This is a genomic window from Streptomyces sp. NPDC049687 (genome assembly GCF_044465285.1).
GTDB lineage: Bacteria > Actinomycetota > Actinomycetes > Streptomycetales > Streptomycetaceae > Streptomyces.
Genome location: NZ_JBITLN010000002.1, coordinates 1 through 230,686 on the forward strand (window position 1 = coordinate 1; position 230,686 = coordinate 230,686).

Consider the following 230,686-nt stretch of genomic DNA (forward strand, 5'->3'; position numbering starts at 1 on the left):
TACTACGGCGACGAGATCGGCATGGGCGACAACATCTGGCTCGGCGACCGCGACGCCGTCCGCACCCCGATGCAGTGGACACCGGATCGCAACGCGGGCTTCTCCTCCTGCGACCCGGGGCGGCTGTATCTGCCGACCATCATGGACCCCGTCTACGGCTACCAGGTCACCAACGTCGAGGCGTCGATGTCGTCGCCCTCCTCACTGCTGCACTGGACGCGCCGGATGATCGAGATCCGCAAGCAGAACCCCGCCTTCGGGCTGGGGACGTACACCGAACTGCAGTCCTCCAACCCCGCCGTCCTCGCGTTCCTGCGCGAATACGAGGACGACCTGGTGCTGTGCGTGCACAACTTCTCGCGTTTCGCCCAGCCCACCGAGCTCGACCTGCGCCGCTTCGACGGACGTCATCCCGTCGAGCTGTTCGGCGGCGTGCGTTTCCCGGCCGTCGGTGAGCTGCCCTACCTGCTCACCCTCGCGGGCCACGGCTTCTACTGGTTCCGGCTCACCCGAGCCGCGGCCCGGGTCGGCCGACGCCTGTGAGCGTGCGCCGAGGAAAGGATGGGTCACCGTGACGAAGACCGCCTCTCTCAGACCGACCACTGCGAGCGCCCTCCGCTCCGGCGGGCCGCTCGGGGCGCTGCTGTGCGAGTGGCTGCCCCGGCAGCGCTGGTTCGCGGGGAAGGACCGGCCCCTCACCGATCTGCGCACGCTGTCGATGACGGAGCTGTATCCGGGCTGTCTGCATCTGCTGGTGCACGCCAGCCAGTCGGGCGTCCCGACACCCGGGGGCACTCCCCCGGCCGGTGACTGCTACCAGTTGCTCCTCGGGATCCAGGAGCATCTGTCGCCGCGGCTGGGGCGGGCGCTCATCGGCAGGGTGGAGGAGGGCCCGCTGGCGGGGCTGACGGTCCATGACGCGCTGCAGGACCCTCGGTCGGCGCAGCTGCTCCTGGAGCGGATGCGACACCCGGGCCCGCTCGGTCCGCTGTGCTTCGAGTCCGACCCGTCGGTGTCACTGCCCGCCGGGCTCGCGCCACGGCTGCTGGAGGCAGAGCAGTCCAACACCTCGCTGGTGTACGGCGACGCGTACATCCTGAAGATCTTCCGGCGCATCCAGCCCGGGGTGAACCCCGACCTGGAGGTGCCGGTCGCGCTGGCCGGACAGGGGTGCGGGCGGGTCCCCGCGCCGGTGGCCTGGTTCCGGACCACGCATCCCCAGGAGGCCACCCTCGGCGTACTGCAGCCGTTCCTGCCCGACGCCTCGGACGGCTGGACGCTGGCGCTGCAGGCCCTGGCCCGGGGCGAGGACTTCACCGCCGAGGCCGAGGAGCTGGGCCGGGCCACGGCGGACGTCCACCTGGCGCTGGCGGCGGCCCTGCCGGCCGGTCCGGACGCGGAGGACGGGCGTACGGCGGCGGCGATGACGGAGCGGCTGGAGGCGGCCGCCCACCACGTGCCGCAGCTGCGGCCGTTCGTCCCGGGTCTCACCACCGCGTTCGCGGCGCTCGCCGTCTGCGACCAGGGTCCGCCCGCCCAGCGCATCCACGGCGATCTGCACCTCGGGCAGGTGCTGCGGGCCGGTCGGGACTGGTTCGTGATCGACTTCGAGGGCGAGCCGTCCCGTCCGCTGGCCGAGCGACGGCTCGCGCACTCCCCGGTCCGGGACATCGCCGGCATGCTGCGCTCCTTCGACTACGCCGCCCGGCAGCGCCGCCCCTGGCGTCCGGAGTGGGCGCGCCGCTGCCGGGAGGCCTACTGCGCGGGGTACGCGGCCCGGGCCGGCTGGGATCCACGGAAGAAGCACGCGCTTTTGCGTGCCTACGAGACGGATCGCGCCGTTTACGAAGTGCTGTACGAGGCCCGCAACCGGCCCGACTGGCTACCCGTACCCATGGCGGCGATCGAACGACTCGCCGTCCGAGGAGGCTGACCCATGGCCCTGCGCGACACCGCTCTCCCCGAGGCCGCCGGACACCGGCCGCCCGCGGCGCACGCGCTCGACCCCGCCGACCGCGCGCGCCTGCTGTCGGGCGCCCACCACGACCCGCACGCGCTGCTGGGGGCACACCCGGTGCCGGGCGGCGTCCTGTTCCGGGCCCTGCGGCCCTTCGCCGACGCCGTGAGCGTGGTGGTCGGCGGCGAGGCCACCCCGCTCGTCTCGGAGGAGGACGGTTTCTTCGCCGCCGTGCTGCCACTGGAGGAGGTGCCCGCCTACCGGCTGGTGGTGTCGTACGGGAGTGACGAGCACGAGGTCGAGGACCCCTACCGGTTCCTGCCGGCGCTCGGTGACCTCGATCTGCATCTCATCCGGGAGGGCCGGCACGAGGAGCTGTGGAAGGCGCTCGGCGCCGAGCCGATGACCCACCAGAAGGTGACCGGCACCCGCTTCACGGTGTGGGCGCCGAACGCCCGAGGGGTGCGCGTCACGGGCGACTTCTGCTGCTGGGACGGGACCGCCTTCCCGATGCGGTCGCTCGGCGCCTCCGGGGTGTGGGAGCTGTTCCTGCCCGGCATCGGCGAGGGCACCCGGTACAAGTTCGAGATCACCTCCCGCCACGGCGACCGCTTCCTCAAGGCGGACCCGATGGCGCGGCACACGGAGGTCCCGCCGGACACGGCGTCGATCGTGCACACCTCGCGCTTCAGGTGGCGCGACAAGAAGTGGATGACGCGCCGGGGCGACCGTCCCGTGCACGAGGCGCCGTTCTCGGTGTACGAGGTCCACCTCCCCTCCTGGCGGCCCGGGCTGACCTACCGGGAGCTGGCCAAGGCGCTTCCCGCGTACGTGAAGGACCTCGGCTTCACCCATGTCGAGTTCATGCCGGTCGCCCATCACCCCTTCTCAGGTTCGTGGGGCTACCAGGTCACCGGTTTCTACGCGCCGACCTCGCGGCTGGGTACGCCCGACGACTTCAAGTGCCTGGTGGACGCCCTGCACCGGGCCGGCATCGGGGTGATCGTGGACTGGGTCCCGGCCCACTTCCCCAAGGACGACTGGGCGCTCGCCCGGTTCGACGGGGACCCGCTGTACGAGCCCGGGGACGCGCGGCGGGCCGAGCACCCGGACTGGGGAACGTACGAGTTCGACTACGGGCGGACCGAGGTGCGCAACTTCCTCGTCGCCAACGCCACGTACTGGTGCGAGGAGTTCCACATCGACGGGCTGCGGGTGGACGCCGTCGCCTCGATGCTCTACCTCGACTACTCGCGGGACTCCGGGCAGTGGGAGCCCAACGTCTTCGGCGGCCGGGAGGACCTGGCCGCGAAGGCGTTCCTCCAGGAGATGAACGCCACCGTGTACCGGCGCAACCCGGGGGTCGTCACGATCGCGGAGGAGTCGACCGCCTGGGACGGGGTGACCCGGCCGACCGACAGCGGCGGGCTCGGGTTCGGGCTGAAGTGGAACATGGGCTGGATGCACGACTCCCTGCAGTACATGGCCAAGGAGCCGGTGCACCGCAAGTACCACCACAACGAGATGACCTTCTCGATGGTGTACGCCTACAGCGAGAACTACGTCCTGCCGATCTCCCACGACGAGGTCGTCCACGGCAAGCAGGCGCTGGTCTCCAAGATGCCCGGCGACTGGTGGCAGCGGCGCGCCAACCACCGGGCGTACCTGGGGTTCATGTGGGCCCATCCCGGCAAGCAGCTGTTGTTCATGGGGCAGGAGTTCGCGCAGGGAGCCGAGTGGTCCGAGGCGCACGGTCCGGAGTGGTGGCTGCTCGACCCCGGGTACGCGTCCGCGGGCGACCACCGGGGCGTGCAGGACCTGGTCCGTGATCTCAACACGCTGTACCGGGCGAATCCGGCCCTCTGGGAGCGCGACACGGATCCGGCCGGCTTCCGGTGGGTGCTCGGGGACGCCGCCGACGACAACGTCTTCGCCTTCCTGCGCCACGGCGCCGACGGCACCCCGCTGCTCGCCGTCAGCAACTTCTCGCCCGTCGTCCGTCACGACTACCAGCTCGCCGTCCCGGGTGACGCGCCGGCCTGGGAGGAGGTCCTCAACACCGACGCCGGGCGGTACGGCGGAAGCGATGTCACCCACCCCGACCCGGTCAAGGCGGCGAACGGGGAACTCGTGCTCACCCTGCCGCCGCTGGCCACGATGTGGCTGAGGCCGTTGCCCGTGTGAGGAGGCGCCTGAGGGGGCAGTCGGGTGCATACCATCCGGGCGCAGAGAAAGGCCGCATCGCGTGCGCACCGTCGGAGTGGAGGAAGAACTCCTCCTGGTCGACCCTGAGACCGGGGAACCCAGGGCGCTGTCCGCCGCGGTCCTCGCCCGCGCCGCGCGGTGCGAGCAGGCGGAGCAGGAGCCCGTCTTCCAGAAGGAACTGCACAACCAGATGGTCGAGTTCGCCACCCATCCCCAGGCGGGGATGGGTGAGCTCGGCGCGGAGATCGTGCGGATCCGCGCGGAGGCGGCGCGGCACGCCAAGGAGGCGGGGTGCGCGGTGGCCGCGCTCGCCACGTCACCGCTGGCGGTGCGTCCCTCCGTCAGCATCGGCCGGCGCTACCAGTGGATGGCGGAGCAGTACCGCATCGCGACCCGTGAGCAGATCGTCTGCGGCTGTCACGTTCATGTCTCCGTCGGTTCCGACGAGGAGGGCGTCGCGGTCATCGACCGGATCCGGCCCTGGCTGCCGGTGCTGACGGCGCTGAGCGCCAACTCCCCGTTCTGGCAGGGGAAGGAGACGGGGTACAGCAGCTATCGCAACCGGGTGTGGCTGCGCTGGCCGTCGGCCGGTCCGACCGAGCTGTTCGGGTCGGCCGAGGGCTACCACCGGCGGGTGGCGGACATGCTGGCCACGGGGACGATCCTCGACGAGAAGATGGTCTACTTCGACGCCCGGCTCTCGGCCCGGTGGCCGACGGTGGAGGTGCGGGTGGCCGACGTCTGTCTGCACGCGGACACCGCCGTGCTCCTGGCGATGCTGGTGCGCGGACTGGTCGAGACGGCGGCCCGGGACTGGGAGGCCGGTGAGAAGCCGGTGGACCACAGCGTCAGCCTGCTGCGCCTGGCCGACTGGCGGGCCGCCCGCTCCGGGCTCACCGGGGACCTGGTCGATCCGGTGACCATGCGGAACGCGCCCGCCGAGACGGTCGTACGGGCTCTGCTGGAGCATGTCGAGGACGCGCTGGCGGACTGCGGTGACCTGGAACGGGCCCGGGAGGCGTGCGCCGGACTGCTGCGGAACGGCAACGGGTCCCAGGTGCAGCGGGAGGTGTACGAGCGTACGGGCAGCCTGCGCGAGGTGGTCACGACCTGCGTCCGGCACACCCAGGCCTGAGGCTCCCGCGAGCACGCGGATTCGGGGCCGGGGTTGATGTGGCTCATAACGTACGAGGCCCCCGGTCACGGCGGGATCATCAACGCGCATCACTTAGTCCGTTCCCGGCCACATCCGGTCCCACCTGGGCTACATTCGCCAGCGTCGATAACAGTTCTCGTCGGCAGGGTCACCCTTCGTACATGTCAGGAGCAGCGTATGCGCGACTTCGCTGTCGCTCCCTCGGCCGTTTCGCCCCTGACCGGAGGGCTCGCCGACAGCGTTTTCGAGACAGCGGCCCGCACCCCCACGCTGTCCGTACTGGCCCGCCGCCGTGAGCCCCGCTCCCCCGTGTGGGAGGAGGTGACGGCCGTCGAGCTGCGCGACGAGGTGGTGGACCTCGCCAAGGGGTTCGTCGCGTCGGGGATCTCGCCCGGCCACCGCGTCGCGATCATGGCCCGCACCCGGTACGAGTGGACGGTCCTGAGCTACGCGCTGTGGGCGGTGGGCGCCGAGGTGGTGCCCGTCTACCCGACCTCCTCGCGCGAGCAGGTCGAGTGGATCCTGCGGGACTCGGGCTGTGTGGGCGTGGTCGTCGAGGACGAGCAGAGCGTCATGACCGTGGGCTCGGTGTGCGCGACCCTGCCCAGACTGCGGCACGTCTGGCAGCTGGACACGGGCGCGTTCGAGCAGCTCGCGAAGCGCGGGGAGCCGGTCCCGCTGACCACCGTGGACTCGCTGCGCCGGATCGTGCTGCCCGACTCCACCGCGGTGATCGCGTACACCTCGGGCACCTCGGGCCGCCCCCTGGGCTGCGCGCTCACCCACCGCAGCCTGGCCAGCCCGTGCGACACCCTGCTGTCCGGCTGGGGGCACACGGCGGCGCCGGCGGGAGAGCGGCCCTCCGTCCTCGCGTTCCTGCCCTTCTCCCATGTGTACGGCCTGATGATCCAGGGACTGTGCATGCGCGGGGGCATCCTGATGGGCCACGAACCGGACCTGAGCGCGGCGGCGCTCTCCGAGGCCCTGCAGTCCTTCCGGCCGACCTATCTGTACGCGGTCCCGTCGGTCTTCGAGAAGATCTACAAGAACTTCCTGCGCACCGCCCAGGAGGCGGGCCGCGGGCCGTTGTTCGTGCGGGCCGCGCAGACCGCGCGCGACTTCGCGGCGGCCGTCGAGCGGCAGCGGCTGGGCCGCGGCTCGGGTCCCGGCCTCGACCTGCGGCTCCAGCACGCCCTGTTCGAGCGGACGGTGTACCGCAGGCTCCGCGCGGCGCTCGGCGGCCGCGTCCACCGCGCCACCTCGGGCGGCTCCCCGCTCCACCGCGACCTGTCCCTGTTCTACGAGGGCATCGGCGTCTACGTCCACGACGGATACGGCCTGACGGAGACCAGCGGCGGGGTCACCATGCAGCCGCTGGGCAGGGAGAAGTCGGGGACGGTGGGGCAGGCCCTGCCGGGCACGGACATCCGGGTGGCGGACGACGGGGAGATCCTGGTGCGCGGTCCGTCGGTGTTCCAGGGCTACGTCAACGACGACGCCGCGACCCGGGCGGCGCTGTGGGGCGGCTGGCTGGCCACCGGAGACCTGGGCTTCGTGGACTCCGACGGCTATCTCACGATCACCGGTCGCAAGAAGGACGTCATCATCACCAGCAGCGGAAAGAGCGTGGCGCCTGCCGCGCTGGAGCAGCGGCTGCGGCTGCATCCGCTCGTCCACCAGGCGGTGGTCGTGGGCGACAACCGGCCTTGCGTGGGCGCGCTGATCACCCTGGATCCCGAATTCCTGGCGCACTGGCGCAAGAGTCTGACACTGCACGGCGACAGCCGGGAGGCGCGCGAGGAGAACGCCCTGCGGGAGGAGATCGCCCGGGCGGTGGCCGCCGCCAACAGCACGGTGTCCCGCTCGGAGTCCATCCGTGCCTTCCGGATCCTGCCCCAGCCCTTCGACCAGACGAACGGCCTGCTGACCCCGTCGATGAAGCTGCGCCGGGACTCGATCGTGGCGCACTACGCGGCGGAGATCGAGGCGATGTACCAGGCGCGGGCGCGGCTGCCCCGGCCGCCCGCCCCGGAAGAGGTACTGAGCTGGGACGACGCGGACGACGTCTTCCGCTGAGACGCTGCCGCTCCAGGACGCGTAGGCCGGGCGGCCCCGGGAACCCTGTGAGGTGGCGACGCGAGAGATCGGTACGAGAAAGGACGACGGTCCCGGCCACCCGGGGCCGCACTGACGATATGGAAATCGAGCCGCGCGGCGACGACTCACCGGCCTCCTCGGGGGTACCGGGCCGTACCGTTGGTTTCGCAGGCGAACCGCACGACGTGACGGGCGCGCGGCTGGCCGCGGAGGAGTTTCTCGACGAGCTCGCCCAGGCAGCGCCGCCCACGGCACCCGAGTGCTGGCACGACATCGTCCTGATCGTCACGGAGCTGGCCTCCAACGCCGTCCAGTACGCGCCGGGCCCCTTCGAGCTGGGCCTGCGCCCCACCTTCGACGGCGTGCACGTCACCTTGCACGACACCAGCAGCGTCGTGCCGTCCGCCCGGCCGTTCCGCCCGGACAGCGGGGGCGGGGGCATCGGCTGGTATCTGATCGAGACGCTGAGCACGCAGGTCAGCGTGGTGACGAACGAGGCGGGGAAGGACGTGCACGTCTTCCTTCCGTGGTGAAAGGCAGCGGCACCAGGACACGGATCGTCTTCCCGCCGCCCGGGCGCCGTTCGATGGCGAGGTCACGGGAGAGCCGGATGATCAGGGGCCAGCCGTAGCCACTGCCGTGGTGGCCCACGGGCAGCGCTCCGGAACCGTAGGCGACTGCGGGCACCAGGTCGCTGTGGTCGTGCACGGCGAGCCGGACCCCGTCCCGTGCGGGGGCCGCCTCGAATCCGGCCAGACCGCCACCGTGCCGGATCGCGTTGGACACCAATTCGGAGACGACCAGCAGGAGATCGATGACGTCCTGCTCCCGCTCCGCGTCCCCGCCCTCGCCCCAGCGGGCGTCGACCACCGTGCGGACGTGGGCGCGCGCCGACGCGGCGGTCGTCACCGGGACGACCGCCGGGTCGACGACCGCCGGTTCTGTGGGCGCGAGTTCGTCTCCCCTCACCTCGCGCAGCCTCTCGTGCCGGTCAACCCGTCTCCGTTTCGGACCGGCCGAGCCGGTGGTAGTAGGCGCCGACGTCGGCGAGGTACCGCGGATCCGTGGTCTCGCTGTCGGTCCGGAACCGGGGGGCTTCCTTGACCTGGTCTCCGGTGCAGGACAGGGAAACCGTGCGGGCCGTCCGGTCGACGCCCGTCACCAGGCCCACGGGGACGACCACGCTCCTGCCGAAGAGCCAGACCCCGGTGTCGACCACGAGGTGCCGCAGGCCGTGGGGGGCGGCCTCGCGTTCGACGTGCCCGATGGTGCCGTCGGTCGCGACGACCGTGCAGTCCGTCAGGTCCTCCCCCTCCACATGACCACTGTGCGCCACGTAGGACCAGATTCCGTCGATGGTCACGCTGCTCCCTTCTCGCGCTCCATCGCACCGGCTACCCGGCCGTCGCGCCCGCATACCGGGCCGGCGCGGTGTTCGAAGGAGTCCTTCACGGCCGGCCCGTGATCGCCGCCGCGGGCATGAGGGGCGGGTTCCGGGGTATCCGCTGGGCGCGATGAAAAGGCCGCAGCCACCGGAGGGAACCACCCACCGTTGCCCCCGCCCGCGCTGCGCAGCCGTCCGCCGGGGCAACCGCCCCGACCGTCAGCTTTCGGAGGTACTCGTGTCCACCGCCCAGAACCCCCTGTCCGTCGAGGTCGACGTGATACGGGAGGACATCGCCCTGGTCACGGTCGAGGGCCATCTCGACCTCGACACGGCGACCGAGTTCCAGGCCCAGCTGGCGAACCAGCTCCACCACGGCCGGCGCCACTTCCTGCTCGACCTCTCCGCCGTCCCCTTCATGGACTCGTCCGGTATGAACATCATCCTGCGCGTGTACCAGGAGGCCCGCCGCATGCCGGGCAGCGTCCACGTCATCGATCCGACGCCCGCCGTGCGACGGGTCCTCGACCTGACGGGCGTCAGCCTCACGGTGCCGGTGTCGGACAAGGTGGACGACGCCCTGGCGCTCATCGACCGGGGCGACCACTTGGCGGAGCAGGAGAACTGACCGGGACCTGCCCCGCGCACTCCCGAAACGCGCAGGTGTGCGGGCACCTCCGGTCAACAGTTGCCATTTGACAACTGTGAGCGTGAGGCAACAAAGTGTGCGGGGCAGTCAGGCGGGAGGGATCACGGATGTGCCGGTGGGCGAGGACGACCCCTCGCGGCGCGCCGCGCCGACCCGCCACGCATGCCGGAGATCCTCAGGCCGTGGCCGCGGCGGCGGGATCCTCGTGGATCTGCGCGGCCGCGGCGGCGCAGAACGCCTCCAGCCCCCGCAGCAGCGCGGTGCGCTGGGCGACCGGCATCTGCTCCAGGACCGCCTGCAGCGCGTCCTCGCGCCGCGAGCGCAGGTCGGCGAGGAAGGAACGGCCGCGCCGGCTCAGGAACAACTGCAGTTCACGGCGGCTGCTCGCGGCCGCCCTGCGCTCGACGAAACCCACCGCCTGCAGCCGGTCGCACAACCGGCTGGTGGACGGCGGTGTGGAGCCCAGATGGTCGGCGAGTGTCCGCAGGTTGATGCCTTCGTTGTGCTCCAGGATGAACAGCACGCGCAGCTGGGAGGCGGAGACCGGGGCCGTGGAGGCACGGCCCCACAGGACCTCCAGCAGCTCCGCCGCCTGCGAGGTCACACGCGCGACCTCGAGGGGCTGCGGACGCGGGGAGGGGGACATCACGGACCCACTCTCCCAGGCTTCGCGGACGCTGTCAGCTTTCCGGGCTTCGCTGACGTTGTCGGCCCGCTCCCGCCGCACGGCGACCGGGGAGCGATGCGCCGCGGCTCCGCGGGCCTGCCCCGCCCCCTCCCGAAGAAAGGCGTGACCGACATCGTGAACCGGCTCGTGACCGCCGGGCGCGCGCTGCGCTCCGCCGCCGCGCACGAGGTGCCCGAGGCCCTGCGCGAGGTGCTGTGCGCCCGATACGCGGCCGAGACGGCCCAGTTGCTCCTCGCGGACTACGGCGCTGCCGTCCTGCTGCCCGTCTCCCCCGAGCCGTACGGAAGGGGACCCGAGCCCGTCCCCGTGCACGGCAGCGCCCCCGGCCGCGCCTACGGGGCCCAGCAGCCGTACGTCGAGGAGCTCGAAGGCGCCCGGGTGCGCGCGCATCTGCCCGTCACCGTACGGGGCGACCGGCTGGGTGTGCTGTCCGTCACCCTGCCGGCCGAGGCGGCGGACCCGGGGGAGCTCACCGAACTCGCCGAGGTGGCGCGGCTCCTGGGCCACGAGCTGATGGTGGCCGAACGCGACACCGACCGCTATCTCCGGGCCCGCCGCACGGACCGGCTGACGTTGGCGGCGGAGATGCAGTGGCAGCTCCTCCCCGCGCGTTCCTGCGCGGGGGAGGCCTATGCGCTCGGCGCCCAACTGGAGCCGGCGTACGCGGTCCACGGCGACAACTTCGACTGGTCGGCCTCCGCGGACCGTCTGATGGTGTACGTCACCAACGGCATGGGCGAGGGCATCGAGGCGTCCCTGCTGACCAGTCTGGGCATCAACGCGCTGCGCAACGCGCGCCGCGCGGGCCTGCCGATCGCGGACCAGGCGGCCCTGGCGGACCAGGCGATCCACGCCCACTACCGGGGCGAGGTGTACCTGTCCGTACTCCTGGTGGACATCGAGCTGTCCACCGGCCGGATGCAGGTCGTCGACGCCGGTTCGCCCCGGATGCTGCTGGTGCGCGACCGGGTGCCGGCCCCCGTGGACCTGGAGGCCCAGCTGCCGCTCGGCATGTTCGAGGAAACGGACTACGTCGCCCAGGAGTTCACCCTGCTCCCCGGCGACCGGCTGCTGTTCGTGAGCGACGGGGTCCACGAGGCGCTCGCGCCCGGCGGCGAAGTCTACGGCGAGCGCGCGCTGGCACGGGCGGTGAACTCCGCGGCGCTGCTGCCGGCGGCGGAGGTGCCGCCCGCGGTCCTGCGCGAACTCTCCCGCCACCGGGGCAGACCCGAACCGGACGACGACGCGCTGGTGGTGTGTCTCGACTGGTTCGGGAAGCCCCCCGCGTCCCCGTCCGGCTCCCCTGACACCGGGACGCCCCCTGGTTAGGGTTGTCGCCCGGCAAGGGTTCCCCCGGCTGTCCCGTCGCCCCGGCGGGACCGCACGCACGACGCACTGAGGAGTGAAGCAGGTTGCCGGAGCACGATACGGCCGCACAGCACACAGCCCCCGAGGACGAGGTCGGGGCGTTCCTGCGCCGACGCCAGGAGCAGCTCGCCCAACGCTGGGCCGACGAGCCGCTGTTCCGCACCGTGTTCACCGTGTCCCGGGACGAGGCGGTGGAGGCGGGCCGGGTCGTGGTCGACGCCCTCGCCCAAGTCGCCGAGGGCGGACGCATGGAGGATCCCGAGAGCGCCGGATTCACCCTGGTGCGCGAGCAGTTGTCCCGCATGGCGGCCGCCCGCGGCCGTACCGGGCTCACCCCCTCCCAGGTGTCGACCGAGGTGGACGCCCTGCGCGCCCCCGCCGTGAACCTGCTCGTCGCGGAGCTCGCGGACGCGCCGGCCGAGCATGTGCGGGAGAGCACGACCGCACTGACCGTCCTGATGGGCACTCTGCGGCTGGTGGTGCTCGGGACGGGGCTCAACGAGGTCGAGGCGCTGATCGACCGGCAGCGGCTGCAGCTGATGGAGGTCGCCACGCCCGTCATCCGGCTCTGGGACGGGATCGTCGCGGTGCCCCTGATCGGGACACTGGACAGCGCCCGCAGCCAGGTCGTGATGGAGACCCTGCTGAACTCGGTGGTGGACGAGCAGGCGCGGTTCGCGATCCTGGACATCACCGGAGTGCCGACCGTGGACTCGCTGGTCGCGCAGCACCTGATGAAGACCGTCGCCGCCGTCCGCCTCATGGGCGCGGAGTGCGTGGTCTCGGGCATCCGGCCGGCGATCGCGCAGACCATCGTGCACCTCGGCCTGGACCTGGGCGGGGTGCTCACCCGGGCGAGCCTCGCCGACGCCCTGGCGTACGCCCTGCACCGGCTGGGCGCGGACATCGTGCGGTCGACGCCCGGCGGTGCGGGTCAGCGGTGAACGACGACTTCCCACGCGCCGACACGGCCGCCGTACCGGTGCTGAGACTGGGCGACGTCCTGCTGGTCACCCTCCAGGGCGATCTGCACGACGGCATGGCCGAGCGGCTCCAGCAGGACATCGCGGAGGCGATCGTCCACCACCGGGTGGCCGGCGTGGTCATCGACATCTCGGGGGTCGAGATCGTCGACTCCTTCCTCGGCCGGGTCCTGGCCGAGATCGCGGCGCACGCCCGGCTGCTGGCCGCGCAGACCGTGGTGGCCGGCATGCGTCCGGCGGTCGCCCTCACGCTGGTGGAACTCGGTCTGACCCTGCCGGGCCTGCGGACCGCGCTCAGCACGGAGGCGGCCCTGGAACTGCTCGGCCGGCCGGACCGGATCCGGTCCGGCGGCCCGCACCGGGACCCGCGGTGAGCGGGACCGCCGCGGGCATCGAGGCCCGGCTGCCGATCCGCTCCGACCTGGACCTGGTCTGGGTCCGCCAGCATGTGCGCCAGGCCGCGGCCGCACTCGGCTTCGGCCTGGTGGACCAGACCAAGCTGGTCACCGCGGCCAGCGAACTGGCCCGCAACACCCTGGTGTACGGCGGTGGCGGCGAGGTGGAGACGGCCCGGGTCACCGACGGCCGCAGGCAAGGGCTGCGGCTCACCTTCTCGGACCGCGGGCCGGGCATCCCCGACCTGGAACAGGCGCTCAGCGACGGCTACACCTCCGGGGACGGGCTGGGCATGGGGCTGGGCGGGGCACGGCGTCTGGTGCACGAGTTCGCCATCGACACCGCGCCCGGCGTCGGCACCACGGTCACGGTGACCACGTGGACGACCCGGACGCCACGGCAGCGCGGGGGGTCCTGATGGCACGCGTGTGGGACGTCCCCGTGCACGACTCGACGCGGGTGCGCGACGCCCGGGTGGCCGCCGAGGACGCGGCGGCGCTGGCCGGCCTGGACGACGCGCGCACCGCGTCCGCCGCCCTGGTGGCGACGGAACTGGCCACGAACCTCCTCAAGCACGCCGGCGGGGGTCAGCTCCTCGTGGAGGCGGTGGCCCCGCCCACCGGGCACGACGGCTCGCCCGTGGTGCAGATCGCCGCCGTCGACCACGGGCCGGGCATCGCCGACGTGCCCGCCGCCCTCGCGGACGGGTTCTCCACGACCGGCTCGCTCGGTGCCGGGCTCGGCACCTGCCGTCGGCTGGCCGACGACTTCGGCCTGCACGGCGCCCCGGGGCACGGCACGGTCGCGCTCGCCCGGATCGGCGCCGCGCCGAATGCGCCCGCCGTCGGCGCGCGGGCCGGCGGGATCAACGTGCCCTTCGCCGGCGCGGAGTACTCCGGGGACCTGTGGACCTGTGTCCACGCCGCCGGCCGGCTCACCCTGATGCTGGCCGACGGTCTGGGCCACGGCCCCGAAGCCGCCCACGCCTCGACGGCCGCGGCCGAGGAGCTGCGCCGCTCCGCCCACCTGTACCCCGCCGACCTGCTGCGCCGCCTCGACGGGGCGCTGCGCGGCACCCGCGGCGCGGCCGTCGCGGTGGCGCAGCTCGACGCGCGGGCCGCGCGGCTGCGGTTCGCGGGCATCGGCAACGTCGGGGCCCGGCTGTACGAGGGCGGCGGCTGGCGGTCGTTGCTGTCCCGGCCGGGCATAGTCGGCGTGCACCGGCCGACGAGAGTGCCGCAGACCGAGGTGCCCTGGGCGGCGGACAGGCTGCTGCTCCTGTACACCGACGGGCTGCCGAGCCGCTGGGTGCCGCCGTCCGGCCCCGGCCTGCTGACCGCCGACCCCGCCGTCACCGCGGCCGTCACCGTGCGCGACGCCGGCAGCTCCGCGCGCCCGGTACGCGACGACACCGCCGTGGCCGTCCTGTCCCCCGACCCGCCGGACCTCCTATGACGCGCAGCTGGCACATCTCCACCGTCACCGACGCGGCCCGCGCCCGGATCGCCACCGCCCGGCTGGCGGCCGCGTACGGCGTGCCGCCCCTGGAGCGCACCCGGCTCGCGGCCGCGCTCAGCGGGCGGCTGCGCCAGTGTCTGACCAAGGGCGGGACCTGGCGGCTCACCGTGCGGGCGGCCGACGGGCTGCTCGGCCTGGAGGTCGTGTCCTCCTCCGGCGCCGGGGAGCCCGCGTGGCGGACGACGGCGCCCTGCCCGGAGCCGTCGGACCCGTCCGTCTGCACCGACGTGGCGGACGACCCGGCGCTGCTCGCGGAGGCCCTGCTGGGCGCCGACGAGGACACCGCGCTCGTCCTGGAGAAGCTCGCCGAGCAGGAACAGCTGGTCGGCTTCCACCGCGAGGAGCTGCACCAGACCAACCAGGGCGTGGTGGCGCTGCACGCCGAGCTCGACGCGGCCGGGCGGGCCCAGCGCGAGGCGTTCTCGGCGGAGCGCAGGGCCCGGCGGGAGGCGGAGAACGCGCGGCGCCGGCTGACCTTCCTGGCGGACGCCAGCGCCGCGCTGACGGCCTCCCTCAACCAGGAGCAGATCGTGCGCCGGCTGCCCGAGCTACTGGTCCCCGAGTACGCCCGCGCGGTCGACGTCTGGCTCTTCGACGCCGAGAGCGACCGGCATCCGCCGGCCGCGCACCCGGCGGCGGCCGTGCTCGCCGCCCGCACCGGAAAGCCCCAGTACGCGGCCGCTCGGCCGGGCGGACTGCCGGGGATCGAGGACCATCCGCCCTCGGCGCTGGATCCCACCCGGCCGTTGCTGTGTGTGCCGCTGGCGACCCGGCGCGCGCCCCTGGGCGTGCTGACGCTCACCCCGCCCGGGGAGCGCTGGGACCCGGACGACGCGGTGATGCTGGTCGAGCTCACCCGGCGGGCGAGCACCGCGCTCGACAACGCGCGCCGCTTCGAGCACAACCGGGACATCGCCGAGACGCTCCAGCGCGCCCTCCTCACTGAGCTGCCCAGCACGCCGGGCCTGCGCCTGGCCGCCCGCTATCTGCCCGCGACCTACGGGCTCAACGTCGGCGGCGACTGGTACGACGCCTTCCGCCAGCCCGACGGCAGTCTGATCGTGGTCATCGGGGACGTCACCGGGCACGGGCTGCACGCGGCCGTGATGATGAGCCAGTTGCGCACCGCGCTGCGCGCGTACGCCGTCGACGGCGGCAGCCCCGGGCAGCTGCTGACCCGGCTGCACCTCTTCCTCCACCATCTGCAGCCCGACCTGTACGCGACCGCCGTGATCGCCCGCTTCCAGCCCGGCGAGCCGCTGCTGACGTGGGCGGCCGCGGGCCATCCGCCGCCGGTGCTGCGCGGTCCGGACGGGCGGGTGCGCACGCTCGACGCCAAGCCCGGGGCGATGCTGGGCATCCCGCTGCGGCAGGAGATCGCCGACCACACGGTGCACCTGGCCCCGGGGTCGACGCTGGCGCTCTACACGGACGGTCTGGTCGAGCGGCGCGCCCAGGGGATAGACCCGGGCATCGAACGGCTCGCGGCGGCGCTCGGCGCGTTCCGTACGGCGGAGCTGGACCGGGACCTGGACGGGTCCGCGGAGCGCATCCTGGATCCGATGCTGAGCGATTCGGAGCGCGACGACGACGTGTGCCTGCTGCTCTGTCACCTCGACAGCGCCGTCTCCGGGTCGGCCGAGGGCCGCTGACGGAAGGTCACCCCTCCTCGGGGCCCGGCGCGGCGTGCGACCGGTGGAAGGCGTACAACCCCTGTTCCAGAGCGGCGCGCTGGGCCGGGGTCATGCCGGCGAAGACGGCCGCGAGACGGTGGACGCGCCGGTCGGTGACGTCCGCGAGGACGCGCCGTCCGTACGCGGTGACCAGGAGCCGCACCTCACGGCGGTTGTGCGGCTGGACGGTCCGCTCCAGCAGGCCCGCCGCCTCCAGCCGGTCGCAGAGCCGGCTCGCCGTGGGCACGCCGATTCCGAGGTGCTCGGCGAGCGCCGTCAGATTGAGTTCCGGTCTGCGCCGGACCGTCCGGAGCGCGAGCAACTGCCGGGCCGGCAGCCGGGGCGAGACCTCCTCGGCCGCCGCGAACCAGCAGGCCACCAGGGACTCCACCGCGTCGACGACCTGCCGGGCCGCCGCCTCCCGGCGTCCCCGGTCGTCGGAGCCCTCCGCGCACCCCACGTCAACACCCTCCGGCCACCGCAGTTGTCATGTACGTCGGCCTACCCGAAGGTCCGGGGCGTACACGGCCCTTGCGCGGGGTACGACGGGAGCCTCAGGAGAAACGTTCGTCTGCATACCTCGTCCGGCTGGCGGAACCGGTCCGGGCGCGGTGGGATCGATGAGGTGCGAGACGCTCGCGGGAGGGCACGCGCATGACGTCGGGCAGACCGCCTGGAGCCGCAGAAAGGGATGGACACCGTGACACGACCCAGGATCCTGGTGGTGGGCGCGGGCTTCGCCGGAGTGGGATGCGTTCGACGTCTGGAACGCAAGCTCTCCTCGGAGGAAGCCGAGATCACTCTGGTGACGCCGTTCGCCTATCAGCTCTATCTGCCGCTGCTGCCGCAGGTCGCCTCCGGGGTGCTGACGCCCCAGTCGATCGCCCTGTCCCTGCGCCGCAGCAAGAAGTACCGCACCCGGATCATTCCGGGCGGCGCCATCGGCGTGGACCTGAAGTCGAAGGTCTGCGTCATCCGCACCATCACCGACGAGATCGTGAACGAGCCGTACGACTACATCGTGCTGGCTCCCGGCAGCGTGACCCGTACCTTCGACATCCCGGGGCTGACCGAGCACGCCTTCGGGATGAAGACGCTCGCGGAGGCCGCGTACATCCGTGACCACGTCATCTCCCAGCTCGACCTGGCCGACGCCAGTCACGACCCCGCCGAGCGGGCCTCCCGCCTGCAGTTCGTGGTCGTGGGCGGCGGCTACGCGGGCACCGAGACGGCCGCCTGTCTGCAACTGCTCACGCACAACGCGGTCAAGCGCTATCCGCGGCTGGACCCCGGTCTGATCAAGTGGCATCTGATCGACATCGCGCCGAAGCTGATGCCGGAGCTCGGCGACAAGCTGGGCCGCAGCGCGCAGGAGGTGCTGCGCAAACGGGGCATCGACATCTCGCTGGGCGTGTCCATCGCCAAGGCGGGGCCGGACGAGGTCACCTTCACCGACGGGCGGGTGGTGCCCACCCGCACGCTGATCTGGACCGCCGGGGTGGTGGCGAGCCCGCTGATCGCCACGCTCGGCGCCGAGACCGTGCGGGGGCGGCTGGCCGTCACCTCGAACATGGACCTGCCGGGTCAGGACGGGGTGTTCGCACTGGGCGACGCGGCCGCCGTACCGGACGAGGCCAAGGCAGCCAAGGGCGAGGGGGGCGCGGTCTGCCCACCGACCGCGCAGCACGCGATGCGGCAGGGCAAGGCGGTCGCCGACAACGTCATCGCCAAACTGCGCGGGCAGTCGATGCGGCCGTACGTGCACAAGGACCTCGGTCTGGTCGTCGACCTCGGCGGCACCGACGCCGTGTCCAAGCCGCTCGGCATCGAGCTGCGGGGCCTGCCCGCGCAGGTCGTGGCGCGCGGCTACCACTGGTCGGCGCTGCGCACGGGCGTGGCGAAGGCGCGGGTGCTGACGAACTGGACGCTGAACGCCGTAGCGGGCGACGATTTCGTCCGCACCGGCTTCCAGGCGCGCCGGGCCGCCAGGCTGAGGGACTTCGAGTACACCGACAGCTACCTGACGCCCGAGCAGGTGCGGGCACATGTCGAGGGCGGGGGTTCCGAGTCGGGGTGACCGCGGCGGGATCGCGTGCGGCGGCACGGTGGCGGGACCGTGTCGCCGCGTCGGACCCGGGGCTGCTGCGGCTGGCCGCGGGGCTGCGAACGGTGGCCGCCATCTCGCTCACGCTGGCGGTGCTCCCGCCGCTGGGAGCGGACGTCCAGCATCTGGTCGCGGGAGCCATCGCGGCGATGGTGGCCACGTTCGCCATCCGTGAGAAGCAGCGCGGACCGCAGGCGGTCACCCTGGCGCTGGGGCTGCCCGTGGCGCTCGTCTCGGTGTCGCTGGCGGCCGGCCTCAGTTCCCGGCGGGTGGCCGGTGACGTCTTCTTCGTCGTGCTCATCTTCTGCGCGGTGTACGGACGCCGGTTCGGCGACCGGGGCACCGCGCTGGGACTGATGGGCTTCCAGACGTACTTCCTGTCCCTGTTCGTCGGGGTCACGACGGGGACCCTGGCGGGGTTCTGCGGGGTGATCGTCCTCGCCTTCGCATGCAGCGCGCTCGCGCGGTTCGTGCTGGTGCCGCAGACCCCGGCGGGGATTCTGGAGCGGCTGCGGCAGGCCTTCCGCGCCCGGTTTGCGCAGTTGATCGACGCCCAGTCGGAGCTGTTGGACGCCGGGCCGGACGGCGTGGACAGGGCGCTGGAGCATGTGCGGGAGGGCACGGCACGCCTGCACGAGACGGCGATGATGATCCAGGGCCGGCTGGAGGAGGGCACCCCGGACGAGGCGGTGGCCCGGCTGGTGCAGCGCCGGATCGCCGACGCCGAGATCGCCGCCGAGCGGCTGGGCCTGCTGCTGCTCACGGCGCGCAGCGCTGAGCGGGCCGACACGCTGACCCTGCATCTGCCGGGAGCGCCCGTGCCGGAGGGCGGTCATCTGCCGTTCCGGGACGAGGCGCTGGACACCCTGCGCCGCGATCTGAGGGCCCTGCACCTGCTCGTACGGCATCCCGTGGCCGAGGGGACGGGCACGGCGCGGGTGCGCAACCGGCTGCTCGGATACCGGGAGGAGGAGAACCTGCCGCGGGCCTCGCCGGCCGTGCAGGACGTCTTCCGGGGGGTGGGCGAGGCGGCGCGGGCCGTGCTGGGGCTGCGGATCGCGCTCGACGGCCCGCAGGACGAGTCCGACGACAGTCCCGAGACGGTCCGTTCCCGGGAGGAGCTGGACGCGGAGGACGCGGTCATCGGCGCCGACCACGAGGAGTCGGAGACGGGACTGCGGCGGCCGACCACACGGGCCGCCGTGCAGGTCGCCGTCGGCTCGTCGCTGGCCATGGTGGGCGGCGAGTTCCTCTCCTCGAGCCGCTGGTACTGGGCGGTGCTGACCTGCTGGATCGTGTTCCTCAACACGGCCTCCACCGGGGAGATCCTGGTCAAGGGCTACCGGCGGCTGCTGGGGACCGTGCTCGGGGTGGTCGCGGGCATCGTGCTCGCGGGGGCCGTCGGCCATCACACGTGGACGGCGTTCGCGGTGGTGCTGCTGTGCGTGTTCGCGATGTTCTACACCGCGCCGCTGTCGTACACGCTGATGTCGTTCTTCGTCACGGCGGCGCTGGGGGTGCTGTACACGCTGCTGCACACCTACAGCCTGTCGGTGCTGGTGCTGCGGGTGGAGGAGACCGCGCTGGGGGCGGCCTGCGGGGTGGTCGCGGCGGCGCTGGTGCTGCCGGTCCACACGGACCGGCGGACGAACGAGCTGCTGACGACCGTCCTGGACCGGCTGACCGATGTCACCACCGCCGCCGTCGACCAGCTGAGCGGCGGGCCGCCGGCCGATCTGCTGGACCGGGCTCGCGACCTGGACCAGGCGCTGGCCGACCTGCGGGCGGCCACCCAGCCGCTGACGCATCCGGTGACCCCGCTGCGGACCCGGCGGGAGACCGCCCACTATGTGGTCGCGCTCCTGGAGACCTGCGCGTACCACGCGCGGTCGCTGGCGGCGACGGCTGAGCTGCTGCCGTCGCATCCGTCCATCGCGGCGGATCCCCGGCTGCGCGGGGCCGGGCAGCGCATCCTGCACAACATCGGCGCGATCGCCGCCCGGGTCGCGGCGGAGCCCGCCACGGCCGAGGTGCTCACCGGGCCGAGCATCGCCTCGCTGCTGAAGCCCGGCGAATACGGCACACCGCGCTACGGGCGGGTCACCGATCGCGTGCTGCGGCATCTGCAGCGGCTGGACGAGGCGGTGCTGGGTCTGGCGCGGCCCCTGCGGGTGCCGGTCGCCGGGCCGCGGTGACGCTCAGAAGTCGGTGGGCAGGTCGCTCGCCGCGGCGATGCCGCGCAGCTCCTCGGTGTCGTGTTGCCGCTGCTGGATGCAGCCGGCGATCTCGGCGAGGCGACTCGGGTCCTTCGCGGTGGCCGCGTCGGTGACCACCCGGACCGGTCCGGTGCCGTCGACCTGTATCTCGACCAGCTGGTTGTCCAGGCGGCCGGTGACGGCGGTGGCGATGACCAGGGCGGCCTCGTCGCGGATCTCCTGGGGCAGGTCGTCGGTGTCCCCCGGGTCCAGGGCGAAGTCGAGATTCTCGGGGGGTTGTTCGTCCAGGGCGCGCAGCGCGGGGGCGACGACCTTCATCAGAAGCCGGTAGTCCTCGCTGTCCATGCGGACGCGCAGGAGGTCGAGGTACATGTCCACGGGTCGTCCGTCCGGCGGGAACTCGGGTTCGTTCATATGCTCCGGGTTCCCCCATAGCCGGACGTCAGACCTTGCGCCAGCGGGCCATGGCGAACGAGAACACCCCGAAGAGGACGAGTCCCGCCGCGACGCAGGCCAGCAGCCCCGGTCCGACGGGGGTGTGGGCGAACGAGCGGAGCGTGTCGTCGATGCCCTTGGCGTGCTCGGGGTCGTAATCGACGGCGGCGCGGACGGCGAAGGCGCCCGCGGCTGCGAACACCAGCCCCCGGGCCACGCCGCCGCCCACGCCGGTGACGTCCACCAGGCGCCGGGTGGCCGGGGACAGCTCACCCAGACGAAGTTTGTCGTGGTAGGCCCGGGTGACGGCCCGGCCGCCGATCCACACCCCGGCGACGACGATCCCGGCGCCGGCCGCGCCGACGATCCACTGTCCCGCCGGCACCTCGAGCAGGCGGGCGGTGACGTCCTTGGACTGGCGGTCGCTGGAGCTGCCGCCGGACCCGCCTGCGGCCAGCGTCAGCACGGAGTAGGCGACGAAGGAGTAGAAAACGCACCGGGCCAGCCCCAGCAGCCGCTTCTTCGCGGTACGTCCCTCAGGACCGGCCGCGCCGAAGGCCGCCTCGGAAAGCCGCCACAGGGCCATCCCGGCCAGCCCGATGCCCAGCGCCCACAGCACCACGGCACCGAAGGGCCGCTGCGCGATCTCGCCGAGGGCGCCCTCGCGGTCGGCCTGCTGTCCCTGGTCTCCGAAGGCGATCTGCAGGGCCAGCAGCCCGACGAGCAGATAGATCACACCTCGGGCGACGAACCCGGCCCGCGCCGCCCCCTTCACCACGGACCCGCGCGCGGCCCGCTCCGCCTCGATCCTGCCGTCGCGCGCCAGCGCGCTCGCACTCGTGTTCATGCCGGCCTCCCCTTGTCTCCGTGACTCCGACGTGAACGACGAATGCCCCGAGGACCGCCGTGCACACGCGGTCGGGGCAAGGGAGCGGAGCGGGCCGGCGGGCGCTCAGGCTCGCCCGCGCCGCGCCCCGCGCTCCGCGCGGCCCAAGGCGTGCAGGTGCTCCAGGGCGTCCACGAGCACCGTGCGCTCGTACCAGGCGAGCCAGCGGCCCGCTTCCGCGCCCAGGGCGTCGAGGGTCCTGAGCTGCGATGTACCCAGGGTGTCCAGAGGGCGGTCGGCGTGCGCCGAGACCATGCCGACGCACACGCGGGACGACACGGTCAGGGGCACGCTGTGCACTCCCCTGCTGCCGGCGGCGAGGATGGCCTCCCGCGCCGGCTCGGCGAACACCGGGTCCTCCTCCACGTTCTGCACGGTGACCTGGGCGACGTCACGAGCGGCCTTCGCGCAGGCCGTGCCCTCCTCGCCGACGTGCGCGAAGAAGTCGATGAAGTCCTCCGTCAGCCCGGTGTGCCGCTCGATGCGGAGGCCTCCGGAGACGCGGTCGACCGTCTGCACATTGCCCATGTCGGTGCCGACCACCGTGAGCGTCCGGTCCAGTACGGCGCCCAGCACCGCGCCCCGGCTGCGGCCGCCCGGCGGCTCCTGCGCCATGAATCCGAGCGCGGGCTCGGGGTGGCGCACCCGCCGGGGGAACCACAGGACCGTCCGTTCGTCCGGACGGGGGGTGGTCACCAGGGCCCCGGCGAGCGTGCGCATCTTGACGTTGAACCGCTGCGAGGACCGGCGCATGAGCGTGAACGCGCGGTCCGCGTCGGGAAGGGCGTAGCGCTCCTGGAGCATGCCCTGGGCCTGCGAGATCAGCGGGTGGGCGCGGACCCGGGCACGCAGTGCGCGCACCTCGGCGCGCAGCCGCAGCACCTCCTCGCGCTCCGGGCCCTCGTCCGCCCTTCCTGGTGCGGCCGCGGTCATGGAACCTCCGTCGGGTCGGCGTCGCACAACCACTCACAACGGTTGCTCCGGCACGCCTGCCCCGCCCGTTCACGCGTACACGTGCGGGCCCTCCTCCGGATGCGGACATTCCGCCAGGTCCGAGGTCTCGGTCGCGGCGAGCCAGTCCTTCGCCGTCCTCAGGGCGACTCCCACGTCCCGCGTTCCCGTGGAGACGCACAGCGTGTACGCGACGTCCTGCACGCGCGCCCGCGTCTGCGGGGTGTCTGCGGCCGTCAGCGCCTCGTACTCCTCGACGAGCGCGCGCAGCACGGCGGGATGGGGCATCAGCATAGGTCTGTTCTTCCTCTCCCTGGGCGTGTTCTGGATCCGTATGGGCTGGTTCATGCCTGGTCGTCGGGCCGGCGCCCCATGGCCTCCTGGCGCACCCGCTCGCAGCTGCGGCTGATGAGCCGCGAGACGTGCATCTGCGAGATGCCCAGCTTGTCGGCGATCCGGCTCTGCGTCATGTCCTCGAAGAAGCGCATGTAGAGGATGGCGCGCTCGCGTTCGGGCAGGCTGCGCAGGCCTTCCTTGGCGGACTCGCGGTCGATGACGGTGTCGTACGAGGCGTCGGGGCCGCCGAGGGTGTCGGCGAGACTGTAGCCGTCGTCACCGGCCGGGAGCTCTGCGTCCAGCGACAGGGTGCTGAAGCTCTCCAGGGCCTCGAGGCCGGCGCCGACCTCCTCCTCGGTGAGACCCGTGTGGGCGGCGATGTCGGCTACCGAGGGTTCGGGGGAACCCGGGTTCTGGGTGAGTTCCCGGCGGGCGAGCCGCACCTTGTTGCGCAGCTCCTGGACCCGGCGGGGCACCCGCAGCGCCCACATCCGGTCCCGGAAGTGCCTCTTGATCTCGCCGGTGATGGTGGGCACGGCGTAGCTCTCGAAGGCGCCGCGCTCGGGATCGAAGCGGTCCACGGCCTTCACCAGTCCGAGCGCGGCCACCTGTCGAAGGTCCTCCACGGCCTCGCCGCGGTCGCGGAACCGGCCGGCGATGCGGTGGGCCATGGGCAGCCAGGCCGTGACGATCTCGTCCCGCACGGCGTCCCGCTCGGGCCCTTCTTCCAGGCTGTTCATCCGCACGAAAAGGCGGGTGGTGTCGGGAGCGTCGTCGTGGCTGCGCCGGGTCGGCGCGGCGGAACGGGTGGATGCCGCGGGACGGCTTGTCGACATGTCGATGAGCATGCGGAATCGCTCCTGAACGGTCGTCTCAAGGATGGGACCACGGGAGGGACGCTGTCGTCCGAGGCATGCGGAGCGCCCCGGAGCGGACGTACCACTCCCGACGGCGCGCCTCCGGTCCGAAGCACGAACCTCCGCCTGCCCTGCGCCCGGAGGAACAAACTCCGCCCGGGGGAAAAGCGTTGCGGCGGTTCGGCGGGGTGCGGAGAGGCCTTAGAAAACGGGGACCACGGCGGTGATGCGCTTGCCTCCGGAGGGCAGGTCGGACACCCTCACGTCCCGGGCCAGTCGGCACACGATGGGCCAGCCGCGGCCGCCGGCGCGGTAGCGCCCGTGCTCGTCGAGCGGGTCGGCCGCCACCGGCAACCGGTCACTGCGGTCGCTCACCGAGACCCGTACGGCGTGCCCGTCCACGTCCACGTCGAAGGCGGTGACGCCGCCGCCGTGCAGGATGGCGTTGGTCGTGAGTTCCGAGGCGACGAGCAACGCGTCGGAGAGGGCCTCCTCGTCGTACGGACAGCCGGTGGCCCCGCGCCGTCCGGTCACCGCCCGCCGCACCGCCCCGCGGACGTCGGCGGGCCGGCACGGCCCCGCTCCGGAGCACGGGTCCGGTACGTCCGGTGCGTCCGCGCGGTCGGTCGAGTTGTTGACACGCATCCCTTCGCTCCCCTGGCTGTTCCCGTCGGGTGGTTTGAGGTGTGTCGCCGCCGGGCGAACCAGCGCGGCCGGGCCGGCTCTCCCGCCCGGCGCCCTCCCCGCCGGGCGATACGGCCCTCTTTGTTCGGCTGGCCCCTCGCGCCGACACCAAACCTGCCGGGTGAGGAGTCGTCGAGTCGCCCGGCGGGGGTACCCGTGGTCCATGACGGATGTCGTGGACTCGGACGAACTGCTGCGTCGCATCCAGCGGGCGAGGGCCTGTGCGCGGGAGGAACTGCGGACCTGGCAGACCCGCAGTGGGGACCTGGAGCGTTCCGATCCGGACGCGGCGGGTGAGGCGCGGGTACGGGGTCTGGCCTACGAGGCGGTGCTCAGGATCCTGGACGAGATCGTGACCCCCGGCCGGCACGCCGCCGAGCACTGAGCCGGCCCGGCGGAGTGCGGCGGTCGCGTCGCGGCCCCGGATTGGCGTGGGGCGCCCCGGGCACCCGCTGGTCATGGCAGCCGATCACACCCGAGCACCCGTTCTGGAAGCCCTCGCCGACCACCACCGCAAGGGAAGGCTGGGGTTCAGCCCGCCGGGCCACAAACAGGCGCGTGGCGCCGACCCGGAGGTGCGGGCGGTGCTGGGCGACGCGGTGTTCCTCGGAGACGTGCTGGCCTCGGGCGGACTCGACGACCGGCTCACCCGCGGCCGGGTGCTGGAGCGTGCCGAGGAACTGATGGCCGACGCGGTCCACGCGGAGCACACCTTCTTCACGACGTGCGGGAGTTCCCTGTCGGTCAAGGCCGCGATGCTGGCGGTCGCCGGTCCGCACGAGAAGCTGCTGATCGGGCGGGACGCGCACAAGTCGGTGGTGTCGGGGCTGATCCTGGCCGGCATCGAGCCGGTGTGGGTCGAGCCGCTCTGGGACCCCGTCCGGCGGCTCGCCCACCCGCCCTCCGCCGAGAAGTTCGAGAAGGCCTTCGAGATCCACCCCGACGCCAAGGGCGCTCTGATCACCAGTCCGACGCCGTACGGAGCCACTGCCGACCTGCGGAGCGTCGCCGAGGTCTGCCACCGCCGCTCGGTGCCGCTGATCGTGGACGAGGCCTGGGGCGCGCACCTGCCCTTCCACCCGGAGCTGCCGTCCTGGGCGATGGACGCGGGCGCGGACATCTGTGTGACCAGCATCCACAAGATGGGCAGCGGTCTGGAGCAGGGGTCCGTCTTCCATCTGCAGGGCGATCTCGTCCCTCCGGACCTGCTGCAGATGCGCTCCGATCTGCTGGGCACCACCAGCCCCTCGGTGCTGTTGTACGCGGGGCTCGACGGCTGGCGCCGGCAGATGGCGCTGCACGGCGAGGAGCTGATGGCCGGGGCGCTGGGCCTGGCGGCCGAGGTGCGGGCCGCGATCGAGCAGATCGACGGGATGCACGTCAACGACCGCGACGACTTCTGCGGTCCGGGGCTCGCCGACGACCTCGACCCGCTGCCGGTCGTGATCGACCTGGCCGGGCTGGGGATCAGCGGCTTCCAGGCCGCGGACTGGCTGCGCGCGAACCGAGCCGTCGACATGCACCTCTCCGACCACCGCCGGATCGGCGCCCAGATCACCCACGGCGACGACTCCGGAACGACGGGGGAACTGGTCGCCGCCCTGAAGGAACTCGCGCATGCGGCGCCGGGAATGCGGCCCGGTCCCCGGGTGGAGGTGCCCGAGCCGGCCGAACTGCGCATGGCGCAGGGCCTGTTGCCCCGGGACGCGTTCTTCGGGCCCGCCGAGCAAGTACCGCTGGAGAGGGCCGCCGGACGGGTCGCCGCCGAGATGATCACGCCGTATCCGCCCGGCATCCCGGCCGTCCTGCCCGGGGAGCGGCTCACCGAACCCGTGCTGCGGTATCTGCGCACCGGCCTGGAGGGCGGGATGAACCTGCCCGACGCGACCGATCCGGAACTGCGGACGATCCGGGTCGTCGCGCAGGGCGCCGGGTGACCGTGAAGCACAGGACACCCCGTGAGGCGAAGTGAAACGGGTCACGTGACCGGCTTACGGTTGCGCGGAATCCCCATGAGTGGTTTACCGTTCATCCATACGTGGTCGGCGGAGTCGCAGGACACCCTCCTCCCCCGCACCACCCTTGACGGCCCTGGCTGGCTTCCCCCGTCCAGCCAGGGCTTTTCCCTGCCCTGTCGAGGAAATTCGGGTCCGCCGAGGTGCCCGGCGGGCCGGCAGCGGCTGAAATGGGCTTGGACAAAGCACCGCGACCGATCGCCGGCGAGGAGCCCCGCGCCATGACCAAAGCGACCAAACTGCTGACCGCCCTTCCCCCGCCCCAGCGCCAGCGCCTGATGGAACTCGCCCGGGAGGTCTCCTTCCCGGAGGACGCCCGGATCTTCGAGGCCGACGGCACGGCCGACCGTTTCTGGGTCATCCGCTCCGGCGCGGTCTCCCTCTTCCAGCAGGTGACATCCGTGCAGCGGGTCACCGTCGCCGGCCTCGGCGCCGGGGACCTGCTCGGCTGGTCCTGGCTGTTCCCGCCGTACCGGTGGGACTTCGGCGCCGAGGCCTTCAGCCCGGTACGCGCCTACGAGTTCGAGGCGCAGCCCGTACTGAAGCTCTGCGAGGAGGATCCGGCGCTCGGGATGACGCTGGTACGGATCGTGGCCGAGATCCTCGCCCACCGCCTGGAGATGACCCGCAACAGGCTGATGGAGCAGTACGGGACACAGCGGCGCCGGTCGTTGTGAAGCCATGGGCCCGCCGGTCTCAGATGCGGTAGCGCCGCAGGGCCGGCACGGCGGTCGCGAGGGCCACCATCGCGGTGACGACCAGCAGGCCGCCGCCGGCGACCGCGGCGCGGGGGCCGAAGGCGGCGCCGGCCGTTCCGTGCAGGACGTCGGCGAGGCGGGGGCCGCCCGCGACGACGACCGTGAAGACACCCTGCATACGGCCGCGCATCTCGTCGGTGGCGGCCGACAGGAGGATGGCTCCGCGGAAGACCATCGAGACCATGTCGGCGACGCCGGCGGCGGCCAGGAACACCACCGCGAGCCACAGACTGCCGCTCAGTCCGAACCCGGTGATCGCGGCGCCCCAGGCGACGACCGCGCCGATCACCATCCAGCCGTGCCGGCGCGCACGCGAGAACGTCCCGGAGAACAGTCCGCCCAGCACCGCGCCGATGGGGATCGCCGCGAACAGCAGGCCGAGGGCGAGCCCTTCGCCGTAGGGGGCGTACGTCTCGGCGGCGAGCTGCGGGAAGAGGGCGCGGGGCATGCCGAAGACCATGGCGATGACGTCGGCGAGGAAGGACAGCAGCAGGACCTTGTGCCGGGACATGTACCGGAAGCCCTCCGCGATCTCGCGCACCCCGGCACGCCGGGCGGTGGAGGCCGCCAGCGGCGGCAGGGCGGGGAGGCGGACGACGGCCCACAGCGTCACGCACAGGGCGAGGGCGTCGATGAGGTACAGCTCGGGCAGCCCGATCACCGGGATCAGGGCGCCGGCCAGCAGCGGACCCGCCACCAGGCCGGTCTGCATCACGGTGGAGCCGAGGGCGTTGGCGGCGGCGAGTTCGTCCGCGGGGACCAGACGCGCGATGGAGGCGTTGCGGGCGGGCGCGTTGAGACCGAAGAACGCCTGCTGGGACGCGAGCAGGACCATCAGCACGGCCACCGAGTCCAGGCCCGAGACCGCCTGGAGCCAGAACAGCACCGAGGTGACGGCGATACCGCTGTTGGTGACGATCAGCAGCTTGCGCCGGTCCACGGTGTCGGCGACCGCGCCGCCCCACAGCGCGAACGCCACCATGGGCAGGAGGCCGGCGAGGCTGGCGTAGCCGACCCAGGCGGAGGAGCCGGTGATGTCGTAGATCTGCTTGGGCACGGCGACGGCGGTGAGCTGGCTGCCGACGGCCGTGACGATGGTCGAGGACCACAGCCGCCGGTAGGCGGGGCGGCGCAGGGGGCGGGTGTCCATCGCCCAGCGGCGCCAGCCGCGCCGGTCGGCGGCTTCGGGAGTCGGGCCGTCGTCGGAGGTGACCTCGGGTGCGGTACTGCTCTCGCCGGTGTCCACGCGCTTCCTGGTTGCTAGCTACATCTTTGGGGGCCGGGGGCCACTATCGCAGCACCTCCTGTGGTTTCGCGGCTGTTTTGGACATGCAATCTCACATCGCGGACTCAGGTGCCCATGACCAACAGCACGCCGAGGGTGATCATCGTGGCGGCGACCAGACCGTCCAGGACACGCCACGCGGCGGGCCGCGTGAGGAAACGGCCGAGCAGGCGGGCGCCGAAGCCGAGCGCGGCGAACCAGAACAGGCTGGCGAGGGCGGCGCCGAGGCCGAAGGTCCAGCGCAGCGCGCCGCGGTCGGCGGCGATCGAACCGAGCAGGAAGACCGTGTCGAGGTAGACGTGCGGATTGAGCCAGGTCAGCGCCAGACAGGTGAGCACGGCCCGGCGGCGCGAGCCCGCGGCCTCGCCGTCCGTGCGCAGGGCGTCCGTACCGGGCCGGACCACCCGCCGGGCGGCGAGCAGCCCGTACCCGAGCAGGAACGCGCCGCCGATCCAGCCGACCGCGGTCAGCGCTCCGGGCCAGGCCACCACCAGGGCGCCCACGCCTCCCACGCCCAGGCCGATGAGGACCGCGTCGGAGAGGGCGCAGATGCCGACGACGGCGAGCACGGAGTCACGGCGGATCCCCTGCCGCAGGACGAAGGCGTTCTGGGCGCCGATGGCGACGATGAGCGAGAGACCGGTGCCGAAGCCTGCGGCCGCGGCGGCGAGTGCGGTGGACATGGCCTCCACGCTAGGGAGGCGATCACTGCGCGTACAGCTAAAGGTTCTTACGTATCATTAGCTCTTGTGATGATCGACCTTCCGCTGGATCAGGTGCGCACGCTGCTCGCCGTGGTGGACGAGGGCACGTTCGACGCGGCGGCCGCCGCCCTGCACGTGACTCCGTCAGCGGTGAGTCAGCGCGTCAAGGCGCTGGAGCAGCGCACGGGCCGCGTTCTGCTCCTGCGCACCAAGCCGGTACGGCCGACGGAGTCCGGGGAGATCGTCGTCCGGTTCGCCCGGCAGCTGGCCCGGCTCGAGCGCGACACGCGGTCCGAGCTGGGCATGAGCGGCGCCGGGGAGCCGACACGGGTGACGGTCGCGGTGAACGCGGACTCCCTCGCGACCTGGTTCCTGCCGGCACTGTCCCGCGTGTCGCAGGAACCGCCGCTCTGCTTCGAACTGCACCGGGAGGACGAGACCCGCACGGCGGCACTGCTGCGCGAGGGACTGGTCATGGCCGCTGTCACCTCGTCGCCGGAACCCGTGACCGGGTGTTCCGTGCGGGCCCTGGGCACGATGCGCTACCTGGCCGCCGCGAGTGCGGACTTCGTCGCCCGCCATCTCGACGACGACCCCCTGCACGAGGCCCTGGCCCGGGCACCGGTGATGACCTTCGACCGGAGCGACGACCTTCAGGACGCGTTCGTGCGCGGGCTGCGGCGGGGTGCCGCCGGCGCCAGTCCGGTACGGCACGCCGTACCGACCTCGGAGGGTTTCGTGGACGCGGTCGTGGCCGGGTTCGGCTGGGGCATGGTGCCCGAGGTGCAGGGCGGCGCCCTGCTCGAGGCGGGCCGACTGGTCTCCCTCGCGCCCGACCGCCCGCTGGACGTCCCCCTGTACTGGCAGCAGTGGAAGCTCGACTCGCCCGCGCTGGCGGCGGTGGCCGACGCGGTGGCGGAGGCGGCGGCGCGGACCCTCAGACGCTGAACCGGACCTCCCTTCCGTCCGCCACGGGGGTCCTGGGCCCGTGGGTTCCCGGCCCGCCCCTGCCTCGACCTGCTCACCGCGCCCGGCTCCCCGTGGGGTCTGCCGGAGCAGTGAAATGCCGGTGCGGGGGCTCGCCCGGTCTGGCAGATTGGGGCGACGCACGCGTGGCCGCCGACGGCTGCGCCGACCCGAGGAGTGGGACCGGCATGCCCGAGGGATGGCAGTGGGACAGCACCCTGTTCCGGGGCAGCGCGGCCCACTACGAGCGCGGCCGGCTCCCGTACGCTCCGGGTTTCGCCGACGCCCTGGCCGACGCCCTCGGCCTGGACGGCCGGGGCCGGCTCCTCGACGTCGGCTGCGGACCGGGCATCGTGCTGCTCCCGATGGCGCGGTTCTTCGCCGAGGCGGTCGGCGTCGACCCGGACGAGGACATGCTGGCCGAGGCCGAGCGGCGGGCCCGGCGTCGCGGGGTGGCCAACGCACGGTGGGTGGCCGCCCGCGCCGAGGAGCTGCCGGCCGGGCTGGGCGAGTTCCGGGTCGTGGTGTTCGCCCAGTCCTTCCACTGGACGGACCGCGATCGTGTCGCGGCCACCGTGCTGGAGATGCTGGAGCCGGGAGGCAGGTTCGTCCACATCAGCGACCTCAAGAGCCCGTCTCCGCAGCCGGCGCCGCTCCCCGCGCCCCCGTACGACCGGATCGGCGACCTGGTCCGCCGGTACCTCGGCCCGGTCCGCCGTGCGGGGCGGGGAGTGCTCGTCAACGGCACACCGGGCGGGGAGGAGCTCGTCATCGCTCGCGCCAGCTTCGTGGACTTCGAGCGCCTTGTCGTGCCCGGAGGACAAGTCGTCGACCGCGCCCCGGACGACATCGTCGCGTGGGTCTTCTCCCGGTCCGACTCCGCGCCCCACCTGTTCGGCGACAGGCTGGCGGACTTCGAGCGGGATCTGCGTGCGCTGCTGCGGCAGGCGGGGCCCGAGAGCGGCTTCGCGGAGCGGCTTCCCGCGACCGAGATCAGGATGTGGCGCAAGCCCGAGCGGTGATCCGTCTTTCGTGCCCCGGTCCGTTTCACCCTCGCCCCTGCGGTGACCCGACCATGAGCAAGCATCCGGAAAAGCACATACGACCTCGATCGCAGGTGACTTCGATGGACAACTGGCGACAGCATGCGGCGTGCCGCCACGAGGACCCCGACCTCTTCTTCCCGATCGGCACCTCGGGACCGGCCCTGCTCCAGGCGGAACAGGCGAAGGCCGTCTGCCGACGCTGCCCAGTGCGGGAGCCCTGTCTGGAATGGGCCATGGAGACGGACCAGACCCTCGGGGTGTGGGGCGGCACGAGCGAGGCGGAACGGCGCGCGATCAAGCGGCGTGCCAAGGTACGGCGAGGTTCATGACCGCCGCAGCGGCCCCCAGTGCGCCTCCTGCCGCTCGACCTCGGTGCGCGCCTCCTCGATGACCTCCGGGCCGATCCAGCACCGGGGGCGCACGTCGCCCACGAGGGGCTCGTTGTCGGGCCCCCGGCCGGCCTCCTTCCCGCTCAGGACCCAGGGCCGGACACCCTCGCCCTTGTCGTGCGGCAGATGCGCGTAGTCGTGCAGCCGCCGGGCGACCCATAGGGTGAGCGATCGGTCGCCCCACCACTCGGCGACATCGAGGGGGTTCGCGGACAGACCCGGCAGGGGCACGCCGGTGAGGTCGTCGGTGCTGCTCGTGGCCCTGAGGTCGGCCGCGGGGCCACGCGACCATCGGACGTAGAGACCGCCCCGGTGGCGCTCGACCAGATCGGTGAGCTCGGCCAGGGTGCGGATGACCGGCAGACAGTCCGACGAGTCCATGGTGACCTCCCGTTTCGTCTCCTCCTTCGGTCAGACGATCGGAGTACCCGCCCGTCCGATCCGGAACCCCCGGCTCAGCACTCGGAGGGCGCGGTGGCGGCGGGCAGCCTCAGGGTGAAGACACTGCCCGTCCCGGGTGTGCTCGCGGCCTCGACGGTGCCGCCGTGGGCGGCCGTCAGCTGCCGCACGATCGGCAGACCGAGCCCACTGCCTCCGGTACGGCGGCTGCGGGACTTCTCCGCTCGCCAGAACCGGTCGAACACGTGCGGCAGGTCCTCGGCCGCGATACCGGTGCCGGTGTCCGCGACCGCCAGGACCACGTCCTCGCCGTCGCGCCGGGCGGTCAGCGTGACCGTGCCGTCGGGCGGGGTGTGCCGTACGGCGTTGGTGACGAGGTTGCCGAGAGCCTGGCGCAGACGGACCGGGTCCGCGTCCAGCCAGGGGGTGCCGTCGGTCTCGGTGCGCAGGGCGACTCCGGCGGCCTGGGCGGCGACGCTGTGGGCGGCGGCCACCTGGGCGAGGAGGTCGTCGGCGGGGACGGGTTCGCGGTGCAGCCGCAGGGTGCCGGCGTCGGCGGCGGCGAGATCGCGCAGGTCGTCGATGACCCGCTGGAGGAGCAGTGCCTCCTCGTGGAGGGCGCCGAGCAGCTCGGGATCGGGCTCCACGAGCCCGTCGCGGGTGACCTCCAGCCAGCCGCGGATGTTGGTGAGCGGACTGCGCAGCTCGTGGGCGACGTCGGCGACGAGGGCCTTGCGCTGGACTTCCAGGCGTTCGCGGCGCTCGGCGAGGTCGTTGAAGGCCTCCGCGAGGATGCCGGTCTCGTCGCGGGTGGTGACGGGTACGCGCGCGTGGCTGTCCGGGGGCTGCTGGGCGGCCTCCGTCAGGGCGCGCAACGGCCGTACGAGGCGGGTGGCGACGACGGCTGACACGGCGACGGTGAGGGCGAGCACCGCCCCGGCCGTGCCCACGACCTTCGCCTTGTTGGCCGGGGACATGTTCCAACGGGGTGCCGCGGAGTCGTTCCCGCCGCCGAGGAAGAGTTCGGCGGCGGGGGCGACGTACGGGTCGAGCTGCTCGATGCGGGAGTCGGCGAGGCACTTCTGCAGGGAGCGCAGGGTCTTGTCGCCGACGACCTGGCCGAACTTCGAGGACACGGAGGGGGCCATGCCGGCGCCGCCGGTGACCGGGGCGAGGAGGAGCGGCGGGGAGCGGTCCTCGCCGTCGCCGGGGAGACAGGCCTCGACTCGTGCCTGAAGCGCGTCGAAGGCCTTCTGCTCGGTGGGCATCGGTGCGCCGAGCGCGTCGATCGAGCATTCGTCGGCGGCATAGGGCGGCTTGGCGGAGCCGTCGTCGGCGGTGAGCACCGGCCGGCCGCCGGGGGTGTGGGTGATGGTCATGTCGTAGCCGAGGCGCGCGAAGCAGGTCCGCTGTTTGGTGGCCATGGCATCCAGTTCGGCCCGCTCGCCGGAGGTGAGCCGGTAGGGGCCGACCACGCGCGGGTCGACGCCGCTGAGCTGGGCGCCGCGTTCGGTGTAGGTGTCGGTGCTCAAGGGGTCGACGGTGGCGGCGGCGCGGGGCGGCAGGGAGGCACCACGGGGTGCGGAGTCGGCGATCGGGGTGCGGTCGGCGGTGGTCAGGGCGATCCGCCGGCCGGTCTTCGCGGACAGATCGCGGACGGTGGCCTCGACGCCCGTCCAGTCGGCGTGGGTGGCGGCGTACCCGCTGAGCTCGGCCAGGATGTCCATGTCGTCGGCGAGTGCCTGGCCCTGCTCCTCCCGCAGCGCCCGGGTGGTGGTGGCCACCGCCAGCCAGGCCGTGGCGGCCACGGAGCAGACGGCGATCAGGACGGAGGCGAACAGCAGCCGCACCAGCAGCCGCTTGCGCAGGGGTATGCGCTTCACGGGCGGCCGCCGCTGAGCTTGTAGCCGACGCCGAACACGGTGAGCAGCCGTACGGGTCGGCGCGGGTCGGTCTCGACCTTCCGGCGCAGGTTCATGACGTGCACGTCGATGGCGCGTTCGGTGGAGGACCGGTCGAAGCCGCGGGTGCACTGCAGCAACTGCCTTCGGGAGAAGACCCGTTCGGGTTCTCCGGTGAGGGCGAGCAGGATCTGGAACTCGGCGGGGGTGCACTCCACCGGCACCCCGTCGCAGTGCACCTCGTGCCGTAACGGGTCGACGACGATCCCGGCAGCGCGCAGCACGGGATCCTCACGCCGCTCGGCGGCCCGTCCGCTGCGCCGCAGCACGGTCCGGATCCGGGCCATCAGCTCGCGCGGGCTGTACGGCTTGGTCATGTAGTCGTCGGCGCCCACCTCCAGGCCGAGCAGGACGTCGTCCTCGGCGGCGCGGGCGGTGAGCATCAGTACGGGGATGTCGTCCTCTCGGCGCAGCGCCCGGCAGACCGCGAAGCCGTCCAGGACCGGCAGCATCAGGTCGAGGACGACGAGGTCGGGTCCGAGCCTGCGGGCCGCTTCCACGGCGGCGGGCCCGTCGTGGACGACGGTGGCGGTGTGGCCCTCGGCGAGCAGCGAACGCCGGATCAGCTCGGCCTGCATCGCGTCGTCCTCGGCGACCAGTACATGTGCGCACACGGGGCAACCACCCTTCCTCAGCGGGCCAGAGAGGCATGATCGCCCATGACGACGACCGGGTGCAGGGCGGGGTCGAGCGTGCGCAGGAGTTCCCTCATGTCGTCCTTGGCGATACTCACGCACCCGTGGGTCGGACCGCCGTGATCGACGTGGAACCAGATCCCGCCCCCGCGTTGCGTGCCGAGCGGTCGGGTCCAGTCCAGCGGTGAAGTGCCGGGCTCGCGGTTGTAGTTGATGGCGACAACGTAGTCGAAGGACCCTGCCAGCGGCTCGCCCTCGAATCCGGTTCCCGGCGAGCGGAAGCCGCCGCCCTGGTCGTACGGCAGTTTCGTGCCGGGGTCGGCGAGGAGGCCGCCGGCGTCGGTGAGGCCGAAGACGCCGATGGGTGAGCGCAGGTCGCCGCCCATGTGGTGGTCGCTCCAGCCGTGCAGCGCGTTGTGCGCGGACCAGCGCTCTTTGGTCTGCCAGCCGGCCTCGGTGCGCCGGTAGAGGACGACCGTGGAGAGCGGGGAGTCCTTGCCGCGGCCGGTGACCACGACCACCTGCCGCGCCTTCTCCGGCACCTGGGACCGGGTCCTCGGCCCCAGACCCGGTATGAGCTGCGGCGTGCCCTCGGGGGAGACCGAGGGCACGGCGGTGCTCGGTGCGGCGGAGGTCGTCACCGGGGCCTGGGGGCCGGAGGTGGCCGCCGCGCCGCCGGCGCATCCCGTGAGCAGGAGGGAGGCGGCGAGCAGCGCGGCACGGTGTCGGTGCGTGATCATGAATCGACCTTGGCCGACAGGTGTGTGGAACTCGTCAGATTCCGGGGCCCGTTCGGCCGCTACGGGTGGGTGGGCTTGCCCTGAGCGTACAGCCACGTCTTGAACAACTGACCGAGGTCCTTCCCCGACTTGCGCTCCGCCAGCCGCTCGAACTGGGCCGTCGTGCCGTGGCCGTAGCGGTGCTGAACGGCCCAGGCGCGCAGGACGCGCAGGAAGACGCGGTCGCCGACGGCGGTGCGCAGGGCGTGCAGGGCCATGGCGCCGCGCGCGTAGACGGGGGTGCCGAAGATGTTGGCGCCGCCGCCGGGGTTGCCGGGCGGGAACTTCCACAGGCCGTCGGTGGCGGGACGGGCGTACAGGGCGTCGAAGGTCTTCTGGGCGCTGTCGCCGCCGTGTTGCTCGGCGTAGAGCCACTCGGCGTAGGTGGCGAAGCCCTCGTTGAGCCAGATGTCCTTCCAGGAGGTGAGGGAGACGGAGTCGCCGAACCACTGGTGGGCGCTCTCGTGCACGAGGGTGCTCAGGTCGGGGGCGCTGTCGTACACCGGGCGGGTCTGGGTCTCCAGGGCGTAGCCGACGTTCGGCGCGTGGTCGACGACGGAGCCGGCGGCGCGGTACGGGTAGGGCCCGAACAGCTTGCTCTCCCACTCCAGCACGGACGGCAGCTTCTTCAGCACGGGCGCGGCGGTGGCGGCCTCGCGGGCGTCGACGGCGTCGTAGACCTTGATGCCGTCACGGGTCGTGTACTGCTTGACCTTGAACTTCCCTACGGTCGCGGTCGCGAGGTAGGCGGCCATGGGTTCCTTCTGCCGCCACCGGAAGGTGGTCTTCCCGTTCTGTGTGCGCTGCCCGAGCAGAACGCCGTTGGAGACGGCGGTGCGGCCCTCGGGGACGGTGATGGTGATGTCGTAGGAGGACTTGTCGAGGGGGTGGCTGTTGGCCGGGAACCAGGTCATGGCGCCCTGCGGTTCACCGGCGACGAAGGCCCCGTCGTCGGTGGGGATCCAGCCGTCGAGGGAGCCGTCGGGGTCGGTGACCGGGCCGGGCTTGCCGCTGTAGGTGACGGTGACGTGGAAGGGCCGGCCCTTGCGCAGGGGCCGGGCTGGGGTGACGACGAGTTCCTGCCCGTCGCGCCTGTACCCGGCCTTGACGTGATCGACCGTCAGACCGGTGATCTCCAGGCCCTTGAGGTCGAGGTCGAAGCGGGTCAGCCGCTGGGTGGCGCGGGCGGTGAGGACGGCCTTGCCGGTGAGGTGACGGCTGCTCGGGTCGTAACCGAGCGTCAGACCGTAGTGGGAGACGTGGTATCCCCCGTTTCCGGCGAGCGGGAAGTACGGGTCGCCGACGCCGGAGGCGCCCGCCGTACCGGCCGCGGTGGCGGGTCCGGCCGCCGTGAGCAGGGCCGCCACGGCGATCGGGACGGTGGCGACGACGGCTTCGCGGCTCAGCGGGGCGGGGCGTCTGCGGGGGTGGGTCACGTGCGCTCCTTGGGGGGGTGGCAGATGATCAGACGATCCTCAGAGTAGGCAACGAGCTGCCCGTATTCCCCCTTCGACGGGTCAAGCCGCGCGGCGTCGCGAGGCGGCTCCCGACAGGATCTAGGCTCGGCGGCATGAGTGTCCGCGTGCGCCGTGTCTATGAACCGCCCGAGGCCGAGGACGGCGTGCGTGTCCTCGTCGACCGGCTGTGGCCGCGGGGCCTGGCCAAGGAGGCGGCCCGCGTCGACGAGTGGCCCAAGGCCATGACCCCGTCGACCGAGTTGCGCCGCTGGTACCACGCGGGCGAGGGGTCGTACGAGGAGTTCGCCCGCCGGTACGAGGCGGAGCTGGCCGCCGGGGAGGCGGCCGAACTCCTGGACCACGTGAGGGCGTTGGCCGAAGAGGGACCGGTCACCCTGTTGACGGCCGCGAAGACTTGGGAGGAGAGCCACGCGGCGGTCCTGCTGCGGCTGCTCGGCTAGGGGGTGTTCCGAAAGTCCTGTGCGGTGCCCGCGGTGTCCGGTGCGTGCTCTCGGTGTGCCGGACGGAAGCCCTCGTACTGAACGTACTTGGGCTTTCGGCCGGTGCGGCGAGTGGGGGGCGCCCCCTCTGGGGGAGCGTGCCGGGCGCCGTGGGTGCTGTGCGGGACTTTCGAAACACCCCCTAGTGCCGCCGGCCGTTCAGGCGGTCTGCTCGGCTGCCGCGCGGCCCGCCGCCCGGCCCGAGAAGAGGCAGCCGCCGAGGAAGGTGCCTTCCAGGGCGTTGTAGCCGTGGACGCCGCCGCCGCCGAAGCCGGCCACCTCGCCCGCCGCGTACAGACCCTCGACGGGCCGCCCGTCGAGGCCGAGGGCGCGCGAGTCCAGGTCGGTCTGGATGCCGCCGAGGGTCTTGCGGGTGAGGACGTGCAGCTTGACGGCGATCAGCGGGCCGGCCTGGGGGTCGAGGATGCGGTGCGGCGTCGCGACCCGGCCGAGGCGGTCGCCGATGTAGCGGCGGGCGTTGCGGATGCCCTGCACCTGGGCGTCCTTGCTGTACGGGTTGTCGATCTGCAGGTCGCGGGCCCGGATCTGGCGGCGCAGCACGTCCGCGTCGAGCAACGGCTTGTCGGTCAGGGCGTTCATCTTCTCGACGAGCCGGTCGAGGGTGTCGGCCATGACGAAGTCGGCGCCGTGGTCGAGGAACGCCTGCACGGGGGCGGGGGCGCCCTTGCCGAGGAGCCGGTCACGCAGGACGGCCCGGCGGTCCTTGGCGGTGATGTCGGGGTTCTGCTCGGAGCCGGAGAGGGCGAACTCCTTCTCGACGATCTTCTGGCTGAGGACGAACCAGGAGTGGTCGTATCCGGCGATGTCCTCCGTGGTACGAAGGTACTTGAGCGTGTTGAGGGTGTCGTAGCCCGGCAGGCACGGGTCGGGCAGCCGGCGGCCCAGGGCGTCGAACCACATCGAGGACGGGCCGGGCAGGATGCGGATGCCGTGGCCGGGCCAGATGGAGTCCCAGTTCTGGACGCCCTCGGTGTAGTGCCACATACGGTCGCGGTTGACCAGCCGGACGCCGGCCTCGGCGCTGATGTCGAGCATGCGGCCGTCGACGTAGGCGGGGACGCCGGTGACCATCTCGGCGGGCGGGGTGCCGAGGCGTTCGGGCCAGTAGCGGCGGACGATCTCGTGGTTGGCGCCGATGCCGCCGCTGGTGACGACCACCGCCTGGGCGGTCAGCTCGAAGTCGCCGATCGGGTCGCGGTTGGAGGCGACTCCGCGCGCGGAGTCGTCGGCGGCCAGGACCGTGCCGCGCACTCCGCGGGCGGCGCCGTCCTCGAGGACCAGCTCGTCGACGCGGTGGCGGTGGTGGAAGGTCAGCAGCCCGTCCTTCGCCGCCTGCTTGGCGTACCGGACGAACGGCTCGACGACGCCGGTGCCGGTGCCCCAGGCGACGTGGAAACGGGGGACGGAGTTGCCGTGCCCGTCGGCACGCAGGTCGCCGCGCTCGGCCCAGCCGACGGTGGGCAGCAGGCTGATGCCGTGGCCGGTGAGCCAGGTGCGCTTCTCCCCCGCCGCCCACTCCACATAGGCCCGCGCCCAGCGCACCGCCCAGGAGTCCTCGTCCTCGGTGCGGTCGAACCGCGCGCTGCCCTGCCAGTCGCTCCAGGCGAGGTCGAGGGAGTCCTTGACACCGAGGCGGCGCTGCTCCGGGGAGTCGACGAGGAACAGCCCGCCGAAGGACCAGAACGCCTGTCCGCCGAGGTTGGCGGCGTTCTCCTGGTCGACCAGGGCGACCCGTCTGCCCCTGCTGGTGAGTTCGTGCGCCGCGACGAGGCCCGCGAGGCCCGCTCCGACGACGATGACGTCCGCGTCCATGGCGACCGTTGCCTTTCTCATTCGGAACATTCGGGAGGGGTGCTGCCGTCGGTCAGCAGCGCGGTGAGGAGTTGCTTGAGCCAGGCGCGGGCGCCGTCCACGTCCTTGTCCAGCAGCAGTTGGGTGGTGACCCCGTCGTACGCGGCGACGACCGCATGGGCGGCGGCGTCGGCGTCGCCGAGGACGGCGGGCAGGGCCGTGTGGCCGCGGGCCGGGGCGAGCCGGTCGGCGATCGCGCGGCGCAGCCTGGCCCGGTGTTCGAGGAGGGTCTGCGCCACGGCCGGATCGCGGGCCGCGTGCACCAGGAAGTCCGTCTTCACCAGCAGCCAGTCCAGGTCGAGGAGCAGCACCTCGGTGACGCGGTCCACGGAGGCCGGCACGTCGAGGTCCGGGCCGTCGCCGGCGAGGGCGTCGGCGACCTGCTGGGCGATCAGTTCGGCGCGCTCCCGGTAGAGCGCGAAGAACAGCTCGTCCAGGGTGCCGAAGTTGGAGTAGAAGGCGCCCCGGCTGTAGCCGGCGGCCTCGCAGACCTCCTCGATGGAGACCCGCCCGAAACCTTTGGCGGCGAACACGGCGAAGGCGGCGTCGAGCAGGTTGGCCCGCGTCCGCACCCGGCGCCTGGTGACCCGCACGGCCGCACGCCCGTTCTGCTCCGTCGCCATGACCAAACCTCCGTTCGATACGCGAATGTATCCAATACATCGGTGTATCGAAAGGGCTCGGACACCCTCAGTCCGAATCGGTCACCTGAGACGCGCCCCGGTCGGCGGCCATGGCCGTCGCCGGGTCAGGGCCGCACGCTGTCGCGGCCGTGGTCGGCGGCGTACGCGGCGAACACGTCCGTCGGCGGACCGCCCGTATGGAGGAAGCGCTGGTCGAGGATGGCGGCGAGGTCCTTCAACGCGCCGGCCAGCAGCGCACCGGCCAGTCGCACCTCCGGCCGTCCCGCCGCCTGCCCGCGCTGGGCCAGCACGACGGCGTAACCGACCATGGCCGCGAACGAGGCGTGGTCCTCCCCGTCGTGGAAGTAGTACGCCTCGGCGTACTGGGTGAAGTCGATGCGGACCCGTGCGACCTCGGTGGCGAGGCTCTCCAGCAGCAGCGCTCCGGCGGTGCAGTCGATCTGTCGCCCCGTCGGTTCCGCGTCGCGCAACAGGGCCAGCCGGATGGCCAGGACCCTCCTGCGGGTCAGCGCCGGATAGACCTCCAGCACCCAGGAGACGGTGGCCGTCAGGAGGGCGAAGCCGACGAGGGCTTCGAGCGGCGAGACCAGGCGGAGCCAGCCGTCGTCGGGGGCGATGTCACCGAGCCCGAGGGTGGCCACCGTGACGAGCGACAGGTACACGGAGTCGAGCAGCGCCGGCTCCTGTGCCGCCTTGGAACCGGCGGAGAAGGTGAACGCCCCGGGCATGTGGGGCCAGTAGACGATCGCCCAGCCCAGGACGACGGTGGCGGCCCACATGCCCACCACCGTGACCATGGCGAGCGGCCCGACGAGCCCGACCACGCGCCCGGGCGCACGGAACCGCCGGGCGAGCCGCCAGAGCGCCGTCATCACGAGGCGGCTCAGCCCGCCGTGGCGTGTGGGGTGCCAGAGGGTGTGGAACAGGTCCCGCAGGGTGATCATGACGAGCCCCGCGCCGACCAGCGAGACCAACCACTTCATCCGTGTCTCCCCACGGCCCTGTCCGACGGACGGAGACCCGCGCCCGGGCCCGGGGCGGGTGAGGGTGCGGCGGGCAGGCCGCGGTCAGCCGCCCGCATCTTCCGCCCGCAGAACGAGCGTGCAGGTCTCCCCCGGCGCGACGGTCACGGCCCGGTCGGCCAGCACCACCCGAAGGGCTGACTCCTCCGAGCCGGGCACGCCGATCCGCAGCCGCCCGCTCAGGCGCCGTATGCGCACCCCCCAGTGGCCGCGATAGCGCAGCGAGAACCCGTACTCGGAGAGCGCCGGAAGAGGCACCGGGTCCAGCCACAGGGCGTCCTCGCGGGTCTGGAGTCCCGTCAGGCCGCGCTGGACCAGGTCGAGGGTCCCGGCCATCGCCCCGAGATGGATGCCCTCGCCGGTCGTGCCACCCTGGATGTCGGCGATGTCCGCCTCCAGGGCCTCCCGCACGTAGTTCCAGGCATCGGCCCGTCTGGCCCTGGCCAGGACCAGGCCGTGGACGAGACCGCTGAGCGTGGAACCGTGGCTGGTGCGTCGGAGGTAGTAGTCGACGGTCCTGCGCCAGACCTCGTCGTCCAGGTCGTGGCCGAGACGTTCGAACAGCCCCCGCAGCTCGGCCGGGGAGAAGAGATGGCCGAGCATGAGGACGTCTGCCTGCTTGGACGCCTTGTAACGGTTGACCGTGTCACCCTCGGCCTCCAGGATCCGGTCGAGCCGCCGGATGTCGTCGTAGTGCCTCCGGTAGGCGTCCCAGTCCAGCTCGGCCAGATCGTCGTAGCCCTCGAACTGGCTGACGACACCGCGGTGGAACGGCACCCACAACCGTCGGGAGACCTCCTCCCACTTCAGGAGCTCGTCGCCGTCCAGCCGGACGCGATCGCGCAGTTCCTCGCGGCGCCAGGCGGGCAGGCGCCGCACAAGGTCCAGGGCACGGCCGAGCACCCAGGCGGCGGTGACGTTGGTGTACGCGTTGTCCTCCAGCCCCGGCAGGGCTGCCCCCGGGTAGGCGTCGTGGTACTCGTCGGGGCCGACGACCGCGCGCAAGTGGTAGCGCTTCGTCTCCGGGTCGAAGTCCGCGAGGTCCGCCCAGAAGCGGGCGATCTGCAGCAGCATCTCGGCGCCCTTGGTGTGCAGGAACTCGGTGTCCCCGGTGGCCTCGCAGTACTGCCAGACGTCGTAGGCGATCGCCGAGCCCACGTGGTACTGGAGCCGGGAGTGGTCCGGCAGCCAGCGTCCCGACCGGGGGTTGAGATGCCACTCCTGGGTCTCCTCGCGGCCGTCGCTGCCGCTCTGCCACGGGTACATCGCCCCGGCCCGGCCGTTCGCGGCGGCGGCCCGGCAGGCCTGCGGGAGGCGCCGGTACCGGTAGTTCAGCAGCGCCCGGGAGACCTCCGGGAAGTGCAGGTTGAGGTACGGCAGCACGAACAGCTCGTCCCAGAAGACATGGCCCCGGTACGCCTCGCCGTGCAGGCCCCGGGCCGGGACGCCCACGTCCAGGTCGGCGGTGTGCGGGGACAGCGTCTGCAGGAGATGGAAGAGGTGCAGGCGCAGCACGCGCCCAGCCCGGCCGGGCACCTCGATCTCCGCGCGCCGCCACAACCGCTCCCAGGCCGCGCCGTGGGAGTCCAGCAGGCCCGGGAAGTCCGCCGCCGCCGACACCCGGTCGAGCACCGCCCCGAGCGGGTCGCTGATCGCCGGGTCGCGTGAGGTGTGCAGTGCCACGGTCTTCTCCACGGCGACCGGCCGGCCGGGGGCGAGGGGGACCACCAGGCGGTGGACGGCGCGGTGGCGGGCGGGGCGCAGCTCCGACGAGGCCACCGAGCGGTCGGCGACGATCGTCCGGGCTGCCATGGCCACACCGATGTCGGAGGTGCTGGTCCGGCAGGTCAGCCAGACGGTGCGGGGATCCCTCGCCCCGGTCCGCACCCGGGTGAGGTGGTGGTGGTCGAGCGCGCGATAGCGGTGCACGTTGCCGTTGGTCACCTCGCCGTCGAGGCTCGACTCGATCTCGACCTCGCCCGCCCGGTCCTCGCAGGTGAACACCGTCCGCAGTGCCGCCAGGTGCGGATCGCCCATGTGGACCAGGCGGGTCTGCTCGACGGCGACCACGCCGGCCTCCTTGTCCCGGAGGCGGAAGGTGCGGGTGAGGGTCGCGCGGCGCAGATCCAGGGTGTGCCGGTGGTCCAGGAGGGTGTGCCGGTCCGGGGAGAACCACGGGCCCCAGGTTCCCCCGGCGCGGCGCAGGCGGAACCGCAGGAGCAGCCAGTTCGGGAGGTTGACCAGGTCCTCGTTCACCACCTGACGGCCGGCCACGGTGGACGTCGCGCGGTTGTAGCACCCGGCCGCGTAGGTCCCCGGATAGTGCACCAGGCCGGCCCGGCACTCGGGCATCGCGCCCCGCGTGGCGACATAGCCGTTGCCGAGCGTGCAGAGCGACTCGCGCAGCCGTTCGGCGGCGGGGTCGTAGCCCTCCCACTCCCACGTCCATTCCGCCATCCGTCGCCTCTCCTCCGTTCGGATCGGTGGGAGCCCGGCCCACTCGGCGAACCTCGGACCCGATGGGGGACGAGGACCCTGTGCCTACCGTCGCACTGCCCGCGCGGCGCCGCGACACGCCGTCCGGTGGCGCGTGTGCGAGCGGCGCCCCCGGGTCGTGGCCGGTCGGGTCAGGGTTCGATGTCGAGTACCTCCGACACGGGGCGGCGGGGTACGCCGGGGCCCTTGGGGCCGTAGCCGAGGCGCAGCAGAACCTGTGTGCAGCCCGTCCCGCTGGTCGGGTCGCGCAACGGCCAGCGAAGGTCGGTCCATTCGACGGGTTGGGTGACGAAGGAACTGGAGAGACCCTCGTGGGTGGCCAGGAGCAGCACGCGCTGCATGGCCTGGCCGGCGCGGAGCCAGTCCTGCGGACGGTCGTGGTCCGTGCTGATGAGGGCCAGCTGCGGGGTCTGTTCGAAGTCCGCCGTGTCCCGTCCCGCCACCTGCCGAGCGCCCGCGAAGTCACGCACGGGTGCCCTTCCCCCGCGCTTGCGCGGTCCGAAGGCGTAGTGCGGAACCCCGTCGTCGGCGGTACTCACCGCAGGGGCGTCGACACGTGTCCACCGGGCCAGGTCCTGGTCGCTGCCGGGGTCGGCGATGTTGCGTGCCTCGGCTTCCTGGACCAGTTCCAGCACTTCCCGGAGATGCCACGAGGTGGGAAACATCAGTGCCGCTCCCTCGGCGCGGGCGGCCGCGACGAGAGCGTCCCGCACGGCCTCCGGGATCTGTCTCTCCTCGAACGGGTAGCGGCTGCTGTGCCGCCGGTGGATCGCCGGATACAGCGTGTCGAGGCCGCTCTCGTCGTTCGTACGGCCGGCCAACCGCACGCTCGCGAGGAGTGCGCGGTCGGTGAGGTCGGGCAGGAGCCGGGTTTCCGGGTGCCAGCCCTCGTGGACGACGGCGGCCCGCAGGTTGAGCAGGGCGGCGCCGCAGCCGAGATGCAGGCCGCGGGTGTCGGGGTCGGAGTGCGGCATGGCGCGCTCGAAATCGGCCCACACCTCGAAGATCCGGCTGCTCCGGAGATAGCGGAATCGCCAGGGCTGCGCGTTGTGCATCGACGGGGCGGCCACCGCGTCGCGTACCAGGGAAGCCACCCGCTCGTCGGATGGTGCTGTCCGATTCACCGGAACCCCCTTCGGGAGTCGTCGGGCCGGGGTTGCGCCGAGGTGGGCCGCCGGAAGTCCGCCTCCGCCGTGTCACCGTCGGTCACGTGGGCCAGCCGGCCGTCTGTCGACTGCGCGGCCGGGCCGCGCCCATGCCCTCGATGTCGCGCTCGGCGGTCTTCAGCAGCAGCTGGGCGAGGTCGTTCATGGCCCGGCCCGCGGCGAGCTCGTCGCCGATCTCCGGCACGTTCGCGTCCGCCGGGTGGCAGTGCGCGGTCCCGTGGCCGGTGAGTTCTGTCGTGCCGGTGTCCAGGACCAGCTGTGCCTTCGTCGTACCGTCGTCGTCCTCGAACAGGTGAAGACGAACCCTCCACTCCAGCGTGTGCGGCATCGCTTGCCTCCTCACGTCGTCACGGACCGCTGCGATCCGGGCCGGTCACCTTGCGTCACCGGTGGAAACGCGCGGACCACTGGGGTTCCACCAGGTCCCATTCGGTGTCCCACTGCGCGTACCTTCTCCGGTCGAGGAGCAGGCGTACGCCCGCCCAGGCCGCGTAGGACCCGGCGGCCACGCCGAACGCCGCCAATCCACCCACCAGCGAGCCGCCGGCCCTCGCGTCGAGCGTGCTCGCCGGCGCCGTGGTGACGGTTCCGTCCCCGGTCACCCACACCCGCACGGTGGTTCCTCGGGGCGTCCCCGGCTTCACCAGGACCGCACCCGTCCGTACGCGGCCGTCCCTGTCGGTCCAGCGGACCTGCGCCGCTCGCTTCGCCCAGCCGTCGTCGCTCTCGACGCCGGCTGTCACGCGGGCGGTGATCCGATGCCGCTCCGCCGCCTGGGCCCGCACGGTGCGCATCGACGCGTCGTAGGCCGCCAGCCCCACGCCGACCGCGACGGCGGGCAGGCCGAGGACGAGAGCGACGATCAGGGCGCGGCGGAACCAGCATTCGAACCTGTCGGAAGCACGTCGCAGCGAGTTCGCGCCCTTGGGCTCGTGATCGCCTCGCCGCGGGGGCGGACCGGATGTGTACGGCGAACCTTGAGCGCTCATGACCGGGCCTCCAGCGACTTGCCGGCGTGCTCCACCTGCTCACACGGTCTGACGACAGCGGGTCCGGGGCACAGGGCCGAAGGTCCCTGTCCGGCCGGTTTCCGGCCCGGATCCGCCGGCTGCCGGCTCGGGACGTCTCCGTGGACCGCGGTCATGTCGGTCATATCTGGGGAACGACGGCGACGGGGCACGGCGCGTGATGCAGCAGCGCATGGTTGATCAGCCCGAGTTGCAGGCCGAGGTGTCCCAGTCGTCTACGGGCGCCGAGGACCAGCTGGTCCGCCTCCGACGCCGCGTCCAGCAGCGCTCGGCGGGCCGGGCCCTCGATCACCCTGGGGCTCACCCTGGCTTCGCGATGCCGCTCCCCCAGGCCGCGCAGGGCGTCGTCGAGCACCTGGGCGGGCGGGCGCCGATGGGCCTCCAGGGCGTACCACGACGGAGCCGGCGGTGGGGCGGGAACCCCCAATGCCGTGTTACAGGCGTGCACCACCGTCAGCCGGCAGCTTCGCACCAGAGCCTCCCGGAACGCGAACTGCAGGGCCGTGCCGCTTCCCTCTCCCTCGTCGACACCGACGACGACGTTTCCGAACCGGCCTTCCCGGTGCTCGGCCGCACCACGCACCACCACGACCGGGCAGTCCGCCCGCCCCGCCACGGCCAGGCCGACCCCGCCCAGGAGCATTCCGGCGAGGCCACCGAGTCCCCTGGAGCCGAGCACCAGCGCGAAGGCGTTGCGCCCCTTGTCGACGAGGGCGGAGGCGGCGTCCTCGTACAGCACCTCGCTCGACACCGGGACCGTGGGAACTCGTCTCCCGGCACGCTCCGAGGCGGCGGTGATCACGTCGGACGCCCCGTGGTCCCCGGCCGCGGCATGCAGGAGGTGGAGCGGCACTCCGTGCCGGAGCGCCTCGTCGGCGGCCCAGTCCACCGCCTCCAGACCGGCCTCGGACCCGTCGACGCCTACCACCAGGGGAATCGCCACCGCACCTGTCTCCTCTCGTGGCGGGTGCAACGGGCCCGCTCTCCTCCGCCACGGCTCCACATGCGCCGAGGAGGGGATTGGGGTACTCCTCGAAGGGGGAAGCACCGCGCTCGGCATGTCGGCGACGTCCCGGACCGGCACGCGATCGGACTCGTTCACCGTCATCCACCGTCGTATCCAGCTTCGTACGAGACGGAGGCCGCCGCCATGCAACCAGTCGTCACCGTGGGCCTCGACGGCTCACCCGAAAGCCTCGCAGCCGCCCGCTGGGCCGCCGACGAGGCCGAGAAGCGCAGGCTCACGCTGCGTCTGCTGCACGCGTGGCCCCTGCTCGCGCCGGAACCCGCCAGGGTTCGTTCGGAAGTCGATCAGAACTACTGGGCGAAGCGTCTCGTCCACACCGCGCAGGCCGAGCTGCAGGCACACCATCCGAACCTGGCCGTCGTCGGGAACCTGGTCGCCGACGACGCCCGGAAGGCACTGCTCCAGGCGGCCTCCGAGTCCGAGATGCTCGTGCTCGGTTCACGGGGGCTGGAGCCCGTCGAGAGCTACTTCCTGGGCGACGTCAGCATGCCGGTCGTGGCCCGGGCCGAACGGCCGGTGGTACTGCTGCGCGCCGAGACCCCGAAGGAGGGACCGGCCTCCACGCCGGCCCGCCCCGTGGTGGTGGCGCTGAAGCTACGGGGATCCAGCGACGAGGTGCTCGATTTCGCGTTCCACACCGCCGCCGCCAGGGGGGTTCCCCTGCTGGCCGTCCACGGCCGCAGCGTGCCGCTCCACGCCCACACGCCCTGGGGAGTGGACCACGACGTCAGCGAAGAGATGACGAAGGAAGCGCGCAAGGAGCTCGACTCGGCGCTCCGCCCCTGGCACGAGAAGTACCCGCAGGTGGACGTGGCCGACACCGTCCGTCTCGTGAGTCCCGCCAAGGCCGTCGTGCAGGCCGCCGAGGGCGCCGCGCTGCTGGTCGTCGGCCGACACGCGCACCGGCACGGTGTGGCACCCCACCTGGGACCCGTCGCCCAGGCAGCCGTCCATCACGGACGCTGTCCCGTCGCCGTCGTCCCGCACGACTGAGCGGGGACGCGGGTGAGCCCCCGGCGTGGAGGCGGGGGCTCACCGTCGCCGGAACTCAGCCGACGAACTCTCCTACGGCCGCCTTCAGTTCGCTCAGTCCCTTCTTCGCGTCGGTGAAGAACATCCCGGTCTTCGGGTCGGTGTAGAGCTCGTTGTCGATGCCCGCGTAGCCGTGCCCCATCGACCGCTTGATGACGACGACGCTCTTGGCCCTGTCGACGTCGAGGATCGGCATCCCGGAGATCGCGTTGCCGGGGCGGCGGGCGATCGGGTTGGTCACGTCGTTGGCGCCGATGACGAGAGCGACGTCCGCCTGCGGGAACAACGGGTTGGCCTCGTCCATCTCCTTCAGCTGCGTGTACGGCACGTTCGCCTCCGCCAGGAGCACGTTCATGTGGCCCGGCATGCGGCCCGCGACCGGGTGCACGGCGTAACTGACGTCGATGCCGTGGTCGGTGAGCAGCTTGGCCAGGTCGCCGAGTTCGTGCTGGGCCTGGGCGGCGGCGAGTCCGTAGCCGGGGACGAAGACGACCTTGCTCGCGTACGCCAGCTGGATCGCCACGTCGTCCGCGGAGACCGACCGCACCTGGGCCGGGGCCCCGCCCGGACCGGCCGCCGCCGGTGCGCCGTCGCCGGTGCCGAAGCCACCGATGACGATGTTGGCGATGGAGCGGTTCATGGCGTCGGCCATCAGCTTGGTGAGGATGCCGCCCGAGGAACTGACGAGCATGCCCGCGACGATCAGGGCGGTCTCGTCGAGGACGAAGCCGGCCATGGCGACCGCGGATCCGGTGAAGGCGTTCAGCAGGGCGATGACGACCGGCATGTCGGCGCCGCCGATGGGCAGCACCATGGTCACGCCGAACAGCAGGCCCACGGCGGTCAGGCCGTACAGCGCCGTACGGGAGTCCGGTGCCAGCACCAGCCAGACCGTGCCGGCGACGAAGGAGGCCGGCAGCAGCACGTTCAGCAGCCGCGCCCCGGGGAAGACGACGGGCGCCCCGGAGACGGTCCCCTGCAGCTTGCCGGCCGCGATCAGCGAGCCGGAGAAGGTGACCGCGCCGATGACGATGTCCAGCGCGCCCGGCAGGGAGACCCTGGCGCCGAGTGCGGCCGGGTCCTCGGCCTGGAGCAGGTCGTTGACGGCGATGAGCGCGGCCGCGCCGCCGCCGACGGCGTTGAAGAGGCTGACCAGTTGGGGCATGGCGGTCATCCGCACCTCCCGCGCGGCCCACAGGCCGAGTGCCGCGCCGAGGAGACCGCCCGAGGCGAGCACGAGCCAGCCGGTGCCGGTGATGTGGCTCTCGTCGGCGACCAGCCACACCGTGGCCGCGATCGCGACGGCCATCGCGACGGCGGAGAGGGTGTTGCCCCGGCGGGCCGTGCGCGGGTGGTTCATCAGGTGCAGGCCGAGCACGAAGCAGGCGGCCGCACCGAGGAAGACGTAGTGGACGGCGTTGGAGACGGTGTCCATGGCGGTCACACCTCCGCCTTCTCTTGTGTGCCGGACGGCTTCTTCTCCGTCGGCGGCCGGGTCTTGAACATCTCCAGCATCCGGTCCGTGACGACGTAACCGCCGACGACGTTCATCGCGCCGAAGACCATGGCCACGAACGCCAGGGCGTAGCCGAGCCAGGTGTGCGACTCCGCCGCGATCAGCATGGCGCCGACGACGACGATGCCGTGCACCGAGTTGGAGCCGGACATCAGCGGGGTGTGCAGGGTCGCGGGGACCTTGCTGATGACCTCGATGCCGACCAGCACGCTCAGCACGAACACGGTGATCGCGGTGAGGAGGTCGAGGTCCTTCATGACGTTTCACCTCCCAGGAGGGCGCCCGTGATCTCGTCGGCCGGGTCGAGGACGAGTTCGCCGTCGGACACCAGGTGACGCAGCAGGGCGACGAGGTTGCGGGCGTAGGCCGTGGACGCGGCGGTGGCCATCGCGGACGGCAGGCGTCCGGCGCCGATGACGGTGACCCCGTTGTCCAGGACGGCGGTCTTGTCGGGTTCGGAGTTCTCGACGTTGCCGCCGAGTTCGCTCGCGGCGAGGTCGACGACGACCGAGCCGGGCTGCATCCGCTCCAGGACGGACGCCGTCACCAGCAGCGGCGGCTTGCGTCCGGGAACCTGGGCGGTCGTGATGACGATGTCGGAGCGGGCGATGTACGCGTCGAGCGCCTCGCGCTGGGCCTGCTGCTCGGCCTCCGTCAACTCCCGTGCGTATCCTCCCCGTTCGGTGCCCGGTTCCCCCTCCGGCGGGCGCCGGACGTCGAGGAACCGGGCACCCAGGGACTCCACCTCCCCTCGGGACGCGGGGCGTACGTCGTACGCCGAGACGACGGCGCCGAGGCGGCGGGCCGTGGCGATGGCCTGCAGTCCGGCCACTCCGGCGCCGAGGACCAGGACCTGCGCCGGGCGCATGGTGCCCGCCGCGGTGGTCAGCATCGGGAGGAAGCGGTCGTAGGAGTCGGCGGCGAGCAGGGCGGCCTTGTAGCCGGCGACGTTGGCCTGGGAGGTCAGCGCGTCCATGGACTGGGCGCGGCTGAGGGTGCGCGGCAGCAGGTCGAGGTTCACCGTGCGTACTCCGCGTGTGGTCAGGTCCTTGATCAGCGCGGGGTGGCGCAGGGGTTCGAGCAGGCCGATGAGGGTCTGTCCGGCGCGCAGGGCGCCGGAGGTCTCCGGGTCGGGCGCCGCCACGCACAGGACGGCGTCGGCCCGTGCGTACAGGTCGTCGGGGGGTACGACGGTGGCGCCGGCGGCCGTGTAGTCGGCGTCGGTGAACCATGCTCCGGAGCCCGCCCCGGTCTCGATCAGGACGTCGAGCCCTGCCCGGCGCAGGAGGGTGACGGCCTCGGGGACGAGGGCGACCCGGCGTTCGCCGGGTGCCCGCTCCCGTACGGCGCCTACGGTGACGGTGGCCATGGTGTGCTGCCTCTCCCTGTGGCCCGGTGGGTGGCCGGCCACAGACCTCTCAGAACTCTCGGAACTCTCAGAAGGCGAAGACGAGCCGTGCCTCGGCCCGTCCGCCGAGGACCTCGACGAAGGAGTCGTTGACGTCCTCCAGGCGCCGGGTCTCGGCGATGACCTGGGTGCGTCCGGCCGCGTGCAGCGCGAACACCTCGGTCAGGTCCTGGCGGGTGCCGACGATGGAGCCGATGACGGAGATGCCGCCGATGACGGTCTCGAAGATCGGCACGCTGATCGCCGCGTCGTCGGCGGGCAGCGCGACCATGACCAGGCGTCCGCCGGGGTTGAGCGACTTGTACGCCTGCTCGAAGGCCCGCGGCGAGGCGGCGAGCACGATCGCCACGTCCGCTCCGCCGGCCTTCCTGATCTCCTCGACCGGGTCGTGGGTGCGGGCGTTGACGAGTGCGTCGGCGCCGAGCCGGTGGGCCAGGCCCAGCTTGTCCGGTTCGAGGTCGACGGCGGTGACCAGACCGCCGACGAGGCGCGCGTACTGGACCGCGAGGTGGCCGAGTCCGCCGATGCCGAAGACGGCGACCCGTTCGGCCGGGACCACGTTCGCGACCTTGACGGCCTTGTACGTGGTGACGCCGGCGCAGGTCAGCGGTGCCGCGTCGAGCGACGGGACGGCGTCGGGCACGCGCACGACCGCAGCCGCGTTCGCGAGGGTGTACTCGGCGTAGCAACCGTCCACGGAGTAGCCGGAGTTGACCTGCGACTGGCACAGCGTCTCCCAGCCGGAGACGCAGTAGCGGCAGGTGCCGCAGGACGAGCCGAGCCACGGGACGGCGACCCGCCGGCCGACCAGGTCCCCGGAGACGCCGGCGCCGACCGCGCGGACGGGGCCGACGCCCTCGTGGCCGGGGATGAACGGAGGTCGCGGCTTGACCGGCCAGTCGCCGTGGGCCGCGTGGATGTCGGTGTGGCAGAGCCCGGAGGCCTCCATGCGGACGAGTACCTGTCCGGGGCCGGGCTCGGGGACCGGCAGGTCCTGGATCTCCAGGGCCTTGCCGAATGCGGTGACCACTGCTGCCTTCATGTCCTGCTTCTCAACTGCTCCGGCGCCGGGGCGCCTTGACCCGGGAGACGAAACGCAGTCCGTCCCCGGCGGGGAGGGAGAAGCCGCCCGGTGTGCCCGGTTCGACGTCCAGGACGAGGAGCGGGCGGCCGAGCGCCTCGTACTGGTCGGCGTTCATGTGGAAGGTGCAGCCGTGCACCACGCCGACGAGCATGTCGCCCTCTCCCAGGGCGAATTCGCCGCCCGGGAAGCACATGGGATCGCTGCCGTCGCAGCAGCCGGCGGACTGGACGAACATCACCGGTGCGCCCTGGGCGGCACGCAGGGCCTCGATCGCCCTGCGGGCCGCCGGGGTGACGGTGACGCGCCCCGCTGTGCCGTTCACGACCTTCGGGAACATGTCACCGCGCTCCTTCCTAGAACAGCCCGAGCGGCTTGGTGCCGTAGCTGACCAGGAGGTTCTTGGTCTGGCTGTAGTGCTCGAGCATCATCTGGTGCGTCTCGCGGCCGATGCCGGAGACCTTGTAGCCGCCGAAGGCGGCGCCGGCGGGGTACTGGTGGTAGCAGTTCGTCCAGACCCGGCCCGCCTTGATGGCGCGGCCCATGCGGTAGGCGCGGGCGCCGTCGCGGCTCCACACGCCGGCGCCGAGGCCGTACAGCGTGTCGTTGGCTGTCTCGAGGGCCTCCGCCTCGTCCTTGAAGGTGGTGACCGAGAGGACGGGACCGAAGATCTCCTCCTGGAAGACCCGCATCCTGTTGTGGCCCTTGAGGACGGTCGGCTCGTAGAAGTAGCCGTCCGCGAACGGGCCGTCGAGTGTGGGCCGGTGGCCGCCGACGAGCAGCTCGGCGCCTTCCCTGAGACCGATCTCGACGTACGAGGCGATCTTCTCGACCTGCTGCTTCGACACCTGGGGGCCGATCATCGTCGCGGTGTCGAGCGGGTTGCCCTGCTTGATGGCGCGGATGCGCTCCAGGCAGCGGCCCATGAACTCCTCGTAGATGTCCTCCTGGATGAGGGCGCGGGAGGGGCAGGTGCAGACCTCGCCCTTGTTGAACGCGTACAGGACGAGTCCCTCGACGGCCTTGTTCAGGAAGTCGTCGTCGGCGGCGGCCACGTCGTTGAAGAAGATGTTCGGCGACTTGCCGCCCAGCTCCAGGGTGACCGGGATGATGTTCTGGGAGGCGTACTGCATGATCAGACGGCCTGTGGTGGTCTCGCCGGTGAAGGCGACCTTGGCGATGCGCTTGTTGGTGGCGAGGGCCTTGCCGATCTCGGCGCCGGGGCCGTTGACGACGTTGAGGACGCCCGGCGGCACGATGTCGCCGACGACCTCCATCAGCTTCAGGATCGACCACGGGGTCGGGGAGGCGGGCTTGATCACCGTGGCGTTGCCGGCGGCGAGCGCCGGGGCCAGCTTCCACGCGGCCATCAGCAGCGGGAAGTTGAAGGGGATGATCTGCCCGACCACGCCCAGCGGCTCGTGGAAGTGGTAGGCGACGGTCTCCTTGTCGATCTCGGTGATCCGGCTCTCCTCGGCGCGGATCGCGGCCGCGAAGTACCGGAAGTGGTCGGCGGCGAGCGGGATGTCGGCGGCCAGGGTCTCGCGGACCGGCTTGCCGTTCTCCCAGCTCTCCGCGACGGCGAGTTCCTCGCGGTGGGCGTCGATGGCGTCGGCCATCCTGTTCAGGACGGCGGCGCGCTGCGCCGTGGAGGCCTCGCCCCACGCGTCCTTGGCGGCGTGCGCGGCGTCGAGGGCGAGTTCGATGTCCTCGGCCCCCGACCTCGGGATCTCGCAGATGGGCTTGGCGGTGGCGGGGCACAGGTTCGGCGTGTACTGGCCCGTGGTGGGGGCCTGCCACTTGCCGCCGATGAAGTTCTCGTAGCGGGGTGCGACGTCGACGGGGCTGCCCGGCGCACCCGGGATTTCGTACTTCATGACCGTCCCCTTTCCGGTGACGACGATCGTGGTGACACTCAGGACGCTAGGAGCGGGAACGCTGCAACACCGCTGCATGCCGTGGGACCTGCGCAAACACCGCCGACTCGGCGTCCAGCGCGCGGGCCCGCGCGGCGGCCGCGGCGCGCTGCGGCGACCCGCCGGGCAGCGTTCGGGCCAGCGCCGTCCACGCTCCGAGGTCCCCGGCGCCCCATGGCGCCTCGACCCAGCGGCGCAGCAGTCCGGCGTCCCCGCCGCCGAGAACGGCCCCGCGCACCTGTTGTTCCAGGGAGCGGCGTTGCTCCACGACGGCAGGTGCCTCGGAGCGCGGGAGCAGGGGGCCTCGGTAGCGGGCGAGCGCCTCGCCGATCCGGCCGTCGGCCAGCAGCCGGGACACGTCGCCGAAGTCCGTCCGCACGGGGCGCAGCAGCGCGTACGGGCGGGAGCCGAGCAGGTCCGGTCCCAGCACGGCGCGCAGCCTCGTCATCTCGGCGCGCAGCGTCGAGGCGGGCACCTCGTGGTCCGAGAGGTCCACGGCGAGCCGGTCCCCGGTCACGCCCCGGCCGGCCAGGGCGAGCGCCAGCACGATCTCGCTGTGCCGGGGACTGAGGTGACACACCCGGTCCGCGTACTCCAGGAGGGCGCTGTCCCGGCCCAGCGCCCACAGGCGCACGTCGGCCGAAGGCGGTACGCGGTCACGGCGCACCCGCCCGTCCGGCCCGAGGAGGGGCACCGACGGCAGACGGGCGAGCTGTGCCTCGGCCGCCAGCGCGGCGGCCCGTACCGCGGCCAGGGCCGGAGGGGTGGCGATGGTGGCGCCGCCGGACAGGTCGACCACGCCCAGCACCCGCCCGGTGGCGGGGTCGCGCACCGGTGCGGCGGCGCAGGACCAGGCGTGCACGGCGGCGCTGTAGTGCTCACCCGTCACGATCTGCACGGGACGGGCCAACTCCAGTGCGGTGCCCGGGGCGTTGGTGCCGGCCTGCCGCTCCGACCAGACGGCGCCCTCGACGAAGCGCATGTGCTCGGCCCGCTCCATGGCCCCGGTGTCCCCCTCTACCCAGAGCAGGACTCCGTCGGCGTCGCCGACCGCGAAGACGTGTCCGTCGTCGGCGGCACCGGAGCCCAGCAGTTCACGGAACAGGGGCAGTACGGCCGCAAGGGGATGTGCTCGGCGATAGACGTTCAGCTCGTCGGACGTCCAGCGCAGCGGTGGCGGAGGGCTGCCGTCGGGACGTACGGCGCATGCCTCGCAACGCCGCCAGGACTCGGCGACGAAGCCGCGCACACCCCGCTCATGGCCGGAGGTGGTCACGAATCGCTCATGGGCGGCGCGCAGCGAGGAGACCGAGGCTGCGCCGGAAGCATCCATGGCACCTCCCACGAACCCACGTGCCGAACCGGTCGCATCAGCCTCGCCCCTGCGCCGGGGTGGGCCGCAGAGGCCGAAGGGCCCCAGTTCCGGGGACCGTCGGCCCCCGGCACGAGATCATGCGGGGCAGGGACAGCTTCGACTCACCTGCGATCCGCGCGAATCGGTCAGCCGGAGCCGGAACACACCGCCGTGCGGTCCGACTTCACGATGCTGCCGGACACCGTTCTCGGCACGCGCTCACGCAAGGCCGGCGCCGGCCACCCTGAGCACCTCGGCGAGCGGGCGCCGGGGCAGTGGCTGCACGAGCGCCGGATACCCGAGACGGAAGATCATCTGTGGGAAGGCCCCGCCGCTGAGTGTCTGCCGGATCCGCACCCTCAGGGAGGGGACTTCCAGCGGCTGGGTGTGGAAGGCGGCCATGACCCCGTGGTCGGCCGCTTCGAGCAGGATCCGCTGGAGGGCTTCGCCGGCCCGGAGCCAGGCTGCCGGGTCGTCGCGGTCCGTACTGAGGATCGCGACCGGTCCGGTGCGCGCGGGACGTCGCTGCGAAGGCGTGGGGAACATCCGGGTGAGGCCGGCGTAGTCGCGTCCGGGGAAGTCCGTGACGTCCGGGTGCGTCACGTCGGCGTCGGCCGGGATCCCGTCACACCGGGGTTCGCCGGGCCACCAGGTCCACCGCCGCTGTTCGGCGGCGTACTCCGGACGGGACCTGCGCACGTCCTCGGCGATCCTGACCAGCTCGGCCAGGTGCCGTCTGCCCGCCCGGTCGGTGAGGAAGTCCAGCGTGGCTCGCGCACGCCGGGCGTGTTCGCGCAGGTCGTCGGTCAGCGACGGGGGCAGCGGCTCCGCCAGGAAGGGGCCGTGTGCCGTGTGGCGGCGCCGCAGGGCCCCGAAGAGGCGCTCGTCCTCGGGTGTCGGAGGCTGGTAGGCGCCCCACGTCACCCGGGCGAGGAACGACGGGTCCGGCGGGCGTGGGAAGTGTTCGACGACCGGGTTGAAGCCCAGGTGCCGCATGGCGAGCCGGATGTTGAGCAGGGCGGCCCCGCAGCTGATGACCATTTCCCTGCCGGACGGGTCGTTCAGGGGCAGTCTCCGGGCGCCGTCCACGTGTACCTCGATGCCTCTGTCCTCGTCCTCGGCGACGAAGGTCCAGGGCTGCGTGTTGTACGGGGACGGAGCGGTGACGGCGGCTCGGGCCAGGTAGGCGGACGCGTGGCAGGGTGCTGCGCGGAGGTCGGACATCATCGGGAACAGCTCTCTCCGGCTTGGCCGGGGTCGGACGGGCCGTGGGGACCTGAGCCGTGTCTGTCGTGCGGGACCAGTGCGACCGGCCGGCGCACGTGGTGGAGCAGCGCGTGGGCCACCGGGCCGGTGTGCGAACCGACCGCGGCACGCCGCCGGCGACGGCCCACCACGAGCAGTCCGGCCCCGTCCGCGACACGTGCGAGGACATGGGCCGCCCGGCCCTCGTGGAGGTTCTCGCGGACGATCACGCCGGGGTACTTCGCGCGCCACGGTTCGAGCAGTTCCGTGAGGTCGCGCTCCGCCTCCTGCCTGATCCTCGTGCGCTCCTCGAGGCCTGGGAGCACGCTGGTGAGCGGCACTCCGTCGAACCGTCCAGACCGGCCACAACGGGCCTCGTCATGACCGTCACCTCCTTCGCTCGCTCCGCTACACGTGGGGGACGACGGCCACGGGGCAGCCGACGTGATGGATCGCGGCGTGGGTGACGGGCCCGGTGCGGGGGCCGACCGGGCGTTCGGCGAGGCGGTGCCCGACGACGAGAAGGCTCGCTCCGGTCGAGGCCCGCACCAGCGCGGTCGTGGGCTTTTCCTCGACCACGGTCGCCAGGACCTCCACGTCGGGGTACTTGTCCTGCCAGACCTGGAGCACGGCCTTGAGGAAGCCCAGCCACTCCTCGCCCTGCCAGGACTCCTGCACCAGTCCGATCTCTCCGGCTCCGACACCGACCGGGCCGGCCGCGCGCCAGGCGTGCACGGCGCGCAGTCGCGCGTGCCGGAGCCGGGCCGCTTCGAAGGCGAACTCGATGACCTCGTCGCAGGCTTCGTCGAGGTCGATGGCGAGCACGACGTCCCGGTAGCCGGTGTCCGTCGAGGCTTCCGCCTCGTCCGTCGGCAGGTGTTCGTCCGCGGCCTCCTCGTCCGCCCGGACGAGGACGACGGGGCGCGTGGCCTTCGCGACCACGCCGAGCGCGACGGACCCCACGAGGAATCCGGTGAAGCCGCTCAGCCCGCGGGAGCCCAGGACCAGCAGTTCGGCCTGGTCAGCCGCCTTCAGCAGGGCGGCCGTGGCCGGTCCCTCCATCTGCTCGTCGCCGAGACGGACGTCGGGGCACTCGGCGCGGACCCGTTCCTCCGCCTGCCGCAGCGCGCGCCGGGCCAGATGCCGCTGGGCGGCGCCCGCGATCTCACGCTCCTGCCCGCGCGGGCGCCAGTCCCAGGCGTGCACCAGGTGCAGCGGTCGGTTCCGCCGCTGCGCCTCGCGGGCCGCCCATGCGGCGGCGGCCAGGCTCTCGACGGATCCGTCGACTCCTGCGACAACGGGTCGAAGCATCTCGGCACCTCCCACGCTCGGTCTCTCGTCCACCATCAGCGTCCTGCCGCGGATCCGGCGGGGGCAGAGGCTGCCCGGTCCCCTCCCGGGGCCGTCCGGCCCCTCTCCCGGCAGGTCTGCGGCGGCACGCGAAGTGGGCCGGGGATCGCGTCCCCGGCCCACGAAGAATGTTCGCCGCGCTCGTCAGGAGTGCGCCGACAGCCGGTGGTCCCCCCGCTCCGGCCGGTACGGCGTCGGTGGCGGCGTGCTGTGTGCCCGGCGGCGCAGCAGCCGGACGGCGAGACCGTCGAAGGCCGCGGTGAGGACACATGTCAGCCCTGCCGCCAGCACGAGCAGTACCGCGAACCGCTCCCAGAACTCCGGTGTGAGACTCGTGCCCACTGTCCTCGCCCTCCCTGGTCGTGGTGGTTCTCCTGGTTGTCAGACAACTCCGTCGCAGCTCGGGGCGCATGAGCCGAGGGGGACGGACCTGGCTGGGCCGACCGGCCCCGCGGAGGGGACCGACAGCACCTGCCCCTCCGGTCCCGGCGGCCGGACGCTGGAGGCGTATCCAGCCCGCAGTCCGACGGAGGAGACCGGCGTCATGGTCCGTTACGTGTACGACTTCACAGAGGGCGGCCGTGACCAGGCCGACCTGCTCGGCGGCAAGGGCGCGAACCTGGCCGAGATGACCCGGCTGGGGCTGCCCGTCCCGCCGGGCTTCACCGTGACCACCGAGGCCTGCCGGGCCTTCCTCGCCACCGGGACCGAGCCGGACGGCCTGACCCATGAGATCACCGGGCACCTGACGGCCCTGGAGCAGGCCGCGGGCCGGCGGCTGGGGCAGCCCGACGACCCGCTGCTGCTGTCCGTCCGCTCCGGGGCCCGGTTCTCCATGCCCGGGATGATGGAGACGATCCTCGACATCGGACTCAACGACGACTCCGTGCTCGGTCTGGCGAAGGTCTCCGGAAACGAGCGCTTCGCCTGGGACTCCTACCGCCGCCTCGTGCAGATGTTCGGCAGCACGGTCATGGGTGTCGACGGCGCGCTCTTCGAGCACGCCATCGCCGACCTCAAGCGGACCCGGGGCGCGGTGAACGACCTGGGCCTCGACGCGGCGGACCTGGCCGGGCTCGTCGTGACGTACAAGGAACTGGTCCGACGGGAGACCGGCGAGGACTTCCCGCAGTCGCCGGACGAACAGCTGCGGCGGGCGGTCCTGGCCGTCTTCGAGTCCTGGAACGGCGAGCGTGCCCGGCTGTACCGCCGCCGTGAGCACATCGCCGACGACCTGGGCACCGCGGTCAACGTGCAGACCATGGTCTTCGGCAACCTCGGCGCCGACTCCGGGAGCGGAGTCGCCTTCACCCGCGACCCCGCCACGGGCCGGCCCGGACTGTACGGCGACTACCTGGCGAACGCGCAGGGCGAGGACGTCGTCGCGGGCATCCGCAACACCGTCCCGCTGACCGCCCTGGAGGAGCTGGATCCGGTGTCGTACGGGCAACTGCGCGCCCACATGCGGGTGCTGGAGTCCCACTACCGGGATCTGTGCGACATCGAGTTCACCATCGAGCGCGGCCGGCTGTGGATGCTGCAGACCCGGGTGGGCAAGCGCACCGCCGAGGCCGCGTTCGCCATCGCCGCGGAGCTCGCCGACGAGGAGCTCATCAGCCCCGACGAGGGCCTGGCCCGGGTCAGTGGGGAGGGCCTCGCCCGGCTGATGTTCCCCCGGTTCGACACCTCTGCCGTCGGTGAGGCGCTCGCGCACGGCCTCCCGGCCTCACCGGGTGCGGCGGTGGGCGCGGCGGTGTTCGACTCGGCCGAGGCGGTCCGCCGGGCCGCGGCGGGCGAGAAGGTCGTTCTCGTGCGTCAGGAGACCACCCCCGACGACCTGCCCGGCATGATCGCCGCGCAGGCGGTGCTGACCAGCCGCGGCGGCAAGACCAGCCACGCGGCCGTGGTCGCCCGTGGCATGGGCAGGGTGTGCGTGTGCGGTGCCGAGGAGATCACCGTGGACGCCGAAGCCCGTCGCTTCACCGTGGGCGGCACGACCGTCGAGGAAGGCACGGTCATCTCCGTCGACGGGTCCCGGGGCGCCGTGTACGCGGGCGCCGCTCCGCTGGTCGACTCCGCCGTGATGCGGTACTTCGAGACGGGCCGGCGCTCGGCCGGCCTGGTGGAGTCCGTGGCCCGCGCCATGGAACGGGCCGACGGCGCACGGCGGCTGGAGGTGCGGGCGAACGCCGACACCCCCGAGGACGCCGCCCGCGCCCGGCGGTTCGGGGCGCAGGGCGTCGGTCTGTGCCGCACCGAGCACATGTTCCTCGGCGAGCGTCGCAAGCTGGTCGAGGCGATGATCCTGGCCCGCGACGAGAGCGGGCGCGAGAAGGCGCTGGGCGCGTTGCTGCCGCTCCAGCGGGAGGACTTCACCGGCATCCTGGCGGCGATGGACGGCCTGCCGGTCACCATCCGGCTCATCGACCCGCCCCTGCACGAGTTCCTGCCCGACCGCACCGAACTCGCCGTGCGCATCGCCGCCGCCGAGGCCCGGGGCGCCGTGCCCGACCCGCACGACATCGAGCTGCTCGAGGCCGTCAGCCGCATGCACGAGGAGAACCCGATGCTCGGGCTGCGCGGCGTGCGGCTGGGTCTGGTCGTGCCGGGACTGGTCGCCATGCAGGTGCGGGCGATCGCCGAGGCGGTCGTGGAACGCATCAGGGCCGGGGGCTCCCCGAAAGCGGAGATCATGGTGCCGCTGGTGGGTGCCGTCGAGGAACTGCGCATCGAACGCGAAGAGGTGGAGCGCGTCCTCGCCGAGGTCTCCGAGGAGTCAGGCGTCCCCGTGCACTGCCCGGTCGGCACCATGATCGAGCTGCCCCGGGCCGCGCTCACGGCCGGCCGGATCGCCGAGGAGGCGGAGTTCTTCTCCTTCGGCACCAACGACCTCACCCAGACCACCTGGGGCTTCTCCCGCGACGACGTCGAGGCGGCCTTCTTCTCCGCCTACCTCGACAAGGGCATCTTCGCCACCTCCCCCTTCGAGACCCTCGACCGCGACGGAGTGGGCCGACTGGTCCGCATCGCCGTCGACGAGGGCCGCGCCACGCGCCCCGACCTGAAGATCGGCGTCTGCGGCGAGCACGGCGGTGATCCCGATTCCGTCCATTTCTTCCACGCGGCGGGGTTGGACTACGTCTCCTGCTCGCCGTTCCGGGTCCCGGTCGCACGTCTGGAGGCCGGACGGGCCGCGCTCCCCGAAGCGGGGACGAGTGACAGCAGGTGAGAAGGAGGTGGGTCGCATGGCCCGCATCGTCGGTGAGGTGATGACCCGTGAGGTCGTCGAGGCTCACAGAGAGACGCCGTTCAAGGACGTCGTACGGCTGCTGGACCGGCATCGGATCAGCGGACTGCCCGTCGTCGACGACGACGACAAGGTCGTCGGAGTGATCTCCGAAACCGATCTGATCCGCCATCAGGCGGCCCGGTCCCCGCGCGGCCGGGCCCGTTGGTTCGGGATGCGCCCGCCGGGCCGCTCCTCCCGTCGCACCGATGCCGTCGCCCGCGCCGTCACGGCGCGGGAGCTGATGTCGACGCCCGCGATCACCGTGCATCCGGAGCAGCGGATCGCGGACGCCGCACGCGTGATGGAACGTCACGGCGTCGAACGCCTTCCGGTCGTGGACGAGGAGGACCGGCTGATCGGCATCGCCACCCGGCGCGATCTGCTGCGTGTCTTCCTGCGCACGGACGACGAGATCCGTCATGAGGTCGGCGACGACGTGCTGCCCCGCGCCCTGGGCCGGTCGGCCCACGGCGTGGCCGTCGCCGTTCAGGACGGCATGGTCACGCTGGAAGGAGCCGTGCAGCGGCGAAGCGACATCCCGCTCGCGATCCGGCTGACGTATCGGGTGGACGGGGTGGTCGGCGTCGTCAACAGCCTGACCTTCCGCGTCGACGACACCCACCACCCTTCCGAGCAGTCTCCGGTCTCCGGTCTCCGGCGCGACTAGGGCGTGTTGTGAAAGTAGCGTCGTCCGCCCGGAGGGCGGGCCCGGCGGTGCCTGGCAGGCGGGACTTTCACAACACGCCCTAGAGGTGCTTCGAAAGTCCCGTGGGTGCTACCGGGCTTTCGAAAAACACCCCTGAGTGTGACCCGCAGCAGGCCGGGGTCACCCGGCCCGGCGGCCCCTGGGCCGGTCAGCCCTTCGAAGGGACCAACGGGACCTGGGCCGGCCCAGCTCTGACGGGAGACGCTGCTGATGGAAGCGGCACCGGACCCCGTCCCCCGCAGTGCCGCTTCCTCCCCGCGCCGCCACCCGAGCGGCGCCCCTCTCAGACGACGGAGGCTCGCCCCCATGACCCGCCACGACGACCGCACCGCGACCACCGACCCCGCCGGCGCGCCGTCCGACATCGCCATCGCGGTGGACCGCCTGGTGACGAACGGGCTCAAGGCGCTCGCCGACTACGAGGCGCTCGATCAGGACCAGGTCGACCACATCGTGAAGAAGGCCTCGGTCGCCGCCCTGGACCAGCACACCGAACTGGCCTTGCTCGCGGTGGAGGAGACCGGGCGCGGTGTCTTCGAGGACAAGGCGGCCAAGAACATGTTCGCCTGCGAGTACGTCACCCACAGCATGGGCCCGATGAAGACCGTCGGCGTCATCGCGCACGACGACATCGACGACATGACCGAGGTGGCCGAGCCCGTCGGCGTGGTGTGCGCGGTCACCCCGGTCACCAACCCGACCTCCACCACGGTCTTCAAGGCGCTGATGGCGCTGAAGACCCGCAACCCGGTCGTGTTCGCCTTCCACCCCTCCGCCCAGCGCTGCAGCGCGCAGGCGGCCCGCATCGTGCGTGACGCCGCGGTCGCGGCGGGTGCGCCGGAGCACTGTGTGCAGTGGATCGAGACCCCCTCCGTCGAGGCGACCGGCGCCCTGATGCGCCACCCGGGTGTCTCCCTGATCCTCGCCACCGGCGGCAACGCCATGGTGAAGGCGGCCTACTCGGCCGGCAAGCCCGCCCTGGGCGTGGGCGCCGGCAACGTCCCCGCCTATGTCCACCGCAGCGCCGACATCCGGCGGGCCGTCAACGACCTGGTGCTGTCGAAGTCGTTCGACAACGGCATGATCTGCGCCTCCGAACAGGCCGTCGTCCTGGACGAGGAGATCTACGACGCCGTCCTCGCCGAATTCCGCACCCTGCACGCCCACCTGGCCACCGCCGAGGAGAAGGCGAAGCTGGAGACGTTCCTGTTCCCCGTCGGCGCGGCCGGCGCCGGCTGCGAGCCCAAGGTCAACGCCGCGGCGGTGGGGCAGAGTCCGGCGTGGATCGCCGAGCAGGCCGGGTTCTCCGTACCGAAGGACACCTCGCTCATCCTGGTCGAGGCCGACCGGGTCGGCCCGCAGGAGCCGCTCACCCGCGAGAAGCTCTGCCCGGTCCTCGCCGTCCTGCGGGCCGGCTCCGAGGAGGAGGGCTTCGACCTGGCCGCCGACATGGTCGCCTTCCACGGACAGGGCCACAGCGCCGTCATCCACACCGAGGACATGGAGCTCGCGGAGGCGTACGGCCGGCGCATCAAGACCGTACGCATCATCGTCAACGCCCCGTCCTCGCAGGGTGCCATCGGCGGCATCTACAACAGCCTGCTGCCGTCGCTGACGCTGGGCTGCGGCTCCTGGGGCAGCACGTCGGTGTCCAACAACGTCTCCGCAGCGCAGCTGCTCAACGTCAAGCGGGTCTCGGTGCGCCGCAACAACCTACAGTGGTTCAAGGTCCCGCCGAAGATCTACTTCGAGCCGCAGGCCATCCGCTACCTCGCCTCCATGCCGGACGTCCACCGCGTCACGATCGTCACCGACGCGACGATGACCCGCCTCGGGCTCGTCGACCGGGTCGAGCGGGTGCTGCGGCGGCGCCGGGAGCCGGTCACCGTCCAGGTCATCGACAACGTCGAGCCCGAGCCCAGCATCGACTCCGTCCGGCGCGGCGCCCGTCTCATGGGCGACTTCCGGCCGGACACGATCATCGCTCTGGGCGGCGGCTCCCCCATGGACGCGGCCAAGGTGATGTGGCTGCTGTACGAGCAGCAGGCCGAGGGCAAGGACGTCGACTTCGCCGACATGCGGCACAAGTTCTCCGACATCCGCAAGCGGGCCTTCCGCTTCCCCGTCCTCGGCAAGCTCGCCCGTCTCGTGTGCGTCCCCACGACCTCGGGCACGGGCGCCGAGGTGACCCCGTTCGCCGTCATCTCCGACCCCGCCACCGGCAAGAAGTACCCGCTGGCCGACTACGCGCTCACCCCCAGCGTGGCCATCGTCGACCCGCTGCTCACCACCGCGCTGCCCCGCGCGCTGGCCGCCGACAGCGGCTTCGACGCCCTCACCCACGCCATCGAGGCCTATGTGTCCGTCTACGCCAACGACTTCACCGACGGCCTGGCCCTGCACGCGATCCGGCTGATCTTCGACAACATCGAGGCGGCGGTCAACGACCGCGCGGCCCGGCCCCGGGCGCAGGAGAAGATGCACAACGCCGGCACCATCGCGGGCATGGCCTTCGGCAACGCCTTCCTCGGCATCGTCCACGCCATGTCCCACACCCTCGGCGCCACCTTCCACATCGCCCACGGCCGCACCAACGCCGTGCTGCTGCCGCACGTCATCCGCTACAACGGCACCGTCCCCACCAAGCTCACCGGCTGGCCCAAGTACGAGAACTACCGCGCCCCCGAACGCTTCCAGGACATCGCCCGCACGCTCGGCCTGCCCGCCGCCACGCCCGACGAGGGCGTCGAGTCGCTCGCCTCGGCGGTGGAGCGGCTCCGCGACGCCGTGGGCATCGAACCCACGTTCCAGGCCCTCGGCGTCGAGGAGCGCGCCTTCCTCGACGCCCTGCCGCAGCAGGCCCTCAACGCCTTCGAGGACCAGTGCGCGCCCGCCAACCCGCGGATGCCCCTGCTCGACGACATGCGGGAACTCATGCGGACCGCCTACTACGGCCGGGGCGCCGCCGTACCGGCGAACTGACGGACCCCGCCCTCCCCCTCAACCCTCATTCCTCCCAGGAGGTTCCATGCTGTCCGCGGAATCCGCCACCCTCGTACGGGCCACGCTGCCCGCCGTGGCCGGAGCGCTCGACGAGATCACCACCCGCTTCTACGCCACGATGTTCCACGAGCGGCCGGAACTGCTCGACGGGATGTTCAACCGCGGCAACCAGGCCAGCGGGGCCCAGCGCCGCGCTCTGGCCGGCTCGATCGCCGGGTTCGCCGGCGCGCTGCTGGAGAACCCCGGCGCGCGGCCGGACGCGCTGCTGTCCCGGATCGCCCACAAGCACGCCGCCGTCGGCGTCACCGACGACCAGTACACGATCGTGCACAAGTACCTGTTCGGCGCGATCGCCGAGGTCCTCGGCGACGCCGTCACCCCGGAGGTGGCGGCCGCCTGGGACGAGGTCTACTGGCTGATGGCCGGAGCCCTGATCAGCCGGGAGGCCCTGCTCTACCAGGACGCGGGGGTTCAGCCGGGCGGGATCTGGCGGCCCTGGACGGTCGTGGAACGCCGTACGGAGACCCCCGACGTCGTGTCCTTCCTGCTCCGCCCCGCGGACGGCGGACGCACCCCGCGGGCCCGCGCGGGCCAGTACGTGAGCGTCCGGGTGCGCATGGCGGACGGGGCGCACCAACTGCGCCAGTACAGCCTGTCCTCGGACCCCGGCGGAGAGCTGCGGCGGATCACCGTGAAGCGGGTGACGGGGGACGCCGGCGAGCCGGACGGCGAGGTCTCCACCCTGCTGCACGACACCGTCCGTGAAGGGGATGAGCTGCTCCTGTCGGCGCCGTTCGGTGATGTCTTCCTCGACGATCCGGTGGATGCCACCACCCCCGTCGTGCTGGTGTCGGCGGGGATCGGCTGCACGCCCATGACCGGCATCCTGGCCCATCTGGCCGCTCTCCGTTCGGTCCGCCGGGTGCTGGTCCTGCACGCCGACCGCTCCCCCGCCGACCACGCCCTGCGCGCCGAGACCCACGAGCTCGTCGGCCGACTGCCGGGCGCCCGGGCCGTCTTCTGGTACGAGCACCCGGGTCCGGAGGAACCCGGCGCCCGCACCGGCCTGATGGACCTGAGCGCGACCGGACTCCCCGACGACGCCACGGTGTTCCTGTGCGGCCCGCTCCCCTTCATGCGGGACGTCCGCGCGCAGCTCCTGAACTCCGGTGTTCCCGCACGCCGCATCCGCTACGAGGTCTTCGGCCCCGACCTGTGGCTGCCCGACACCGCGACCGCGGCCTGAGCCGCACCCAGCATCCAGCCGTTCCGGAGGAGGAACCCAGCATGACCACCGACAGCACCCGGCCGACGCCCCTTGTGCGACTGCGCTGCGACGGCGCCGTGGACGAGGAGACCCTGGCATACGCCCGGGCGAAGATCGACGCCGTTGTGAGCCGGCCCGGCCTGCCCGCCGTGACCGGCGAGGTGCACCTCGTGCGAGCGGCCGCCCACCACGCCGGCCATCCGTGGTCGGCCACGGCCGACCTGCGCATCGGCGGTCGTCAGGTGGTCGCGGTGGCCGAGGAGGCGACGGGCACGGAGGTCGTCGACCGGCTCCAGGACAGGCTGCGCCGCCAGACCGACAGGGCCGCCCAGGGCCGGGACGACGGGCGCCGGACGACGGCTCCTCCGTGGCGTGGCGGGAGCGGGCAGTCGCGTCCCACCGCAAGCCCGGAGGACTTGCGCACGGCCTGATGGCGCAGGACGGCGGGGCCCGGTGACGCCCCCACCCACCGGGCCCCGCCTCGGGGGCCGTCCGGGCCCACCCGGTGACCAACGGCCCACTGACGAGACCGCCCGATGGCGGGAACCGTGGGACGCGCGGTTCCCGATCGACGGGCGAGCAGGAGGAGTTGTGTGATGGCGAAGGCATATCTGGTGGGCAGCGGGATCGCGGCACTGGCCGCGGCGACGTTCCTGATCCGCGACGGCGGTTTCGAGGGATCCGACATCCACCTCTTCGAGGAACAGCGGACCCTCGGCGGCAGCCTGGACGCGGGTGGCACGCCGGACACCGGCTACACGATGCGCGGCGGGCGGATGTTCGAGGCCGAGTTCCGCTGCACGTACGACCTGCTGTCCGGCATCCCCACCCTGGACGATCCCGCCGTCACCGTGACCGAGGAGATCCTCACCGGCCACGAGGAGTTCGCCTGGGACGACATCGCCCGGCTCGTCGACGGGGACGGCAAGATCGTCGAGACCACGTCGATGGGGTTCTCCGAACGCGACCGGCTGGAGTTGGTCCGCTGCCTGGCCACCCCCGAGGGGCATCTGGACGGCAAGCGGATCACCGACTGCTTCGGCGAGCACTTCTTCACCACCCCCTTCTGGTTCATGTGGTGCACCACGTTCGCCTTCCAGCCCTGGCACAGCGCCATCGAATTCCGCCGCTACCTGCGGCGCTTCGTCCACTTGTTCCCCGAGTTCGCGTCCATGTCGGGCATCCACCGGACGCGCTACAACCAGTACGACTCCATCGTGCGGCCCCTGACGGCCTGGCTCGACGAGCGCGGTGTCACCGTCCACACCGGTTGCCGTGTCACCGACCTCGGGTTCGCCCCGGGCATCCGCAGCGGCACCGTGGAGACCCTCCACCTGAGCCGGAACGGCCGCGACGAGAAGATCGCCGTCGCGCCCGAGGACCTGGTCATCGTCACCAACGGCTCCATGACCGACGCCTCCAGCCTCGGCTCGCACACCTCCGCGCCGCCGCCGGCCCCCGGCCGCTCGGACGCCTGGCTGCTGTGGCACCGGCTGGCCCGTGGCCGTGAGAACTTCGGCAACCCGGCCGTCTTCGACAAACGGGTCAAGGAGTCCCGCTGGGAGTCGTTCACGGTCACCACGAAGGGCCCCGCGTTCCTGGAGGCGCTGGAGGAGTTCAGCGGCCGTCCGGCCGGCAAGGGCGGTCTGATGACCTTCACCGAGTCCAACTGGCTGCTCACCATCGTCGCCAACCGTCAGCCCGTGTACCGCGGTCAGCCCGAGGATGTCGCGGTCTGGTGGGGCTACGGGCTCTTCCCCGGCCGCGCCGGCAACCACACGCCCAAGCCGATGACGATGTGCAGCGGCCGGGAGATCCTCGAAGAGGTCCTGCACCACCTGCCGTTCGACGAGCGGACGGCGGCGCGGATCCTGGAGACCTCCACCGTCGTGCCCTGCGTGATGCCGTACATCACCAGCCAGTTCCTGGCGCGCCGCCGCGACGACCGGCCCAAGGTCGTCCCGGAAGGATCGGTCAACCTCGCCTTCGTCGGGCAGTTCGCCGAAGTGCCCGACGACGTCGTCTTCACCGTCGAGTACTCCGTACGCACCGCCTGGACGGCGGTGGCCCAGCTCCTGAAGCTGGAAAACCGGCCTCCGGAGGTCTACAAGGGCCACCACGACCCCCACGTACTGGCCGCCGCCCTGGAGACCATGCACCGCCGGTAGGCCTCCTGGGGAACGTCCGGCCGCCTCGCCCGGGACCATCGGCACTGGTGGGAAGGGTGGGTCCGCCGTGACAGTGAACACAGGAGCGGCACCGATCCCCCGCGGTGCCGCTCCGCTTCGCTCTGCCCGGGGTCTCCCCGGGGGGTTCAGGACGGCAGGTGAAGGCCGTACAGGCTGCGTCCGCCGACGAGTTCGCGGCCGGTGACCAGGTCCGGGGCGACGCGTAGGAAGGCCTCCTGCGGTGCCGGCGCCCAGGAACGCGGCCCGGTCCGCAGCAGCCGCGCGTGCTCGGCGGGGTCCGTCACCAGGGCGGCCGCTCCCGTGACCACGACGCTCCAGCCGGAGTGGGCGGCGGCGTCGACCTCGTCGGCCTCGAAGGCGACCACCGCTCCGTCGACCGCGCTCACCAGGTCCGAGGAGGCCGAGGTGCGCACCAGCACCGCGCCGTCGCGGTCCAGGACGAAGTTGACCGGCAGGACGGCGGGCAGCGCCCACCGCGTGTACACGATGCGCCCCACCGGCACCTCGGCCAGCAGGCGCAGGCACTCCTGCCGGTCGAGTTCACGGAATCCGTCGTTGGCGTCCATCTGCCTTCTCGTCTCTCACCTGACCAGCGGTCTGTCCGTTACCGCTCCATCCTCAGGCGGCGAGGACGCCCACGGCCAGGGACCATCGGTCCCCGGCTTCCCGAGAACGGCCCGGCCTCCCGTCGGCAGGGCGCCGGGCGGGTCCCGCGGTGTCCTGGGCTGAACGGCCCATCCCGGGGCTGTGCCTGGTCCCGAGCGGCCCTGTGCCGGCGCCTGATCGGCCCATGCCGCGGCACGGCCACGGCTGTCACCTTCGGAGGTGTCACCACGACGACGAGAAGGAGGTGCCCACCGATGGCCGGCACGTACGGGAAGAAACGGTTGTGGCGGTGGCGCGACAACCCGCTGCGCCGACGCGACGACATCATCGAAGCCTGGATCGTACTGGCCGTGTGGACGGTCCTCACCGCGGGCGGCGCCGCCGCCGGACTGGTGACCGCTCATGCCGCGAACGAGGTGTTCGCAGGTCAGCGGGATGAACGGGAGCCCGTCCGAGCCGTGCTCCTGGACGACGTTCCGTTCGCCGCCACCGCGGCCGGCGGAACCGATCTCCGGACGGCGACGGTGCGCTGGGAGGCGTCGGACGGGTCGACCCGCACGAGCCGGACCCTGGTGGACTCCGGTCTCGAGGCCGGATCCGAGGTCACGGTCTGGCAGGACGGTCAGGGCCGCCTCACCGCCGCGCCGCCGGGGTCCACGGAGGCGGCGGTCGAGTCGGGCGTCCTGGGCGCCGCGGCCGCCACTGCCCTGTCCGGCCTGGTGCTCGGTGCCGGAAAGGCCGCCCGGTGGCGGCTCGACCGGCGCCGCGTCGACGAGTGGGGCAGCGAATGGGACCTGGTGGGGCCCCGCTGGGGTCACCAGAACAGCTGACAGCACGACGGATGCGGGGCTCCGGGCCGGAGAGCGGCCCGGAGCCCCGCACGCCCCTTCCTATCCTTGCGCCAGCGCATCGGCGACGCCCTTCGCCCATGCCTCGATCGCGCCGAAGTCCCGGAAGTCGCCGCCCTTTCCCGAGCGGAGGATCATCCCGGCCACCCACCCCTTCGCGCCGTCCCGCAGACATCCGCCGAAGGTGACGTGGTCCCGGACGTCCAGTCGGGTCATGGCCTGCTGCACTCCGCGCACGGGCGGGATGTCCCGCTCGGAGGCGGAGGGGTCGAGCGGTCCGCTGCTGAAGAACCACACCGGCCGCTGCGCGAGGAGGACGCGGTGCCGGCGGACGAACCGCCGCGCGTCCTTGTGCCAGCGCCCCGCGTAGAGCCCGCCGCCGACCACGACGGCGTCGTACGGCGCCACGCTCGTCACCGACCGGGCCGGCAGTACCTGGACGGTCAGCCCGCCCTCGCGCAGGACACCGGCGACGCTCTCGGCGATCTCGGCCGTGGATCCGTTGGTCGTTCCGTAGGTGACCAACACGGTGCCGGTCATGGTGGTCCGCCTCCTTTCACAGTCGGCGCAGCCAGTCGTCGGCCACGCCGTGCATCGCCCGGGCCTGTCCCTCGGCCCGCAGGCGCGCGTCGTCCAGCCGGTAGGTGAGGTTGCCGACGACGTCGACCACGCCGTCGACCCGGCGGGTCATCGACATGGCGAGCTCGGTGTCGCTCTTGCGTTCCATGTGTCCGGTGAGGGTGACCACGCCCTCCGTCACGGAGACCTCGACGCTGCGCGGCGGCAGCCACAGCGCGCGCACCAGGACCTCCTCGATCACCTCGTCGCGGATCTCCTTGTCGGGCCGCAGAAAGACCTGCAGGAGGTCGCGGCGGGTGACGATCCCGACGAGCCGGTCCTCCTCGTCGAGGACGGGGAGCCGTTCCACGTGCCGCCGGGCCATGGTGCGGGCGGCCTGGACGATGGTGTCGTCGGCGTGCACGGTGACGGCCGGTGCGGTCATGAGCCGGCCGGCGGTGCGGGCCTTGCCCTTCGCCGCCCGGCGCTTGGCGCCGGGCGTCAGTTCGGCGAGCCTCACGCGCTGCTTCGGTTCGTACGGGTCGGCAGTGGTCGCCTGGTGCATCATCAGGTCCGTCTCGGACAGGACGCCGATGACCTTGTCGTCCTCGTCCACCACCGGCAGCCCGCTGATCCGGTGGGTCGCGAGCAGTCGGGCGACCTCCTTGAACGGTGTGCCGTATGCGGCGCGGACGACGTCCGTGGTCATCACGGAGCCGACCTTGTTGTGTCTCATAGCGGTTCCTCCTCAGCGCAGCCGGCGCAGATACGGGTCCTGGGGGCGGCGCGGCAGCAGGCGTATCCGCGCGTCGAGCACGGTGACGCCGCCCGGGGTCGCCAGGACGGGGTTGAAGTCGGCCTCGGCCAGTTGCGGCAGGTCCGCCGCCATCCGGGACAGCCGCTGCAGCAGCTGTTCCAGTTCCCCGAGGTCGACGGGGGTGCTTCCGTTCGCGCCCAGCAGCAGCGGGGCGCACCGCGGCGAGGTGATCAGTTCGTGGACGTCGCGGTCGGTGAGCGGGGCGAGACGGGCCGCGTGGTCCGCCAGCACCTCGGTGGCTGTGCCGCCGAGCCCGAACAGGACGAGCGGGCCGAAGACCTCGTCCTGGACGACACCCGCGAAGAGTTCGGTGCCGCGGGCCGCGAGGGGTTGCAGGACCACTCCGGTCATGAGTCCGGCGAAGCGGGTCTCCAGGTCGCGGAAGGCGGCCCGGACCTGGGAGTCGCCGCGCAGGTCCAGGTGGACGGCCCGCTGCTGGGACTTGTGCACCAGCCCGGGCCAGTGGGCCTTCATGACGACCCGGCCGTCGAAGCCGCGCAGCCGGTCGGCGGCGCGCACGGCCTCGTCCTCCGTCTCGGCCCAGGCCCAGGGGATCTGCGGAACGGTGTAGCAGGCCAGCAGCTCGGCGCAGGTACGCGGGTCCAGCCAGCCGCCGTCGGGGTGGGCGGCGAGGTACTCCTCGACGACCGTGCGGGCCCGCCCGGTCTCGAGGTCGTCGAGAGCGGGGACGGCACCGGCGGGCCGGGCGAGCCAGACGGCACGCTGGGCGGCGTGGGCGAGCGCGCGGGCCGCCGCCTGCGGTTCGGCGTACGAGGGGATCGTGCCGCCGTCGGCGGCGGGCAGCAGCCGGACGGGCAGGTCCTGCTCGAGGCGTACGGCGATCACGGGCCGCGCCCGCCGTGCGGGAGCGCCGGTGAGGGCGCGCACCAGGTCGTCACCGGTGGCCGCGGCGACCGCCGTGGGCACGAGGGCCACGATGACGGCGTCGACGCCGGCGCACCGGGTCAGCCGGTCGACGCACTCCGTCAGCTGCTCCTCCGACACGGCGGCGGTGGCGTCGATCGGGTTGCCGATCGCGGCGCCGTCCGGCAGCACGGCGAGCAGTGCGTCGGTCATCGCCGGGGTGAAGGGCGGAAGCGACACTCCCGCCTCCGCACAGGCGTCGGCGGTGAGCACCCCGGCCCCGCCCGCGTTGGTGACGATCGCGACGCGGCTGCCTGCCGGCAGCGGCTGGGAGTGGAAGAGGGCGGCCGTCTCGAGGAGCTCGCCGACCGAGCGGGTCGCGGTGATTCCGGCCTGGGTGAACAGCGCGCCGCGGGTCACGGTGCGGGTGGCGGCGGCCGCGGTGTGGGAGGCGGCGGCCTTGCGGCCCGCGTCGGTACGGCCGGCGTCGACGGTCAGCACCGGGATGCGGCGTGTCACGCGCCGGGCGGTGCGGGAGAAGGCGCGCGGGTTGCCGAAGGACTCCAGGTGCAGCAGGGCGAGCTCGGTGCGGCCGTCGCTCTCCCACCACTGGAGCATGTCGTTGCCGCTGACGTCGTACTTGTCGCCGAGGGAGACGAAGGACGAGACGCCGATGCCCAGCCGGGACAGTCCGTCGAGCAGCGCGATGCCGACCCCGCCGGACTGCACGGCGACTCCGGCCGTCCCCGGGCGGGGATGTCCGGCGGCGAAGGTCGCGTCGAGGCTCAGCTCGGGGTCGGTGTGGGAGACGCCGAGGCAGTTGGGGCCGACGAGGCGCATGCCGTAGGTGCGGCACGCGGTCAGCAGGGTCCGCGCCTGGGTGTGGTCGAGGCCGGCGGTGACGACGACGAGGGCGCGCACCCCCGCCCTGCCGCATTCCTCGGCGACGGCGGGTACGGCGGCGGCCGGTACGGCCACGATCACCAGGTCGGGCGTCCTGGGCAGGGCGGCGACCGACGGGTAGGACGGCACGCCGAGCACGGAGGTGACCTTGGGGTTGACGGCGAAGAGGCGCCGGGTGAAGCCGCCGGTGCGCAGGTGGTGCAGTACGGCCCGGCCGACGGATCCGGGCGTGCGCCCGGCGCCGACCACGGCGACCGCGGACGGCCGCAGCAGGGGCAGCAGACTGGCCACGTCGGCGGCCCGGCCCCGGGCCTCGACGGCCGACAGGTAGGCGTCGTCCGGGTCCAGGTGGATCGTGCAGCGGACCTCGGGCCCCTCGAAGCGGCGGGAGGTGCGCAGGCCGAGGTCGGTGAAGAGGCGGAGCACCTCGTGGTTCTCGCTGAGCGCGTCGGCCGTGAAGGTGGTGATGCCCTCGGCGCGCGCCGCCGAGACCAGGTGCTCGACGAGCAGGGTGCCGACGCCCCGGTGGTGAAGACCGTCGGCGACGGCGATGGAGATCTCCGCGCCGTCCCCCTCTCCGCCGGTGTCGTACTCGGCGAGACCGATCGCCCGGCCGTCCACCTCGGCCAGCAGGGCCCGGTAGCCCGGACGGGCGGGGGCGCAGGCCCGGTCGGCGGCCAGGGCGGCCGAGCGCCGGCTCGCCGAGAAGAACCGCAGCCGGAGGTTCTCCGGCGACATCTCCTCGTAGAACCCCTGCAGCTGTTCGTGGTCGCCGGGCAGCGCGGGGCGTATGCACACGGTGGTGCCGTCCGCGAGCAGGGCGTGGACCGTGGGCCGGTCGAGCAGGTCGTCCGTCATCGCAGGTCTCCTCCATGCTTTCGCTACTTGGATCGTCCGGCGGAGCGGCGGAGGAACCCATGGGCTGTACGGGGGCCGCCCCGGGGCCGGTCGGCCCTCCCGCGCTGCCGGTCGGCCCCCGCTTCCGCCGTAGGGCGCCCACCCCCACTCGTTGCCGTCGGGCTCCGTTCCCTGGGAGTGGGGACGGTCAGGCGTTCCACGTCCAGTCGGCGACCTCGGGAAGGTCGGTGCCGTACTCACGGATCCAGGCCTGGTGCCGCGTGCGGGCGTCGGCCATCCGCTGGCGTACGGCGGCGGCGCGCACGGCGAGCCCGGGGACGCGGTCGATGACGTCCATGACCAGGCGGTAGCGGTCGAGGTCGTTGCGGACGACCATGTCGAACGGCGTGGTCGTGGTGCCGGACTCCTTGTAGCCGCGCACGTGCAGGTTCTTGTGGCCGGTGCGGCGGTAGGCGAGGCGGTGGATGAGCCACGGGTAGCCGTGATAGGCGAAGATCACCGGTTTGTCGGTGGTGAACAGGCCGTCGTACTCGTAGTCGCTCATGCCGTGCGGGTGTTCCTCGCGCGGCAGCAGCCGGGTCATGTCGACCACGTTGACGACGCGAACGGCGAGGTCCGGGAGGGTCCCGTGCAGCAGCTGGGCGGCGGCCAGCACCTCCTGGGTGGGCACGTCACCGGCGCAGGCGAGCACGACGTCGGGTTCGCGGCTGCCGTTCTCGGTGCCGGCCCACTCCCAGATCCCGGCGCCGCGGGCGCAGTGGACGCGGGCCTGGTCGATGGACAGCCAGTCGAAGCAGGGCTGTTTGCCGGCCACGACGACGTTGACGTGGTCGCGGCTGCGCAGGGCGTGGTCCGCCACCGACAGCAGGGTGTTGGCGTCCGGCGGCAGATAGACGCGGACGACCTCGGGGCTCTTGTTGAGGACGTGGTCGACGAAGCCGGGGTCCTGGTGGGAGAAGCCGTTGTGGTCCTGGCGCCAGACGTGCGAGGTGAGCAGGTAGTTCAGGGAGGCGATCGGCGCCCGCCACGGCAACTCCCGTGAGGTCTTCAGCCACTTGATGTGCTGGTTGACCATCGAGTCGACGATGTGCACGAACGCCTCGTAGCAGGAGAACAGTCCGTGCCGGCCCGTCAGCAGATAGCCCTCCAGCCAGCCCTGGCAGGTGTGCTCCGACAGGATCTCCAGCACCCGGCCGTGCTGCTCGAGGTGTTCGTCGACCGGCAGATGAGTGGCCTGCCAGGCCTTGCCGCTGACGTCGAGGACGGCCTGGAGGCGGTTGGAGGCGGTCTCGTCGGGGCCGACGAGGCGGAAGTCCCGGCGCCCGCCGGTGTCCTTCATGACCCGGGCCAGCAGATCGCCGAGGACGCGGGTGGGCTCGTGCAGGGTCGCTCCCGGCTTGTCGACGGGTACGGCGAACTCCTCCAGCGGTGCGATGGGCAGCTCGCGCACCAGGAGGCCACCGTTGGCGTGCGGGGTGGCGCCGAGCCGCCGGGCGCCGTCGGGGACACAGGCGAGGACGTCGGCCAGGGGACGCCCGTCGGGGCCGAAGAGCTCCCGGGGCCGGTAGGAGCGCAGCCATGCCTCCAGCTGGCGGAGGTGGTCGGGGTTCTCGCGGACACCGGCCAGCGGGACCTGGTGGGCGCGCCAGGTGCCCTCGACGGGTTCGCCGTCCACTTCGGCGGGGCCGGTCCAGCCCTTGGGGGTGCGCAGTACGATCACCGGCCAGTGCACGCGCTCGGTGACGCCGCCCTCGCGGGCGGTCTGCTGCATCACGGCGATGCGGTCCAGCGCGTCGTCCATCGCCGCCGCCATGGCCCGGTGCACCCGGAGGGGATCGTCGCCGGTCACATGGATCGGCTCATGGCCGTATCCCCGCAGGAGTTCGTCGAGTTCGCTCTCCGGGAGCCGGGAGAGCACCGTCGGGTTGGAGATCTTGTAGCCGTTGAGATGGAGGATGGGCAGGACGGCGCCGTCGTGCACGGGGTCGAGGAACTTGTTGGAGTGCCAGGAGGCGGCCAGCGGGCCGGTCTCCGCCTCGCCGTCGCCGATCACGCAGGCGACCAGCAGACCGGGGTTGTCGAACGCGGCGCCGTAGGCGTGCGAGAGGGAGTAGCCGAGCTCGCCGCCCTCGTGGATGGAGCCGGGCGTCTCGGGGGCGACATGGCTGGGGACGCCGCCGGGGAAGGAGAACTGCTTGAACAGCCGGGCCATGCCGGCCGCGTCCCGGGTGACGTCGGGACAGGTCTCGGTGTACGAGCCCTCCAGCCAGGAGTTGGCCAGGATGGACGGTCCTCCGTGACCCGGCCCCCAGACGCACAGCGCGTCGAGTCCCCGTGCCTTGATCACCCGGTTGAGGTGGGTGTACACGAGGTTGAGGCCGGGCGAGGTGCCCCAGTGGCCGAGCAGCCTCGGCTTGATGTGCTCCGGCTTCAGGGGCTCGGTCAGCAGCGGGTTGGACATCAGGTAGATCTGTCCGGCGGCCAGATAGTTGGCGGCCCGCCAGTGCGCGTCCAGGGCGCGCAGTTCGTCGTCGGTCAGTACGGTCGCGTTCTGGTGTTCGACCTTGGACATGGGGTGAGACTCCGGAAGTCGTCGGCGCGGAGGGCATCGGGCGGCCCAGGGCGGTCGGGGCGGTGCCTGGCACCCCTCACTCTCGTGCCGTGCGCCGGCCGGCGCCGGATGCCGAAGGTCCGCGGCCACCGGGCCGAACGGCCCCGCCGGCGGGGGCCGTTGGCCTCGCCCGGGGACATCGGGCAGGGAGCCGCCGACGGGTCGGGGTCCTGCTGTCCCGGCGGCGCGGCGAGGGGTGAAGGGCTCGGTCAGTCGTGTGGCACCACGGCGACCGGTGCGGAGGCGTGCTGCAGGACCGCGTGCGTCACCGGGCCGATGTGTCCGCCGATCGCCGCACGGCGCGTCTTCCGGCCGACGACGACCAGCGCCGCGTCCCGCGAGGCGTGCGCGAGATGACGGCCGGCCCCGCCGATCACGGACTGCTCCCGCACCTCCGCCCCGGGGAACTTGTCCCGCCAGGGCCGCAGGACCTCGGCCAGTCCGTTCCGTGCCTCCTGCGCCAACTCCTCGTTGAGCCCCGCGTCCAGGGCGGCGCCGTAGCCGTAGACGGCCGCCGGGTTCCAGCCGTGGACCACCCGCAGGCCGGCCCCGCGCCGCCGGGCGGCCTCGAACGCGAACGCGATGACGGCGTCGCCCGGGTTCTCCAGGTCGAGCCCCAGCACGACGTCGCGGTAGGGAGTGCTGGTCGATCCGGCGCCCGCGGCGTCCGGCAGGTGCTCGTCCTCGGCGCGCTCACCGCCGCGTACGAGGACGACGGGCAGCTCGGCCCGTGCGACGACGCCGAGAGCGACGGAGCCGACCAGGAATCCGGCGACCGTGCCGAGGCCCCGGGACCCCAGGACCAGCAGGTCGGTGTCCCCGGCAGCGGTCAGCAGGGCCGCGACGGCCGGTTCCTCGGCCTGCCGAGTGGTGATCTTCAGGCCGGGGTGGCGCTCCGCGAGCCGGGTCTCCGTCTCGCTCAACAGGTGTGCCGCCCAGGTGCGCTGCACCTCCGTCGTGTCCGGCGCCGGAACGCCGCCGAGCGGCGCGAACACGGGGTACAGCGGTTCCTGCGCGTGCACGAGGCACAGGAGCGCCTCGCGTTGCGCCGCTTCGCGGGCGGCCCAGTCCGCGGCGGCGATGCTCTCGGGGGAGCCGTCGAGACCGACGGTGATGGCGGGCATGTGAACCTCTTTCGGGGATGCGCCGCTCGGTCCCTGATGGCCGCGGACGGCGAAGGGGGCGGCGGCGACGGTGATGGCCTGGTCGGTGGTGAAGGCGCGGGAACCGGGAGACCGGTACGCCGTACGCGGCTACAGCGCTCGCAGCCCGTGGCCCCGGAACTGCTCCCGCACCCGTCGCACGAGGTCCCGGTCGGGTACGGGGGTGTCACGCAGCGGGAAGGGGATGCCGAGGGCGTCGTACTTGTGGGCGCCGAGCTTGTGGAACGGCAGGATGTCGACGCGCTCGACGTTTGTCAGCTCCGCGAGGAAGGCACCCAGTCCGTCCACGGCGGCCTCGTCGTCGGTCCAGCCGGGAACGAGGACGTAGCGGATCCAGACGGGTACGCCGAGCCGGTCCAGGCGGGTGGCGAAGCTGAGGGTGGGGGCGAGTTCGCCGCCGGTCAGTTTGCGGTAGGTGCCGATGTCGAAGGACTTGATGTCGAGCAGGACCAGGTCGGTGTCGGCGAGGAGTTCGTCGGTGGCGCGTGCGCCGAGGAAGCCGGAGGTGTCGAGCGCGGTGTGCAGTCCGGCCTCCTTGCAACGGCGCAGTACGGCGGCGGTGAAGCCGGACTGGAGCAGGGGCTCGCCGCCCGTGATGGTCACCCCGCCCCCGGCGGTGGTGACGAAGGCCCGGTACTTCTCGATCTCCGCCATCACGTCGTCCACCGTCGCCTCCCGGCCGTCCCGCATGTGCCAGGTGTCGGGGTTGGCGCAGTACAGGCAGCGCAACGGGCAGCCGCTGACGAAGAGGACGAACCGGGTCCCGGGACCGTCCACGCCGGTGGACAGGTCCCAGGAGTGGATCCGGCCGGTCGTCATGGTCTTCACAGCGTTCCGTGGAACGTGCGGCTGATCACGTCGAGCTGCTGCTCGCGGGTCAGGCGGACGAAGTTGACGGCGTATCCGGAGACCCGGATGGTCAGATCGGGGTACTGCTCCGGGTGCTCCATCGCGTCCTCGAGGGTGGCGCGGTCGAGCACGTTGACGTTCATGTGGAAGCCGCCGGCGGCCATGTAGGCGTCGAGGATGCCGACCAGGTGGCCCGGGCGCTCCTCGGGGACGTGCCCCAGCCCCTCCGGGGTGATGGTCGTGGTCAGCGAGATGCCGTCGCGGGCCTGCTCGTAGGGCAACTTGGCCACCGAGAGCGCCGAGGCGGCGACACCGCGCCGGTCACGGCCGTTCATCGGGTTGGCGCCGGGGGCGAAGGGCTGTCCGGCCCGGCGCCCGTCGGGGGTGTTGCCCGTGTGCTTGCCGTAGACCACGTTCGAGGTGATGGTCAGCACCGACTGGGTGTGCTCGGCGTCCCGGTAGGTGGGATGCCGGCGCACCTTCGCCATGAAGGACTCCACCAGGCCGACGGCGAGGGCGTCCGCGCGGTCGTCGTTGTTGCCGTACGCCGGGAACTCGCCCTCGGTCTTGAAGTCGACGGCCAGCCCGGTCGCGTCACGGAAGACCCTGACCCGGGCGTGCTTCACCGCCGACAGGCTGTCCGCCGCTACCGACAGGCCGGCGATGCCGCAGGCCATGAAGCGGTGCACGGGGTGGTCGTGCAGGGCCATCTCGATGCGCTCGTAGGCGTACCTGTCGTGCATGTAGTGGATGACGTTGAGGGTGTTGACGTACGTCTCCGCCAGCCAGTCCAGGACACGGTCGTACGCCGCCGAGAGCTCGTCGTAGTCCAGGTACTCACCCGTCAGCGGGGCCGTCGCGGGGGTGACCTGTTCGCCGGTCATCTCGTCCCGGCCGCCGTTGACGGCGTACAGCAGTGCCTTGGCGAGGTTGACCCGGGCTCCGAAGAACTGCATCTGCCTGCCCACCGCCATGGCGGAGACGCAGCAGGCGATGGCGGTGTCGTCGCCGGTGCGCGGGCGCATCAGTTCGTCGGACTCGTACTGGACGGCGCTGGTGTCGATGGACACCCGCGCGCAGAACTCCTTGAAACCGGCGGGCAGCCGAGGGGACCAGAGCACGGTGAGGTTGGGTTCGGGTGCCGGGCCGAGGTTGTAGAGGGTCTGCAGGAAGCGGAAGGAGGTGCGGGTCACCAAGGGGCGGCCGTCGGCGCCGATGCCGCCGATCGATTCGGTCACCCAGGTGGGGTCGCCGGAGAACAGGGCGTCGTACTCGGGGGTGCGCAGGAACCGTACGATCCGCAGCTTGATCACGAAGTCGTCGATCAGTTCCTGGGCGCGGGTCTCGTCGATGGCCCCCTCGTCCAGGTCCCGCTGGAGGTAGACGTCGAGGAAGGTCGAGGTACGGCCCAGCGACATGGCGGCGCCGTTCTGCTCCTTCACCGCGGCGAGATAGCCGAGGTAGAGCCACTGCACGGCCTCCTGCGCGCTGACCGCCGGGCGGGAGACGTCACAGCCGTAGGCGGCCGCCATGCGGGTCAGCTCGCCGAGTGCCCTGATCTGCTCGGCGAGTTCCTCGCGGTCGCGGATGACGTGCTCGCTGGACGCCCGGCCGTCCAGCAGGGCCTTCTCCGCGCGCTTGGCCTCGATCAGCCGGTCGGTGCCGTACAACGCCACGCGGCGGTAGTCGCCGATGATCCGGCCGCGGCCGTAGGCGTCGGGCAGCCCGGTGATGATCCCGACCCTGCGGGCGGTCCGCATCTCGGGCGTGTAGGCGTCGAAGACACCGTCGTTGTGGGTCTTGCGGTAGGTCCCGAAGACCTCGGTCACGAAGGGGTCGGGCTCGTAGCCGTACGCCTTCAGACTGTTCTCCACCATGCGCAGGCCGCCGTTGGGCATGATCGCGCGCTTGAGCGGGGCGTCGGTCTGCAGGCCGACGATCAGTTCGCGGTCGCGGTCGATCCAGCCGGGGGCGTGCGAGGTGATCGTGGAGGGCGTAGCGGTGTCGACGTCGAGGATGCCCCGGGCCCGCTCCTCCGGGAACAGCGAGCTGACCTTCCGCCAGACGGCCGCGGTGCGCTCCGTGGCACCGGCCAGGAAGGAGGCGTCACCGTCGTACGGGGTGTAGTTGGCCTGGATGAAGTCGCGCACGTCGATCAGCTCGCGCCAGTGCGTCCCGGCGAAGCCTCGCCAGGCCGGTGTGACCCGGTCAGCGGCTGTCACGGTTGCGGTCATCGCCGTTCCTCTCCTCGGTTCCTTGCCTGCACTTCGATCCTGGTCGTTCGTGATCGACGGGGGGAGTGCCGGACAGCGCCTGGGGCTGGGCCGTCCGGCCCCGAGCTCCCCAGGGCCGGACGGCCCAGTCGCCCTCGCACCGCTCGTCAGCCGGCCGTCAGATCCGGGCGGATCAGGGTGCCCGACCGGCCGTGCACGATCTCGTACGCCGCGTCCAGGGCTCCGATGGCGGCGAGCCCCCCGGTGCGCTCGACGAACCGTGCGGCGGCCTCCGTCTTGGGCCCCATGGAGCCCTCCGGGAAGCCCTCGCGGCGCAGCTCGGCGGGGGTGGCGTCGAGGACGGGCCGCTGGGCGGGGGTCCCGTAGTCCTCGTACACGCACGGGACGTCGGTGAGGATGAGCAGGAAGTCGGCCTTCAGGTCCTCGGCGAGCAGGGCGGCCGTGAGGTCCTTGTCGATGACGGCCTCCACGCCGGTCAGCGCGCCGGTGTCGCTGTCCGCGGTGACGGGAACGCCTCCGCCGCCCGCGCAGATCACCAGGGTGCCGCTGTTCAGCAGCTCGTGGACGGTGTCGGTCTCCAGGATCCGCTCGGGTGCCGGGGAGGGGACGACGCGGCGCCAGCCGGTGGTGTCATGCCCGATGTGCCAGCCGCGCTTGCGGGCGAGGGCCTGGGCCATGTCGCGGGAGTAGACCTGGCCGACGAACTTGGTGGGCCGTGCGAACCCGGGGTCGTCGGTCCGTACCAGCGTGTGGGTGACGAGGGTGGCGATGTGCCGGCCGGGCAGCGCGTCGTGCAGGGTGCAGGCCAGCAGGGAGCCGATCATGCCCTGGGTCTGGGCGCCGAGCAGGTGAAGGGGGTAGGGGGCGCTCAGGGCGGGGTCGGCCGCGCTCTCCATGGCGAGCAGACCGATCTGGGGGCCGTTGCCGTGGGTGAGGACGATCTCGTGCTCGTGGGCCAGGGCGGCGAGGGCGGTGGCGACCCGGTCGATGTTGGCCTGCTGGACGGCTGCGTCGGGGCGTTCACCGCGGTGCAGCAGGGCGTTGCCGCCGAGGGCGACGACGATACGCATGGCTTCAGTCCTCCAGGGTGGCGACGAGCACGGCCTTGATGGTGTGCAGCCGGTTCTCGGCTTGGTCGAAGACGATCGACGCGGGTGAGGAGAAGACGTCGTCGGTGACTTCGAGGCCGTCCAGGCCGTAGCGGTCGAAGAGGTCCTGTCCGAGGCGGGTGCGGCGGTCGTGCAGCGCCGGCAGGCAGTGCATGAACTTCACGTCCGGGTTGCCGGTGGCGGCCAGCGTCTTGTCGTTGACCTGGTACGGCAGCAGCAGCTCGATCCGTTCCCGCCAGGTGTCGGCGGGCTCGCCCATGGAGACCCAGACGTCGGTGTGGAGGAAGTCGGCACCGCGTACGGCGCTCTCGGTGTCCTCGGTCAGGGTGATCCGGGCGCCGCTGCGCCCGGCCAGTTCCCGGCACCTGGTGACCAGGGCGGGGTCGGGCCACAGGCGGGCGGGGGCGGCGATACGGACGTCCATGCCGAGCAGGGCGCCCATGGACAGCAGGGAGTTGCCCATGTTGTTGCGGGCGTCGCCGAGGTAGCAGTAGGCGATGTCGGGCAGGGGCTTGGGGCTGTGTTCGTGCATGGTGAGGACGTCGCACAGGCTCTGGGTGGGGTGCGCGGTGTCGGTCAGGCCGTTGTAGACGGGGACACCGGAGTGCGCGGCGAGCTCGGTGACCAGCGACTGGTCCGAGCCCCGGTACTCGATGGCGTCGAACATGCGGCCCAGCACCCGGGCGGTGTCCGCGAGGGACTCCTTGGCGCCGATGTGGGTGTCGCCGGGGCCGAGGTAGGTGGTGGCGGCGCCCTGGTCGGCGGCGGCCACCTCGAAGGCGCAACGGGTGCGGGTGGAGGTCTTCTCGAAGATCAGCGCGAGATTCCGGCCGGTCAGCCGGGGCCGCTCGGTGCCGTCCCGCTTGGCGGCCTTGAGGGTGGCGGCCAGGTCGAGGAGGTGGTGGATCTCGGCGGCGGTGAAGTCGAGTTCGCTCAGGTAGGAGCGGCCTCGCCAGGCGATGGTCATGTCGTTTTCCCTGGGCTCAGGCGACCGGGTCGCGTTCGATGGGGCAGCTCATGCAGCGGGGGCCGCCGCGGCCGCGGCCGAGTTCGGCGCCGGCGATGGTGACGATCTCGATGCCCTGCTTGCGCAGGTAGGTGTTGGTGGTGACGTTGCGCTCGTAGCCGACGACGACTCCGGGGGCGAGGGCGAGGAAGTTGCTGCCGTCGTCCCACTGCTCGCGTTCGGCGTCGCGGATGTCCTGCGGCGCGCTGAGCATCCGGACCTTGTCGAGGTCGAGGGCCTCGGCGAGGGCGGTGGCCAGGTCGGAGTTAGGGGCGACGTCGAAGCCGCAGTCGCGTGCGCTGCTGGGCGTGAGCGTCCAGGAACGCAGGGAGTCGGCCAGCCCCGGGTAGATGACGAAGGTGTCGCGGTCGAGCATCGTCAGCACGGTGTCGAGGTGCATGTACGCGCGGGCGGCCGGAAGTTGGACCGCGATCAGCCGGTTCGCGGTGCCGTCGGCGAAAAGGCGGGCGGCGAGGTTCTCCACCGCCTGCGCGGTGGTCCGCTCCCCCGTGCCGACCATGACGGCGCCGTTGCCGAGGACATGGACGTCACCGCCTTCGAGGGTGCCCACGGAGCCGTCGAGGATCGGCGCGGGGGCGGTGCCGGCGAACAGGGGGTGGAAGCGGTAGATGGCCTCGGCGTGCAGCGTCTCGCGCCGGCGGGCCGTCCTGGCCATCGGGTTGACCGACAGGCGGTCGTAGATCCAGCAGGAGTTGTCGCGCGGGAAGAGGTGGTTGGGCAGTGGGGCGAGGGCGAAGTCGTCGCCGCCGAGCGTGTTCCACACCAGGCTGTGCGGGGTGGCTAGCGGCAGATCGCTCTTGAGGAGTCCGCCGATGAGGTGTCCGGCGAGCGTCTCCCCGTCGACTTCGGCGCACCGTGCGCGCACGGCGTCGATCAGCGCCGGTCCGACGGTGGCGGGGGTGACCACCCGGTCCAGCAGCCAGTCGCGGGCCTCGGGCGAGTCAAGGGCCTGGGCGAGCAGGTCGGCGAAGTAGTGCACGCGGGTGCCGTGGTCGCGCAGCACCTGGGCGAAGGCGTCGTGTTCCTCGCGAGCGCGCTTGGCCCACAGGATGTCGTCGAAGAGGAGGGCGTCGACGTTGCGCGGGGTGAGGCGGGAGAGTTCGACACCGGGGCGGTGCAGGATCACCTGGCGCAGCCGGCCGGCCTCGGAGTCGACGTGAAACGTGTTCATGGCGTGGTCTCGTCCTCTGTCGTGAGGGGGTGGCGGTCAGTCCTGGTGGCGGTGGGCGTTGCGCTTGCGCGGGCCGCCGACGCGGTCGGTGCCCGGGGCGCGGGAGAGCCGCTTGGGCGGTGCCGGCGTCTCGGGGGCCCGCTCTTCCCGCGGGGCGCGGGCGGCGGGGATCGCCGGGCTCGCGTCGCCGTACCGGCCCTGGCCCCGCTTCAGCCACACGTAGACCGGCACACCCAGCAGCAGCACGAACAGTCCGTAGTAGACGGTCTGGTAGCCGCTGCCCTGGATCGACCAGTAGGAGAAGGCCAGCGCCAGAGCGGCGACGGTGACATCGCGGGCCAGGCGCCGCGGGCTCAGGGTCTCCCGGCCGCGCACCAGCAGCCAGTACAGCTGGGCGGCGGCGGAGAACAGGTACGGGACCACCGCGGTGAGCACGCTCAGCAGCACGATCTTGGTGAAGACGTCCTCGAAGCGGGTGTAGCTGAACACGGTGATCAGCGAGGCCAGCACGGTGGAGGCGATGACGCCGAAGGCCGGGACACCGCTGCGCCCGCGCAGCTTCGCGAAGGCGTCGGGGAAGAGCCCGTCGCGGGCGGCGGCGTACGGCATCTCGGCGCACAGCATGGTCCAGCCGTTGAGGGCGCCGATGCCGGAGATGATCGCGGCGACGGCCACGACGTCTCCCGCCCAGGTGCCGCCGAAGATGTTGTTCGCGGCGTCGGTGAACGGTGCGGTGGTGTCGCCCAGCGCCCCGTGCGAGACGGTGCCGAAGACCGCGAGGGTGCCCAGGATGTATATGACGGCGCACAGGAGGGTGCCGTAGACGGTGGCGCGCGGCACGTTCCGTTCCGGCTCGCGCACCCGGCCGGCGACCACCGAGGCGGCCTCGAGGCCGAGGTAGCTGAACAGGGCGATGGCGGCCGCGGCGGAGATCGCGCCGAGCGCCGACTGGCCACTGGCGTTGAAGGCGCCGAAGTTGTCCGGGTCGATGAACAGCAGCCCGATCGTCGCCATGAAGACGAGCGGCACGAACTTCAGCACGGTGGTGACCACCTGGAAGGCGCCGATGTTGCGGACGCCGGTGAGGTTGATCGCGGCCGCCGCCCACAGCCCGGCGAGGGCGAGGGTCATGGAGATCCACGTCCTGTGCCCCGTGTTGACGAACACCTCGACGTAACCGACCCAGGCCACGGCGATCGCCGCGTTGCCGGCCCACGCGGTGATCCAGTACGACCAGGCGTTGAGGAACCCCGCGAACTCACCGAAGGCCTCGCGGGCGTAGACGTACGGTCCGCCGCTCGCCGGCACCCGCTTCGACAGCGACCCGAAGGTCAGCGCGAGCGCCAGCGCGCCCAGGGTGACGACGACGAAGGCGACCAGGGAGACCGGGCCGTACGGGGCGAGGGCGGAGGGGAGGGCGAAGATGCCGGTGCCGATGATGCTCCCGATCACCAGCGCCGACGCGGCCGGGAGACCCAGCGCCGCCTTGGGCGCCGCTCGTTCCCCGCTCGCTGAAGTCCTGGGCATGGCTGTGCTCCTTGTGCGAGTCGCTGCGGATGAGTCGATGCGGGACCGATGCTTCTGCGCCATGCCGGATCAAGGCAGCGGCCACCCGGGCCCATGCGGGTCCCGAAGGTCCCCGTGCGGCGGGTCCGGGCAGCCCCGACTCGCCGCTTACAGAGGCGAAACGGCAGCGGCGGCCTGACCGGGTGGGTGTGCGCGGCGCGCCGAAATCACCCGGCCGGTACCGAACGGGCCGATCGCCGGACCATGTGGCCCATGGACCCTGTCAAGGGCCGGGCACACGCTGGCCTTGGAAGTTCACAGCCCCGCCGGGGAGGCATGTCATGCACGGCACACCACACATCGTCAGTGATGTGATGACCCACACCGTCGCCGCGGTCGGCCGCGGGGCGACCTTCAAGGACATCGTGCAGTTGATGCAGGACTGGAAGATCAGCGCCCTGCCCGTCATCGAGGGCGAGGGCAGGGTCGTCGGCGTCGTCTCCGAGGCGGACCTGCTGCCCAAGGAGGAGTTCCGCGACAGCGACCCCGACCGGTACACCCAGCTGCGCCGCCTCTCCGATCTGGCGAAGGCCGGCGCCGTGACCGCGGAGGAACTCATGACCTCTCCCGCGCTCACCGTCCGCGCGGACGCCACGCTGGCCCAGGCCGCCCGGACCATGGCACGGGCGAAGGTCAAGCGACTCCCCGTCGTCGACGCCCTGGGCATGCTCGAGGGCGTCGTCAGCCGTGCCGACCTGCTGAAGGTCTTCCTCCGCACCGACGAGGACATCGCCGAGGAGGTACGGCGCGAGGTCGTGTCCTACCTCTTCTCCACGCCCGGCTCGAACGTGCGGGTGGACGTGCGGGACGGTGTCGTGAAGCTCGTCGGCCGGGTCCGGGACACCTCGCTGGTGCCGGTGGCGGCACGGCTGGTCCGCGCCGTCGAGGGCGTCGTGGACGTGGACTTCGACCTCACTCGCCACAGTGCCCCCGAGGAAGCGCCTGCGGCCGACCTCGGCTGAGTGGGGCCGGTCGGCCCTGGTGCATTGGACCTGCGCGCGTGATGATCGGCATCATGGACAGCTCGCGGTCTGTCCTCTGCCGGGCGACGAGGGGTCATCACCATGCCAGAGCCACGCACCTTCAGCGAACAGAACCCGATCCGGGTGTTCCTGCTCGACGACCACGAGGTCGTCCGCCGCGGCCTGGCCGACCTGCTCGACTCCGAACCCGACATCCGCGTGGTCGGCGACGCCGGCACCGTCGACCACGCCCTCGCCCGGGGCCCCGCCCTGCGCCCCGACGTCGCCGTCCTCGACGTACGCCTGCCCGACGGCGACGGCATCTCCGTCTGCCGGGAACTACGCAGCCAGATGCCCGAACTGGCCTGCCTGATGCTCACCTCCTTCGACGACGAGGAGGCCCTCCTCGACGCGATCATGGCCGGCGCCTCCGGCTACGTCCTCAAACAGATCAAGGGCTCCGACCTCGTCTCCGCGGTCCGCACCGTGGCCTCCGGCCAGTCCATGCTCGACCCCGCCACCACGGCCCGCCTGATGCGCTCCCTGCGCGCCGAACCCGCCGACACCCCCGCCGTCCCCTCCGAACTGGCCGGCCTCTCACCCCGCGAACGGGAGATCCTCGCCCTCATCGGCGACGGCCTGACCAACCGCGAGATCGGCAAGCAGCTCTACCTCTCGGAGAAGACCGTCAAGAACCACATCTCCCGCCTCCTCGCCAAACTCGGCGTCCAACGCCGCGTCCAGGCCGCCGTCCTCGCCTCCCACCTCGAACAGCCGGAGACGGGCGACCACCGGACCAGGTGACACCGGCCACGCCCGCCGGGCGAGCGGACGGCCCCCGCGCGGATGGGCCCCTCGTCCCCGGGCAGCCCCGTGGGATAGGGCCGGTCGGCCCTACCCCCGCACCCGGGGCACGGGGACCATGGGCGGATGCTCCAGAACGACGGCTTTCGCGCACTCGACCGGCAGGAGTGCCTGCGCCTGCTGGCCAAGGTGCCGGTCGGCCGCGTCGTCTACACCCGACACGCACTGCCGGCGGTCCTCCCCGTCAACTTCTCGCTGGACGCGGACGCTTCCGTGCTGCTGTGCACCGCGCAGGGCTCGGACCTGGTGCGGGCCATCGACGGTGTCGTGGTCGCCTTCGAGGCGGACGAGTTCGACGACGAGACGCGGTCCGGCTGGAGCGTGGTCGTCACCGGACGGGCCACCGTGGTGACCGACCCCGCCGAGCACGCACGGCTGTCGCAGGCCGGCCCCCGTTCGTGGATGCCGCTTGGGGACCCGGTGTTCCTCCGGATCGAGTCCGAGATGGTCACCGGACGCGAACTCGGAGGAGCCCGCGGCCCCCACCAGGGCGTGTCGTGAAAGTAGCGCCGGGCAGGCGGGACTTTCACAACACGCCCTAGACCCCGCCCCCGGCAGACCGCACGGCGACCGCGGCCGTCACCTGAAGTGCGCTTCGACGCGGTCGGCAGCGGAACCCTGCGCGGAAGACCGGGTGGACACCGCGCAACGGCGAGAGCACGAGCGGACCTCAGAGGCCTTCCGGTCGTGCCAGAGGGACTTCGAGGCGCCGGGCGAGGTCGTCGTACGTGATACCGAAGGTCTCCAGTACGGTGGCGCCGCCGGGGCCGACCCGGAAGGTCGCGACGTCCGTGTAGACACGGTCGACGCAGGCGAGGCCGGTGAGCGGAAAGGTGCACTCCGGGACCAGCTTGGGGACGCCGTCCTTCGCGAACAGCGTCATCATCACGAACACCCGCTTGGCGCCGATCGCCAGGTCCATCGCTCCGCCGACCGCCGGGATGGCGTCGGGGGCGCCGGTGTGCCAGTTGGCGAGGTCGCCGGCCGCGGACACCTGGAAGGCGCCCAGTACGCAGATGTCGAGGTGGCCGCCGCGCATCATGGCGAAGGAGTCGGCGTGGTGGAAGTAGGCGGCTCCGGGCAGTTCGGTGACTGGGATCTTCCCCGCGTTGGTGAGGTCGGGATCGGCCTGTCCCGCTTCGGCCGCCGGTCCCATGTTGAGCATGCCGTTCTCGGTGTGCAGCACCACCCCGGCCCCCTCGGGGAGGTGGTCGGCGACCAGGGTCGGCCGGCCGATGCCCAGGTTGACGTAGGAACCGTGCGGGATGTCGCACGCCACCCTCGCGGCCATCTCGTGCTGGGTGAGCGGCCCTCGGTCGAGGTTCTCCACGAGGGGCGTCCGTGAGGTCGTCGGGTTCATGCTGCGGACACCACCTGTACGACGCGGTCGACATAGATGCCCGGGGTCACCACGGCCTCCGGATCGAGTGCGCCGACGTCGACGATCTCGTGCACCTGCGCGACGACCGTGGTCGCCGCCGTGGCCATGACCGGTCCGAAGTTGCGGGCGGTCTTGCGGTAGACGAGGTTGCCCATCCGGTCGGCCCGGTGGGCGCCGATCAGCGCGACGTCCCCCTTGATCGGGTACTCCAGGACATGCGTGCGGCCCGCTATCTCCCGGGTCTCCTTGCCCTCGGCCAGCAGGGTGCCGGCCCCGGTGGGCGAGTAGAACGCGCCGATCCCGGCCCCGGCCGCGCGCAGCCGCTCGGCGAGCGTGCCCTGCGGGGCCACCTCCAGTTCGATGCGTCCCTCGCGGTAGAGCCGGTCGAAGACCCACGAGTCGGACTGGCGGGGGAACGAGCACACGATCCTGCGCACCCGTCCCTTGGCCAGCAGCGCCGCCAGACCGGTGTCACCGTTTCCGGCGTTGTTCGACACCACGGTCAGATCGCCGGCGCCCTGCCGGATGAGCGCGTCGATCAGCTCGACCGGCATGCCGGCCATGCCGAACCCGCCCACCAGTACGGTCGAACCGTCCTCGATCCCGGCCACGGCCTCATCGGGCTCGACGCACACCCGCACGCTCATGCCGCACTCTCCAGGACCACGGCCAGCGCCTGTCCGACCCCGATGCAGATGGCGGCGAGCCCCCACCGCTCCCCGGACTCGCGCAGACGTGCGGCCAGGGTGCCGAGGATCCGGCCGCCGGAGGCCCCGAGCGGATGTCCGATCGCGATCGCCCCGCCCTTGGTGTTGACGATCGCCGGGTCGATCTTCCAGGCGTCCACGCAGGCCAGCGACTGCACGGCGAAGGCCTCGTTGAGCTCGACCGCCGACACGTCCGACCAGGAGATCCCGGCCCGCTTCAGGGCCCGCTCGGCCGCCTCGACCGGCGCGAACCCGAACATCTGCGGATCCAGCGCCGACACCCCGCGACCGGCGATCCGCGCCAGGGGGGCGAGGCCGATGCGTGACGAGGCCGCCTCGGAGCCGAGCAGTACGGCGGAGGCGCCGTCGCTGAGCGGCGAGGCGTTGCCGGCGGTGATCGTGCCGTCGGGGCGGAAGGACGGCTTGAGGCCGGCCAGCTTCTGCGGAGTGGATCCGGGACGGATGCCCTCGTCGCGGGAGAGGAGAGGTTCGCCGTCCGCGGTGACCGGTACCACCAGGTCGTCGTAGAACCCGGCCTCCCAGGCGTCGTGCGCGAGGGTGTGGGAGCGGGCGGCGAAGGCGTCCTGGCGTTCCCTGGAGACCCTGAACCGCTCGGTGAGCTGCTCGTTGGCCTCGCCCAGGGAGACGGTCCACTCCTTCGGCATGCGCTCGTTGACCAGCCGCCACCCCAGGGTGGTCGACACGGCGGTCACATGGCCGGCGGGGAAGGCGCGGGACGGCTTGGGCAGCACCCATGGTGCCCGGGTCATCGACTCCACCCCGCCGGTGAGGACGACGTCGGCGTCGCCGCTCTCCACGGCGCGCGAGCCGATGATCGCCGCGTCGAGCGAGGAGCCGCAGAGCCGGTTGACCGTCGTGGCGGGCACCGTCGTCGGCAGCCCCGCCAGCAGGACGGCCATCCGGCCGACGTTGCGGTTGTCCTCGCCCGCGCCGTTGGCGTTGCCCCAGACCACGTCGTCGATCGCGGCGGGGTCGAGCGAGGGCGCCCTGCCCAGCACCGCGGTGACGGCGGTGGCCGCGAGGTCGTCCGGCCGGACCTCGGCGAGCGCCCCGCCGTACCGGCCGAAGGGCGTTCGTACTGCGCTGTAAACGAAGCTGGCAACCATGGGCCCGACGCTAGGCTCCGACTATTGATCTCGTCCAATATCCCTTTACGCTTGATTGATCAGCCAGACAGATAAGATGTGGTCATGGAGCTCCGGCAGGTCCGTTACGTCCTCGCGCTCGCCGAGGAGTGCCACTTCGGCCGCGCCGCCCAGCGCCTGCATGTGGCCCAGTCCGCCCTCTCCCAGCAACTCAAGCAGTTGGAGCGGGAGCTCGGCACGACGCTCTTCACCCGGTCGACGAGGCGGGTCGAGCTGAGCGAGGCCGGCCGTCACCTGGTCACGTACTCGCGGTCGATCCTGGCCGAGGTCGAACGAGCCGAGGAGCAGATGGCACTGCTGGCCGCCGGCCGGGCGGGACGCGTGTCCATCGGGTTCGTCGGCACGGCCACGTACGACGTCCTGCCACAGATCGCCCGTACGGTACGGGCTCGACTGCCCGACGTGGCTCTCGAACTGCGGGGTGAGCTCCTCAACCCCGAACTGGTGGAAGGCCTGGGGAACGGCACCTACGACCTCGCCCTCCTGCGCTCCGACACCCTGACGGACGACGCCGTCGACTTCACCGCCCTCCGCTCGGAACGCCTGGTGGCCGCCCTTCCCGCCGGCCATCGGCTGGCGGGCCGGAGCCGGATTCCGCTCGCGGAACTCGCCGGCGAGTCCTTCGTCGTCCATCCCTCCCGGGACCGGTCGTCCATGCACGGCCGGGTGCTGGCCGCCTGCGCCCGCGCCGGCTTCACGCCCTCGCCCCTGATCGAGGTGGGCGAGACCTCCACGCTGGTCGTCTTCGTCGCCGCCGGACATGGCGTCGCCCTGGTCCCGGAGTCGGTGCAGAGCCTCCGCCTCGACGGGGTGGCCTACGCACCGCTCACGGAGACCGAGACCGTCACCCTCGGACTCGCCCGCCGGGCCGGCCGGAACTCACCGGTGACGGAACGGGTCGCGGCGATCGTCGAGCACCACATCAAGCACTGACCGGATCCTCGCGCTGTACGAGTTCGGGGTGCGCCGCGGCGGGACGACGAGGTTCCCGTTCGGGACGCGTGCCGCCCCGCCCTCTCCACCGTCCTCCTGATCTGCTTTGCTGTGCTCGGCGGACAGGCTTCTCACATCCCGGGGACAACGATCATGAGCGCGGACGTACGGCAGGTCGCCGACGGCATCCACCTGGTGCACGGCTCCAACACCAACTGGGTGATCCTCACCGAAGGGGACGCCGTCACGCTGATCGACACGGGCTACCCCGGCGACCGGCAGCAGGTCCTGGACTCCCTGGCGGCGGTGGGCAGTTCACCGGAGGCGGTCGCGGCCGTGCTGATCACCCACGCCCACATCGACCACCTGGGCTCCGCCGAGCACCTGCGCGCGACGTACGGAACCCCGGTGTACCTGCACGAGGCCGAAGTGCCGCACGCCCGCCGGGAGTTCCTCCAGCAGGTGACCGTCGGCACGATCCTGGGGAACGCCTGGCGGCCCGGGGTACTGCCGTGGATGCTGCACGCGCTGCGCTCCGGCGGCACGAAGCAGAACCCGGTCACCGCGCCCGAGGCGTTCCCGGTCGCCGCCGGTCCGCTCGACCTGCCCGGCCGGCCGGTCCCCGTGCACACCCCCGGGCACACCGACGGCCACACCGTCTTCCACCTCCCGGATGCCGGGATGGTCATCTCGGGCGATGCCCTGGTGAGCGGTCACCCGACCTCCCGCCTCCAGGGACCGCAGCTGCTGCCGGACATGTTCCACCACGAGCGCGCCCGCGCGGTGGCCTCGCTGGAGGTGATCGAGAAGCTGGACGCCGACGTGCTGCTGCCGGGGCACGGACCGCTGTACCAGGGGTCCGTGAGGGCCGCCGCGCAGCGGGCCCGCGAACGCGCCGTCTAAGGTCGGGCCATGGCTTTGCAGATCAGCGCCACCAATCCGGAGCACCCGGCACTCCTCCTCGAGCTGCCCTGGCACCTGCCGCTGGAGGAGTGGCCCGAGGAGGTCCTCGTCCCGCTGCCGCGCGGTATCTCCCGGCACGTGGTGCGCTACGCGCGCGCCGGTGACGAGGTGATCGCCGTCAAGGAGCTGGCCGCGCGCCCGGCGCTGCGCGAGTACGAGCTGCTGCGCGACCTGGACCGGATCGGCATTCCCGCCGTCGACCCGCTGGCCGTGGTCACCGGGCGCATCGACGGCACCGGCGATCCGCTGGAGTCGGTGCTGGTCACCCGGCATCTGGGCGGCTCGATGCCGTACCGGTCGATGTTCGAGACGACCATGCGTCCGGCGACCATGCACCGGCTGATGGACGCCCTCGCCGTGTTGCTGGTGCGGCTGCACCTGGCCGGATTCGCGTGGGGCGACTGCTCGCTGTCCAACACGCTGTTCCGGCGGGACGCGGGCGCCTACGCGGCCTATCTCGTGGACGCCGAGACCGGCGATCTGCACCCGCAGCTCAGCCCGGGGCAGCGGGACTACGACCTCGATCTCGCCCGCGTCAACATCAGTGGCGAACTGCTCGACCTCGAGGCCTCCGGGGCGCTGCACCCGTCGGTGGACCCGATCGAGTTCGGCATGGAGATCTGCGCCCGCTACGGCGCGCTCTGGGAGGAGCTGACCCGCACCTCGGTGTATCCCGCGGGCAAGTACCACTACATCGAGCGCCGGATCCGCCGCCTGAACGACCTGGGCTTCGACGTGGCCGAGATGCAGATCGAGCACTCGCCCAACGGCGACACCGTCACCTTCGTGCCGAAGGTCGTCGACGCGGGCCACCACCAGCGCCAGCTGCTGCGGCTGACCGGTCTGGACGCCGAGGAGAACCAGGCCCGGCGGCTGCTGAACGACCTGGAGAGCTGGATGGCGACCCAGGACGACTACGCTCCGGGCGACCCCCTGGCCGCGCGGCCCGAGGTGCTGGCGCACCGGTGGGTGCGGGACGTGTTCCGGCCCACCGTGCGCGCCGTACCTCGCGAACTGCGCGGGTCCATGGATCCGGCGGAGATCTACCACGAGCTCCTGGAGCACCGCTGGTACCTGTCGGAGCAGGCCCAGCACGACATCGGGCTGGACACGGCGGTCGACGACTACATCGAGAACATCCTGCCCAAGGCACGGGAGACCCTGGAGCCCACCGTGCCCGAATAGGCCGGTCAGTCGTGCGGGACCACGGCGACCGGGCAGTCCGCGTGGTGCAGGACGCCGTGCGCGACGGAGCCGATGCGGGCGCCCACGGCCGTGCGGTGGGCGCGCCGGCCGACGACCATCAGCTGGGCCCGGCCGGCCACCGACAGCAGCACCTGGCCGGCGCTGCCCATCTCCACGTGCTCCACCACGTGCACACCCGGGAACCGCTCCCGCCACGGCTCCACCGCGTCGGCGAGGGCCTTCTTCTCGAACGGCTCCAGGCCGCCGGCCTCGTCGAGGAGCTTGAGCGAGCCGGGGCTGTAGGCGAACACCGGCGGCAGTGTCCAGGCCCGTACGACGCGGACGCTCGCGCCGCGCGCGGCGGCCGTCTCGAAGGCAAACCGCAGCGCGGGGGCGCTGTCGTCGGGTTCGCCCTGCTGGCCGACGACGATCTCGTGCCCGGCCACCTCGGAGGACGGATTGTCGCCCGCCCGCACGAGGACGACCGGGCGGCCGGCCTCGGCGATCACCTGCTGGCCGACGGAGCCCAGCAGGAATCCGACGACCGGGCCGTGCCCGCGCGAGCCGAGCACCAGCAGTTCCGCGTCCGCCGCGGCGGCGACCAGGGTCTCGACGGGGTGGCCCTCGATGACGTCGGTGGTGACGGTCAGCCCCGGGTGCCGCTCGGTGACCGTCGCGGCGGCCTGCTCCACGGACTCCCGCACCCACCGCTGCTGCCCGTCCCGGTCGGCCACCTCGGGCGCCGCGTTCGGCTGGAACCGCCAGGCGTGCACCACCCGTAGCGCCGTATCCCGCCGTACGGCCTCCCTGGCCGCCCAGGCGAGCGCGGCAAGGCTCTCGTCCGTCCCGTCGACCCCTGCCGTGATCGGGCCTGTCATCCCGCTGCCTCCCTGGTTCTCTTCACATCCGTTCGCCGTCAGTCTTCACCACGCCGGTCGGCGTGGGTCCGGAACGGGTCCAGATGATCGTCGACTGTGCCGGTCCGGTGGCGGTGGACGGGCCGCTGTCCCCCGGGGGCGGCAGGCGCCTTGACCGTGAGCGCCCTGCACCGCACCGGGAGCGCACCGTCTCCGGTATCCCTGCGCGAACGAGGACGATCGAACATACGATGGGCGGAGCCGGCTCGGGGTTTCGCCGTGCCGCGCGAGTCCTGACCGCTCTCGGGGTGGAGACGTATGGCCCAGGCCGCCGAAACAGCGCGGACCGTCATCCTGACCGTGGACGACGACCCGGGGGTCTCCCGTGCCGTCGCCCGTGACCTGCGGCGCCGCTACGGCGCCTCGTACCGGATCGTGCGGGCCGAGTCCGGCGAGTCCGCGCTGGAGGCGCTGCGCGAGCTGAAGCTCCGCGGTGACCTGGTGGCCGTGATCCTGGCCGACTACCGAATGCCTCGGATGAACGGCATCGAGTTCCTCGAAGAGGCCCTCGACGTCTATCCGGGCGCCCGGCGGGTGCTGCTGACCGCGTACGCGGACACCAACGCGGCGATCGACGCGATCAACGTCGTCGACCTCGACCACTATCTGCTCAAGCCCTGGGACCCGCCGGAGGAGAAGCTCTACCCCGTCCTGGACGACCTGCTGGAGGCCTGGCGGGCCAGCGACTACCGGCCCGTGCCCGCGACGAAGGTGGTCGGGCACCGCTGGTCGGCGCGTTCCTCGGACGTACGGGAGTTCCTGGCCCGCAACCAGGTGCCGTACCGCTGGTACTCGGCCGACGAGCCCGAGGGGCAGCGGCTGCTGGCCGCGGCCGGGTCGGACGGGCAGCGGCTGCCGCTGGTGATCACCCCGGAGGGGGCGCCGCTCGTCGAGCCGGACGCGCCGGAGCTGGCCGCGCGCGTGGGTCTGGCGACGACGCCGACGGCCGAGTTCTACGACCTGGTCGTCATCGGCGGCGGCCCGGCGGGGCTGGGCGCGGCCGTGTACGGGGCCTCGGAGGGGCTGCGGACGGTGCTCGTGGAGCGGTCGGCGACCGGCGGGCAGGCCGGGCAGAGCTCGCGCATCGAGAACTACCTCGGCTTCCCGGACGGCGTGTCCGGCGCCCAGCTCACCGACCGGGCGCGGCGCCAGGCGACGAAGTTCGGCGCGGAGATCCTCACCGCGCGCGAGGTGACGGGACTGGAGGCCAACGGGTCCGCGCGGGTCGTACGGTTCTCGGACGGCTCGGCGTTGGCCGCGCACAGCGTGATCCTCGCGACGGGCGTGTCCTACCGGCAGCTGGCGGCGCCGGGGTGCGACGACCTGACCGGCTGCGGGGTGTTCTACGGCTCGGCACTGACCGAGGCGGCCTCCTGCCAGGGGCAGGACGTGTACATCGTCGGCGGCGCCAACTCGGCCGGGCAGGCGGCGATGTACCTGGCGCGGGGCGCCAAGTCGGTGACGCTGCTGGTGCGCGGCGAGTCCCTGGCGGCGTCGATGTCGTACTACCTCATCCAGCAGATCGAGGAGTCGTCCAACATCGCCGTGCGCACCCGCACGGTGGTGGAGTCCGCGCACGGCGACGGGCACCTGGAGCGACTGACCCTGCGGGACGTGACGACCGGGGAGTCCGAACTCGTGGACGCGCAGTGGATGTTCGTGTTCATCGGCGCGGCCCCGCTGACGGACTGGCTGAGCGGGACCGTGCTGCGCGACGAGCGCGGGTTCATCCTGGCCGGACCCGATCTCACACCGGACGGGCGGCCGCCGGCGGAGTGGGAGCTGGACCGGCCGCCCTACCACCTGGAGACCAGCATTCCGGGCGTGTTCGTGGCGGGCGACGCGCGCGCCGAGTCCGCGAAGCGGGTCGCGTCCGCCGTCGGAGAGGGAGCCATGGCCGTGATGCTCGTCCACCGGTATCTGGAGCAGTCGTGAGCGGGCGGTTGATGCCGTGCAGCCCGGCGGAGATCAGTTCGCTGTTCCTGTTCGAGAAGCTCTCCCCGGAGCAGCTCGGACGGCTGTGCTGCGAGGGGCGGGTGGAGCGGTTCGAGCCCGGTCCGGTGTACACCGAGGGCGATCCGGCGACCTGCTTCTACGTGATGATCGAGGGCGCGGTCGTGCTGTACCGCCGGGTCGGCGGGGACGACGTGGAGGTCAGCCGCACCTCTCAGCGCGGGGTGTACGCGGGGGCCATGCAGGCGTATCTGGGTGACCGGGTGCCGCAGGTCTACAACAACTCGATGCGGGTGACCGAGCCGACGCGGTTCTTCGTGCTGCCCGCCGAGTCGTTCGCCGCCGTCATGCGGGAGTGGTTCCCGATGGCCGCGCACCTGATGGAGGGGCTGTTCTTCGGCTCGAAGAACACCCAGCGGGCCATCGGTCAGCGCGAACGACTCCTCGCCCTGGGTTCGTTGTCGGCGGGGCTCACGCACGAGCTCAACAACCCGGCGGCGGCGGCCGTCCGGGCCACCGCCACGCTGCGCGAGCGGGTCGCGAAGATGCGGCACAAGCTCGGCCTGATCGCCGAAGCGCCCTTCTCGCCGGAGGCGTTGGCGGGTCTGATCGAGGTCCAGGAGCGCACCGCCGAGCGGGTCGCCAAGGCGCCGGCGCTCACTCCGCTGGAGGCCTCGGACCGTGAGGACGCCCTCACCGAGTGGCTCGAGGACCACGGCATGGACCACGGCTGGCAGTACGCGCCCACGTTCGTGCAGGCCGGGCTCGACGTCGACTGGCTGGAGCAGGTCGCGGCGGCCGTGGACGCGGAGATGCTGTCCAACGCGGTGGGCTGGCTCAACTACACCGTCGAGACCGAGCTGTTGATGTACGAGATCGAGGACTCCACCACCCGTATCTCGCACCTCGTCGACGCCGCCAAGCAGTACTCGCAGCTGGACCGCGCCCCCTTCCGTACCGTCGATGTCCATGAACTCCTCGACAGCACCCTGCTGATGCTGTCGGGGAAGATCGGTCGGCGCATCGAGGTCGTCAAGGACTACGACCGGACGCTGCCGGAGGTTCCCGCCTACCCGGCGGAGCTCAACCAGGTGTGGACGAACCTCGTCGACAACGCGGTGTTCGCCATCAACAGCGCCGGCGGGGACGGCACGCTGACCGTGCGCACCGCACGGGAGGGCGACCGGCTGCTGGTGGAGTTCCGGGACACCGGCCCCGGTGTCCCGCCGGACATCCGCAGCCGTATCTTCGACCCCTTCTTCACCACCAAGCCGGTGGGCGAGGGCACCGGTCTGGGCCTGGACATCTCCTGGCGGATCGTCGTCAACAAGCATCACGGCAGCCTCCAGGTGGAGTCCGCCCCGGGCGACACCCGCTTCCAGGTCCTGCTTCCCCTGACCGCGCCCGAGCCCGCGAGAGAACCCGAGTCACAGCCCGCGGAGGAACCCGTATGACCGACGACAACGCCATCGACCCGACCGTCCCGCCGAGCGGCACCGGCTGCGTGGAGTGCGAGGCGGCCGGCGGCTGGTGGTTCCATCTGCGGCGCTGCGCGGCCTGCGGTCACATCGGCTGCTGCGACTCCTCCCCCGCCCAGCACGCCACCGCCCACTACAAGACCACCGGACATCCGATCGTGCGCAGCTTCGAGCCGGGCGAGGAGTGGTTCTGGGACTACTCGAGCGACGAACTCTACGAGTCCGGACCCGAGTTGGCGCCCCCGGTGAGCCACCCGGCCGACCAGCCGACACCGGGGCCGGAGGGACGGGTGCCGGCGGACTGGGCACGGTCACTGCACGGCTGAGGCGAAGCGGCCGCTCGGGCGGGAGGGCGGCGCGCCTTGGCCAGGCGCACGCCCTCTGACACCCCATCACGCCCGGGGCTGGGCAGATGAACCGCCGCCGCGGGCATACAAGCAGCCCATACGCTCACGGAGCTCAGCCGTCGTACCGCAGGCACCGGGAGACCCGTGAACCACCGCACCACCGCAGCCGCCCTGGCGTCCTGCGTCCTCGCCGCCGCCGTCCTCACCGCCTGCGGCTCGGGAGAGCCCGCCGCCGGCCACAAGGAACCGGCGGTGAGCGGGAAGACGCCGGCCGCGAGTACGACGCCGGCCGGCACGGACACGGAGGACCGGGCCGACTCCCCCTCCGCCGCCCCGCACCCGGCGAGCGGCACCTCGGCACATCCGTCGGGGACGGGCCGGCAGACGAAGAAGGGCGAGGCCGTCCTGCCGCCGCGCCCCGACGCCAACGGCGAGGCCGCGTACGTCCGCGCGCTGACCGCGATCGACCCGGACATCGTGCACGACCAGGAGGACAAGGCCGTCGAGCGGGGCCGCGCCCAGTGCGCCACGATCCAGGACAACCCCGATGACCGGGAGAAGCAGATCAGCACCGCGATGCGACGCTTCACCTCCCCCGGCCACCCGGACGGCTTCGGCCGCGTCGAGAGCACGCGGATCGTCGACGCCGTGCACACCCACCTCTGCCCCGACTACTGACGGGGCCGGGCGACGGCGTCAGCGCACGGCGGGCGGTACGTTCGCCGAGGTCACGTTGACGGCGGCCCAGGCCTTGTTCACCGTCTTGAACTCCACGCTGGTCTGGCCGTACAGGTCCCGGGCCGCCTTCAGCGTCGCGACGCGCGCGTCGTGGAAGTCGGTCGTGGAGACCATGTAGCGGGTCAGGGCACGGTAGTAGATCTTGGTGGCCTTGGCCCGGCCGATGCCCTTGACCGCGGCTCCGTTGTACGTCGGCGAGTCGTAGGTGACCGTGCCGATCCTCTTGACCCCGCTGCCCTCGGCGAGCAGGTAGTACGCGTGCGAGGAGACGCCGGAGCCGGCGTGCACCTCGGTGTAGTACGTCTCGGGCGACCAGTAGTCGATCGTGCCCTCGAGGACGTCCAGGGAGGGCTTGTCGAGGCGGCGCAGGAACTTCTGGTCCAGACCCAGCTTCTCGCCGATCAGGTAGTTCGGCGGGTTCTTGGGGTTGTTGGCGCTGAACTCGACGTTGGAGCCGAAGATGTCCGCGAGGGACTCGTTCAGCGAGCCCGGCTCGCCGTACTGGTTGCCGTAGGTGTCGACGAAGGTCGGCTCCAGACGGGCGGTGGCGTCGACGACGCCGTGGGTGAGCTCGTGGCCGGTGACGTCCAGGACGACGAGGGGCTTCTTGAACATGTCGCCGTCGCCGTCGCCGTACAGCATGCAGTCACAGGCCGGGTCCCAGAACGCGTTGGCCACCTTGTTGCCGAAGTGGACCATGGCGCGGGCGCCCTTGCCGTTGTTCTCGATGCCCTTGCGGCCGAAGGTCTTCTTGTAGAAGTCCAGCGTCTGGACGACGCCGTACTGGGCGTCCACGGCGGCGCTGGCGCGGCTGGAGACGGCGCCGTTGCCCCACTTGTTGGTGGTGCTGGTGAACTTCGTGCCGCGGGCGAAGTTCTCCTGCTCCTTGTTCTTGGCGTCGCGGGTCTCGGTGCCCCAGTGGGTGGGGTCCTTCAGCAGGTAGCTGCGCGCCGCGGTGCGGGTGGTGGTGAGCGGCACCTTGCCGACGAACAGGGAGGTGCCGGTGCCCTTGGCGGTCTGGGGGTAGCGGGCCGCGGCCAAGGGGGCGGCCGTGAGGCCCGCGGCCTGCGGGGCGGTGCCGGTGGCGGGGTCGAGGGTCTCGCCGCGCTCGCGCAGGGTGTCGATCAGCTTGGGCGAGAGGAACTCGTCGCTGTCGGGCGTGTTGCTGCGCACCCTGCCGGTGACGGCGTCGACGACGACCGTGCGGGAGCCGGCCTCGGTGGTGTCGCTGTCGGTCACCCGGACCTGGTAGGCGAGTGCCGAGGCGCCGGCGCGGGCGTCGACCACGAGTTCGGCGGCCCCGGCGTCACCCTTGGCGACGGCGGCGGCCTTCGCCTCGGCCTGGGCGGCCGTCAGCTTGGCCTTGGCGCCGGAGGGGGCGACGGTGTGGTCGGCGGCACGGGTGACGCCGGCGTAGGCGAGGGTCTTGGTGAGGTGGACGACGAGGTCACCGCCGAGGACCGGCATGCCCCGGTGGGTCCGGACGAACCGGACGTGGCGGGCGCCCTCGGGGTCGATCAGTACGTCCTGCGGCTGGAGTTCGTCGCCCTGACCGACGCCGGTGGCCGCGGCATGGGCGAACGCGGCGGCGCGGGCGGCCCGCACCACGGCGGTGCCCTGTGCGTCGGCGGTGTCCGTGGCCCGCGTCTCCCCCGCGGACGGGGCCGCGAACGCCGTGCCTGCCAGGCCCGTCGCGGCCGTGGCGACGGCGACGGCGACCGCCAGGCCGCGTATGGATGCTCTACGCAAAGGTGAGGGTTCCTTCGTTCAGGCGGCCGAGCTCCCCCAACCGCCATGAGACATGGCGTCGTTGGACGCCACGGGGGCTGGTCGGGCCCCGGGAGGCCACCCTTACGGATGAGTCATGTACATGTAAAGCCGAAATCACCGCTTTACGGGTCTTCCCTGGCAATACTTGGCAAATCTGCGACGCGCGGTGATCGCCGAGCGACCAACTGTGCGCCACCTGTGGAGATGTGACATGACGGAAGGAGGTTCCCTCGGGTGAATGTGACCCATCTCGCATCGACTCCGCCCCGGGCGACGAACCGGAGGAGACGGCTCGGAAGCGTCTCGACGGCCCTGTGCGCGGGTGCCGCGCTGATGTCCCTGCTGCCGGCCCCGGCCCTGGCCGCACCGGCACCCCCGCTCCCCACCCCACCGCAGCGGGCGGCGGCCGACCCGCTGCCGGCGCCCGACCCGACCGGCCTGCGGAGCGTGCTGCGCACGGCGGTGAACCGGGGCGCGCCCGGCGCGATGGCGCGGCTCGACGACCACGGCACGGTGCTCCAGACCGCCGTGGGCGTCGCCGACCGGCGGACGCGCCGGGCGCTGAGCAACGCCGACCGCTTCCGCATCGGCAGCGTCACCAAGACGTTCTCCGCCGTCGTCCTGCTGCAGCTCGTCGACGAGGGCAAGCTGGTCCTGGACGCGCCGGTCAACCGCTATCTGCCGGGGCTCCTGCCGGACAACCGGATCACGGTCCGGCACGTGCTGAGCCACCGTAGCGGGCTGTACGACTACAGCAACGACATGTTCGCCCGGTCCGTCTCCGGTTTCGAGGCGGTCCGCACCAAGGTCTTCACCTATCGCCAGCTGGTGGACCGCTCGCTGCGGCACGCCCGCACGACCGCGCCGGGCGGCGCCCACTCGTACTCCAACACCAACTTCGTGGTCGCGGGCCTGCTCATCGAGAAGCTCACGGGGAAGCCGGTGGCCACCGCGTACCGGAAGCGCATCATCGAGCCACTGGGTCTGAGCGACACCTTTTACGTCCACCCGGACACGGCCGTCCCCGGCCGATACGCCCGTGGTTACCTCACCCCGGACACCGCCGGTGGTGCCCTGGTCGACGCGACGAGGCAGACCGTGTCCTGGGCGCAGAGCGCGGGCGCGCTCATCTCCAGCACGAAGGACCTCGACACGTTCCTGTCGGCGCTCCTGCGCGGCAGGCTCATGTCGGCCGGCGCGCTGAAGGAGATGCGCCGTTGGGTCCCGGCGGGCGGCACCCAGTCCTACGGCCTGGGGCTGCGGCGGCGTGTTCTGTCGTGCGGGGTGTCCGTGTACGGGCACACCGGCGCCGTGCAGGGCTACTACACGTACGCGTTCACGTCCGACGACGGCCGGCGCAGCCTCGCGGCGCTCGCCAACGCCTCCAACAGCACCGCCGTCCACACGACGATGCTGCGCACCCTGGAGTCGGCGTTCTGCGGGGAGGCCGCGAGCACACGCGAGGCCGCCGTCCCGCAGGACCCGGCCGAGGACACGGCCGGGCACGCGTCCGGGACAGGCACCGCCCCGGACGTGACACGGCGCTGAGCGGGGAGGACAGGACCGGGAACCCCGAGGCGCCGGTGGCCGTTGTCCGGACACCACGACACCAGGGCGGCAGCATGAGCGAGTTGGTCCCCGGGGGCAATCTGCCCCTCCCAGGCGGCGCCCTGGCCGTCCGGGTGCCCGGCCCCTTCGACGTGTGCGCGCTCGTCACGGACGACAGCGGCAGGGTCGGGGGCGACGCGGACTTCGTGTTCTACAACCAGCCGACGGCGCCCGGGGCCCGGCTCCGGGGCGACACGCTCACCCTGGAGCCGGGCCGGCTGCGGGCCGGTGCCACCCGGGTCACGGTGGTGATCAGTGCCGCCGAGCCGGGCACCCCGCTGGCCCGGCTGCCCGCTCCCACCCTCCACGTCACCGATCCCCGCGGCCGCGTCCTCGCCCGCTTCGCACCACCGGCCCCACGGCAGGAGACCGTCCTCCTGCTCGCGGAGGTCTACCGGCGGGGCCCGGCCTGGAAGCTGCGGGCCATCGGCCAGGGCTACGCGGACGGACTGGCGGGACTGGCCCGTGACTTCGGGGTGGACGTCGTCGACGACGACGCGCCGCCGCAGCCGGGTCGGCCGGCCGCACCACCCGCACACGCACCCCGCAGCGCACCGCCCGCCCCCGACCCCGACGGCTTCCTCGCTCTCGTCAACCCGGCCCGCGCCGCCGCCGGTTCCCCGCCCGTGTCCCTCGACGCCCGCCTGGTCTCGGCGGCCGGGGCGCACGCCGCCGCCATGGCCGCCGCCGGGCGGCTGGGCGCCGAGGGCCGGGACGGCGTCTCGCTGCACCAGCGCGTCGCGGCCGCCGGATACGCGTACCTCACCGTGGGCGAGCACCTGGTCTCCGGGCCGCGCACACCCACCGAGTTCGTCGACTACTGCCTGCGCACCGACCAGGCCCGCCGCACCCTGCACGACCGGGCGTTCACCCACGCCGCCCTGGCACATGCCACGGACGTCCGCAGCGGCACCACCTACTGGACCGCGCTGTGGGCAAGCCCGCTCACCCCGCACGGCCTGGCCCGCACGACCGCCGAGGTCGTCGATCTCACCAACCGCGAGCGGGCGCGGGCGGGGCTGCGCCCCCTCGCCGTCGACCCACCGCTCACCACCGCCGCGCAGGCGCACTGCGCCGACATGGCGGCCCGGGCCTTCTACTCCCACACCTCGCCGGAGGGGAGCGAGCCCTGGGACCGGGCCGCCGCCGCGGGCTCCGGCCGGCGCACGATCGGCGAGAACATCGCCTGCGGCCAGCGCTCCGCCGCCGAGGTGGTGGAGGGCTGGATGAACAGCCCCGGCCACCGCGCCAACATCCTCGGGCCCGCCTTCACCCACATCGGCGTCGGCTACGCGGGCGGCGGCGTGTCGGGCACGTACTGGACCCAGCTCTTCGGCGCCTGACACCGCCGAGGCGCCTGACACGGCGCAAAGGAGAAATCCCCGTGAGGGTCCCGCACCGAAATGCGCCCCCGGTCTCCGAGAGCGCTTTCGCCGGTAGCACGATTGAGCGGTCCGCGACACGTTTACCGCTGGTTACCCGCCCCGACGCCCCCCGGTAATTTCCCTTTCCTCGCACATACGCTCGGGGCTTTGAATGAAGGACAGGAATCCCGCCCGATTCACGGTTCATTTGAACGGAGGGCCACAGGTTCGCCGTACTTCCCACCAAGGGAGTGTTCCGGGTTCAGTGAAGGATGACCATGGTCAAGGCGCACGTCTCCACGCACGAGTTGGTCGCCGGGAGGTACCGGCTCCTCGACGTCGTCCACCGTGAGACCAACCGGGTCAGCTGGTACGGCGAGGACGTGCAGGGGTCGCGACCGTGTCTGGTCACCCGGGTCGGGCTGCCGCCCGACCTGGGCGAGGAGGAGGCGTGCCAGGCCGCCGACCGGGTGGTGCGCATGTCGGAGACGATGGCCAGGGTGTGCCCCGGCCGGATCGCCACCGTCGTCGACGCGCTGGCGGAGGGGGGTTCGCTGTGGACGGTCACCGAGTGGATCGACGGTCTGCCGCTCGGCCAGCTCGTGGACCAGAAGGGCTCCTTCAGTCCGGCCAGGGCGGCCACGATCGGGCTGCAGCTGCTCGACGTCCTCGAGGCCGCGCACGGCGAGGGCATCACGCACGGTGAGCTCAGCCCGGGCCAGGTGTTCGTACGGGCCCGGGGCCCGCTCGTCGTCACCGGCTTCGGCCTGGCGGGCGCGACGCTCGTCCCGAGGCTGGCGGCACCGTCGTACGCCTCTCCCGAGCAGGCCCGCGACGAGCGGATCGGTCCGGCCGCCGACCTGTGGGCGCTGGGCGCGATCCTCTACACCATGGTCGAGGGACGGGCGCCGTACCGGGACCGGGACCGGCCCGAGAGCACCCTTCGGAGCGTGGACCGGCTGCCGCTGCGCACCCCGCTGCGGGCGGGCCCGCTCACCGCGACCGTGCAGGGGTTGCTGCGCAAGGAGTCCCGCGAACGGCTGACCCGGACGGTGGTGCGCCAGACCCTCACCCGGGTGCTGGACGAGGACCCGCACGCCGTCTCGCCGACCCCCCGGCTGCGGCGTGCCTGTGCCGCGGCCCGGCACATCGGGCCGCAGTGGAGCGGCCGGGCCATGGCCGCCGGGACCGCGCTGGCCGTCGTCACCGTGGCGGTCGCCGCCCTCGTGGTGACCCACCAGCTGCCCGGCACCGACGACGCGGCGGCCGGCGGTGCGCAGGCCCAGCCGTCGGCGTCGCCCACCCCCTCCGCCGAGGACACCGCCGACGCGGGCGACAGAGAGACAGCGGCGCCGACGCCCAGCACGCCCGCGGCCGGCACCTCCACCGCCCCCAGCACCTCCACCGCGCCCACCCGGTCCGCCGCGCCCTCCTCCCCGCCGGCGTCCATCGACGCCCTCCCGGACGGCTACCGCGTCTACCACGCGCCCGAGGGCTTCTCCGTGGCCCTCCCCAAGGGGTGGAAGCGGCTGGACACCCGGAAGCAGGACGATGTGGCCTACCGGGTCACCTTCGGCGCGGACGGTGATCCGCGCACCCTCGCGGTGACCTACAGCACGCGGGCCGGAACGGACCCGGTGGCCGTCTGGCGCGACGACGTGGAGCCGAGCCTGCGCCAGAAGGCGGGTTTCCGGCGGATCGGAGCGATCGAGGCGACGACGTACCAGGGATACAAGGCCGCCGACATGCAGTGGGTGGAGGACGTCGACGACGGCGGGCAGGTCCGCACCTTCGGCCGGGGCTTCCTGCTCGGCGGGCACCGCAGCTTCTCGCTGCGCTGGACGACACCCGCCGCCGACTGGGACAAGAGCGCCAACCGGCAGGCGCTGGACACGTTCCTCAAGACGTTCCGGCCGGGCTCAGCCGCCTGAGGACGCGCGCGGGGCGCGCAGGGAGCGCAGGGGGCCGCCGTGCAACGGCTCGGTGTCCCAGCGGGCGGTGAAGGTGCGGTCCGGGAGCGAGCAGGTGATCCGCAGGGTGTGCGGGGTCTCCAGAAAGGTGACGGCCACGGCGAGAGTGCCGCCGTCGGTCCAGCCGCCGCTGACGGCGGTGGGCACCGGTTCCTCGGACACCTGCCGGCCGCCGGCCCCCAGGGGCAGTTCCAGCCGGTCGTCGCCCTCGACGAGTGTCAGCGTCCAGCCGGCCGCGCCCCCGGTGACGAGGACTCCGGTCGGGGTCGGCCGGTCGCGTACCCCCTCGTACGGGGTGAACGCGGCACCCGACCACTCCCCCGCCCGTTCCGGTGGCGCGGGCTTGCCCGGCGCCGGGGGCAGGGTGAGGCCCGCCAGCCGCCGGGCGAGGGCCGCGTCGACGTCCTCCCCGCCGGCCGGCGCTCCGGGCCGGAAGGCGGGCAGCAGGTGCTCCCAGACGAGGGTGAGGTAGGCCTGCATGTCCTGGCCGGCGGAGGTGGCGGCGATGACCGCGTCGTGCTCGGGCAGGACGAGGCAGAACTGGCCGTAGGCGCCGTCGCCGCGGTAGCCGTGCCGGGAGCGCCAGAACTGGAAGCCGTACCCGTGGTCCCAGTCCAGGGGTTCCGCCGCGCCCATCCCCTCGGACGTCGGTATGTGGGTGCGGGTCGCCTCGGCGACCCACTCCCGGGACAGCAGCCGCTCGCCCTCCCAGAGGCCCTCGTCGAGATAGAGCTGCCCGAGCCGGGCGACGGCGTCGGTGGTGCCGTGCAGCCCGCTGTAGCCGAGCTCACGGCCGCTCCCGTCGGCCAGCCAGCCGACCTCGCCGATGCCGAGCGGATCCAGCAGCCGGGGGCGCAGGTACGCGCTGAGCGGCTCCCCGGTGACGCGCTGCACGATCGCGCCGAGGGCGTACGTGGCGGGCTGGTTGTAGGCGAACACGGTCCCCGGGTCGCGGTCCGGCGGGATCAGCAGGAAGCCGCGGACGAGATCCCGGGGATCGAGCGTCTCCGCGCGCTCCACGGTCTCCTCCTCGTGCCCGCTGGCCATCGCCGCCACGTGCCGCACCAGCATGGCCCGGCTGCGCGGGTCGGTGATGTCGGCGTCGAGCTCGGGGAAGTAGGACAGCACCGTCGCGTCGAGGTCGATCAGTCCCTCGGCCACGGCGAGCCCCGCGGCCGTGGACGTGAAGCTCTTGCTCAGCGAGTACAGCAGCTGAAGCCGGTCGGGTGTGTACGGCTCCCACCAGCCGGAGGCGACGAGACGGCCGTGCCGCAGGATCATCAGGCTGTGCGGTTCGATGGTGCCGGTCTCCTCGACGGCGTCGAGGAAGGCGAGGACGGCGGACGCGTCGACGCCCTCGGCGGACGGGGTGCTGGAAGGCAGCGGGCGGGCAGTCATACCCGCATCCTCCCCCGGACCGCGCGAAGATCGACTGTTCCCGTCGCGTCGCTCCCGGCCCGTTTTCGCTCCCGATCGCCGGGGACTCGGCTCGTATGGTGCGAATCGGATACACGATGATGACGGAGCAGGCGGGCCCGCGCGAACTGGTGGGCCATCTGGTGCGCGCCGAGGAGGCCGGTTTCGACTTCTCGGTGACGTCTGACCACTACTTCCCGTGGCTGCGCTCCCAGGGCCACGCGCCGTACGCCTGGAGCGTGCTGGGCGCGGCCGCGCAGGCCACCTCCCGCATTCCGCTGATGACGTACGTGACGTGTCCGACCTTCCGCTATCACCCGGCGGTGGTGGCGCAGAAGGCGGCGACGATGCAACTGCTGTCCGAGGGGCGCTTCCGGTTGGGCCTGGGCTCGGGGGAGAACCTCAACGAGCACGTGGTGGGCGGGGGTTGGCCTTCGGTCGAGGTGCGGCACGAGATGTTCGAGGAGGCCGTGGAGATCATCCGCGCGCTCTTCGAGGGCGGGCACGTGACCCATCACGGCACGCACTACGACGTCGACTCGGCGCGCCTGTGGGACCTGCCCGCCGAGCCGCCGCCGATCGGGATCGCCGTGTCGGGTGAACGGTCCTGCAGGATCGCGGGCCGGCACGGCGATCTGGTGATCGCCACCGAGCCCAAGTCGGGTCTGCTCGAGGCGTTCGACCGGTTCGGCGGCGAGGGCAAGCCACGGGTGGGCCAGTTGCCGGTCTCCTACGACGCGGACCGGGACACGGCGGTGAAGCGGGCGCACGCGCAGTTCCGCTGGTTCGGCAGCGGCTGGAAGGTGAACTCCGAACTGCCGCACCCGGACTCCTTCGAGTCGGCAACCCAGTTCGTGACGCCGGACGACGTCGCCTCCTCGATTCCCTGCGGCGACGACCCGGACGCGTTCGTCGAGGCCGTACGCCCGTACGCCGAGGCCGGGTTCACCGAGATCGCCCTGGTGCAGATCGGCGGGGACACCCAGCCGGCGTATCTGGACTGGTCCGAGAAGACGCTGCTGCCCGCGCTCCGGGACGCCTTCGGCTGACCGTCGCCGTAGTGAACCGCCGTATGGCAAACCATCGCCAACAGGTCCATATAGGCTGCGGTTCTGCCCGTTCGTACGCCCCGCAGCCTCCGAGGAGAGCCTCCGTGACCCTGGCGATCGACCTGCCCGAGACGTCCCCCGAGGACGGCCCCGCCCCGCTGTCCGACCTGGTGGCGCGTGACGCACGGGAGTTCGGAGTCTACGCGCGCACCGGCGGGTGGGCGTTCGGGCTGATGGTGGCGCGCAGTGTACGGCCGGGCGGGCAGGGCGCGGACGAGACGCCCAAGGTCTCGGCGAAGGAGTTCGCGGAGCTGGCCGGCTGCTCGCCGGAGCGTGTGATGCGCTACTACAAGGCCTGGGACCGGGCCGCCGACGACGCTCTCGTCCCGCACTTCGAGGAGCTGGCGCCCGGCCAGGAGGTCGAGCTGCCGGACGCCGAGGTCTGGCTGACGTACTACGTCTCCCGGTCCAGCGCCGCCTCGGAGCGCGGCACCGCCATCGCCGAGGCCGCCGAGGCGGAGGGCATCCGGCCGACGAAGGCGCTGGAGGTCGCGGAGAACCCGACGGCCCTGCGTGCCGCGATCCTCGCCGACCCCTCCACCGCCCGCGCGGCCCGTGCCGCCCTCCTGGACCGCGTCAGGGAGGACCCCGAACTCCAGGCCGCGCTGGCGCGGGACGTCGTGCGCACCGACGACCTCAAGAAGGCCGTGGCGACCGAGAGCCGCTCCGCCGACCGCATCGGGTACGTCCGTCGGATCGCCGAGTCCGGGCAGGTCAAGACCCCGGCCGGGCAGACCGTCGACGCGCCCGCGGTGCTGCGCCAGGAGGCGGAGCGGCACCTGTCGCTGATCGACGAGCTGGACGAGGGCGAGGACGCCGGCGAATGGGCGGCCGAGGCCTACGACACGATGAGGAACCTCGTCGTGGAGACCGTGGAGGCCGACCCCGAACTGCGGGTGCAGGAGCGTCGCACGAAGTTCTACAGCAGCCTGCAGCGGGCGACGAAGGTCTTCGAGGAGCTGACCTTCGACGACGCCCAGGAGTTCTACGAGGACGACATGGTGCAGCAGTTGGAGGAACTCCAGCAGGCGATCGGGTCCTGCATCACGGCACTGCGCGGGGCGCGCGGGAACACAGCCGGAGCTGAGTAGCCGTACTCATGCCGCCGCCCGGCGCATGGCACGACGATGGGGGCTCCCAAGACGTTCATCCTTCAAGGAGCGCCCCGATGTCCGCTGTACGTCCCGCACCGCGCAGTTCCCTGCCCGCCGTGTGCGCCGGGCTGGTGGTCGTGGGCCTGGCCCTGTCGGCCTGGCACGCTTACGACCCCACCACCTGGCTCCTGGAGACGGTGTGGGCGCTGATCGGACTCCCGGTGATCGTGCTGACCTGGCGGCGGTTTCCGCTCACCGGCCTGCTGTGCGCTCTGCTCGCCCTCCACGCGCTGGTCCTGGCGCTGGGCGGCCACTACACGTACGCGCGGGTGCCGCTCGGCGACTGGGCGCGGGACGCGTTCGGCCTCGACCGCAATCCGTACGACCGCTTCGGCCACCTCATGCAGGGGTTCGTACCCGCGATCCTGGTGCGGGAGCTGCTCAGCCGGACCTCCCCGCTGCGCGGCAGCCGCTGGCTGGCGCCGCTGACGGTGTGCGCGTGCCTGGCGTTCAGCGCGCTGTTCGAGATGTTCGAGTGGGCGGCCGCGGTGATCGGCGGGCAGGCGGCGGACGCGTTCCTCGCCACCCAGGGCGATGTGTGGGACACGCAGTGGGACATGTTCTGCGCTCTGATCGGGGCCACGGTCGCGGTGCTGCTGCTCGGGCGGGTGCACGACCGGCAGCTGGCCGCGCTGCGCATCGGGACCGGGGCCGAGGTCAGTCCGTCGTATAACGGCGCCGGGTCCACAGCGGCAGCACGAACCAGCACAGCCCGTACCACATGACCACCGCCCCGACCAGCCAGGGCACGAAGCCGTTGTGGGTCGCCACGCGCAGGATCAGGAGCAGTGAGGCGGTCATGGTGGCCAGCAGCAGGACCAGCCCGACCAGGGTCAGCCGGGACGCCCACTGCACCGCCTGCGGCTTGACCAGCCGACCGGAGACCAGGCGGTGCAGGGAGACGGGGCCGATGAGGGCGCCGGTGGCACAGGCGCCCAGGACGACGGTCACGATGTAGATGACCTTGTCCGTGTGCTCAAGGTCCGCGTAGCGCGGGGTGAAGACGACCGTCAGCAGGAAGCCGAAGAGGATCTGCACACCCGTCTGTGCGACGCGGACCTCCTGGATGAGCTCGCCCCACATGCGGTCCGCTCTCTCCTCCTCGGTTTCGTTGCGCCCCCTGCGGCGTTCGACGCCCGCCGACGTGTCCGTCACCTGTCCTCCCGGTTCGAGCCGCTCTTCAGCTTTCCCCGCGAGTACCCCGTGGACGGCGATCCTCCCCGGTCGCCCCCCGGACCGGCTCACCAGCGGCTCTCGACCTGCTCCTTGATCCGCCGGTCGTAGAGGTCCCGGATCGCCGCGAGGGTCTCCTCGGAGAGCTCCGGCAGCCTGGCGGCGGCCGCGTTGGCGCGGGCCTGCTCGGGCGAGCGGGCGCCCGGGATCACCGTGGTCACGCCGGGTTGCTGGACGATCCAGCGCAGGGCGAGCTGGGCCGGGGTGTACTCCTCGGGGGCGAGGGCGGCGAACTCGGCGGCTGCCTCGACGCCGGTGGCGTAGTCCACGCCGGAGAAGGTCTCGCCCTGGTCGAAGGCCTCGCCGTGCCGGTTGTAGGTGCGGTGGTCGTTCTTCGGGAAGACGGTGTCCTTGGTGTACTTGCCGGAGAGGAGACCGGAGGCGAGCGGGACGCGGGCGATGATGCCGACGCCGGCCTCCCGGGCCGCCGGGAGCACCTCGGCCAGGGGCTTCATACGGAACGGGTTGAGGATGATCTGCACGCTGGCCACACCCGGCCGGGCGATCGCGGTGAGGGCCTCCGCGCAGGTCTCGACGCTGACGCCGTAGTGGGCGATGCGCCCCTCCTCGACAAGGGTGTCGAGGGCGTCGAAGACCTCGTCGCGGGAGTACACGGGGGTGGGTGGGCAGTGCAGCTGGACCAGGTCGATGCGGTCGACGCCGAGGTTGCGGCGGGAACGGTCGTTCCAGACGCGGAAGTTGTCGAGGACGTAGTTCTCGGGGATCTGCTCGACCCGGCGGCCCATCTTGGTGGCGACCAGCACGTGCAGGTCGGGCCGGCTGCCGAGGAAGGTGGCGATGGTCTGCTCGCTGCGTCCGTCGCCGTAGACGTCGGCGGTGTCGAAGAAGGTCACCCCCGACTCGGCCGCCGCCTCCAGAACCGTCAGGGCCTCCTTGTCGTCGACGTCTCCCCAGTCGGCGCCCAGCTGCCAGGTGCCGAGACCGACGACGGACGCGTGCTGACCGGACCTACCGAATTCGCGCTCTTCCATGGCGTCAGTCTGTCATCAGCGGTGGCCGGGTGCGGAGCGCACCGCTCCGGCCCGCGACCTGTGAATGGTTCACGCTCCCGGCTCGGTGGAGATCCGGGTCCCCGGGCTGGACGATCCGGCGGAGGCCGGACTCACCGGCGGCCGGGCGCCGTCGCTCTCCGCGCTGCGGCCCGACCCGGAGCGTCCGGAGTGGGACACGGCGGTCTGGCTGGACGTGCTGACCCTGCCGGGGCGCCCGGCACCGAGGCGTTCTACCGGGAGTTGGAGCGGTTCCTGCTGTCCACGTACGACGGGACGCACGCCCTGACCCCGGTGGAGTGGTCGAAGGGCTGGGGGTACACGGACGAGGCCGCCCGGAGCGACGAGGAGGTGCTGGGGACGGTGGTTCCGGAATCGTTCGGCCCGGCGTGGGGCGAGGCCGCGGAGACGCTCGAACGGCTGGATCCGCACCGGGTGTTCCGCGCGCCGCTGCACGAACGGCTGTTTCCCTGAGGCGTCCATCAAGGCGTCAGATGGGCCTGGACCGTCGGGCCGTACCGGTCGACGATGTCCTCGACGGGCGTCGCCCGCAGTTCCTCACCCCGCGCGATGCCGAACATCACGCCGAGGCCGAGGAGGGCGGCGAGGGCGAGTTCCGCGCGTAAGGCCGCGTCGGGACCGGCGAGGCGGGCGGTGAGGCGGGCGGTGACCTGGGCGCGGAAGTTGGCGCGCAGGATGTCGCCGTGGTCGCCGTGCAGGGGTGCGAAGGCGATGCGCAGGACGGGGTCGGCGCCGCGCTCGCGCTGGCTGACCACGACGTGCCGGACCATGTGTCGGCCCAGGTCCTCCAGCGGGGCTGCCAGCAGAGCCTCGGCGTCCTCCTCGAAGGACATCACGCGGGCGAAGAGGGCGTCCTTGTTGCCGAAGTACTTCAGGACCAGGGGCGCGCTGACCCCGGCGCGCTCCGCGACGGCCTTGAGGGTGATGTCGGCGTGGGCGTGGCGGGCGAGCAGGTGACGGGCGGCGCGCAGGATGGCGGCCTTGGTCGCCTCGGCGTCCCGGCGGGCGGGCGCGGCGGACGTGCCTGCGGGGGTGTTCGGGGTGCTCATGCTCCCTCCATCGCCTCGTCGCTGACCGCGCGGGTGCGGCCGCGGGCCCGCCGGGTGCCCTCGGGCTCCGGGTCGCCGGGGATGGTCAGGGCCACCGCGCAGGCCGCCAGGGCGATCGCGCCGGCCATGGCGAAGGCCAGCAGATAGCCGTGCAGGGTCGGCACCGGGACACTGCCGACGAGGCCGGTGTGGTGGACCAGGACGGCGGCGACGGCGGCGCTGGAGACGGCCTGGCCGATGGTGCGCATCAGGACGTTCACGCCGTTCGCGGAGGCGGTCTGACCGGCCGGGACGGCGTGCAGGATCAGCGCGGGCAGGGCGGAGTAGGCGAGGGTGGTGCCGGTGGCCACGACCGCCGCCCCCACCATGATCATCCACAGGTCGCGGCTGTCGGTGATGCGGACGGCGTATCCGCAGGCGATGACGGCGGCGCCGAGGGCCAGCGTGACGCGCGGTCCGCGCGCCGCCGAGATACGGGCGGAGAGCGGCGAGAACAGCAGCATGATGACGCCGCCGGGCAGCAGGCACAGGCCCGTCTGGACGATGGACAGTCCGAGTCCGTAGCCGCTGGCCTCGGGCGCCTGGACCAGCTGGGCGGTCACGAGGGAGTTGGCGTAGAACGCGAAGCCGGTCAGCAGCGCGGCCACATGGGAGAGGCCGACCCGTGGCCGGGACACCAGCCGCAGGTCCACCAGGGGCCGTGCGGCGCGCAGTTGCTGCCACCACCACAGGCCCAGGACGAGCGCGGCGGCGAGGAACAGACCCATGATCCGGGCGCTGCCCCAGCCCCACTGCCCGCCCTCGGAGACGCCGAGCAGCAGGCAGATCATCCCGGCGGCCAGGCCGAGCGCGCCGGTCACGTCGAACCGGCCGGGCTCGCGCACCGGCGACTCCGGCACCGCCCATCGGATCAGGGCGACGCCGGTCGCGCCGAGGGCGGCGGTCACCCAGAACATCGTGTGCCAGTCGGCGTACTGGATGACCATGGCCGCCGCGGGCAGTCCCAGGGCGGCGCCGATGCCGACGGTGGAGCTCATCAGGGCGACCGCGGAGCCCCGGCGCTCGGCGGGCAGTTCGTCGCGCAGGATGCTGATGGACAGCGGGACGACGGAGGAGGCGGCGCCCTGCAGCGCGCGGGCCGTGATCAGCACGCCGATCCGGGAGGTCAGGGCGCAGATCACCGAGCCGGCGGCCATCAGGGCGAAGGAGAGGAGCAGCACCCGCCGTTTGCCGTACATGTCACCGGCGCGGCCGAGGACCGGGGTGAGGACGGCGCCGGAGAGCAGGGACGCGGTCACCATCCAGGAGACGGTGGCGGGCGAGGCGCCCGTCAGGCGGGGCAGATCGGGCAGAAGCGGGACGACGACGGTCTGCATGACCGCCATGAGGATGCCGCAGTAGGCCAGGACCGGGATGGCGAACCGGGCTCGGGGGCCGGAGTCTTCCCTGGTCGGGGCGGGTATCGGAGCGGGCGACGCCATGGGGACTCCTGCGGCCGGCACGGAGACGAAGAAGAGGTGAATGGAAATTCACCGTAGCAGTGAATTTCCATTCACCCAAGCGGGGGCCGTTACTTCCGGGTGGCCAGCGCCCTCGCGTGCGTGCTTCTGGCGATCTTCGGGCCGAGCCAGCGCTTGAACCGGCGCAGTGCCTCCAGCTGTCCGGCCGCCCGGTCGAGCCGGTAGTAGAGCTGGGGCGGGACGTACGGCAGCAGGGGCGAGTGGCGCTGGCCGAGCAGGGCGAACATCTGCTCCGGGGGGAGGTGGATGTAGCGGTTGAGGTTCTCGTACCACTGGGCGCTGTGGCGGGCGGCGCTCTGCGGGGACAGCAGGGCGGACCGGCGTTCGCGCTCGTAGCGGGCGAGGGCCCGCGGGATGTTGTCACTCTCCCCCAGCGCGTCGGCCAGTGCGATGGCGTCCTCCAGGGCGAGGGTGGTGCCGGCGCCGATGGAGTAGTGGGTGGTGTGGGCGGCGTCGCCGAGGAGGACGAGGCGGTCGTGGTGCCAGCCGCGGTTGGTGAGGGTGCGGAAGGTCAGCCACTGGGAGCCGCCGTCGGCGGCGGCCCTGCCGATCAGCGGGTGGCCGTCGAGGATGTGCGCGAAGAGCTTCTCCAGCCGAGCCAGTGCGTCGGCCTCACTCCCCCCGTCGAGGCCGAGTCCGGCGCAGGTCTCCGGGGCGCACTCGATGACGCAGGTGCTCCGCTCGGCACTGAAGGGATAGCCGTAGCACCAGATCCAGCCGTGCTCGGTCTCCACGAAGGCGAAGGTGAAGGAGTCGAAGACCTTGGTGGTGCCGAGCCAGACGTAGGAGTTGCGCCCGGGTTCCAGCTCGGCGCCGAAGCGGTCGGCGTGGTGGGTGCGCAGGGCGCTGTGGACGCCGTCGGCCGCGACGATCAGGTCGGCGTCCGGCGGGTCCTCCGCGGTGATCTCGTGGTCGAACTCCAGGCGTACGCCGAGTGCGCGGGCGCGGGCGGCGAGGATCTCCAGGAGCTTGTGACGGCCGATGCCGTGACCCTCGTCGCCGGGCTGCCGGGTCGAGACGCCCCGGACGTGGGCGACGCCCTGGCTCCAGACGACGGAGTGCTCCTCGATGGCGAGCGCCGACTCGGGATCGCGGGTCCGGAGCTTGTCGAGGAGTCCCTGCCAGTAGGTGACGCCCCAGCCGTAGGTCGAGCCCTCCGGGTTGCGCTCGTAGACGGTGACGTCGTGGGACGGGTCCTGCCGCTTGAGCAGGATCGAGAGATACAGGCCGGCGGGCCCGCCGCCGACACAGGCGACCTTCACGCACACCCCTTGGAATGACCGGTCGTAATGGATTGACGACGCAAGGTAGCAGTCCGCGCGACCCCCTCACGCCCACCGCATCCGCCGGATTGCGCCACTTTCTCCACGTGAGCCACACCACAGGGGTGACACCCCCGCACGAAAGATCACCGGAAGGGGCGGTTCCATGGAAAGGAATTGCCCCTTCCGTCCCGCCCCGGATCCCGACGACAGCAAGATCATCTTGGTTCAACATTGCACGACATGTGATTGATTGTCCGGATCAGGGCCAACGGGTCGCGCAGGATTTCTCCCGCTCTCGGAGCGCTCGATAGGCATGCGGGGTCGTCAACCCAACGCACCCCAGGAGGTCCCGCATGCCGGAACTCAGCCGTCGTGGCGCGCTCACCGCCGCGGCCGTCGTCACGGGAGCCCAACTGGTCGGCGCCCCCGCCGCCCGGGCGGCCGATCACCACCACGACTCCCCCGCACCCTTCGACGAGGTCTACAAGGGCCGCCGGATACAGGGCCGGCCCGCCTCCCCGGGCGGCCATCACCACGGCGGCAACTACGCCGTGTACGTGGACGGTGTCGCACTGCATGTGATGCGCAACGCCGACGGCAGCTGGATCAGCGTGGTCAGCCACTACGACCCGGTGCCCACCCCGCGCGCCGCCGCCCGTGCCGCGGTCGACGAGCTGCAGGGCGCCGAACTCCTCCCCTTCCCCGCCAACTGACCACCGCACCGGCGCACCGGCGCACTTGGAGCACCAGCACATGACCGTCCGCAAGAACCAGGCCTCCCTCACCGCCGAGGAGAAGCGGCGTTTCGTCGCCGCCGTCCTCGAACTCAAGCACGACGGCCGGTACGACGCCTTCGTCACCACGCACAACGCGTTCATCGTCGGCGACACCGACAACGGGGAGCGCACGGGCCACCGTTCGCCGTCCTTCCTGCCCTGGCACCGCAGATTCCTGCTGGAGTTCGAGCGGGCGCTGCAGTCGGTGGACGCCTCGGTGACGCTGCCGTACTGGGACTGGTCCACCGACCGTTCGCCGCGTGCCTCGCTGTGGGCGCCTGACTTCCTCGGCGGCACCGGGCGCAGCCGGGACGGCCAGGTGATGGACGGGCCCTTCGCCGGGCCGGCCGGGAACTGGCCGATCACCGTACGGGTGGACGGCCGCACCTACCTGCGGCGGGCCCTGGGCACGAGCGTCCGCGATTTGCCCACCCGGGCCTAGGTCTCCTCCGTGCTGGCGATGGCGGCCTACGACATGGCGCCCTGGAACAGCGCCTCCGACGGCTTCCGCAACCATCTGGAGGGGTGGCGCGGGGTCAATCTGCACAACCGGGTCCATGTCTGGGTCGGCGGGCAGATGGCGACCGGGGTCTCCCCCAACGATCCGGTGTTCTGGCTGCACCATGCCTACGTCGACAAGCTGTGGGCCGAATGGCAGCGCCGGCACCCGGGGTCCCGGTACCTCCCGGCGGCCGGGACGCCGGACGTCGTCGACCTGAACGAGACCATGAAGCCCTGGAACGACACGACCCCGGCGGCCCTGCTCGATCACACCGCGCACTACACCTTCGACACCGACTGACCGGCGCGCGGTTCGCCGCGCAGGTCAGGGGTACCCGAGCGGCGTACCCGAAGAGAGCGAAGGAGGAGACGACCGTGACGAAGGTCGAGGAATCCATCGAGGTCGGCGTCCCCGTGCACACGGCCTACAACCAGTGGACGCAGTTCGAGTCGTTCCCCGAGTTCATGAGCGGAGTGGAGCGCATCGAGCAGCGCACCGACACGCTCACGCACTGGGTCACGGACGTGAGCGGCGTGCACCGCGAGTTCGACGCGGAGATCACCGAACAGATCCCGGACGAGCGGGTCGCATGGACGACGGTGTCCGGGGAGACCCGGCAGGCCGGCGTGGTGACCTTCCACCGTCTCGACGACGAGCACACCAAGGTGATGCTCCAGCTGGACTTCGAGCCGAAGGGCATCGCCGAGACCGTCGGCGACAAGCTGGGCTTCGTGAAGCGGCAGACCAAGGGAGATCTCAAGCGCTTCAAGGAGTTCATCGAGGAGCGCGGTCACGAGACCGGAGGCTGGCGCGGCGCGGTCACCTGACCGGCGCCCACCACGGTCACCCGGCGGCCGCCGTACGGCACTCCGGGTGACCCCAGCCCTGATCGTTCTTCGCGATCGGCTCCCCGGCCGCGTACGTCCGCCCGCACACGCAGCGGCCGGGGAACTTGGCCTTGATCGTGCGGGACGACGAATCGCCGCTCCGGCGGGGCGACTTCCCCCCGCCGGAGCGCGCGGATTTCGGGGCCGGCCTCGGCTTCGGCGTGTCCGGCGAGGGCGGCGGCTCCGGGGAGCCCTGCTCGCTGCCCGCCGACCGCTGGATGCTCGCCGCCTGACTGGCGGCGCGGTCGGCGAAGTCGTTGAGCGGGTCGCCGTCGGCCTGGTGGGCGGGCACGTACCGGAAGTCGACCGAGCGTCCGTCGAGCAGTTCGTCGATCCGGACGACCAGCTCCTGGTTGGCGACCGGCTTGCCCGCAGCCGTCTTCCACCCGTTGCGCTTCCAGCCGGGCAGCCAGGTGGTGACGGCCTTCATGGCGTACTGCGAGTCCATCCGGACCTCGAGCGGTACGGCCGGGTCGGTCGAGGCCAACAGGCGTTCGAGCGCGGTGAGTTCGGCGACGTTGTTGGTGGCTCTGCCGAGCGGCCCCGCCTCCCAGCGGGCCGGGTTCTCGGAGTCGTCGGCCACCACCCAGGCCCAGCCCGCCGGCCCCGGGTTTCCCTTCGAAGCGCCGTCGCAGGCGGCCACCACACGTTCACGCATGGACAGGATCATGCCATGGCCCGGTGGAGGCCGGGTCAGACCGGCCTGGTCTCGGGGAGCTCACCCTGCGTGTCGGTGATGTCGATCACCGAGAAGCTCGCGCCCTGCGGGTCACTGAGGGCCGCGAACCGGCCGTAGGGGCTGTCCGTCGGTCCGAAGCGCAGGACACCGCCCAGCTTGGTGGCCTTGGCGACGGCGTCGTCGACGTCGGAGACGACGAAGTACACGTTGACGTAGGAGGGCACCTCGGGCGGGAACTCCTCCGTCATCTTCATCCGGCCGAGGACGGTGGTGTCACCGACGTTGAACATGCGGTAGTCGACCGCGTCGTCCTCCATCTGCCGGGCCGTGTAGGGGAAGACGGCCCTGAAGAACCGGTCCGCCCTCTCCGGCTCGCGGGTGAAGACCTCCGCCCAGCCGTAGGCGCCCGGGGCGGCCTGTGCCTCGAAGCCCTCATGGGTCCCCGCCTGCCAGACGCCGAACACGGCGCCGCTGGGCTCACGCGCCAGGCACATCGTGCCGAACTCACCGACCCGCATCGGCTCCATCAGTACCTCACCGCCCGCCGCGCGGATCTTCGCCGCGGTCGCGGCGGCGTCCGGGGAGGCGAAGTACAGGCACCACTGGGACTGGCCCTCCTGCCCAGGCATCGGCGGGACGACGGCGGCCACCGCCTTGCCGTCGACGTAGGCCTGTGTGTAGTTGCCGTACTCCGACTGCGCCTCGCCGAAGGTCCAGCCGAGGACGTCGCCGTAGAAGTTCTTGGCGCTCTCGACGTCGCTGAACATCGCGTCGGCCCAACACGGGGTTCCCTCTGGTTGCACGGCCATGACGGCGGCCCTTCCGATGAGATGACTTGAGATGACCTGAGATGACTTTGTCCGGTTCCTCACGGTAGCCACCCGCCCGCCGGCTCGCGCGCCGAACGCACCCGTCCGCCACAGACTGGAGGGGACGGATTCCGGCGGGACGGGGCAGGCCATGGCGGACGGGACGATGGACGCGTGGGCGGTGACCGAGCCGGGCCCCCTCACCGGAGAGCCCCTTCAGCCGGTCCGCAGGCCGGTGCCGGTGCCCGGCGCCGACGAGCTGCTGGTGAGGGTGCGCGCCTGCGGGGTGTGCCGGACCGATCTGCACGTCACCGAGGGTGATCTGCCGGTGCGCCGACCCGGTGTCACTCCCGGACACGAGGTGGTCGGGGTGGTGGCGGGGCTGGGCGAGGCGGTGCACGGCTTCGCGCCCGGCGACCGGGTAGGCGTGGCCTGGCTGCGGCGCACCTGCGGGGTGTGCGCGTACTGCGCGCGGGGCGCCGAGAACCTGTGCCCCCGGTCGCAGTACACCGGCTGGGACACGGACGGCGGCTACGCCGCGTACACGACCGTACCGGCCGCGTTCGCGCACCCCCTCCCGGGCGGCCTGGACGACGTGGCGCTCGCGCCGCTGCTGTGCGCGGGCATCATCGGCTACCGCGCGCTCCGGCGCGCCGCGCTGCCGCCGGGTGGGCGGCTCGGGCTGTACGGCTTCGGCGGCAGCGCCCATCTGTGCGCGCAGGTGGCGCTGGCCGAGGGCGCCCGGGTGCATGTCGTGACGCGGGGGGCGGCGGCGCGGCGGCTGGCCCTGGAACTGGGGGCGGCCTCCGCCCGGGAGCTGTCCGAGGCGCCGCCGGAGCCGCTGGACAGCGCGATCCTGTTCGCGCCGGTGGGCGACCTGGTCCCGGTCGCGCTGCGGGCCCTGGACCGGGGCGGGGTGCTGGCCATCGCCGGGATCCACCTCAGCGACATACCGCCCCTGCACTACGAGCGCGAGCTGTTCTACGAGCGGGAGGTGCGCAGCGTCACTTCCAACACCCGCGCCGACGCACGGGAGTTCCTGACGCTGGCGGCCCGACACGGCATCCGGGCGACCACCCACGCCTATCCCCTCTCCCGGGCGCCGCAGGCGCTGCGGGACCTGGAGGCCGGGCGCTTCGACGGGGCCGCCGTGCTGGTGAACGACCCGTCGTGAGGCACGGCGATCAACGGCGCGCGGGCGCACACGAGAGACACGGGTGCACACATGATGCGCCTTCTGCCCCATACGGCAGGTTTGCACATCGACAGTATGAAACCGCCCCCTTTCGCGCCTTACCCGTCCATCACGCAGAGTGTTTGGCTGGTGCCCGCGGATCACCGAACCGATCTCCCTGGAGGGAATGTGTCCACACCGGACGGCGCCACCGGTCCCGCCCTCGACGAACCCGCTCCCGAGCCCTCCGCCGACGGGCAGCTCACCAGTCTCAGCACCCGGGCGGCCCGCCAGCTCGCCACGACCCACAAGTCCGAGCCCCAGATGCAGGCGATCAGCTCGCGCTGGCTGCTGCGCATACTGCCGTGGGTGGACGTCAAGGGCGGCACGTACCGCGTCAACCGGCGTCTGCAGCTGAAGGTCGGCCGGGGCCGCGTGCAGTTCGAGCAGAACGGCGCGGACGACGTCCGGGTGATCCCCGAGACCCTGACCGAGCTGCCCGTGCTGCGGGGTTACTCCGACGGCACCACTCTCAGGGAGATCTCCACCCGTTTCCGGACGCGGGAGGTCCGGGCCGGCCAGGTCGTCTTCGAGGCCGGGCAGCCGGTGACGGAGGCCTACCTCGTCGTGCACGGCCGCTTCACCCGGTACACCGCCGGCAAGTACGGCGAGGAGGAGATCGTCGGGGTCGTCTCCGGCGGCGACCAGCTGGGCGACGAGGCGGTCGGGCAGGACGATCCCCTGTGGCTCAGCTCGGTGCGTGCGGAGACCTCGGGCGTGCTGCTGGCGCTGCCCTGGGACGTGCTGCGGGAGTTCGTCGGCCGGGTGCCCTCCCTCGCGGCGCATCTGGAGGCGTACGCGGCGCGGCAGAGGCTGCCGATGAACCGCAAGGGCGAGGCCGTGCTGCCGATCCAGGCCGGCCATGTGGGCGAGCCGACGCTGTCGACCGGCTTCGTCGACTACGAACTCTCCCCGCGCGAGTACGAGTTGTCGCTGACGCAGACCGTGCTGAAGGTGCACACCCGCGTCGCCGACCTCTACAACCACCCGATGGACCAGACCCAGCAGCAACTCCGGCTCACCGTCGAGGAGATCCGGGAGCGCCAGGAGTGGGAGCTGGTGAACAACCGGGAGTTCGGGCTGCTGCACAACATCGACTACGGGCAGCGCGTCTCCACCTTCACCGGTCCGCCGACGCCGGACGACATGGACGAGCTGCTGTCGATGCGGCGCAAGACCAAGCTGTTCCTCGCCCACCCCAAGGCGATCGCGGCCTTCTTCCGGCAGTGCAACCGGCGCGGTCTGGTGCCGGGCACGGCCACCGTCGAGGGACACGAGATCCCGGCCTGGCGCGGGGTGCCGATCTTCCCGTGCAACAAGATCCCGATCAGTGACGAGCACACCAGCAGCATCATCGCGCTGCGCACCGGTGAGGCGGACCAGGGTGCCGTCGGCCTGTACCAGACGGGCATCCCCGAGGAGTTCCAGCCGGGCCTGAACGTACGGTTCATGGGGATCGACACCAACTCGATCATCCGCTACCTCGTCACCGCCTACTACTCGATGGCGCTGCTCGTGCCCGACGCGGCCGGGGTCCTGGAGAACGTCCAGATCGGCCGGACGGCCGAGTGACGGTGGGGAGTTCGCGATGAGCACGCCCCCGAGCACGGGGTACGCCCTGCCCGGTCCGCCGAGCCTCGCCGCCGGAGCGCGGACGCGGCGGGGCGGGGCGATCCCCGGGCTGCGCCACCGGGAGGTCGCCCCCGCCGATCCGGGGAGGGCCGCCGAGATCGACCGCCGCCTCGAGGAGTGGGCCCGCCGCCTCGACTTGTTCCCGGCGGCCTGGGACGGGGACTTCGCGGGGTTCCAGTTCGGCCGTGCGGTGGTGCTCCAGCACCCGAACGCGGCCGATCCGGAGCGCCTCACGGTGGCCGGCAAGCTGCTGCTGGCGGAGAACATCGTCGACAACTGCTACTGCGAGGAGGACGAGGACAAGGGCGGCTCGCGCAGCGGGCTGGGCGGCCGGCTGGTCATCGCCCAGTCGGCGCTCGACCCCTACCACGGCCCGCCCGGCCTGCAGGAGGAGTGGGCGCGCGGGGTGCAGGCGGACGGTCCGTTGCGCTCGTACCACTGGGCCCTCAAGGACTACGCGGCCCTCGCCACGCCCAGCCAGACCGACCGGTTCCTGCACGACGTCGCGCGGCTGCACCTGGGCTACCTCGGCGAGGCGGCCTGGGGCGAGACACGGTACATGCCGCGAATCTGGGAGTACCTGGTGATGCGGCAGTTCAACAACTTCCGGCCGTGTCTGTCGATCGTCGACGCGATCGACGGCTACGAACTGCCCGAGCAGTTCTACGCCCGCCCGGAGATCCAGCGGGTCACGGCGCTCGCCTGCAACGCCACCACGATCGTCAACGATCTGTACTCCTTCACCAAGGAGCTGGCGGCCGACCCCACCCACCTCAATCTGCCGCAGGTCGTGGCCGCCAACGACCGGCGCGGGCTGAAGGCCGCCTATCTGAGGTCGGTCGAGATCCACAACCAGATCATGGACGCGTTCGAGGAGGAGTCGGCCGTGCTCGCGGCGGCCTCACCGCTCGTCGAGCGCTATCTCCGGGGCCTGTCGGACTGGGTGGCCGGCAACCACGAGTGGCACGCCACCAACACCCACCGCTACCACCTTCCCCACTACTGGTGAACAGCCGTCTCTCGACAGGACGCCACGTACAGCACCACAAGGAGTCACCGTTGACCATGACCCCCGACACCCTCGCCGCGACCGTCGCGCTGCCCACCCAGTCCCTCTACCAGAACCGCGTCGCGGAGTACTGGAACGCCGAGGAGAACCCGGTCAACCTCGAACTCGGCCGGCTCGACGACCTCTACCACCATCACTACGGCGTCGGTGACGCCGACTGGTCCGTGCTGGACGAACCCGACCCCGAGTTGCGCAAGGAGCGCGTCACCGCAGAACTGCACCGGCTGGAGCACGCCCAGGCCGAACTCCTCGCCGCCCGGCTCGGCCCGCTCACCCCGTCCGACCGCGTCTTCGACGCCGGCTGCGGGCGCGGCGGCGGCAGCGTGACGACCCATCTGCGCTACGGCTGCCGCGCGGACGGCGTGACGATCTCGGCCAAGCAGGCCGAGTTCGCCAACGAACAGGTCCGCAGACGGGGTATCGACGACAAGGTGCGGTTCCACCATCGCAACATGCTCGACACCGGCCTGGAGACCGGTGCCTACGCGGCCTCCTGGAACAACGAGTCGACCATGTACGTCGAGCTGGACCTGCTGTTCGCCGAGCACGCGCGGCTGCTGCGCCGCGGCGGACGGTATGTCGTGATCACCGGTTGCTACAACGACACGTACGGGCGGGCCTCGCGGGAGGTGTCGCTCATCAACGCCCACTACATCTGCGACATCCACCCGCGTTCGGCCTACTTCCGGGCGCTGGCCCGCAACCGGCTGGTGCCGGTCCATGTGGAGGACCTCACCGAGGTGGCCATCCCTTACTGGGAGCTGCGCCGGCAGGCCGACCATCTGGTCACCGGCATCGAGGAAACCTTCCTCGCGGCCTACGGGAACGGCAGTTTCCAGTATCTGCTGATCGCGGCCGACCGGGTCTGAGGTACCGCGCGGTCTCCGCCTCCGGACGCACCGGAGGCGGAAGCCGCCGCAGGAGCGGGGTGACGGCTATTTCGTTGGACGGCAAGGGCGTTGCTCCCTTGGAATGAGCCCCATGTGTGCCGCGAAGATGCGTTCGGACGAGATCGACCTCGACACCGCGCTGGTCGGTCGGCTGATCGCCGCCCGGTTCCCGCGGTGGGCGGGGCTGCCCGTGGAGCGGCTGGCGTCCTCCGGAACCGAGAACGCCATGTTCCGGCTGGGCACGGACAAGGTGGTACGACTGCCCCGGTATCCCGGCGCCGTGGAGAGCGTGGCGCACGAGCAGCGGTGGCTGACCCGGCTGGGCCCGAGCCTGCGGGTCGCCGCGCCGGTGCCGCTGGCCGAGGGCGGGCCGGGCGAGGGGTTCCCGTGGCCGTGGTCCGTCTACCGCTGGCTGGACGGCCGGAATCCGGTCGCGGGGGCCGTCGAGAAGCCGGAGTCGCTGGCCGCGGACCTGGGGGCGTTCGTGGCCGGGCTGCGCGCGGTCGACACGCGGGGCGGGCCGCCGAACCACCGGGGGGTGCCGCTGCGCGAACGGGACGTGTCCACCCGGGACGCCATCGCCCGGCTGGAGGGCCGGATCGACACCGGCACGGTCACCGCCCTGTGGGAGGAGGCGCTGCGGGTGCCGGGGCGGACGGCACCGCCGGTGTGGGCGCACGGTGATCTCTCGCCGGGGAACGTGCTGGTCGTGGACGGACGGCTGACCGCGGTGATCGACTTCGGCAGTGTGGGCGTGGGTGATCCGGCCGTCGATCTGATCGTGGCCTGGAACCTGCTGCCCGCGCCGGCGCGCGGCACGTTCCGGGAGGCGGTCGGGGCGGACGACGACGAGTGGGCGCGCGGCCGGGGCTGGGCGCTGTCGATCTCGCTGATCCAGCTGCCGTACTACTGGGAGACCAACCCGCCGCTGGCGGAGAACTCCCGGCATGTGATCAAGGAGATCCTGGCCGAGGCCGGCTAGCGCGCTCTCGTCACCGGGCTCCTACGCGCCGTCGTAGGCCTTCTGCAGAGCGGCGATGTCGAGCTTGCCCATGGAGAGCATGGCCTTCATCGCCCGGGCGGCCTTCTCCTGGTCCGGATCGGTGATCATGGGAACGAGCACGCTGGGGACGACCTGCCAGGACACGCCGTACTTGTCCTTGAGCCAGCCGCAGGGGCCGGGCTCGCCGCCGCCCTCGAGGAGCTTGTTCCAGTAGTAGTCGACCTCCTCCTGGTCGGCGCAGTCGATCTGGAAGGAGATCGCCTCGGAGAACGTGAACTCCGGGCCGCCGTTCAGCGCGACGAACTTCTGGCCGTTGGCCGTGAACTCCACGGTGACCACGGATCCGGCGGGGCCCGGTCCGGCCTCCGTGTAGCGGGCGACGCGCCCGACGCTGGAGTTCTTGAAGATCGACACGTAGTGGTGGGCGGCTTCCTCCGCCTTGCCGTCGAACCAGAGACACGTGGTGAATCCGTCGGTGGTCATGAGTACCTCCTGGGCGGGGAAACGCGGTCTTCAGTGTCGACCGGTGCGCGCGGCGGAACTCATCGGTGCGGCCGGTGATCAATCCCGTTGGCCGCGCCACGCACCCCGCTGGGGCCGCGGCAGGCGACGTCTGCCCGTCAAGGAGCGGCGTCCGGTGCGGGCACCGCACCGGACTTTCGAAACGCCCCCTAGCTGTTGCGGGCCATGACGTTGTTTACAGGTCTCGCTGGCAACGCCCTCGGTGTGAGGCAACGGCGGTCCCCGTTACCGGATGTCGTGGTCGGGGTGGGTCTGGTCGTACTGGTGCCGTGCCTCAGCAATGACGGCCCGATGGGTGAGAGACCAGTCGGCAAGTGCTTTGACCAGATGAGTCAGGCTGGCCCCGGTCTCAGTCAGGCGGTAGTCGACCTGGGCCGGGACGGTCGGGTACACGGTGCGGAGGACGAGTCCGTCGCGTTCCAGCCTGCGCACGGTGAGGGTGAGCATGCGCTGAGAGATGCCGTCGATGGCGCGTTGCAGTTCCCGGAAGCGGCGCGGCCCGCTGGCTAGTTCGACGATCACGAGTACCGACCACTTGTCGCCGATGCGGTCCAGGACATCGCGGATCCCGCAGTCCGGGTGATCTTCGTGGCCGCAGGGATCGAGGTCCGCGGGTGCGGCGGTTACCTCAGTGTGCGCGGGTGACATCGAACTGCCTCCTTGTGGCCGGTGCGTGGGCGGATCAGGATCAAGCCTAGTTACCGAAGAGAACCACAACGGAAGACTATGACCGACATGATCTTGGTGACCGGAGCGAACGGGAACCTCGGCTCGGCCACTCTGGCGGCGCTGCATGCCCGCGGTGCGATCGCGACAGGCGGCAGCCGCACCCCGAGTGACGGGATGCGACGGCTCGATTTCGACGACCCCTCCGGCATTGACCTTGCCGGTGTATCGACCCTGGTGCTGATCTCCGCCGGCTATGCCGAGGACGACCAGGTCATCAGGCGGCATGCGGCCGTCTTGGACGCTGCCTCCCGAGACGGCGTCCGCCATGTCATCTACACGAGCCTGACCGGTGCCGGCGACCACCTCGGCTTCGCACTGGCGCACCGTGCGACCGAACGGCTCGTGCGCGCTTGCGGCCTGCCGTGGACGATCCTCCGCAACGGTCTGTATGCCGAACTCTTCGGCGGTCTGCTGATGTGGGCCGACGACCGGGTGGAGTCCGCATTCGGCGACGGCGCCCTGGCCGCGGTCGCCCGTGCGGACCTTGCCGAAGCCGCGGCGATCATCGCAGCAGATCCGGCACAACACAGCGGGCACACCTACGATCTGACCGGCGCGCCAATCAGGGCAGCGGACGTAGCCGACCGGCTCGGAGTCCCGCACCTGACCATCGGCCTGGGCGAGTACCGGCGCAGGCTCCTCAACGAGATGCCGGATTTGCTGCCGTTCCAGCCGCCCATGCTCGCCTCGATTGCGACCGGCATCCGGCACGGTTTCCTGGACGGCACCAGCCCCGACCTCACTGACATCCTCGGCCGCCCAGTCAGCGACCCACTGGCTACGGCTGTCGCTGCCGCCTCTGCCACGAGACCGGGGCGCCGCCAGGTAACGGCGGGCAGCGCGCGGCCGGCAACGACATGAGTGCTTCCACGACTATCGAACACCGTCGGGGTGTCGTGATGCTCGCGCTGATCGCGGCCTTCATGGTCTTCGTCGACGGCACGATCGTGAACCTCACCCTCGCCCAACTCGCCTCGCACCTGCACGCCTCCCGCTCCGAGCTCGAATGGGCGGTCAACGCCTACACCCTCTCCTTCGCCGCGGTGATGCTCGGTGCAGGCGCGATCACGGACACCCTCGGCGCGAAGCGGGTCTTCGTAGCAGGCCTGCTGGTCTTTACCGCGTCCTCTGCGGTCTGCGCGGCCGCCACCTCGATGCTGGTGCTCAACTTCGCCCGGTTGGTCCAGGGCGCCGGCTCCGCTCTGTTGCTGCCGAGCGTGCTCGTCCTTGCCACAGCATCCGCGACCGATGAGCAGGCGCGGAACCGACTCGTCGGCTGGTGGGCCGCCGCCGGGGGCGTCGGAATGGCCGCCGGACCGCTGCTGGGCGGGGCGCTCGTGGCGCTCGCGAACTGGCGTGCCGTGTTCGCCGTCAACGTGGTCATCGGGATCCCCGCCGCCTTTTGGAGCGTCCGCTCGATGCCCACCACCGCGCGCGGCAGTCGGCGCCTCGACATCGCCGGCATGAGTTGTGCGACCGCACTGATCGGAGGGTTGGTCTTCGCGCTCGTCCAAGCCCCCGCGCAGGGCTGGCTGAGCCCCGCAGTCATCATCGCCGCCGCGCTGACTGTCACCGGGCTCGTTGGCTTCGTCTGGGCCGAACGGTCCACCCGGGCACCTCTCCTGCCGCCAGGCGTCTACGCTGACCGCAGGTTCGTCGCCACAGCCGTACAAGGCGCATTGTTCAACTTCGCCTTCTACGGGCTGCTGTTCGCGATGAGCCTGATGCTCCAGCAAGGCCGCGAGCTCAGCGCGCTCGTCAGCGGTTTGTTGTTCCTGCCTCTGACCGGCCTCATCTCGATCGGCAGCATCTGCGCCGCTCCACTCGCGCGACGGATCGGACGTCCCGCTGTCCTGGGCATCGGCCAGGCCGTCCTGGCCACCACGTTCCTCGCGGTGGCGTGGGCCAGCACATCATCCTCGCTCTGGCTGCTGGTGCTTGCCCTTGTTCCCGCCGGGTTCAGCTCCGGACTGCTCGTGCCCACCATGACCTCGCAGTCCATCGCCGCCGTCGAACCCGCCCTGCACGGGGCCGCGTCCGCAGTCTTCAACACCTCCCGCCAGATCGGTGCAGCCATCGGCGTCGCCGCCTTCGGCCCACTCCTCGGAGCAACGCACAACCTCAGCGAGGGGTTCATCGTCTGCGTGGTCGTCGGCGCCGCCGCCACCGCGGTCGCCCTGCTACTGACCGCGCTTACACGACGGGCCACCGTTGCCGCCGCACCCAGAGGCAGCCTGAATGCCCAAGCGCCATGTGCAACCTCGGCCCATGACACTCCCGACAACCTGCCCGAACGCGCTTGACCACCGTCCAAGGGGAACCGTGCTGCACAAAAACGCACCGCTGTCGCCGGAGGGAAGAAGGCGCCTCGTGGAACGCTGCCGTACCCGTCCGATCGCGCATGTCGCATCCGAGATGGGCATCTCCCGCGCATGCGCATCGAAGTGGGTCAACCGAGACCGCCGACACGGCGAACTCGGGCTCGTCGACCGATCCTCGGTACCCCGGCGCCAGCCCACCGCCACCGAAGCGGAAGTCGTGACACGAATCGAGGAGCTACGCCGAACTTGCAAGTCGTCGGCCGCCAGGATCGCCTTCGAACTCCAGGCGGAGGGCATAGCCATCAGCCGCCGCACGGTGTCGCGGCACCTCGTCGTGCTTGGACTGAACCGGCGCCGGTTCATCGACCCCAACGGTGAATCCAACCGTAAGCCGCAAACAATCACCGCGCGACGGCCCGGCCACATGGTCCACATCGACGTGAAGAAGGTAGGCCGGATCCCAGACGGCGGTGGCTGGCGAGCCCACGGAAAGAACAGCGATCACGCCCGTGAAGTCGCGCGACGCAAGAAGAAGAGCGAACGCGGCGGCTATGTTCACCTCCACTCCGCTGTCGATGGCTATTCGCGCCTCGCTTACACCGAGGCACTGCCCGACGAGAAGGCCACCACTGCGGTCGCGTTCCTGCACAGGGCTCGCGCGTGGTTCGCTGCCCATGGAATCACTCACATCGAACGCGTCGTCACCGACAACGGAGCGTGCTATGGGGCCGAAGCGTTCGCACGGGCGCTACATCTCTCTCGCCACCAGCGGATCACGCCCTACACACCCCGCCATAACGGCAAGGTGGAGAGATACAACCGGATCCTCGCCGAAGAGTTCCTCTACGCGCACGTCTGGCTGTCCGAAGCGCAACGCCGCGAGTCCCTCGGGGTCTGGAACATCCACTACAACTACCACCGTCCACACGGCGCAGCCGGAGGTCAGCCTCCGGTATCCCGGCTCCACAATGGCGTAACCAACGTCCTGGCCTCCTACACCTAGCATCCGCTTCCATGACATCATCGATCACCGACAGCGGCGTCCGGCCCTTCCGGCTGGACATTCCGCAGAGCGACCTCGACGACCTGTACGACCGGCTCGACCGCACCCGCTGGCCCCGGGGGCTGCCGGCGGAGGGCTGGGCGTACGGGGTGCCGTCCGGCTATCTGCGGGACCTCGTCCGGTACTGGCGGCAGGAGTACGACTGGCGGGCGGCCGAGGCGCGGCTGAACGGGTGGCCGCAGTTCACGACCACGATCGACGGCGCGAACGTTCACTTCGCCCACGTCCGCTCCCCGGAGCCGGACGCCACCCCGCTGATCCTCACCCACGGCTGGCCCGGCTCGGTCGTCGAGTTCCTGGACGTGGTCGGACCGCTCGCCGATCCCGCGGCGCACGGCGGGGACCCGGCCGACGCCTTCCATGTCGTCGTGCCGAGCATCCCGGGGTTCGGACTGTCCGGGCCGGTCACCGGCAGCGGCTGGGAGGCGGGCCGGATCGCCGACGCGTGGGCCGAGCTGATGACCCGCCTCGGCTATGAGCGGTTCGGGGCGCAGGGCGGCGACTGGGGCGCGGCGATCTCCCGTGAGCTGGGCCGCGCGCACCCCGGCCGCGTGATCGGCGTCCATCTGAACCTGCTGCCGGGGGCGCAGGCCACCCGGGAGCCCGCGCCCGAGGAACTGGAGTCGATGAACCCCGGGGAGCGGGAGCGCGCACTGGAGTCGTGGCGCCGGTGGGCCGCCTTCTCGGCGGAGGGGATCGGCTACGCCGTCCAGCAGTCGACCCGCCCGGGGACTCTGGCGTACGGCCTGACCGACTCGCCGGTCGGTCAACTCGCCTGGATCATCGAGAAGTTCCGGGAGTGGACGGACTCCGAGGAGCTGCCGGAGGAGGCTGTCGACCGGGACCGGCTGCTGACCAACGTGATGCTGTACTGGCTGACCGGGACGGCCGGTTCGTCCGCGCGGATCTACTACGAGCGCCGGCACACCACCTCCGGCCGGATGGCCGCGCCGAACGAGCCGTCGGCCACCCCGACCGCGCTCGCGCTGTTCCCGGCGGAACCGCAGATCCCGCTGCGAGCGCGGGCGGAGCGGACGGAGCGTCTGGTGCGCTGGACGGAGTTCGACCGCGGCGGCCACTTCGCGGCGATGGAGGAACCGGACCTGCTGGTGGGCGACGTGCGTGCGTTCTTCCGGCAGTTGGGCGAGAAGGGCTGAGGACGGCTCTGCCCGTGGCGAATCTGCCCCGGGCAGAGAACCCGACCGCGGGAGTCGTCCGAGGTCGACAGTGGAGTCGACGGCATCCCCGCATCCCAGGAGGAGACCCGATGACCTCACTCACCCCGCTCGCTCCGCGCGCCGAGGAGGGAGACACCCCGCCGACCCGGTTCGACGACCAACTCGCGGCCCAGCTGCTCGCCCAGCGCATCGTGTTCCTCGGCACCCAGGTGGACGAGGTCTCCGCGAACCGTGTCTGCGCGCAGCTGCTGATCCTCTCGGCGGAGGACCCGCGCACGGACATCGCCCTGTACATCAACAGCCCGGGCGGGTCGGTGCACGCGGGGCTGGCGATCTACGACACCATGCGGCTGATCCCCAACGACGTCTCGACGCTCGCCATGGGGTTCGCGGCCAGCATGGGCCAGTTCCTGCTCAGCGTCGGCGCGCCGGGCAAGCGGTACGCGCTGCCGAACGCGCGCGTGATGATGCACCAGCCGTCGGCCGGGATCGGTGGCACCACGGCGGACATCGAGATCCAGGCGGAGAACCTGGAGTTCACGAAGCGGACCATCGAGCGGATCACCGCCGAGCACACCGGCCAGACCCCGGAGACCATCTCCCGGGACGGCGACCGCGACCGCTGGTTCACGGCCGAGGAGGCCCGCGAGTACGGCATGGTGGACCGGGTGGTGGAGTCCCTCGCCGACGTCCGCCCGGCCTCGGCACGGCGACGGATGGGGCTGTGACATGGGGACCTACACGATTCCGAACGTCGTCGAGCGCACCCCGCAGGGCGAGCGGTCCTACGACGTGTTCAGCCGGCTGCTGTCGGAGCGGATCATCTTCCTCGGCACCGAGATCGACGACGGGGTGGCCAACGTCGTCATCGCGCAACTCCTCCATCTGGAGTCGGCGGCCCCGGAGAGGGAGATCTCGATCTACCTCAACTCCCCCGGCGGTTCCTTCACTTCGCTCATGGCGATCTACGACACGATGACGTTCGTCCAGGCGCCGATCTCGACGTTCTGCGTCGGGCAGGCGGCCTCGACGGCGGCCGTGCTGCTGGCGGGCGGGGATCCGGGCCGCCGGTTCGTGCTGGAGCACGCGCGCGTGCTGCTGGGGCAGCCGGCCAGCGGTGGCAGCCGGGGCATGGTCTCCGACCTCGCCCTCCAGGCCAAGGAGATGATCCGCATCCGCGCCCAGGTGGAGGAGGTGCTGGCCCGGCACACGCACCATGACATCGCCACGCTGCGCGCGGACATGGACCGCGACAAGGTGTTCACGGCACCGGAGGCGGTGGCGTACGGGCTGGCCGACGAGGTGCTGAGCCGGCGTCTCATGACGCTGTGAGACGCCGGCCGGCGCGGCCTGTCAGGCGGCCAGGCAAAGGCCGTCGTACGACGAGGACGTCGTCGTACGGCTGTGGCCGGGGTGCCGGCTGTTGAGCCGGACCAGTTCGCCCTGCGCCCGCGCCAGCAGATCGCCGAGGCTCAGGCCGAGGGCGTGGGCGGCGGCCGCGAGGACCTCCGAGGAGGCCTCCTTGCGGCCGCGCTCCACCTCCGACAGATACGGCATGGAGATGCGTGCCTCGTCGGCGACGTCCTTCAACGTGCGTTCCTGTGCCTGGCGTTCGCGGCGCAGCACGTCTCCGACCAGGTCGCGCCAGAGGGGCTCCCTGGTCGCGGGCCGCTCGGGGTCCGGGCGCCCGGCGGGCGGGCGCAGCGGAATCACACGGGCTTGGTTCGGCGCTCGGTTCGTCACCCTTCCAGCCTAGGAACCCGAGGCGCGACGGGGTCTCGGGTTCAGCCCTCGGTGGAATCGGAGTCCGAGGGTCAGCGGCCGACCCGCCCGTCGATGCGTTCGCGCAGGAAATCCGCGTGGCCGTGGTGACGGGCGTACTCCTCGATCATGTGGACGAGCACCTCGCGCAGAGCCACCGGCTCGTCGCGTTTGACACCGGTGACATCGAGGTGCGGCGCCTCGTCGACGAACCTCTCGGCGAAGGCGACCTCGGACCGCCAGGTCTCCCAGGCCTCGGCCACGACCTCGGGGTCGGCCACGGCGGCGCTGAAGTCCAGATCCGGATCGGCCGCGGACCAGTACGGCAGCGGACCGGGCTGTCCGGCCATGACATGGCGGAACCAGTGGTGCTCCACCCGCGCCAGATGGCGGACGAGGCCCAGGAGTGACAGGTCCGACGGCGGCACCGAGCGGCGGGCGAGGTCCTCGGCACCCAGGCCCTCGCACTTCATTCGCAGCAGCAGGCGCTGGTCACGGAGGTATCCGACGAGCGTGGCCCGTTCCCCGAAGAAGCGGTTCCGGCTGCGCGGATCGTCCTCGGGCCCGGCGAACTTGTCCGACCATCCGAAGGTCCGGGCCGGGAGGGGGGAGTCGATGTCGGTCATGGGGACAACGGTCCCCGCCCCCGGACCGGGTCGGCGCCGGTTTCGCGCCACTCCCCCAACCGGAACGTATCCCTCGCCTCCGGAACGCATGGCTCGCGGAAGTCGGGGTACCCGCCCCGTGAGCGGGTCGAGTCCATGCGCGTCCGCTCACGGAACGAGAACAGAACACGTCGAACCGTGACTTCGTGGGGAGAGGGAATGCACACCGCCGTGATCGGGTCGCAGGCTCAAGTCGTCGAGGACACCGCCGGGACCAGCACGGGTGGAGCATCGTTGCCGGGAGTCGAGGACCCGCGGAGCGTCGCTCCGCGCGACGCACGGGAGCTGTCCCGCCAGTTCTTCAAGCGGTTGACCGAACTCGAAGAGGGCACGCACGACTACCAGTACGCGCGCAACACTCTCATTGAGATGAACATGTCCCTCGTGCGGTTCGCGGCCGGGCGTTTCCGGGGTCGCGGGGACGACATGGAGGACATCGTCCAGACCGGCATGATCGGTCTGATCAAGGCCATCGACCGGTTCGAGGTCTCCCGCGAGGTGGAGTTCACGTCGTTCGCGTTGCCGTACATCGTCGGCGAGATCAAGCGCTTCTTCCGTGACACCACCTGGGCGGTGCACGTGCCGCGCCGGCTGCAGGAGCTGCGCGTCGAGCTCGCCAAGGCGCGTGACGAGCTGGCCAGCCGCCTCGACCGGGAACCGACCGTGGCGGAACTCGCCACCCTGATGAACCTTCCGGAGCACGAGGTCGTCGAGGCCCAGATCGCCGCCAACGGCTACAACTCCTCCTCGCTGGACGCCGCCCTCACCGGCGACGGCCCGGAGAACGGCGAGGCCGTCCTCGCGGACTTCATCGGCGTGGAGGAGGCCGGGCTGCGGCTCGTCGAGGACTTCCAGTCGCTCGCCCCGCTCATGGCCGAGCTCAGCGAACGCGACCGGCAGATCCTGCATCTGCGGTTCGTGGAGGAGGCCACCCAGGCGGAGATCGGCGAGCGGCTCGGCTGCTCGCAGATGCACGTCTCCCGCCTGATCAAGCGGATCATCACCCGTTTGCGCCAGGGCATGCTGGGCGAGCTGGGCTGCGCATAGGGCCGCATGGGGGCCTGGGCTTCTCCGCCGAGGCTTCTGGACCGATCCGGCAGGCTCCGGGTGCGGATGCCTGCCGGTCGCGTCGCGCGGGGTGCTGCGAGTGCCCCGCGCTTTCGCCCGTCCTGGCTCGTACCAACGGCTCCTGGGACCCGAATCAGTCGCCCAGCCGCAGCAGGGCGCGGACCCGCTTGCCGACTGGCACCCGCTCGGCGGTGACCTCCGCCGCCAGCGCGTGCACGATCTCCAGCCCATGCCGGCCGACGCGCTCCGGGTCCTTCGGGAACCGCAGGGGCAGGGCGTCGCTGCTGTCGTAGACGCAGACCGCGACGGTGTTGTCGGTGCCCTCGAGTTCCAGGATGTACGGGCCGTTGCTGTGCCGGTCGGCGTTGGTGACCAGTTCGCTGACGACCAGCATCACCTCACCGCTCGCGCGCTCGCCGATGCGTGCGCACCACTCGGTCCTGAGCTGGTCGACGAAGTGCGCCGCGAAGCTGCGGGCCTCGGCGATGCATCCCGGGTCACCGGTGAAATGCGCCGCTCGCCTCAGCGGTTCCACGGGTACGTCGAAACCAGTCGGTATCACTGCCCCGTCCAGGTGCTCGATCATGCGTTTCTCTCTGGGAAGCCGGACTGGCCGGACGCTACTGCGTTGTGCTCGTACCCCGTGCCGCGCCGCGCAGTCCCGTCCGGGTCGCCCCGTTGTGCGCCGAGGGCATGGGGTGCCTCACATGGCGGGTGAGCCGGAAGAGTCCCGCGGGGCCGTGCCCTGGCCCGGCCGCACGCGGACGGCCCCACTCGACGGGCGGGTGGTGCCGGCCTTGCCTAGCGTGGCAGGGTGAGCCCGCGCACCCCCACCGACCAGGCAGTCGGCCGTCACGGTCCCGGCCGGGCGGTCGCCTCGCACGGCTGGGCCCGCGCGATCGCCGTGGCCTTGGCCGGGCTGGCGGCCATGGTGGTCGTGGCCGCGCCGGGCCTGTGGGCGGCGGGGGCCTCGGAGCTGCCCCAGGACGCGTTCCCCCGCGTGGTCGCGGCCACCGTGGTCACGGCCGTCGGCGGCACCGTCGAGCTCTCCGGGAACGCCGGCGGGCTCGCCGACACCCAGGCCGGTCTGACGGTGATTCCCCTGTCCGTCACCGTCGCCGGGGCGCTCGTCACCGCCGCCGGATTCCTGCGGCCGCTGCGCCACCGGGCGGTCGCCGGCGCCCGGGAACTGACCGGCTGGGCGGTCCGGATCGCCGTGGTGTGGCTGCTCGGCCTGCTCGCCCTGGCGCTCGCCGCCCGCCAGACCTTCGCCGTCGACCTGGGCGACGACACACTGAACGACCTCGGCGACCTGTTCGGCGTCCACCCGGAGGTCGGCTTCGCCACGGACGTGCCGCTCACCCTGGTGACCGGACTGCTGTGGCTGGCCGGCGTGCTGCTGCTGGCGCTGCTGGTCGCGCGCGGGGCCCCGCTGCCCGCCCGGCTGCTTCGCTTCCAGGAGTCGGTACGGCCGGCCGCGTACGCGATGGTCGCGCTGCTGCTCGCGTGCGTCGCTCTCGGTCTGGTCATCGCCCTCGTGGTCGCGGTGACGCGCGGCCGGCCGCGGGAGACCCTGGCGGTGGTCCTCCTCGGCCTGCCCAATCTGGTGTGGCTGGCGTTCACCCTCGGGCTCGGCGCGACCTGGAACGGCCGGGTGGAAGGCCCGTTCGGGCTGCCCATGCCGCATGTGCTGGACGAGGTGCTGCGCGGCGAGGAGACCGCCGCGCTGAACCTGCGCAGCATGGCCGAGCACGACGGCCGAGTGTGGTGGCTCGTCGCCGTGGACGCGGTGCTGCTGCTGGGGGCCGCGTTCGTGATGGCGGCCCGCTCCCCCGCCCGGACCCGGGCCTGGCAACACGCCGTGCACATGGCGGTCGCGCTGGTCCTGACCGTGCTGACGGTCTGCCTGCTCGGCCGCGTCTCGGCGCACTACGGCCTCACTGTGCTCGGCATCAACGACCTCGCGGGCCTCTCGGGAGACCTGTTCCTGCGCGCCGGGGTGTGGTCCGCCCTCGGCCTGGCCGCGCTGTGGGGAGCGGCCGCGGGTCTCCTGGGCGCCCTGGCGGCCCGGCCGGTGCACCGGCGCGGCGGGACGACACCGCCTCCGGGCAGGGGCTGACGGTCGCGGAAGACGGCCCGGCCCGGGGGGACGACGTCCCGTCGGCCCCGCTACCGCATCACGGCGGGTTCGTGCCGGCGCAGCAACCGGGAGACGGCGTACCCGAGGACGGCGGAGAGCACGACGAGCATGCCCACGTCGAGCAGCCACACCCCCACCGAGTGCGCGAACAGCGGGTCGCCGGTGATGTCGCCGGGCACGATCCGGGACAGCCCGATGGTGCCGGCCATCGCGCCGAGCGCCCAGCGCGAGGGGACGAGCCAGGAGAGCTGCTCCGGGCCGGGCACGCCGTCGAGCCTCAGCAGCGCTCCGCAGAACACCACTTGCACGATCGCGAGCAGCACGAGGAGCGGCATCGTCACCTCCTCCTTGCGCACCAGCGCGGAGATCAGCAGACCGAGCATCATCGCGGTGAACGCCAGCAGGGCGACGGCGACGGCGATCTCGACCAGGGGAGGCAGCAACACGCCCCTGCCCTCCGGGGCGCCGAGGTCGACGCCGAACAGGGCGACGAGGGTGAGGACGACCGCCTGGACGACGGTCACCGTGCCGAGGACGACGACCTTGGACATCAGGTACGCCGATCTGGACAGGCCGACGGCCCGCTCCCGCCGGTAGATCACCCGTTCCTTGACGAGTTCGCGCACGGCGTTGGCCGCGCCGGTCAGGACGCCGCCGACGCACAGGATCAGCAGCGCGTTCATCGCGGTGTCCCGGCTGAGTTCACCGCCGGCCAGGGCGCGGGCCATGACGCCCATCACGAACGGCAGGGCAATCATGATGGCCAGGAAGGTACGGTCGGCGCCGAGCGCGGCCGCGTAGCGGCGGACCAGGGTGCCGAGTTGGGCGCCGCGGCTGCGGGGACGGGGCGGTGGGAGCATGATCACCGGGCCCTCACGGGGCAGGCGCGGCTGGGCGCTCGAGTCGACGACGTACTGCCGGTGGTACGGCGAGTCGCGGTACTCCCCCGCCCAGTCCCGGTCCCGGTCCCGTTCGAACGCCTCGAAGGCCTCGGGCCACTGCGCGAAGCCGAAGAAGGCGAGGGCCTCCTCGGGGGGCCCGTAGTAGGCGATCCGGCCGCCCGGCGCCAGGACCAGCAGCCGGTCGCACACCTCGAGGCTGAGGACGCTGTGGGTGACGACGATGACGGTGCGGCCGTCGTCGGCGAGGCCGCGCAGCATGTGCATCACCGAGCGGTCCATGCCGGGGTCGAGGCCGGAGGTCGGCTCGTCGAGGAAGAGCAGCGACGGCTTCGTCAGCAGCTCCAGGGCCACGCTGACCCGTTTGCGCTGGCCGCCGGAGAGGCTGTGCACGGGCTGCCCGGCGCGCTGCTCGAGGCGCAGTTCGCGGATGACCTCCTCGACCCGTTCCCGGCGCTCTGCCTTCGCGGTGTCCTGCGGGAAGCGCAGTTCGGCGGCGTAGGCGAGGGCGGAGCGGACGGTGAGCTGGGCGTGCAGGATGTCGTCCTGCGGGACCACTCCGATGCGCTGGCGCAGCTCGGCGTAGTCGCGGTACAGGTCCCGGCCGTCGTAGACGACCGTCCCGTGGTCGGCGGGGCGCTGGCCCGTGAGGGCGTTGAGCAGCGTGGACTTGCCGGCGCCGCTCGGTCCGACGACGGCGAGCAGGCACTTCTCCCCCACCGGGAACGACACATGGTCGAGCAGGGTCGTACGGCCGCGGTCGACGGCGACCGTGAGGTCCTGGACGTCGAGGGAGACCTCACCGGTGTCGACGTACTCCCGCAGTTCGTCGCCGACCAGGCAGAGTTCCGAGTGGCCGACGCCGACGATGTCGCCGGGGCAGACGGGGGCGAGGGTGACGGGAAAACCGTTGAGGTACGTGCCGTTGTGGCTGCCGAGGTCGGCGATCTCGTAGGTGCCGTCGGGCAGGGCGCGCAGTTCGGCGTGCCGGCGTGAGACGACCAGGTCGTCGATGACGAGGTCGTTGTCGCCGGCGCGGCCGATCCGGACGGTTCGGGTGGGCAGCGGCCGTACGGCGGTGGGCTCGCGGAAGGTGCCGGTGCTGGACGGCATCGACACCGCCGACGGGCGTTCGGGGGCCGGCGCGGGCCGGCTCGCCAGGACCGCGCACGGGCCGTCGGACAGGCTGCCGAAGCGGATCACACTGCCGGGCCCGACCTTCCCCTCCCGGACGCGGCGGCCGTCCGCCCAGGTGCCGTTGAGGCTGTGCTCGTCCACGAGGGTCCAGTGGTCGCCGTCGGGTCGCAGTACGGCGTGGTGCCAGGAGACCCGGGTGTCGTCGAGCACGATGTGGCTGAGCGGATCCCGGCCGACGTAATAGGCGTGGCCCGGGATCATCACGGTGGAGCCCGACTCGGTCGTCAGCACGAGTTCGGGCGCCGTCGGGCCGACCGGCCGCTCCACCATGCCGGAATTCTATCGATTCGTATGACTGCGTGCCCGCTCAGCCCACCGGCATGACGAGCGCCGGTGCCGTCCGCTGCATACGCAGCGCGTCCACGGACTCGGCGAGCAGTTCGTACTCGGTGGTGTCGTCGCTCACCGCGATCCGCACCAGCCGCCCGCCCGCCAACTCGTCGGCCACCAGCTCCTGCTGGTCGACGTCCGCGCACCAGGCCCGCAACAGGCCGGGCACGTCGGGGACGGTTCCGGCGACCGGCACGAGGGCACCGGGCGGGAAGCGCCCGCCGTCGGGCCGCGGGTCGAGCCGTTCCGCCATCCACAGGGCGCGGTCCCGTAACCACCACAGCGCGAGCGCCAGCGTCGGCGCGCGGTACGTGCCGAGCGGTACGCCGATTCGACGGCCGTCGCAGTATCCGTACGCCGTGACATGGCACAGGAATTCGTCGTGCATGTCTCCACTCCCCCGAGTGTCGTATGCCGGCCCTGCCTCGCTTTCCGTGCGGCTCCTGGGAGGCGAACTGCCCCTGACGTTCGAGTATGTTCACTTCTAAAACACTGTCACCATGACTTTCCGGCCAGTCTCTTGGCATATTCATCGCCCTTCCGGGCCGAATTCCAGCCGCGGAGCCGACCCCTCCGCTCACCTGCGCACCGTTTCTCCTGGTAATCGGCCGGTGACACGGCGGATTCGGCGGGTGTGGCCGGATCACACCTTGGCCGACGATGAGCTCCTCCCCTTGCGGCGATCCGCAGGAAGAAGCAGGAAGAAGAACCACCGCAAGTGGAGGAATCGTGGAGACGGCTGACGGAACGGTTCAGCCGTTGACCACCGCGTCGATCCGGGCCAGCTCGTCGGCCTCGAAGTCCAGGTTGGCCAGGGCGCCGACGCTGTCCTCGATCTGCCGCGCGCTGCTCGCGCCGACCAGCGCGGAGGTCACCCGGCCGCCGCGCAGCACCCAGGCGAGGGCGAGCTGGGCGAGGGACTGACCGCGGGACTTGGCGATGTCGTCCAGGGTCCGCAGCTTGCCGACCAGTTCCTCGGTCAGCGCGTCGGAGTTCAGGAACGGGCTGTCGCTCGCCGCCCGCGAGCCCTCCGGAATGCCGTCGAGGTAGCGGGAGGTCAGCAGGCCCTGCTCCAGCGGGGAGAAGACGATCGAGCCGACCTGGAGCTCGTCCAGGGCGTCCAGCAGGCCCTCGCTCTCCGGGCGGCGGTCGAGCATCGAGTAGCGGGGCTGGTGGATGAGGAGCGGGGTGCCGAGCTCGCCGAGGATACGGGCGGCCTCGCGGGTCTGCTCCGCCGAGTAGTTGGAGACGCCGACGTACAGCGCCTTGCCCTGCTGGACCGCGGAGTGCAGGGCGCCCATCGTCTCCTCCAGGGGAGTCTCCGGGTCGGGGCGGTGCGAGTAGAAGATGTCGACGTAGTCCAGGCCCATCCGCTTCAGGCTCTGGTCGAGGGACGACAGCACGTACTTGCGTGAGCCCCACTCGCCGTACGGTCCGGGCCACATCAGGTAGCCGGCCTTGGTCGAGATCACCAGCTCGTCCCGGTAGGACGCGAAGTCCGTCTTCAGGAACTGCCCCAGCGCGGACTCGGCGGCGCCGGGCGGCGGGCCGTAGTTGTTGGCCAGGTCGAAGTGGGTGATCCCGAGGTCGAAGGCGCGGCGCAGGATGGCCCGCTGGGTCTCGACCGGGCGGTCCGGACCGAAGTTGTGCCACAGTCCGAGCGACAGCGCGGGAAGCATCAGGCCGCTGCGTCCGGTGCGCCGGTAGGGCATGTCCGCGTAGCGGTCGGGGTGTGCGGTGTACAACGCGACTCCAAGAAGAATTGGTTTCGGGAACCGTCGTCCACTCTGGCCCGACCTGCGGGTAGTGGTCCAACAGAAGAATCCGATGGGATTGTCCGGCTACGCTTCTCAATCATGGAACTGCGCCACCTCCAGCACTTCGTCGCCGTCGCCGAGGACCAGCACTTCACCCGGGCCGCCGAACGCCTGATGGTGTCCCAGTCGGGTCTCTCGGCGTCGATCCGGGCGCTGGAGCGCGAGCTGCGGGCGCCGCTGTTCGTGCGGACGACCCGGCGGGTGACGCTGACGGAGGCGGGCCGGGCGCTGCTGGCGGAGGCGGAGCGGATCCTCGCCCAGGTGCGCGCGGCGCACGAGGCGGTGGCCGCCGTGCAGGGCGTGGTCCGCGGCACGCTCTCCGTGGGCACCGAGCAGTGCATCGCCGGGGTGAACGTGGCGGGGCTGCTCGCCGCGTTCCGGCGACGCCACCCGGACGTGGAGATCCGGCTCCGGCAGACCGGTTCGGGCGCGCTCGGCGAGGAGGTGGCGGCCGGCCGGCTCGATCTCGCCTTCGCCTACCGCACCCAGGTGGACACCGACCAGCTGCGCTGCGTACCGCTGGCCAGTGAGGCGATGTTCGTGCTGTGCCATCCCGACCACCGCCTGGCCCGGGCGGCCGCCGCTCTCACCCCGGAGGACATCGCGGGCGAGGTGTTCGTGGACTTCCATCCGGACTGGGGACCGCGCCGGGCCACCGACGCCGCCTTCGCGGGCGCGGGGGCACGCCGTACGGTGGCGCTCGAGGTGAACGACGTGCACAGCCTGCTGGACCTGGTGGACGAGAACCTCGGCGTCGCCGTCGTGCCACGGCACTTCCGGCACAAACGGGAGGCGCTCACCGCGCTGCCCCTGAAGGGCACCGGAGAGGCGGTCTACGAGACGGTGGCCCTGCTCCCGCCCGCCGCGGCCACCAGCCCGGCGGCCCGGGCGCTGATGGCACTGCTGGAGGCCGGGGAGCCGTAGGGGTGTCCGGGAGGCCCGAGAAGCGGAGGGGGCTCAAGAGGCGGAGGGGGCTCAAGAGGCGGTCAAAGAAGCGGCGGGACGGCGGCGCCTGCGCGATGGTGGACCTATGCATGCGAAGGACATCCTCATCGACGGGTACAACCGCATCCAGGAAGAAGTCCACGCCGCCGTCGAGGGCCTGGACCCCGACGACCTCAACGCCCTCCCCACCCCCGAGACCAACTCCATCGCCTGGCTCGTCTGGCATCTCACCCGCGTCCAGGACGACCACGTCGCCGACGCCTTCGACCTGGACCAGGTGTGGCTGAGCCAGGACTGGGAGAAACGGTTCGGACTGGATCTGCCGCGCCATGACACCGGGTACGGGCACAGCCCCGCCAAGGTCGCGAAGGTGCGGGTCGAGGATCCCGACCTGCTCATCGGCTACCACGACGCCGTGCACGAGCAGAGCCTGAGGGCGCTGCGCGCGCTGACGGCGGCGGACCTCGAACGCGTGGTGGACGTGCGCTGGGATCCGCCGGTCATCCTGGGCGTACGGCTGGTCAGCGTCCTGTCCGACGATCTGCAGCACGTCGGACAGGCCGCCTACGTGCGCGGGCTGCTTCAGAGCGCGGCCGCGTAAGCGGGCAGGACGACGTCCTCGATGAGGGCCCTGCGCTCGTCGAACGGGATGAACGCGCTCTTCAGGGCGTTCACCGTGACCGTGCGCAGGTCCTCTACGGTCCAGCCGGCCTCCTCGACGAGGAGGGACATCTCCCGGGTCATCGTGGTGCCGGACACCAGACGGTTGTCGGTGTTGAGGGTGACGCGGAAGCCGAGGTCCTTCAGCTCCGTGATCGGGTGCCCGGCGACGGAGGTGGCCGCGCCGGTCTGGAGGTTGGACGTCGGGCACATCTCCAGGGCGATCCGGCGGTCGCGCACCCACCCGGCGAGCCGGCCGAGCTTGCCGTCGACGATGTCGTCGGTGATGCGCACGCCGTGTCCGATGCGCTGGGCGCCGCAGACCTGCAGAGCCTGGTGGATGCTGGGCAGGCCGTGGGCCTCACCGGCGTGGATGGTGAAGGGGACGCTCTCGCGGCGCAGGTGCTCGAAGGCTTCGAGGTGATCTGCGGGCGGGAAGCCGTCCTCGGCGCCGGCGATGTCGAAGCCGACCACACCCGCGTCCCGGAAGGCGACGGCCAGGTCGGCGGCCTCGCGCACGCGGTCGAACATCCGCATGCCGCACAGCAGCGTGCCGACCCGGACCGGCGTCCCGGCGGCTGCCGCCTTCGCCATGCCGGCCGCCAGGCCCTCCTGGACGGTCTCCACGACCTCGGCGAGGCTCAGCCCGCCGTTGACGTTCAGCTCGGGGGCGTAGCGCACCTCGCCGTAGACGACGCCGTCCGCCGCCAGGTCGAGCACGTACTCCTCGGCGGTGCGCAGCAGGCCTTCGCGGGTCTGCATCACGGCGAGGGTGTGCTCGAAGGTGGCTATGTAGCGCACCAGGTCACCCGAGTTCGCGGCCTCGAAGTACCAGGCGGCCAGCTCGTCGGGGTCGGTGGTGGGCAGGGTGTGACCGACCGCGTCGGCGAGCTCCACGACGGTGGCGGGGCGCAGGCCGCCGTCGAGGTGGTCGTGCAGGACGGCCTTGGGCAGCCGGCGGAGGGTGTCGGTGTCGATACGGGGCGCGGTCATGTGCGTGCTGTCTTTCTCGGGTCAGGCGGTGGTGGCGGGCTGGAGCAGGTCCCAGCGGTTTCCGTACAGGTCCTGGAAGACGGCGACGGAGCCGTACGGCTCGTGGCGGGGCGCCTCCAGGAAGGTCACGCCGGCGGAGAGCATCCGGGCGTGGTCGCGGGCGAAGTCGTCGGTGTGCAGGAAGAAGCCGACGCGGCCGCCGGTCTGGTCGCCGATGCGGGCACGCTGGGCGTCGTCCACGGCGCGGGCGAGCAGCAGCCCGGTGCCGTCCTGGCCCTCGCCCGGCCGTACGACGACCCAGCGGGAGCCGTGGGGCCGCGGCGCGTCCTCGACGAGCCGGAAGCCGAGGGCGTCGGTGTAGAAGCGGATCGCCTCGTCGTAGTCGTCGACGACGAGGGTGACCAGGGCGATGCGTGACATCGGGGCCTTTCGGAAGCCGTGCGGCAGTTGCGATTGACGGGAGAGGTTATACGTAAAACCTCCCCGACGCCAGTCACGGTGCTGGGTGCCCGCGGCGCTGTTCTCGGCGAGGTGGTCGGGGTCGCCGGTGCGGCTGCGGGACGGCCAGGAGGTCGGGGCCCCGGGTCCGCCCGGGTTCGGCCGAGGCATCCCTTCCGCGATGAGTTCCGGCCGCCCCGCGGGTCTGTTCTGATGAGCGCCGCAGGACGTCGTTGCGACGCCGCCCGGCACGAGACACCTCGGAGGACACGATGACGACCACACCCGGCAACGCGAGCAGCGACCTCCCCGGCAAGCCGCCGGTCGTCGACCTGGCCACCTGGCAGGCGGCGCGCGATGAGCTGCTGGTCCGCGAGAAGGCGCACACCCGCGCGGGCGACGCGATCGCCGCGGCCCGGCGGCGGCTGCCGATGGTCGAGCTCGACGGCACGGTCGAGGTCACCGGCGCTGACGGGCCGGTCCCGTTCCTGGACCTGTTCCAGGGGCGCGACGAGCTCGTGGTCTACAAGCACATGTGGTACGACGGCGCGCCGCACCAGGGGCAGTGCGAGGGCTGCACCACCACGGCCTGGCACGTGAAGGACGCCGTCTACCTCAACGCCCGGGGCGTCTCGTTCGCCGTCCTGACCACGGGCCCGTGGGACGAGGTGGCCGACTACGTCGAGTTCATGGGGTACACCCAGCCCTGGTACTCGGTGCGGGGCGTGGCGGCGCCGGTCGGCGGAGAGATGGGGTACATCACCTGTTTTCTGCGCGACGGCGACCGCGTGTTCCTCACCTACTCCACGACGGGCCGCGGCAACGAGCCTGTCAACGGGTCCCTCGCCCTGCTCGACATGACGCCCTACGGCCGCGGCGAGGCGTGGGAGGACAATCCCGAGGGCCGGCCCGTGATCGGCGATGTCCGCGAGGGGCACCCGTCCACGGGCCGCCAGGCCTGCTGGTACTGGCGCTCGGACGCCGACGGCGTCGCCACCTGGGGCCCGACCAGCCGGCCCGTGCCGCAATGGACCCGCCCCGGCGCCACCCCCGTGGAGACCCTCGGCCGGCACGGCCACCACCACTGACGCGCCTTCGTCGACGGCGTCGGCACAGGGTGTGGGGCCGGCTGCCCGGCTGAGGAAACGCGTCGAGCGCGGTGTCCGCGGGCGGCCGCCGACCGGGCCGCCTCGGGATGCGGGACCGACCTCAGCCCTCCGCGTCCACGAATCCCAGCCTCCGGTTCATGGCTATGGCGTTCGCGTTCGCCGGGTGATGGAAGGTCCGCACCTTGGTCGCTCCGGACTCCCTGGCGAAGGCCATTCCGAAGGCTTTCATGGCGATCGAGATGCCACGGCCCCGGTAGGCGGCCCGCACGCCGGTCATCTCGTTGAAAACGAAGTCCCCGTGCCTCGACGTAGCCGCCATGCCGATCCAGGTGTCGCCGTCCAAGGCGATCACGACGCCCCGCGGGTCGTAGCCGGCGGCCGCGAAGCGCCGCTCGACATACTCGTCGAACGAATAGAACTCCCCACGTTCGGGGATGTCGGCGGAGCACTCCTTGTTCAGCTCGTACAACACGCGACGGTGTGCGGGCGTGTCGCCCAGTTCGGCGAGAGTGGTCAAGCGAATGCCGTCAGCACCGCATCGCGTCACGTACTTCTCGAAACAGGGGGCATCGAACTGCGCGATGTCCAGTTCGAGTTTCACCCATGGGTCGGACATGTTCCCCTCCACTGTGCGACGGTCGCCCTCGTCCTGCTGCCCGATCCAGCTGCGGAAAAGCCAACCTCCCTCATGCGCAAGGGTATTGGACGACAGTGCGGCTACCGGCGCCGGGCACGGCCGTGCGAATCTTGTGCGTCGGCCGGTGTAAGAAGCCGGTGCCCAGAACGGAGACGCACATGCACGGCGACAGTCGCGACGGGTCGGTACCCGGCCACCGCGGGAAGACCCCCAGCAGACGAGGGTTCCTCACAGTGGCCGGCGCGGCCGCGGTCGGTACGGCCGGATTCGGTTGGGCCGCCTTCGCGGGCACGGACACGCCGCCGCGGACTTTCCGCTCGCAGGAGGACATCGACCGCCGCACGCGGGACGTCGCGCAGGTCCTCGACGGCGCCGATCCGACGGCCGTCGCGGCCTGGATCACCGGCACGGGCACCGCACCCGACGGACTCGGCACGGAGATGGACACCCAGGTGAACGCTCTGGCCGACGCGGCGGCGACCGGCACGGGCACCGGCCGCGACGTCGTCGTCGTTTCCCGGGTCCGCACCGCGGCGACGCAGCGCACCATATGGGACCGCAAGTACGGTTTCCTGCGCACCGGTTCGGGCGGCGCCGGCACCTTCGGCATCATCACCGACGAGATACGCGCCAAGTACTCCACCCAGCTGGGTGCGGACCCGCAGTGGGACCCGGACAAGGACAGCCACCGCGACGTGTGGTTCTCGCTGACCTCCGAGGAACGTCAGATCGAGATACTCCGGACGTCGACGGCTCCTGGTGTCTCGCGCCACCATCTGGGCTCCGACGCGGACTTCTTCGACACGACACCGCAGGACTGGACGGACGCCGGCCCGGAGGCCGCCAACTACCGGTGGCTGCGCACGAACACGGCCCAGTACGGCTTCCTCCAGACGTATACGGCGGAGTCGGCAACCGACAAACCGGCGATCAGCGAGGAACGCTGGCACTGGTCCTACGCGCCGGTCTCCGAGGCGGTCCTGGACTACGTCCGCGCCCACCAGGACGTCGTCGCCGACGCACTGGACAACCTGTGGAGCTACGACCCGGCGCGCTACACCTACATCAAGGCCAACTGGCGCGACTACATGTTCCACGTGAACGAGACGGCCTACTTCGGCTGAACGGGGGCGTGACCCAGGCAGCCGGGGGACGGACGGGCCGTCGTTCGAGTCGTCATCATCGGGAGGATCCCGGGTAGGGCGGTCGGTATGCCTTTGTGTGCCGATGCCTCGCCTTCGTGGGAATGCCTGCCGTCGCCCCGGGGGAGGGCCCGTGGGTGAGATCCTGGCCCTGGCCTCCGCGCTCTGTTTCGGTGTGACCCACTTCGCCAACGGGCTCGTCTCCCGGCGGATCGACGGCATCACCGTGGCCCTCCACGCCCAACTCGCCGGAAGCGCGGTCGCGGTGGTGCTGGCCCTGTCGTCCTCCGGTGGGGCCGCGACGGCGGGCGACCACTGGTTCGGGGCGCTCTCCGGCGTCGGTACGGGCGTCGGGGTCGCGTTTTTGTACCGGGCCATGTCCCAGGGGCAGATGAGCGTGGTCGTCCCGGTCAGCGACGTGGGCGCCGTCGCGCTTCCGGTTCTCGTGGGGGTGGCCTTCCTGGGCGAACGCCCGGCCGCCGTCGCCTGGATCGGCATCGTGGCCGCCGTCCCGGCCCTCTGGCTGGTCTCGCAGGCGTCGGGACCGGGGGCGGGCCGGGCCGGCGGGCCGCCGGTGACCGCGGGAGTCCCGGCCGCGCTGGTCGCGAGCGCCGGTTTCGGCGTGCAGTTCCTCGCCATGGCTCAGGTGGGAGCGGACGGCGGCCTGTGGCCGGTGGTCGTCAGCCGGGTCGTCTCCGTCCTGGTGATCGCCGTGGTGCTCGTCGGGTTCCGGTCCCCGGCGACGATGCCCGGACGGCCGGCGGCCGTGACCGCCGCGGCCGGTGCGGTCGGAACGGTCGCCATCATCCTGTTCCTCGCCGCCACCCGGCACCAGCTGATGGCTGTGGCCACCGTCCTGTCGGCGCTCTACCCGGCCATCCCCGTGCTGTTGGCGCTGGTGTTCCTGCACGAGCGGCTCACCCGGTGGCAGACCGCCGGGCTGGTGTGCGCGGCCGCCGCCATCGCGCTCATCGCCCTGCGCTGAACTCGGCGGCGCGGCCGCCGGAGAGTCCGGCGGCCACGTCGGAGGGGCGGGTCACGGACCCGTGTACGTCATGACGTGCTTGACGCGTGTGTAGTCCTCCAGCCCGTACGCCGACAGGTCCTTGCCGTAGCCGGACTGTTTGAAGCCGCCGTGGGGCATCTCGGCGGCCGTGGGCATGTGGCAGTTGATCCAGACGATGCCGGCGTCGATGCGCTGTGCCAGGGTCACGGCGCGGCGGTGGTCACGCGTCCACACCGACGAGGCGAGTCCATAGCGCACGTCGTTGGCCATGCGCAGCGCCTCCTCGTCGTCGGCGGACGCCTGCACGGTGAGGACGGGCCCGAAGATCTCCTCCTGGACGGCCTCGTCGTCCTGGCGCAGTCCCGTGACCACCGTGGCCTCGTGGAAGAAACCCTCGCCGGGCAGCGCCGACCCTCCGGCGACGGTACGGGCGTGCTCGGGCAGCCGTTCCAGACAGCCCCGGACCCGGTCACGCTGTGCCGCGCTGTTGAGCGGGCCGAAGTAGGCGCTGGGATCGTCGGGCGGCCCCGGTGTCAGCTCCTTCACCTCATGAACCAGGTGCTCCACGAACGCGTCGTGCACCGAGGCGTCGACGATGATCCGGCACGCCGACGCGCAGTCCTGTCCCGCGTTGAAAAGGCCCGCCTCCGCGATGCCCCGCGCGGCCTGCGGCAGGTCGGCGTCGGCGGCCACCACCACGGGCGCCTTGCCGCCCAGTTCCAGGTGGACGCGTTTGACGTCGGCGGACGCGGCGGAGGCCACGTCGGTGCCCGCGCGGACGCTGCCGGTGACCGACACCATGTCCGGACCGGGATGCCGTACCAGCCGGCGCCCGGTCTCCCGGTTTCCGCAGACCACGTTGAGGACGCCCGGCGGCAGGAAACCGGCCGCCAGCTCGGCCAGCATCAGCGTGGTCACGGGGGTGGTGTCCGAGGGCTTGAGCACCACGGTGTTGCCGGCCGCGACGGCGGGGGCGAACTTCCACACCGCCATCATCAGCGGGTAGTTCCAGGGGGTCACCTGGGCGCAGACGCCGACCGGCTCACGGCGGATCGACGAGGTGTGGCCGGGCAGGTACTCCCCGGTGGCCCTGCCCTCCAGCATGCGGGCGGCTCCCGCGAAGAACCTGATCTGGTCCGTCATGGGGCCCATTTCCTCGCTCGCGATGAGGTGCAGGGGCTTGCCCGTGTGCACCGCCTCGGCCGCCGCGAACTCGTCGGCCCGCTCCTCGAGGGCGTCCGCGATCCTCAGCAGGGCACGTTGCCGCTCGCCGGGCGGGGTGAGGCGCCAGCGCTCGAAGGCGTCCTGGGCTGAGCGTACGGCCGCGTCGATGTCGGCGTCGCCGGACACGGGGGCCGTCCCGGCGGGGCGGCCGGTGGCCGGGTTCACCAGGGTGACGGTCTCCTCGGCGCGAGCCGGACGGCGGGCTCCCGCGATGAAGTTGCCCAGGGGTTCGCCGAGGTTCACCGCGCCTCCCCCACGGGCGTGAAGTCCCGGGAGGCGATGTACGGCGGCCGGGGCGCGGGCGCGGCGTACGGCGGCCCGAGCGTGTTGCCGACGCTGTTGTAGACGAGGAAGACGTTGGAGCGCGGGTAGGGCGTGATGTTGCCGTTCGAGCCGTGCATGCAGTTGGAGTCGAAGAAGGTCGCGGATCCGGGCGGCCCGGTGAACTGGTCGATGCCTCCGCCCTGTTCGGCGAGGTCGCGCACCGCGCCCCGGTCCGGCATGCCGACGGTGGCGGAGTGGGTGCGCAGCGAGGTGCGGTGGTGGTCGGGCGGGGTGCGGCCGACACAGGGCACGAAGGTGCGGTGCGAACCCGGGATGATCAGGAGACTGCCGTTGTACGGGAAGTTCTCGGTCAGGGCGATGGACACGCTCAGCGCGCGAGGCTGCGGCATGCCGTCCTCGGCGTGCCAGGTCTCGAAGTCGGAGTGCCAGTAGAACGGCCCGCCGGTGAATCCCGGCTTGTAGTTGACCCTGCTCTGGTGCACGTAGACCTCGGAGCCGAGGATCTGGCGGGCCACGTCCGCGAGGCGCGGATCCGCGGCCAGCCGGGCGAACACCGGGCTGATGCGGTGCACTTCGAAGACGGAGCGGACCTCCTGGGAGGCCTCCTCCACGACGGTGCGCTCGTCGGCGCGCAGGGCGGGTTCGGCGGCGAGGCGTGCGGCCTCCTGCCGGAAGTCCTCCACCTCGTGCGGACTGAACAGCGGGTGCGGGCCGTGGTGGTGGCCGCGGTCGGCGAAGGCCTCGAACTCGCCGGGTTCGAGGGGGCCGTTCGCCGGGTCGCCCCACGCCACGGGATCGTGCCGAGGGACGAGGCCTCCGGGTTCCGGGAGCCGGGTGGGGTAGTGATCAGTCAGTGTGGTGGTCATGGTGCTCTGTGCCTTTCGGGGTGCGGTCGTCGGGCAGGTGGTCGTGGCACGAGTCGGCTCGGCAGGAGTCCGGCGCGGGCAGGTCCAGGGCGGGGTTCCCGTCGAAGAAGCCGTTCGGCCGGAGCGTGAAACCCGTGGACACCACCGGCATCGCCGGCCAGTCCTCGGGCCGTACGACGTGGTGCTCGCCGAAGGTGTGCCACAGCACGATGTCGGCGTCGGCCGTGGGCCGGTCGGCCCGTACGTACTCGGGCAGGCCCGCGTCGCCCGGGTGCTGGTTGGGGTAGTCGCCGGCGGCGTACATCTGGGTGGGGTCGTGTGCCGTGACCCAGAGATGGCCGTAGCAGAAGCGGGCCCGGTGCCAGGCCTGGCTGCCCCGGGGCTGCATGGGCAGCAGGCCGGAGGAGGGGACCAGCTTGTAACCGACCGGCTCGCCGAGGCCGTTGCGCCGGTCCGGGTTGACGATGTTCCAGAAGCGGCCGGTGGCGGCCTGTGCGAGGCGCTGCTGGGCCTGCGACTCCGAGGCGAGCAGGCGGGGTTCGGTGCGCCAGGCGTTGGCGTGCGGGTTGTGTTCGTCCACCGGGAGCGGCACCGAGTCGACCTCGTACACGGAGTTGCGCGGTCCGTCGACGGCCATGTCCAGGCGCATGGAGAAGAAGTGCTGGTGGTGGGGGCCGTAGAGGCCGGGTGCGACCGCCGTGCCGTAGGGCGGGCAGGGGCCGGTGAAGGCCCCGGTCGAGATCATCCCGGTGAGTTTGACCTCGAAGCCGATGGTGCCGTCCAGGTACAGGTACCAGAAGTATCCGTACTGGTAGTTGCCGAGGACGGCGAAGGAGGAGATGACGAGTCGGCGCTGGCGCCGGGTGACGACCCTGCCGGTGCGGAAGTCCGTGTGCTTCCACGCGATGTTCATGTCTTCCTCGTGCATGCAGATCGCGTGGGGCAGCGTGACCGGCAGGCCGTCCTGGTCGTGCACGACGGCGTCGAAGTAGTGGATCTCGCCGAGGCAGTCGCAGCCGAGTTCCAGGGCGTTGACCATGAAGCCCGCGCCGTACTCGCCCTCGTCGAAGGCGTTCTTGTGGTAATGGGTGAAGCCGGGGTCGCCGTACGGCGTGTACATCTCGGCGAGGGAGGCACGGTGCACGACCGACCGGACCCGGCCCTTGTCCTCGTAGCCGAGCTGGTGCAGGACGAGTCCCTCGCGGACGGTGAAGCCCAGGCGCAGACGCCACTTCTGCCAGCGGACGGCGTACCCGTCGACGGTGAAGCTCGGTCCCTCGGGCTGGGTGATGTCGATGGGTTTCAGATCGGTGCGCTCCCGCACGACGGACGGCCAGTTGCCGTCCTCGCGGCGCTCGGCGGGGTCGTAGTTCCCGCAGAGCGGCGGCAGCGGCACCACGCCCCGGTCCATGACGTCCAGGACCTCCAGGGAGTCCAGGTCCACCAGCGCCATGAGGTTCTCGACGGGGCGGGCGTAGCCGTTGTCGGTGGGATGGGCGCGGACGAAGGTGAGGGCGTACGACAGCCGCTGTCCCGGGCGGTCCTCGTGCTCGCCGGTGTGGCCGGTCGGCCAGGCGTCGATCATGGCGAGGGAGAAGTCGGTGACACCGCGCCGGCGCATGGCGTCCTGCCAGCGGGCGTCCGCGCGGACCGCGGCGTCGCACTGCTCGAACTCCTCCTCGGTGATGGCGGTCTGGGCACCGGGGCAGTCGCGCCAGAGGGTGACCTCCTCGGTGTCCAGGCGAACCACCGCCTCGTAGGTGCGGCGGTGCCGGCGGTCACGCAGAACGACGAACACCTCGCGCGGCGGGTGGTGTTCGGGGTCGTAGTCCGTCAGCCGCTCCTTGTCCGGCTCCTTGAGCGACATCATGACGAAACGGACGTCCGCCGTGAGTCCGCGCCGGGACTTCAGCAGCGCGGAGGCCAGCCGGATCTCGTCGGCGGTCAGTGGCTCCAGCGGATGCTTCGTCAGCGCGGTTGCCGTGGCGGGGGCGATGCTCACCGGGGCCTCCTGGACAGCTGGGCGGCGGGGGTTCGGGGCGGAGTGTGCCGGGGCGGGGCAGCCCGCAGCAGGTCGTGCCGCAGGGCCTGCAGGACGAGTGGGCGGCCCGCGTCCAGGTAGAAGTGGCCGCCGGGGAAGCGCCGTTGGCGCACGGCGGGGGCGCGGGTCAGCTGGCTCCAGTCGTCGAGGCTTCGCTGGACGAGGGTCATGTCGTCGGAGCCGGCGTAGACGGCGATGGGTATGGGCAGGGGGAGCCCGCCGCGGCGGTGCCGGTAGGTCTCGGCCGCGGTGAAGTCGGCGCGGAGAGCCGGCAGCATGAGGCGCAGCAGTTCCTTTTCCTCGCGGATGTCCGGTGGAGTGCCGCCGAGCCGGATGACCTCGGCCAGGAAGGCGTCGTCCGGCAGGCCGTGGCAGGGGCGGGCCGGGGTGGTGAGGCGGTGCGGGGGCTCGCTGCCCGAGACGACGAGCATCGCCGGAGGCCTGCCCCGGTGCAGCAGGACGCGGGCGGTCTCGTAGGCGGTGATGGCGCCCAGGCTGTGGCCGAACAGGGCGTACGGCCGGTCGTCGGCCGCGTGGTCCAGGAGGTCCAGGAGTTCGTCGGCGCAGCCGCGGGCGAGCGCCGTCACGCTCGTGCCGGGCGGTTCGGCGTAGCGCCCGTCGCGCCCCGGCAGTCGCACGGGGTGCACGTCGATGTCCGGGGCCAGGGCGGTGCTCCAGGGGCGGTAGGTGCCCGAACCGGCCCCGGCGTGCGGGAAGCAGAACAGGTGGATCCGGGTGCCGGCGGGCCATTCGTGCGCCGGGGTGCGGGGTTGTCCGTCAGGCATCGGGGTGGTCGCCTTCCGTTGCGTGCGCTGCGTTCTTGACGAGGTCCCGGACCGTGGGGGACGCGAGGAAGTGCTCCAGGCGGACGTCGAGGCCGTGTTCGGTGCGGGCCCGCGAGACGAACCGGGCGGCGTGCAGGGAACTGCCGCCCGCGGCGAAGAAGTCGTCGGCCGCGTCCAGCCGATCCCGGCCGAGCAGCCGGCCCGCGAGTTCGGTGAGGGCGTCCTCCAGGGCGTCCGGCCGGCCGCCGGCCGCCACGGCTCCGTCGGGGCCGTGGGGCACGGGCCGCAGGGGCGGCAGAGCGGCGTAGTCGGTCTTCCCGTTGCCGGTGACGGGCAGCATGGGCAGGAAACCGAAGGCCGTGGGAACCATGTAGGCGGGCAGCGTGCGGCGCAGGTGCCGGGTCAGGTCGGCGGTGTCCGCGGGAGTGCCGTCCGCCGCGACGACATGGGCCTCGATACGGTCCTCCACGGCACGGACGGCCGCCGCGCGGACCGCGGGGTGCCGTTCGAGCGCGTGCTGGATCTCGCCGAGTTCGACACGATGACCGCGGATCTTCACCTGGCGGTCGGTCCGGCCGAGGAAGTGCAGGACCCCCTCTCGGTCCATGCGTACGAGGTCGCCGGTCCGGTACATGCGGGCGTCGGGCCGGTCGGTGAAGGGATCGGGCAGGAAACGCCGCGCGGTCAGGTCGGGGCGCCGGCGGTAGCCGCGGGCCACGCCGGCCCCGCCGACGTAGAGCTCCCCCGGCCGCCCGGGCGGCACGACATCGCCGTTCTCGTCCAGGACGTGGACCCCGACGTTGGCCAGCGGAGTCCCGATCGGCACCGGGCCGTCTCCGGCACCGGGGTCGCAGCGCCAGGACGTGACGTCGATGGTGCACTCGCTGGGGCCGTAGAAGTTGTGCAGCTCCGCCGGGAGTCCCAGGGCGTGGAACCGTTCGACCAGCCGCGGCGGCAGGGTTTCGCCGCCGCAGAACAGGTAGCGCAGGCCGGTCACGTCGGCGAGGGCCGGGTCGTCCTCGTCCAGCAGGACGTCCAGCAGCGAGGGGACGCAGGCCAGCACGGTGACGCCGGTGTCCCGCATCAGGGTGAGCATCCGGTGCGGGTCGCGCGGCGCTCCGGGCGGGGGGACGACGAGCGTGGCCCCGGAGATCAGCGGGGCGAAGATCTCCCACACGGAGATGTCGAAGCCCAGGGAGGTGTGGTGGAGCACCGCGTCCGAGGGGTGCAGGGGAAACGTGGCGGCGTCCCAGTACAGCCGGTTGGTCAGATTGCGGTGCTCGACCTCGACTCCTTTGGGGCTACCGGTGGAGCCCGACGTGTAGAGGACGTACACGAGCGAGTCGGGGGCCGCCGGCCGCTTCCCGTCCCGCGCCTGCGCCCGTGCCGGGGACCGGGCCAGGTCCGGCAGGGTGGTCACCGGCGCCCGCAGCGGCGGCAGTCCGTCGAGCAGCCGGGCCTCGCTCAGGACGAGGGCGGTATCCGCGTCCTCGGTCATGAATGCGGTGCGCTCCGGTGGCAGGGCGGGATCGAGCGGCAGATAGGCGGCACCCGCCTTGAGGACGGCGAGGATGGCCGTGACCGCCCGAGGGCCGTGTTCCATGTGCAGGCCCACCAGGTCGTCGGAGGCGATGCCGCGGTGGCGCAGTGCTGCGGCGAGGTGTTCGGCGTCCGCGTCGAGCCGCGCGTAGGTGAGGTCGCCGTCAGGGCTGCGGACGGCGATCGCCCCGGGGTGGCGGGCCGCGGCCAGTTCGACCAGCTCGTGCACACACCGGCCGACCGGGTAGGGGACCTCGTTGTCGCGTACGCGCGCCGGTTCCCGCAGCCGGGCCAGCCGACGACGGGCGGCCCGGTGCAGGTCGGCTTCTTCGCCCGGACCGGGCCGCGCCGCGGGCCGCCATGTCGGCCGTCCGTGATGGTGCGGCCCCCAGCGGGCTGTTTCCGTCAGCAGACGGCGGTGGCAGGCGGCGACGGGACTGCCGTCGTACAGGCCGAACGTGCCGTGGACGTGCACGGCGTGGCGGACACAGTCGTTCAGCAGCGCGGTGATCGCGTCCGTCAGCGCCAGCGCGTCGGCCAGCGCGCGCCCGGCCCGCTCGGGCGTGATGTCCTGGCCATGGGCGTCGAGCTCGCGCAGCCGGGCGAGGTTCGCCAGCCGCAGCCCTTCCAGACGCGCCCGCTGGGCTGCCAGGGGGAAGGCGACGGCCTGGTATGAGCCGATCGGGCGGCCGAACTGCACCCGTCGGCGGGCGCGGTCGACGGCCTTGGTGAGCGCGGCGCGGGCCAGACCCAGCCGATGGGCGTTGCGCAGCAGCGCGCACGCCGCCCACAGCGGACCGGCGGGCACGCCCACCAGGCCGGGGTGGAGGGTGCCGGGCTCGTCCGTGGCCACGTCCATGAGCAGGTCGCCCGGGGTCGGGTGGGGGGTTGCCGTGGCCGGCCGCCAGCCGGTCACGGTGTTCAGCGGTCCGGTGGCCGACGTTGCGGTGGTGGGTGTCTCGGCGTTCGGTGGGCCGGCGGTGGGTACTTCGGGGTCTGGCGGGCCGGCGGCGGGTGCTCCGGGGTCTGGCGGGCCGTCCGGTGCTCCGGCGGTCGGCGTTCCCGCCATGGGCGTTCGCGCGGTGCGCGCTCCCCCGGTCGGGCTCCCCGCCGTGAGCCCTCGCACGGTCGTCGTCCCCGCGGTCGGTGTTCGCTCGGCCGGCAGAAGGACCACATCCGGCTGTTCCTGGGTGAACAGCGCCGGTCCGTCGGTTCCGGTGCCCCTGCCGTCGGCGCCCGGCCCGGGCACGACCACGCCCACGCCGTGCGCGCCCGTGCGGATCTCCCGGGCCAGATCGGGCGCCGTGCGGGTGAGCAGCGGAAGCGCCACCAGGATGTCCAGGGGGTCGCTCGGGCCCTGGGCGAGGCCCAGTTGCTCGGCGAGAGCGGCGGCATCGGCGACCGTCAGCCCCAGGCCCCCTTCGTCGACCGGGAGACAGGAGTTGTTCCAGCCGTCCCGTGCCAGCGCGCGCCGTACGTCGGTGACGTCGGCGGGGTCGCACGAGCCGAGGGTGGTGGTGAAGTCCCGGATCAGATGCTGCTGCCAGTCGGTGTGACGAGCCATGTCAGACCTGCTCCTCCCACGGGTCGCCGCCGTCCAGCAGGTCGGTGACCACGGTCGACAACTGCATTTCCGAGGTGCCGGCGGCGAGCGTCAGCCCGGGTGCCTCGCGGACGGCCACCATGAGGTCCGGAAACGCGGGAGATCCCTGCGGGCCGAGCAAATCCCAGGCCAGCCGGGCGACTCGCTGGGCGAGTTCGCTGCTCCACCACTTGGCAGCGGCGGCGGCAGCCGCGCCGAGACGCCCGTCCGCGAGGTCGGCCACGGCCTCCCAGCCCAGCAGGCGTGCCGAGGTCACCTCGGCGTCCAGCCGGGGCAGTTCGCCCTCCCCGCCGGCACCGGCCGGGTCATCGCGTGCGTCCAGCGCCCGGGCCAGCTGATCCAGCCAGCGGCGGGCCCGCCCGGCGAAGCAGATGCCGGTGCGTTCCAGCCCCAGGGCCTGGGTGAGCATCGACCAGCCCGCGCCCGGTGACCCGATCAGCGCCTCCTCGTCCACTTCGGCGCCGTCGAGATGGACGGTGAAGAACCGCTCCGGGTTGACGGTCGCCAACGCTTCGACGCGCACCGCGGGGTGGTCCAGGGGCACGACGAACAGGGCGGTGGCCGCGTAGGCGTTGTCACCGCCTCCGGCGACTCGCGCGGCGCAGATGCCGTACCGGGCGTCCTCCGTCGTGGCGTTCCAGGTCTTGGTGCCGCTCAGCCGCCAGCCGCCCGCCGTGCGTTCGGCACGCGTGGCCATGCCGCCGAGGTCACTGCCGGCGTCGGGTTCGGTGTACAGCACGGAAAAGGTGACCCGGCCCGCGGCCATGTCCGGGCAGTAGCGGCGGCGCTGCCGTTCCGTGCCGAACGACAGCAGCGTGGCGCCGGCGTTGTCGATGGTGTTCACCCGGGCGCTGTCGGGGACGCCGAGCAGGGCGAGTTCCTCGGCCACGACGGCGGTGGCGTGCACACCGGCGCCGCGACCGCCGTATTCGGGCGGCCAGTGCGGGGCGAGGAGGCCACGGGCGCCCAGCTCCCGGTAGGTCAGCCGAGGGGGCGGACACTCCTTGTGCGGCGGAGTTCTCCATATGCCGTGCAGTTCTTCGCGTAATTCCGGCCCTGTCAGCAGCTGCCGTACTTCTTCACGTAAATCGGAGTCCTCAACCAAGGGAAGTGAACCGTGCACGAGAATCCCAACTCGATCAGCGTCGCGTCATTGTTCTTTTCCTCCGCTCAACGGCGGAGAGGCCGGCTGCGGCGTGCGGTACGGCGCCCGAGGCGATCACGTCGGCGACCGTCGAGCCGTCCTGCCTTTTCCTCAGTGTGGGGAGGTCGGCAGACCCTCTGTCAAGGGCCGTGCGCCCTTTCCCGAAAGAGCAGTCACCCGCCGTTCCCCGCCCGTGGATTTCAAACCCGCGACTTTGCGTCGCCTTTCCGAATCGGCCGCCACAGACAATCAGACGCCTTCACACAACCTTCAGAAGCGGCAGATCGGAGCAGGTCGCCGCCCCATTCGGAGATGAGTCCCCGGCTTTTCGCACGACCGTCGCAATCATTCGGGACGGCAGGTCGTTGACGCACGCACATAGTTTTCCCTACGTTGGCCCCACGGCACCGCTTCCACGACCGGGGTCATGCACTGATTGGTTTCCGCGTGTCTTCGTCATCAGGCCCCGGTCCGACTCCCTATTCCCAGGAGCGGCCATGAGGCGTTCTCCTGCTCTCTTCGACGACCGGCATCCGAGTCAGCGCTCACCCACCGGCGGACTGGCGTCAAAACCAGTTCGATTACCGGGCCTGGCGGCCCTGCGGGACACCTATGTCGACAACGAGGTCGGTGTCCTGCGCCGGGTGCTCACGCACCGCCCGGGAGCCGAGTTGAGCCGGCTCGGTCCCGGCAACTGCCACGACCTCCTCTTCGACGACCTGCCCTGGGCGGAGCGCGCCCAGGCGGAACACGACGACTTCACCCGGCTGTTGCGGGGTCACGGGGTCGAAGTGGTGGAACTCGAATCGCTGGTGGCAGCCGCCCTGGCGGAACCCGGCGTCGGCCGGCGGCCGGTGCGAGCGGTGGCGGGCGCGCAGCGGCTCGGCCCGCTGGTCGCCGCGGCGGTGGACGACATGTGCCACGGGGTGCCCGCCCACGATCGGGCCCGGCTGCTGCTGTCGGGGATCACCGTGCGTGAACTGGCGGCCGAGCATCCGCACGCCGTCGCGGCCTCGCTCGGCACCCTGACTCTCTCTCCCGACTCGTTCGTGCTGCCGCCGCTGGTCAACGCTCTCTTCGTCCGGGACAGCAGCAGCTGGCTGGGACGGCGCCACACCGTCCACCGCATGGCCGGCGCGGTGCGGCGGGCCGAGGGCCTGCTGCTGGGGGCGGCTGCCCGCGCAGCCGGAGCAAGGCCACTGGCCGGCCCCGACGGAGAGGGCCCGCACGAACCCGTGGAAGGCGGCGACGTCCTGCTCGCGGGACCGGGTTGTGTCGTCGTCGGCGTCGGTGAACGCACCACGCCCGCGGGGGCGGAGCAACTGGCCCGTGCGCTGCTCTCCTCGGGCCAGGCCCGGCACGTGTTCGCCGTTCTGCTCCCCCGGGCCCGCCAGTGCATGCACCTCGACACGGTGCTGACCATGGTCGACGGGGACACCTTTCTGGCCAGCGGCCCCCATCTGCAGGCGTGCCGGTGGTTCGCGCTGCGACTCGACCGGGACGGCGCGGTCAGGGCCGAGAGCATCGACGATCCCCTCACCCGCCTGGCCAAGTCCCTCGGGCTGCCCGCCCTGCGGCTGATCGCGGCGGGCGGCGACCGCACCGGTGTCGCCGAGCAACGCGAGCAGTGGAGTGACGCCGCGAATGTGCTGGCCGTCCGACCGCGCACGGTCATCGCCTACGACCGAAACGTCGTCGCCAACGAGTATCTGAGCGCCGCCGGTATCGAGGTCCTGACGACACCCAGCGCCGAACTGGTGCGGGGCAGAGGCGGTCCGCACTGCCTGTCCTGCCCCCTGCTCCGTGACCCGTTGGACTCCTGACCCGGCGCCGCTCCCGCAGATCGCGTTCCCGTTCCTGTCACCCTCTGCCCTCCCCATCCCCATCTCCATCCCACCGTCCCGTTCCGAGGAGGAACTCCATGACGACGTACGACCAACCCAACCGCACCCTCGCCGACCAGGCCGAGCAGCAGAAGGACCAGGTCAGGTCCGTCTATCGCCGGGTGGCCGAGGAGTACGACGAGCGCATCCCCGGGCGCGGCCCGTGCGACGAGATGTTCACCACGACCGAGCACCGCTTCCTGCTGGAGAAGATCCGGCCCGGGGAACGCGTTCTGGACATCGGCTGCGGCACCGGCCGCTTCACCGTGCCCATGGCGGAGCGGGGCGCTCAGGTCAGCGGACTGGACATCTCGGGTTCGATGCTGGAAGTGGCGGCCGGCAAGCTCCGCGAACGGGGCCTGACGGCGGAGCTGCGCGAGGGCGACATGGCGCACATGCCCTTCCCGGACGGCTCCTTCGACACCGTCACCAGCATGCTGGCCCTCATGCACCTGCCGCTGGAGGACCGCCCGGCGGTCTTCACCGAGGTGCACCGCGTGCTGCGGCCTGGCGGACGGATGCTGCTCGGGGTGAAGAACGCCCTGTTCGAGGAGATGTTCACCGGTGACCGGTTCGCCTCGGTCGATGTCACGGACGTGGCGGGCAAACAGTTGCTGTTCACCGAGACCCGCAGCGGTGAGGAGTACCTCGCGCCCTGGTACAGCTTCAGCCCCCAGGACCTCACGGCACTGTTCGCCGGTGCCGGGATGACGGTCACCCGGATCCGCGGCAACTCGCCTCTGGCGGCATGGCTGGCGGACGAGGTCCTGCGGGACGCGTCGGTGCGCGCGTTCGTCGACCGGATGGAACGGTTCCTCGCTGAGATCCCGCCCTTCAACCACCTCGGCTACCACTTGCTCGTGGAGGCGGTGAAGCCCGCGGTCTGACACCCAGGAAGAGGGGCAATCGCGAGGGCCGGCACCGGTGTGGCCGGCCCGAAGCGGTGGACGGTTCACCGCGCCCGCCCTGTGGCGTCCCGCGGCACCGCCCCGTCACACCGAGCCGCAGGTCCGGGCCGCGCTCGGTCGCGGCGCGGTGGATGCCGCGACCGCGCTGCCGGAACGCACCCTCGCACGCCTGCGCGCCGGGCCCGAAGGGCTGGGCTCACGACGACGGTCAGTCCTCCGGCACACCCGGTACGTGCGGCGGTACTGGAACGTTCTATATCTCATGACCAGCAGGACTATTGACAGGACGGTGAGGCGGCTGGCGTACTGCTCGGAGGATATAGAACGTTCTAGTCTCCGAGTGTCCGGGGAGAGGAGAGCCGCGATGTACGCACTGGCGGTCTGCGCGGAGATGGTCTTCCGGGAGCTGCCGATCGAGGAACGCGCCCGGCGCCTCCACGGGGCCGGCTTCCAGGTCGAGCTCTGGGACTGGACGAAGCACGACCTCGACGCCCTCGCCCGTACCCCCGCCGACTTCGTCTCCATGACCGGGTACGTGACCGGCAGCCTGACCGATGAGGCCGGCGCCGCCGAGCTGCTGCGCACGGCGGAGGAGTCGCTCAAGGCGGCCGAGCACCTCGGTTGTACCCGGCTGAACCTGCACGGCACCGGTCTGGACGGCCAGGGGCTGCCCGTGGTGCCGGTGCAGGGGGAACCCACCGGTGAGATGTGGATGGCCGCCCAGCGCACCCTGACGCGGATCGCCGAACTCGGTGAGAGCGCCGGCGTCGTCTTCACCCTGGAGAACCTCAACACCGCTGTCGACCATCCCGGCGTGCCGTTCGCGAAGGCCGCCGACACCCTCGCGCTGGTCGCCGCGGTGGACCGGCCGGGGCTGCGGATGAACCTGGACCTGTATCACGCCCAGATCGGCGAGGGGAACCTGATCGAGCTGGTCCGCAGGGCCCACGCCGCGGGACTCGTCGGGGAGATCCAGGTGGCCGACGTGCCGGGCCGTTGCGAGCCCGGCACGGGAGAGATCAACTATCCGGCCGTCGCCCGGACTCTGGCGGAGATCGGCTACGAGGGCACCGTCGCCATGGAGGCGTGGGCCTCCGACGACACGGAGGCCGCCCTGGAGCGCTTCCGGGCCGCCTTCACGCTCTGACAGGAGCGGCCGCGGGACAGCGCGTACGCCGCGCCCCCTCACCACGGCAATCGCCGCAGCTCAGCCGCAAGACACGCGTTACGACGCAGATCACGGAGATGTGCCATGACCTCCCCGCAATCCCTCGCCGTCGGCCTCGTCGGTGCCGGGCGCATGGGCTCGTTCCACGCCGAGACCCTGGCCCGCCGCCTGCCCGGCGTGCGGCTCGCCGCCATCGCCGACCCCGCGCCCGGCGCCGCCAGGGAACTGGCCTCGCGCCTGGACTGCCCCGTGGCGTACACGGAGATCGGGGATCTGCTCGCCGACCCGGAGATCGAGGCGGTCGTGATCGTCACTCCGGCACGCACCCACGCGGGACTGGTCGAGGCGGCGGCGCGGGCCGGCAAGGCGGTCTTCTGCGAGAAGCCGATGGCCGTCACCCTCGACGAGGCCGACCGCGCCATCGCCGCCGCGCGTGAGGCGGGCGTGGCCCTCCAGGTGGGCTTCAACCGCCGCTTCGACGCGGGCTTCCGCGCCGCCCACGAGAAGATCACCGCCGGTGCCGTCGGCACCCCGCAGCTGCTGCGGTCCCTCACCCGGGACCCCAAGCTGCACGACCCCTCGCGCATCCCGCCCTGGACGATCTTCCTCGAGACACTCATCCACGACTTCGACGCCCTGCGCTACCTGAACCCCGGATCCGAGCCAGTGGAGGTCTTCTCGATGGCCGACGCCCTGGTCCGGCCCGACTTCAAGGACCGGGGGCTGCTCGACACCGCCGTGGTGACGATCCGTTTCGACAACGGCGCCATCGCCACCGCGGAGGCCAACTTCGAGGCGGTGTACGGCTATGACGTCCGCGGCGAGGTCAAGGGCTCGGAGGGCATGCTCACCCTGGGCGATCTGCGCCGCACCCATGTGACGGCGTACGGCCCGGCCGGCGCCGCCGCCGAGTGCGTCACGTACGACCAGGACCTCTTCCATCCGGCCTACGTCGCCGAGCTGGCCGCATTCACCGACAGCGTCCGCAGCGGACGTACGCCGGCGGTCACCGGTGAGGACGCGCGGGCCGCGCTCGGGATGGCACTCGCCGCGATCGGTTCGGTCGTCACCGGAGGGGCCGTCCGGGTGGGTGACGTCCGGCAGAGCCCCGGGTATCGGGAGCCCGCGGTGGCGCGCTGAACCTCCGCGACGCGAGAGTGGAACGTTCTATGATCAGGCGCCCAGGAGACGATCCCGACCAGGGAGGACAGGTTGCCACCGACCCCGGCGGTCCCCGGCGGAAAGCGGCCGACGCTCGCCGACGTGGCGGCGCGGGCGGGCGTGTCCACGGCGCTGGTCTCCATCGTGATGCGCGGCGCGAAAGGCGCGAGCGCCGTCACCCGTGAACGCGTCCAGGAGGCCGCGCGGGAGATCGGTTACCGTCCGGACACCCGGGCGCGGCTGCTGCGCAGTCACCGTTCCCACCTGCTCGGGGTGCAGTTCGGCCTCAAGCATCCTTTCCACTCCGACCTGCTGGAGGGCATCTACGCGGCGGCCGAACCGTCCGGGTACCAGATCGCGCTGAGTGCCGTGACCGGCGAGCGCGGCGAGCAGCGTGCCGTCGAGTCCCTGCTTGCCGACCGTTGTGAGGCGCTGATCCTCCTCGGGCCGCAGGCCCCCGCCTCACGGCTGACGGAGCTCGCCGGACAACTGCCGGTCGTTTCCGTGGCCCGCCGGCTGCGGCCGTCCGTGGCGGGCCTGGAGGTCGTACGGACCGCCGACGACGAGGGCGCCCGGCAGGCGGTGGACCATCTCGTCGCCCTGGGCCACCGCGCCATCGTCCACATCGACGGCGGCAGGGCACCGGGCGCGGCCGACCGGCGGCGCGGCTACCGCACCGCCATGAACCGCCACGGGCTCGGCGGACACATCCGCGTCCTCCCCGGCGGGCTGAGCGAGGAGGAAGGTGCCGCGGCCGCCCGGACCCTGGTGACGGCCGGCCCGCGCCCCAGTGCGGTACTGGCCTTCAACGACCGCTGCGCTACCGGCGTTCTGGACATCTTCCTCCGCTCCGGCGTCGCGGTTCCGGGCGACATCTCCGTCGTCGGCTTCGACGACAGCCATCTGGCACGCCTCGCCCACATCGACCTCACCACGGTCGGGCAGGACGTCTCCCGCCTCGCCGGGCTCGCCGTCGGCCGTGCCGTCGCCCGCCTCGAAGGCGACGAGACCCCGGCCGGGGAACACGTGATCGCCCCCCGCCTCGTCGTGCGGGGAACGACCGCCCCGCCCCGTCGGGTCACGGGGTGAAGGAGGAGGGCGGCTTTCGGGCGGCGACGGCGCCGCGCAGCCGGTGGTGGGCGGCGGGCGGAGCTCCCGCGGTCTGGAGCGCCTCGCGCAGGGCGCCCGCGACGGGGGGCACGTCCAGTACGCGGGGCCGGGCAAGGGGGGCCTCGGCGGCCAGGCGGGACCGGATGTGGTCCCGGAGCAGTACCTGGTCGTTCTGCAGGGTGCCGCCGCCCAGGACCACCGGGGTCGGGGTGCGCAGGAGCCGCAGTCGGCGCAGGAGCGCGGTCACCATGGCGACGATCTCGTCGCCGAGGCGTTCCACGATGCCCCGGGCCACGGCGTCGCCGTCCGCGGCCGTCGCGAAGACCAGGGGTGCCAGGCCGTGCAGGGCGGTCATCGGTATGTCGCCGCTGCTGACGGCCAACGCGACGGACTCGACGCTGTGCAGGGCGAAGTGGCCCGGCAGGTCCTGACGCAGCCGGGTGGCCGGGCCGCGTCCGTCGCCGGCGCGGACGGCGGCGCCCAGGCCCGCGCGGGCCACGGCCAGTCCCCCGCCCCAGTCCCCGGTGATGTCGCCGAGGGAGAGGAAGCGGGCCGAGCGGCCCCCCGGGTGGACCGCCGCCGCGTTGATGCCGGCGCCCGACACCACCGCCACTCCCCAGCCGTCCGGTGCGCCGGCCCTCAGCACGGCGAGCGTGTCGTTGTGCACGAGGGTCCGCTGGGCCACGCCCAGCCGGGTCAGCTCCCGTCGCGCGGCCCGCTCCTGGGCCCGGCGGTCGACGTTGGCGAGGAAGTACGCGCCGACCGACACCGGGGTCGTGTCGGGCAGGCCGGCTTCCGCCAGCGCCTGCCGGCCCAGGCGGGCAAGGTGTCCGGTGGTGCTCTCCATGCCCTCGGTGTGCGGCCGGGTGCCTTCCCCGCGTACCCAGGACAGCAGGCGTCCGTCGGTGTCCGCGAGGACGAGGTCGGTCTTGGAGTTGCCTCCGTCGACGCCCACGACGAGGTCAGGCATCGGCCACCTCGCCGGCGAAGAACCGCGGCAGATGGCGGCGGTTGGCCTCCAGCAGCGCGTCGAGAAGCGCGTCGGCCCGTGCCCATTCGCGCACGAGCGGATTGGCCATGAGGGCGCGCCGGGCCACCGTGCGGTCCCCGGTCAGGGCCGCCTCGACGGTGAGGGTCTCGTACGCGGTGACCGCCTGGACGAGCCCGAGCATCTCGGGCGGCAGGGGCGGCACGGGGACGGGGTGCGGCCCGGCGGTGCCGACGTGGGCCGGTACCTCGACCACGGCCTCGTCCGGCAGGCCGGGCAGCACCCCGTCGTTGCGTACGTTCACGTAGTGGTGGGCGCCGTCGCCGGTGAGCAGGCTGGTGACCAGGGCGACCGCGGCCTCGCTGTAGTAGGCACCGCCCCGCTGTTCCAGCAGGTCGGGTTTGCGGTCCAGGGCGGGGTCCGCGTACAGGGCCAGCAACTCCCTTTCGATGCCGAGGACTTGCTCGGCGCGGTGCGATCCGGCCTGCTGAGCCCGGATCTCGTCGTCCGTGCAGTAGAAGTAGTGGAGGTAGTACGAGGGGAGGGCCCCGAGGTCGCGCAGCGCCCCGGCGGGGACTCGGAGCTGCGCGGCGAGTTCGCCGAGCGCGTCACCGCTCAGGAGTTCCGGCAGGCGGTCCACGCCGTCGACGGTGACCGAGCGGATCCAGGACAGATGGTTGAGGCCCGCGTGGCCGAGCCGTACGCGGTCGGGGTCGGTGCCGAGCCGGGCGGCCAGCTGTCGCTGGAACTTGATCGCGACGTTGCACAGGCCGACCGCGCGATGGCCGGCGTCCAGCAGGGCGCGGGTGACGATGCCGACCGGGTTGGTGAAGTCGATGATCCAGGCGCCGGGACCGGCGCGGCGGCGTACTTCGGTGGCGATGTCGAGCACCACCGGCACGGTGCGCAGGGCCTTGGCGAAGCCGCCGGGGCCGGTGGTCTCCTGGCCGAGCAGGCCGAAGCGGTTCGGGAGGGTCTCGTCCACCAGCCGGGCCGCCTGCCCGCCCACCCGGAGCTGGACGAGCACCGCGGCCGCTCCCCGCGCCGCGGGGGCGAGGTCGGTCGTGGTGGTCAGCCGGCCGGGGAAGCCGTGCCGGGCGAGGATACGGCGGGACAGCCCGCCGATGACGGCGAGGCGGTCGGCGTCGGTGTCGTACAGGACGAGTTCCTCGACCGGCAGCACCTCGGCGCGCCGGGCGAAACCCTCGATCAGCTCGGGTGTGTAGGTACTGCCACCGCCGACAACGGTGATCTTCATCGTGCTCCCATGAATCGGTACGGGGCGCGGGATTCAGCCCTTGACGCCGGTCAGCGCGATGCCCTCGACGAAGACCTTCTGGGCCAGGAAGAACAGCACCAGCACGGGCAGCAGGAACATCAGCGAGGCCGCCATCTGCAGCTGGTAGGCGTTCTGGTGCCCGTTCTTGGCGAGCTGGCTGAGGGCCACCGCGAGGGTCTGGCCGGTGTCGCTGTTCCCGGTGTAGAGCAGCGGGTTGTAGAAGTCGTTCCAGGCGTAGAGGAAGGCGAAGAGGCCCACGGCGGCGATCGCCGGCTTGGCCATGGGGATCAACACCCGCCACAGGATGCGCAGTTCGCCGGCGCCGTCCACCCTGGCCGCCTCGGTGAACTCGTCGGGGATGGTGAGGAAGAACTGGCGCAGCAGGAAGATGCTGAAGGCGTCGCCGAAGAAGGACGGCACGATGAGCGGTTTGAGGGTGCCCACCCAACCCATGTGCGCGTACATGACGTACAGGGGCAGGCTGGTGACCTGGGCCGGGATCATCATCGCGGCGAGGACGACCAGGAAGACGCCCTCACGGCCGCGCCAGCGGAGCCTGGCCAGCGCGTAGGCCACGGGGACCGAGGAGACGACGACGCCGACCGTGGACAGTCCGGCGTACAGCATCGTGTTGAGCAGGTCACGACCGAACGGCATGGCCGAGAAGACCTCGCGGAAGTTGCCGAACTCCCAGGGCGAGGGCCACAGCGAGCCGGTGCCGGCCTGATGCTGGGTCATGAACGCGGTGAGCACGCAGATCGTCAGCGGCAGCAGGAAGCAGAGCGCGATGGCCACGGCGGGCGCGTGCTCGGCGAGCAGGAACAGCAGGCGGCGTGACGAAGGTGATCGGTGTTTCGCCAGGTCCAGGGTGCTCATCGGCCACCGCCCGCGTGGTGCACGAAGCGGCGCGAGGCGCGGATGAACACCACGGTCGCCGCGAAGATGACCAGGAACAGAAGCCAGGCCATGGCGGAGGCGTAACCGGTCTTGAAGTACGAGAAGCCCTGTCGGTACAGCTCCGTCGAGTAGAAGAGCAGCGAGTTGGCGGGGTAGCCGATGAGGTCGTTGCTGGACGACGTGGCGTTGGCGGAGCTGGAGGCCACGAACGCCTCGGTGAAGTACTGGAAGGTGTAGATCATCCCGGTGAGCAGGGCGAAGAAGATGACCGGGGAGATCGCCGGCAGGGTCACGCTGCGGAACTTCTGCAGCGCGCCCGCGCCGTCGAGTTCGGCGGCCTCGTACAGCTCGCGCGGCACGTCGAGCATGGCGGCGGAGAAGATGACCATCACGTTGCCGCCGGCCCACAGCGCCATCATGACGAGGCTGGGCTTGGACCAGGCGGGGTCCGAGAACCATCCGGGCCCGGTGACGCCCACCAGGTCGAGCAGGCGGTTGAGCGGTCCGACCGGGTTGAGCAGCACGATGAACGACAGGGCGGCGGCCACCACCGGCACCATGGACGGGAGGAAGAACAGGGTGCGGTACAGGGCCCTGCCGCGCTTGACGCGGATGATCACCCAGGCGGTGAGCATGGCCCAGGCGGTGCGCAGCGGCACCATGACGACGACCATCCACAGCGTGTTGCGCACGGCCACCCAGAAGGTGTCGGACTGGGTGAACAGGGCGCGGTAGTTGCGCAGCCCGACGAACCGCACCGGCCGGTAGGAGCCGGCCTGGAAGTCGGTGAGGGAGTAGTAGAGCGTGGCGGCCACCGGGTAGAGCACGAAGACGGCGAACCCGAGGACGAACGGGGACAGGAAAGCGAGGACGACCCACCAGCGGGCCCTGCTCGGGCGGCGCCGGATGCCCCGGGCAGGGCGCGCCCGCGCCGTGCCCGGGGTGTCGCCGACGGGGGCGACCACAGCCGTCATCTCTACTGCCCGCTCTCGGAGTTGAGGCCGTCGATCTTCTTGCCGACCTCCGCCAGTCCGCTCGCGGCGTCCGTCACCTTGCCCTGTTCGTAGTCGAGCAGGAAGGCGCGCCAGGTGTCCATGTCCTCGATGCCCGCCGGGGTGAGCGCCTTGTAGGAGGAGTGCGGGTTCTCGAAGATGTCGACGAACGGCTTCCAGTGCGGGTCGTCGCGCTTGTCCCAGGCCTTGAGCGCGGCGAACGTGGTGGGGATGTTGTAGACCGTGTCGGCGAGGGTGTTCAGGAACGTGGTGTCGGTGGTGAGCTGCTGGAGCGCGAAGAACGCCTCCTGCTTGTGCTTCGAGCCGGCGGACAGATAGGCGACGGTGCCGAGGGTGCTGCCCGCGCCGTAGGTGCCGGAGGAGCCGTCCATGACCGGCATGGGCACCACGCCGTAGTCGAAGTCCTTCTTCTCCGAGGCGATCTCGCCGACGTGCCACTCGCCGTCGTACTCCATCGCGGCGGCGCCGGTCAGCAGCGGGTTGCCCGCGTCGTCCGCGTGCGGCTGGTAACGGCCCACGAACTTCTGGACGTTCGCCTTGCCGTAGTAGGCGATGAGATCCTGGTCCCAGGTGAGCAGTTGCTGCCACTTGGGGTCGGAGGCGAAGGTCGTCCTGCCGTCCTTGCCGTAGAAGTCGGTGCCGCTGTGCGCTCCGACGAAGAGGTACCGGTTGACGTCGTAGTCGGAGCGGGGGACGAAGCCGTAGGTCTTGATGGAGCCGTCCGCGTTCTTGACGGTGAGCTCCTTGGCGTCGGCGGTCAGTTCGGCGAGGGTCGTGGGGGGCTTGGTGATGCCGGCCGCGGCGAACATCTTCTTGTTGTAGTAGAGCGCGAAGGCATCGGTGAGCAGCGGCAGCGCGCACTGCTTGCTCTGGTGGCGGGTGTAGACGAGGGTCGCGGCCGGGAAGGTCTTGGCGGTGTCGATGCCGGCCGAGGACAGGTACGGGCCGATGTCGGCGACCGTGCCGTTGTAACAGAACTTCGCCACGTTGTCGGGCGTGGAGCTGATGAAGACGTCGGGCGGGTTGCCCGCGGCGACTGCCTTGGCGTAGGCGGCGTCGTCCTTGTTGGGCACGAACTTCACGGTCAGCCACGGGTACTTGGTGTGCAGCCGGTTCAGGGTCGCCTTGAACGCCGCGACCTCGTTGGGGAGGTGGTTGAACGTCCAGACCGTGACGGTGGTGGCCTGGTGCGAGGCACCCGGCGAGATGGCGGACTCGGGCTGTGAGTCGGCGGGCCCGGTGGACGTACAGCCGGCCAGCAGCAGGCCGGCGGCCGTGACGGCCACGGCCCCGGTGATAGGTTTGAACACTGATCGTCCTTCCTCGGAGAGGGCATTTCCTGGGTGACGGATCGGTCGTCGGTCGATCGGGCGCGGCAACGCCCGGCGACCTCTGGCGGCGACGCTGTCCGGCAAGACGGCGTCGCCGCGGTGTTTCCGAGCACAGCGGGCTTCGGTGCACCGCGGTGCGGGGTGTGTCAGGGCAGGGACGACGGTGGCTCTGCCTGACGGACGGGAGTGGTGGCGGCGGCGAAGGCGGCTTCCCGGGCCAGCTCCGCCGACATGGTCGTCGCTCCGGTGAGCACGGCGTCCTGGCCTAGGCCGGAGGCGACGATGGGTGGCCTGAACGTACTGAAATCGGCCAGATGACGGGCGACCGGTTCGAGCAGCAGATCGCCGTTGGCGCCGATGGCGCCGCCCAGCACGATGAGTGCCGGGTCGATCAGGGGTACGACGCAGGCCACGACGTAGGCGACGCTGCGGGCGGTGTCGTCCACGATCTCCAGCGCGCGCGGGTCGCCGGCGCGGGCGAGTTCGAAGACGGCGCGCGGACTGCCGTCACCGGGCAGTCCCAGCCGCTGGGCCTCGGCGCTGATGTAGCGGGCGCCCAGGTGTTCCTGCACGAGGTCCCGGCGCCGGCCGACCGGCGCGACCATGCGGTCGCTGGGCAGATAGCCGGCCTCGCCGGCCACACCCGTGGCGCCACGCCGGACCCGGCCGTCCACCACGAGACCGAGACCGAGCCCGACTCCCAGGCTGACCAGGACGAAGTCGTCGGTCTCGGTACCGCGTCCATGGGTGCGTTCGGCCAGCGCCGCGAGGTTGACGTCGTTCTCCAGGACCAGCGGCACCGGTACGGCACGGCCGAGCGCCTCGCCGAGACCCCGCCCGGCGTCGGGCAGGCCGGCGGCGTACGACAGGTGACGGCCGTCCGGGCCGACCGCGGCCGGCAGTCCCGCCACGACCTGGGTGATCTCCCGCAGTGGCCGTCCCACCTGCCGGGCCACGGTCTCGCACATGTCCAGGATCTGTCCGACGAGCGCCTCGCCGCCCCGGCTCCCCCGCTGCTCGGACTCGGCGCGGGCCCGTACCCGGCCGGTGACGTCGGCGACCGCGGCGCGGATCTTCCGGTGCCCGACATCCACGCCGATGGCGAAGGCGCAGTCGGCGTTCACCCGGTACTGCGCCGGTGCCGGACCCTTGCGGCCGGTCGCCGGGCCCACCTCGGTGATCACCCCGCGCTCCAGCAGCAGCCCGACGGCGGCGGCCACGGTGGGCCGCGACAACGGGATCCGCCCGGCCAGATCGGTGGTAGTGACGGGGCCCGCCTCGTCGATCGCCTCCAGAACGGCCCGGCCGTTGAGCGACCGCAGCAACCGCTGCGGGCCTGCTGGATAACGGCGGGTCACGGTGCCCTCATCTCGCCATCAGCGCTCTGTAAGAAAGAAAGTTGCTTATTTATACGCCCGCGTATGGCCGGAATCAACCCTCCGTGGGCCCGCATCGCGGTTCCGGCGGGAGCGTGCGGGTCAGTCCACGGGGTGCCCGGGGGTGATGGTGAGGGCGTCCTTGAGCCGCAGCAGCGGTCGGCCGTCGGCCTTCTCCCGCTCGCCGCAGCGCACGGGTTCCAGGACGAAGCCGACATGATCACCCGCATCGACGCGCTGCTCGATCCTGCCGGCGAACCACGCGTACGCGTCCCGCAGGACGGCGGTCCCGCCGGGCCCCCGGGTCCAGGGGGTGCGGGCGAACTTGTCCACCCGGTCACCGGTCTCGCCACCGAACAGGGCGGCGAGCTCGTGCTGCTCCGGCGTCAGCAGATGCACGGCGAGGAAGTCCGCGGCACGGGCCACGGAATAGGTCCGGTTCACCTTCGACAGCCACACCACGAATCGCACCGGCCGCATGGAGCACTGCGAGGCGAACCCCACGAGACAGCCCGCGCGCTCGCCGCCCGCCGAAGCGGTGACGACGCACATGTCGGGGTTCAGCCGGTCGGTAAACGCGTCCGTGTCCACCATGCTCATGTCCCTCCAGCCAGGCGTCACCTCCCTGTGTACCCCGCGGGCGTCTCGGCTCAGTGACCGTGTCGGAGCCTGTGCGTCCGGTCGGCGGTCAGGGTGAGGTGGCGGGCCGGGCGGGGATCGTCCCAGGGCTGGGCGCGATCGTCTCCGGCGCCCTGGCCCACCCCTTCGGCTTCCGGGGGGAGGCGGAGGTCCCGGCGAACTCCGGGGAGAAGGCGGCCGACGGCCCTGCGAGGTGGTCGAGCAGTTCCCTGTTCACCGCGTCGGGGCGTTCCAGGTAGCCGAAGTGGCCGCAGTCGGGGATCTCGGTGTAGCGGCAGCCGGGGATCGCTGCGGCGAGCTCGCGGGTGAGGCGGGGGCGGACGACCACGTCGTCGGCGAAGGCGAGGGCCAGGCAGGGGCGGGTGATGCCGCGGTAGGCGGCGAGTCGGTCGGGGATGAGTTCCAGGCCGAGCTGGGCGCGGACGGCGGCGGGGTCGGGGAGGGTGAGCTCGAACAGGCTCAGCCAGTCGGTGAGGCGGTCGTCGTCGTCGAGGGTGCGGGGCGAGAGGTTCTGCAGGGCATGGCGGTGGGCCGCGACCGCGGGCGGGAGCCGTGTACCGCCGTCGGCGAGCGCGAGGTCTGCCGCGGTGGCCGCGGCGATCAGCGCGTCCGTCCGGCCGCTGCCCGCCATCAGCACCGCCCGGGCGACGAGTTCGGGCCGGGCGAGGACGACCTCCTGGACGACGATCGCTCCCAGCGAGTGCCCCACCAGCCGGCACGGCTCCGCGCCGAGGTGCTCGATCAGCCCCGCGACATCGGCGGCCAGGTCGGCGAGGGTGAAGGAACCGGGGCGGGCGGGCTGCGGGCCCAGACCCCGGTTGTCGAAGGTGATCACCCGGTGGCCGGCCCGGCGCAGCGCCGGCACCTGGTGGGCGCGCCACACCCGGCCGGGCGCGCCGGTCCCGGCGACCAGTACCACGGGCGGGGCGTCGGCGGCGCCGTGCTCCTCGTAGGCGAGGTCCCTGCCGTTGATCCGTGCGGTCGGCACCGCCTCACCCGTTCCCCGCCGCGAACCGGCCCACCTTGCCGATGACGTCCTCGCCGTAGATCCGCAGAGCCTGCTGGAGGGCGAACTCCGCCATGTAGGCGCGGAACGCGTCCTCCGGCTCCTCGGCGAGGTTGAGCATCCGGCGGTTGGCGAGGACGGCCTCGCCGTCGAGCCGGTCCAGGCCGCGTTCGATCGCGGCGTCCATCTCCTCGGGTTCGACGACTTCGTCGACCAGCAGCCGGGCCTCCGGTTCCGCCGCCCGCACGCGGCGCCCTCCCAGGATGATCTGACGGGCCGTCCGGGGGCCCGTGAAGCGGCCGAGGCGGAAGTTGGCGGCGCCGGGAACGATGCCCTCCTTGGCGGCGGGCAGGCTGAAGTACGCGTCCGAGGCGGCGACGACGTGGTCGAAGACGAGCAGCAGCTGTGTCCCGCCGCCGATGGCGAAGCCGTCGACCGCGGCCAGCCAGGGTTTGCCGGCGCGCCGGGTGTGCCAGCTCGCGGCGTCGCCGAGGGCCAGGCCGTGGGCGATCTTGCGGAGGTAGCCGAGCTCGCGGCGGAGCAGGAACCCGACCAGCGAGATGCCGCCGGAGCTGAGGCTCTTGAGGTTGATGCCGGCGCTGAAGACCCGCCTCCCCCGGTAGCGGGGGTGGGTCATCTCGCCGCCGCGCACCAGGCCGACCCGGACGCCGGGGTCGAGCAGGGCGAGGTCGACGGCGGTCTCCATGTCGTCGACCTGCCGCTCGTCCTCGGCGTTGAGCCGGTCGCCCCGGCAGAGCGTCAGCCTGGCGACGCCGTCGCGGCGTTCGAGGTGGACGGATTCCGTCTCCAGTACGCCCGTGCGCTGGAACTCGGGGAGCAGCCGGGTCGCGCGGGCGGTGGGCAGCAGCATCGCGTCGAGCAGGTGCGGGCCGGCGGCCGGCGAGCGGAGCATCGCGCGCAGCAGGATGCCCTGGTCGATCTCGTGGCCCTCCTTGTCGGCCTGCGGCCGGGAGCGCTCCTCGGCGATCCGCTCGGGGGCGGGGACGAGGCCGGGGTAGACGGCGGCCGCCGCCTCGACGAGCTCGTCGAGGCGGAGAGCGCGGGTGCGGCCGTCGGTCAGACGGTCGTAGACGTCCTCGGCGTGGGTGTCGAGGAAGCGGGAGCGCGCGGCGCGCGCCGCGTCCTTCGCCGCCTCGGCCGCCTCGCGCGCGGCGGGACCGCGCCCCGCCGGGCGCGGGAGCCCGGCGAGCACGCGGTCCGCCGCGACGACGGCCTCCGCGACGGCCCGCCAGCCGGGCAGGTCGGGGGCCCCGGCGGGCTCCGGGGAGCGGGCTGACTCCGGCCGGCCGGTGACATCCGGCGGACCTGCGGGCTCCGGGAGGCCGGGGGGCGGGGCGCCGGTCATGTCGGCTCCTGCGTGGTGGTGCGGCGCAGGGCGCGGTCGCAGGCGGCGAGGTGGGAGCCGAGGGCGTCCTCGAACGGCGTGGTGGCCGCGTCGAGGAGGAGTTGGCGGCGGACGGCGAGCTCGCTGCCGCCGTCGGCGCCGTAGCGGTGGACCAGGTCGGCCAGGGCGGCGTCCGGGTCGTCCACCAGTTCGTCGGCGAGGCCCGAGGCGAGGGTGTCCTCGGCGCAGATCGGGTCGCCGAAGAGGACGGCGCGGCGGGCGCGGCCCGCGCCGAGGAGGCGGACCAGCCGGAAGGCGGCCATCCCGGGCCAGGTGGCCTCACCGTCCGAGGGCAGCACCAGCCGGGTGTCGGGTGCGACGAGGCGCAGGTCGGCGGCGAGGAAGGCGTCGAGGGCGGTGCCGCCGGTGTCTCCGGTGGCGACCGCGACGGTCACGGCGGGGAGCCGCTCGAAGCGGCGCAGGGCACGCTCCCACTTGGTGACGAGGGCGGTGTCGAGTCCGTTCGCCCAGTGCGGGCCGGGCGCGCCGGCGACGCGCAGCACGGCGACGCCGTGGCCGCCGTCCTCCACCCGGTCGCAGAGCGCGGCGAGTTCCTTCACGGCCACCGGTGTCGGCGGCCTGCGGCCGTCCACCGCCAGGGTCAGCGCTTCGTCCACGGTCGTCTCTCCTGTCACCACTGCACCAGAACCGTCTCGAGGGTGGATCCCGGACCCATCGTCATCAGGACCCCGTAGTCGCCGGGTTCGGCGGCCTTCTCGTCGAGCAGCCGCTCGTAGGAGAAGAGGAACGAGCCGCTCGACACATTGCCGTAGTCCCGCAGCACGCCGACGGTGTGCCGCAGGTCGTGGCGGGTGAGCCCGAGGTTGACGACGACCGAGTCGATGACCTTCTTGCCGCCGGAGTGCACCAGCCAGTGCCGGATGTCGCTGCGGCGCAGCCCGGTGCCGGCGAGCAGCCGGTCGACGACGATCTCGGCGTGCGCGCCCACCACGTAGGGCACCTGGGGGTCGAGGTAGAAGCTGAAGCGCTCCAGGTCGCGGTCCCAGTCGTAGCGCATCGCGCCGACGGCCTCGGGGATGATGCAGCTGGCGAACTTCAGGAGGGTGGGGCCCTCGTCGCCGACGGCGCCGTCCTCGTCGGGACCGGACAGGAGCGCGATCGCGCCCGCCCCGTCGCCGAAGAGACTGTTGACGACCGCGGTGCGCAGGGAGGAGTCCATGGCGTAGGCGGCGGAGCACGCCTCCGTGCACAGGACGACGGCCAGTTCCCCCGGGTGCGCCGCCGACCAGCCCGCCACCACGTTGAGGGCGTTGAGACCGGCGTTGCAGCCCATGCCGACGATGTCGCTGCGGGAGCAGTGCCGGTCGATGCCGAGTTCGCGGATGAGCAGCGCGCTGATGCCGGGGGTGAGGAAGCCGGTGGAGGTGACGCAGCACAGATGGCGCAGGTCGGACAGGTCGGCGCCGGCTCGCTTGAGGCAGGCGCGGAGCGCTTCGGCGCCCATCTCGACGGCCGACCTCTTGTGCTTGTCGAGAAGGTCGCCCTGGGCCTCGGGGCTGCGGACGCCGTCGGGGCCGGGCTCCGGCAGGACGAGATGGCGCCGGTCGATGGCGCTGTTGCGGAAGACGGAGCCGATCTTCGGGTCGGTGATCGCGAAGGCGTCCAGGACCTCTTGCTGGGAGTAGGAGGTCGGGGAGGCCGCGGTGCCGACGCCGATGATGCGCGGCCGGTGTGCCGCGGTGACGACGCCGTCGCCGGTCTGGAGGGTGATGGTCATCGGAAGGTCCACCCCCACATCCGGGGCTTGCTGCACGGACGTCGACGTACTCGTGGAGTGGTGCCGATATCGCTCACGCGTTCCACCTTTCGAAAGGGTCGGGAATTCAGCGGTTCCTGATGTTCGCGGGGCCGGACGGAAGGTTCTCTTCCGTCGCGCTCTGCGCCTCGATGAAATCGGCGAGCCGCGCCGTGCCCTCCTGTATTTCAGCCGTCGTCAGATAGCTGGTGGAGAGCCGGAGGGCGCGGTTTCCGCCGCCGTCCGGGTAGAAGTAGCTCATGGGTGTCCAGAGCACGCCGAATTTCTCGGCGGAACGGGCCAGCGCCGCGTTGTCGGCCCGGAAGGGGACCCGGACGGTGAGGAAGAAGCCGCCGGCGGGCCGGTTCCAGCGGACCCCGAGCGCCTCGCGGAGGGACGCCGGGAGGCGGGCGTCGAGGCAGCGCAGCGTGGTGCGCATGGCGTCGCCGTAATGGGCGGCCTGCTCGGCGTTGAGCGCGGAGATCCGGCCGTCCGCGGCGAGCAGGGCGCCGGCCACGACGGCCTGGCTCAACGAGGACGTGTTGACCGTCACCATGCTCTTGATGCGGGTGAGTTCGTCGGCGAGCAGGCCGACGCGCCCGTCCTCGTCCACGACCTCCTGGTCGGCGACCGCGAAGCCGACGCGGGCCCCCGGGAAGACCGTTTTGGAGTAGGAACCGAGGTGGACGACGGCGCGGGAGCGGTCGAGGGACTTGAGGGTGGGCAGCGGCGTGCCCGGGCTCACCCGGCGGTAGGGGCTGTCCTCGATGATCAGGATGCCGTGGCGCTCCGCGGTGGCCAGCAGGCCGTCGCGCGTATCCCGGTCCAGGGTGTTGCCCGAGGGGTTGGAGTGGTCGGGGATGACGTAGAGGGCGCGGGGCCGCCGTCCCGCCGCCCGCTCGCGTGCGATCACGGTCTCCAGCTCGGCGAGGGAGAGTCCGTCCTCGCCCTCGTCGACCGGGACGACGCCGGCGCCCAGCAGGCGTGCGGCGCCGGTGATGCCCGAGTAGCAGGGGCTGGCCACCAGGACGACGTCCCCGGGGCCGGCGACGAGCGCGCGCAGCACCAGCAGCATGGCCTCCTGGGCGCCGACCGTGACGACGATCGACTCCGGCGGCACGTCGATCCCCTCGTCGGCACGCAGCGAGTCGGCCACGATGTCGCGGATCTGGCCGGCGGTGGGGCCGTACTGGTAGAGGGCGGTGCGCACCTCGTCGGGAGTGCGGCCGCGGGCGGCCAAGTGGTCGAGATAGCCGCGGAGACGGTCGAAGATCTGCTCGATGTCGAAGAAGCCGTCGTAGGGCCGGCCCGGCGCGAACGAGATGGCGTCGGGGTAGCGGTGGGTGATCTCGTTCAGGAACGTCATGGTGTCCAGGACGGGATCGCGGACGCAGGCGTGCAGGTCATTCCTGCGCAGCGGACGGCCGTTCGGCGGTGTGTTCGGGGACACGGTCACGGACACGGAAACGCATCACCCCCCGGTGGGAATCGACGGCGTCAGAAGACCATGAATTGTCCGGTCGTTCGCGCCGTTTTCCCGGTCAGCATCACACGGTTCCCATCGGCTCAACAACGTGTCCAAGGGGCCGAAAAGACCGGTTGGACGGCACACCGGAGGAATCTTCGAGGGCTGTCGGGGGATATGCAGAAGAACACCGTGAAAAGCTAGACGCGGCTTTCTTCGACCATGTGGAGAACTTCACCGGAGAAATGCGCGAGCGGCTCGGGAAGATCGGCCCTGCGGCGCACCTTGAGTTTCCGGTACACCTTGGTGAGATGTTGCTCCACCGTACTCATGGTGATGAGGAGCAGCGCGGCGATCTCGCGGTTGGTGCGGCCGGCGGCGGCGAGGGCGCCCACCCTCCGCTCCGCCTCGGTGAGTTCGGGGAGCGGCGCCGGGCCGACGGCCGCGGGGCGCGGGGGGCGTCCCAGCCGGACGGCGCCGCGCTGCCACCAGTCCACGTAGCCCGGGCCGTCCAGCCCCCAGCGGACCGCCAGCTCCTGACAGCGCTCGAAGTGGTGCAGTGCCTCGGGTGCGTGGCCGAGGGCGGCCTCGAACCGGCCGAGGGCGTAGAGGTACGGCAGCGCGAAGGGCGTGCCGAACACGGCGACGGGGACGGGCACGTCGAGGGCGGCGCGGGCCGCGGCGGTGTCGCCGGCCTCGGTGGCCGCGCGCAGCGCCATGGCGAGGGGCGCGCCGATCGCGATGCCCCAGCCGTCGGCGGTGAGAGCGCTCAATCCGGCGCGGGCGAGGCGCCCGGCCTCGTCGACCTCGCCGCGGCGCAGCGCGGTGGAGGCGGCGACGGTCCGCAGCAGGGCGCGCCGGACGGGTACGCCGTGGTGGCCGGGCTCGTCGAGCAGCCGTTCGGGCCAGCGGTCGGCGCCGGTCAGCCGACCGTCCTCCAGCAGGCAGGCCAGCAGCAGCAGGGTGGCCAGGAACGGACCGTCGACGCGGGTGCCACGCAGTACCCGGTCGGCCACCCCGTCGTCCCCGCCGCCGACCAGGCCGGCGGCGCGGACCAGCAGGGCGCTGGGCGCCCGGAGGGCGCCGAGCCGGCCGCGCCCGTCGAGACCGGGGCAGACCAGCCTGAGCCAGTCGTGCAGCAGCGCGAGCTCCGCCGGGGTGCCGGGGGCGGGGTGGCCGACGGCCCCCAGCACGGCGTCGGCCCGCGCGAACTCCCCGTTCCACAGCAGTTGTTCGACGACCACCGCGGCCTCGCCGGAGCCGATCCGGCCCGCGCGTGCGGCGCGGGCGAGGCGCGGCAGGTGGCGGGCGGCCGCGGCGGGGTCGACGAGCCACTCGGCCTCGGCGAGGGCGGCGGCCGTCTCGTCCTCGCCCGGGGTACCGGCGCTCAACTCGGCGGCGCGCCGCAGGTGGTCGACGGCGGGCCCGGCGTCGCCGGCGGCCATCGCCTCGTGGGCGGCCGCCCGCAGCACGTCGGACTGCCAGCCGGGGCGCGCGGTGGCGCGGGCGGCGAGCAGGTGTCCGGCGACGACGCGCGCGGGTGCCCCGTCCTGGTGCAGGAGTTCGGCGGCGCGGCCGCGGAGGGCGACCAGTTCATCGGCGGGGAGGTCCTCGAGGACGGCCGACCGGGCTGCCTCGTGCCGGAATGCGGCGTCGTTCGCGAGCAGACCGGCCTCGATCAGGTCGTCGGCGGTGCGCCGCACGGTGGCGGCGTCCTCGTCGAGCAGGGCGCCGACCAGGGCGAGATCGGTGACGGTGACGGGGCCGGCGAGCACCGCGACGGCCCGGGCGACCGCGAGGGCGGCGGGGCCGGCGCGGTGCAGGCAGCGCAGATAGCCGTGGCGGAAGGACGGGCCGGGGGCCGGGCCGGTCGGCGCGGGGCCGGGCCGCTCGTCCCGCTCGTCGTCGACGAGGGCGTCGACCAGCAGCGGGTTGCCGCCGGTGGCTCGGTGCCAGGCGGCGACGTCCTGGCGTTCCGCCCCGTCGGGGCCCAGCCTCTCCGTCAGCCGGCCCCGCACGCCCGCGGCGGAGAGCGGCGCGAGCCGGACCCGGTGGCTGTGCGGCAGGTGCAGCGTCTCGGCGTGGAAGGAGGCCAGCGCGCGTTCGTGGCCGGCGCACTCGGTGAGCACGACGAGGACGGCGGCGGAATCGATCCTGCGCATCAGGTAGCGGAGGCAGGCGAGCGACTCCTCGTCGGCGACGTGCACGTCGTCGACGCCGAGGAGGACCGGAGCCCGCTCGGCGAGGCCGGTGACGACGTGGACGAAGCGCTTCAGCAGCAGGCGGGAGGCGTGGCCGCCGGCGGCCGCGGCCGCGGCGATCAGGGCGCAGTCGTCGGCGGCCCGCAGGTCGACGGACCGGGCCGCTCCCCGCAGCCCGGTCATCAACTGTTCGATCAGGCCGAGGCGGTCGTGCCGCTCGCCCGGCGACGCGGTCGCCGACGCGCACAGCGCTCCCTCCCCGGCGGCCCACTCGACGAGTGAGCGGAGCAGCGTGGTCTTGCCGCAGCCGACCGGGCCGTCGGCGAGGACGACCGCGCCGCTGCCCGCGGCACACGCCCTGTAGAGCCGGTGGAGCTGTTGGATTTCCCCGTTCCGTTCCTGGAGCTTGCGCAGCACCTGGACCCCCGAATCACTGTCCCCCTACAGCTTGTTTTCAAGGGTAGTCGCTCGGCGTTCGGTCCTTCGGTCGTTCCGCGTCGTGTCGCTCCCGTTCTTCGCCGGGCCCCGGTCAGCCGACCGAGGCCGTGATGTCCCGCTTCACGCGCGTCGCGAAGTCCGCCCACATGTCGGACAGATGGACGGCGAGGTCGGCGACGATGCCGCTGCAGTGCGGCGGGACGTTGCCGATGATCGCGTCCCACTCCTCCTCGCGGACGGCGTGGATCGCCAGGAGCCGCAGCAGGCTGCGGCCGGTTTCCGAGAAGCGCAGCGCCGGGTCGGCGGTCAACCGCTTGACCAGCACGACACGGTCGGGCGCGGCGTCCGCCCGGGCCCGGGCGACCGGGCGGGCCAGCCGCAGGGCGGCGGGTTCGCCGCACGGCGCCGGGACGGGCGGCGAGCCGGATCCGTCCTCGGTCGCGGGCTCGTCTCCCGGCTCGACGTCGTGGTCACGGCGGCGTGAGCGGGGCAGCAGGTCCTCCCCGTTCCGCAGGCGGTTGCGCACGTCGCGCGCGGTCTCCGGGGAGATGCCGGCGGCGCGGGCGACCTGGCGCAGCGACAGGCCGGGGTTCTCGGAGAGCAGTTCGCCGGCGCGGAGCCGGCCGGCGGTGCCGTCGAGCGGACGCATCCGGCCGTCCTGGCCGAGCCTGCGTTCGTCCGGGTCGGCGCTGCCGGGACCCAGCCGGCGGCGGATCTCGCCGACGGTTCCGGGGGCGATGCCGGTGACGGAGGCCACTCTGCGGTCGGACCAGTGGGGGTGGGAGGCGATGATCCGTTCCGCGGCGCGCTGCCGGTCGGCCAGGGCGAGCGGCAGCCCGTGGGTGACGTTCAGCTGGACCGCGAGGACGAAGGCGGCCGACTCGTCACCGTCGAAGAAGAGGGCGGCGATGGTGGTGTCCCCGCGCAGCCGGGCCGCGCGCAGCCGGTGGAAGCCGTCGATGACCCGCATCGTGGGGCGGTGGACGATGATCGGCGGCAGCGGGTTCGGCGCCGCCGCGAGTATCTCGATGTGCTCCTTGCTCTCACCTGCCAGCCGGGGCGACCCGGCCAGGCTTAAGGCGTCGATTTCCACTTCCATTACGGACTGCTGATCGATGATTCCCCCGGTTTGCACCCCGTGCTCCTCACCTGCCCCCGCCGTCACGACGGGCGGCCGTTTTCGTTCCAGAAGAGGAATGTCCTTCCGCACTTCTTCCGTCCGCGGGATGTCTGCCGCGCAGTGCCGGACCACGTCGGCATCCTGCCGATTTCGGCACCTAGCGTCATAACACCGACCGCAATGGACGAGACCGAACATAACAGCGTGTCAGGACGTTCGAAACCCCCTGTTATCGGCGGGGCGTCGGCTTGGCGTAGGGGGTTGACGGAAAAGACGAAGCGGTGCCCGGGGCGCCTTCGGGGAGGCGTCGCGGGCACCGCTCGGGGGAGGTGTCAGCGGGCTCGGGGTCCGCGGGGCGGCGGGCCGCCCGGGGCGGAGTGCCCGCCGGGACCGCCGGGGCCGTGGAAGACGGGACCGCGGCCGGGGGCGCCGGGACCGGGCATCGCGGGTCCGGCGATGTCGGGGCCGGAGCCGTGGAAGACCGGGCGGAGACCGGGACCCTGGCCGACCGGCTCGGGAACCCGCTCCTCCGGCGCGCCGTCCTCCTCGCCTTTGCGCTCCCCGCCGGAACGGCCGCTGAACTGGGTGCGGTAGAGCTCGGCGTAGAGCCCGCCCTGGGCGAGGAGGCTGTCGTGGGTGCCGCGCTCCGCGATCCGCCCCTCGTCCAGGACGATGATCTGGTCGGCGTCCCGGACGGTCGACAGACGGTGCGCGATGACCAAGGAGGTCCGGCCGGCCAGGGCGGTCCTGAGTGCGCGCTGCACCGCGGCCTCGGACTCGGAGTCCAGGTGTGCGGTCGCCTCGTCGAGCACGACCACCGGCGGGGCCTTGAGCAGCAGCCGGGCCATCGCGATGCGCTGCTTCTCCCCCCCGGAGAGCCGGTAGCCGCGGTCGCCGACCATGGTGTCCAGGCCGTCGGGCAGGGAGGCGACGAGCCGCCAGATCTGCGCGGCCCGGCAGGCGGCGACCAGCTCCTCCTCGGTGGCGTCGGGGCGGGCGTAGAGCAGGTTCTCCCGGATGGTGGTGTGCAGCAGGTGACCGTCCTGGGTGACCATCCCGACCGTGTCGTTGAGTGACTCCAGCGTCAGGTCGCGCACGTCGCGTCCGTCGATCAGGACGGTGCCCTCTTCCGGGTCGTACAGCCGCGGCACCAGGTGGGTGATGGTGGTCTTGCCGGCCCCGGACGGGCCCACCAGCGCGGTGAGTTTCCCGGCGGGCACCGTGAAGCTGAGGTCCCGCAGCGCCCAGGCGCCGCCGCCGCGCTCCGGCGCGGGCCCGGCGAACGCCTCCAGGGACGCGAGGGACACGTCGGCGGGCTCGGGGTGGCGGAAGGACACCCCGCGGAACTCGACCGCGGGGGCGGTGCGGGTCGCGGCGGCCGGCAGCGGCACCGCGTCCGGTTTCTCGGTGACCAGCGGCTTCAGGTCGAGCACCTCGAAGAGCCGGTCGAAGCTGACGAGCGCGGTCATCGCGTCGGCCTGGGCGTTGGAGAGCTGGCCGACCGGGGCCATCAGCCGGGTGAGCAGGGTGGCCAGCGCGACCAGGGTGCCGATCTCGAACGCGCCGCGCACGGCGAGGACACCGCCGACGCCGTAGACCGCGGCGGTGGCGACCGCGCCGATGAACATGGTGGAGAGGAAGAGCAGCCTCATGGCGACGGAGTTGCGGACGCCGATCTCACGGGCGCGGGCGGCGAGCCGTGCGTAGCCGGTGCGCTCGCGGTCCGGACGGCTGTAGAGCTTCGCCAGGAGCGCGCCGGCCACGTTGAACCGCTCGTGCATCAGCGAACTCATGTCGGCGTTGACCTCCATGTGCCGGCGTGCGAGGCCCTGCAGCCGACGGCCGATCAGCCGGCCGGGGAGGATGAAGAACGGCACCAGCGCCAGGGAGACCAGGGTGATCTTCCAGGACAGGTAGACCATCGTGGCCAGCACGAAGGTCACCGTCAGGCCGGAGGACACCACGGTGGAGAGCATCTGGGTCACGGCCTGCTGGGCGCCGACCACGTCGGTGTTGAGCCGGCTCACCAGGGCGCCGGTCTGCGCGCGGGTGAAGAAGGCGAGGGACTGGCGCTGCACATGGTCGAAGACCTGGACCCGGAGGCCGTAGACCAGTCCCTCGCTGACCCGGGCGGAGAACCAGGTCTCCCCGAACCCCACCAGGGCGGCCAGCACGGCGACCGCGGCCACCGCGGCCGCGAGCCAGACCACGGTCCCGGTGTCGCGGGCCATGATGCCGTCGTCGATCAGGTACTTGAGCAGCAGGGGCGGGGCCACCGCGCACGCGGCGTTCAACGTGGTGCAGACCACGAGAAGGCCGATGGCGCGGCGGTGCCCCCGGGTGTACGGGATGATTCTCTTCGTCGTTCCGGGCTTCGCCCGCTGGCTCTTGGTCGAGGAGTCCGGCCCGTCCGATCGGATCATGATCGGTCCGGGGCCGCCCATCATGGCCACAGATACCCCCTGGGTCGCGTCGCTGCGGTCGGGCGCATCCCTAGCGGGCCGCCTCGGTCTCCCTCATCGCGTCGATGAGGCTCTGCGGACGGAGATCCGTCCAGTTCTCCTCCACATAGGCGAGGCATTCTTTGCGTGTGGCCTCTCCGAAAGCGAGCCTCCAGCCATTCGGAATTTCCGCGAACGCGGGCCACAACGAGTGCTGGTTCTCCCTGTTGATGAGCACCAGAAAGGTCCCGTTTTCATCGTCGAACGGGTTCGCCATATTCACTCCCACGAATCGTGTTCCTCGCGCATTTCTCGCCGGATGGAAAAACTTTAGCCGACTCATACGCGGCGAACAAAGCTCGCCAATTCGAGGAAACAATCCACGGGTATAGGTATTGTTTTTCCGTGGGGGGCGTAGTCGGGCGACCAGTCTCACATGCCCCGTTCCCGACGCGACAGCGTCGTCCAACCGGCCGACCCGGGCACTTGGACACCGGGTCGGCCGGGTTACGGGTGTCAACCCGCGGTCGGTGCCGGCTAGTTGGACGCGAGGGCCTCCGTCGGGGGATGCCGGGCCGCCCGGACCGCCGGGTAGAAGCCGGCCAGCCCTCCGATGACGAGGGTGGCGCCCAAGCCTCCGGCCATCGCCCACAGCGGCACCAGCGCGGCCCACCCCTGGTAGGCGGCGTACCCGCCGGTGACGCCGATGCCCAGCAGCACGCCGCCCAGACCGCCGAGCCCGGACAGCAGCAGCGCCTCGGCGAGGAACTGGGTCCTGATCTGGCCCCGGGTGGCGCCGAGGGAGCGGCGCAGCCCGATCTCCGAGCGCCGCTCCAGCACCGAGATGACCATGGTGTTGGCCACTCCGACGCCACCGACCAGCAGCGCCACCCCGCCCAGGCCCACCAGCAGTCCGCTCAGCGCGTTGTCCGTGGCGTGCTTGGCGGCGAGCGCGTCGGAGGGCCGCGAGACGTTGACCTCGTTGGGGTCCTGCGGGTCGGCGGTGGCGCCCAGCACGCCCTGCACCTTCTCGACGTCCGCTTCCTCGGCCCGCGTGTAGATCGTCGTGGGGTAGCCGTCGAAGGACAGGATCCGCTCCGCGACCGGCCAGCCCACGAAAACCTGTGCGTCGAGGGCGGGCACCAGCTGGTTGGGGGCCAGCAGACCCACCACGGTGAACCACTGGTCGCCGAGCCACACCTGCACGTCGGACCCGGCCCGGTGGATGCCGAGGCTCTGCGCGGCCTGCGGGCCCAGTACCACCGCCGGGTAGCGGCTGGTGGCGCCGTTGAGCCAGCTGCCGTCCACGATCTCGCCGCCCACGGAGCGGAGCAGGTCGGTCCGGGCGGCGTTGACGGTGATGCCTCCGGTCTGCACCGTCGGGACGCGGTCGCTGCGGTAGACCTTCGCGCGCGTGGCGCCCACCGCGGAGGCCGAGGTGACGTCCGGCCGGTTCGCGATCATCGCGACGGAGTCCTTGGGCAGATGGGCGGTACCGCCGGTCATGGTGGACCCCGGGACCACCGTGAGGAGGTTCGTGCCGAGCGCGGCCAACTGTTTGTTCAGGTCGTTCCTCGACGAGGTGGAGATGCCCACCACGCCGATCATCGCGGCGATGCCGATCGCGATGCCCAGGGCGGACAGGAAGACCCGCATGGGCCGCGAGCGCAGGCCCGAGCCGCCCACCCGGGCCACGTCGGCCAGGCTCATCCGGGCCGCCCGGGGCCGCGGCGGCGGGGGTGAACCGGCCCAGGGCCGCTGCCGTTCGGCCGGCCACGCCTCGTGTGTCGTGCTCGTACTCATCGCTCCACCCCCGTGGGCAGCAGGGCCCGGGTCGCCGTCTCCCCCGAGTCGTGCTCGATACGGCCGTCCCGCACCCTGACCTCGCGCGGCAGGGACTCGGCGATGTCCCGGTCGTGGGTGATGACCACCACCGTCGTCCCCGCCTCGTGCAGCTCGTGCAGCAGCTCCATGACGACCGTCCCCGAGCGGGAGTCCAGCGCGCCGGTCGGCTCGTCGGCCAGCAGCAGCGGCGGGTCGCCGACCACCGCGCGGGCGATCGCCACGCGCTGCTTCTCACCGCCGGACAGCTGCTGCGGCTCGTGGTAGAGCCGGTGGCCGAGGCCCACCCTGCGCAGCGCCTGTTCGGCGACCCGGCGCCGCTCGCGGCGCGGACGGCCGCTGTAGAGCAGGCCGTCGGCCACGCTGTCGAGCGCGGGGACGCCGGCCGCGAGGTGGAACTGCTGGAAGACGAAGCCGATGGTCCCGGCCCGTAGCGCGGACAGCTCGCGGTCGTTGAGGGAGTCCACGGCGTGGCCGGCGATCGACACGGTCCCGGACGAGGGCCGGTCCAGCGTGCCCATGATGTTGAGCATGGTGGACTTGCCCGAGCCGGACGGCCCGACGACCGCGAGCATCTCGCCGGGGTGGACCACGAGGTCCGCCGCGACCAGGGCGGCCACGTCACCGTAGGACTTGCTGACCCCGGCCAGCTCGATCACCGGATGGGCGGCTACGGTCACTTGGGGACCCCCACGACCGTGCCCGCGGTGATGCCCGCGCCGGTGACCTCGACCATGCCGTTGCCGAACATCCCGAGGGTCACCGGTCGGTACTCGGACGTCGAGCCGGTCACCACCTCCACCGCGTAGCCGCCCTTGGGCAGCGCCACCAGGGCGTTCACCGGAACGGCCAGTACGTTCGGACGTGTTTCGGAGGCGAACGCGACACTGACGGCGGCGGCCTGGTAGCCGCCCAGCTTCTTCGATTCCTTTGCCGTCAGCTCGACCGGCACAATGGCGTTCGAGGCGCCGGACGAGTTGGACGAGTTGGACGACGAGCTCGTACCCGAGGAACCGGACGAGGACGCTCCGCTCGACGTCGGGGTGCCGACCTTCGTCACGGTGGCGGTCACCGTCGAGTTGTCCGGCAGCGTGACCGTCGCCTCGACGCCCTTCTTCGCCAGGTTGGCGTACTGCACGTCCAGGTCCACGGAGACGACCCGCCCGGTGCCCGTCCACGTGAGCACGTTTCCGGTGAGGGTGTCGCCGGGGGCGAGCGCCGTCTGGGCGACCCGCCGTGCGCCGGTGGCCACCACCGCGTCGCCCACCGAGACCTCACCGGTCTTGGAACGGCCGAGCTTTCCCTGCCACTTCCTGACCGCCGCGGCCGTGCCCGAGGAGTAGGTGTCGTCGACCGTGAAGCCCCGGTAGCCGAGCGCCCGGAGGTTCTGCTCCAGCATCTTCACGTCGCCGCCCGTGCTGCCCTCACTCAGGGTCCGGTACAACGGCACCGAGCCGTACAGCAGCGGGACCGACTTCTGGTCGGCCTTGTAGACCGGTTCCCCACGGGTGATGGTGTCGCCGTCCGACGGCATCCACGTGACGATCCCGTCGCCCCCGCTCGCGGCGCCCCCGCCGGACGGCCCGGTCCCCGTGGCACCGGAGGACGACGGGGCCCGGACGGCCGACGCTTCTCCGTACCCCAGCTGTCCGTCCACGGTCTGGGAGCTCGCCAGCGTCGTCCGCTGCACCTTCGCCGTGGCCGGCGGCCCGGACGGCGCAGCGGCCGCGGCCTGGTGGCTCCCGCCGCCGATCACGCCCGTGCCGGCGGCGACCGCCGTCGCGGCGACCACCACCGCGCACGCCGCGATCACCGCGATGCGCACCTTGCGGCGTCGCGGGCGGCTCTCCGCCGGCCTCTGCTCCACCGCGCCGCCGCCTCCCTCGACGGGAGCGAGGGACGAGGTGCGGGGCTCCAGTTCCCCGCCCGCGACGGGCGTCAACTCCGCGGTGCCCTCCTCCTGCTGGCTTGTCACCGGGGGCCACCGCCCATGAAGCCCAGCATGCCGCCGGGCCGGATGCTGTAGCACGCCTGCGCGGCCTTGGCGAACTTGGGGTCCTCTGGCCCGGTGATGCCGGCCGCGCCCGCGTCGATGAGCATCGAGTTCCCGTTGATCTGCGGGTCCTGGAAGTTGGGCAGACCGTTCTCGCGGAGGCACTTGGCCCACTTCGCGACCTTCGCCGGATCGAGGGCCTGCCCGCCGGCGGAGTCGCCGGTGGTGCCCTGCGGGTTCAGCGACTGGCAGGCCGACGCGGCCTCCTGGTACGCCGTCGAGTTCGGGTCGACGCCCTCGGCGGGCTGGAGCATGATGCGACCCTGGCTGTCCTGCTTCGGGTCGGGGAATGACGAGAGACCGTTCTCCCGCATGCATTTCGAATAGGCCAGAGCCTGCTGGAACGCCTTGTTCGCGGAATTCGACGAGGTGCCCACATTCTCGGTGGAGGAATCGCTCGAGTCCGACGAACAGCCGGCGAGCAGTGTTCCGGCCGTCACCACGGACACGACCACCAGGAGGGGGCCGGTCACACGCTTCTGATTCTTCGGCATATCAGCAGTTCTACGGGGCACCCGGTCACACGGCGGTTGCAACGGGCGCCCCGCGCGACCGTCGCGTCAGTCCGGCATCTGCCGACGCTCCCCCCGCCCGCTGGGCGCCACGACGGTGATGGCCTCGGCCGGACAGCGGGCCGCCGCCGCCCGCAGCGCGGGCAGCGCGCCGAGCGCGGCGTCGCGGGCCCGTGGCAGCACTCGGCCGTCCGTCTCCGACTGGTCGAAGAACTCGGGCGAGAACAGGGCGCACAGGCCCGTGGACGCGCACCTGTCACGGTCCACCCGGATCCCGACGCGAGCCTCGTCCGTCCCCACGGACTCATCGACGCCCACGTCCGTGCCCACGGCCTCGTCCATGCCCGTCCCCCCTTCTCCCCGCCTCACCAGATCACCGGAAGCGTCTCGACGCCGTACTGCGGCGCCAGAAGTCGGAATCGCAGCTCGTCCACGCCGACCCCGAGCCGCAGTCCGGGGAACCGTTCCAGCAGGCCCGTGAGGGCGACGCGCAGCTGCATGCGGGCCAGAGCGGCACCCAGGCAGAAGTGGATGCCGTGGCCCAGGGCCAGGTGGCTGCCGGGCTCCCGGGTGATGTCCAGCCCGTCCGCGGCCCCGTCGGCGTGCGGGCAGCGGTTGGCGGCGAACACCGAACAGGCCACGACCTCACCGGCTTTGATGGTCTCGCCGCCGATCGTCACGTCCTGCTGCGCGGTACGCGGGGAGACGGCGGCCACCACGGAGACATAGCGCAGCAGTTCCTCCACCGCGCGTTCCATCAGCTCGGGCCGCTCACGCAGCAGCGCCGCCTGGTCGGGATGGCGTATCAGCGCCAGCGTGCTCAGACCGAGCATCTCCGCGGAGTTCTCGAGGGTGCCGGAGATGATGCCCTCGCAGAGCCCGGCCAGCTCTTCGTCGTCCAGTTCGTCCCCGTGCTCCCGGATCAGCGTCCCGAGCAGGTCGTCACCCGGATCGCGGCGCCGGTCCACCACGAGCCGCAGTATGTGCGCGAAGTAGGCGCGTGACGCCGGGTCCCGGCGAGGGCTGTGCGGAGAGGCGCGGTGGTCTGCCAGCCGGGACAGCTCGGTCAGGTCGTCCCGGGGCAGACCCAGCAGGGCGGCGCAGGTCAGGCCGGCCACCGGCCGGGCGAAGAGCCTCATCAGGTCGGCCGGCCGGCCCGACCGCTCCAGCAGGTCCAGGCGCTCCGCGACGATCCGCTCCACGGTCGGCGCCAGGCGTTGCATCCGACGCACCGTGAACAGCGGCACCACGAACCGGCGCAGGCGGGTGTGGGACGGCGGATCGCTCTGCAGCAGATTCCCCGGCTGGGGAGCCATCCGGCGGCCGTCTCCGTCCGGGGGAGGGTTGCTGGAGAACCGCTCGGCGTCGCCGAGGATCTCCCTCACCACCCCGCGGCCGACCGCCATCCAGTCGAACACCCCGGTGATCGTGTCCCTGAAGAGGGGCGCCCGCGCGCCCAGTTCCAGCAGTTCCGGCACCGGGTCGAGCACGTCCCGGCGTTTGTCGACCGGGACTTCGAGTTGCTGCGACATACGGGGTCCTACCTTTCCGACGTGGAGTTGGGCTGATCGGCGGAGCCGGCGGACTCCGCCGGGGTGGCGGGGCCGGGCGCGGTGAGCCGCTGTGCGACCACCTGGCCGACGATCGCGGCGCTCGCGGGCCGGAGCATCCCATCGTGGTCGGCGGCGACCTCGTGCACCTCGACGCCGCTCGCGACGTACGGCGCCCAGATCGCCCGCGCCGCCGCCGGGGACAGCCGCACCGCGCGGTCCTCGGCGGCGAGGAACAGCAGCGCGTCACCGCCGAAGCGGCGGGGCGTGTGGCCCTCCGCCAGTCCCGCCAGGTGGCCCATCGTCTCGGCCATGTGGCGCAGGAGCGGCCCGGCCCCCTGCCCCCCGCCGTCCGGATCGCCGAAGACGGCGCGGCCCTCCCGGTCCACCTCACCGGGAGCGGCTCCGGCGGGCGCGCTCTGTGCCTCGTGCACCCCGGCGTACGCCTTTTCGTTCTCCCCGCCGTCCTGCGACGGGTCGTCGGTGAGGCGGCGTGGGCCACCGGGGAAGCCGTCCAACAGGGCCAGTAGCTCGACTTGTTGGCCGCGCTCCTCCAGCGCGGTGGCGACGGCGTGGGCCAGCACCGCGCCGAGGGACCAGCCGAGCAGGTGGTACGGCCCCTCGGGCTGCACGGAGCGGATCCGGTCGACGTAGTCGGCCACCATCTCGTCCACGCTGCCCGGCCTCGCCCCGGGGTCGGAGAGGCCGCGCGCCTGCAGGCCGTAGACCGGCAGGTCCGCCGGCAGATGCCGCAGCAGCGCGGCGTAGCCCCAGCTGAGGCCCGTGCTGTGGTGGAGGCAGAAGAGCGGCGGGCGGGAGCCTCCGGTGCGCAGGGGCAGCAGCGCGTCGAGGTCGTCGCGGCCGCGGCCGCCGCGGCGCCGCGCCGTCCGGACGGTGCCGCCGTCCTCCGCCGCACGAGCCTCCACGAGTCCGGCGGAGGTCCATGCGGCGCGCCGTCCGGTGCGCAGCATCAGGGCGCCGGCGGGCTCGAACGGGCAGGCCACCAGGCTGCCCGCGGTGCGGGCGGGGGCGCCGACGTAGGCGCGGGCCAGGGACGGGCCCGCCACGTACAGATCGCCGGCCACGCCGACCGGGACCGGGCGCAGCAGGTCGTCGAGGACGTAGGCGCGGGCGGTGCGGGGCAGGGGGACGGCGGCCGTCGCGGGCTCGGGGGTCCGAGGCTCCGTGGTGGGGGCGCCGGCCGGGTCCACCGCGACCGTACGGCCGTCGCACAGCGCGGCCAGCAGCGCGACGAGCAGTTCGGCGACGGGAGTGCCGGCGTCCAGGCGGACCGCGCCGTCGGCCACCGTCGCCCCGGAGGCCGTGGAGGCCGGTTCCGGCCCCGCTTTCGGCCTGGCGGAGGCAGCCTGACGGTCCATCACGCGGCCCAGCAGGGACCGGTGGTCCACCTGTTCGCCGACGAGGGCGCCGTCCGGCGTACGGGCGGGGAGCACCACCGCCGGTTGCGACGGGAGCGGTTCAGGGACGGTGGCGGGACGGCGCAGTCGCCTGCCGCCGTCGCGGATCGCGTCCTCCGTCCGCAGCACCGGCACCTCCCCCGGTACGCCGGCCGGGGCACCGCCCGACCGGACGATCGCGGCCGGGCGGGCGCAGCCCAGCGCGGCGGCGGCCGCCAATGGGCCCGCCGGGTCGTCCGGATCGGCGATCAGGCAGGCCGCCCCGGACCTGAGCACCCCGAGGACGGCGACCGCCCAGCCGGTGCCTGGTCGGGCCGCGACCACGACGGTGTCGCCCGCCCCGACCCCGTGCCGGTCCAGCCGGGCGGCGAGCCACCGCGCCGCCCGGTCCAGGGCTCGGCGGCTCAGGAGGCCGTCCCGGTCCCGGACCGCCACGGCGCGCGGGTCGCCGGCCGTCGCCTCGGCGAGCGCCTGGAGCACGGTGCCGTCCGGTACCCGGATCGCGCCGCGGTTCCACTCCTCGGTCAATCGGCGCGACTCCGAGGCGCCGAGCAGGATGTCGATCCGGCTCAGCCTCAGGTCGGGCTCGTCCGCCACCTGTTCGAGGAGGCGGATCAGGCGCTCCGCGAGGCCGGCCGCGGTGGCCCGGTCGAACAGTTCCTCGGCGTAGTCCAGGCTGCCGTCGAGGCCGCCGGGGCCGCCGTCGTCCCGGTGCCGGTGGGTCAGCCGCACCGACAGGTCGAGTCCGGTGGCAGGGGCGCCGAGGTCGACCGCCGAGGTGCCCAGGCCCGGCAGCAGCGGAACATCCCACTTCTGCGCGGTGTCGTCCCGGACATCGAGGGCGACCTGGAAGAGCGGGTGAGGGTCGCCGGGCGCCCCGTCCACGGCGGCCAGGGCCTCGGCGACGCGCGCGAAGGGGACGTCCGCGTACCGTCCTGCCTCCCGGGCCGTGTCCTGGACGCGCTCCAGCATCTCCCGGAACGTCGGGTCGCCCGAGACGTCGGTGCGCAGCGGGAGCCATCCGGTGAACGGGCCCACGGCGGCCTCCAGTTCGCCCTCGGCCTCCGGGCGCTGGCGCAGGCGGCCGATCGTCTGATCGGTGCCGGCCCCCATCCGCGCGAGGAGCATGGCCAGCCCGGCGTGGACGACGCCGGGCGCGTCCGTGCCCTGGGACGCGGCCGCCGTCATCAGGCGCGCGTGCACCGGGGCCGCGATGCGCAGCGGCACCGAACCGGCTCGGTGGCTCGGCCGCGCGGGGCGCGGCCGGTCCGTCGGGAGCACGGTGGCGGGCGGGGCGTCCGCCAGCACCTCCGTCCAGTACGCGAGCTGGTCGCCGGCGAGGCTCTCGGCGTCGTCCGCGTCCTTGAGCAGCCTGGTCTCCCAGTCCGCGTAGTCGGCGAACTGCAGTGGCAGCGGCGCCCGTTCGGGGGCCCGTCCCTCCCGGCGGGCACCGTACGCCACGGCGACGTCACGGACGAGGGCGTCCCGGGAGGCGTCGTCGACGCCGATGCGGTGCAGGGTGAGGAGGAGGACGTGGTCGGCCTCGGAGAGCGCGAACAGGACGGGCGTCCACGGTGTCTCGCGCGTGAGGTCGAAGCGGCGGGCGGCGTGGGCGGCCAGGAGGGCGGGAAGCTCGTCCTCGGTCGCCTCGACGGCCGGGAGGGCGGGGACGGCCGGCGACTCGGGGCCGTCGGCGTCCAGGACCCGCTGGAGCAGGCCGCCGTCCGCGGTCTCGGCGAACACCGTCCGCAGGATGTCGTGCCGCCCGGCCACGTCCGCCAGGGCCGCCCGCAGGGCGTCACGGTCCAGCTCGCCGCGCAGGCGGAGGGCGACGGACGACTGGAGGGACCGCGTGTGCGGGTTCTCGGCGCCGCGCCGCCAGACGCGCCGCTGCTCGGCCGTCGCCGGCGCCACACCGCCCTCGTGGTCGACCGCGAGCAGCGACGGGCGCGTCTTCGTACCCAGGACGCGCGCCGTGCCGATCGGCGTGGGCTCGCCGAAGAACTGTTTCATGTCCAGCTCGGCGCCCAGCTCCGACCGGATGCGCCCCGCGAGGTGCATCGCGAGCGCGGAGTTGCCGCCCAGGTCGAAGAAGTTGCCGTCGGCGGCGACTCCCTCGACGTCCAGCACCTCGCCGAACAGGGTGCAGAGCAGCGCCTCCGCCTCGGTCCGGGGACGGAGCCCGGCCTCGTCGGCGAGGTCGGGGGCGGGCAGGGCGGCCCGGTCGACCTTGCCGTTGACGGTGAGGGGCAGGGCGTCGAGGACCATCACCGCCGACGGGACCATGTAGTCGGGAAGCCGGGTGGCGGCGAAGGCGCGCAGTGTGTCGGCGTCGGTGCCCTCGGGGCCGGCCGGCAGGACGTAGCCGACGAGGCGCGGATGCCCCGGGCGGTCCTCACGGACCACCGCCACGGCGGTCCTGACGTCCGGATGGGCCGCGAGGACGGCCTCGACCTCGCCGGGTTCGACACGGAAGCCCCGGATCTTCACCTGCGCGTCGGCACGCCCGACGAACTCCAGCTGCCCGTCGGCCGTCCAGCGGGCCAGGTCCCCGGTGCGGTACACCCGCTCGCCGTCACCGAACGGGTTGGCGGTGAACCGCTCGGCCGTCAGCTCGGGGCGGCCCAGGTAGCCGCGGGCCAGGCCGGACCCCGCGATGTACAGCTCTCCCGTCGCTCCGACCGGGGCGGGGCGCAGATACGCGTCCAACACATAGGTGCGGACGTTGGGCAGGGGCCGGCCGATGGCCGGGGGCGCGTCGTCGCCCGTGATGCCCTCGTCCAGCAGGACCGCCGTGGTGATGACGGTGGCCTCGGTGGGGCCGTAGGTGTTCCAGACGCGGGCGCCGGACCGCCACTCGGCAGCGAGCCCCGCGTCCAACCGCTCGGCGCCGAGGACCCAGTTGCCGATGCCGGACATCGCCGCCGGGTCCAGCGCGCCCAGGAGCGACGGCACCACGCTCGCCGTCCCCACCCCGGCCGCCCCGGCCATGCGCGCGAGGGCCGCGGCATCCAGGCGCTCGTCGGCCGAGGCGACCGCCAGCGTCCCTCCGGCCGCCAGGGTCACCGCCACGTCCAGCACCGCCGCATCGAAGCTGAACGAGGCGAACTGCAGCGCCGTCCCACCCGCCTCAACACCGAGCACCGGACGCATCGCCGTCGCCAGATTCGCCACCGAACCATGCGCCACCGCCACACCCTTGGGGCGACCGGTGGAACCCGAGGTATAGATGACATACGCCAACTGCTCAGGAACGACCCTCGGCAGCTCCCCGTACTCGGCCGCCACCTCGTCCACCTGGACGGTGACGACATCATCGGGCAGCCGGTCCGCCGTCCCGGGCGCCACCAGCACGACCTCGGCGCCACTGTCGGCGACCATGAACGCCAGCCGATCCGCCGGGTATTCGGGATCCAACGGCACATAAGCGCCCCCCGCCTTCCACACCGCCAGCAGCGCCACGACCATCTCGGCACCGCGCGGCAGGCACAGCCCCACCCGCACCTCACGCCCCACACCCCGCGCGACCAGCCCGCCGGCGAGGGCGTCGGAGCGCGCGTCCACCTCGGCGTAGGTCAGGGAACGGCCGCCCGACCACAGCGCGGCCGCGTCCGGCGCCTGCGCCGCCCATGCCCGGAAGCGGTCCGGCACGGTGCCCGGCTCGAACGGCCGGGCGGTGGCGTTCCACCGCTCGACCACGGCAGCACGCTCGGGCTCCTCCAGCAGTTCGATGGCGCTCAGCCGCAGCTCCGGATCGGCCGCCACCTGCTCCAGCACCCGTGCCAGCCGCTCGCCCAGGCGATGTACCGTCTCCTCCTCGAACAGGTCCCTGGCGAACAGGATCCCGCCGCCGAGGCCGTCCGGGGAGCCGTCCCCGGTGCGGCGCTCGTTCAGCGTCAGGGAGAGATCGAACCGGGCCGCCGGGTCCATCGCGGGCGGGATCTGCTCGACCGTCAGGCCGGCAAGGTCCCAGCGGGCCTCGGGGACGTTCTGCAGGGCGAGCATCACCTGGAACAGCGGGTTGCGGGCCGCCGAGCGGGTCGGGTTCAGCTCGTCCACCAGCCGCTCGAACGGCACGTCCTGATGCGCGTACGCCGCCAGATCCGCCTCACGCACCCGGCCCAGCAACTCACCGAACGTCGGGTCACCGGACGCGTCCGAACGCAGCACCAGCGTGTTCACGAAGAACCCCGCCAAATCCTCCAACTGGGCGTCCGACCGGCCCGCCACCGGCGTACCGACGCACAGGTCCGTGCCGGCGCCGAGACGCGCGAGGAGAGCGGCGAGTGCCGCGTGGACCACCATGAACATCGTGGCGCCGCCGCGCGAGGCCAGCTCGACGAGTCGCACATGCGTGGCCGCGTCCACCGCCATCGGTACGGATCCGCTGCGGAAGGACGGTATCGCCGGGCGGGGACGGTCGAAGGGCAGCGCCGTCTCCTGCGGTGCCCCGGCGAGGGTCCGCTTCCAGTGCTCGATCTGCGCCGCGCCCGCGCTGCCGGAGTCGTCCAGGTCGCCCAGCGCCTCACGCTGCCACAGCGCGTAGTCCGCGTACTGCACCGACAACGGCTCCCAGCCCGGCGCGGCGCCGGACAGGCGAGCACCGTAGGCGGTCTCGAGATCGCGGGCCAGTACACCCATCGACCAGCCGTCGGACGCGATGTGATGGGCCACCAACAGCAGCACCCACTCCTCGCCCGACACCTTCAGCAGGGTGGTCCGCCACGGCAGATCGACCGCCAGGTCGAAACCACGACCCGCCTCCACCCGCATGAGGTCACGCCACCGCTCCCCCGCCTCGATCACCCGCAACCGGGGACGGCCGGCCGCACCCTCACGGACCTCCTGATACGGCACCCCCTCGACGTCCGGGAAGACCGTACGCAGGCTCTCATGACGGTCGGCGACATCACCCAACGCCGCCCGCAGCGCCTCGACGTCCAACGTGCCCGACAGACGCAACGCGAACGGCAGGTTGTACGCCCCAGCCCCCGCCCCAGCGCCGTCACCGTCGCCGGAGACGCCCATACGGTTGAGGAACCACATGCGCTGCTGCGCGAACGACAACGGCACCCGCTCCGGACGCTCCCACCGACGCAACGCCAGACCCGAAGAGCCGGCACCCTCCACCAGCCGCGCCACCCCCGCCACCGTCGGATCGGCGAACACCTCACGCACACCCACCGACACCTCCAACACCGCCCGCACCCGCGCGATCAACCGCATCACCAGCAGCGAGTCACCACCCAACGCGAAGAAGCTCTCCTCCGCCCCCACCTGCTCGACCTCCAGCACCTCGCAGAACAACCGCGCCAGGGCCTCCTCCGTCGGCGTCTCCGGGCCACGGGAACCCTCCACGCCACGATCCGGCGCGGGCAGAGCGGCACGGTCGACCTTGCCGTTGACCGTGAGGGGCAAGGCGTCCAGCACCATCACGGCGGACGGGACCATGTAGTCCGGCAGGCGGGTGGCCGCGAAGGCCCGCAGGGTTTCCGCGTCCGCCTCCCCGACGGCGTAGCCGACCAGGCGACCGTCGCGGATCATGGCCACGGCCGTCCTGACGTCCGGGTGCGCCGTGAGTACCGCCTCGACCTCGCCGGGTTCGACACGGAACCCGCGGATCTTCACCTGTGCGTCCGCGCGCCCGACGAAGGCCAACTGCCCGTCGGGCAGCCAACGGGCCAGGTCACCCGTGCGGTACATCCGCTCGGCGTCGCCGAACGGTGAGGCCACGAACCGCTCGGCCGTCAGCTCCGGACGACCCAGGTAGCCGCGGGCCAGACCGGCCCCCGCGATGTACAACTCACCCGTCACACCGACGGGAACCGGCCGCAGGCAGCCGTCCAGGACATAGGTCCGGACGTTGGGGAGTGGACGGCCGATGGCCGGTGGGGCGTCGTCGCCCGTGATGCCCTCCTCCAGCAGCACCGACGTGGTGATGACCGTGGCCTCGGTCGGCCCATAGGTGTTCCACACCCGAGCCCCCGCACGCCACTTCGCCGCCAGCCCCGCCTCCAACCGCTCCGCACCCAGCACCCAGTTCCCGATACCCGACACCGCCTCCGGCTCCAACACCCCCAACAACGACGGCACCACACTCGCCACCTCGACACCGGCCGCCGCCACCATCCCCGCGAGCGCCACCCCATCCCGACGCTCCTCGGACGAAGCGACCGCCAACGTGCCCCCCGCCGCCAGCGTCACCGCCACGTCCAACACCGCCGCGTCGAAGCTGAACGACGCGAACTGCAGCGCCGTCACACCCGCCTCAACACCGAGCACCGGACGCATCGCCGTCGCCAGATTCGCCACCGAACCATGCGCCACCGCCACACCCTTGGGGCGACCGGTGGAACCCGAGGTGTAGATGACATACGCCAACTGCTCGGAATCGACTTCCGGCAGCTCCCCGTACTCGGCCGCCACCTCGTCCACCTGGACGGTGACGACATCATCGGGCAACCGGTCCGCCGTCCCGGGCGCCACCAACACAACCTCGGCGCCACTGTCGGCGACCATGAACGCCAACCGATCCGCCGGATACTCCGGATCCAACGGAACATAAGCGCCCCCCGCCTTCCACACAGCCAGCAGCGCCACGACCATCTCCACACCACGCGGCAGACACAGCCCCACCCGCACCTCACGCCCCACACCCCGCGCCACCAACCCCCGGGCAAGAGCATCCGTACGCGCGTCCACCTCGGCGTAGGACAGGGAACGGCCGCCCGACCACAGCGCGGTCGCCTCCGGCGCCTGCGCCGCCCATGCCCGGAAGCGGTCCGGCACGGTGCCCGGCTCCAACGGCCGGGCGGTGGCGTTCCACCGCTCGACCACGGCAGCACGCTCGGGCTCCTCCAGCAGTTCGATGGCGCTCAGCCGCAGCTCCGGATCGGCCGCCACCTGCTCCAGCACCCGTGCCAGCCGCTCGCCCAGGCGACGTACCGTCTCCTCCTCGAACAGGTCAGCGGCGAACAGGATGCCGCCGCGCAGGCCGTCCGGCGAGCCGTCGTCTGACTGGCACTCGTTGAGCGCCACCGACAGGTCGAACCGCGCGGCGGGGTCGGCCACCGGCGGGATCTGCTCCACCCGCAGGCCCTCCAGCTCCCAGTGGGCCTCGGGGACGTTCTGCAGCGCCAGCATCACCTGGAACAGCGGGTTGCGGGCCGCCGACCGCTCCGGGTTCAGCTCGTCCACCAGCCGCTCGAACGGCACGTCCTGATGCGCGTACGCCGCCAGATCCGCCTCACGCACCCGGCCCAGCAACTCACCGAACGTCGGATCACCCGAGAGGTCGGACCGCAGCACCAGCGTGTTGACGAAGAACCCCGCCAAATCCTCCAACTGGGCGTCCGACCGGCCCGCCACCGGCGTACCGACGCACAAGTCCTCCCCCGCCCCCATACGGGCCAACAGCACCGCCAGCGCGGCATGGACGAGCATGAACATCGTCGTCCCTCTCCGCGAGGCCAGCTCGGCCAGCCGGGCGTGCGTCGCCCCGTCCACCCCCATCGGCACCACGCCGCTGCGGAAGGACGGCACGGCCGGGCGGGGGCGGTCGAAGGGCAGCGCCGTCTCCTGCGGTGCCCCGGCGAGCGTCCGCTTCCAGTGCTCGATCTGAGCGGCCGCCGCGCTGTTCGGATCGTCCAGCTCGCCCAGCACCTCGCGCTGCCACAGCGCGTAGTCCGCGTACTGCACCGGCAGCGGCTCCCACCGCGGGGCCCCACCGGAGAACCGCGCCCGATAGGCCTCCTGGAGGTCCTTCGCCAGCACACCCATCGACCATCCGTCGGACGCGACGTGATGGGCCACCAACAGCAGGACCCACTCCTCCGCCGACACCGTCAACAGGGTGGTCCGCCAGGGCAGATCGGCCCGCAGGTCGAAGCCACGCCGGGCCTCCTCGGCCATCACCTCCCGCCACCGCTCCCCGGCCTCGGCCACGTGCAGCCGGGGACGGCCGGCTTCGCCCTCACGGATCTCCTGGTACGGCACCCCCTCGACGTCCGGGAAGACCGTGCGCAGGCTCTCGTGACGGTCGGCGACGTCACCCAACGCCGCCCGCAGCGCCTCGACGTCCAGCGTGCCCGACAGACGCAGCGCGAACGGCAGGTTGTACGCCCCAGCCCCCGCTCCCGCCCCCGAGCCGTCGTCGGCGCCGTCCATGCGGTTGAGGAACCACATGCGCTGCTGCGCGAACGACAACGGCACCCGCTCCGGACGCTCCCACCGACGCAACGCCAGACCCGAAGCCCCAGCACCCTCCACCAGCCGCGCCACCCCCGCCACCGTCGGATCGGCGAACACCTCACGCACACCCACCGACACCTCCAACACCGCCCGCACCCGCGCGATCAACCGCATCACCAGCAGCGAGTCACCACCCAACGCGAAGAAGCTCTCCTCCGCCCCCACGCTCTCCACGCCGAGCAGTTCGGCGAACAGGGCGCACAGCGCCTCCTCCGTCGGCGACTCGGGATCGCGGGAACGCTCGGCGCCGAGATCCGGGGCGGGCAGGGCCGCACGGTCGATCTTGCCGTTCACCGTCAGCGGCAGCGTGTCCAGCGAGACCAGCGCCGACGGCACCATGTAGTCGGGCAGCCGGGTGCCGGCGAAGGCGCGTAGACCGCCGACGTCCGCGTTCCCGGTGACGTACCCGACCAGGCGGCCCTCGCGTGCCACCACGACGGCCTGCTCCACCCGGGGGTACGCGGCCAAGGCCGCCTCGATCTCACCGAGTTCGACGCGCAGCCCGCGGATCTTGACCTGCTCGTCCGTGCGGCCGAGGAACGCCAACTCCCCGTCGGCCGTCCACCGCACCAGGTCGCCGGTGCGGTACATCCGCTCGCCGTCGCCAAAGGGCGAGGCCACGAACCGCTCCGCCGTCAGGCCGTACCTGTTGACGTAGCCGCGGGCCAGCCCGTCGCCGGTGATGTACAACTCGCCCGTCACGCCGACGGGGACGGGCCGCAGGTAGGCGTCCAGCACGTAGGTCCGTACGTTCCCCAGCGGACGGCCGATCGTCGGCGGGGCGTCCTCGGCGGTGATGCCCTCGTCGAGCAGCACCGCCGTCGTGACGACGGTGGCCTCGGTCGGCCCGTAGACGTTCCACACCCGGGCCCGGGCCCGCCACTTGGCGGCCAGTCCGGCCTCCAGCCGCTCCCCGCCGAGCACCCAGTTGCGCAGGCCGGGGACCGCGTCCGGTTCCAGCACGCCCAGCAGCGACGGCACCGTGGCTCCGGTGGAGGCCCCGCTGGCGTCCAGCATCGCCACCAGCGCGGCGGCGTCCAGGCGCTCCTGTGCCGACGCGATGGCCAGGGTGCCCCCGGCGGTGAGTGTCACCGCGTAGTCCTGCACCGAGGCGTCGAAGCTGAACGAGGTGTACTGGAGCGTCGTCACCCCGGTCTCGGCCCCCACCACCGGGCGCATCGCCGTCGCCATGTTCGCCACGGCCCCGTGGACCACGGCCGCGCCCTTGGGCCGGCCCGTCGACCCGGAGGTGTAGATGATGTACGCCAACTGGTCGGGCATGAGGTCCGGCAGGTCACCGGAGTCGCGCTCCAGCCCGTCGAGGGGCACGGCGTCGACGCCGGCGGGCAGCCGGGACGCCGTCTCGGGCGCCACCAGCACCAGCCGGGCCCCGCTGTCGGCGACCATGTGGGCGATCCGGTCCGACGGATGCTCCGGGTCCAGCGGCACATACGCCCCGCCCGCCTTCCACACCGCGAGGACGGCCACCATCATGTCCGTCCCGCGCGGCAGGAACAGGCCCACCCGCACCTCGCGTCCCACCCCGCGCGCCACCAGTCCGCGCGCGAGGGCGTCGGAGCGCGCGTCCACCTCGGCGTAGGTCAGGGAACGGCCGCCCGACCACAGCGCGGCCGCGTCCGGGGTCCGCGCCGCCCATGCCCGGAAGCGGTCCGGCACGGTGCCCGGCTCCGACGGCCGGGAGGTGGCGTTCCACTCCCCCACCACCAGGGCGCGTTCGTCGGCACCCAGCAGGTCCAGGTCCCCGATCCGCGTCGTCGAGTCGGCGGCGATCTGCTCCAGCACGCGGACCAGGCGTGTCGCGACGGCCCGGACCGTCTGCTCGTCGAACAGGTCGGCGGAGTAGAGGATGCCCCCGCCCAGGCCGGCCGGCGAGCCGTCGGCCGACCGCCCCTCCCGGAGCGTCATGGAGAGGTCGAAGCGGGAGGCGAGGCCCGCCGTCGGCGGTATCTCCTCAACCGTCAGGCCCTCCAGGTCCCATCGGGCCTCGGGGATGTTCTGCAGCGCCAGCATCACCTGGAACAGCGGGTTGCGGACGGCGGAGCGGGTCGGGTTCAGCTCGTCCACCAGCCGCTCGAAGGGGATGTCCTGGTGCGCGTACGCCGCCAGGTCCGACGCGCGGACGCGGTCCAGCAGCTCGTCGAACGTCGGGTTGCCCGACAGGTCGGACCTGAGCACCAGGGTGTTGACGAAGAACCCCGCGAGCTCCTCCAGTCGTGCCTCCGACCGGCCCGCCACAGGCGTACCTACGCACAGGTCCGTGCCGGCGCCGAGGCGCGCGAGGAGGGCGGCGAGTGCCGCGTGGACCACCATGAACATGGTCGCCCCTCGCTGCGAGGCGAGCTCCACCAGCCGGGCGTGCGCCCCCGGGCCCACCTCGACCGGTACGGATCCGCTGCGGAAGGACGGTATCGCCGGGCGGGGACGGTCGAAAGGCAGCGCCGTCTCCTGCGGTGCCCCGCCGAGCGTCCGCTTCCAGTGCTCGATCTGCGCCGCGCCCGCGCTGCCGGAGTCGTCCAGGTCGCCCAGCGCCTCACGCTGCCACAGCGCGTAGTCCGCGTACTGCACCGGCAACGGCTCCCAGCCCGGCGCGGCGCCGGACAGGCGAGCACGGTAGGCGGTCTCGAGGTCGCGGGCCAGTACACCCATCGACCAGCCGTCGGACGCGATGTGATGGGCCACCAGCAGCAGCACCCACTCCTCGCCCGACACCTTCAGCAGGGTGGTCCGCCACGGCAGATCGACCGCCAGGTCGAAACCACGACCCGCTTCCTCCCGCATGAGGTCACGCCACCGCTCCCCCGCCTCGATCACCCGCAACCGGGGACGGCCGGCCGCACCCTCACGGACCTCCTGATACGGCACCCCCTCGACGTCCGGGAAGACCGTGCGCAGGCTCTCATGACGGTCGGCGACATCACCCAACGCCGCCCGCAGCGCCTCGACGTCCAGCGTGCCCGACAGACGCAACGCGAACGGCAGGTTGTAGGCGTCGGTGTTCTCGCCGACGGCGTCCATGCGGTTGAGGAACCACATGCGCTGCTGCGCGTAGGAGAGGGGCACCCGCTCCGGGCGCTCCCGGCGGCGCAGCGGGAGGCCTGCGGAGGTCTCCGCGCCGTCGACGAGACGGGCCAGCCCGGCCACGGTCGGGTCGGCGAACACCTCACGGACGCCCACCGAGGCCTCCAGGGCAGACCTCACCCGGGCGATCAACCGCATCACCGACAGCGAGTCACCGCCCAGGGCGAAGAAGCTCTCCTCCGCGCCCACGCTCTCCACGCCCAGCACCTCGGCGAACAGCCGCGCCAGGGCCCTCTCCGTCGGCGTCTCCGGGCCACGGGAACCCTCCACGCCACGATCCGGCGCGGGCAGAGCGGCACGGTCGACCTTGCCGTTGACCGTGAGGGGGAAAGCGTCGAGAACCACGATGACGGACGGGACCATGTAGTCCGGCAGGCGGGTGGCCGCGAAGGCCCGCAGGGTTTCCGCGTCCGCCTCCCCGACGGCGTAGCCGACCAGGCGACCGTCGCGGACCACCGCCGCGGCCTGCTCCACTCCCGGATGCGCGGCCAGGACCGCCTCGACCTCACCGGGTTCCACACGGAACCCGCGGATCTTCACCTGTGCGTCCGCGCGCCCGACGAAGGCCAACTGCCCGTCGGGCAGCCAACGGGCCAGGTCACCCGTGCGGTACATCCGCTCACCGTCCCCGAAGGGGCAGGCGACGAAGCGCTCGGCGGTCAGGTCCGGGCGGTTGATGTAGCCCCGGGCCAGCCCCTCGCCGGCGATGTACAACTCGCCTGTCACACCGACGGGAACCGGCCGCAGGCAGCCGTCCAGGACATAGGTCCGGACGTTGGGGAGTGGACGGCCGATGGCCGGTGGGGCGTCGTCGCCCGTGATGCCCTCCTCCAGCAGCACCGACGTGGTGATGACCGTGGCCTCGGTCGGCCCATAGGTGTTCCACACCCGAGCCCCCGCACGCCACTTCGCCGCCAGCCCCGCCTCCAACCGCTCCGCACCCAGCACCCAGTTCCCGACACCCGGCACCGCCTCCGGCTCCAACACCCCCAACAACGACGGCACCACACTCGCCACCCCCACCCCACCGGCCGTCAGCATCGCCGCGAGCGCCACCCCATCCCGACGCTCCTCGGACGAAGCGACCGCCAGCGTCCCTCCGGCCGCCAGGGTCACCGCCACGTCCAGCACCGCCGCGTCGAAGCTGAACGACGCGAACTGCAGCGCCGTCACACCCGCCTCAACACCGAGCACCGGACGCATCGCCGTCGCCAGATTCGCCACCGAACCATGCGCCACCGCCACACCCTTGGGGCGACCGGTGGAACCCGAGGTATAGATGACATACGCCAACTGCTCGGAATCGACTTCCGGCAGCTCCCCGTACTCGGCCGCCACCTCGTCCACCTGGACGGTGACGACATCATCGGGCAACCGGTCCGCCGTCCCGGGCGCCACCAGCACGACCTCGGCGCCACTGTCGGCGACCATGAACGCCAACCGATCCGCCGGATACTCCGGATCCAACGGAACATAAGCGCCCCCCGCCTTCCACACCGCCAGCAGCGCCACGACCATCTCCACACCACGCGGCAGACACAGCCCCACCCGCACCTCACGCCCCACACCCCGCGCCACCAACCCCCGGGCAAGAGCATCCGTACGCGCGTCCACCTCGGCGTAGGACAGGCAACGGCCGCCCGACCACAGCGCGGCCGCGTCCGGTGCCTGCGCCGCCCATGCCCGGAAGCGGTCCGGCACAGTGCCCGGCTCCAACGGCCGGGCGGTGGCGTTCCACCGCTCGACCACGGCAGCACGCTCGGGCTCCTCCAGCAGTTCGATGGCGCTCAGCCGCAGCTCCGGATCGGCCGCCACCTGCTCCAGCACCCGTGCCAACCGCTCGCCCAGGCGACGTACCGTCTCCTCCTCGAACAGGTCAGCGGCGAACAGGATGCCGCCCTCCAACCCGGCCGGGACGCCCCGTTCGGACCACCGCTCACTCAGGCCCACGGACAGGTCGAACCGCGCGGGGGACACGGTAGGAGGGAGTTGCTCGACCGTCAGCCCCTCCAGATCCCAGTGGGCCTCGGGGACGTTCTGCAGGGCGAGCATCACCTGGAACAGCGGGTTGCGGGCCGCCGACCGCTCCGGGTTCAGCTCGTCCACCAGCCGCTCGAACGGCACGTCCTGATGCGCGTACGCCGCCAGATCCGCCTCACGCACCCGGCCCAGCAACTCACCGAACGTCGGATCACCCGAGAGGTCGGAACGCAGCACCAGCGTGTTGACGAAGAACCCCGCCAGATCCTCCAACTGGGCGTCCGACCGGCCCGCCACCGGCGTACCGACGCACAGGTCCGTGCCGGCGCCGAGACGCGCGAGGAGAGCGGCGAGTGCCGCGTGGACCACCATGAACATCGTGGCGCCGCCGCGCGAGGCCAGCTCGACGAGCCGCACATGCGTGGCCGCGTCCACCGCCATCGGCGCCGAACCGCTCCGGAATGTCGGCACCGCCGGGCGGGGCCGGTCGAAGGGCAGCGCCGTCTCCTGCGGTGCTCCCGCCAACGCCCGCCGCCAGTGGGCGATCTGCCCGGCTGCCGCGCTGCTCGGGTCGTCCGGCTCGCCCAGCGCCTCGCGCTGCCACAGCGCGTAGTCCGCGTACTGCACCGGCAGGGGTTCCCAGCTCGGGGCACCACCGGACAACCGCGCCCGGTAGGAGGTCTGGAGGTCCCGGGCCAGTACGCCCATGGACCAGCCGTCCGCGGCTATGTGATGGGCGACCAGCAGCAGGATCCACTCCTGCTCGGAGACCCGCAGCAGGCTGGTTCGCCACGGCAGATCGGTCGCCAGGTCGAAGCCGCGACCGATCTCCTCCGCCATCGCTTCCCGCCACCGCTCACCGGCCTCCACGATGACCAGCGCGGGGCGGCCCGCCGCGCCCTCCAGCACCCGCTGGCAGGGATCGCCCTCCACGTCCGGGAAGACCGTGCGCAGGCTTTCGTGCCGGTCCGCCACATCGCCCAGCGCCGCGGCCAGGGCGTCGACGTCGAGCCCTCCGGAGATGCGCAGGACGAGGGGGAGATTGTAGGCGGCGGTGTTCTCACCGACGGCGTCCATGCGGTTGAGGAACCACATGCGCTGCTGCGCGAACGACAACGGCACCCGCTCCGGACGCTCCCACCGACGCAACGCCAGACCCGAAGAGCCGGCACCCTCCACCAGCCGCGCCACCCCCGCCACCGTCGGATCGGCGAACACCTCACGCACACCCACCGACACCTCCAACACCGCCCGCACCCGCGCGATCAACCGCATCACCAGCAGCGAGTCACCACCCAACGCGAAGAAGCTCTCCTCCGCCCCCACCTGCTCGACCTCCAGCACCTCGCAGAACAACCGCGCCAGGGCCTCCTCCATCGGCGTCTCCGGGCCACGGGAACCCTCCACGCCACGATCCGGCGCGGGCAGGGCCGCACGGTCGACCTTGCCGTTGACCGTAAGGGGGAAGGCCTCGAGAACGACCGTCGCGGACGGGACCATGTAGTCCGGCAGGCGGGTGGCCGCGAAGGCGCGGAGGGCGTCGGGTTCCGCGTCGCCGACGACGTACCCGACGAGGCGGCTGTCGCGGACCATCGCCACGGCCCGCTCCACCTCCGGGTGCGCGGCGAGGACGGCCTCCACCTCACCCAGCTCCACCCGGAACCCGCGCAGCTTCACCTGCTCGTCCGCGCGCCCGACGAACTCCAGCCGCCCGTCCGCCGCCCACCGCACCAGGTCACCCGTGCGGTACATCCGCTCACCGTCCCCGAAGGGGCAGGCGACGAACCGCTCGGCCGTCAGCTCCGGACGACCCAAGTAGCCGCGGGCCAGACCGGCCCCCGCGATGTACAACTCACCCGTCACACCCACGGGAACCGGCCGCAGGTACTTGTCCAGCACGTATGTGCGGACGTTGGGGAGTGGACGGCCGATGGCCGGTGGGGCGTCGTCGCCCGTGATGCCCTCCTCCAGCAGGACGGCCGTGGTGATGACCGTGGCCTCGGTCGGCCCATAGGTGTTCCACACCCGAGCCCCCGCACGCCACTTCGCCGCCGGCCCCGCCTCCAACCGCTCCGCACCCAGCACCCAGTTCCCGACACCCGGCACCGCCTCCGGCTCCAACACCCCCAACAACGACGGCACCACACTCGCCACCTCGACACCGGCCGCCTCCACCATCCCCGCGAGCGCCACCCCATCCCGACGCTCCTCGGACGAAGCGACCGCCAGCGTGCCCCCCGCCGCCAGCGTCACCGCCACGTCCAGCACCGCCGCGTCGAAGCTGAACGAGGCGAACTGCAGCGCCGTCACACCCGCCTCAACACCGAGCACCGGACGCATCGCCGTCGCCAAATTCGCCACCGAACCATGCGCCACCGCCACACCCTTGGGGCGACCGGTGGAACCCGAGGTGTAGATGACATACGCCAACTGCTCAGGAACGACCCTCGGCAGCTCCCCGTGCTCGGCCGCCACCTCGTCCACCTGGACGGTGACGACATCTTCCGGCAGCCGGTCCGCCGTCCCGGGCGCCACCAGCACGACCTCGGCGCCACTGTCGGCGACCATGAACGCCAGCCGATCCGCCGGGTATTCGGGATCCAGCGGCACATAAGCGCCCCCCGCCTTCCACACCGCCAGCAGCGCCACGACCATCTCCACACCACGCGGCAGGCATAGCCCCACCCGCACCTCACGCCCCACACCCCGCGCCACCAACCCCCGCGCCAAAGCATCCGACCGCGCGTCCACCTCGGCGTACGTCAACGACCGTCCCGCCGACCACAACGCCACCGCCCCCGGCGTCGCCCGAACCCACCCCTGGAACCGCTCCAGCACCGTCCCGGCCTCCAAGGGCCGCTCCGTGTCGTTCCACTCCTCCACGACCGCCGCCCGCTCGGCCTCGTCCAACAGCTCGATGCCACTCAGCCGAACCGTCGGATCGGCCGCCACCTGCTCCAGCACCCGTGCCAGCCGCTCGCCCAGGCGACGTACCGTCTCCTCCTCGAACAAGTCAGCGGCGAACAGGATGCCGCCCGCCAACCCGGCGGGCGCGCCCCGCTCGGACCAGCGCTCGCCGAGGTCCACCGACAGGTCGAACCGGGCCGCCGGGTCCATCTCCGGCGGGACCCGCTCCACCCACAGCCCCTCCAGCTCCCAGCGGGCCTCGGGGACGTTCTGCAGCGCCAGCATCACCTGGAACAGCGGGTTGCGGGCCGCCGACCGCTCCGGGTTCAGCTCGTCCACCAGCCGCTCGAACGGCACGTCCTGATGCGCGTACGCCGCCAGATCCGCCTCCCGCACCCGGCCCAGCAACTCACCGAACGTCGGGTCACCGGACGCGTCCGAACGCAGCACCAGCGTGTTCACGAAGAACCCCGCCAACCCCTCCAACTGGGCGTCCGACCGGCCCGCCACCGGCGTACCGACGCACAGGTCCTCCCCCGCCCCCATCCGGGCCAACAGCACCGCCAGCGCGGCGTGCACGACCATGAACATGGTGGCGCCTTCCCGCGCTGCCGTCTCCAGCAGCCGGGCGTGCGTCGCCGCGTCCACCCCGACGGGCACCGAGCCGCTGCGGAACGTCGGCGTCGCCGGACGCGGACGGTCGAACGGCAGCGCCGTCTCCTGCGACGCACCCGCCAATGCCCGCCGCCAGTGCGCGACCTGGGCGGCGACGGCGCTCCGGGGGTCCTCGAGTTCGCCCAGCGCTTCGCGCTGCCACAGTGTGTAGTCCGCGTACTGCACCGGCAGCGGCTCCCACCGCGGGGCCCGACCGGAGAGCCGCGTGCGGTAGGCCTCCTGGAGATCGTTCGCCAGCACGCCCATCGACCATCCGTCGGACGCGATGTGATGGGCCACCAGCAGCAGGACCCACTCCTCGCCCGACACCTTCAGCAGGGTGGTCCGCCAGGGCAGCTCGGCCGCCAGGTCGAACCCGCGGCCCGTCTCCTCCGCGAGCACGTCCGGCCACCGTTCACCGGCCTCCACCACGACCAGCTCCGGACGGCCGTCGGCGCCCTCCAGTACCCGCTGGTACGGCACGCCGTCCACGTCCGGGAAGACCGTGCGCAGGCTCTCGTGACGGTCCGCCACATCGCCCAGCGCCCTGGCCAGCGCCGCCGCGTCGAGCCGGCCCGACAGACGCAGCGCGAAGGGCAGGTTGTACGCCCCAGCCCCCGCTCCCGCCCCCGAGCCGTCGTCGGCGCCGTCCATGCGGTTGAGGAACCACATGCGCTGCTGCGCGAACGACAACGGCACCCGCTCCGGACGCTCCCACCGACGCAACGCCAGACCCGAAGCCCCGGCACCCTCCACCAGCCGCGCCACCCCCGCCACCGTCGGATCGGCGAACACCTCACGCACACCCACCGACACCTCCAACACCGCCCGCACCCGCGCGATCAACCGCATCACCAGCAGCGAGTCACCACCCAACGCGAAGAAGCTCTCCTCCGCCCCGACCCGCTCGACGTCCAGCACCTCGCAGAACAGCCGCGCCAGGGCCTCCTCCGTCGGCGTCTCCGGGGCGCGGGTGGTGCCCGCGCCGAGGTCGGGCGCGGGGAGGGCCGCGCGGTCCACCTTGCCGTTGACGGTCAGTGGGAACGCGTCCAGCACGACCAGTGCCGACGGCACCATGTACGCCGGCAGCCGCGCGGCCGCGAACCCGCGCAGCCCGTCGGCGTCCGTGTCCCCGACGGCGTATCCGATCAACTGCCCGTCGCGGACGGTCACCACGGCCTGCTCCACGTGCGGATGCGCGGCAAGCGCCGCCTCCACCTCGCCCGGCTCCACCCGGAAGCCGCGCAGTTTCACCTGCTCGTCGACGCGGCCGACGAACTCCAGCTGTCCGTCCGCCGTCCACCGCACCAGGTCACCCGTGCGGTACATCCGCTCGCCGTCGCCGAAGGGCGAGGCGACGAACCGCTCGGCCGTCAGCTCCGGACGACCCGCGTAGCCGCGGGCCAGACCCACGCCCGCCACATACAGTTCGCCCGTCATACCCACCGGCAGCGGCTGCAGGAACGCGTCCAGCACGTAGGTGCGCGCGTTCCGCAGCGGACGCCCGATCGGAACCCCGCCGTCCCCCGCGTCCGCCGTCGTCCCCGGGTCCAGGGGCCCGCTCATCGCCGCGCAGACCGTCACCTCGGTCGGGCCGTAGGCGTTGATCATCCTCCGGCCGGGCGCCCACCGGGCGACCAGTCCGGGCGGGCAGGCCTCACCCGCCACGACGAGCGTCTCCAGTTCCTCCGGGAGGTCCTCCTCCACCGCCAGGACGCCCGGCGGCACGGTGACATGGGTGGCCCGGGTGCGGCGCAGCGCCTCGCCCAGCGGCAGGTGCGGCGGCAGCGCCTCGGCGCCTGCGACCACCAGCGCGGCGCCCGACCCCAGGGCCATGCACAGCTCCGACACCGCGGCGTCGAAGCTCAGCGACGCGAACTGCAGGACCCGCGCCCGCGGGTGGACGGCGAACCGGTCGATCTGTGCCGCCGCCAGGTTGGCGAGCCCGGCGTGGGTGACCAGGACGCCCTTGGGCCGTCCCGTGGAGCCCGAGGTGTGGATGACGTAGGCGGCGTGCGTGGGCCGTAGCGGTGCGACGCGCTCGGCGTCGGTCAGCGGGCCGGGCTCGTGGAGCGCGACGGCGGCGGCGACGGCCGGGGCGTCCAGGGCGATGGCCCGGCGGCGGGCCGACTCGGGCAGCAGCCCGTGGGTGGCCTCGGTGCACAACACGGCGACGGGGTCGGTGTCGTCGAGGACGAGGGCGAGACGCTCGGCGGGGTGGCCCGGGTCCAGCGGGACGAAGGCCCCGCCGGCCATCGAGACGGCGAGCAGCGCCACATGTGTGCGTACCGACCGCTCGGCGAGGAAGGCGACGCGGGTCTCGGCGCCCACGCCGGCGGCGACGAGGTGGCGCGCGAGGCGGCCGGCCTCGGCTTCCAGCTCGGCGTAGGTGAGGGTGCGCTCGTCCGAGTCGAGGGCGATCGCGTCGGGTGTCCGGCGCGCCTGGGCGGTGAGCAGCTCGGGCAGGGTCGTGATGGGCGCCGTCGGCTCGACGTCGTGCCAGTCCCGGATGATGGGCGCGAGCCCGTCCCCGTCCAGCAGTCCGAGGCGGCCGATGGGGGCCGCCGGGTCCGCCGCGAACGCGCCGAGCACCCGGCGCACCGCGGCGAGGATCTGTTCGGCGCGGGCACGGTCGAACAGGTCGGTCCGGTAGTCGAGTTGCAGCTCCAGGCGCTCGCCCGGGGCGACGATGAGCCCGAGCGGGTAGTGGCTGGCGTCCCGGGTCCGACCGCCGGGCCGGATGACGAGGGCGTCGGGGCCCTCCGGAGCCGCCTGAGCGGGGCGCGGGTAGTTCTCGTAGACGACCAGGGTGTCGAACTCGGCGCCGGGCCCGGCGAGTTGCCTGATCTCGGTGAGACCGAGGTGCTGGTGGCCCATCAGGGCCACCTGCCGGGCCTGCAGGCCGGACAGCAGGTCGGTGACGGTGAGGTCCCCGGCCAGTTCGGCCCGCACCGGCAGGGTGTTGATGAACAGGCCGACCAGCGACTCGGCGCCCGGCAGGTCCGTGGGCCGCCCGGCGACGGTGGTGCCGAACACCACGTCCCGCCGCCCGGCCAGCCGGGCGAGCACCAGCGCCCACGCCGCCTGCAGCACCGTGGCCACGGTGAAGCCGCACTCGCGCGCCAGGTCGGTGAGTGCGCGCGTCAGTTCCGCGTCGCACTCGGCGCGCAGCGCCTCGGGGCGCAGCGGCGCCCGGGCCGGGTCGGCCGGCGCGACCAGGGTGGGCTCGTCCGCTCCGGACAGCTCGGAGCGCCAGGCGGCGCGTGCCGCGTCCTTGTCCTGGCGGCCGAGCCAGGCCAGGTAGTCGCGGTAGGAGCGGGCCGGGGGCAGCGCGCGGGCGTCGCCGCCGGCCCGGTAGGCCGCGGACAGCTCGTCGACGAGGACGGGCAGCGACCAGCCGTCGAGAACGATGTGGTGCGTCGTCATCACCAGGCGGTGCCGCCGCTCGCCGAATCGGATCAGCAGCAGGCGCAGCAGCGGGCCGCGGGCGAGGTCGAAGCCGGCCGCCAGCTCCGCTTCGGAGAGCCGGGCCGCCTCCGCGTCCGCCTCGGCCGCCGTCAGGCCGCTCACATCGGCCTGCCGCCAGGGGAGTTCCGCCTCCCGGGCGACGACCTGCACCGCCTCGCCCGAGCGGCGCCGGCGAAAGCCCGCGCGCAGGGCCGTGTGGCGGGCGATCAGGCCCTCCCAGGAGCGGCGCAGGCGGTCGACGTCCAGCGGCCCGTCGAGGGCGAGGGCCCGTTGGCCTGCGTAGACGTCGGAGGCCCCGTCCCCGAAGGCCGCGTGGAAGAGCAGCCCCTCCTGGAGCGGCGACAGCGGCCAGATGTCCTCGATGGCGGTCCGGGTCCGGGTCATCTCGTACGTCTCCTCACAGCGGTTCACATCTCGTGTGGTCGGGCGGTCGGAGGGTCAGGGAGTCGGAGGGGCAGAGGCCTGAGGGCAGGGGGGTCCGAGGGGCAACAGGCCTGAGGCGCAGGAAGTCCGAGGGACAACAGGCCTGAGGCGCGGGGAGTCCGAGGGTCGAAAGGTCCGAGGGTCGAAAGGTCTGAGGGGCGGAGCGTCAGAGGTGGTCGTCGGTGAACTCGGCCTCCAGCGCGTCGACTTCGTCCTGGTCGAGATCGAGGAGCGGGAAGTCGGACGGGGTGTGGCCGCCCGCCGCCGGGTCGGCGGTGTGGGCGGCGAGCCCGTCCAGCAGGCCCAGCCAGGCCCGCCCGAGCCGGTCCGCGTCGTCGTCGCCCAGCAGGGTCGAGGGCCAGCTCAGCGTGAGGGTCAGCACGGGACCGTCCGGGGTGTCGGCCACGACGGCGCCCGCGTCGAGCGGGTGCAGGGCCGGCATGTCGGGGTCGGCCGCGCCGCCGACCGCGGTCGCGCCGATCGTCTCCCAGGCGCCGACCGGGCGGCGGGCGGCCTCGGTCGTGGGGAACCGCCCCAGATAGTTGAAGCCGATCTCCGGCACCGGCGGGGCCGCCAGTGCCTCGGACGTCTCCGCGTCGAGGTGGCGCAGCAGGCCGTGGCCGAGGCCGTCCCCCGGGATCGCCAGCACCTGCTCCTTCACCCGCTTGACGAGCACGCCGGCCGCCGGACCACCGGCTGCGGCGTCGGCCAGGTCCAGCCCGGAGGCGTCCAGCCGCACCGGATGCGCGGCCGTGAACCACCCCACGGTCCGGGACAGGTCCATGGCCTCGGAGAGCGGCTCGCGGCCGTGTGTCTCGACCTCCACGAGCACTGCGCCGGACTCCCCGTCCCGCGACCGCCACCCGGTCACGGCGCCGGCCAGGGTGGCGAGCAGCAGCTCGTGCACGCCGCAGTGGAAGAGGCCCGGGGTGCGGCCGACGAGCGTGGCGGTGCGGTCGGCGGGGATCGTCCAACTGCGCCGGGAGAGCGTCCGGACGGTGTCCCGGGCGGGGTCGAGCGGACGGGGGCCGACCACCGGTTCCGCGCCGGTCCCGGACAGCAGGGCCAGCCAGCCCTCCAGCTCGGCGCGCCGCAGCGGTCCGCGCGCGGACCGCCGCAGCTCGCGTGCCCACGCCGGGAACGAGGTGCCCGTCGGTGCCAGGGCGGGCTCGCGGCCGGCGGCCACGGCCTCGCAGGCGGCGCGCAGGTCCGGTATCAGCACCCGCCACGACACGCCGTCGACGACGAGGTGATGCGCCACCAGGACCACGCGCCCCGGCCGGGAGCCGCCCGCGTCCACCCACACGGCGCGCACCATCACACCCGCCACGGGGTCCAGGCCGTCGACCGCCTCGTCGGCTGCCCGGGCGGCCAGGTCGTCCAGCTCGCGCTCGGCGACGTCGACCGCGTCCACCCGGACCACCCGCCCGCACGCGTCCGCCGGGCCCGGCGCCGGGACGCGCAGCACCGGTTCACCGGTGCCCGTAACGGCGCGGGCGCGGAGCATCCCGTGCGTGGCGAGCAGCGCGGCGAGACCCGCCTCCAGCACGTCCACGCCCAGGCCGGCCGGCGCGCCGAGCACCGTCCACTGTGCGAAGCGCGGCCGAAGCGCCTCGGCGCCCATGGACCGCATCACCGGGGTCCAGGGCGCTTCTGCGGCGCCGCCGTCCCAGGAGTCCGCGGCGTTCGCTTCCTCTGCCGCGTCGACGCGCTCGGCATCGGCCGCGACGGCGACGAGGGCCAGCCGCTCGGGTGTCCGCTCCTCGAAGACCTGGCGGGGCGTCACGGCCCAACCGGCGGTCCGCGCTTTGGACGCGAGCTGCATCGACAGGATCGAGTCGCCGCCCAGCTCGAAGAAGCCGTCCTCGACGCCGACCCCTTCGACCCCCAGCACCTCGGCGAACAAGGCGCACAGCACCTCCTCGGCGGGCGTGGCGGGCGCGCGGGTGGCGGTGGAGACGACGTCGGGGGCGGGGAGGGCGGCGCGGTCGATCTTGCCGTTGAAGGTGAGGGGGAAGGCGTCGAGGACGACAACGGCGGACGGAATCATGTAGTCGGGCAGGCGGGTGGCGGCGAAGGCACGGAGGGCGTCGGGGTCCGCGTCGCCGACGACGTACCCGACGAGAGTCCCGTCCCGAACCGTCGCCACGGCCCGCTCCACTTCCGGATGCGCCGCGAGTACCGCCTCGACCTCGCCCGGCTCCACCCGGAACCCACGGATCTTCACCTGGGCGTCGGCACGTCCGACGAACTCCAGCTGCCCGTCCGCCGTCCACCGTGCCAGGTCGCCCGTGCGGTACATCCGATCGCCCCCGGTGAACGGACACGCGACGAAGCGCTCGGCGGTCAGCTCGGGGCGGTTGACGTAGCCGCGGGCCAGACCCGTGCCGGCGACGTACAGCTCACCCGTCACACCGACGGGAACGGGGCGGAGGAAGGCGTCCAACACGTAGGTGCGGACGTTGGGAAGGGGCCGGCCGATCGCCGGCGGGGCGTCGTCACCCGTGATGCCCTCCTCCAGCAGGACGGCCGTGGTGATGACCGTGGCCTCGGTCGGCCCATAGGTGTTCCACACCCGAGCCCCCGCACGCCACTTCGCCGCCAGCCCCGCCTCCAACCGCTCCGCACCCAGCACCCAGTTCCCGACACCCGACACCGCCTCCGGCTCCAACACCCCCACCAACGACGGCACCACACTCGCCACCTCGACACCGGCCGCCGCCACCATCCCCGCGAGCGCCACCCCATCCCGACGCTCCTCGGACGAAGCAATCGCCAGCGTGCCCCCGGACGCCAGCGTCACCACCACGTCCAACACCGCCGCGTCGAAGCTGAACGACGCGAACTGCAGCGCCGTCACCCCGGGCTCCGCGCCGAGCACCGGCCGCATGGCGGCGGCCAGGTTGGCCACGGAGGCGTGCGCCACGGCCACACCCTTCGGGCGGCCGGTGGAACCCGACGTGTAGATGACGTACGCCAACTGCCCCGGCTCGACGGCGGTGTCCATGAACTCCCCGGATCCGGTGCCCAGCTCCCGCACCTCACCGGCTCCGGTTCCCAGCTCGTCCAGCAGCACGGTCTCCACCTCGGCCGTCAGCCGGTCCGCCGTCTCCGCGGCGACCAGCACCACCTGCGCGTCGCTGTCGGCCACCATGAACACGAGCCGCTCGGCCGGGTACTCCGGGTCCAAGGGGACGTACGCCCCGCCCGCCTTCCACACCGCCAGCAGCGCCACCACCATGTCGACCCCGCGCGGCAGACACAGCCCCACCCGCGACTCGCGCCCTATGCCTCGCGCCACCAGGCCCCGCGCCCACGCCTCCGACCTCGCCTCCACCTCGGCGTAGGTCAGCGACCGTTGCCCGTCCCGGATCGCCACCGCATACGGGGTCTCGGCGGCCCACCACCGGACCCGGTCCGGCACCGTGCCCGGTTTCCCCGGCTGAGTCGTGGCGTTCCACTCCTCGACGACCGCCGCCCGCTCGGACACGTCCAGCAGTTCGAGGGTGCCGAGCCGAACCGTCGGATCACCGGCGATCTGCTCCAGAACCCGCACCAGACGAGCGGTCAGGGCGCGGGCGGCATCGGCGTCGAAGGCGTCCGGACGGTAGTCCAGCCGCAGCGTCAGCCCCTTCTCGGGCCGCACGCCCAGCGCGAGCGCGAAGCTCGTGGATTCGTGCGACGCGACCTCCGCGATCGCCAGACCCGCCACGGACGGCCGGCCGGCCGGGTCGCCCGGGTAGTTCTCGTACGCGAGCATCGTGTCGAAGGTCGCGCCGGGGCCGACGGCCCGCTGGACCTCGCCGAGCCCCATGTGGTGGTGGTCGAGCAGCGCCGACTGGCGTGCCTGAAGTTCCGCCAGTGCCTCGCGCACCGGCCGCCCCGCATCCAGCTCGACCCGCACCGGCAGCGTGTTGATGAACAGACCGAGCATCGCCTCCATCCCCGCGAGTTCGGCCGGGCGACCCGCCACCGTCGCCCCGAACACCACCTCACGACGACCCGTCAGCTGCCCCAGCACCACCCCCCACGCCAGCTGCACCACCGTGTTCACCGTCACCCCGGCCCCCCGCGCGACCCGCTCCAGGCCCCGGACCAGGCTGTCCCGAGCCGACACGGTCAGCGACCGCGCCAACACGGCGTCCGTGCCGGAGACGGCCGGGGCCGCCAGCGTCGGCTCGTCCACGCCCGCCAGCTCGGCGCGCCAGGCCTCCAGGGCCGCCGCCTTGTCCCGGCCCGCCAGCCATGTCCAGTACGGACGCGACGAGACGGGTGCGCCGAGACCGTCCGCACGCCCACCGGCCGCGTACACCGTCCACAACTCCCGCATCACCAACGGCAGCGACCAACCGTCCAGCAGCAGATGGTGGAGCGTCACCACCATCCGGGAGCGACCGGCACCCGCCCGCACCAGCGCCACCCGCAGCAACGGCGGCACGGCCAGATCGAACCGCGCGGACCGCTCCTCGACCCCCACCCGGTCCACGGCATCCGCACCCAACCCGGACACATCGACCTCACGCCAGGGCACCACCGCACCGTCCACCACCACCTGCACCAGCCCCACCGCACCCACGACCTGCACAAACCCCACCCGCAACGCCGCATGCCGATCGACCAGCGCCTGCCAGGACGCACGCAGCCGCTCCCCGTCCACCTCACCCTCAAGCGTCAGAACCATCTGCTCGACATAGACGTCCACGCCCGACTCGTCGAACAGCGAATGGAACAGCAAACCCTCCTGCAACGGCGCGACCGGAAGGACCTCCACCAGACCCGCAACCGCCGCCTCGATCTCCTCGACCCCAGCCAGGTCCAACGCCACCAGCGGAAAGTCCGACGGCGAATGACCACCCGCGCCCCTCCCGACATCAGCCACCAGATCGGCGAGCGCACCCGCCCACGCCTCCAACAGCTCCCGTGCCCTTGAGATCGCCAACAGGCGCTCCGGCCAGGCCACCCTGAGCTCCAGCACCGGACCGCCGTCCGCCGGCTCCCGCACCAGTCCCGACAGCTCCAGCGGGTGCATCACCGGTGCCTCGGGTACGCCCCCTGCCCCGAGGCCCTCGATCGCACCCACGCGACCGAGGTAGTTGAAGCCGACCTGCGCCGACGGCAGACCCGCCAGCACATCCGCCGTCTCCGGATTGACGTACCGCAGCAGCCCGTAGCCGAGACCGTCCCCGGGCACCGCCCGCACCTGCTCCTTCACCCGCTTGACCAGGTGCGCCGCCCCGCCCGAACCGTCCAGCCGCACCGGATGGGACGCGGTGAACCAGCCCACCGTCCGGGTGAGATCCATGTCCTCGGCCAGCGGGACGCGACCGTGTCCCTCGACGTCCACCAGGAACCCGCCGGGGCCGGCCCACTCGGCCACCGCGCCCGCGAGCCCGGCCAGCAGCACCTCGTCCACCTTCGCGTGGAACGCGGCGGGGACCGCAGTCAGCAGCGCCGACGTCACCTCCGCCGGGACGGTGACGGCCGCCTCGCGAACCGTGCCGTCCACATCGACGTCCGGATCCACCGGGGCGTCCATGAGCGGCGTGTCCGGGCCGTCCACCAGCTCCCGCCACGCCGCCAGCTCGGCCACCCGGCTCGGCCGACTCGCCTCCGCCGCCAGTTCCCGGGCCCACGCCCGGAACGACATGGGCACCGAAGGCGGCTCGAAGGGACGCCCCTCCGCCGGATCGGCGAGGGCCTGCTGGAGATCGGGCAGCAGCACCTGCCAAGAGACGGTGTCGACGACCAGATGATTCGCCACCACGATCAGACGCCCAGTGATGTCCGGGCCGCCGTCCACCCACACCACCTGCAGCATGACACCGGACGCCGGATCCAGTCGGTCCGCCGCCGCGTCGATGACCTCGTCGACCAGCGCCGCCGGATCCGCTCCGGCCACGTCGACGCGCGACACCAACTCCTCGGCCGGAACCATCGGCGTCTCTGGGACCATCAACGCCCCCGAGGCCACCACCAGACGGGCCCTGAGCATGTCATGACGGCCCATCAGCGCTCGGACGGCGCCGACCAGCACTTCGTGGTCCAGGCCCGGCGGTACCGGCAGCACGCCCGGCTGCACGATCCGGCCGACGCGCTCGGGGCCGACCCGGTCCAGCAGCTCGCGCATCACCGGGGTCAACGGCACCTCGCCGACGCCGGAGTCCACCCGCGGTGTGCCCGGCGAGTCGGACGCCGCGACGGCCACGCGCGCCAGTCGCTCGGGCGTCTTCTCCTCGAAGACCTGGCGGGGCGAGACGGCCCAGCCCGCGGCACGGGCCCTGGACGCGAGCTGCATCGACATGATCGAGTCGCCGCCCAGCTCGAAGAAGCCGTCCTCGACGCCGGCCCGCTCGATCCCCAGTACCTCGGCGAACAGGGCGCAGAGCGTCTCCTCGGCGGGTGTCGACGGAGCGCGTCCGCTGCCCAGCGCGAGGTCGGGGGCGGGCAGCGCGGCACGGTCGACCTTCCCGTTGACCGTCAGCGGGAACGCGTCCAGCGCGACCATCGCCGACGGCACCATGTACTCCGGCAACCGGGTGGCGGCGAACTCCCGCACCACGTCAGGGCTCGCGGCGCCAAGGACGTACCCGACGAGGCGGCTGTCGCGAACCATCGCCACGGCCCGCTCCACCTCCGGGTGCGCGGCGAGGACGGCCTCCACCTCACCCAGCTCCACCCGGAACCCACGGATCTTCACCTGCTCGTCCGCGCGCCCGACGAACTCCAGCCGCCCGTCCGCCGCCCACCGCACCAGATCGCCGGTGCGGTACATCCGCTCGCCATCGGCAAACGGACACGCGACGAACCGCTCGGCGGTCAGATCGCAGCGACGCAGATAGCCGCGGGCCAGACCGGCCCCCGCGATGTACAACTCACCCGTCACACCCACGGGAACGGGCCGCAGGTACTTGTCCAGCACGTATGTCCGGACGTTGGGGAGCGGACGGCCGATCGCCGGGGGTGCGTCCTCACCCGTGATGCCCTCCTCCAGCAGCACGGCCGTGGTGATGACCGTGGCCTCGGTCGGCCCATAGGTGTTCCACACCCGAGCCCCCGCACGCCACTTCGCCGCCAGCCCCGCCTCCAACCGCTCCGCACCCAGCACCCAGTTCCCGACACCCGACACCGCCTCCGGCTCCAACACCCCCAACAACGACGGCACCACACTCGCCACCCCCACCCCGCCGGCCGCCAGCATCCCCGCGAGCGCCACCCCATCCCGACGCTCCTCGGACGAAGCGACCGCCAGCGTCCCTCCGGCCGCCAGGGTCACGGCCACGTCCAGCACCGCCGCATCGAAGCTGAACGAGGCGAACTGCAGCGCCGTCACCCCCGGCTCCGCGCCGAGCACCGGACGCATCGCCGTCGCCAGATTCGCCACCGAACCATGCGCCACCGCCACACCCTTCGGACGCCCCGTCGACCCGGACGTATAGATCACATACGCCAACTGCTCCGAAGCGACCTCCGGCAGCTCACCTCCCTCCCCCGCCACCTCATCCAGCAGCACCGAGACGACGCCCTCAGGCAACCGGTCCACCGTCTCGGGCATCACCAGCACGACCTCGGCGCCACTGTCGGCGACCATGAACGCCAACCGATCCGCCGGGTATTCGGGATCCAGCGGCACATACGCACCCCCCGCCTTCCACACCGCCAGCAGCGCCACGACCATCTCCACACCACGCGGCAGACACAGCCCCACCCGCACCTCACGCCCCACACCCCGCGCCACCAACCCCCGCGCCAAAGCATCCGAGCGCCCGTCCACCTCGGCGTACGTCAACGACCGTCCCGCCGACCACAACGCCACCGCCCCCGGCGTCGCCCGAACCCACCCCCGGAACCGCTCCAGCACCGTCCCGGCCTCCACGGGCCGCTCCGTGTCGTTCCACTCCTCCACGACCGCCGCCCGCTCGGCCTCGTCCAACAGCTCGATGCCACTCAGCCGAACCGTCGGATCGGCCCCCACCTGCTCCAACACACGCACCAGACGCCGCGCCGTCCGCTCGGCGTGCCGGCGCCCGAACACGTCGGGCCGGTAGTCGAGACGAATCGCGAGGCCGTCGTCCGGGGTGACTCCCAGTGCCAGCGCGAAGTTGGTCGAATCGCGGAGTTCGGTGCCCGCGACCGCGAGGTCGTCGTCGATGGGCTGGACGTCCAGACCACCCGGGTAGTTCTCGAAGGCCAGCAGCGTGTCGAAGGTCGCGCCGGGACCGGCCGCCCGCTGCACCGCGCTCAGCCCGACATGCTGGTGGTCGAGCAGCGCCGACTGGCGTGCCTGAAGTTCCGCCAGTGCCTCGCGCACCGGCCGCCCCGCGTCCAGCTCGACCCGCACCGGCAGCGTGTTGATGAACAGACCGAGCATCGCCTCCATCCCCGCGAGCTCGGCCGGGCGACCCGCCACCGTCGCCCCGAACACCACCTCACGACGACCCGTCAGCTGCCCCAGCACCACCCCCCACGCCAGCTGCACCACCGTGTTCACCGTCACCCCGGCCCCCCGCGCGACCCGCTCCAGGGCGCGCGTGAGACCGGCGCTCACGCGGTCGATCACCCGATCAAGGACGACGGGCACCGTCGCGCTCGGCTCGGTCGGCATGACGAGCGTCGGCTCGTCGACCTCCTCCAGCTCGGCCCGCCAGGCCTCCAGGGCCGCCGGCGTGTCCTGAGCCGCCAGCCATGTCCAGTACGGACGCGACGAGACGGGTGCGCCGAGACCGTCCGCACGCCCACCGGCCGCGTACACCGTCCACAACTCCCGCATCACCAACGGCAGCGACCAACCGTCCAGCAGCAGATGGTGGAGCGTCACCACCATCCGGGAGCGACCGGCACCGGCCCGCACCAGCGCCACCCGCAGCAACGGCGGCACGGCCAGATCGAACCGCGCGGACCGCTCCTCGACCCCCACCCGGTCCACGGCATCCGCACCCAACCCGGACACATCGACCTCACGCCAGGGCACCACCGCACCGTCCACCACCACCTGCACCAGCCCCGCCGCACCCACGACCTGCACAAACCCCGCCCGCAACGCCGCATGCCGATCGACCAGCGCCTGCCAGGACGCACGCAGCCGCTCCCCGTCCACCTCACCCTCAAGCGTCAGAACCATCTGCTCGACATAGACGTCCACGCCCGACTCGTCGAACAGCGAATGGAACAGCAAACCCTCCTGCAACGGCGCGACCGGAAGGACCTCCACCAGACCCGCAACCGCCGCCTCGATCTCCTCGACCCCAGCCAGGTCCAACGCCACCAGCGGAAAGTCCGACGGCGAATGACCACCCGCGCCCCTCCCGACATCAGCCACCAGATCGGCGAGCGCACCCGCCCACGCCTCCAACAGCTCCCGTGCCCGTCCCTCGCCCAGCAGGCGCTCCGGCCAGGCCAGCACCAGCTCCAGCACCGGACCGCCCGCCGAGTCCCGCACCGAGCCCACCAGCTCCAGGGCGTGCATCACCGGCGCCTCGGGCGCGCTCCCCGCCCCGAGCCCCGTGCCGGCCCCCACACGTCCCAGGTAGTTGAAGCCGACCTGCGCCGACGGCAGGCCCGCCAGCACATCCGCCGTCTGCGGATTGACGTACCGCAGCAGCCCGTAGCCGAGCCCGTCCCCGGGCACCGCCCGCATCCGCTCCTTCACGCGCTTCACCGACGCGCCGCCCTCCGTGTCCACCCGCACGGGGTGCGAGGAGGTGAACCAGCCCACCGTGCGCGAGAGATCCATCCCCTCGGCCAGCGGGACGCGACCGTGTCCCTCGACGTCCACCAGGAACTCGTCGGTCCCGGGCCGCCACCGCGCCACCGCGCCGGCCAGTCCCGCGAGCAGCACCTCGTCCACCTTCGCGTGGAACGCGGCGGGGACCACCGTCAGGAGCGCCGACGTCACCTCCGCCGGGACGGAGACCGCCACCTCCCGAACCGTGGCGCCCACATCCACGCCCGGGTCCAGCGGGACGTCCGTCATCATCACGTCCGGGCCCTCCACCACCGCCCGCCAGGCCGCCAGCTCGGCCATCCGCTCGGGCCGGGCCGCCTGCGCCGCCAACTCCCGCGCCCACGCCCGAAACGACGCCGGAACCTCGTCCAGCACCGGCTTCCCGCCCTCGGCGAGGGCCTCGTACGCGGACCACAGGTCCGGCAGGAGCACCTGCCACGACACGGCGTCCACGACCAGGTGGTCGACCACGACGACCAGTCGCCCGGCGACGTCCGCGCCGCCGTCCAGCCACACCACCCGCAGCATCACCCCGGCCGCCGGATCCAGTCGCGCCACCGCCGCCGCGATCTCCCGGTCGACCAGCCCTTCCGCCTCGGAGTCGGCCACAGCCACCCGTGCCACCAACCCGTCCACCGCCGCCGCGTCCGGCTCGGGCACCACCAGCGATCCCAGATCCGCCGCCAACCGCGCCCGCAGCACCTCGTGACGCTCCACCAGGGCCGTCACCGCGCCCCGCAGCGCCGTCTCGTTCAGCCCGGCCGGCGCCTCCACCGACATCCACTGCGCCACCGACCGCGCACCGTCGACGCCGACCCGGTCCAGCAGTTCGCGCATCACGGGGGTCAGCGGCACCTCGCCGACACCGGCGGGATCCGCCGCGCGAGCGCCGTCCGTGTTCCCGTCGACCGGCATCGCCACAGCGGCCAACCGTGCGGGCGTCCGCAGCTCGAAGACATGGCGGGCGGTGAGGACCAGGCCTGCGCGGCGCGCCCGCGACACCAGCAGCACCGACGTGATCGAGTCGCCGCCCAGCTCGAAGAAGCCGTCCTCGACGCCGGCCTGCTCGATCCCCAGTACCTCGGCGAACAGGGCGCAGAGCGTCTCCTCGGCGGGTGTCGACGCAGCGCGTCCGCTGCCCAGCGCGAGGTCGGGGGCGGGCAGCGCGGCACGGTCGACCTTCCCGTTGACCGTCAGCGGGAACGCGTCCAGCGCGACCACCGCCGACGGCACCATGTACTCCGGCAACCGCGTCGCCGCATGGCCTCGTACGGCATTCGCGTCCACCGCCCCGACGACGTACCCGACCAGACGCCCGTCACGGACCATCGCCACGGCCCGCTCCACCTCCGGGTGCGCGGCGAGGACGGCCTCCACCTCACCCAGCTCCACCCGGAACCCACGGATCTTCACCTGCTCGTCCGCGCGCCCGACGAACTCCAGCCGCCCGTCCGCCGCCCACCGCACCAGATCGCCGGTGCGGTACATCCGCCCACCGTCCCCGAAGGGGCAGGCCACGAACCGCCCGGCCGTCAGGCCGGGACGGCCGACGTACCCGCGGGCCACCCCGGCGCCCGCCACATACAGCTCACCAACCACACCAACCGGAACCGGACGCAAGAACGCATCCAGCACGTAAGTTCGGACATTGGGGAGCGGACGGCCGATCGCCGGCGGGGCGTCGTCACCCGTGATGCCCTCCTCCAGCAGGACGGCCGTGGTGATGACCGTGGCCTCCGTCGGTCCATAGGTGTTCCACACCCGAGCCCCCGCACGCCACTTCGCCGCCGGCCCCGCCTCCAACCGCTCCGCACCCAGCACCCAGTTCCCGACACCCGGCACCGCCTCCGGCTCCAACACCCCCAACAACGACGGCACCACACTCGCCACCCCCACCCCACCGGCCGTCAGCATCGCCGCGAGCGCCACCCCATCCCGACGCTCCTCGGACGAAGCGACCGCCAGCGTCCCTCCGGCCGCCAGGGTCACGGCCACGTCCAGCACCGCCGCGTCGAAGCTGAACGAGGCGAACTGCAGCGCCGTCACCCCGGGCTCCGCGCCGAGCACCGGACGCATCGCCGTCGCCAGATTCGCCACCGAACCATGCGCCACCGCCACACCCTTGGGGCGACCGGTGGAACCCGAGGTGTAGATGACATACGCCAACTGCTCGGAATCGACTTCCGGCAGCTCCCCGTACTCGGCCGCCACCTCGTCCACCTGGACGGTGACGACATCATCGGGCAGCCGGTCCGCCGTCCCGGGCGCCACCAACACGACCTCGGCGCCACTGTCGGCGACCATGAACGCCAACCGATCCGCCGGGTACTCGGGATCCAACGGAACATACGCACCCCCCGCCTTCCACACCGCCAGCAGCGCCACGACCATCTCGGCACCGCGCGGCAGACACAGCCCCACCCGCACCTCACGCCCCACACCCCGCGCCACCAACCCCCGCGCCAAAGCATCCGTACGCGCGTCCACCTCCCCATACGTCAACGACCGTCCCTCCGACCACAACGCCACCGCCCCCGGCGTCGCCCGAACCCACCCCCGGAACCGCTCCAGCACCGTGCCCGGCTCCGCCGGCCACACCGTGTCGTTCCACTCCTCGATGACGGCGGCGCGCTCCCCGCCCCTCACCATTGCGACCCGCCGCACCGGCGCCGTCGGTTGGCCGAGCACCTGTTCCATGAAGCCGACCAGCGACCGGTGCACCGCGCGCACCCATGCCCGGTCGTAGAGTGCCGCGTTCGCCTCGACGGTGACCTCGATCCCCGAACCCGGCCCCCTCCCGGCCCGATGGATCAGCACTCCGAAGTCCTCGACCCGGCGTGTCGACACGTCCCGCGCCACACCCCGGGCCTCGCCGAACGCCAGCTCGCCCGGCGCGGGAAGGATGTTCACGTACGGCCCGAAGTGCCAGCGGTCGCCCTCGGGCCAGCTCAGTTCCCGGCGCAGCCGCTCGCCCCGGTACCGCTGGTGGCGGAGCAGCTCGCAGACCGCCACCTCGGCCGCCCGCGCCAGGTCGAGGAGGGAGGCGTCCGCCGGGACGGGGAACCGCAGCGGCAGCATGTTGGCTTTGGTGACGGGGGACCGCAGGTCGAGGTCTCCCGACCGGCCGGTCACGGGCAGGCTGAGCAGCGCCTCGTCCGCGCCCGCCATCCCGCTCACGAAGGCGCCGACGGCCGCGAGGATCAGCCGGGAGGAGCGAAGGCCGGCACCGTCCGCCGCGGCACGCAGCGCGTCCACGACCTCGGGCGGGAGGCCGCACGTCTCCCGCAGCACCCCTCCCTCACCACCACCGCCCGCACCCGGAAAGGACGCCAACTCCGGCCGATCGGCGAATCGCTCGCGCCAATAGCGCTGATCGTCCCTGAATTCAACAGAATTCCGATAACGCGTCTCTCCTGCCAACACGTCACCGAGAGACACGTATTCGATCCCCGTGGCAGGCGAACCGGCCATGGACGCCGAATACACATCGGCCACCCGCGCCGCGAACAAACCGCAGGAAAAAGCGTCGAGAAGCAGGTGGTTGTATCCCTGGAACCAGCAGTACCGATCACCCCGTTCCCCGTCCAGCCGAAACAGGACGAACGAGAAAAGCTGCTCCCCTAGCGGATCCTCGACCCGCGCCAGCTCCTCTCGCATGCGGGCTTCGAGGCGCTCCCGCTCCCCTCCCCTCAGGTCCTCCACGCCGAGCGTCCACCGGGGCGCGCCCTCCGCCGCCCCCGCCGTACGCACCGCACGCACCCCGCCCGCCGCGTCCTCGGTGAACCGCAGGCCCAGGACCTCGGTCTCCTCGACCGTCCGCCGTAGCGCCGCCTCGAAGCACGCGAGGTCCAGCCCGCCGGTGATCTCGACGGCCTGCCCGACGCTGTAGAGCGCGCGGGGGCCGCCGAGGCGCTGCGCGCGCCAGATGCCCTCCTGACTCTCGGACAGAGGAAAAACGCCACCGACCCGCTCGCTCATCCCTACCCCTAACCCTTAATTCCCGCTCCCTGGGCATGTGGCTGCCCACTGCGCCATTTCGCGGGAAATGCAAGGCAAGGAGCTTCCGCTCGGGAAGCTCCTGGGAATCCATCGAAGTCCGTCAGGAACGATACCTAGGGGACGGGGTCGTCCAACCCGCTGTTCTGGTCACTTGGACGCGGTCGCGGCACGCGTCTGCGGCCAGCCTTCTTCCCATTCCGCCGGCTTGACAATGAGGGGAAAGGAGACCTCGACCTCGAGCCCGCCGTCCGGCCTGGCGTGAGCGGCGAGGGTGGCGTCGTGGGCCGCGGCGATGGCGCGGACGATGGAGAGGCCGAGCCCGTGGTGGCCGTCGCCCGCGGTGCGGCGCAGCCGTTGGAACGGCTCGAAGAGCTGCTCGAGACGGTCCTTCGGGACCTGGGGGCCGGTGTTGGAGACCGTGAGGACGGCGCGGCCGGCGGCGGCGCGTACGGTGATGTCCACACGCCCGTCGGGGACGTTGTAGTAGGCGGCGTTGTGGACGAGGTTGGCGACCAGGCGTTCGAGGAGGGCGGCGTCGCCGGGGACGATCGCGGTCTGCGTGCGGTCGGTGTGGTCCACGATCCGCAGGCCTTGGCGCTGGGTCTCCGGGAGGGGGGTGAAGAGCACGGTCCGGGTGACCTCGGCGAGGTCGACGGGCGCGGAGCGCTCGATGCCCCGCTCGCTGACCGCCAGCGTGAGCAGCGATTCGAGCAGAGCGCTCTGCTGCGTGCTGATCCGCAGCAGGCGCTCGAAGTTCTCGCGGAACGACTCGGCGGTGGCGTCGCGGTCGAGGAGCGACTCCTCGAGGAGGGCGCGCTCGACGGTGAGGGGGGTGCGCAGCTCGTGGGCGGCGTTGGCGACGAAGCGTTTGTGGGACTCGAGGGCGACCTCGAGCCGGTCGAGGAGGCCGTCGACGCTGTCGGCGAGATCGCTGATCTCGTCGCCCGGTCCCTCGACGCCGAGGCGCTCGTGCACGTTGCGGGCGGAGATCCGGCGGATGCCGGCGGTGACGGTGCGCATCGGGCGGAGCACCCGGCGGGCCAGCAGCCAGCTGAGGACGACGGAGATGCCCGCCATGATGGCGAGGGCCGTCCCGGACTGCACGAGCAGGTCGTGCATCTGTGCCTCGTGGATGCGCGCGGCCTGCTCGCGCAGTTGGGCGTCGAGCGCGAACGCGTCGGGCGGTGGGGCGTCGCCGCCCGGGCCGGGCCCGATGTGGATCGTGGGCCGCGCGCCGCCGTCCCTGCTCACCTGGTACGTGACGACGCTGTGGGCGGGTCGGTTGACGAGCAGGTAGGTCATGCCGAGCAGGACGGCGCCGGACGCGATGAACAGCAGGCCGAAGAGCACGGCGAAGCGGACGCGCACCCGGCGGGGCGTCAGGCGGCGGGCCAGGACGCGCAGCCGGGAGACCGGGGCGGAGCGGAGGGCGCGGTCGCGTGCTCGGGTGAGGAGTGCGACAAGGGGTGTCACCATGTCAGACCCGGTAGCCCTGGCCGGGCACGGTCTGGATCACCGAGGCGTCGAGGAGTTTGGCCCGGAGCCGGTTGACGGTCGCCTTGACGGTGGTGGTGCCCGGGTCGGCGACCTCGTCCCACACCTCGGCGAGCAGCTCGTCGGCCGGGACGGTCCGTCCCTCGGCGCCGAGCAGGTACTCGAGCACGCCGAACTCCTTCGTGGTGAGGGGAAGTTGGGTGCCGGAGTGGGTGGCGGTGCGGCGGGCGGGGTCGAGCCGGAGGGCGCCGCGAGTGAGGACGGCCCGCCGCACGGGGTGGGCGCGGCGGCCGAGGGCGCGGGTGCGGGCGAGGAGTTCGGCCCAGGCGAAGGGCTTGGCGAGGTAGTCGTCGGCGCCGAGGCCGAGACCTTCGACGCGGTCGGCGACGGAGGCGGAGGCGGTGAGCATGAGCACCTTGGTGCGGACGCCCTTGGCGGCGAGTTCACCGCAGACCTCGTCGCCGTGCACGTCGGGGAGGTCGCGGTCGAGGACGACGACGTCGTAGTCGGTCTCGATGACGAAGTCGAGAGCGGTGCCGCCGTCGTAGGCGGTGTCCACGGCGAGACCCTCGCGGCGGAACACTCTGGTGATCGAGTCCGCGAGCTCCGTGTGGTCCTCCACCACCAGAATCCTCATCAATCCCCCTACGAGACACGGACAACGGAGGCCAGGCTCCTCCATACCGGGTCACACCCGGGTTACCCCCTTCACAGGCTGACGCACCGTCACCCGCCCTGGCAACAACACCTGGCCACGGCGTCGCGGCGTGCCTCAGATCCGGTAGCCGACGTGCGGGAGCGTCTCGATGACCGGGGGGTCGCCGAGCTTGCGGCGCAGCCGGCTGACCGTGACCTTCACCGTGTTGCTGAACGGGTCGGCGTCCCGGTCCCAGGCCCGCTCCAGCAGCTCCTCGGCGGAGACTACGGCGCCCCGGGCGGCGAGCAGCAGTTCGAGGACGGCCATCTCCTTCGGCGACAGGTCGAGCGTGCGCCCGCCGCGGAGCGCGCTGCGGCGGGCGGGGTCGAGCTCGATGTCGCCGTGGACGAGGACGGGAGGCACCGCGGGCTGATCACGTCTGTCGAGGGCCTGGACGCGTGCGATGAGTTCGGCGAAGGAGAAGGGCTTGGCGAGGTAGTCGTCGGCGCCGAGGTCGAGGCCGTCGACGCGGTCGGCGAGGGTGCCGGCGGCGGTGAGCATCAGGACGCGGGACGGGCTGCCCTGCCGCACGAGGGCACGGCAGATCTCGTCGCCGTGCACGAGCGGCAGGTCCCGGTCCAGGACGACGACGTCGTAGGCGCCGCTCGAGGCCCGGCTCAGTCCCTGCTCGCCGTCGAGCGCGAGCTCGACCTCCATGGCGTGCCGGCGCAGGCCCCTCGCGACGCTCTCCGCGAGATCCCTGTGGTCCTCCACGATCAGTACTCGCATGCCCCAACCCTGACAGGTGAGGCGTCACTTGGGGGTAACAGGGGCATGGGTGGCTCAGACGAGTTGGTAGCCGCGCAGATTGGTGAGCAGGAGATAGCAGTCCTGCAGGGATCCGGAGGTGTCGCCGAGGGAGCGGTAGATGCCCCACTTCGGGCGTACCCGGTCGGCGAGGAAGGTGTCGACACCGGTCTTGGACGCGTCGATGACGGTGGTAGAGCCGCTCTTGAGGATCCAGCGCACCGAGCCGGCCGAGCCGTTGCCGATCTTGATCTGGAAGTCGACGTCGGTCCATTTGTCGTGCAGGGGATCGAGGCTGGTGCGGCCCACGAGGGTGTCGCTGTCGAACAGCTTCAGCTCGATGGTCTGCTCGCCGTTCACCCGGCGCAGCGACTGCACGACGATGGGCGAGGAGCCGGTGCCGGGCTGCTTCATCTGCATGATGTGGGTGAAGGTGGTGGTCGCCTTCAGGGAGCTGGGGATGTACATCGAGTACGTGATCCGCCAGGTCTGCCCCTCGGTCCACTTGAGGTAGTTGCTGCCGCTGCCGTTGCGCAGACCGGTGACCTCCTGGCGCTGGCGGTCGGTTGAAGTGTCCCGGTCGACCATGTGCATGTTGAAGCGCCAGTTGTTGCCGGTGGCGAAGATGTGCGGCTGACCCGATGTGTGGGAGTCGGCGCGGTCGTCCTCGATGGTCTCGAAGGCGCCGAGGCCGTCGCCGCTCGCCGAGGGCGCCCACTTCTGCTGCCAGGAGGCGGCGTGCGCGGTGCCGGGCAGGCCGCCGACCGTCGCCGTCGCGACGCCGCCGAGTGCCGCGCCGAGGAGGGTCCTGCGGGATGTGCTCATGACTGAGTCACCTCTTCCGGGTGGGGGTGGGCGGTTTCGGGCATGGCTGCGGACCAGCCGGCGGCGGCCGGTCGGGGAACCGGCCGGGGCCGCCGTGCGCCTGGCGGGGTCGTGGCCTTCGCGACTCTGTCCTCCGATGTCTCCTGAATACACCGTTCCGCAAGCCGGGTTCCGAGAGGTTCCTCGCACATGGGGTGTGCTCGCTTTCCTGGGAGCGGGAGGGTGCTTGGGGTACCGAGAGACTCCAGAGAGGCGCAACGGTTCACATACATGCACCAGGTTCACGCAGCAGGTTGAGGGGCGTGCAACAGAGTCCCGGTCGAACCTGGCACGGTCAATGGTCTGGACCGATAAGGTCGGATCCTTTTCCGGCCAATCTCCGTCCGGCCCCCAGGGGTTGACGACACACCGAAGGCGGGGCCACCTTGTACGGCAGCCCGTAAGGAAACTTTCCTAACAGAAGGGTCCCCCACAGTGCGCCCACGAACACTGACCCTCATCGCGGCCACGGGTGCCGCCCTCCTCGCCTGCGCCGCCCTCCCGGCGAACGCCACCGCGGGCCCCGCCTCGGCGCAGGAGGGGTCGGTCAGCGCGGCCGACCTGCTCGCCAAGGTGACGTCCTGCTCGCAGATATCGAACGGCAAGTACCGCACCGACGACGAGACGTCGGCCACCGTCCCGGTGTGCGGCAAGAACGGCGCCGTCTTCTGGAAGGCCGACATGGACATCGACTGCGACGGCCAGCGCACCTCGAAGTGCAACGAGGACACCGACCCCTGGTACCAGGACGACACGGCCTTCCACCAGTCGGACGGCAAGCCGCTGCGCGCCGACTCGCTGCCGTACGTCGTCGTGCCCAGCTCCAGCTCCACCTGGAACTACGGCTCCGCGGGCATCAAGGGCGGCGGGGTCGTCGCCGTGATCTACCGGAACAAGGTGGAGTACGCGGTCGTCGGCGACACCGGCCCCACGAAGATCATCGGCGAGGCCTCGTACGCGACGGCCAAGGCCCTCGGCATCGATCCGGACCCGGAGAACGGCGGCACCGACTCCGGCGTCACCTACATCCTCTTCAAGAACTCCCAGGTGTCCCCCATCGAGAGCCACAGCGCGGCGGTGAACCTCGGTGACCGGCTGGCCCAGGAGTTCATCCGCAACAACTAGTGCGGCCACGGCCGAGGTTCGCCCTCGAGGCAGTGAGGTGGAGCGTGCCGGGCGTCGCGACGGGGCGAACCTCGACCGACTCGGCACCAGGACCTCTCCCCCGCGCGTGGACCAACGCTCGCCGCCTCCGGCCGTGGCGGACGGAGGCGGTCGGCGGCGGGGCTCAGACCAGGGTCACCTCGACGGGCAGCTTCTTGATGCCGTTGACGAAGTTGGAGCGGACGCGCGGGACGTCGCCGGCGAGCCTGATGTCGGCGATCCGCGGGATCAGCTCCTCGAACATGATGCGGATCTCGGTGCGGGCGAGCAGGTTGCCCAGGCACAGGTGAGGGCTGCCCTTGCCGAAGGTGACGTGGTCGTTGTTCTGCCGGGTCACGTCGAAGTCGTACGGATTGCCGAAGACCTCCTCGTCACGGTTGCCGGAGGCGAACCACATGACGACCTTCTCGCCCTCCTTGACCCGCTTGCCGCCGAGTTCGACGTCCCGGGTGGCGGTGCGGCGGAAGTGGTAGACGGGCGACGCCCAGCGCAGGAACTCCTCGACCGCGACGGGGATCAGGGAAGGGTCCTCCTGGAGGCGGGCGAGCTGCTCCGGGTGCTGGAGCAGGGCCAGCATCGAGTGGGAGATGGTGTGGCGGGTGGTCTCGTTGCCGGCGACCACCAGGAGCAGGAAGTAGTTGTCGAAGTCCTGGGGCGAGAGGGGCACTCCGTCGCGCGGGGTCGTGTTGACGAGCTTGGAGACCAGGTCCGTGCCGCCACCCCCGCGCCGCTGCCGGGCGAGTTCACGGCCGTACTCGAAGACCTCGACGGAGGCCGGGGAACGGAAGGGCAGGTCGCGGTACTTCTCGCTCTCCGCGCTGTGCAGCAGCACGTCGGCGTAGTCGGGGTCGGTGTTGCCGATGATGCGGTTGCCCCAGTCGATGAGCTGCTGGTTGTCCTCCGGCGGCACGTCGAGGAGGCGGGCCAGGACGTTGATGGGGAAGTCGGCGGAGACGTCGGCGACGAAGTCGAAGGTGCCCTTGGCGAGGGCCGCGTCCAGGGTCTTGGCGGTCAGGCCGCGCAGGAAGTCGCTGTAACTGTTGATGACGCCGGCGCCGAACTGCCGCTGGATCACACTGCGCAGGGCGCGGTGACGGACGCCGTCCAACTCCAGGATGGAGGCGCGCTTCTTGATCTGGTCGTCGTCGACCTCTTCGAGGTTGACGAACCTCGTCGAGGTGAAGGTCTCCGCGTCACGGTCGACGCGGGCGATGTCGGCGTGCCGGGTGACCGCCCAGAAACCGGAGTTCGGCGCCTCCTCGGGCTGCCAGTGGACCGGGTCCTCGTGGCGCAGGGTGTGGAACATGCGCCAGGGCGTGACGCCGTCGGCGAAGTTGTCGAGGTCGGCGAGGTCCA

General features: G+C 72.3%; 179 protein-coding genes and 2 pseudogenes (1 of these 181 cut by a window edge). 74 read left to right on the forward strand and 107 right to left on the reverse strand.

Going from position 1 to position 230,686, the window contains the following annotated elements:
• The 6 genes from ACIBVL_RS05260 to ACIBVL_RS05285 all read left to right on the forward strand — a co-directional run.
• Positions 1-543: alpha-glucosidase C-terminal domain-containing protein (locus tag ACIBVL_RS05260; RefSeq protein ID WP_399092104.1), on the forward strand; the 543-nt coding region annotated here is incomplete at its 5' end.
• Between the two features lie 28 nt (positions 544-571).
• The gene (locus tag ACIBVL_RS05265) at positions 572-1,933 is read left to right on the forward strand and encodes a maltokinase (RefSeq protein ID WP_399092107.1); all 1,362 of its coding nucleotides are present in this window, start codon (positions 572-574) and stop codon (positions 1,931-1,933) included.
• 3 nt (positions 1,934-1,936) lie between these two features.
• Entirely contained in the window at positions 1,937-4,141 is a 2,205-nt protein-coding gene (glgB, locus tag ACIBVL_RS05270; protein WP_399092110.1) for a 1,4-alpha-glucan branching enzyme, read from the forward strand.
• A 61-nt stretch (positions 4,142-4,202) separates the two neighbouring features.
• A complete protein-coding gene (locus ACIBVL_RS05275; RefSeq protein WP_399092113.1) occupies positions 4,203-5,297 on the forward strand; it encodes a glutamate--cysteine ligase in 1,095 nt (364 codons plus the stop codon).
• Between the two features lie 198 nt (positions 5,298-5,495).
• A complete protein-coding gene (locus ACIBVL_RS05280) occupies positions 5,496-7,394 on the forward strand; it encodes an AMP-dependent synthetase/ligase (RefSeq protein ID WP_399092116.1) in 1,899 nt (632 codons plus the stop codon).
• 119 nt (positions 7,395-7,513) lie between these two features.
• Positions 7,514-7,948 (forward strand): ATP-binding protein, encoded by a 435-nt coding sequence (locus tag ACIBVL_RS05285; protein ID WP_399092119.1) that lies wholly within the window; start codon positions 7,514-7,516, stop codon positions 7,946-7,948.
• Here the strand turns inward: ACIBVL_RS05285 and ACIBVL_RS05290 are convergent.
• Positions 7,893-8,384, reverse strand: coding sequence for an ATP-binding protein (locus tag ACIBVL_RS05290; protein ID WP_399092122.1), 492 nt, complete (start codon positions 8,382-8,384; stop codon positions 7,893-7,895). The two genes, ACIBVL_RS05285 and ACIBVL_RS05290, sit on opposite strands and share 56 nt — an antisense overlap.
• A gap of 22 nt (positions 8,385-8,406) precedes the next feature.
• Entirely contained in the window at positions 8,407-8,778 is a 372-nt protein-coding gene (locus tag ACIBVL_RS05295) for a PRC-barrel domain containing protein (protein WP_399092125.1), read from the reverse strand.
• 259 nt (positions 8,779-9,037) lie between these two features.
• Here ACIBVL_RS05295 and ACIBVL_RS05300 point away from each other — a divergent pair, with 259 nt between their 5' ends.
• The gene (locus tag ACIBVL_RS05300) at positions 9,038-9,427 is read left to right on the forward strand and encodes an STAS domain-containing protein (RefSeq protein ID WP_399092128.1); all 390 of its coding nucleotides are present in this window, start codon (positions 9,038-9,040) and stop codon (positions 9,425-9,427) included.
• Between the two features lie 196 nt (positions 9,428-9,623).
• Here the strand turns inward: ACIBVL_RS05300 and ACIBVL_RS05305 are convergent, their stop codons facing one another.
• Complete coding sequence (locus tag ACIBVL_RS05305) at positions 9,624-10,094, reverse strand: MarR family winged helix-turn-helix transcriptional regulator (protein ID WP_399094743.1); 471 nt, start codon at positions 10,092-10,094, stop codon at positions 9,624-9,626.
• A gap of 156 nt (positions 10,095-10,250) precedes the next feature.
• Between ACIBVL_RS05305 and ACIBVL_RS05310 the strand changes: the two genes are divergently transcribed.
• The 6 genes from ACIBVL_RS05310 to ACIBVL_RS05335 all read left to right on the forward strand — a co-directional run bounded on the left by ACIBVL_RS05310 (position 10,251) and on the right by ACIBVL_RS05335 (position 16,053).
• Positions 10,251-11,465 carry a PP2C family protein-serine/threonine phosphatase gene (locus tag ACIBVL_RS05310; protein WP_399094746.1) on the forward strand — a complete coding sequence of 405 codons (1,215 nt, stop codon included), beginning with the start codon at positions 10,251-10,253 and terminating at the stop codon, positions 11,463-11,465.
• A gap of 83 nt (positions 11,466-11,548) precedes the next feature.
• The gene (locus tag ACIBVL_RS05315) at positions 11,549-12,448 is read left to right on the forward strand and encodes an STAS domain-containing protein (protein ID WP_399092131.1); all 900 of its coding nucleotides are present in this window, start codon (positions 11,549-11,551) and stop codon (positions 12,446-12,448) included.
• Positions 12,445-12,861: an STAS domain-containing protein gene (locus tag ACIBVL_RS05320; protein WP_399092134.1), complete on the forward strand. Its 417-nt coding sequence runs from the start codon at positions 12,445-12,447 to the stop codon at positions 12,859-12,861. The genes ACIBVL_RS05315 and ACIBVL_RS05320 overlap by 4 nt, the downstream gene beginning before the upstream one ends.
• Positions 12,858-13,301 carry an anti-sigma regulatory factor gene (locus tag ACIBVL_RS05325; RefSeq protein WP_399092137.1) on the forward strand — a complete coding sequence of 148 codons (444 nt, stop codon included), beginning with the start codon at positions 12,858-12,860 and terminating at the stop codon, positions 13,299-13,301. Before ACIBVL_RS05320 ends, ACIBVL_RS05325 begins: the two co-directional genes overlap by 4 nt.
• Positions 13,301-14,338 carry a SpoIIE family protein phosphatase gene (locus tag ACIBVL_RS05330; RefSeq protein ID WP_399094749.1) on the forward strand — a complete coding sequence of 346 codons (1,038 nt, stop codon included), beginning with the start codon at positions 13,301-13,303 and terminating at the stop codon, positions 14,336-14,338. The genes ACIBVL_RS05325 and ACIBVL_RS05330 overlap by 1 nt, the downstream gene beginning before the upstream one ends.
• Positions 14,335-16,053 (forward strand): PP2C family protein-serine/threonine phosphatase, encoded by a 1,719-nt coding sequence (locus ACIBVL_RS05335; RefSeq protein ID WP_399092140.1) that lies wholly within the window; start codon positions 14,335-14,337, stop codon positions 16,051-16,053. Before ACIBVL_RS05330 ends, ACIBVL_RS05335 begins: the two co-directional genes overlap by 4 nt.
• A gap of 7 nt (positions 16,054-16,060) precedes the next feature.
• On the opposite strand, the gene ACIBVL_RS05340 is transcribed toward ACIBVL_RS05335, so the two are convergent.
• The gene (locus tag ACIBVL_RS05340; protein ID WP_399092143.1) at positions 16,061-16,534 is read right to left on the reverse strand and encodes a MarR family winged helix-turn-helix transcriptional regulator; all 474 of its coding nucleotides are present in this window, start codon (positions 16,532-16,534) and stop codon (positions 16,061-16,063) included.
• A 231-nt stretch (positions 16,535-16,765) separates the two neighbouring features.
• On the opposite strand from ACIBVL_RS05340, the gene ACIBVL_RS05345 reads away from it, so the two are divergent.
• Both ACIBVL_RS05345 and ACIBVL_RS05350 read left to right on the forward strand, forming a co-directional pair.
• Entirely contained in the window at positions 16,766-18,151 is a 1,386-nt protein-coding gene (locus ACIBVL_RS05345) for an NAD(P)/FAD-dependent oxidoreductase (protein WP_399092146.1), read from the forward strand.
• Positions 18,148-20,373: an FUSC family protein gene (locus ACIBVL_RS05350; RefSeq protein WP_399092149.1), complete on the forward strand. Its 2,226-nt coding sequence runs from the start codon at positions 18,148-18,150 to the stop codon at positions 20,371-20,373. Before ACIBVL_RS05345 ends, ACIBVL_RS05350 begins: the two co-directional genes overlap by 4 nt.
• Positions 20,374-20,376: 3 nt before the next feature.
• Here the strand turns inward: ACIBVL_RS05350 and ACIBVL_RS05355 are convergent, their stop codons facing one another.
• From ACIBVL_RS05355 to ACIBVL_RS05380, 6 genes are all read right to left on the reverse strand, one after another.
• The gene (locus ACIBVL_RS05355; RefSeq protein WP_399092152.1) at positions 20,377-20,808 is read right to left on the reverse strand and encodes a hypothetical protein; all 432 of its coding nucleotides are present in this window, start codon (positions 20,806-20,808) and stop codon (positions 20,377-20,379) included.
• 28 nt (positions 20,809-20,836) lie between these two features.
• Positions 20,837-21,676 carry a DUF1206 domain-containing protein gene (locus ACIBVL_RS05360; protein WP_399092154.1) on the reverse strand — a complete coding sequence of 280 codons (840 nt, stop codon included), beginning with the start codon at positions 21,674-21,676 and terminating at the stop codon, positions 20,837-20,839.
• Between the two features lie 105 nt (positions 21,677-21,781).
• On the reverse strand, positions 21,782-22,648 hold the full coding sequence (locus ACIBVL_RS05365; protein WP_399092157.1) for an ANTAR domain-containing protein: 867 nt from the start codon (positions 22,646-22,648) through the stop codon (positions 21,782-21,784).
• A gap of 69 nt (positions 22,649-22,717) precedes the next feature.
• The gene (locus ACIBVL_RS05370; RefSeq protein WP_399092160.1) at positions 22,718-22,960 is read right to left on the reverse strand and encodes a DUF5133 domain-containing protein; all 243 of its coding nucleotides are present in this window, start codon (positions 22,958-22,960) and stop codon (positions 22,718-22,720) included.
• 50 nt (positions 22,961-23,010) lie between these two features.
• A complete protein-coding gene (locus ACIBVL_RS05375) occupies positions 23,011-23,850 on the reverse strand; it encodes a SigB/SigF/SigG family RNA polymerase sigma factor (RefSeq protein ID WP_399092163.1) in 840 nt (279 codons plus the stop codon).
• Between the two features lie 210 nt (positions 23,851-24,060).
• The gene (locus ACIBVL_RS05380) at positions 24,061-24,504 is read right to left on the reverse strand and encodes an ATP-binding protein (protein ID WP_399092166.1); all 444 of its coding nucleotides are present in this window, start codon (positions 24,502-24,504) and stop codon (positions 24,061-24,063) included.
• 202 nt (positions 24,505-24,706) lie between these two features.
• On the opposite strand from ACIBVL_RS05380, the gene ACIBVL_RS05385 reads away from it, so the two are divergent.
• The 3 genes from ACIBVL_RS05385 (at position 24,707) to ACIBVL_RS05395 (ending at position 27,235) form a co-directional block, all read left to right on the forward strand.
• Positions 24,707-24,928 (forward strand): hypothetical protein, encoded by a 222-nt coding sequence (locus tag ACIBVL_RS05385; RefSeq protein ID WP_399092169.1) that lies wholly within the window; start codon positions 24,707-24,709, stop codon positions 24,926-24,928.
• 73 nt (positions 24,929-25,001) lie between these two features.
• Positions 25,002-26,480: an aminotransferase class I/II-fold pyridoxal phosphate-dependent enzyme gene (locus ACIBVL_RS05390; RefSeq protein ID WP_399092172.1), complete on the forward strand. Its 1,479-nt coding sequence runs from the start codon at positions 25,002-25,004 to the stop codon at positions 26,478-26,480.
• 299 nt (positions 26,481-26,779) lie between these two features.
• Positions 26,780-27,235, forward strand: a complete 456-nt coding sequence (locus ACIBVL_RS05395) for a Crp/Fnr family transcriptional regulator (protein WP_399092175.1) — start codon at positions 26,780-26,782, stop codon at positions 27,233-27,235.
• Between the two features lie 19 nt (positions 27,236-27,254).
• Here the strand turns inward: ACIBVL_RS05395 and ACIBVL_RS05400 are convergent, their stop codons facing one another.
• Positions 27,255-28,562: an MFS transporter gene (locus tag ACIBVL_RS05400; RefSeq protein ID WP_399092178.1), complete on the reverse strand. Its 1,308-nt coding sequence runs from the start codon at positions 28,560-28,562 to the stop codon at positions 27,255-27,257.
• 104 nt (positions 28,563-28,666) lie between these two features.
• Positions 28,667-29,284 carry a LysE/ArgO family amino acid transporter gene (locus ACIBVL_RS05405; protein WP_399092180.1) on the reverse strand — a complete coding sequence of 206 codons (618 nt, stop codon included), beginning with the start codon at positions 29,282-29,284 and terminating at the stop codon, positions 28,667-28,669.
• A 69-nt stretch (positions 29,285-29,353) separates the two neighbouring features.
• On the opposite strand from ACIBVL_RS05405, the gene ACIBVL_RS05410 reads away from it, so the two are divergent.
• From ACIBVL_RS05410 to ACIBVL_RS05420, 3 genes are all read left to right on the forward strand, one after another.
• Entirely contained in the window at positions 29,354-30,253 is a 900-nt protein-coding gene (locus tag ACIBVL_RS05410; RefSeq protein ID WP_399092183.1) for a LysR family transcriptional regulator ArgP, read from the forward strand.
• A gap of 206 nt (positions 30,254-30,459) precedes the next feature.
• Complete coding sequence (locus tag ACIBVL_RS05415) at positions 30,460-31,293, forward strand: class I SAM-dependent methyltransferase (RefSeq protein WP_399092186.1); 834 nt, start codon at positions 30,460-30,462, stop codon at positions 31,291-31,293.
• 104 nt (positions 31,294-31,397) lie between these two features.
• On the forward strand, positions 31,398-31,646 hold the full coding sequence (locus tag ACIBVL_RS05420) for a WhiB family transcriptional regulator (protein ID WP_399092189.1): 249 nt from the start codon (positions 31,398-31,400) through the stop codon (positions 31,644-31,646).
• On the opposite strand, the gene ACIBVL_RS05425 is transcribed toward ACIBVL_RS05420, so the two are convergent.
• The 5 genes from ACIBVL_RS05425 to ACIBVL_RS05445 form a co-directional block, all read right to left on the reverse strand.
• Positions 31,641-32,087 (reverse strand): DUF6098 family protein, encoded by a 447-nt coding sequence (locus ACIBVL_RS05425; protein WP_399092192.1) that lies wholly within the window; start codon positions 32,085-32,087, stop codon positions 31,641-31,643. The genes ACIBVL_RS05420 and ACIBVL_RS05425 overlap by 6 nt on opposite strands.
• A gap of 74 nt (positions 32,088-32,161) precedes the next feature.
• Complete coding sequence (locus tag ACIBVL_RS05430; protein ID WP_399092195.1) at positions 32,162-33,988, reverse strand: sensor histidine kinase; 1,827 nt, start codon at positions 33,986-33,988, stop codon at positions 32,162-32,164.
• Entirely contained in the window at positions 33,985-34,680 is a 696-nt protein-coding gene (locus tag ACIBVL_RS05435) for a response regulator (protein WP_399092198.1), read from the reverse strand. Before ACIBVL_RS05435 ends, ACIBVL_RS05430 begins: the two co-directional genes overlap by 4 nt.
• Before the next feature lie 17 nt (positions 34,681-34,697).
• Positions 34,698-35,441 carry a L,D-transpeptidase family protein gene (locus tag ACIBVL_RS05440; RefSeq protein ID WP_399092201.1) on the reverse strand — a complete coding sequence of 248 codons (744 nt, stop codon included), beginning with the start codon at positions 35,439-35,441 and terminating at the stop codon, positions 34,698-34,700.
• Positions 35,442-35,500: 59 nt separating this feature from the next.
• Complete coding sequence (locus ACIBVL_RS05445) at positions 35,501-36,916, reverse strand: M1 family metallopeptidase (RefSeq protein WP_399092205.1); 1,416 nt, start codon at positions 36,914-36,916, stop codon at positions 35,501-35,503.
• Positions 36,917-37,050: 134 nt separating this feature from the next.
• Here ACIBVL_RS05445 and ACIBVL_RS05450 point away from each other — a divergent pair, with 134 nt between their 5' ends.
• Entirely contained in the window at positions 37,051-37,398 is a 348-nt protein-coding gene (locus ACIBVL_RS05450; protein WP_399092208.1) for a DUF488 domain-containing protein, read from the forward strand.
• A gap of 198 nt (positions 37,399-37,596) precedes the next feature.
• Here the strand turns inward: ACIBVL_RS05450 and ACIBVL_RS05455 are convergent, their stop codons facing one another.
• The 8 genes from ACIBVL_RS05455 to ACIBVL_RS05490 form a co-directional block, all read right to left on the reverse strand.
• On the reverse strand, positions 37,597-39,270 hold the full coding sequence (locus ACIBVL_RS05455; RefSeq protein WP_399094752.1) for an FAD-binding dehydrogenase: 1,674 nt from the start codon (positions 39,268-39,270) through the stop codon (positions 37,597-37,599).
• A 17-nt stretch (positions 39,271-39,287) separates the two neighbouring features.
• Positions 39,288-39,932 carry a TetR/AcrR family transcriptional regulator gene (locus ACIBVL_RS05460; protein WP_399092211.1) on the reverse strand — a complete coding sequence of 215 codons (645 nt, stop codon included), beginning with the start codon at positions 39,930-39,932 and terminating at the stop codon, positions 39,288-39,290.
• A 125-nt stretch (positions 39,933-40,057) separates the two neighbouring features.
• Positions 40,058-40,936 (reverse strand): potassium channel family protein, encoded by an 879-nt coding sequence (locus tag ACIBVL_RS05465; RefSeq protein WP_399092214.1) that lies wholly within the window; start codon positions 40,934-40,936, stop codon positions 40,058-40,060.
• Positions 40,937-41,020: 84 nt separating this feature from the next.
• On the reverse strand, positions 41,021-43,432 hold the full coding sequence (locus ACIBVL_RS05470; RefSeq protein WP_399092217.1) for a glycoside hydrolase family 65 protein: 2,412 nt from the start codon (positions 43,430-43,432) through the stop codon (positions 41,021-41,023).
• Positions 43,433-43,602: 170 nt separating this feature from the next.
• Positions 43,603-44,595, reverse strand: coding sequence for an Acg family FMN-binding oxidoreductase (locus tag ACIBVL_RS05475; RefSeq protein ID WP_399092220.1), 993 nt, complete (start codon positions 44,593-44,595; stop codon positions 43,603-43,605).
• A gap of 82 nt (positions 44,596-44,677) precedes the next feature.
• Positions 44,678-44,965, reverse strand: coding sequence for a DUF1876 domain-containing protein (locus ACIBVL_RS05480; RefSeq protein WP_399092223.1), 288 nt, complete (start codon positions 44,963-44,965; stop codon positions 44,678-44,680).
• A gap of 55 nt (positions 44,966-45,020) precedes the next feature.
• The gene (locus tag ACIBVL_RS05485) at positions 45,021-45,626 is read right to left on the reverse strand and encodes a hypothetical protein (RefSeq protein WP_399092226.1); all 606 of its coding nucleotides are present in this window, start codon (positions 45,624-45,626) and stop codon (positions 45,021-45,023) included.
• Positions 45,627-45,786: 160 nt separating this feature from the next.
• Positions 45,787-46,608, reverse strand: coding sequence for a universal stress protein (locus ACIBVL_RS05490; RefSeq protein WP_399092229.1), 822 nt, complete (start codon positions 46,606-46,608; stop codon positions 45,787-45,789).
• Positions 46,609-46,815: 207 nt separating this feature from the next.
• Between ACIBVL_RS05490 and ACIBVL_RS05495 the strand changes: the two genes are divergently transcribed.
• Positions 46,816-47,685, forward strand: coding sequence for a universal stress protein (locus ACIBVL_RS05495; protein ID WP_399092232.1), 870 nt, complete (start codon positions 46,816-46,818; stop codon positions 47,683-47,685).
• Positions 47,686-47,740: 55 nt separating this feature from the next.
• Here ACIBVL_RS05495 and ACIBVL_RS05500 read toward each other — a convergent pair whose 3' ends face one another.
• From ACIBVL_RS05500 to ACIBVL_RS05550, 11 genes are all read right to left on the reverse strand, one after another.
• Positions 47,741-49,159: an NAD(P)(+) transhydrogenase (Re/Si-specific) subunit beta gene (locus ACIBVL_RS05500; protein ID WP_399092235.1), complete on the reverse strand. Its 1,419-nt coding sequence runs from the start codon at positions 49,157-49,159 to the stop codon at positions 47,741-47,743.
• Between the two features lie 5 nt (positions 49,160-49,164).
• The gene (locus tag ACIBVL_RS05505; protein ID WP_399092238.1) at positions 49,165-49,497 is read right to left on the reverse strand and encodes an NAD(P) transhydrogenase subunit alpha; all 333 of its coding nucleotides are present in this window, start codon (positions 49,495-49,497) and stop codon (positions 49,165-49,167) included.
• Entirely contained in the window at positions 49,494-50,609 is a 1,116-nt protein-coding gene (locus ACIBVL_RS05510) for an NAD(P) transhydrogenase subunit alpha (RefSeq protein ID WP_399092241.1), read from the reverse strand. The genes ACIBVL_RS05505 and ACIBVL_RS05510 overlap by 4 nt, the downstream gene beginning before the upstream one ends.
• Positions 50,610-50,676: 67 nt before the next feature.
• Positions 50,677-51,690, reverse strand: coding sequence for a zinc-dependent alcohol dehydrogenase (locus tag ACIBVL_RS05515; protein ID WP_399092244.1), 1,014 nt, complete (start codon positions 51,688-51,690; stop codon positions 50,677-50,679).
• A 10-nt stretch (positions 51,691-51,700) separates the two neighbouring features.
• Entirely contained in the window at positions 51,701-52,069 is a 369-nt protein-coding gene (locus ACIBVL_RS05520) for a DUF779 domain-containing protein (protein ID WP_399092247.1), read from the reverse strand.
• A gap of 16 nt (positions 52,070-52,085) precedes the next feature.
• Positions 52,086-53,606: an aldehyde dehydrogenase family protein gene (locus ACIBVL_RS05525; RefSeq protein WP_399092250.1), complete on the reverse strand. Its 1,521-nt coding sequence runs from the start codon at positions 53,604-53,606 to the stop codon at positions 52,086-52,088.
• Positions 53,607-53,652: 46 nt separating this feature from the next.
• The gene (locus ACIBVL_RS05530) at positions 53,653-54,978 is read right to left on the reverse strand and encodes a GAF domain-containing protein (protein ID WP_399092253.1); all 1,326 of its coding nucleotides are present in this window, start codon (positions 54,976-54,978) and stop codon (positions 53,653-53,655) included.
• Between the two features lie 240 nt (positions 54,979-55,218).
• Positions 55,219-56,226: an Acg family FMN-binding oxidoreductase gene (locus ACIBVL_RS05535; RefSeq protein ID WP_399092256.1), complete on the reverse strand. Its 1,008-nt coding sequence runs from the start codon at positions 56,224-56,226 to the stop codon at positions 55,219-55,221.
• Positions 56,223-56,570, reverse strand: coding sequence for a universal stress protein (locus tag ACIBVL_RS05540; protein WP_399092259.1), 348 nt, complete (start codon positions 56,568-56,570; stop codon positions 56,223-56,225). Before ACIBVL_RS05540 ends, ACIBVL_RS05535 begins: the two co-directional genes overlap by 4 nt.
• 82 nt (positions 56,571-56,652) lie before the next feature.
• A complete protein-coding gene (locus ACIBVL_RS05545) occupies positions 56,653-57,555 on the reverse strand; it encodes a universal stress protein (RefSeq protein ID WP_399092262.1) in 903 nt (300 codons plus the stop codon).
• Positions 57,556-57,738: 183 nt separating this feature from the next.
• Positions 57,739-57,936 carry a hypothetical protein gene (locus tag ACIBVL_RS05550; RefSeq protein ID WP_399092265.1) on the reverse strand — a complete coding sequence of 66 codons (198 nt, stop codon included), beginning with the start codon at positions 57,934-57,936 and terminating at the stop codon, positions 57,739-57,741.
• A gap of 202 nt (positions 57,937-58,138) precedes the next feature.
• Between ACIBVL_RS05550 and ppdK the strand changes: the two genes are divergently transcribed.
• From ppdK to ACIBVL_RS05580, 6 genes are all read left to right on the forward strand, one after another.
• Positions 58,139-60,823, forward strand: a complete 2,685-nt coding sequence (gene ppdK / locus ACIBVL_RS05555; protein WP_399092268.1) for a pyruvate, phosphate dikinase — start codon at positions 58,139-58,141, stop codon at positions 60,821-60,823.
• A gap of 16 nt (positions 60,824-60,839) precedes the next feature.
• Positions 60,840-61,550, forward strand: a complete 711-nt coding sequence (locus tag ACIBVL_RS05560; protein WP_399092271.1) for a CBS domain-containing protein — start codon at positions 60,840-60,842, stop codon at positions 61,548-61,550.
• 345 nt (positions 61,551-61,895) lie between these two features.
• Positions 61,896-64,571 (forward strand): bifunctional acetaldehyde-CoA/alcohol dehydrogenase, encoded by a 2,676-nt coding sequence (gene adhE / locus ACIBVL_RS05565; protein WP_399092274.1) that lies wholly within the window; start codon positions 61,896-61,898, stop codon positions 64,569-64,571.
• A gap of 46 nt (positions 64,572-64,617) precedes the next feature.
• Positions 64,618-65,838: a globin domain-containing protein gene (locus tag ACIBVL_RS05570; RefSeq protein WP_399092277.1), complete on the forward strand. Its 1,221-nt coding sequence runs from the start codon at positions 64,618-64,620 to the stop codon at positions 65,836-65,838.
• 41 nt (positions 65,839-65,879) lie between these two features.
• On the forward strand, positions 65,880-66,290 hold the full coding sequence (locus tag ACIBVL_RS05575; protein WP_399092280.1) for a hypothetical protein: 411 nt from the start codon (positions 65,880-65,882) through the stop codon (positions 66,288-66,290).
• A gap of 165 nt (positions 66,291-66,455) precedes the next feature.
• On the forward strand, positions 66,456-68,027 hold the full coding sequence (locus ACIBVL_RS05580; protein ID WP_399092283.1) for an oleate hydratase: 1,572 nt from the start codon (positions 66,456-66,458) through the stop codon (positions 68,025-68,027).
• 146 nt (positions 68,028-68,173) lie between these two features.
• Here the strand turns inward: ACIBVL_RS05580 and ACIBVL_RS05585 are convergent, their stop codons facing one another.
• A complete protein-coding gene (locus tag ACIBVL_RS05585) occupies positions 68,174-68,614 on the reverse strand; it encodes a pyridoxamine 5'-phosphate oxidase family protein (RefSeq protein WP_399092286.1) in 441 nt (146 codons plus the stop codon).
• A gap of 294 nt (positions 68,615-68,908) precedes the next feature.
• Here ACIBVL_RS05585 and ACIBVL_RS05590 point away from each other — a divergent pair, with 294 nt between their 5' ends.
• A complete protein-coding gene (locus tag ACIBVL_RS05590; protein WP_399092289.1) occupies positions 68,909-69,484 on the forward strand; it encodes a hypothetical protein in 576 nt (191 codons plus the stop codon).
• 60 nt (positions 69,485-69,544) lie between these two features.
• Here the strand turns inward: ACIBVL_RS05590 and ACIBVL_RS05595 are convergent, their stop codons facing one another.
• The 11 genes from ACIBVL_RS05595 to ACIBVL_RS05645 form a co-directional block, all read right to left on the reverse strand.
• Entirely contained in the window at positions 69,545-70,042 is a 498-nt protein-coding gene (locus tag ACIBVL_RS05595) for a flavodoxin domain-containing protein (protein WP_399092292.1), read from the reverse strand.
• Between the two features lie 16 nt (positions 70,043-70,058).
• Positions 70,059-70,796, reverse strand: coding sequence for a CBS domain-containing protein (locus tag ACIBVL_RS05600; RefSeq protein WP_399092295.1), 738 nt, complete (start codon positions 70,794-70,796; stop codon positions 70,059-70,061).
• A gap of 12 nt (positions 70,797-70,808) precedes the next feature.
• Complete coding sequence (locus tag ACIBVL_RS05605) at positions 70,809-73,502, reverse strand: GNAT family N-acetyltransferase (protein WP_399092298.1); 2,694 nt, start codon at positions 73,500-73,502, stop codon at positions 70,809-70,811.
• 187 nt (positions 73,503-73,689) lie between these two features.
• Positions 73,690-76,074 carry a phosphoketolase gene (locus ACIBVL_RS05610; protein ID WP_399092301.1) on the reverse strand — a complete coding sequence of 795 codons (2,385 nt, stop codon included), beginning with the start codon at positions 76,072-76,074 and terminating at the stop codon, positions 73,690-73,692.
• Between the two features lie 248 nt (positions 76,075-76,322).
• A complete protein-coding gene (locus ACIBVL_RS05615; RefSeq protein WP_399092304.1) occupies positions 76,323-77,237 on the reverse strand; it encodes a universal stress protein in 915 nt (304 codons plus the stop codon).
• Between the two features lie 129 nt (positions 77,238-77,366).
• Positions 77,367-78,095 carry a pyruvate formate-lyase-activating protein gene (gene pflA / locus ACIBVL_RS05620; protein ID WP_399094755.1) on the reverse strand — a complete coding sequence of 243 codons (729 nt, stop codon included), beginning with the start codon at positions 78,093-78,095 and terminating at the stop codon, positions 77,367-77,369.
• Between the two features lie 5 nt (positions 78,096-78,100).
• Positions 78,101-80,359, reverse strand: coding sequence for a formate C-acetyltransferase (pflB, locus tag ACIBVL_RS05625; protein ID WP_399092307.1), 2,259 nt, complete (start codon positions 80,357-80,359; stop codon positions 78,101-78,103).
• 146 nt (positions 80,360-80,505) lie between these two features.
• Complete coding sequence (locus tag ACIBVL_RS05630) at positions 80,506-81,429, reverse strand: carbamate kinase (RefSeq protein ID WP_399092310.1); 924 nt, start codon at positions 81,427-81,429, stop codon at positions 80,506-80,508.
• Between the two features lie 4 nt (positions 81,430-81,433).
• Complete coding sequence (gene argF / locus ACIBVL_RS05635; RefSeq protein WP_399092313.1) at positions 81,434-82,435, reverse strand: ornithine carbamoyltransferase; 1,002 nt, start codon at positions 82,433-82,435, stop codon at positions 81,434-81,436.
• A gap of 16 nt (positions 82,436-82,451) precedes the next feature.
• Entirely contained in the window at positions 82,452-83,666 is a 1,215-nt protein-coding gene (locus ACIBVL_RS05640) for an arginine deiminase (protein WP_399092316.1), read from the reverse strand.
• 36 nt (positions 83,667-83,702) lie between these two features.
• Positions 83,703-85,193, reverse strand: a complete 1,491-nt coding sequence (locus ACIBVL_RS05645) for an APC family permease (RefSeq protein ID WP_399092319.1) — start codon at positions 85,191-85,193, stop codon at positions 83,703-83,705.
• A gap of 320 nt (positions 85,194-85,513) precedes the next feature.
• Here ACIBVL_RS05645 and ACIBVL_RS05650 point away from each other — a divergent pair, with 320 nt between their 5' ends.
• From ACIBVL_RS05650 to ACIBVL_RS05660, 3 genes are all read left to right on the forward strand, one after another.
• A complete protein-coding gene (locus ACIBVL_RS05650) occupies positions 85,514-86,194 on the forward strand; it encodes a CBS domain-containing protein (RefSeq protein WP_399092322.1) in 681 nt (226 codons plus the stop codon).
• Between the two features lie 102 nt (positions 86,195-86,296).
• Positions 86,297-86,998 carry a response regulator gene (locus ACIBVL_RS05655; protein WP_399092324.1) on the forward strand — a complete coding sequence of 234 codons (702 nt, stop codon included), beginning with the start codon at positions 86,297-86,299 and terminating at the stop codon, positions 86,996-86,998.
• 126 nt (positions 86,999-87,124) lie between these two features.
• On the forward strand, positions 87,125-87,559 hold the full coding sequence (locus ACIBVL_RS05660; protein WP_399092327.1) for a pyridoxamine 5'-phosphate oxidase family protein: 435 nt from the start codon (positions 87,125-87,127) through the stop codon (positions 87,557-87,559).
• Between the two features lie 169 nt (positions 87,560-87,728).
• Here ACIBVL_RS05660 and ACIBVL_RS05665 read toward each other — a convergent pair whose 3' ends face one another.
• Genes ACIBVL_RS05665 through ACIBVL_RS05675 form a run of 3 tightly spaced genes read right to left on the reverse strand, consistent with a single transcriptional unit; the run spans position 87,729 to position 90,273 of the window.
• Positions 87,729-88,418 carry a 3-oxoacid CoA-transferase subunit B gene (locus ACIBVL_RS05665; protein WP_399092330.1) on the reverse strand — a complete coding sequence of 230 codons (690 nt, stop codon included), beginning with the start codon at positions 88,416-88,418 and terminating at the stop codon, positions 87,729-87,731.
• A complete protein-coding gene (locus ACIBVL_RS05670) occupies positions 88,415-89,086 on the reverse strand; it encodes a 3-oxoacid CoA-transferase subunit A (protein ID WP_399092333.1) in 672 nt (223 codons plus the stop codon). The genes ACIBVL_RS05665 and ACIBVL_RS05670 overlap by 4 nt, the downstream gene beginning before the upstream one ends.
• The gene (locus ACIBVL_RS05675; RefSeq protein WP_399092336.1) at positions 89,083-90,273 is read right to left on the reverse strand and encodes a thiolase family protein; all 1,191 of its coding nucleotides are present in this window, start codon (positions 90,271-90,273) and stop codon (positions 89,083-89,085) included. The genes ACIBVL_RS05670 and ACIBVL_RS05675 overlap by 4 nt, the downstream gene beginning before the upstream one ends.
• An 84-nt stretch (positions 90,274-90,357) precedes the next feature.
• On the opposite strand from ACIBVL_RS05675, the gene ACIBVL_RS05680 reads away from it, so the two are divergent.
• The 3 genes from ACIBVL_RS05680 (at position 90,358) to ACIBVL_RS05690 (ending at position 93,393) form a co-directional block, all read left to right on the forward strand.
• Entirely contained in the window at positions 90,358-91,245 is an 888-nt protein-coding gene (locus ACIBVL_RS05680; protein ID WP_399092339.1) for a LysR family transcriptional regulator, read from the forward strand.
• Positions 91,246-91,398: 153 nt separating this feature from the next.
• Positions 91,399-92,148 carry an MBL fold metallo-hydrolase gene (locus tag ACIBVL_RS05685; protein ID WP_399092342.1) on the forward strand — a complete coding sequence of 250 codons (750 nt, stop codon included), beginning with the start codon at positions 91,399-91,401 and terminating at the stop codon, positions 92,146-92,148.
• Between the two features lie 9 nt (positions 92,149-92,157).
• The gene (locus tag ACIBVL_RS05690; RefSeq protein ID WP_399092345.1) at positions 92,158-93,393 is read left to right on the forward strand and encodes a DUF4032 domain-containing protein; all 1,236 of its coding nucleotides are present in this window, start codon (positions 92,158-92,160) and stop codon (positions 93,391-93,393) included.
• 5 nt (positions 93,394-93,398) lie between these two features.
• On the opposite strand, the gene ACIBVL_RS05695 is transcribed toward ACIBVL_RS05690, so the two are convergent.
• Entirely contained in the window at positions 93,399-94,271 is an 873-nt protein-coding gene (locus ACIBVL_RS05695) for a universal stress protein (RefSeq protein WP_399092348.1), read from the reverse strand.
• Between the two features lie 297 nt (positions 94,272-94,568).
• On the opposite strand from ACIBVL_RS05695, the gene ACIBVL_RS05700 reads away from it, so the two are divergent.
• From ACIBVL_RS05700 to ACIBVL_RS05715, 4 genes are all read left to right on the forward strand, one after another.
• The gene (locus ACIBVL_RS05700; RefSeq protein WP_399092351.1) at positions 94,569-96,245 is read left to right on the forward strand and encodes an FAD-dependent oxidoreductase; all 1,677 of its coding nucleotides are present in this window, start codon (positions 94,569-94,571) and stop codon (positions 96,243-96,245) included.
• 11 nt (positions 96,246-96,256) lie between these two features.
• Positions 96,257-97,717, forward strand: coding sequence for an ATP-binding protein (locus ACIBVL_RS05705; RefSeq protein WP_399094758.1), 1,461 nt, complete (start codon positions 96,257-96,259; stop codon positions 97,715-97,717).
• Positions 97,714-98,067, forward strand: a complete 354-nt coding sequence (locus tag ACIBVL_RS05710; RefSeq protein WP_399092354.1) for a UBP-type zinc finger domain-containing protein — start codon at positions 97,714-97,716, stop codon at positions 98,065-98,067. The genes ACIBVL_RS05705 and ACIBVL_RS05710 overlap by 4 nt, the downstream gene beginning before the upstream one ends.
• A 165-nt stretch (positions 98,068-98,232) precedes the next feature.
• Positions 98,233-98,766, forward strand: coding sequence for a hypothetical protein (locus ACIBVL_RS05715; protein WP_399092357.1), 534 nt, complete (start codon positions 98,233-98,235; stop codon positions 98,764-98,766).
• An 18-nt stretch (positions 98,767-98,784) separates the two neighbouring features.
• Here the strand turns inward: ACIBVL_RS05715 and ACIBVL_RS05720 are convergent, their stop codons facing one another.
• Positions 98,785-100,575 carry a M4 family metallopeptidase gene (locus tag ACIBVL_RS05720; protein WP_399092360.1) on the reverse strand — a complete coding sequence of 597 codons (1,791 nt, stop codon included), beginning with the start codon at positions 100,573-100,575 and terminating at the stop codon, positions 98,785-98,787.
• 354 nt (positions 100,576-100,929) lie between these two features.
• On the opposite strand from ACIBVL_RS05720, the gene ACIBVL_RS05725 reads away from it, so the two are divergent.
• The 3 genes from ACIBVL_RS05725 (at position 100,930) to ACIBVL_RS05735 (ending at position 105,499) form a co-directional block, all read left to right on the forward strand.
• Complete coding sequence (locus tag ACIBVL_RS05725) at positions 100,930-102,144, forward strand: serine hydrolase domain-containing protein (protein ID WP_399092363.1); 1,215 nt, start codon at positions 100,930-100,932, stop codon at positions 102,142-102,144.
• A 74-nt stretch (positions 102,145-102,218) separates the two neighbouring features.
• Complete coding sequence (locus ACIBVL_RS05730; protein WP_399092366.1) at positions 102,219-103,547, forward strand: CAP domain-containing protein; 1,329 nt, start codon at positions 102,219-102,221, stop codon at positions 103,545-103,547.
• Positions 103,548-103,840: 293 nt separating this feature from the next.
• Positions 103,841-105,499 (forward strand): serine/threonine protein kinase, encoded by a 1,659-nt coding sequence (locus ACIBVL_RS05735; protein ID WP_399092369.1) that lies wholly within the window; start codon positions 103,841-103,843, stop codon positions 105,497-105,499.
• Here ACIBVL_RS05735 and ACIBVL_RS05740 read toward each other — a convergent pair.
• Entirely contained in the window at positions 105,488-106,936 is a 1,449-nt protein-coding gene (locus ACIBVL_RS05740) for a serine hydrolase domain-containing protein (RefSeq protein WP_399092372.1), read from the reverse strand. The two genes, ACIBVL_RS05735 and ACIBVL_RS05740, sit on opposite strands and share 12 nt — an antisense overlap.
• Positions 106,937-107,031: 95 nt before the next feature.
• Here ACIBVL_RS05740 and ACIBVL_RS05745 point away from each other — a divergent pair, with 95 nt between their 5' ends.
• From ACIBVL_RS05745 to ACIBVL_RS05755, 3 genes are all read left to right on the forward strand, one after another.
• Positions 107,032-108,003: an LLM class F420-dependent oxidoreductase gene (locus ACIBVL_RS05745; RefSeq protein WP_399092375.1), complete on the forward strand. Its 972-nt coding sequence runs from the start codon at positions 107,032-107,034 to the stop codon at positions 108,001-108,003.
• Positions 108,004-108,107: 104 nt separating this feature from the next.
• The gene (locus ACIBVL_RS05750; protein ID WP_399092378.1) at positions 108,108-109,154 is read left to right on the forward strand and encodes a hypothetical protein; all 1,047 of its coding nucleotides are present in this window, start codon (positions 108,108-108,110) and stop codon (positions 109,152-109,154) included.
• Positions 109,155-109,231: 77 nt separating this feature from the next.
• Positions 109,232-109,942, forward strand: coding sequence for a DUF2238 domain-containing protein (locus tag ACIBVL_RS05755; protein ID WP_399092381.1), 711 nt, complete (start codon positions 109,232-109,234; stop codon positions 109,940-109,942).
• Here the strand turns inward: ACIBVL_RS05755 and ACIBVL_RS05760 are convergent.
• Both ACIBVL_RS05760 and ACIBVL_RS05765 read right to left on the reverse strand, forming a co-directional pair.
• Positions 109,875-110,372, reverse strand: coding sequence for a DUF6328 family protein (locus ACIBVL_RS05760; RefSeq protein ID WP_399092384.1), 498 nt, complete (start codon positions 110,370-110,372; stop codon positions 109,875-109,877). The two genes, ACIBVL_RS05755 and ACIBVL_RS05760, sit on opposite strands and share 68 nt — an antisense overlap.
• Positions 110,373-110,458: 86 nt before the next feature.
• On the reverse strand, positions 110,459-111,442 hold the full coding sequence (locus ACIBVL_RS05765) for an aldo/keto reductase (RefSeq protein WP_399092386.1): 984 nt from the start codon (positions 111,440-111,442) through the stop codon (positions 110,459-110,461).
• Positions 111,443-111,521: 79 nt separating this feature from the next.
• On the opposite strand from ACIBVL_RS05765, the pseudogene ACIBVL_RS05770 reads away from it, so the two are divergent.
• A pseudogene (locus tag ACIBVL_RS05770) lies at positions 111,522-111,934 on the forward strand (cholesterol oxidase substrate-binding domain-containing protein); the annotation flags it as partial.
• A gap of 8 nt (positions 111,935-111,942) precedes the next feature.
• Here ACIBVL_RS05770 and ACIBVL_RS05775 read toward each other — a convergent pair.
• The 3 genes from ACIBVL_RS05775 to ACIBVL_RS05785 form a co-directional block, all read right to left on the reverse strand.
• Positions 111,943-112,530: a TetR/AcrR family transcriptional regulator gene (locus ACIBVL_RS05775; protein ID WP_399092389.1), complete on the reverse strand. Its 588-nt coding sequence runs from the start codon at positions 112,528-112,530 to the stop codon at positions 111,943-111,945.
• A complete protein-coding gene (locus ACIBVL_RS05780) occupies positions 112,527-114,011 on the reverse strand; it encodes an MFS transporter (protein WP_399092392.1) in 1,485 nt (494 codons plus the stop codon). Before ACIBVL_RS05780 ends, ACIBVL_RS05775 begins: the two co-directional genes overlap by 4 nt.
• Before the next feature lie 89 nt (positions 114,012-114,100).
• The gene (locus ACIBVL_RS05785) at positions 114,101-115,318 is read right to left on the reverse strand and encodes an FAD-dependent monooxygenase (protein WP_399092395.1); all 1,218 of its coding nucleotides are present in this window, start codon (positions 115,316-115,318) and stop codon (positions 114,101-114,103) included.
• A 350-nt stretch (positions 115,319-115,668) separates the two neighbouring features.
• Between ACIBVL_RS05785 and ACIBVL_RS05790 the strand changes: the two genes are divergently transcribed.
• From ACIBVL_RS05790 to ACIBVL_RS05800, 3 genes and pseudogenes are all read left to right on the forward strand, one after another.
• Entirely contained in the window at positions 115,669-116,028 is a 360-nt protein-coding gene (locus ACIBVL_RS05790) for a tyrosinase cofactor (protein WP_399092398.1), read from the forward strand.
• A gap of 40 nt (positions 116,029-116,068) precedes the next feature.
• Positions 116,069-116,893: pseudogene (locus ACIBVL_RS05795) on the forward strand (tyrosinase family protein).
• A 74-nt stretch (positions 116,894-116,967) separates the two neighbouring features.
• Positions 116,968-117,420, forward strand: a complete 453-nt coding sequence (locus tag ACIBVL_RS05800; RefSeq protein ID WP_399092401.1) for an SRPBCC family protein — start codon at positions 116,968-116,970, stop codon at positions 117,418-117,420.
• 16 nt (positions 117,421-117,436) lie between these two features.
• Here ACIBVL_RS05800 and ACIBVL_RS05805 read toward each other — a convergent pair whose 3' ends face one another.
• The gene (locus ACIBVL_RS05805; protein ID WP_399092404.1) at positions 117,437-118,150 is read right to left on the reverse strand and encodes a ribonuclease H; all 714 of its coding nucleotides are present in this window, start codon (positions 118,148-118,150) and stop codon (positions 117,437-117,439) included.
• A 23-nt stretch (positions 118,151-118,173) separates the two neighbouring features.
• The gene (locus ACIBVL_RS05810; protein WP_399092407.1) at positions 118,174-118,968 is read right to left on the reverse strand and encodes a VOC family protein; all 795 of its coding nucleotides are present in this window, start codon (positions 118,966-118,968) and stop codon (positions 118,174-118,176) included.
• Positions 118,969-119,134: 166 nt separating this feature from the next.
• On the opposite strand from ACIBVL_RS05810, the gene ACIBVL_RS05815 reads away from it, so the two are divergent.
• The 5 genes from ACIBVL_RS05815 (at position 119,135) to ACIBVL_RS05835 (ending at position 124,775) form a co-directional block, all read left to right on the forward strand.
• The gene (locus ACIBVL_RS05815; protein WP_399094761.1) at positions 119,135-120,142 is read left to right on the forward strand and encodes a zinc-binding alcohol dehydrogenase family protein; all 1,008 of its coding nucleotides are present in this window, start codon (positions 119,135-119,137) and stop codon (positions 120,140-120,142) included.
• A 189-nt stretch (positions 120,143-120,331) separates the two neighbouring features.
• Positions 120,332-121,774, forward strand: a complete 1,443-nt coding sequence (locus ACIBVL_RS05820; protein ID WP_399092410.1) for a family 2B encapsulin nanocompartment shell protein — start codon at positions 120,332-120,334, stop codon at positions 121,772-121,774.
• A 16-nt stretch (positions 121,775-121,790) separates the two neighbouring features.
• Entirely contained in the window at positions 121,791-122,843 is a 1,053-nt protein-coding gene (locus ACIBVL_RS05825; RefSeq protein WP_399092413.1) for a family 2 encapsulin nanocompartment cargo protein terpene cyclase, read from the forward strand.
• A 56-nt stretch (positions 122,844-122,899) separates the two neighbouring features.
• Positions 122,900-123,772: a geranyl diphosphate 2-C-methyltransferase gene (locus tag ACIBVL_RS05830; protein WP_399092416.1), complete on the forward strand. Its 873-nt coding sequence runs from the start codon at positions 122,900-122,902 to the stop codon at positions 123,770-123,772.
• A 112-nt stretch (positions 123,773-123,884) separates the two neighbouring features.
• Entirely contained in the window at positions 123,885-124,775 is an 891-nt protein-coding gene (locus ACIBVL_RS05835; RefSeq protein WP_399092419.1) for an aminoglycoside phosphotransferase family protein, read from the forward strand.
• Positions 124,776-124,796: 21 nt separating this feature from the next.
• On the opposite strand, the gene ACIBVL_RS05840 is transcribed toward ACIBVL_RS05835, so the two are convergent.
• Complete coding sequence (locus ACIBVL_RS05840; protein WP_399092422.1) at positions 124,797-125,279, reverse strand: VOC family protein; 483 nt, start codon at positions 125,277-125,279, stop codon at positions 124,797-124,799.
• A gap of 264 nt (positions 125,280-125,543) precedes the next feature.
• The gene (locus ACIBVL_RS05845; protein WP_399092425.1) at positions 125,544-125,966 is read right to left on the reverse strand and encodes a winged helix-turn-helix transcriptional regulator; all 423 of its coding nucleotides are present in this window, start codon (positions 125,964-125,966) and stop codon (positions 125,544-125,546) included.
• Between the two features lie 87 nt (positions 125,967-126,053).
• Between ACIBVL_RS05845 and ACIBVL_RS05850 the strand changes: the two genes are divergently transcribed.
• The 6 genes from ACIBVL_RS05850 to ACIBVL_RS05875 all read left to right on the forward strand — a co-directional run bounded on the left by ACIBVL_RS05850 (position 126,054) and on the right by ACIBVL_RS05875 (position 131,941).
• Positions 126,054-126,908, forward strand: a complete 855-nt coding sequence (locus ACIBVL_RS05850; protein ID WP_399094764.1) for an NAD(P)H-binding protein — start codon at positions 126,054-126,056, stop codon at positions 126,906-126,908.
• A 38-nt stretch (positions 126,909-126,946) separates the two neighbouring features.
• The gene (locus ACIBVL_RS05855) at positions 126,947-128,350 is read left to right on the forward strand and encodes an MFS transporter (RefSeq protein ID WP_399092428.1); all 1,404 of its coding nucleotides are present in this window, start codon (positions 126,947-126,949) and stop codon (positions 128,348-128,350) included.
• 19 nt (positions 128,351-128,369) lie between these two features.
• Positions 128,370-129,371, forward strand: coding sequence for an IS481 family transposase (locus ACIBVL_RS05860; protein WP_399092432.1), 1,002 nt, complete (start codon positions 128,370-128,372; stop codon positions 129,369-129,371).
• Positions 129,372-129,382: 11 nt separating this feature from the next.
• Positions 129,383-130,588 (forward strand): epoxide hydrolase family protein, encoded by a 1,206-nt coding sequence (locus ACIBVL_RS05865; RefSeq protein ID WP_399092435.1) that lies wholly within the window; start codon positions 129,383-129,385, stop codon positions 130,586-130,588.
• 110 nt (positions 130,589-130,698) lie between these two features.
• A complete protein-coding gene (locus ACIBVL_RS05870; RefSeq protein WP_399092438.1) occupies positions 130,699-131,337 on the forward strand; it encodes an ATP-dependent Clp protease proteolytic subunit in 639 nt (212 codons plus the stop codon).
• Position 131,338: 1 nt separating this feature from the next.
• Positions 131,339-131,941 carry a ClpP family protease gene (locus ACIBVL_RS05875; protein ID WP_399092441.1) on the forward strand — a complete coding sequence of 201 codons (603 nt, stop codon included), beginning with the start codon at positions 131,339-131,341 and terminating at the stop codon, positions 131,939-131,941.
• A gap of 21 nt (positions 131,942-131,962) precedes the next feature.
• On the opposite strand, the gene ACIBVL_RS05880 is transcribed toward ACIBVL_RS05875, so the two are convergent.
• Together ACIBVL_RS05880 and ACIBVL_RS05885 are read right to left on the reverse strand one after the other, a co-directional pair.
• Entirely contained in the window at positions 131,963-132,352 is a 390-nt protein-coding gene (locus ACIBVL_RS05880; RefSeq protein ID WP_399092444.1) for a helix-turn-helix domain-containing protein, read from the reverse strand.
• A gap of 71 nt (positions 132,353-132,423) precedes the next feature.
• A complete protein-coding gene (locus tag ACIBVL_RS05885; protein WP_399092447.1) occupies positions 132,424-132,996 on the reverse strand; it encodes a DinB family protein in 573 nt (190 codons plus the stop codon).
• Between the two features lie 198 nt (positions 132,997-133,194).
• Between ACIBVL_RS05885 and ACIBVL_RS05890 the strand changes: the two genes are divergently transcribed.
• Complete coding sequence (locus tag ACIBVL_RS05890; RefSeq protein ID WP_399092450.1) at positions 133,195-134,082, forward strand: RNA polymerase sigma factor SigF; 888 nt, start codon at positions 133,195-133,197, stop codon at positions 134,080-134,082.
• A 154-nt stretch (positions 134,083-134,236) separates the two neighbouring features.
• Here the strand turns inward: ACIBVL_RS05890 and ACIBVL_RS05895 are convergent, their stop codons facing one another.
• Complete coding sequence (locus ACIBVL_RS05895; RefSeq protein WP_399092453.1) at positions 134,237-134,689, reverse strand: ATP-binding protein; 453 nt, start codon at positions 134,687-134,689, stop codon at positions 134,237-134,239.
• Between the two features lie 228 nt (positions 134,690-134,917).
• Between ACIBVL_RS05895 and ACIBVL_RS05900 the strand changes: the two genes are divergently transcribed.
• Entirely contained in the window at positions 134,918-136,222 is a 1,305-nt protein-coding gene (locus ACIBVL_RS05900) for a streptophobe family protein (protein WP_399092456.1), read from the forward strand.
• A 50-nt stretch (positions 136,223-136,272) separates the two neighbouring features.
• Here the strand turns inward: ACIBVL_RS05900 and ACIBVL_RS05905 are convergent, their stop codons facing one another.
• The 3 genes from ACIBVL_RS05905 to mgrA all read right to left on the reverse strand — a co-directional run bounded on the left by ACIBVL_RS05905 (position 136,273) and on the right by mgrA (position 140,414).
• Entirely contained in the window at positions 136,273-138,609 is a 2,337-nt protein-coding gene (locus tag ACIBVL_RS05905) for an FHA domain-containing protein (protein WP_399092459.1), read from the reverse strand.
• A 37-nt stretch (positions 138,610-138,646) separates the two neighbouring features.
• Positions 138,647-139,057 (reverse strand): hypothetical protein, encoded by a 411-nt coding sequence (locus ACIBVL_RS05910; RefSeq protein WP_399092462.1) that lies wholly within the window; start codon positions 139,055-139,057, stop codon positions 138,647-138,649.
• Positions 139,058-139,421: 364 nt separating this feature from the next.
• Entirely contained in the window at positions 139,422-140,414 is a 993-nt protein-coding gene (gene mgrA / locus ACIBVL_RS05915; RefSeq protein WP_399092465.1) for an L-glyceraldehyde 3-phosphate reductase, read from the reverse strand.
• Positions 140,415-140,525: 111 nt separating this feature from the next.
• Here mgrA and ACIBVL_RS05920 point away from each other — a divergent pair, with 111 nt between their 5' ends.
• Together ACIBVL_RS05920 and ACIBVL_RS05925 are read left to right on the forward strand one after the other, a co-directional pair.
• Positions 140,526-141,410 (forward strand): LysR family transcriptional regulator, encoded by an 885-nt coding sequence (locus ACIBVL_RS05920; protein ID WP_399092468.1) that lies wholly within the window; start codon positions 140,526-140,528, stop codon positions 141,408-141,410.
• A gap of 106 nt (positions 141,411-141,516) precedes the next feature.
• A complete protein-coding gene (locus ACIBVL_RS05925) occupies positions 141,517-142,032 on the forward strand; it encodes a DUF664 domain-containing protein (protein ID WP_399092472.1) in 516 nt (171 codons plus the stop codon).
• Here ACIBVL_RS05925 and ACIBVL_RS05930 read toward each other — a convergent pair.
• The gene (locus ACIBVL_RS05930; protein WP_399092475.1) at positions 142,014-143,084 is read right to left on the reverse strand and encodes an adenosine deaminase; all 1,071 of its coding nucleotides are present in this window, start codon (positions 143,082-143,084) and stop codon (positions 142,014-142,016) included. The two genes, ACIBVL_RS05925 and ACIBVL_RS05930, sit on opposite strands and share 19 nt — an antisense overlap.
• A 21-nt stretch (positions 143,085-143,105) precedes the next feature.
• Entirely contained in the window at positions 143,106-143,504 is a 399-nt protein-coding gene (locus ACIBVL_RS05935; protein WP_399092478.1) for a VOC family protein, read from the reverse strand.
• Positions 143,505-143,794: 290 nt separating this feature from the next.
• On the opposite strand from ACIBVL_RS05935, the gene ACIBVL_RS05940 reads away from it, so the two are divergent.
• Positions 143,795-144,610 carry a DUF899 domain-containing protein gene (locus ACIBVL_RS05940; RefSeq protein ID WP_399092481.1) on the forward strand — a complete coding sequence of 272 codons (816 nt, stop codon included), beginning with the start codon at positions 143,795-143,797 and terminating at the stop codon, positions 144,608-144,610.
• Between the two features lie 121 nt (positions 144,611-144,731).
• On the opposite strand, the gene ACIBVL_RS05945 is transcribed toward ACIBVL_RS05940, so the two are convergent.
• Positions 144,732-145,247, reverse strand: a complete 516-nt coding sequence (locus ACIBVL_RS05945; RefSeq protein ID WP_399092484.1) for a GNAT family N-acetyltransferase — start codon at positions 145,245-145,247, stop codon at positions 144,732-144,734.
• Positions 145,248-145,426: 179 nt separating this feature from the next.
• Here ACIBVL_RS05945 and ACIBVL_RS05950 point away from each other — a divergent pair, with 179 nt between their 5' ends.
• Together ACIBVL_RS05950 and ACIBVL_RS05955 are read left to right on the forward strand one after the other, a co-directional pair.
• Complete coding sequence (locus tag ACIBVL_RS05950) at positions 145,427-146,392, forward strand: D-alanyl-D-alanine carboxypeptidase family protein (RefSeq protein ID WP_399092487.1); 966 nt, start codon at positions 145,427-145,429, stop codon at positions 146,390-146,392.
• 151 nt (positions 146,393-146,543) lie between these two features.
• The gene (locus ACIBVL_RS05955) at positions 146,544-147,395 is read left to right on the forward strand and encodes an EamA family transporter (protein WP_399092490.1); all 852 of its coding nucleotides are present in this window, start codon (positions 146,544-146,546) and stop codon (positions 147,393-147,395) included.
• Between the two features lie 51 nt (positions 147,396-147,446).
• Here ACIBVL_RS05955 and ACIBVL_RS05960 read toward each other — a convergent pair whose 3' ends face one another.
• The 6 genes from ACIBVL_RS05960 to ACIBVL_RS05985 are packed head-to-tail and all read right to left on the reverse strand — an operon-like array spanning position 147,447 to position 156,864.
• Positions 147,447-148,883 carry a gamma-aminobutyraldehyde dehydrogenase gene (locus ACIBVL_RS05960; RefSeq protein ID WP_399092493.1) on the reverse strand — a complete coding sequence of 479 codons (1,437 nt, stop codon included), beginning with the start codon at positions 148,881-148,883 and terminating at the stop codon, positions 147,447-147,449.
• A complete protein-coding gene (thpD, locus tag ACIBVL_RS05965; RefSeq protein WP_399092496.1) occupies positions 148,880-149,791 on the reverse strand; it encodes an ectoine hydroxylase in 912 nt (303 codons plus the stop codon). Before thpD ends, ACIBVL_RS05960 begins: the two co-directional genes overlap by 4 nt.
• Positions 149,772-151,793 (reverse strand): primary-amine oxidase, encoded by a 2,022-nt coding sequence (locus tag ACIBVL_RS05970; RefSeq protein ID WP_399092499.1) that lies wholly within the window; start codon positions 151,791-151,793, stop codon positions 149,772-149,774. The genes thpD and ACIBVL_RS05970 overlap by 20 nt, the downstream gene beginning before the upstream one ends.
• Complete coding sequence (locus ACIBVL_RS05975) at positions 151,790-152,617, reverse strand: thioesterase II family protein (RefSeq protein WP_399092502.1); 828 nt, start codon at positions 152,615-152,617, stop codon at positions 151,790-151,792. Before ACIBVL_RS05975 ends, ACIBVL_RS05970 begins: the two co-directional genes overlap by 4 nt.
• The gene (locus ACIBVL_RS05980; RefSeq protein ID WP_399092505.1) at positions 152,610-155,720 is read right to left on the reverse strand and encodes an amino acid adenylation domain-containing protein; all 3,111 of its coding nucleotides are present in this window, start codon (positions 155,718-155,720) and stop codon (positions 152,610-152,612) included. Before ACIBVL_RS05980 ends, ACIBVL_RS05975 begins: the two co-directional genes overlap by 8 nt.
• A 1-nt stretch (position 155,721) precedes the next feature.
• Positions 155,722-156,864, reverse strand: coding sequence for an acyl-CoA dehydrogenase family protein (locus ACIBVL_RS05985; RefSeq protein ID WP_399092509.1), 1,143 nt, complete (start codon positions 156,862-156,864; stop codon positions 155,722-155,724).
• A gap of 536 nt (positions 156,865-157,400) precedes the next feature.
• Between ACIBVL_RS05985 and ACIBVL_RS05990 the strand changes: the two genes are divergently transcribed.
• The 5 genes from ACIBVL_RS05990 to ACIBVL_RS06010 all read left to right on the forward strand — a co-directional run bounded on the left by ACIBVL_RS05990 (position 157,401) and on the right by ACIBVL_RS06010 (position 163,112).
• Entirely contained in the window at positions 157,401-158,726 is a 1,326-nt protein-coding gene (locus tag ACIBVL_RS05990) for an arginine deiminase family protein (protein ID WP_399092512.1), read from the forward strand.
• 98 nt (positions 158,727-158,824) lie between these two features.
• Positions 158,825-159,673, forward strand: a complete 849-nt coding sequence (locus ACIBVL_RS05995) for a class I SAM-dependent methyltransferase (protein ID WP_399092515.1) — start codon at positions 158,825-158,827, stop codon at positions 159,671-159,673.
• Positions 159,674-160,058: 385 nt separating this feature from the next.
• Positions 160,059-160,841: a TIM barrel protein gene (locus tag ACIBVL_RS06000; RefSeq protein ID WP_399092518.1), complete on the forward strand. Its 783-nt coding sequence runs from the start codon at positions 160,059-160,061 to the stop codon at positions 160,839-160,841.
• Positions 160,842-160,946: 105 nt separating this feature from the next.
• The gene (locus tag ACIBVL_RS06005) at positions 160,947-162,002 is read left to right on the forward strand and encodes a Gfo/Idh/MocA family oxidoreductase (protein ID WP_399092521.1); all 1,056 of its coding nucleotides are present in this window, start codon (positions 160,947-160,949) and stop codon (positions 162,000-162,002) included.
• 72 nt (positions 162,003-162,074) lie between these two features.
• Positions 162,075-163,112, forward strand: a complete 1,038-nt coding sequence (locus tag ACIBVL_RS06010; protein ID WP_399092524.1) for a LacI family DNA-binding transcriptional regulator — start codon at positions 162,075-162,077, stop codon at positions 163,110-163,112.
• On the opposite strand, the gene ACIBVL_RS06015 is transcribed toward ACIBVL_RS06010, so the two are convergent.
• The 28 genes from ACIBVL_RS06015 to ACIBVL_RS06150 all read right to left on the reverse strand — a co-directional run bounded on the left by ACIBVL_RS06015 (position 163,102) and on the right by ACIBVL_RS06150 (position 228,127).
• The gene (locus ACIBVL_RS06015) at positions 163,102-164,103 is read right to left on the reverse strand and encodes an N-acetylglucosamine kinase (protein ID WP_399092527.1); all 1,002 of its coding nucleotides are present in this window, start codon (positions 164,101-164,103) and stop codon (positions 163,102-163,104) included. The genes ACIBVL_RS06010 and ACIBVL_RS06015 overlap by 11 nt on opposite strands.
• Entirely contained in the window at positions 164,096-165,379 is a 1,284-nt protein-coding gene (locus tag ACIBVL_RS06020) for a 6-phospho-beta-glucosidase (protein ID WP_399092530.1), read from the reverse strand. Before ACIBVL_RS06020 ends, ACIBVL_RS06015 begins: the two co-directional genes overlap by 8 nt.
• A gap of 33 nt (positions 165,380-165,412) precedes the next feature.
• Positions 165,413-166,276, reverse strand: a complete 864-nt coding sequence (locus ACIBVL_RS06025; RefSeq protein ID WP_399092533.1) for a carbohydrate ABC transporter permease — start codon at positions 166,274-166,276, stop codon at positions 165,413-165,415.
• Positions 166,273-167,271 (reverse strand): carbohydrate ABC transporter permease, encoded by a 999-nt coding sequence (locus ACIBVL_RS06030; protein ID WP_399092536.1) that lies wholly within the window; start codon positions 167,269-167,271, stop codon positions 166,273-166,275. The genes ACIBVL_RS06025 and ACIBVL_RS06030 overlap by 4 nt, the downstream gene beginning before the upstream one ends.
• Positions 167,272-167,273: 2 nt before the next feature.
• Entirely contained in the window at positions 167,274-168,620 is a 1,347-nt protein-coding gene (locus ACIBVL_RS06035; protein ID WP_399092539.1) for an ABC transporter substrate-binding protein, read from the reverse strand.
• A gap of 167 nt (positions 168,621-168,787) precedes the next feature.
• The gene (locus tag ACIBVL_RS06040) at positions 168,788-169,999 is read right to left on the reverse strand and encodes an ROK family transcriptional regulator (protein WP_399092542.1); all 1,212 of its coding nucleotides are present in this window, start codon (positions 169,997-169,999) and stop codon (positions 168,788-168,790) included.
• Between the two features lie 120 nt (positions 170,000-170,119).
• On the reverse strand, positions 170,120-170,611 hold the full coding sequence (locus ACIBVL_RS06045; protein ID WP_399094767.1) for a flavin reductase family protein: 492 nt from the start codon (positions 170,609-170,611) through the stop codon (positions 170,120-170,122).
• A 94-nt stretch (positions 170,612-170,705) separates the two neighbouring features.
• Positions 170,706-171,644, reverse strand: a complete 939-nt coding sequence (locus ACIBVL_RS06050) for an alpha/beta fold hydrolase (protein ID WP_399092545.1) — start codon at positions 171,642-171,644, stop codon at positions 170,706-170,708.
• Between the two features lie 4 nt (positions 171,645-171,648).
• A complete protein-coding gene (gene dpgC / locus ACIBVL_RS06055; protein WP_399092548.1) occupies positions 171,649-173,028 on the reverse strand; it encodes a (3,5-dihydroxyphenyl)acetyl-CoA 1,2-dioxygenase DpgC in 1,380 nt (459 codons plus the stop codon).
• The gene (gene dpgB, locus ACIBVL_RS06060) at positions 173,025-173,684 is read right to left on the reverse strand and encodes an enoyl-CoA-hydratase DpgB (protein ID WP_399092551.1); all 660 of its coding nucleotides are present in this window, start codon (positions 173,682-173,684) and stop codon (positions 173,025-173,027) included. Before dpgB ends, dpgC begins: the two co-directional genes overlap by 4 nt.
• A gap of 14 nt (positions 173,685-173,698) precedes the next feature.
• Positions 173,699-174,805, reverse strand: coding sequence for a 3,5-dihydroxyphenylacetyl-CoA synthase DpgA (dpgA, locus tag ACIBVL_RS06065; RefSeq protein WP_399092554.1), 1,107 nt, complete (start codon positions 174,803-174,805; stop codon positions 173,699-173,701).
• 106 nt (positions 174,806-174,911) lie between these two features.
• Positions 174,912-176,285, reverse strand: coding sequence for a PLP-dependent aminotransferase family protein (locus ACIBVL_RS06070; protein WP_399092557.1), 1,374 nt, complete (start codon positions 176,283-176,285; stop codon positions 174,912-174,914).
• Between the two features lie 203 nt (positions 176,286-176,488).
• The gene (locus ACIBVL_RS06075; protein WP_399092560.1) at positions 176,489-178,906 is read right to left on the reverse strand and encodes an AAA family ATPase; all 2,418 of its coding nucleotides are present in this window, start codon (positions 178,904-178,906) and stop codon (positions 176,489-176,491) included.
• 112 nt (positions 178,907-179,018) lie between these two features.
• Positions 179,019-180,026, reverse strand: coding sequence for a ParB N-terminal domain-containing protein (locus ACIBVL_RS06080; RefSeq protein WP_399092563.1), 1,008 nt, complete (start codon positions 180,024-180,026; stop codon positions 179,019-179,021).
• Between the two features lie 353 nt (positions 180,027-180,379).
• Positions 180,380-182,470: an ABC transporter ATP-binding protein gene (locus tag ACIBVL_RS06085; protein WP_399092566.1), complete on the reverse strand. Its 2,091-nt coding sequence runs from the start codon at positions 182,468-182,470 to the stop codon at positions 180,380-180,382.
• Positions 182,471-182,540: 70 nt separating this feature from the next.
• Positions 182,541-182,765: an MbtH family protein gene (locus ACIBVL_RS06090; RefSeq protein ID WP_399092569.1), complete on the reverse strand. Its 225-nt coding sequence runs from the start codon at positions 182,763-182,765 to the stop codon at positions 182,541-182,543.
• 260 nt (positions 182,766-183,025) lie between these two features.
• Entirely contained in the window at positions 183,026-184,198 is a 1,173-nt protein-coding gene (locus ACIBVL_RS06095) for an ABC transporter permease (protein ID WP_399094769.1), read from the reverse strand.
• Between the two features lie 89 nt (positions 184,199-184,287).
• On the reverse strand, positions 184,288-185,010 hold the full coding sequence (locus tag ACIBVL_RS06100; RefSeq protein WP_399092572.1) for an ABC transporter ATP-binding protein: 723 nt from the start codon (positions 185,008-185,010) through the stop codon (positions 184,288-184,290).
• Positions 185,007-186,305: a peptidoglycan-binding protein gene (locus tag ACIBVL_RS06105; RefSeq protein ID WP_399092575.1), complete on the reverse strand. Its 1,299-nt coding sequence runs from the start codon at positions 186,303-186,305 to the stop codon at positions 185,007-185,009. The genes ACIBVL_RS06100 and ACIBVL_RS06105 overlap by 4 nt, the downstream gene beginning before the upstream one ends.
• Positions 186,302-186,877, reverse strand: a complete 576-nt coding sequence (locus ACIBVL_RS06110; RefSeq protein WP_399092579.1) for a hypothetical protein — start codon at positions 186,875-186,877, stop codon at positions 186,302-186,304. The genes ACIBVL_RS06105 and ACIBVL_RS06110 overlap by 4 nt, the downstream gene beginning before the upstream one ends.
• A gap of 66 nt (positions 186,878-186,943) precedes the next feature.
• Entirely contained in the window at positions 186,944-187,237 is a 294-nt protein-coding gene (locus ACIBVL_RS06115) for a ferredoxin (RefSeq protein WP_399092582.1), read from the reverse strand.
• 23 nt (positions 187,238-187,260) lie between these two features.
• Positions 187,261-188,427, reverse strand: coding sequence for a cytochrome P450 (locus tag ACIBVL_RS06120; protein WP_399092585.1), 1,167 nt, complete (start codon positions 188,425-188,427; stop codon positions 187,261-187,263).
• An 8-nt stretch (positions 188,428-188,435) separates the two neighbouring features.
• Complete coding sequence (locus ACIBVL_RS06125; RefSeq protein ID WP_399092588.1) at positions 188,436-210,605, reverse strand: non-ribosomal peptide synthase/polyketide synthase; 22,170 nt, start codon at positions 210,603-210,605, stop codon at positions 188,436-188,438.
• Positions 210,606-210,810: 205 nt separating this feature from the next.
• Positions 210,811-224,343 (reverse strand): amino acid adenylation domain-containing protein, encoded by a 13,533-nt coding sequence (locus ACIBVL_RS06130; RefSeq protein WP_399092591.1) that lies wholly within the window; start codon positions 224,341-224,343, stop codon positions 210,811-210,813.
• Positions 224,344-224,511: 168 nt separating this feature from the next.
• The gene (locus tag ACIBVL_RS06135; protein WP_399092594.1) at positions 224,512-225,840 is read right to left on the reverse strand and encodes a sensor histidine kinase; all 1,329 of its coding nucleotides are present in this window, start codon (positions 225,838-225,840) and stop codon (positions 224,512-224,514) included.
• A 1-nt stretch (position 225,841) separates the two neighbouring features.
• Positions 225,842-226,495, reverse strand: coding sequence for a response regulator transcription factor (locus ACIBVL_RS06140; RefSeq protein ID WP_399092597.1), 654 nt, complete (start codon positions 226,493-226,495; stop codon positions 225,842-225,844).
• A 135-nt stretch (positions 226,496-226,630) separates the two neighbouring features.
• Positions 226,631-227,284, reverse strand: coding sequence for a response regulator transcription factor (locus ACIBVL_RS06145; protein WP_399092600.1), 654 nt, complete (start codon positions 227,282-227,284; stop codon positions 226,631-226,633).
• A 54-nt stretch (positions 227,285-227,338) separates the two neighbouring features.
• A complete protein-coding gene (locus tag ACIBVL_RS06150; protein ID WP_399092603.1) occupies positions 227,339-228,127 on the reverse strand; it encodes a heparin lyase I family protein in 789 nt (262 codons plus the stop codon).
• Positions 228,128-228,601: 474 nt separating this feature from the next.
• Between ACIBVL_RS06150 and ACIBVL_RS06155 the strand changes: the two genes are divergently transcribed.
• Positions 228,602-229,291 carry a glycoside hydrolase family 75 protein gene (locus ACIBVL_RS06155; protein WP_399092606.1) on the forward strand — a complete coding sequence of 230 codons (690 nt, stop codon included), beginning with the start codon at positions 228,602-228,604 and terminating at the stop codon, positions 229,289-229,291.
• A gap of 163 nt (positions 229,292-229,454) precedes the next feature.
• Here ACIBVL_RS06155 and ACIBVL_RS06160 read toward each other — a convergent pair whose 3' ends face one another.
• Positions 229,455-230,686: the 3' portion of a cytochrome P450 gene (locus tag ACIBVL_RS06160; RefSeq protein ID WP_399092608.1), read on the reverse strand. 85 nt of this gene lie beyond the right edge of the window; 1,232 of the gene's 1,317 nt are visible here — the last part of the coding sequence; the start codon falls outside the window, past its right edge; the stop codon is at positions 229,455-229,457.

Coding starts and splice junctions, on each gene's coding strand:
- ACIBVL_RS05745 (WP_399092375.1), top strand. CDS start 107,032: ATGGTGCGAATCGGATACACGATGATGACGGAGCAGGCGGGCCCGCGC.
- thpD (WP_399092496.1), bottom strand. CDS start 149,791: ATGACCACCACACTGACTGATCACTACCCCACCCGGCTCCCGGAACCC.
- ACIBVL_RS06085 (WP_399092566.1), bottom strand. CDS start 182,470: ATGATCCGATCGGACGGGCCGGACTCCTCGACCAAGAGCCAGCGGGCG.
- ACIBVL_RS06130 (WP_399092591.1), bottom strand. CDS start 224,343: ATGAGCGAGCGGGTCGGTGGCGTTTTTCCTCTGTCCGAGAGTCAGGAG.
- ACIBVL_RS05570 (WP_399092277.1), top strand. CDS start 64,618: ATGCTGTCCGCGGAATCCGCCACCCTCGTACGGGCCACGCTGCCCGCC.
- ACIBVL_RS05930 (WP_399092475.1), bottom strand. CDS start 143,084: ATGACCGCGCCCCGTATCGACACCGACACCCTCCGCCGGCTGCCCAAG.
- ACIBVL_RS05660 (WP_399092327.1), top strand. CDS start 87,125: ATGCTCCAGAACGACGGCTTTCGCGCACTCGACCGGCAGGAGTGCCTG.
- ACIBVL_RS06110 (WP_399092579.1), bottom strand. CDS start 186,877: ATGCCGAAGAATCAGAAGCGTGTGACCGGCCCCCTCCTGGTGGTCGTG.
- ACIBVL_RS05455 (WP_399094752.1), bottom strand. CDS start 39,270: ATGGACGCGGACGTCATCGTCGTCGGAGCGGGCCTCGCGGGCCTCGTC.
- ACIBVL_RS05395 (WP_399092175.1), top strand. CDS start 26,780: ATGACCAAAGCGACCAAACTGCTGACCGCCCTTCCCCCGCCCCAGCGC.
- ACIBVL_RS06000 (WP_399092518.1), top strand. CDS start 160,059: ATGTACGCACTGGCGGTCTGCGCGGAGATGGTCTTCCGGGAGCTGCCG.
- ACIBVL_RS05370 (WP_399092160.1), bottom strand. CDS start 22,960: ATGCTGATGCCCCATCCCGCCGTGCTGCGCGCGCTCGTCGAGGAGTAC.
- ACIBVL_RS05375 (WP_399092163.1), bottom strand. CDS start 23,850: ATGCTCATCGACATGTCGACAAGCCGTCCCGCGGCATCCACCCGTTCC.
- ACIBVL_RS05610 (WP_399092301.1), bottom strand. CDS start 76,074: ATGTCCAAGGTCGAACACCAGAACGCGACCGTACTGACCGACGACGAA.
- ACIBVL_RS06145 (WP_399092600.1), bottom strand. CDS start 227,284: ATGCGAGTACTGATCGTGGAGGACCACAGGGATCTCGCGGAGAGCGTC.
- ACIBVL_RS06045 (WP_399094767.1), bottom strand. CDS start 170,611: ATGGTGGACACGGACGCGTTTACCGACCGGCTGAACCCCGACATGTGC.
- ACIBVL_RS05410 (WP_399092183.1), top strand. CDS start 29,354: ATGATCGACCTTCCGCTGGATCAGGTGCGCACGCTGCTCGCCGTGGTG.
- ACIBVL_RS06120 (WP_399092585.1), bottom strand. CDS start 188,427: ATGTCGCAGCAACTCGAAGTCCCGGTCGACAAACGCCGGGACGTGCTC.
- glgB (WP_399092110.1), top strand. CDS start 1,937: ATGGCCCTGCGCGACACCGCTCTCCCCGAGGCCGCCGGACACCGGCCG.
- ACIBVL_RS05380 (WP_399092166.1), bottom strand. CDS start 24,504: ATGCGTGTCAACAACTCGACCGACCGCGCGGACGCACCGGACGTACCG.
- ACIBVL_RS05855 (WP_399092428.1), top strand. CDS start 126,947: ATGCTCGCGCTGATCGCGGCCTTCATGGTCTTCGTCGACGGCACGATC.
- ACIBVL_RS05485 (WP_399092226.1), bottom strand. CDS start 45,626: ATGAGCGCTCAAGGTTCGCCGTACACATCCGGTCCGCCCCCGCGGCGA.
- ACIBVL_RS05305 (WP_399094743.1), bottom strand. CDS start 10,094: ATGTCCCCCTCCCCGCGTCCGCAGCCCCTCGAGGTCGCGCGTGTGACC.
- ACIBVL_RS05615 (WP_399092304.1), bottom strand. CDS start 77,237: ATGCCCGCCATCACCGTCGGTCTCGACGGCTCCCCCGAGAGCATCGCC.
- ACIBVL_RS06005 (WP_399092521.1), top strand. CDS start 160,947: ATGACCTCCCCGCAATCCCTCGCCGTCGGCCTCGTCGGTGCCGGGCGC.
- ACIBVL_RS06030 (WP_399092536.1), bottom strand. CDS start 167,271: ATGACGGCTGTGGTCGCCCCCGTCGGCGACACCCCGGGCACGGCGCGG.
- ACIBVL_RS05495 (WP_399092232.1), top strand. CDS start 46,816: ATGCAACCAGTCGTCACCGTGGGCCTCGACGGCTCACCCGAAAGCCTC.
- ACIBVL_RS05765 (WP_399092386.1), bottom strand. CDS start 111,442: ATGGAAGAGCGCGAATTCGGTAGGTCCGGTCAGCACGCGTCCGTCGTC.
- ACIBVL_RS05675 (WP_399092336.1), bottom strand. CDS start 90,273: ATGGTTGCCAGCTTCGTTTACAGCGCAGTACGAACGCCCTTCGGCCGG.
- ACIBVL_RS05655 (WP_399092324.1), top strand. CDS start 86,297: ATGCCAGAGCCACGCACCTTCAGCGAACAGAACCCGATCCGGGTGTTC.
- ACIBVL_RS05980 (WP_399092505.1), bottom strand. CDS start 155,720: ATGGCTCGTCACACCGACTGGCAGCAGCATCTGATCCGGGACTTCACC.
- ACIBVL_RS05405 (WP_399092180.1), bottom strand. CDS start 29,284: ATGTCCACCGCACTCGCCGCCGCGGCCGCAGGCTTCGGCACCGGTCTC.
- ACIBVL_RS05825 (WP_399092413.1), top strand. CDS start 121,791: ATGAGCACGCCCCCGAGCACGGGGTACGCCCTGCCCGGTCCGCCGAGC.
- ACIBVL_RS05845 (WP_399092425.1), bottom strand. CDS start 125,966: ATGTCACCCGCGCACACTGAGGTAACCGCCGCACCCGCGGACCTCGAT.
- ACIBVL_RS05575 (WP_399092280.1), top strand. CDS start 65,880: ATGACCACCGACAGCACCCGGCCGACGCCCCTTGTGCGACTGCGCTGC.
- ACIBVL_RS05465 (WP_399092214.1), bottom strand. CDS start 40,936: ATGAAGTGGTTGGTCTCGCTGGTCGGCGCGGGGCTCGTCATGATCACC.
- ACIBVL_RS06025 (WP_399092533.1), bottom strand. CDS start 166,276: ATGAGCACCCTGGACCTGGCGAAACACCGATCACCTTCGTCACGCCGC.
- ACIBVL_RS05605 (WP_399092298.1), bottom strand. CDS start 73,502: ATGACGGACGACCTGCTCGACCGGCCCACGGTCCACGCCCTGCTCGCG.
- ACIBVL_RS05450 (WP_399092208.1), top strand. CDS start 37,051: ATGAGTGTCCGCGTGCGCCGTGTCTATGAACCGCCCGAGGCCGAGGAC.
- ACIBVL_RS05415 (WP_399092186.1), top strand. CDS start 30,460: ATGCCCGAGGGATGGCAGTGGGACAGCACCCTGTTCCGGGGCAGCGCG.
- ACIBVL_RS05810 (WP_399092407.1), bottom strand. CDS start 118,968: ATGGCCGTGCAACCAGAGGGAACCCCGTGTTGGGCCGACGCGATGTTC.
- ACIBVL_RS06135 (WP_399092594.1), bottom strand. CDS start 225,840: ATGGTGACACCCCTTGTCGCACTCCTCACCCGAGCACGCGACCGCGCC.
- ACIBVL_RS05360 (WP_399092154.1), bottom strand. CDS start 21,676: ATGAACACGAGTGCGAGCGCGCTGGCGCGCGACGGCAGGATCGAGGCG.
- ACIBVL_RS05865 (WP_399092435.1), top strand. CDS start 129,383: ATGACATCATCGATCACCGACAGCGGCGTCCGGCCCTTCCGGCTGGAC.
- ACIBVL_RS06115 (WP_399092582.1), bottom strand. CDS start 187,237: ATGGACGAGGCCGTGGGCACGGACGTGGGCGTCGATGAGTCCGTGGGG.
- ACIBVL_RS05740 (WP_399092372.1), bottom strand. CDS start 106,936: ATGACTGCCCGCCCGCTGCCTTCCAGCACCCCGTCCGCCGAGGGCGTC.
- ACIBVL_RS05470 (WP_399092217.1), bottom strand. CDS start 43,432: ATGGCGGAATGGACGTGGGAGTGGGAGGGCTACGACCCCGCCGCCGAA.
- ACIBVL_RS05560 (WP_399092271.1), top strand. CDS start 60,840: ATGGCCCGCATCGTCGGTGAGGTGATGACCCGTGAGGTCGTCGAGGCT.
- ACIBVL_RS05650 (WP_399092322.1), top strand. CDS start 85,514: ATGCACGGCACACCACACATCGTCAGTGATGTGATGACCCACACCGTC.
- ACIBVL_RS06090 (WP_399092569.1), bottom strand. CDS start 182,765: ATGGCGAACCCGTTCGACGATGAAAACGGGACCTTTCTGGTGCTCATC.
- ACIBVL_RS06020 (WP_399092530.1), bottom strand. CDS start 165,379: ATGAAGATCACCGTTGTCGGCGGTGGCAGTACCTACACACCCGAGCTG.
- ACIBVL_RS05480 (WP_399092223.1), bottom strand. CDS start 44,965: ATGCCGCACACGCTGGAGTGGAGGGTTCGTCTTCACCTGTTCGAGGAC.
- ACIBVL_RS05510 (WP_399092241.1), bottom strand. CDS start 50,609: ATGGCCACCGTCACCGTAGGCGCCGTACGGGAGCGGGCACCCGGCGAA.
- ACIBVL_RS05910 (WP_399092462.1), bottom strand. CDS start 139,057: ATGCACGACGAATTCCTGTGCCATGTCACGGCGTACGGATACTGCGAC.
- ACIBVL_RS05645 (WP_399092319.1), bottom strand. CDS start 85,193: ATGCCCAGGACTTCAGCGAGCGGGGAACGAGCGGCGCCCAAGGCGGCG.
- ACIBVL_RS05385 (WP_399092169.1), top strand. CDS start 24,707: ATGACGGATGTCGTGGACTCGGACGAACTGCTGCGTCGCATCCAGCGG.
- ACIBVL_RS05940 (WP_399092481.1), top strand. CDS start 143,795: ATGACGACCACACCCGGCAACGCGAGCAGCGACCTCCCCGGCAAGCCG.
- ACIBVL_RS05365 (WP_399092157.1), bottom strand. CDS start 22,648: ATGACCGCGGCCGCACCAGGAAGGGCGGACGAGGGCCCGGAGCGCGAG.
- ACIBVL_RS06095 (WP_399094769.1), bottom strand. CDS start 184,198: ATGAGCCTGGCCGACGTGGCCCGGGTGGGCGGCTCGGGCCTGCGCTCG.
- ACIBVL_RS05590 (WP_399092289.1), top strand. CDS start 68,909: ATGGCCGGCACGTACGGGAAGAAACGGTTGTGGCGGTGGCGCGACAAC.
- ACIBVL_RS05895 (WP_399092453.1), bottom strand. CDS start 134,689: ATGATCGAGCACCTGGACGGGGCAGTGATACCGACTGGTTTCGACGTA.
- ACIBVL_RS05345 (WP_399092146.1), top strand. CDS start 16,766: ATGGACACCGTGACACGACCCAGGATCCTGGTGGTGGGCGCGGGCTTC.
- ACIBVL_RS05525 (WP_399092250.1), bottom strand. CDS start 53,606: ATGAAGTACGAAATCCCGGGTGCGCCGGGCAGCCCCGTCGACGTCGCA.
- ACIBVL_RS05790 (WP_399092398.1), top strand. CDS start 115,669: ATGCCGGAACTCAGCCGTCGTGGCGCGCTCACCGCCGCGGCCGTCGTC.
- ACIBVL_RS05330 (WP_399094749.1), top strand. CDS start 13,301: ATGGCACGCGTGTGGGACGTCCCCGTGCACGACTCGACGCGGGTGCGC.
- ACIBVL_RS05665 (WP_399092330.1), bottom strand. CDS start 88,418: ATGAACCCGACGACCTCACGGACGCCCCTCGTGGAGAACCTCGACCGA.
- ACIBVL_RS05805 (WP_399092404.1), bottom strand. CDS start 118,150: ATGATCCTGTCCATGCGTGAACGTGTGGTGGCCGCCTGCGACGGCGCT.
- ACIBVL_RS05875 (WP_399092441.1), top strand. CDS start 131,339: ATGGGGACCTACACGATTCCGAACGTCGTCGAGCGCACCCCGCAGGGC.
- pflB (WP_399092307.1), bottom strand. CDS start 80,359: ATGACCGCAACCGTGACAGCCGCTGACCGGGTCACACCGGCCTGGCGA.
- ACIBVL_RS06140 (WP_399092597.1), bottom strand. CDS start 226,495: ATGAGGATTCTGGTGGTGGAGGACCACACGGAGCTCGCGGACTCGATC.
- ppdK (WP_399092268.1), top strand. CDS start 58,139: ATGGTCCGTTACGTGTACGACTTCACAGAGGGCGGCCGTGACCAGGCC.
- ACIBVL_RS05600 (WP_399092295.1), bottom strand. CDS start 70,796: ATGAGACACAACAAGGTCGGCTCCGTGATGACCACGGACGTCGTCCGC.
- ACIBVL_RS05680 (WP_399092339.1), top strand. CDS start 90,358: ATGGAGCTCCGGCAGGTCCGTTACGTCCTCGCGCTCGCCGAGGAGTGC.
- ACIBVL_RS06015 (WP_399092527.1), bottom strand. CDS start 164,103: ATGCCTGACCTCGTCGTGGGCGTCGACGGAGGCAACTCCAAGACCGAC.
- ACIBVL_RS05460 (WP_399092211.1), bottom strand. CDS start 39,932: ATGGCGACGGAGCAGAACGGGCGTGCGGCCGTGCGGGTCACCAGGCGC.
- argF (WP_399092313.1), bottom strand. CDS start 82,435: ATGACCATCGCCTGGCGAGGCCGCTCCTACCTGAGCGAACTCGACTTC.
- ACIBVL_RS05945 (WP_399092484.1), bottom strand. CDS start 145,247: ATGTCCGACCCATGGGTGAAACTCGAACTGGACATCGCGCAGTTCGAT.
- ACIBVL_RS05775 (WP_399092389.1), bottom strand. CDS start 112,530: ATGAGCACCCCGAACACCCCCGCAGGCACGTCCGCCGCGCCCGCCCGC.
- ACIBVL_RS05670 (WP_399092333.1), bottom strand. CDS start 89,086: ATGAGCGTGCGGGTGTGCGTCGAGCCCGATGAGGCCGTGGCCGGGATC.
- ACIBVL_RS05425 (WP_399092192.1), bottom strand. CDS start 32,087: ATGGACTCGTCGGACTGTCTGCCGGTCATCCGCACCCTGGCCGAGCTC.
- ACIBVL_RS05780 (WP_399092392.1), bottom strand. CDS start 114,011: ATGGCGTCGCCCGCTCCGATACCCGCCCCGACCAGGGAAGACTCCGGC.
- ACIBVL_RS05905 (WP_399092459.1), bottom strand. CDS start 138,609: ATGGTGGAGCGGCCGGTCGGCCCGACGGCGCCCGAACTCGTGCTGACG.
- ACIBVL_RS05935 (WP_399092478.1), bottom strand. CDS start 143,504: ATGTCACGCATCGCCCTGGTCACCCTCGTCGTCGACGACTACGACGAG.
- ACIBVL_RS05870 (WP_399092438.1), top strand. CDS start 130,699: ATGACCTCACTCACCCCGCTCGCTCCGCGCGCCGAGGAGGGAGACACC.
- pflA (WP_399094755.1), bottom strand. CDS start 78,095: ATGACGACCGGCCGGATCCACTCCTGGGACCTGTCCACCGGCGTGGAC.
- ACIBVL_RS05535 (WP_399092256.1), bottom strand. CDS start 56,226: ATGATGTCCGACCTCCGCGCAGCACCCTGCCACGCGTCCGCCTACCTG.
- ACIBVL_RS05355 (WP_399092152.1), bottom strand. CDS start 20,808: ATGAACGAACCCGAGTTCCCGCCGGACGGACGACCCGTGGACATGTAC.
- adhE (WP_399092274.1), top strand. CDS start 61,896: ATGACCCGCCACGACGACCGCACCGCGACCACCGACCCCGCCGGCGCG.
- ACIBVL_RS05925 (WP_399092472.1), top strand. CDS start 141,517: ATGCATGCGAAGGACATCCTCATCGACGGGTACAACCGCATCCAGGAA.
- ACIBVL_RS05685 (WP_399092342.1), top strand. CDS start 91,399: ATGAGCGCGGACGTACGGCAGGTCGCCGACGGCATCCACCTGGTGCAC.
- ACIBVL_RS05710 (WP_399092354.1), top strand. CDS start 97,714: ATGACCGACGACAACGCCATCGACCCGACCGTCCCGCCGAGCGGCACC.
- ACIBVL_RS05700 (WP_399092351.1), top strand. CDS start 94,569: ATGGCCCAGGCCGCCGAAACAGCGCGGACCGTCATCCTGACCGTGGAC.
- ACIBVL_RS05730 (WP_399092366.1), top strand. CDS start 102,219: ATGAGCGAGTTGGTCCCCGGGGGCAATCTGCCCCTCCCAGGCGGCGCC.
- ACIBVL_RS05500 (WP_399092235.1), bottom strand. CDS start 49,159: ATGGACACCGTCTCCAACGCCGTCCACTACGTCTTCCTCGGTGCGGCC.
- ACIBVL_RS05950 (WP_399092487.1), top strand. CDS start 145,427: ATGCACGGCGACAGTCGCGACGGGTCGGTACCCGGCCACCGCGGGAAG.
- ACIBVL_RS05890 (WP_399092450.1), top strand. CDS start 133,195: ATGCACACCGCCGTGATCGGGTCGCAGGCTCAAGTCGTCGAGGACACC.
- ACIBVL_RS05595 (WP_399092292.1), bottom strand. CDS start 70,042: ATGACCGGCACCGTGTTGGTCACCTACGGAACGACCAACGGATCCACG.
- ACIBVL_RS05695 (WP_399092348.1), bottom strand. CDS start 94,271: ATGACAGGCCCGATCACGGCAGGGGTCGACGGGACGGACGAGAGCCTT.
- ACIBVL_RS05850 (WP_399094764.1), top strand. CDS start 126,054: ATGATCTTGGTGACCGGAGCGAACGGGAACCTCGGCTCGGCCACTCTG.
- ACIBVL_RS05390 (WP_399092172.1), top strand. CDS start 25,002: ATGGCAGCCGATCACACCCGAGCACCCGTTCTGGAAGCCCTCGCCGAC.
- ACIBVL_RS05705 (WP_399094758.1), top strand. CDS start 96,257: ATGCCGTGCAGCCCGGCGGAGATCAGTTCGCTGTTCCTGTTCGAGAAG.
- ACIBVL_RS06150 (WP_399092603.1), bottom strand. CDS start 228,127: ATGAGCACATCCCGCAGGACCCTCCTCGGCGCGGCACTCGGCGGCGTC.
- ACIBVL_RS05995 (WP_399092515.1), top strand. CDS start 158,825: ATGACGACGTACGACCAACCCAACCGCACCCTCGCCGACCAGGCCGAG.
- ACIBVL_RS05285 (WP_399092119.1), top strand. CDS start 7,514: ATGGAAATCGAGCCGCGCGGCGACGACTCACCGGCCTCCTCGGGGGTA.
- ACIBVL_RS05830 (WP_399092416.1), top strand. CDS start 122,900: ATGACCCCCGACACCCTCGCCGCGACCGTCGCGCTGCCCACCCAGTCC.
- ACIBVL_RS05440 (WP_399092201.1), bottom strand. CDS start 35,441: ATGATCACGCACCGACACCGTGCCGCGCTGCTCGCCGCCTCCCTCCTG.
- ACIBVL_RS05885 (WP_399092447.1), bottom strand. CDS start 132,996: ATGACCGACATCGACTCCCCCCTCCCGGCCCGGACCTTCGGATGGTCG.
- ACIBVL_RS05815 (WP_399094761.1), top strand. CDS start 119,135: ATGGACGCGTGGGCGGTGACCGAGCCGGGCCCCCTCACCGGAGAGCCC.
- ACIBVL_RS05585 (WP_399092286.1), bottom strand. CDS start 68,614: ATGGACGCCAACGACGGATTCCGTGAACTCGACCGGCAGGAGTGCCTG.
- ACIBVL_RS05920 (WP_399092468.1), top strand. CDS start 140,526: ATGGAACTGCGCCACCTCCAGCACTTCGTCGCCGTCGCCGAGGACCAG.
- dpgA (WP_399092554.1), bottom strand. CDS start 174,805: ATGACCATCACCCTCCAGACCGGCGACGGCGTCGTCACCGCGGCACAC.
- ACIBVL_RS05420 (WP_399092189.1), top strand. CDS start 31,398: ATGGACAACTGGCGACAGCATGCGGCGTGCCGCCACGAGGACCCCGAC.
- ACIBVL_RS05505 (WP_399092238.1), bottom strand. CDS start 49,497: ATGAAGGACCTCGACCTCCTCACCGCGATCACCGTGTTCGTGCTGAGC.
- ACIBVL_RS05520 (WP_399092247.1), bottom strand. CDS start 52,069: ATGTTCCCGAAGGTCGTGAACGGCACAGCGGGGCGCGTCACCGTCACC.
- ACIBVL_RS05640 (WP_399092316.1), bottom strand. CDS start 83,666: ATGAACACGTTTCACGTCGACTCCGAGGCCGGCCGGCTGCGCCAGGTG.
- ACIBVL_RS05835 (WP_399092419.1), top strand. CDS start 123,885: ATGTGTGCCGCGAAGATGCGTTCGGACGAGATCGACCTCGACACCGCG.
- ACIBVL_RS06125 (WP_399092588.1), bottom strand. CDS start 210,605: ATGACCCGGACCCGGACCGCCATCGAGGACATCTGGCCGCTGTCGCCG.
- ACIBVL_RS05530 (WP_399092253.1), bottom strand. CDS start 54,978: ATGGATGCTTCCGGCGCAGCCTCGGTCTCCTCGCTGCGCGCCGCCCAT.
- ACIBVL_RS05580 (WP_399092283.1), top strand. CDS start 66,456: ATGGCGAAGGCATATCTGGTGGGCAGCGGGATCGCGGCACTGGCCGCG.
- ACIBVL_RS05280 (WP_399092116.1), top strand. CDS start 5,496: ATGCGCGACTTCGCTGTCGCTCCCTCGGCCGTTTCGCCCCTGACCGGA.
- ACIBVL_RS05545 (WP_399092262.1), bottom strand. CDS start 57,555: ATGCTTCGACCCGTTGTCGCAGGAGTCGACGGATCCGTCGAGAGCCTG.
- ACIBVL_RS05735 (WP_399092369.1), top strand. CDS start 103,841: ATGACCATGGTCAAGGCGCACGTCTCCACGCACGAGTTGGTCGCCGGG.
- ACIBVL_RS05690 (WP_399092345.1), top strand. CDS start 92,158: ATGGCTTTGCAGATCAGCGCCACCAATCCGGAGCACCCGGCACTCCTC.
- ACIBVL_RS05515 (WP_399092244.1), bottom strand. CDS start 51,690: ATGAAGGCAGCAGTGGTCACCGCATTCGGCAAGGCCCTGGAGATCCAG.
- ACIBVL_RS05990 (WP_399092512.1), top strand. CDS start 157,401: ATGAGGCGTTCTCCTGCTCTCTTCGACGACCGGCATCCGAGTCAGCGC.
- ACIBVL_RS06080 (WP_399092563.1), bottom strand. CDS start 180,026: ATGGAAGTGGAAATCGACGCCTTAAGCCTGGCCGGGTCGCCCCGGCTG.
- dpgC (WP_399092548.1), bottom strand. CDS start 173,028: ATGACCGGCGCCCCGCCCCCCGGCCTCCCGGAGCCCGCAGGTCCGCCG.
- ACIBVL_RS05335 (WP_399092140.1), top strand. CDS start 14,335: ATGACGCGCAGCTGGCACATCTCCACCGTCACCGACGCGGCCCGCGCC.
- ACIBVL_RS05755 (WP_399092381.1), top strand. CDS start 109,232: ATGTCCGCTGTACGTCCCGCACCGCGCAGTTCCCTGCCCGCCGTGTGC.
- ACIBVL_RS05725 (WP_399092363.1), top strand. CDS start 100,930: ATGTCCCTGCTGCCGGCCCCGGCCCTGGCCGCACCGGCACCCCCGCTC.
- ACIBVL_RS05630 (WP_399092310.1), bottom strand. CDS start 81,429: ATGCGTATCGTCGTCGCCCTCGGCGGCAACGCCCTGCTGCACCGCGGT.
- ACIBVL_RS05840 (WP_399092422.1), bottom strand. CDS start 125,279: ATGACCACCGACGGATTCACCACGTGTCTCTGGTTCGACGGCAAGGCG.
- ACIBVL_RS05975 (WP_399092502.1), bottom strand. CDS start 152,617: ATGCCTGACGGACAACCCCGCACCCCGGCGCACGAATGGCCCGCCGGC.